Raw genomic sequence first — 227,316 nt, 5'->3', positions numbered from 1 at the left:
TCGAGATCTGGAACCTCGTCTTCATGCAGTACCTGCGCGGGCAGGGCACGAGCAAGGTCGACTTCGACATCCTCGGCGAGCTGCCGAGCAAGAACATCGACACCGGCATGGGACTCGAGCGCGTCGCGTTCCTCAAGCAGGGCGTCGAGAACATGTACGAGATCGACCAGGTGCGCCCGGTGCTCGACCGCGCCGCCGAGCTGTCCGGCCGCCGCTACGGCGCCGTGCACGAGGACGACGTGCGGATGCGCGTCATCGCCGACCACGTCCGCTCCTCGCTGATGCTGCTCTCCGACGGCGTGACGCCGTCCAACGAGGGCCGCGGCTACATCCTGCGCCGCCTGATGCGCCGCACCGTGCGGGCGATGCGCCTGCTCGGCGTCGACACCGCGACGTTCCCCGAGCTGTTCACCGCCTCGCGCGACGCGATGGCCTCGGCCTACCCCGAGGTCTCCACCGAGTTCGAGCGCCTTTCGACCAGCGCGTACGGCGAGGAGGAGGCGTTCCTGCGCACGCTCGCGGCCGGCACCGAGATCCTCGACCTCGCGGTGCTGAAGACCAAGAAGGCCGAGGCGGCGACCCTGCCCGGCGACACCGCCTTCCTCCTGCACGACACGTTCGGCTTCCCGATCGACCTCACGCTCGAGATCGCCGAGGAGTCGGGGCTCAGCGTCGACCGCGAGGCGTTCGACTCGCTGATGACGGCGCAGCGCACCCGCGCGAAGGCCGACGCGAAGTCGAAGAAGAACGCCCTGGCCGACCTCTCGGTCTACGCCGACTTCCGCGCCAAGGGCGAGACGCTCTTCACCGGCTACGACGTCCTCGACACGGAGTCCCGGATCCTCGGCCTCATCGTCGGCGGCCACGCGGTCCAGAAGGCGGTCGCCGGCGACATCGCCGAGGTGATCCTCGAGGCGACCTCGCTGTACGCGGAGTCGGGCGGCCAGGAGGCCGACGCCGGCCGCATCGTCGGCAACGGCTTCGACCTCGAGGTCCTCGACGTGCAGAAGCCCGTCAAGGGCCTGATCAGCCACAAGGTCCAGGTCGCGAGCGGCGAGGTCGGGGTCGGCGACGCCGCCACCTCCGTCGTCGACCGCGACTGGCGCCGTGGCGCGCGGCAGGCGCACTCCGGCACCCACCTCATCCACGCGGCGCTGCGCCAGGTCCTCGGCCCGCAGGCGCACCAGTCCGGCTCCTTCAACAAGGCCGGCTACCTGCGCCTCGACTTCTCCTGGAACCAGGCGCTCTCGCTCGAGACCCGCAGCGAGATCGAGGACATCGCCAACGGCGCGATCCGCGACAACCTCGAGGTCGTCACCCGCGAGCTCCCGCTCGACGAGGCCAAGGCGCTCGGCGCGATGGCGCTCTTCGGCGAGAAGTACGGCGAGGTCGTCCGCGTCGTCGACATCGGCGGCCCCTGGTCGCGCGAGCTGTGCGCCGGCACCCACGTCGGCACCTCCGCGGAGGTCGGGCTGATCAGCCTGATCAGCGAGTCCTCGGTCGGCTCGACCAACCGCCGCGTCGAGTCGCTCGTCGGCCGCGAGGCGCTGAGCGAGCTCGTCGCCGAGCGCGCCCTGGTCAGCACCATCTCGTCCTCGCTCAAGACCCCGCGCGAGCAGCTGCCCGACCGGATCGCCGAGCTCGTCGCGAGCCTCAAGGCCGCCGAGAAGCGGATCGCGACCTTCGAGGCCCGCGCCCTCGCCGAGCGGGTCCCCGCGATCGCCGCCACGAAGCGCTCGATCAACGGCGTGACGATCGTCGCCGAGAACGTCGGCACGGCCGGCTCGGGCGACGAGCTGCGCTCGCTCGTCCTCTCGGTGCGCGAGCGCCTCGGCCAGGACGCGGCGGTCGTCGCCCTCGCGGCCGACGTCGCCGGCAAGCCCGCCGTGATCGTGGCGACCACCCCCGCCGCCCGCGAGCTCGGCCGGAAGGCGGGCGTGCTCGCCCGTCGCGCGGCCGGCGTCCTCGGCGGCGGCGGAGGCGGCAAGGACGACCTCGCCCAGGGCGGCGGCTCGGACGTGTCCGCCATCGGCGCGGCGCTCGACGCCGTCGTCGAGGAGGCGACGCGCTAGATGGAGAGGTTCGGCGTCCGGCTCGGCATCGATGTGGGCCGCTCCCGCATCGGTGTCGCGCGCTGCGACGCCGACGGCCTCCTCGCCGTGCCGGTGGAGACCGTCGCGCGCGTCGCGGAGGCGCCGGACGGCGCCGACGTCGCCCGGATCGCGGCCCTCGCCGCCGAGTTCGGCGCGTCGGCGATCGTCGTCGGCCTCCCGCTGTCGCTGTCGGGCGCCGAGACGGCCTCGACGGACGACGCCCGCGCCTTCGCGGCGCGCCTCGCCTCCGCCGTCCCGACCGCCCCGGTGCGGCTCGTGGACGAGCGGCTCTCGACGGTGAGCGCCCAGAGCGCGCTGCACCGCTCGGGACGCAGCACCCGCGGCTCCCGCGCCGTGATCGACCAGGTCGCCGCCGTGGTGATCCTGCAGCACGCCATCGATTCCGAGCGCTCGTCCGGTACCCCCGCCGGATCCGCGCTCGAACCGAACGAAGGACGACCCAGCCGTGACCGACGTCCCCCCGAGCCGCCGCGCCGCCCGCGCCGCGGAGGCCGATCAGCAGAGTCAGCTCCCGCACGACCCGGAGCAGCACCCCGCTTCTGAGACGGAGCCGACGGCGCCCGACTCGATCGACCACCTGTTCGCCGGCCCCGAGGTCGGCGCCCCGCGCGACCGCGGAGAAGCCGTCGCCGCCGCGCACCCCGACGCCGCCCCCTCCACCCGCCGCCGCCGCGCGAAGCGCGAGAACAGGCCCCGACGCAGCCGTCGCGGGCTGATCGGCGGGCTCCTCGCCTTCGGCGTCTTCGTGGCCCTGGTCGCGATCGCGGTGACGATCTTCGTCGAGCCCGTCCGCGCGCTGTTCGCGGAGCCGGTGCCGACCGACTTCACCGGCACCGGCACCAGCGAGGTGGTCTTCACCATCCACCAGGGCGACGGCGGCAGCACCATCGCCGAGAACCTCGTCGCGGACGGCGTCATCAAGTCCTACACGCCGTTCTACGAGCTGCTCCTCGCGGAGAACCCCGAGCCCGTCTTCCAGCCCGGTGCCTACTCGCTGAAGGCGGAGATGAGCGCGAAGGCGGCGCTCTCTGCGCTGCTCGACTCCGACTCGACCCGGCTCGCCAACACCTTCGTCATTCCGGAGGGCACCTCGCTCAAGGGCGCGCTGCCGCTGATCGCGGACGGCTCGGGCGTCGCCCTCGCCGACCTCGAGGCCGCGGCTGCCGACTGGGGCTCCTACGGGCTCCCCGCCGAGGCGACCAGCCTCGAGGGCTTCCTGTTCCCGGCGACCTACGACATCGACCCGGGCACGTCGGCGCACGACATCCTGCAGACGCTCGTGAACCGGATGTACCAGTCGCTCGACGCGGCGGGCGTGCCGGTCGAGAACCGCTACCGGACCGTCGTCTTCGCCTCGCTCGTGCAGCGCGAGGCCCGCGTCGCGGACGACTTCCCGAAGGTCGCACGGGTGTTCCAGAACCGCCTCGACCAAGGCTGGCGCCTGCAGTCGGACGCGACCGTCGCCTACGGCACCGGGGCGACCGACCGGGTGACCACGACCGACGCGGAGCGCAACGACGCGAACAACATCTACAACACCTACCAGCGCGACGGCCTGCCGCCCGCGCCGATCTCGAACCCGGGCGACGTCGCCATCCAGGCGGTGCTGCAGCCCGCGGACGGCACCTGGCTCTACTTCGTCACGGTGAACCTCGAGACCGGCGAGACGGTGTACTCGACCACCGATGCGGAGCACAACGCCGCGGTGGCGCAGTGGCAGGCGTGGATGCGGGACCACCCGGAGTACCAGTGACCGCGGAGCCGGCGCCGGGCGGGTGCCGGCTGGCGGTCCTCGGCTCGCCGATCGCGCACTCGCGCTCGCCCGAGCTGCACGGTGCGGCCTACCGGGTGCTCGGGCTCGACTGGAGCTACACGGCGGTCGAGGCGACGGAGGCGACGCTCGCCGCGGTCGTCGGCGATCCGGTCGCGCTCTGGCACGGCCTGTCGCTGACGATGCCGCTCAAGCACGCGGTCCGGCCGCTGCTCGACGAGGAGGACCTGGTCGCGCGGGCGACCGGCGCCGTCAACACGGTGTTGCTCGACCGCTCCGCCGGCGCACCCCGCCTGCGCGGCTTCAACACCGACGTGGCCGGGATCGTCCGGGCGCTCGGCGAGGCGGGCGTGCACTCGGCCGAGCGCGTCGAGATCCTCGGGGGAGGGGCGACCGCCGCCTCCGCCCTCGCCGCGGCGGCCGAGCTGGGCGCGGCGCGGGTGACGGTCACACTCCGCTCGCCGCAGAAGGCCGCCCCGCTCGCCGCGATCGCGGAGGCGGTCGGCGTCGCCCTCGACGTCCGCCCGTTCTCGGACTGGGACGGCACGGACGCGGCGCCGCTGCTCGTCTCGACGCTGCCGGGCGGCGCCTCCGCCGAGCTGGCCGTGCCGGACGCGGTGGTCGCGGCCTCGACGCTCTTCGACGTGGCCTACTCGCCCTGGCCGAGCCCGCTCGCGCTGCGCTGGGGCGCGGCCGGCTCGCCCGTCGTGTCGGGGCTGGGGATGCTCCTGCACCAGGCGCTGCTGCAGGTGCGGGTGTTCGTCGGCGGCGACCCGGCCGTGCCGCTGCCGGACGAGGACGCCGTGCTCGCGGCGATGCGCGCGACTCTCCCGGTGGACTCCACCGCCTGACTCCGCGGGCCGCCGGGCGCGAGCGCGGTCGGGCGCGTGTGCGAGAATCGGAGGATGCTCCGTTGGCTCACGGCCGGGGAATCCCACGGCCCCGAACTCGTCGCCGTCCTCGAAGGACTGCCGGCGGGTGTCCCCGTCTCCCTCGACGACGTCCGCGCCGACCTCGCCCGGCGCAAGCTCGGCTACGGTCGCGGCGCCCGGATGAAGTTCGAGCAGGACGAGCTGAGCGTCTCGTCCGGCATCCGCCACGGCGGCACGACGGGCGGCCCGATCGCGCTGCGCATCGGCAACACCGAGTGGGCGCGCTGGGTCGACGTGATGGCGGCCGAGCCGCGCGATCCCGAGACGCTGCCCAAGGGCCGCGGCGCCGCGCTCACCCGCCCGCGCCCGGGCCACGCCGACCTGGTCGGCATGCAGAAGTACGGCTTCGAGGAGTCGCGCAACGTCCTCGAGCGCGCCTCGGCCCGCGAGACGGCCGCGCGCGTCGCGCTCGGCGCCGTCGCCCGCCGCTTCCTCGGCGAGCTCGGCATCACCCTCGTCAGCCACACCCTCGCGATCGGCCCGGTCCGCGTGCCGGAGGGCTCGGCCCTGCCGACCCCCGCCGACGTCGACGCGCTGGACGCCGATCCGCTGCGCTGCCACGACGCGGCGACCAGCGCCCTGATGATGGCCGAGGTCGACCGCGCGCACGACGACGGCGACACCCTCGGCGGCGTCGTCGAGGTCCTCGCCTACGACCTACCGCCGGGACTCGGCTCCTACGTGCACTGGGACCGCCGGCTCGACGCGCAGCTGGCCGCCGCGCTGATGGGCATCCAGGCGATCAAGGGCGTCGAGGTCGGCGACGGCTTCCTGACCACCACCCGCCGTGGCTCCGAGGCGCACGACGAGCTCTTCGTCGCCGAGGGCGGCATCGGCCGCTCGAGCGATCGCGCCGGCGGCACCGAGGGCGGCATGAGCACGGGCACCGTCCTGCGGGTCCGCGCCGGCATGAAGCCGATCGCCACCGTCCCGCACGCGCTGCGCACCGTCGACGTCTCGACCGGCGAGGCCGCGGGCGCGCACCACCAGCGCTCCGACGTCTGCGCGGTGCCCGCCTCGGGTGTCGTCGCGGAGGCGATGGTCGCCCTGGTGCTCGCGAACGCCGTGCTGGAGAAGTTCGGCGGCGACAGCGTCACCGAGACCCGCCGCAATCTGCAGGGCTACCTCGACGCGATCCCGGAGGAGCTGCGCACCCTCGCCGCCAGCGATCCGGCGCTCGGTCTCGTCTGATGCCCGAGCACCTACCTGGTCGGGCCCGCTGATGGCGGGTCACGATACCGGCGCGGCCCGCGCCCGCGTCGTCCTGATCGGCCCGATGGGGGCCGGCAAGACGACGATCGGCAAGCGGGTCGCGAAGGCCCTCGCGGCCGAGTTCGTCGACTCCGACGCCGAGTTCGTGCGCCGTCACGGACCGATCGCCGCGTACTTCGACCTCCACGGCGAGGCCTCCTTCCGCGTGGAGGAGCGCCGCGTCATCGAGCAGGCCGTCCGGCGCGCCGTGGTGCTGAGCCTGGGCGGGGGAGCGGTGCTCGACGAGGGCACGCGCGCCGACCTGGCCGGCGTCCCCGTCGTGCTGCTGACCACGACCGCCGAGGCCGTGCGCGACCGGCTCGGCTCCGGCCGCCCGCTGGTGCGCGGCGGCGTCGCGGACTGGACGCGCATCTACGAGTCGCGACGCGCGGTCTACGAGTCGCTCGCCGACACCGTCGTCGACTCCTCGCGCCGCCCGATCACGACCCTGGCCGCCGAGGTGACCGCCTGGGTGCGCGAGCGCGAGGCGGCCGTCGGCGAGCCCGCTGCCGGCACCACCGGGTCCACCGGCACCACCGAATCCACCAGCACCACAGAACCGGCGGCCCCCACCGGCCGCCCGACCGGAAGAAGAGCATGAACGACGGCGCCACCGCCCTCACCGTCACCGGAGAGAACGGCTACGACATCACGGTCGGCCGCGGCCTCCTCGACGGCCTCGCCGACGCGATCGGCCCGCGAGCGGCCAAGGTGCTGATCGTGCACCCGCCGACCCTCGCGGTCCTCGCCGCCGAGATCCGGGAGAGCCTGCTCGACCGCTACGAGGTGCTGCTCGCCGAGGTGCCCGACGCCGAGGCCGCCAAGCGCGTCGAGGTCGCCGCCTTCTGCTGGCAGGTGATGGGTCAGTCCGACTTCACTCGGACCGACGCGGTCGTCGGCTTCGGCGGCGGTGCGATCACCGACCTGGCCGGCTTCGTCGCCGCGACCTGGCTCCGCGGGGTCGACCTCGTGCAGGTGCCGACCACGGTGCTCGGCATGGTCGACGCGGCCGTCGGCGGCAAGACCGGCATCAACACGGCCGAGGGCAAGAACCTCGTCGGCGCCTTCCACGCGCCGCGCGCCGTCGTCGCGGACCTCGACGTGCTGACGAGCCTGCCGCGCAACGAGATCCTGGCCGGCTTCGGCGAGATCGTGAAGTACGGCATGATCGCCGAGCCGCGGATCCTCGACATCATCGAGTCGGACGTGGACCTCGCGACCGACCCGACGTCGGAGGAGTTCCGCAGCCTGGTCGAGCTGTCGATCGGCATCAAGGCGCGCGTCGTGAGTGAGGACTTCACCGAGAAGGGTCTGCGCGAGATCCTGAACTACGGGCACACCCTGGGCCACGCCGTCGAGCACGCCGAGCGCTACCAGTGGCGGCACGGTGCGGCGGTCTCGGTCGGGATGATGTTCGCGGCGGAGCTGTCCCGGCTCACCGGCTCGCTCAGCGACGCCGTCGTGGATCGCCAGCGCAGCGTCCTCGAGTCGCTGACGCTGCCGACGAGCTACCCGCTCGGCCGCTGGGAGACGCTGCTGGCCGCGATGCAGCGCGACAAGAAGTCGCGCGCGGGCATGCTCCGCTTCGTGGTGCTCGACGACCTGGCGCGGCCGAGCATCCTGCAGGGACCGGAGACGTCGCTGCTGTTCGCGGCGTACCAGGAGATCGGCGCGTAGCGGCACCTGGCGGGGTCAGCCCCGCCGGTCGTCCGGCCCGCGGTCGCCGGTGAGAGCGGCCTCGCGGGCGCGGGCGTGCTCCTCGGCGCTGATCGTTCCGGCGGCGCGCAGCCGGTCGAGCTCGGCCAGGCGATCGGTGAGCGAGGAGCCCGCCGGGCCGACGCCGTGGCGGAGGTAGCGGGCGGCCATGTCCGTCTGCATCGTGGTCGGGTCCATGCCGAGCTGCTTCGCCCGGCGGGTGTTGCGGACGATCAGCACGATGATCAGGACGATCACCGCGACGATGACGATCGGCACGATCGCGAAGACGACCGCGAACCACGGCGGAACGATGTTCTGGCCCGGGAGCGTCGGTGCGAAGAAGTCCGAGCGGGCCGCCGCGGAGACGATCCCGGAGTGAGCGGTGCTGAGGGTCATGCGACCTCCTCGGTCGTGGGCGTCCCTCCAGTCTGCTCCGGGTGCCTCCGTGCCCGCATCGTCCGCCCGGGGGAGGCGGCCCGGCCGCTCGCGGGCCGGACCGACTACACTCGATGGGTTGGCCGGATCGGCCGATCAGCAGACTTCCACGAAACGGATCCCCCTTCGCATGGCCTCTACCACCGACATCAAGAACGGCACCGTCCTCAGCATCGACGGTCAGCTCTGGAACGTCATCGACTTCCAGCACGTGAAGCCGGGCAAGGGCGGCGCGTTCGTGCGCACCAAGATGAAGAACGTGCTGACGGGCAAGGTCGTCGACAAGACCTTCAACGCCGGCGCCAAGATCGACACGGCCAACGTCGACCGTCGCGACTTCCAGTACCTCTACCGCGACGGCGCGGACTTCGTCTTCATGGACACCTCGGACTACGACCAGATCACGGTCCCCGAGGCCGTCGTCGGCGACGCCGCGAACTTCATGCTCGAGAACCAGAACCTCACCCTCGCGCTGCACGACGGCGATCCGCTCTACGTCGAGCTCCCCGCCTCCGTCGTGCTGGAGATCACCTACACCGAGCCCGGCCTGCAGGGCGACCGCTCGACCGGCGGCACCAAGCCCGCGACCGTCGAGACCGGCTACCAGATCCAGGTCCCGCTCTTCCTCGAGCAGGGCACCAAGGTCAAGGTCGACACCCGCACGGGCGACTACCTCGGCCGCGTCAGCTGAGCCGGGTCTTCTGTGAGCGCTCGGACGAAGGCGCGCAAGCGCGCCCTCGACATCATCTACAACGCCGACGTGCGGCAGATCTCCTTCTCGGAGTCGCTGCGCTCCGAGGCGGAGCGCGCGGCCAACGAGCCGGCGCGTGAGGCCTCCTGGCTGTACGCACGCGAGATCGTCGACGGCGTCATCGACAACGCCGACGAGATCGACGCGCTGATCGCGCAGCTCGCGAAGGGCTGGACGCTCTCGCGCATGCCGTTGGTCGACCGCGCGATCCTCCGCATCGGGGTCTGGGAGATCCTGCACAACGACGCGGTCCCGGACGGCGTCGCGATCTCCGAGGCCGTCGAGGCGGCGACCCTGCTCTCGACCGACGACTCGGCCGGCTTCATCAACGGCCTGCTCGCCTCCGTCGCCGAGTCGCACGCGACGGCCTGACGCCCGCGGGTCTCGATACGCCGTCCTGCGGACGGCTACTCGACCAGCAAGGAAGCCGTTCCGCGGACGGCTGCTCGACCAGCAAGGAAGCCGTTCTGCGGACGGCTGCTCGATGAGCAAGGGAGCGGCCGCCATGGCGGCCCCCTTTCATGTTGATCGAGTAGCCCGCGGAGCGGGCGTATCGAGATCCACCACCGTCGGAAGGTGCGGCTGCAGACCGGCGTTCCGACAACGGTGGGTCTCGATACGCCGTCCTGCGGACGGCTACTCGACCAGCATGCTTCGCAGCATGCGGAGTCGGCCGCTTGCGGTGCGTCCTTTTCGCATGCCGATCGAGCAGCCCGCGGAGCGGGCGTATCGAGATCCGCCGTCGCCGGGCGGGAGTAGACGGACCCCTATACTCGGGGAGGCATTTCCTTTAAGGCCGTCCGGAGAGACGGGGAAGGAGGTCGGTGTGACGGCACGAATCGTGCTCAGCAGCGCTGACATCACGCGCGCTCTCACGCGCATCGCTCACGAGATCCTCGAGTCGAATCGCGGCGCGGAGTCGCTGGTGATCCTCGGGATCCCGACCCGCGGAGTCGCGCTCGCGCGGCGGATCGCCGACACGATCGCCAGGATCGAGCCCGGGGCCGACCCGGTGTTCTCCGGCTCGCTCGACGTGACGATGTACCGCGACGACCTCGCCCACCACCCGACGCGGACGCCCGCGCGCACCGCCGTCCCGGCGAGCATCGACGGCCGCACCGTCGTCCTGGTCGACGACGTGCTCTTCTCCGGCCGCACCATCCGCGCGGCCCTCGACGCGCTCAGCGACATCGGCCGCCCCCGCGCCGTCCGCCTCGCCGCCCTGGTCGACCGCGGACACCGCGAGCTGCCGATCCGCGCGGACTTCGTCGGCAAGAACCTCCCCAGCAGCCTCAGCGAGCGGATCAACGTCCGCCTGGTCGAGACCGACGGCGAGGACCTCGTCGCGATCGAGTCCGCACCGGACGGAGGCACCCGATGAGGCACCTGCTCTCCACCCGCGACCTCGACCGCGCCACCGCGATCGGCCTCCTCGACATCGCCGAGGACATGTCGGACGTGCAGAACCGCGAGGTCAAGAAGCTGCCGACCCTGCGCGGCAAGACCGTGGTCAACCTCTTCTTCGAGGACTCCACCCGCACCCGTATCTCGTTCGAGGCCGCGGCGAAGCGGCTCTCGGCCGACGTCATCAACTTCAGCGCCAAGGGCTCCAGCGTCTCGAAGGGCGAGAGCCTCAAGGACACCGCGCAGACCCTCGCGGCGATGGGCGCGGACGGCGTCGTCATCCGCCACCACGCCTCCGGCGCCCCGGCGGTGCTCGCGGCCAGCGGCTGGATCGACGCCGCCATCCTCAACGCCGGCGACGGCACGCACGAGCACCCCACCCAGGCACTGCTCGACGCCTTCACCATCCGCCGCCGGTTGCACGGCGCCGCCGCCTCCCGCGGCAAGAGCCTCGACGGCGTCGCCGTCACGATCGTCGGCGACATCCTGCACTCGCGGGTCGCCCGCTCGAACGTCTGGCTGCTGACCGCGCTCGGCGCGGAGGTCACCCTCGTCGCACCGCCCACGCTCGTCCCCGTCGACACCCTCGACTGGCCTGCCACGATCCGCTTCGACCTCGACGACGCGATCGACTCCGGGCTGCCCGACGTGGTGATGCTGCTGCGCATCCAGCTCGAGCGGATGTCGAGCGGGTTCTTCCCCAACGGCCGCGAGTACGCGCGGATCTGGGGCCTGGACGACGAGCGGCTCGCCCGCCTCGGCCCGGATACCATCGTGATGCACCCCGGACCCATGAACAGGGGCGTCGAGATCTCCTCGGCCGCCGCCGATTCGAGCCGCTCCACGGTGCTCGAGCAGGTCGCGAACGGGGTGTCCGTGCGGATGGCGGCGCTGTACCTGCTGCTGTCCGGTGAAAGGGAGGTCCTGTGATGACCGGTAAGAGGATCCTCCTCTCGGGAGCGACGCTCGCCGACGAGACGACGGCCGACGTCCTGATCGACGGCGGGACGATCGTCGAGATCGGCACCGACGTCGACTCGAGCGGCGCGCGCGTGATCGACGCCGACGGGCTCCTGGCACTGCCGGGTCTCGTCGACCTGCACACCCACCTCCGCGAGCCCGGCTTCGAGCAGAGCGAGACCGTGCTGACCGGCACGCGCGCCGCCGCGGCGGGCGGCTTCACCGCGGTCTTCGCGATGGCGAACACCTCGCCGGTGCAGGACACGGCCGGCGTCGTCGAGCAGGTGCAGAGCCTCGGCGAGGACGCGGGCTACGCCACTGTCCGCCCGATCGGCGCCGTCACCGTCGGCCTCGCGGGGGAGTCGCTCGCCGAGCTCGGTGCGATGGCCCGCAGCCGTGCCGCAGTGCGCGTCTTCTCGGACGACGGCAAGTGCGTCTCGGACGCGCTGCTGATGCGCCGCGCGCTCGAGTACGTGAAGGCCTTCGACGGCGTCGTCGCCCAGCACGCGCAGGAGCCGCGGCTCACCGTCGGCGCGCAGATGAACGAGGGCGCCGTCTCCAGCGCCCTCGGGCTGCAGGGCTGGCCGGCCGTGGCGGAGGAGGCGATCATCGCCCGCGACGTGCTGCTGGCCGAGCACGTCGGCTCGCGCCTGCACGTCTGCCACGTCTCGACCGCCGGCTCCGTCGACGTGATCCGCTGGGCCAAGGCCCGCGGCATCGACGTGACGGCCGAGGTCACCCCGCACCACCTGCTGCTCTCCGAGCAGCTGATCGCGGGCCAGGACGGCGCGGCCGGCTACGACGCCCGCTACAAGGTCAACCCGCCGCTGCGCCGCGATGAGGACGTGCTCGCCCTCCGCGAGGCCCTCGCCGACGGCACCATCGACATCGTCGCCACCGACCACGCCCCGCACCCGGTCGAGGCGAAGGACTGCGAGTGGGACGCCGCCGCCTTCGGCATGGTCGGCCTCGAGAGCGCCCTGAGCGTCGTGCACGCCGCGGTCGTCGAGGACGGCCGGCTGAGCTGGTCCGACGTCGCCCGCGTGCTCTCCTCCGCCCCCGCGCGGATCGGCCGGCTCGACGGCTACCAGCACGGCCTCGCCGTCGGCGCCGCGGCCAACGTCGTCCTCTACGACCCCGAGGTCCGCCGCCGCTTCTCCACCGGCGACCTGCGCGGGCGCAGCACCAACTCGCCGTACCTCGGCCGGGAGCTGCCGGGTCGCGTCGTCGCGACCCTGCACCGCGGCGTCCCGACCGTCCTCGACGGCGAGCTCGTCGACGCGGCGACCGTCGCCGCGGCAGCGAGGGGCGCCCGTGGATAGGACCGCCATCGCGATCGTCATCGCCGCGGCCGTCGCCCTCGTCTTCATCGGCATGGCGCTGTCCTGGCGAGCGCGCCGGCGCCGCTCGGCCGCGCTCGCTCCCGAGGCCGTGCCCGCCGCGTCGCTGGGCGCCGAGCGCGAGGCGGTCGAGCTGCCCTACGTCGCGACCACCCGCTTCGAGCAGCCGCTCGAGCGCGTGGTGCTGCCGGGCCTCGGCTTCCGCGGCAAGGCGACGCTCCGCCTGCACGAGCGCGGCGTGGTGATCGCCCCGGTCGGCGAGCGCGAGACCGTGATCCCCGCGGCGCTCCTCCGCGGCGCCGGCGAGGGCTCCTACGCCATCGACCGCGCCGTCGAGGAGGGCGGGCTGCTCGTGCTCTCCTGGTCGCCGCGCGGCGAGGAGGTCGTGGACAGCTACCTCCGCGTCGCCGACCCCGCGCTCCGACGACGCCTGGTCGACGAGCTCCAGCGGCTCGCCGGCCCCGATTCCTCCCCCTCCCACCCCGGGACCGCCGACGGCGGCTCCGACTCGACCCAGAAGGGCTCCTAGTCCGTGCCAACCACACGCCTCAGCACCGAACCCACCGCCGTCCTCGTCCTCGAGGACGGGCGACGATTCTCGGGTCAGGCCTACGGCGCACGCGGCCACACGCTCGGTGAGATCGTCTTCGCGACCGGCATGACCGGCTACCAGGAGACGCTGACCGACCCGTCCTACGCGGGTCAGATCGTCGTGCAGACCGCCCCGCACATCGGCAATACCGGGATGAACGACGAGGACGAGGAGTCGCGCCGCATCTGGGTCGCCGGCTACGTCGTCCGCGACCCCTCCCGCGTGGTCTCGAACTTCCGCTCGCAGCGCTCGCTCGACGACGACCTGGAGAAGGACGGCATCGTCGGCATCTCCGGCGTCGACACCCGCGCGATCACCCGACACATCCGCTCGCTCGGCTCGATGCGCTCCGGCGTCTTCTCCGGCGACGACCTCGCCCTCTCCGAGGAGGAGCAGCTCGCGCTGGTGCTCGGCGGCGCGCAGATGGCGGGCCTGAACCTCTCCTCCTCCGTCTCCACCGAGGAGCGCTACACCGTGCCCGCGCAGGGCGAGCGCGTCGGCTCGGTCGCCGTGATCGACCTGGGCGTGAAGACCTCGACGGTCAACTACCTCTCCGAGCGCGGCTTCGACGTGCACGTCCTGCCCGAGTCGACGACCGCCGAGCAGGTGCTCGCGCTCGACCCCTCGGCGCTGTTCTTCTCCAACGGACCCGGCGACCCGGAGGCCTCCGACCGCCACGTCGACCTGCTGCGCACCACGCTCCGCGCCGACCTGCCGTTCTTCGGCATCTGCTTCGGCAACCAGCTGCTCGGCCGCGCGCTCGGCTTCGGCACCTACAAGCTGCCGTTCGGCCACCGCGGGATCAACCAGCCGGTGCTCGACAAGCTGACCGGCCGGGTCGAGATCACCTCGCAGAACCACGGCTTCGCGGTCGACGCGCCGATCGACGGCGAGCTCGACTCGCCCGAGGGCTTCGGCCGGGTCGAGGTCAGCCACTACAGCCTCAACGACTCGGTCGTCGAGGGGCTGCGCTGCCTCGACATCCCCGCGTTCTCGGTCCAGTACCACCCGGAGGCGGCGGCCGGCCCGCACGACTCGAACCACCTCTTCGACCGCTTCCGCGCCATGGTCGTGCAGCGCACGGCCGAGCAGGGCGGCGCCGAGCCCGCCACCGCAGACTCCACCACCTCGACCACCACCACCGCCTCGACCACCGGAGAGCAGAAGTAATGCCCCGCAGGGAAGACATCAGAAGCGTCCTCGTCATCGGCTCCGGCCCGATCGTGATCGGCCAGGCGGTCGAGTTCGACTACTCGGGCACCCAGGCCTGCCGCGTGCTGCGCGAGGAGGGCGTCCGCGTCATCCTCGTCAACTCCAACCCGGCGACGATCATGACCGACCCGGACTTCGCCGACGCGACCTACGTCGAGCCGATCACCCCGAAGGCGATCGAGGCGATCATCGCCAAGGAGCGCCCCGACGCGATCCTGCCGACCCTCGGCGGCCAGACCGCGCTCAACGCCGCGATCCAGCTGCACGACCTCGGGATCCTGGAGAAGTACGACGTCGAGCTGATCGGCGCGAGCTTCGAGGCGATCAACCGCGGTGAGGACCGCCAGATCTTCAAGCAGCTCGTGCTCGACGCGGGCGCCGACGTCGCCAAGTCGTACATCGCGCACACCGTCGAGGAGGCGATCGGCTTCGCCGAGGACCTCGGCTACCCGCTGGTCATCCGCCCCTCCTTCACCATGGGCGGCCTCGGCTCCGGCTTCGCGCACTCCGTCGACGAGCTCGTGCGGATGGTCGGCGACGGCCTGCACCAGAGCCCCACCACCGAGGTGCTCCTCGAGGAGTCGATCCTCGGCTGGAAGGAGTACGAGCTCGAGCTGATGCGCGACACGGCCGACAACACGGTCGTCGTCTGCTCGATCGAGAACGTCGACCCCGTCGGCGTGCACACCGGCGACTCGATCACGGTCGCCCCGGCGCTGACCCTGACCGACCGCGAGTACCAGAAGCTGCGCGACATCGGCATCCGGATCATCCGCGACGTGGGCGTGGACACCGGCGGCTGCAACATCCAGTTCGCGATCGACCCCGCCGACGGCCGGATCATCGTGATCGAGATGAACCCGCGCGTCTCGCGCTCGTCGGCACTCGCCTCGAAGGCGACCGGCTTCCCGATCGCCAAGATCGCCGCGAAGCTCGCGATCGGCTACCGCCTCGACGAGATCCCGAACGACATCACCAAGGTGACGCCGGCCAGCTTCGAGCCGACCCTCGACTACGTCGTGGTCAAGGTGCCGCGCTTCGCCTTCGAGAAGTTCCCGGCCGCCGACAAGACGCTGACCACGACCATGAAGTCGGTCGGCGAGGCGATGGCGATCGGCCGCAACTACGCGCAGGCGCTGCAGAAGGCGCTCCGCTCGCTGGAGAAGCGCGGCTCGTCCTTCCACTGGGGCGACCAGCCGCGCTCGGTCGAGGAGCTGCTCGAGATCGCGAAGACCCCGACCGACGGCCGCATCGTCACGGTGCAGCAGGCGCTGCGCCTCGGCGCGAGCGTCGAGCAGGCCTTCGAGGCCACCAAGATCGACCCGTGGTTCCTCGACCAGATCGTGCTGATCAACGAGATCGCCGAGCTGGTGCGCGAGCACGACGGCCTCGACGCCGGCGTGCTGCGCCTGGCGAAGGACCACGGCTTCTCCGACGTGCAGATCGCGCAGCTGCGCGGTCTCGACGAGGCCGAGGTGCGCCGCACCCGCTACGACCTCGCCGTCCGCCCGGTCTACAAGACGGTCGACACCTGCGCCGGCGAGTTCCCCGCGCTCACGCCGTACCACTACTCCTCCTACGACGAGGAGACCGAGGTCGTCGCGGCCGATCGCCGCAAGGTCGTCATCCTCGGCTCGGGTCCGAACCGCATCGGCCAGGGCGTCGAGTTCGACTACTCCTGCGTGCACGCGTCGTTCGCGCTCTCGGCCGCCGGGTTCGAGACGATCATGATCAACTGCAACCCCGAGACGGTCTCGACCGACTACGACACCTCCGACCGCCTGTACTTCGAGCCGCTGACGCTCGAGGACGTGCTCGAGGTCATCCACGCGGAGTCGCAGTCGGGCGAGCTGGTCGGCGTCGTCGTGCAGCTGGGCGGCCAGACCGCGCTCGGCCTCGCCGCGGGCCTCGAGGCCGAGGGCGTGCCGATCCTCGGCACCACCCCCGCCAACATCGACCTCGCGGAGGAGCGCGGCGCGTTCTCCCGCATCCTCGACGAGGCCGGCCTGCTCGCCCCGCGCAACGGCACGGCGACCGATCTCGAGGGAGCCCTCGAGGTCGCGGTCGAGATCGGCTACCCGGTCCTCGTCCGCCCGTCGTTCGTCCTCGGCGGCCGCGGCATGGAGATCGTCTACGGCTCCCCGCAGCTCGAGGACTACTTCGCCCGGATGGCCGACGAGGGGATCATCGACGCGACGCACCCGCTGCTGGTCGACCGCTTCCTCGACGACGCGATCGAGATCGACGTCGACGCGCTCTATGACGGCGAGCAGCTCTACATCGGCGGCGTGATGGAGCACATCGAGGAGGCCGGCATCCACTCCGGCGACTCGGCCTGCACCCTGCCGCCGGTCACCCTCGGCCGCCAGCAGATCGACAAGGTCCGCGAGGCGACCCTCGCCATCGCCGAGGGCGTCGGCGTCCGCGGCCTGCTCAACGTGCAGTTCGCGATCGGCCAGGGCGTGCTCTACGTCCTCGAGGCGAACCCGCGCGCCTCGCGCACCGTGCCGTTCGTCTCGAAGGCGCTCGGCATCCCGCTCGCGAAGGCCGCCTCGCGCCTGATGGTCGGCGAGACCATCGCCGAGCTCAAGGCCGAGGGCCTGCTGCCCGAGCGCGACGGCTCCGACGTGCCGATGGACTCGCCGATCGCGGTGAAGGAGGCGGTCCTGCCGTTCAAGCGCTTCCGCACCAAGGACGGCAAGATCGTCGACTCGCTGCTCGGCCCCGAGATGCGCTCGACCGGCGAGGTCATGGGCATCGACCGCGACTTCCCCCGGGCGTTCGCGAAGAGCCAGGAGGCGGCCTACGGCGGGATGCCCGCGAGCGGCACCGTCTTCATCTCGGTCGCCGATCGCGACAAGCGCTCGATCGTGCTGCCGGCCCTGCGCCTGCGCCAGCTCGGCTTCGAGATCCTCGCCACCGAGGGCACCGCCGAGGTGCTCAACCGCAACGGCATCCAGGCCCGCGTGGTGCGCAAGTACAGCGAGGAGGCCGTCGACGACGCGCCCTCGATCGTGGAGCTGGTCAACCGCGACCAGGTCGACGTGGTGATCAACACGCCGAGCGGCGGCGCCTCGCGCGCCGACGGCTACGAGATCCGCGCCGCCGCGGTCGCCGCGGACAAGCCGCTGTTCACCACCATCGCCCAGCTCGCCGCGGCCGTCGCCTCGCTCGACGCCGCCGCCGAGCCGTTCGAGGTGACGAGCCTGCAGGACTACGCGATCCGCCGGGCGGAGCGCACCGCGTGACGGACGCCGTCGCGCAGCCGGGCGCCGAGTCCTTCGGCGCCCGGCTCGAGGCCGCATTCGACGCGTTCGGACAGCTCTGCGTCGGGATCGATCCGCACGCGTTCCTGCTCGACGCGTGGGGCCTGGACGACAGCGCGGCGGGCCTGGAGTCCTTCGGCCGGCGGGTCGTCGAGGCCTCGGTCGGCCGGGTCGGCCTGGTCAAGCCGCAGGTCGCGTTCTTCGAGCGGCACGGCTCGGCGGGCTACGCGGCGCTCGAGCGCGTCCTCGCCGACGCGCGCGCCGCGGGCCTGCTGGTCATCGCGGACGCGAAGCGCGGCGACATCGGCACGAGCGTCACGGCCTACGCCGAGGCGTGGCTCCGGCCGGGCTCGCCGCTCGAGGCCGACGCGATGACGGCCGCCGCCTACCAGGGCGTCGGCTCGCTCGAGGGCATGCTCGCGCTGGCCGAGGAGTCGGGCAAGGGCGTCTTCGTCCTCGCCGCGACCTCCAACGCCGAGGCGCGGCCGGTGCAGCGGGCGCTGCTGCAGGACGGGCCGGCCGCCGGCTCGACCGTGGCGCACGCGGTGCTGGCCGACGTGGCATCCTGGAACGCGGGACACGCGCGCTCGTCGATCGGCTCGGTCGGCGTCGTGCTCGGGGCCACGGTCGCGCTCGGCGACTACGGCATCGGCACGGGCACTCCGCTCCGCCCCGCACTGCCGGTGCTGGCGCCCGGCTTCGGCCACCAGGGCGCCGACACCGCGGACGCATCGCGGCTGTTCGGAGCGCTGGCCGCCTCGACGATCGTGAGCGAATCGCGCAGTGTCCTCGGCGCCGGCCCGGACGGGATCGCCGACGAGATCGACCGCCGAGCCGCACACCTCCAGGAGACCCTTGTCCGCTGAAGCCGTCAGCCCGATCGATCCCGCCGCCGAGGCGCCGTCCGCTGCGCGCCGCCCCGCGCCGCCCGCGGTCGACCGCCGCGCCGCCTCCGAGGCCGCGATCGCCGCCCGCCGCGCCCGCGCCCAGGTGAAGAAGGACGTCGCCGCCGGCGACCGGCCCGCCACCGCCGTGCTCGCCGCCGCGCAGGAGGACCCGACCGGCGTCGAGGGCCGGATGCGCGTCAGCGAGCTGCTGCGCGCGGTGCCCGCCCTCGGCGTGGTCAAGACCCCGCGGGTGATGGAGCAGCTCGGCATCGCGCCGTCCAAGCGCCTGGGCGGTCTGGGCCGGCGCCAGGTCGAGGGCCTCGGCGCCTTCCTGGAGGAGCGCGAGTCGCGCCAGCGCCGCGGCGAGCGCAACCGGCTCGTCGTGCTGGCCGGGCCGACCGCGGTCGGCAAGGGCACCGTCTCCACCTACATCCGCGAGAACTACCCCGACGTCCTGCTGTCCGTCTCGGCGACCACCCGCGCACCGCGCCCCGGCGAGATCGAGGGCGTCAGCTACTACTTCGTCGACGACGCCGAGTTCGACCGCATGGTCGAGGCGGGGGAGTTCCTCGAGTACGCGACGGTGCACAACGCGTACCGCTACGGCACGCCCCGCGGCCCGATCGACGCGGCCCTCGCCGCCGGCCGCCAGGTCATGCTGGAGATCGACATCCAGGGCGCGCGGCAGGTCCGTGAGCGGATGAACGACGCCCGGCTGGTCTTCCTGCTGCCCCCGAGCTGGGAGGAGCTGGTGCGCCGCTTGGTCGGCCGCGGCACCGAGAGCGCGGAGGAGCAGGAGCGCCGGCTCACCACCGCGAAGGTCGAGCTGGCCGCACAGGACGAGTTCGATTTCTGCGTCGTGAACAGCACCGTGCCCGAAGCGGCCCGCGAGGTCGTAGAATTGATGTCGCCTCGTGCCGACAGCACGCCCGCCGATCCGGGCCGCTGAGACCGAGACCACCGACCACCTCCGGGCCTTGCCCCGATCGCCCTCCCCGGTGATCGCGCGCCGTGCCGCTCCGGAGCCGCAGATCGGCGCTTCGCGCCACGCTAGGAGACACCATGGCCAACAACCTCGGCATCATCGACCCGCCCATCGACGAGCTGCTCTCGAAGGTCGACTCGAAGTACGCGCTCGTCATCTTCGCCTCCAAGCGCGCGCGCCAGATCAACGACTACTACGCCGACCTGCACGAGGGCAGCCTGTTCGACAACGTCGGCCCGCTGGTCGACTCCACCATCGACGACAAGCCGCTCTCGGTCGCGCTGCACGAGATCAACGAGGACAAGCTCGTCGCCCGTCCGGTCGCCGAGCCCCTCGACGAGTAGTCCCGACCGGGGGCGCTCCGCGACATGCGGTCATCGAGGCGGGCCGCACGGCTGAACGTCGTCGTCGGGATCACCGGCGGCATCGCCGCCTACAAGGCGGTCGGAGTCGTCCGCGCGCTGGTCCTCGAGGGCCACGACGTCCACGTCGTGGCCACCGAGGCGGCGCTGCGGTTCGTCGGCAAGCCGACGCTCGAGGCCATCTCGCGGAACGCGGTGCACACCGAGCTCTACGAGGGCGTCGCCGAGGTGCGGCACGTGGCGATCGGCCAGGCGGCCGACCTCATCGTGATCGCCCCGGCGACGGCGCACACCCTGGCCAAGCTGGCGACCGGCCTCGCCGACGACCTGCTCGGCAACACCGTGCTCGCCAGCACCGCGCCGGTCGTGGTCGCCCCGGCGATGCACACCGAGATGTGGGCGAACGCGGCCACCGTCGCCAACGTCGCGACGCTCCGCTCCCGCGGCGTCCACCTCGTCGGCCCGGCCGTCGGCCAGCTCACCGGCGCCGACTCGGGCCCGGGCCGGATGGAGGAGCCCGCGACGATCGTCGCCGAGGCCCTCGCCGTCCACGCCCGCGCCACCGCCGCCCGGCGCGACCTCGAGGGCCTGCGCGTCCTCGTCACCGCCGGCGGCACCCGCGAGCCGCTCGACCCCGTCCGCTTCGTCGGGAACCGCTCCAGCGGCCGGCAGGGCGTCGCGCTCGCGGTCGCCGCGGCCGCGCGCGGAGCGAGGGTCACCCTCCTCGCCGCGAACCTCGACATCGAGGCGCCGCAGGGCGTCACGGTGATCCCCGTCGGGACCGCCCTCGAGCTGCGCGAGGCCGCGCTGGCCGCCGCCCGCGACGCCGACATCGTCATCATGGCCGCGGCCGTCGCCGACTACCGGCCGGCCGACGTCTCCGAGGCCAAGATCAAGAAGGAGCAGCAGGGCGACCGCCTCATCCTCGAGCTCATCAAGAACCCGGACGTCCTCGCCGAGATCTCCGCCGCGAAGACCGACGGGCAGCTGATCGTCGGCTTCGCCGCCGAGACCGAGCCCGACCGGGACGCGATGCTCGCGCTCGGCCGCGCCAAGATCGCCCGCAAGGGCTGCGATCTGCTCGTCCTCAACAGGGTCGGCTGGGCCGAGGGCTTCCAGAGCGACAGCAACACCGTGGTGGTCCTCGATCCGGCCGGAGATATAGTGATCGAGGCTTCCGGCAGCAAGGCGTCGGTCGCCGATCGCGTCCTCGACGTGGTCGCGCGCTAGGGCGCCTCCCTGGCCCGGTCCGCCCCCGGTGAGAGGGCGAGCCCGGTGCGGGACTGCACCGGATCGAGACAGCTCCGGCTGCCGCGCCCTACGGAATGAGACGCTCGACATGACCTCCGGCCCCCTCCGCCTGTTCACCTCCGAGTCCGTGACCGAGGGTCACCCGGACAAGATCTGCGACCAGATCTCGGACCGCATCCTCGACGCGCTCCTCCGCGAGGACCCGCGCAGCCGGGTCGCCGTCGAGACGCTCGTCACCACGGGGCTCGTGCACGTCGCCGGCGAGGTCTCCACCTCGGGCTACGTCGAGATCCCCGCGATCGTCCGCGACACGATCGTCGAGATCGGCTACGACTCCTCGCTCAAGGGCTTCGACGGCCGCTCCTGCGGCGTCTCCGTCTCGATCGGGCAGCAGTCGCCCGAGATCGCCGCGGGGGTCGACACGGCCCTCGAGGTGCGCGGCGACGCCTCGGACGAGGACGCGTTCGACCGCCAGGGCGCGGGCGACCAGGGCCTGATGTTCGGCTTCGCCACCGACGAGACCCCCGAGTACATGCCGCTGCCGAGCTGGCTCTCGCACCGCCTCGCGGAGCGCCTCGCCGAGGTCCGCAAGACCGGCGAGCTGGACTACCTCCGGCCCGACGGCAAGACGCAGGTCACCATCGGCTACGACGGCACGACGCCGGCGACGATCGACACGGTCGTGCTCTCCACCCAGCACGCCGAGCACGTCAGCACCGCCACGATCCACGCGGACATCGAGGAGCACGTGATCCGCCCCGTGCTCGAGCGCGTCGACCTCGACTCCTCCGGCGTGCGCCTGCTGATCAACCCCTCCGGCCGCTTCGAGATCGGCGGCCCGCAGGGCGACGCCGGGCTCACCGGCCGCAAGATCATCGTCGACACCTACGGCGGAGCCGCGCGCCACGGCGGCGGCGCCTTCTCGGGCAAGGACCCGTCGAAGGTCGACCGCTCGGCTGCCTACGCCATGCGCTGGGTCGCGAAGAACGCGGTCGCCGCAGGTCTCGCCCGCCGGATGGAGGTTCAGGTCGCCTACGCGATCGGCAAGGCCGCCCCGGTCGGCCTCTACGTCGAGACGTTCGGCACCGGCACGCTTCCCGACGAGCAGATCACCGAGGCGATCCGCTCGGTCTTCGACCTGCGTCCCGCCGCGATCATCCACGCGCTCGACCTGCTCCGCCCGATCTACTCGCAGACCTCGGTCTACGGGCACTTCGGCCGCGAGCTGCCCGACTTCACCTGGGAGCGCCTCGACCGCGTCGACGACCTCCGCTCCGCCGCGGGTCTCTCGTAGGCGCCGACGCGGCGGGGGAGGCGGTGACCGGTCCGGCGGGGCGCGTCGCGCGCGTGCTCCTCGACTCGCCGCTCCCGCAGCTCGACCGGCTGCTCGACTACGCGATCCCCGAGGCGCTCCGCGAGGGCGTCCGGCCGGGTGTCCGGGTCCGCGTCCCGCTGCGCACCGGCGGGCGGATCGCGGACGCGTTCGTCGTCGAGGTCGGCGAGGGCTCCGAGCACGCGGGCGCGCTGAGCGAGCTCGAGGAGCTCGTCTCGCCGCTCGTCGTGCTCACCCCCGAGGTCTGGGCACTCGCCCGCCGCGTCGCGGACCGCGCCGCCGGGGGAGCGAGCGACGTGCTGCGCCTCGCCGTGCCGCGGCGCCATGTGCGGGTCGAGCGGGCGCATCTCGCGGCCCTCGCCGAGGCGGCGGCGACCGCCACCTCGTCCGAGGCGGACGCGGACGCCGGCCCGGCCGAGCCGGGCGCGGACGGCTCCGGGCCCGGCGCGGTGACCGGCTACCCCGTGGAGACGTTCGACGGCCTCCTCGACGGCGGGCGCCTCGCGGTGAACGCCGTGCCCGCGCCGGTGCAGCTCGCCTCCGGAGCCTGGGTCGGCGGCTGGGCGGTGACGCTCGCCGAGCTCGCCCGCACGGCGCTGGCGGCCGGCCGCGACGCGATCCTCGCGGTGCCCGACTACCGCGACCAGGAGCAGCTCGAGCAGGCCCTCGCCGAGCACGTCCCCGAGGACGCGGTCGTCCGCCTCGACGCCCGGCAGAAGGGCGCCGGCCGCTACGCCGCGTTCCTGCGCTGCCTCACCCCCGGGCCGCGGGTCATCGTCGGCAACCGCTCCGTGCTCTACGCGCCCTCGTCGGCGCTCGGCCTGATCGCGCTCTGGGACGACGGCGATCCGCTCTTCGCCGAGCCGCTCGCCCCCTACGCGCACGCCCGCGACGTGGCGCTGGTGCGGCAGGAGCAGAGCGGCGCCGGGCTGGTGCTGCTCGGCAACACCCGCACGGTCGAGGTGGAGCGGCTGGTCGGCCTCGGCTTCGCGGCCCCGGTGCAGCCGCGGCCCTCGCGGCGCCCGCACGTCGTGCCGACCGCGCAGCAGACGGCCGCCGACGAGCACGACCAGGCCGCGCGCATCCCCTCCACCGCCTGGCGGCAGGCGCGGATCGCCCTCGACTCGGGCCCGGTGCTCGTCCAGGTCGCCCGCCCCGGCTACGCGCCGGTGGTCGCCTGCGCGCGCTGCCGCACCGTGGCGCGCTGCAACCGCTGCCAGGGTCCGCTCGCCGTGCACTCCGCCGGCGCGCGGCCGAGCTGCGGCTGGTGCGGCCTGATCGCCGCCGACTGGCACTGCTCGGTCTGCGAGGCGACGGCGCTGCGCCTGGTGAGCCTCGGCGCGGGACGGACGGCGGAGGAGCTCGGCCGCGCGTTCCCCGGCGTCAAGGTCGTCGTCGCGGACGGCGCGCACCCGATCCTCACCGTGCCCGGCACACCCGCGCTCGTCGTCGCCACCCGCGGCGGCGAGCCCCGGGCCGACGGCGGCTACCACGCCGTGCTGCTGCTCGACGGCGAGCGGATGCTCGCGCGGGAGAGCCTGCGCGTCGCCGACGACGCCCTGCGCACCTGGTCCAACGCGGCCGCGCTGGCCCGCCCGGGCGCTCCCGTGCTGCTGGTCGGCGTCGCCGGGCGGCTCGCGACGGCCCTCGCGACCTGGCGCCAGGACGAGTACCTCCGCGCCGAGCTGATCGAGCGGCGCGAGCTGCGCTTCCCGCCCGCCGTCCGGCTCGCGACCGTCAGCGGCGACGCGCACGCGGTGACGGAGGCGCTCGACGCGCTCGACGAGGCGGACCGGCACGAGGTGCTCGGCCCGGTCGGGCTCGAGGACGGCTCCGTCCGGGCGATCGTGCGCTTCGACTACGCTCGCGGGGCGGAGGTCGCCGCCCGCCTCCGGTCCGCCGTGATCCGCAACGCGACCCGCCGCCGCCGGCCGCCCACCACGCCGGGCCGCTTCCGGCCGGCGCCGAAGCTGCGCGTCCGGCTGGACGACCCCGACATCCTCTAGACCCGTCCCTCCCGGACCCGTCCTCCGCTCGACCCCCACGCTCAGGAGCTCCTCGTGCGCCTCGTCTTCGCCGGCACGCCGGCCGCCGCCGTCCCCACTCTGCGCGCCCTCGCCGCCTCTGAGCACGACATCGTCGCGGTGGTCACCCGGGCCGACGCGCCCGTCGGCCGGAAGCGCGTGCTCACGGCCTCGCCGGTCGCCGCGGCCGCCGAGGAGCTCGGCCTGCCGGTGCTCAAGGCGAACCGTCTCGACGAGGAGGTGACCGACCGGATCGCGGCCCTCGAGCCGGATCTCGGCGTGATCGTGGCCTACGGCGGCCTCGTCCGCGCGCGGCTGCTGGCGGTGCCGCGCCTGGGCTGGATCAACCTGCACTTCTCGCTGCTGCCGCGCTGGCGCGGCGCGGCACCGGTCCAGCGCGCGCTGATGGCGGGGGAGCAGCGGATCGGCGCGGCCGTCTTCCAGCTGGTGGCCGAGCTCGACGCGGGCGACGTCTTCGCCGAGATCGAGGAGGAGGTCGCCGGGCGCTCGGCCGGCGAGCTGCTCGAGGTGCTCGCCGAGCGCGGGGCCGCCCTGACCGGCGAGGTCGTCGACGGGCTCGCCGCCGGGACCGCGTTCGCCGTGCCGCAGTCGGGCGAGGTCACGCTCGCCCCCAAGCTCGACGTGACCGACGGCCGGATCGACTGGTCCCTGCCGACCGCGCGGATCCTCGCGCTCGTCCGCGGGGTCACTCCCGAGCCCGGCGCGTCGACGGCGGTCGGCGACGCGCGGTTGAAGGTGCTCGCCGTCGACGAGGCGCGCACGGACGCTCACCTCGCGCCCGGTGCCGTGCTCCTCGACGCCGGCCGCGCCCTGGTCGGCACGGGCGACGGCGCGGTCGAGCTCGTCTCGGTGCAGCCCGCCGGCAAGACCGCGATGCCCGGCGCCGCCTGGGCCCGGGGCCTGCGCGAGAGCACGGTGCTCGCGTGAGCGCCCGGACCACGGCCGCTCCGGCCCGCCAGGTCGCCTACGACGTCCTGCTCGCGGTCAGCGGCGGCGACGCCTACGCCAACCTCGTGCTGCCCGCCCGGATCCGCGCCGCCGAGCTCTCGCCGGCCGACGCGGGCCTGGCCACCGAGCTCTGCTACGGCACCCTCCGCCTCTCCGGCTACTACGACCGGGTGATCGCCCTCGCCGCCGGCCGCGCCGTCGAGACCCTCGACGCCCCCGTCCTCGACGCGCTCCGGCTCGGCGTGCACCAGCTGCTCGGCACCCGCGTCGCCGCGCACGCCGCCGTCAACGAGAGCGTCGCGCTCGTTGCGGGCGGTTCCTCCCGCGGCGCCGTCGCCTTCGCGAACGCGGTGCTGCGCTCGGTGACCCGCTCGAGCGCCGAGGAGTGGCAGCAGCGCGTCGCGGACGCGGCGACCTCGGGTGACGACCGGATCGCCGCGGCGACCTCGCACCCGGTCTGGATCGTCAAGGCCCTGCGCCGCGCCCTCGCCGCGGAGGGCGCCGCCGACGAGCTCGAGGCCCTGCTCGCCGCCGACAACGCGGCGCCGCGGGTGAACCTCGTCGCCCTGCCCGGCCTCGCGGAGGCCGGCGAGCTGCCCGACGCGGAGCCCGACCGCTACTCGCCGGTCGGCCTCGTCAGCACCGGAGGCGACCCCGAGGCGATCGCGCCCGTGCACGAGGGCCGGGTGCGCGTCCAGGACGAGGGCTCGCAGCTGGCAGCGCTCGCACTCTCCCGCGCCGAGCCCGTCCGCGCGGGCGAGCGCTGGCTCGACCTCTGCGCCGGACCCGGCGGCAAGGCGGCGCTGCTGGCCGCCGAGGCGCGCGCGGGCGGCGCGACGCTGCTGGCCAACGAGGTCGTCCCCGCGCGGGCCGGGCTGGTCCGCCAGGCCCTCGCCGCGGTCGACCCGACCGTCGAGGTCCGCACCGGCGACGGCCGCACCCTCGGCGAGGAGCAGCCCGGCGCCTTCGACCGCGTCCTCCTCGACGCGCCGTGCACCGGACTCGGCGCCCTCCGCCGCCGACCCGAGGCGCGGTGGCGCAAGACCGCCGACGACGTCGCCCCGCTCGCCGCCCTGCAGGGCGAGCTGCTCGACTCCGCCCTCGCCGCGCTCGCGCCCGGCGGCCTGCTCGCCTACGTCACCTGCTCGCCGCACCTCGGCGAGACCAAGCGCGTGCTCGCCCTCGCCGCGGAGCGCCACCCCGGCGGCTTCGAGCTCGTCGACACCCCCGCGGTCCTCCGCGGCATCACCCGCGAGCCGCTGCCGCTCGCCGAGGGCGCGCTGCACGCGCAGCTCTGGCCGCACCGGCACGGGACGGACGCGATGTTCATCCAGCTGCTGCGCCGCAGCCCGGCCTGACGGCCCGGCCGCCGCGCCTAGGCTGGGGAGCATGCCCGCACGGATCAACCCCAGCATCCTGTCCGCCGACTTCGTCAACTTCGAGGCCGAGCTGCAGCGGATCGCCGGGGCCGATCTCGTGCACGTCGACGTGATGGACAACCACTTCGTGCCGAACCTCACGTTCGGCCTGCCGATGGTGCAGCGCCTGCAGGAGGTGTCGCCGCGCCCGCTCGACGTGCACCTGATGATCGACGACCCCGACCGCTGGGCGCCGGGCTACGCCGAGACGGGCGCCTACTCCGTCACCTTCCACGCCGAGGCCGCGCGCGACGCCGTCGCGCTGGCGCGCCGTCTCCGTGAGATCGGCGCGCGCGCCGGCATCGCGCTCAAGCCCGGCACCCCGGTCGACGAGTACCTCGACCTGCTGCCCGAGTTCGACCAGGTGCTGGTGATGACGGTCGAGCCCGGCTTCGGCGGCCAGTCCTTCATGGCGGAGACGATGCCGAAGCTGCACGCGCTGCGCGAGGTCGTCGACCGCACGGGCCTCGACGTCTGGCTCCAGGTCGACGGCGGCATCGCCCCCGGCACGATCGAGATCGCCGCCGAGGCGGGCGCCGACACCTTCGTCGCCGGCTCCGCCGTCTTCGGCGCCGACGACCCGGAGGCGGCCATCGTTGCGCTCCGCGACACCGCCTCCTCCCTCCTGCACCGCCACTGACCCGGCCGCCCTCGCCGGTCCGCCGCCGCGTATAGACTTCCCCGGTGAAAACTTTCGACGACCTCTTCGCTGAGCTGGGCGAGAAGGCCGCCGCGCGTCCCGAGGGTTCGGGCACGGTCCGCGAGCTCGACGCCGGTGTGCACTTCATCGGCAAGAAGATCGTCGAGGAGGCCGCCGAGGTGTGGATGGCCGCCGAGTACGAGGGCGACGAGCGCACGGCCGAGGAGATCTCGCAGCTGCTCTACCACCTGCAGGTGCTGATGCTCGCGAAGGGCCTGACGACGGCCGACGTCTACCGACATCTGTGAGCGTCCCCCCGATCGCCGGAGTGCGCCGCCGCCACGTCGCCGCGCGCTCCCACGCTCTCCGAGGCGCCGTCGCGCCTCCGCTCACCGAATCACCCTCGACCTCCAGAGGACGTCCCGTCGTGACCACGACCACCCCCACCACTCCTGACACCGCCGGCACCACCGCCCCGCCCGCGCTCCTGCGCGTCGCCGTCCCGAACAAGGGCTCGCTCTCCGAGACCGCCGGCCAGATGCTGGCCGAGGCCGGCTACACCGGCCGCCGCGATCCCAAGGAGCTGCACGTCGTCGACGAGCGCAACGGCGTCGAGTTCTTCTACCTCCGCCCCCGCGACATCGCCACCTACGTCGGCTCCGGCGCGCTCGACGTCGGCGTCACCGGCCGCGACCTGCTGATCGACTCCGGCTCCGAGGCGCGCGAGATCGCCAGCCTCGGCTTCGCCGACTCGACCTTCCGCTTCGCCGGTCCGGCCGGCCGCTACACCGAGCTGCAGCAGATCGACGGCCTCCGCGTCGCGACCAGCTACCCCGGCCTCGTCGGCCGCTTCCTCCGCGAGCACGGCGTCGAGGTCACCCTCATCCGCCTGGACGGCGCGGTCGAGTCGGCCATCCAGCTCGGCGTCGCCGACGTGATCGCCGACGTCGTCGAGACCGGCACCACGCTGCGGAAGGCGGGTCTGGAGATCTTCGGGCCCGTCATCCTGAAGTCCACGGCCGTCCTCGTCTCCGGCGCGGGCGAGCCCGAGGGCATCCCGGTCCTGCTGCGCCGCCTGCAGGGCGTCCTCGTCGCCCGCGAGTACGTGCTGCTCGACTACGACTGCCCCGTCGCGCTGCTCGAGACCGCCACCGCGCTCGCGCCCGGCTTCGAGTCGCCGACCGTCTCGCCGCTGCACGACCCCGAGTGGGTCGCCGTGCGGGTCATGGTGCCGCGCGCCGACATGAACCAGGTGATGGACCGCCTCTACGACCTCGGCGCCCGCGCGATCCTGGTCACCTCGATCCACGCCGCGCGCCTCTAGGAGGGGGAGCGATGAGTCTCGCCGTCCGCGTCATCCCGTGCCTCGACGTGGCCGCCGGCCGCGTCGTCAAGGGCGTCAACTTCCAGAACCTGCGCGACGCCGGCGATCCGGTCGAGCTCGCCCGCCTCTACTTCGAGCAGGGCGCCGACGAGCTGACCTTCCTCGACGTCACCGCCACCGTCGACGACCGCTCCACCACCTACGAGGTCGTCCGCGCGACCGCCGAGCAGGTCTTCATCCCGCTCACCGTCGGCGGGGGAGTGCGCTCGGTCGAGGACGTCTCGCGACTGCTCGCGCACGGCGCGGACAAGGTCGGCGTCAACTCCGCCGCGATCGCCCGCCCCGAGCTGATCGGCGAGATCGCCGACGTCTTCGGCGCGCAGGTGCTGGTGCTCTCGCTCGACGTCAAGCGGAGCGATGTCACGCCCTCGGGCTTCGTCGTCACCACCCACGGGGGTCGCCGCGAGACGACCCTCGACGCCCTCGCCTGGGCGGCCGACGCCGTCGAGCGCGGTGCCGGCGAGCTGCTGGTCAACTCCATCGACGCCGACGGCACCAAGCAGGGCTTCGACCTGCCGCTGATCACGGCGATGCGCGAGCTGAGCACCGTGCCGGTGATCGCCTCGGGCGGCGCCGGCGCCGTCGAGCACTTCGCCCCCGCCATCGAGGCGGGCGCCGACGCGGTGCTCGCCGCCTCCGTCTTCCACAATCGCGAGCTGACGATCGGCGACGTGAAGCGCGCCCTCGACGACTCCGGGATCGAGATCCGCCGATGAGCACCGAGACGACGACCGACGGCACGACGACCCCCGACATGACGACCCCGGACGACCTCACCGCGGTCCTCGACCGCGCGACCTTCGACGCGAGCGGCCTCCTGCCCGCCGTCATCCAGCAGCACGACACCGGCGAGGTGCTGATGCTCGGCTGGATGGACCGCGAGGCCCTGCGCCGCACGCTGACCGAGGGCCGGGTGACCTTCTGGTCGCGCTCCCGCCGGGAGTACTGGCGGAAGGGCGACACCTCCGGGCACGCCCAGTACGTCCGCGGGGCCGCGCTGGACTGCGACGCCGACACGCTGCTCGTGCAGGTCGAGCAGATCGGCGCCGCCTGCCACACCGGCGAGCACTCCTGCTTCGACGTCGATCCGCTCGCCCCGGTGACGGACCTCGGGCCGCAGGCGTGAGCGGCCGGCGCCTCAAGTACTCCGCGATCCTCGGGATCGTGCTGCTCGCCGCGCTCGAGCTCACCGCCTCCACCCAGCCCTGGGCGACGCTCGTGCTCACCCCGGGCGTCGGCGACGGCCGGGCGCTCTCCGTCGTCGGCACCGTCGCCGCGCCGGCCCTGTCGGCCCTGGCCCTCGCCGGGCTCGCTCTCGCGGCCGCGCTCGCCATCGCCGGGCCGGTCTTCCGGATCGTCCTCGGGCTGCTGCAGATCGTCCTCGGCGGCTCGGTCGTCCTGGCCGCCTCGACCGCGCTCGCCGATCCCGTGCGCGCCGGCTCGTCGCTGGTCACCGACGCGACCGCGATCGCGGGCCGGGAGTCGGTCGCCGCGCTCGTCGCCTCGTCCTCCGTCACCGCCTGGCCGGTCGTCGCGCTGGTGGCCGGCGTGCTGACCGCGGTCATCGGCGTGCTCGTGCTCGTCACGGTCCGGCGCTGGCCCGGCGCGAAGAAGAAGCGCGTCTCCCGGTTCGAGCCCGCCGACGGCTACGGCCACGGCGCGACCACCGTGCGGACCGACGACGGCGACATCGATCCCGTCGTCTCCTGGGACGAGCTGTCCCGCGGCGACGACCCCACGTCCGCCCGCTGAGCGGGCCCCGGCAGACCCCGCCCGTCGGCGAGGCCCTTCAGGCGCGAGCCGCTAGACTGCTCTGGTTCCCACGCACGTCCAGGAGGAGAGCCATGAGCACCGAGCACGACGACGACAACCACGGCCACTCGCCCGCAGCGTGGACGGCCGTCGTCATCATGCTGGTCGGCTTCACGGTCGGCACGATCGCCTTCTGGTTCGACCTGCCCCTCGTCGTCTGGCTGTCCGCCGGGCTCGTCGTGGTCGGCCTCCTCGTCGGCGTGATCCTGGCCCGCCTGGGCTACGGCGTCGACGGCGCGAAGGCCAACCCGAAGGCGCGCGCGTAGAGTGCTCGGCGATCTGACCGCCGGCGCCCTGGCCGACGCGGCCCGGCGTCGCGAGACCGTCCCGCTCGCCGCCCTCGAGCGGCGTGCCGCCGAGCGCCCGCCCGCCCTCGACGCCCTCGCCGCGCTGGCTCCGGCCGAGCGCGTCAGGATCATCGCCGAGGTCAAGCGGTCCAGCCCGTCCCGCGGCGCCCTCGCCGAGATCCCCGACCCCGCGCTGCTCGCCGGGCAGTACGAGCTCGGGGGAGCGAGCGCGATCAGCGTCCTCACCGAGGAGCGCCGCTTCAAGGGCTCCCTCGCCGACCTCGACGCCGTCCGCGCGAAGGTGTCGATCCCGGTCCTGCGCAAGGACTTCATCGCGGAGCCCTACCAGGTGCTCGAGGCGCGCGCCTCCGGAGCGGACCTCGTCCTGCTCATCGTCGCCGCGCTCGAGCAGCCCGTGCTGGCCGAGCTGCACGCCCTCGTCCTCGAGCTCGGGATGACTCCGCTGGTCGAGACGCACTCGGGCGACGAGCTCGAGCGGGCCGCCGACCTCGGCGCGCGCCTGATCGGGGTCAACGCCCGCGACCTCTCCACCTTCGAGCTCGACCGCGACCTCTTCGGCCGGCTCTCCGAGCGCTTCCCGGCCGACGCCGTCAAGGTCGCGGAGTCGGCGGTCCTCTCGGCCGACGACGTCGCGCACTACCGCCGCTCCGGCGCGGACGTCGTCCTCGTCGGCGAGGCCCTCGTCACCGGCGGCGACCCCGTCTCCACCCTCGCCGGCTTCCTGGCGCACTGATCACGATCCACCGATAGGCGGCACTGCCATGGCACTCCGAGACGAACTCGGTCCCTACTTCGGCGACTTCGGCGGACGCTACGTCCCCGAGTCGCTCGTGAAGGCGCTCGACGAGCTGAGCGCCGAGTACGAGCGCACCAAGGTCGACCCGGCGTTCCGCGCCGAGCTGACCGAGCTGCACCGCAGCTACACCGGCCGGCCCTCGATCATCACCGAGGTGCCGCGCTTCGCCGAGCACGCGGGCGGTGCGCGGATCATCCTCAAGCGCGAGGACCTCAACCACACCGGCTCGCACAAGATCAACAACGTGCTCGGCCAGGCGCTGCTGACCAAGCGCATCGGCAAGACCCGTGTGATCGCCGAGACCGGCGCCGGCCAGCACGGCGTGGCCACCGCCACGGCCGCCGCGCTCTTCGGGCTCGACTGCGTCGTCTACATGGGCGAGGTCGACACCGAGCGCCAGGCGCTCAACGTCGCCCGGATGCGACTGCTCGGCGCCGAGGTCGTCTCGGTGACCACCGGCTCGCGCACCCTCAAGGACGCGATCAACGACGCGATGCGCGACTGGGTCACCAACGTCGAGACGACGAACTACGTCTTCGGCACAGTGGCCGGCCCGCACCCCTTCCCGGCGATGGTGCGCGACTTCCAGAAGATCATCGGCGAGGAGGCGCGCGAGCAGGTCCTCGCCCTCACCGGCGCCCTGCCCACCGCGGTCACCGCCTGCGTCGGCGGCGGCTCCAACGCGATGGGCATCTTCCACGCGTTCCTCGACGACCCCGAGGTCAGGCTGGTCGGCTTCGAGGCCGGCGGCGACGGGATCGAGACCCCGCGCCACGCGGCGACCATCAGCAAGGGCCGCCCCGGCGTCCTGCACGGCGCCCGCAGCTTCCTGCTCCAGGACGAGGACGGCCAGACCGTCGAGTCGCACTCGATCTCGGCCGGTCTCGACTACCCGGGCGTCGGCCCCGAGCACGCCTGGCTCTCCAGCATCGGCCGCGCCGACTACCGCGCGGTCACCGACTCCGCCGCGATGGACGCACTGATGCTGCTGAGCCGCACCGAGGGCATCATCCCCGCGATCGAGTCGGCGCACGCCCTCGCCGGCACGCTCGAGCTCGGCCGCGAGCTCGGCCCCGACGCGACCATCCTGGTCAACCTCTCCGGCCGCGGCGACAAGGACATGACCACCGCCGCGCGCTACTTCGGACTCGTCGACCAGGGCGCGGTGCAGTCGTGAGCGGCGTCGGCCCGAGCGTCGCCGAGACCGTCCGCCGCCGCAACCAGGAGGCCGCGGGCGCCCTGATCGGCTACCTGCCCGCCGGCTTCCCCGACCTCGCGACGAGCATCGACGCCGCAGTGGCCCTCGCCGAGAACGGCGTGGACGCGATCGAGCTCGGCCTGCCCTACTCCGACCCGGTGATGGACGGCCCGGTCATCCAGGAGGCGACCCAGGCCGCCCTCGCCGGCGGATTCCGCCTGCGCCACGGCTTCGACGCGGTCCGCGAGATCCGCGCCCGCGTGGACGTGCCGGTGCTGGTGATGACGTACTACAACCCCGTGCTGCAGTACGGCGTCGAGCGCTTCGCCACCGACCTCGCCGAGGCCGGCGGCTCCGGCCTGATCACGCCCGACCTCATCCCCGACGAGGGAGCCGAGTGGATGGCCGTCTCCGAGCGCCTCGGCCTCGACCGGGTCTTCCTCGCCGCCCCCTCCTCGAGCGACGAGCGCCTGCGCGCGACCGTCGAGGCGAGCCGCGGCTTCGTCTACGCCGTCTCGACGATGGGCATCACCGGAGCGCGCGCGGATGTCGACCGCGCCGCCCGCACGCTCGTCGAGCGCCTGCGCACGGCCGGGTCGGACAACGCCTGCGTCGGCGTGGGCGTCTCGACCGGCGACCAGGTCGCCGAGATCCTCGCCTACGCCGACGGCGCGATCGTCGGCTCGGCCCTCGTGCGCGCGCTCGCCTCCGGGGGAGTCGCCGCTGTGGCGGAGACGGCTCGCGGTCTGGCAGAGGGCACGCGTCCGCGCGCCTGACGCCTCCCAGTACACTCGGGATGCCCGTCGGGGCGCGGCGCCGCCGCGACGACGGGATCCCTCCTTCGAAAGGTCGACGTACCGGTGTCCGTACCGCTGAGCATCCCGAGTCCGCCCGAGGCGTGGAGTCAGTACGACTTCACGCTCTTCGATCGCGCGTTCTCGATCCACACCTACGCCGTCTGCATCCTGGTCGGCATCGTGGTCGCCACGATCATGACGAACGCCCGCCTCAAGCGCCGCGGCGCCGAGCCGTGGGTCGTCCTCGACATCATCATCTGGGCCGTGCCGCTCGGCATCATCGGCGCGCGGCTCTACCACGTGCTCACGCACCCCGGCGACTACTTCTACGCCGGCGCGGACCCGTGGGAGATCATCCGGATCTGGAACGGCGGCAACGCGATCTTCGGCGGCCTGATCGGCGGCGCCGTCGGCGCCTGGATCGGCTGCCGCTGGACCGGCGTCCGCTTCTGGACCTTCGCCGACGCCCTCGCGCCCGGCATGCTCGCCGCGCAGGCCATCGGCCGCCTCGGCAACTGGTTCAACCACGAGCTGTTCGGCCTCCCGACGACCCTGCCCTGGGGCCTCGAGATCGAGAGCAGCAACCCGGCCTTCCCCGTCGGCCTGCCCGCCGGCACGCTCTTCCACCCGACCTTCCTCTACGAGATCCTCTGGAACGTCGTCGGCATCGCGGTCATCCTGCTGCTCGAGCGCCGCCTCAAGCTGCAGTGGGGCACCGCCTTCGCCGCGTACCTGATCTGGTACGGCATCGGCCGCGTCTGGTTCGAGTCCATCCGGATCGACCCGAGCGAGTTCTTCTGGGGCATCCGCACCAACGTCTGGGCGGCGCTGGCCGCCGTCGTCGTCGGCCTGGTCCTCGTCGTGATCCAGCGGCGCGAGCACCCGGGTCGCGAGACCTCGGCCTATCGGCCCGGCCGCGAGTGGACGCCCGCCCCGGCTGCGGTAGAATTCGAGGACGTCGAGTCCGACTCCGACGCCACCACTCCTTCTTCCGGCACCGACGCCGAGAAGTCGACGGTCTCCCGCAGCTGACGCGGTCCGCGGCACCCCCGCGGCCCCGCATCCAGCTCACCTCTCCGTCCGTCCGCCCCACCGCGGCTCAGCCACAAGCGCTGCCGCGGGGGAGCGAGCGCACGACCCCGACGACGGCGCCAGACCTCCGCTCCGCGACCACCGAATGCACGGCCCTCCCGATCGGGGAGCCGCTCCTCCACCACCACACCGCGGGCCAGCGACGTCCCGATCCGCTACGACTCTCGTGAGGACGGTCCCCATGGCTCCCGTTCAGCCCTCGCCCCGCGTCCCCGCCGTGCCGTTCCTCGGCACCCCGTCCGCGCAGGGGATGTACGACCCGGCGGCCGAGAAGGACGCCTGCGGTCTCGCCATGGTCGCCACCATGCGCGGGACGGCCGGGCACGACATCATCGACGCCGCGCTCGACGCGCTGCGCAACCTCGAGCACCGCGGCGCGGTCGGCTCCGACGCCGGCACCGGCGACGGCGCGGGGATCATCACCCAGATCCCCGACGACTTCCTGCGGGCCGTCGCGGCCGTCGAGCTGCCCCCCGTCGGGCAGTACGCGGTCGGCAACGCCTTTCTCCCGGTCGACGTCTTCGAGCGCGAGCGGGTCAAGTCGACCATCGCCGAGATGGCGCGGGAGGAGAACCTCACTGTCCTCGGCTGGCGCTCCATCCCCGTCCAGCCGGACGAGATCGGCACGCTCGCCCGCGCCGCCATGCCGGCGATCGAGCAGCTCTACGTGTCGAGCGAGCTGACCGACGCGGCCGGCGTGCCGCTGGCCGGGCTCCGCCTCGACCGCCTCACCTTCCGCCTGCGCAAGCGCGTCGAGCGCGAGCTCGAGGTGTACTTCATGTCGCTCTCGAGCCGCACGCTCGTCTACAAGGGCATGGTCACCACGCTCCAGCTCGAGCCGTTCTACCCCGACCTCTCGGACGAGCGCTTCACCTCGAAGCTCGCGCTGGTGCACTCCCGCTACTCGACCAACACCTTTCCGTCCTGGCCGCTCGCGCAGCCGTTCCGGATGATCGCGCACAACGGTGAGATCAACACGGTGCAGGGCAACCGCAACTGGATGCGCGCGCGCCAGTCGCAGCTGAAGAGCGCCGAGCTCGGCGACCTCTCGCCGCTGTTCCCGATCGTCTCGACCGGTCGCAGCGACTCCGCCTCGTTCGACGAGACGGTGGAGCTGCTCACGCTGGCCGGCCGCTCGCTGCCGCACGCGATCATGATGATGGTCCCGGAGGCGTGGGAGAACCAGGCCGCCGCGATCGACCAGAAGCGCCGCGCCTTCTACGAGTACCACTCGATGCTCATGGAGCCGTGGGACGGCCCGGCCGCGATCGTCTTCACCGACGGCGACCTCGTCGGCGCCACGCTGGACCGCAACGGCCTGCGCCCCGGCCGCTACGTCGTCACCGACGACGGCCTCGTCGTGCTCGCCAGCGAGATCGGCGTCCTCGACATCGACCCCGCGAAGATCGTCCGCAAGGGCCGGCTGCAGCCGGGCCGGATGTTCCTGGTCGACACCGAGCAGGGCCGCATCGTCGAGGACGAGGAGATCAAGGCGCAGCTCGCGGACTCCGGTCCCTTCGACGAGTGGCTCGACAAGGGCCGCATCAACCTCAAGGACCTGCCCGAGCGCGAGCACATCGTGCACACGCCCGCGTCGGTCAACCGCCGCCAGCGCACCTTCGGCTACACCGAGGAGGAGGTGCGGCTGCTGCTGCTGCCGATGGCGAAGGCCGGCGCCGAGCCGCTCGGCGCCATGGGCTCCGACACGCCCGTCGCGGTGCTCTCCAAGCGCCCGAGGCTGCTCTTCGACTACTTCACCCAGGCGTTCGCGCAGGTGACCAACCCGCCGCTCGACTCCATCCGCGAGGAGGTCGTCACCTCGCTGCGCCTCGGCCTCGGACCGGAGCGCAACCTGCTCTCGGCCGGCGCCGAGCACGCCCGCCAGGTCGTCCTCGACTTCCCGGTGATCGACAACGACGAGCTGGCCAAGATCCAGCACATCGCGCCGCGCCCGCTCAGCCACATCACCACGACGATCCGCGGTCTCTACCGGGTCGACGCCGGCCCGCGCGCCATGCAGGACCGTCTCGACGCGATGTGCGCCGAGGCCGACGAGGCGATCGCCGCCGGAGCGCAGTTCCTGGTGCTCTCGGACCGCGACTCCACCAAGGACCTCGCGCCGATCCCCTCGCTGCTGATGCTCGCCGCCGTGCACCACCACCTGATCCGCACCGAGAACCGGATGCGCGTCGGGCTGGTCGTCGAGGCCGGCGACGTCCGCGAGGTGCACCACGTCGCGACGCTGATCGGCTACGGCGCCTCCGCGGTGAACCCGTACCTCGCGATGGAGACCTGCGAGCAGCTCGTCCGCAGCGGCATGATCTCGGACCTCTCGCCCGAGAAGGCCGTCAAGAACGTGATCAAGGCGCTCGGCAAGGGCGTCCTCAAGATCATGTCCAAGATGGGCATCTCGACCGTGTCCAGCTACGCCGGCGCGCAGACCTTCGAGGCCGTCGGCCTCAGCCAGGTCTTCGTCGACCAGTACTTCACCGGCACCGCCTCCAAGCTCGGCGGCATCGGCATCGAGGTCGTCGCCGAGGAGAACGCCGCTCGCCACCGCGCCGCGTACCCCGAGGACGGAGCGGTCGTCGCGCACGAGCGCCTCGCGGTCGGCGGCGAGTACCAGTGGCGCCGCGACGGCGCGCCGCACCTCTTCAACCCGGACACCGTCTTCCGGCTGCAGCACTCCACCCGCAACCGCCGCTACGACGTCTTCCGCGAGTACACCAAGATGGTCGACGACCAGGCGCTCTCGCTGATGACCCTCCGCGGAATGTTCACCCTCGACACGGAGGGCCGCACCCCCGTCCCGATCGACGAGGTCGAGCCGGTCGAGTCGATCGTCAAGCGCTTCTCCACCGGGGCGATGAGCTACGGCTCCATCTCGCCGGAGGCACACGAGACGCTCGCCATCGCGATGAACCGCCTCGGCGCCAAGTCGAACACCGGCGAGGGCGGCGAGGACACCGAGCGACTGCTCGACCCGGAGCGACGCTCCGCGATCAAGCAGGTCGCCTCGGGCCGCTTCGGCGTCACGAGCATGTACCTGACGCACGCCGACGACATCCAGATCAAGCTCGCCCAGGGCGCCAAGCCCGGCGAGGGCGGCCAGCTGCCGCCGACCAAGGTCTACCCGTGGATCGCGCGCACCCGGCACGCGACCGCCGGCGTCGGCCTGATCTCGCCGCCGCCGCACCACGACATCTACTCGATCGAGGACCTCAAGCAGCTGATCTTCGACCTCAAGCGGGCGAACCCGAAGGCGCGCATCCACGCGAAGCTCGTCAGCCAGTCGGGCATCGGCGCGGTCGCGGCCGGCACTGCCAAGGCCCTGGCCGACGTGATCCTCGTCTCGGGCCACGACGGCGGCACCGGCGCGAGCCCCGTCAACTCGCTCAAGCACGCGGGCACGCCCTGGGAGCTCGGCCTCGCCGAGACCCAGCAGACGCTGATGCTCAACGGCATGCGCGACCGCGTCGTGGTGCAGGTCGACGGCCAGATGAAGACCGGCCGCGACGTCGTCATCGGGGCCCTGCTCGGCGCCGAGGAGTTCGGCTTCGCCACCGCCCCGCTGATCGTCGAGGGCTGCATCATGATGCGCGTCTGCCACCTCGACACCTGCCCGGTGGGCGTCGCGACGCAGAACCCGGAGCTGCGCAAGCGCTTCAACGGCAAGCCCGAGTTCGTCGTCAACTTCTTCGAGTTCATCGCCCAGGAGGTCCGCGAGTACCTCGCCCAGCTCGGCTTCCGCTCGATCGACGAGATCGTCGGCCACCGCGAGCTGCTCGACGTCAACCGCGCCATCGAGCACTGGAAGGCGAGCGGGCTCGACCTGACGCCGATCCTGGTCGGCCCGGTCTTCCGCGCCGAGGAGCCGCGCCGCCACGGCCGCGCGCAGGAGCACGAGCTGGAGAAGCACTTCGACAACGAGCTGATCCGCCTCGCCGCGAACGTGCTCGACCACCGCGGCACCGTGGTGATCGACCGCGAGATCAAGAACACCGAGCGCGCGGTCGGCACCATGCTCGGCCACGAGGTGACCGTCCGCTACGGCGAGAACGGGCTGCCGGCCGACTCCATCACGGTGAACCTGCGCGGCTCGGCCGGGCAGTCGCTCGGTGCGTTCCTGCCCGCGGGCATCACGCTGCGCCTCGAGGGCGACTCGAACGACTACGTCGGCAAGGGCCTCTCCGGCGGCCAGATCGTGGTGCGGCCCGACCGCCGCAGCACCTTCGACGCGTCGGCGAACGTCATCGCCGGCAACGTGATCGGCTACGGCGCGACCCAGGGCACGATGTTCATCCGCGGAATGGTCGGCGAGCGCTTCCTGGTCCGCAACTCCGGTGCCACGGCGGTCGTCGAGGGCGTGGGCGACCACGCGCTCGAGTACATGACCGGCGGGCTCGCCGTCATCCTCGGCGCGACCGGCCGCAACCTCGGCGCGGGCATGTCCGGCGGCACCGCCTACATCCACGACCTGAGCCGCGAGCTCGTCAACCGCGACGCGATCGCCTCCGGGGAGCTGACGCTCTCCGAGCTCGGCAGCGCCGACGTGGAGATCCTCCGCGACCTGCTCGAGCGGCACGTGGCCGAGACCGAGTCGACCCTGGCCCAGGGGATGCTCGACGATTTCGACGGAACCGTCTCGCGTTTCGTCAAGGTACTGCCCCGCGACTTCGCCGCGGTGCTCGCGACGCGAGCATCCGCCGTGGAGGAGGGGCTCGACCCCGACGGCGACATCGTCTGGGGACGGATTCTGGAGGTGACCGGTGGCTGATCCCAAGGGATTCCTGAAGGTGCAGGACCGGGAGCTGCCCAAGCGGCGCCCGGTGTCCGTGCGGCTGATGGACTGGAAAGAGGTGTACGAGCAGGGCGACACCGCCGTGCTGCGCCGGCAGGCCGGCCGCTGCATGGACTGCGGCATCCCGTTCTGCCACAAGGGCTGCCCGCTCGGGAACCTGATCCCCGAGTGGAACGACCTGATGTGGCGCGGCGAGGGCCGCCAGGCGATCGAGCGCCTGCACGCGACCAACAACTTCCCGGAGTTCACCGGCCGCCTGTGCCCCGCGCCCTGCGAGTCGTCCTGCGTGCTCGGTATCAACCAGCCCGCGGTCACGATCAAGCAGATCGAGGTCTCGATCATCGATCAGGCCTTCGGCAACGACTGGGTGCAGCCGCACCCGCCCGAGCGCCTGACCGGCAAGACGGTCGCCGTCGTCGGCTCCGGCCCCGCCGGTCTCGCCGCCGCGCAGCAGCTCACCCGCGCCGGGCACACCGTCGCGGTCTACGAGCGCGACGACCGCATCGGCGGCCTCCTGCGCTACGGCATCCCCGACTTCAAGATGGAGAAGAAGCACCTCGAGCTGCGCCTGAACCAGATGAAGGCCGAGGGCACCCGCTTCCGCGCCGGCGTCGACATCGGCACGGACATCACCTGGGACGATCTGCGCGCGCGCTACGACGCCGTCGTGGTCGCCACCGGTGCGATGGTGCCGCGCGATCTGCCGATCCCCGGCCGCGACCTGGCCGGCGTGCACTTCGCGATGGAGTACCTGGTCCAGTCGAACCACGCCATCGCGGGCGACCGCGTCTTCGAGCAGATCTCGGCCGAGGGCAAGCACGTCGTCGTCCTCGGCGGCGGCGACACCGGAGCCGACTGCATCGGCACCGCGCACCGCCAGAAGGCCGCCTCGGTCACCAACCTCGCGATCGGCACCCAGCCGCCGTCGCAGCGTCCGGACAGCCAGCCCTGGCCGATGGACTCGACGGTCTTCGAGATCGCCAGCGCCCACGAGGAGGGCGGGGAGCGCGTGTTCCTCGCCTCGACCGTCGAGTTCCTCGCCAACGAGGTCGGCGAGGTCCGCGCCGTGCGCGTGGCCGAGACCGAGTACCTCGACGGCCGCCGCGTGCCCAAGGCGGGCACCGAGCGCGAGATCCCGGCCGACCTGGTCCTCCTGGCCCTGGGCTTCACCGGCCCCGAGTCGGAGCACCTCGCCGGCCAGCTCGAGGTCCCCTTCACGGACCGCGGCAACGTGGTCCGCGGCGACCGCTTCGAGACCAGCGTCCCGGGCGTCTTCGTCGCCGGGGACGCCGGCCGCGGCCAGTCGCTGATCGTCTGGGCGATCGCCGAGGGCCGCTCCGTCGCGGCCGAGATCGACCGCTACCTCGAAGGCACCACTCAGCTGCCCGCGCCCGTCGGGCCCAACGACCGGGGCTTCACGCTCTAGTCCCACGGACGCGATAGTCTTCGCGCGCCAGCTTCACAGCTCACCCTCCCCGCTATCGACGCGCCCTCGGGCGCAGAACAACGGAGCACCCCCTCAATGAGACGAGCGAAAATCGTCGCCACCCTCGGCCCGGCAACGTCGTCGTACGAGACCATTCGTGCGATCATCGACGCCGGCGTGGACGTGGCCCGCATGAACCTCAGCCACGGCAGCTACGACGTGCACGAGGGCATCTACCGCCTCGTGCGCAAGGCCGCCGAGGACTCCGGTCGCGCCGTCGCGATCATGGTCGACCTGCAGGGTCCCAAGATCCGCCTCGGCAAGTTCGAGGGCGGTCCGTACCCCCTCGCCGAGGGCGACGTCTTCACCATCACCACCGAGGACGTCCTCGGCACCAAGGAGCTCTCGGGCACCACGTTCAAGGGCCTGCCCGACGACGTGAACCCCGGCGACATGCTCCTGATCGACGACGGCAAGGTCGCGGTCCGCGTCACCGCCGTCGAGGGCCCCCGCGTCATCACCGAGTGCGTCGTCCCCGGCAACATCTCGAACAACAAGGGCATCAACCTGCCCGGCGTCGCGGTCAACGTGCCCGCGCTGTCGCAGAAGGACGAGGACGACCTCCGCTGGGCCATCCGCCTCGGTGCCGACATCATCGCGCTCTCCTTCGTGCGCAACGCGAGCGACATCGTCCGCGTGCACGAGATCATGGCGGAGGAGGGCCGCAAGGCCCCCGTCATCGCCAAGATCGAGAAGCCGCAGGCCGTCGACAACCTGCAGGAGATCATCGACGTCTTCGACGGCATCATGGTCGCCCGCGGCGACCTCGGCGTCGAGCTGCCCCTCGAGGCCGTGCCGATCGTGCAGAAGCACGCCGTCGAGCTCGCCCGCCGCTGGGCCAAGCCCGTCATCGTGGCGACCCAGATGCTCGAGTCGATGATCGAGAGCCCGCGCCCCACCCGCGCCGAGGCCTCCGACGTCGCGAACGCCATCCTCGACGGAGCCGACGCGGTCATGCTCTCCGGCGAGACCAGCGTCGGCGCCTGGCCGGTCGTCACCGTCCAGACCATGGCCCGCATCGTCGAGTCCACCGAGGAGCACGGCCTCGAGCGGATCCCCCCGCTCGGCAGCAAGCCGCGCACCCAGGGCGGCTCCGTCACCCTCGCCGCCGCCGAGGTCGCCGAGTTCGTCGAGGCCAAGTTCCTCTGCGTCTTCACCGAGTCCGGCGACTCCGTCCGCCGCATGACGCGCCTGCGCCACGGCATCCCGATCATCGGCTTCACCCCCGAGCCCTCGGTCCGCCGCCGCATGGCGCTCAACTGGGGCGTCCAGTCCTACGTCACGCCCCGCGTGAACCACACGGACGCGATGTTCGCCCAGGTCGACGCCGTCCTCCTCCGCGAGAACCTCGCGAAGGCCGGCGACACCGTCGTCGTCGTCTCCGGATCGCCCCCCGGACGCGCCGGCACCACCAACGACATGCGCGTGCACGTCGTCGGCTCCTCCAGCTCCTCGGAGCCGGTGGAGAACTGGGACCACTGAGTTCCTGCAGAAGGGCCCGGTCGCTAGCGCGACCGGGCCCTTCTGCGACGGACTCCTCGTTCCTCGTCGTCCGTCGGCCGTCGGCTTGGCGACGGGGTGCGATGGCAGGGGCCGGTCGCGTTCCGGGTACGACGATCCGCTGGCACGCGGATCGCCGGTGACCCTGCGGAGCGGCGGCCGGTCTGCAGGGGTGGCGACCCCTCCGGGGCGCCACGCTCCCGAGCGGGGGTGGGGGCTTCCGCTCCTGCTGATCGAGCGGCCGCGCCATCCATGCTGGTCGAGTAGCCGCGCAGCGGCGTCATCATGCTGGTCGAATAGTCACGCGGCGGTCTTCCATGCTGGTCGAGTAGCCGCGCAGCGGCGTATCGAGACCCACGCTCGCCAGCGCGTCAGGTGAAAGGGCCGCGGCCCCTTCGGGGCGCGAGCCACTCCTCGCCGCATGAGCAGCTGCCGATCCCGGCCGAGCATGTTCAGCGGCGCCTTCAGGGGGCCGCGCCCTTCCATGCTGGTCGAGTAGCCGCGCAGCGGCGTATCGAGACCCGGCGTCGTCGGCAGGGCGGGTCTGCAGGCTTGTGTTCGGGCGTGGTGGATCTCGATACGCCGCGCTCCGCGGGCTACTCGATCGGCATGCTCGTGCCCGACGATGCGGTGCCGATCCTCGGGGGCGTCGCCGCCGGTCCGGGGGCGGCTGCGGGCCGCGCTAGCGTGGGGGCATGCGACTCGGCGTGCTCGACATCGGCTCCAACACGGTCCATCTGCTGCTCGTCGACGCGCACCCGGGGGCGCGGCCCGTGCCGTACCGGTCGCACAAGCGCAGCCTCGCGCTGGTCGCGTACCTCGACGCCGCGGGCGACATCACCGAGGAGGGGCAGCGCGAGCTGATCTCCTTCGTCGCGGAGGCGCACGAGGTCGCCCGCCGCCACCGCGCGGAGGACCTGCTCGCCTTCGCCACCTCCGCGATCCGCGAGGCCGGCAACGGCGCCGCGGTGCTCGAGCGCGTCCGCACCGAGACCGGCGTGCACCTCCAGGAGCTCGGCGGCGAGGCCGAGGCGTCCGCGACGTTCCTCGCCGTGCGCCGCTGGTTCGGCTGGGGCGCCGGCTCGATCCTCGACCTCGACATCGGCGGCGGCTCCTTCGAGCTGTCCATGGGCGTGGACGAGGTCCCCGAGCTCGCCGTCTCGGTGCCGCTCGGAGCCGGCCGCGTCACCCGCGACCTCCTCGACGGCGACCCCGCCTCCGCCACGAGCGTCAAGGCCGCCCGCCGGCACGCCCGCGAGGTGCTCGCCGAGCCCGTCCGCGCCTTCCTCGCCCTCGGCACCCCCGACCTCGTCGCGGGCACCTCGAAGACCTTCCGCTCCCTGGCCCGGATCGCCGGCGCCGCTCCCAGCGCCGCCGGCCCGCTCGCCCGCCGCGAGCTGCACCTCGTCGACCTGCGGCTCTGGTCCTCCCGCCTCGCCGCGATCAGCGCGGCCGACCGCTCGGCGCTGCCCGGCGTCTCCACGCTCCGCGCCCCGCAGCTGCTGGCCGGCGCGCTCGTCGCCGAGGCGGCCATGGAGGCGCTGCACGTCGAGACGCTCGTGATCTGCCCGTGGGCGACCCGCGAGGGCCTGATCATCCGCCGCTTCGAGCTCCTCGACGCGCAGCTGCAGCGCGAGGAGCCTCAGCTGAGCGTGATGCTGTAGGAGAAGGCGTGCTGCTCGCCCGGGGCGAGCACGAACTGCCGCGGCTTGTCGACGATGTCGCCGTCCCAGCCCTCCGGCGTCGGCACGCTCCGCCACGGCTCGATGCAGACGAACGGCGCGCCGACCGGCTTCCAGACGCCGACGACGTCGAAGTCGCCGGTGTCGACCGCGATCGAGCGCGCGCCGTCGGCCTCGAGCGTCAGCGTGCGGCGGCGGGGCTCGTCGAAGATCAGCACGCCCTCCTCGAAGTGCGCGTCGTCCACCGTGAGCACGCCGTCCTCGAGCGGTGCCGGGTGGCGCTCGGCGACGAGCAGGTTCTCGGGAGCGCGGCGGAACCCCTCCGGCTCGGGCTGCGCGAAGCGGATCCGGTGCTCACCGGTCGCCCCCGGCAGCGGCAGCGCGAACGCCGGGTGGTTGCCGACCGAGGCGCCGAGCGGCTCCGTGCCGCGGTTCTCGACGGTCTGCGTGATCCGCAGCGTCGATCCGGTCACCGCGTAGGCGATCAGCAGCGACCAGTCGAAGGGGAACACCGCGCGGGTCGCATCGTCGCTGCGCAGTCGGAAGACGGCCTCGTCGCCGCCGACGCCGGCCAGCTCGAAGACGCGGTCGCGCGCGAAGCCGTGCTGGCCCATCGGGTGGTCGCGGCCGTCGTGGTGCAGGGTGTCGCCCGGCAGCCGCCCGATGATCGGGAAGAGCACGGGAGCGTGCCGGCGCCACTCGGGGCCGGCCTGCCAGAGGTACTCGCGGTTCTCGGTGTCGCGGAGGGAGGTCATCTCGGCGCCCGCGGTCGTCAGCGCCACGCGCAGCTCGTGGCTGCCGATCGCGAGGACGGTGGGCTCGGGGGAGTCGTTGCTGCTCATCCTCCGATTCTGCCGCTGACCCGGGCCGGCGCGGTGACCGGCGCCGCACCGACCGCGGATCGGTGCCGGACCGGCGTGACAGCATGGGGCGATGCCTCCCGAGAAGTCCGCCGCCTCCTGGCGCGCCCGCGTGGGCGAGCTCAGCGGCGGCGACCCCGGAGAGCCGACTCCGACGCTCACGCCGATCGGCCTGCAGTTCGAGCTGCGCCGCCTGGTCCGGCGCGCCGACGACCCGTGGCGCGCGCCGACGAGCGAGCGCGTCACCGCGGCGACCTACGACCCCGCCGAGCGCGACGACCACCGCCTCGCCACCCGCCCGGTCGTGCCCGGCCGCGGCGGCGCCTGGAACCGGACGACGCTGACCTGGAAGTCGCTGAACTTCCAGACCCACCGGCTCTCGCTCGATCCGGCGCACCAGCGCTGGTTCGCCGAGTTCGCCGCACTGCACCGGGCCACCCGCACCGTGCACCTCGGCCAGGACCCGGACTGGATCCACCTCGACGACTACGAGAGCCCGCTGCTCTGGCGGCTGCTCGAGCAGGCGGAGGGCCTGCGCATCCCGCTGCTCACCACCGGCACGGGTGCTCTCGCGCGCTCCGCCTCGGCGCACGTCGCCCTGGTCGCGTCCGATCAGGCGGGCGCCCTGGAGCTCACTCCCGTCCTCCGGCTCGACGCCGGCGAGCGCCCGCTCGAGGCCGCCCGGCCGATCGCCCGGCACGGCGTCTACCTGGTGGAGTCCGGCGACCCGACCGCGCTGCTGCTCGCGCCGACCCCGCAGCCGCTCGATGAGGAGGAGCTGCGGCTGCTCCGCCATCCCGAGCCGACGGGCATCCCGGCGGAGGACGTCGCCGAGTTCCTGGCGGAGCACCTGCCGACCCTGCGCGGCCGCGTCGCTGTGCGGGGCGCGGACGCCGGGATGGAGCTCGACGAGCCGGAGCCGCCCCGGCTGGTCTGCACCGTCTCGTTCGAGCCGCGCCGCGTCGTCCGCGTCGGCTTCCACTGGCGGCGCAGCCCCGACCGGGCGCGCGAGCTCGACGGGGGCGGGGACGACGCGCTCGAGGACTCGATCCTCCGCCGCGCCCGGACCGTCCTGGCCGCCGCGCAGTCGGACGTCGTCCCCGACGTCGACCGGCCCTCGGTCCTGCGCGGCGCGGCGGCGGCGGTCTTCGTCGTCGAGCAGCTGCCACTCCTCGAGGGCGTCGGCGGCGTGCGGATCGAGCGCGAGGGGAAGCAGCCCGACTACCGGCTGCTGAACGGACCGCTCACCCTCACGCTGACCGCGGCGGACACCGAGAGCGCCGACTGGTTCGACCTCGGCGTCGTGGTCACGATCGGCGACGCGAGCGTCCCCTTCGGCCCGCTGTTCCGCGCGCTCGCGAACGGCGGCGACCGGATCCGGCTCGTGGACCACTCCTACCTCTCGCTCGCGCACCCGGGCCTCGACCGGCTCCGCGAGCTGCTGCAGCGCGCCGACGAGCTGGAGGAGTGGGAGACCGGCCCGCGGATCGGCCGGCACCAGACCGCGCTCTGGGAGGAGCTGGACGAGCTCGCCGACGCGAGCACCGCCTCCGACGCCTGGAAGGACGTGCTCGAGAACGCTCTGGCGGCCGGTGCGCCGGTCGACGTCGAGCCGCCGGCCGGCCTCACCGGAGAGCTGCGCTCGTACCAGCGCGAGGGCTACTCCTGGCTCGTGCACCGCCGCAGGCACGGGCTCGGCGGGATCCTCGCCGACGACATGGGGCTGGGCAAGACGCTGCAGACCCTCGCGATGATGCTCCAGGCGGTGGAGGAGGCGCGCGCCGCCGGAGTCCGCGCCGCGCCCTTCCTCGTGGTCGCGCCGACCTCGGTGCTGCCCGGCTGGCTCTCGGAGGCGGCCCGCTTCGCCCCGTCGCTCCGGGTCGCGGCGGTGACCAGCACCCGGGACGGGCGCGGCGACACCCTCGCCGCCCTGCCGGCCGATCTCGACGTCGTGGTCACCAGCTACGCGGTGCTCCGCCTGGCCGGCGAGCAGTGGGCCGAGCGGGAGTGGTCGGCCCTCGTCCTCGACGAGGCGCAGTTCGTGAAGAACCCGTCCTCGCAGGCGCACCGGGCCGCCCGCGGCGTCGGCGCGCCGATCACCCTCGCCCTCACCGGCACGCCGCTCGAGAACTCGCTCGACGAGCTGTGGGCGGTCCTCGCGCTGACCGCGCCCGGTCTCCTGCCGTCGCTGCGGCGCTTCCGGGAGGAGTTCACCCGCCCGATCGTGCACGCGGACGAGCCGGTCGGCATCGCCTCGCCGGACCTGTCGGCGGGGCGCACGATCTCGCACTCCGAGGGAGCGCGGCGGCGCCTCGACCGGCTGCGCCGACGGATCCGCCCGTTCCTCCTGCGCCGGACGAAGGAGGCGGTGGCGCCCGAGCTGCCCGAGAAGCAGGAGCAGACCCTCGAGGTCACCCTCGCCCCGAGCCACCGCGTGCTCTACGACGGCTATCTGCAGCGCGAGCGGCGGAAGCTCCTCGGGCTGGTCGACGACCTCGACCGCCAGCGCTTCACCGTGTTCCGCTCGCTCACGCTGCTCCGCCTGCTCGCTTTGGACGCCTCGCTGGTCGATCCCGCTTACCGGCACGTGCCCTCCGCCAAGCTCGACGCGCTGATCGAGCAGCTCGACGACGTGCTGGCCGAGGGGCGCCGGGCGCTCGTTTTCAGCACCTTCACCTCGTACCTGGAGCGGGCGGCCGAGCGGCTGCGGCGGCGGGGGATCCCGTTCGTGCAGCTCGACGGCTCCACCCGCGACCGGGGCGCGGTGATCGACGAGTTCCGCTCCGGAGCCGCGCCGGTGTTCCTGATCAGCCTGAAGGCGGGCGGGACGGGACTCACGCTGACCGAGGCCGACCACGTCTTCATCCTCGACCCCTGGTGGAACCCCGCCGCCGAGGCCCAGGCGGTGGACCGCGCGCACCGCATCGGCCAGGAGCGCCGGGTCAACGTCTACCGACTGGTCGCGAAGGACACGATCGAGGAGAAGATCGTCCGGCTGAAGGAGCGCAAGGCTCGTCTGAGCACCGCCGTCCTCGACGAGGGCGAGCTGTTCGCGCAGGCGCTCACCGCCGACGACCTGCGCGAGCTGCTGGGGGAGTGAGGCGGGCCCGGCACCTCCTGGCTTGATCCGAGGACCTCGGACGAGCCCGGCGGCCCGGGAACCTCCGGCCCTGTAGCACCCCTGGCGGAGTGAGGGAAGAGACGGTCGCACCCAGGATCCGAGCGCAGACTCGATGGATGAGTCGACGCCGTCCCCGCCCCCGCCCCGACTGGGTCGCCGCCCTGGAGACGGGCGACGACGCGGGCCTCTTCGGCCCCGGCAGCGCCGTCTGGGCCGTCAACGGCGCGATGCCGACGATGGTCGCCGGCGTCCGCGCGCTGCTGATGCAGACGCTGCACGCGGGCGCGATGGCCGGCGTGCACGACCACTCCCGCTACCGCGAGGACCCGATGGGCCGCCTCGACAACACCGTGCGCTGGGTGCTGACCACCAGCTTCGGGGACACCGCCACCGCCTCCGGAGCCGCCCGCTGGGTGACCGGTGTGCACGAGCGGATCGTCGGCACCTATCAGGACGCCGCCGACGTCGAGCGGCACTACTCGGCCCAGGATCCGCGGCTGCTGCTCTGGGTGCACGACGCCTTCACCGACGCGTTCCTCGGCGCGCACGAGCTGTGGGGCGGTCCGATCCCGGGCGGCGCCGACGCCTACGTCCGCGAGTGGGCCGCGTCCGGTCGCCTGCTCGGGGTGGAGAACCCGCCCGAGAGCGTCACCGAGCTGCGCGAGCAGCTGGCCGGGTTCGCGGGCGAGCTGCGTCCCGACGAGCGCGTGCACGAGGCGGTCGAGTTCCTCCGGACGGTGAAGCTCCCCGGGGAGGCCGGGCTGATCTACCCGCTGCTCTTCGCCGGCGCCACCGCCTCGCTGTCGCCCGAGGTGCGCCGCCTCCTCGGCCTCCGCCGCCCGTGGTGGCCCGCGATCACCGCGACCCGCCTGCTGATGCGCTCCCTCGAGCTGTACCTCGGCCGCGTCTCGCCCAGCGAGCGCGCCGCACGCACCCGCCTCGGCCGCCTCGCCGCGACCCGCACCGCCGCGAGCTGATCTCGGCGGCCCCTCGGCGCCGGTCGCTCCGCCAGTTCTCCCGGCTTTCCGAACACCTGTCCGGGAAGTGGTAGACTGCCGGAGATGTCTTCCGCTCGAGCCGCCTCTCCGCACGGAGTGGAGGCACCCGTCACCCCGGGGCCCGCGTCGGCCGATCCGCGCACGCGCCGAACTCGCCGCCGGGTCTTCGACGCGGTCGAGCGGCTCGTCATGCAGACCGACGGCGGCCGTGCCGAGGGCATCGCGGTCAGCGACATCGTCCGCGAGGCCGGCATCAGCCGCAGCTCGTTCTACTCGCACTTCGAGGACGCGGCGGCCGTCGCCTCCGCCCTCCTCCGCGAGGACCTCGTCGTCGCGGACGTCGCCGCTCCCGACCCCGCGGACCGCACCGGCGCCCGCGCGCTCCGGCGCGGCTACGTCCGCCTCGTCGACCGGCTGGTCGACCGGCACGCCTTCCACGCCCGGCTCCGCGCCCGCGCCTCGGCCCGGGTCGCCTCGGACGACGCCGTCCTCGACACCGTGCTCGCCCTCCACCGCGAGGTGCTCGCCCGCGTCGACACCCCCGCCGGCATCGATCCCGAGCTGACGGCGACCTTCGCAGCCGGCGGCGTGCTCGCCGTGGTCGGCGCCTGGCTCGCGGGCGGCCTCGACGGCACCGACGAGGAGCTCGTCGAGCAGCTCGTCGCCCTCCTCCCGCCCTGGCTGGCCGACGCGCCGCTGCGGGCCCCGGACTCCTCCTCCCTCCCACCACGCCCCACGATGAAAGGCACGACATGATGACATTCGAGGTCGGCGAGACCCTGGTCTACCCGCACCACGGAGCGGTGACGATCACCGGGCTCGAGAAGCGCTCGGTCAAGGGCGTCGAGAAGACGTTCATGACGATGAACGTGCACACCAGCGAGCTCACGATCACCCTGCCCGTCGAGAACGCCGAGCTCGTGGGGGTCCGCGAGATCATCGACGACGCCGGCGTGCAGGCCGTCTACGACGTGCTCCGCAGCGACGTGGCCGAGGAGGCCAGCAACTGGTCGCGCCGGTTCAAGGCCAACCAGGAGAAGATGGCGAGCGGCAGCGTCTACCGCGTCAGCGAGGTCGTCCGCGACCTGTGGCGCCGCGAGCAGGCCGGCGGAGTCTCGGCCGGCGAGAAGCGCATGCTGCTGAAGGCCCGCCAGATCCTGGTCTCGGAGCTCTCGCTCGCGCTGAAGGCCACCGACGAGGAGGCCTCCGCGAAGCTCGACGAGGTCCTCGCCTCGGCGATCTGATCCGCCCCGACGGCGCGTCCACCCTCCGGGGCGGGCGCGCCGTCGGCGTCTCCGCACCCCGGCTCGCCGCCGCCGTCAGCCGTCCTAGGCTGGTGGAGCCGGCCGGACGCGGTCGCGCGCAGGAGAGCGGACGGGAGCGCGGTCGATGACGGCATCGGACGAGGCGACGAGCGCCGCCGCCGCGCTGCAGGAGCTGCTCGCGCAGACCGTCGTCGAGCTCGAGCTCCGCGGTGTGCCCGATCAGGCTCTCGCCGAGCTCCGCCGGCCGCGCGCGATCCTCGGCTTCCGCCGCGCGCCCGTGATGGCTCCGGTCACCCGGGCCTGGCGACTCGGCGTCCTGCTGCTCGGGCACGACGGCGACGTCTTCGCGACCGGCTCGGTCACCCGCTCCGTGGCCCCGCTGCACGCCAACAATCAGTCGGAGTCGCAGGAGGCGCGCCGGGAGATCCGGAAGGCCGCCTTCGACGGACCCTTCCAGGAGGGCGAGATCGTCAACCACGGCTGGCGCCGCCTGGCGATCGACGCCGAGAGCCTCGCCGCCGGCCAGGAGCCGCTGTCGCTCCGCGGCGACCGGGTGGTGGTCCGCTGGGCACCCGGCCTCGGCGAGCAGGGCCTCATGCCGCTCGAGCGCTACCTCGCCGACCGGCTCGACCTGCTCGAGGGGGCGTAGGAGCCGACCGCTCCGGCCGGCTCCGCCGCGTCACTCTGCCGTGTCACTCCGCGGTGTCAGCCCGCAGAGTCACTCCTCTTCGGCGACCGGGTGGAACCAGGGCGGGTAGACCGCGACGCGGGGAGTGGCCCCGCTGTTCTCGAACATCGCCTTGACCTTGTTCTTCATGGTGACCGACGGCACGCCGACGACGGCGATCTCCTCGATCGGGAAGCGGTCCGGCACGAGTGCCTCGGCGCTGCGCAGCGCGGGCTCGTCGACGAGGAGCCGCGCGAAGGTGCGGACGAGCGCGTCGCCCTCGGTGAAGCGGGTGAGCACGTGCGACGCGTCGCCGTCGCTCAGCACGGGGGCGGAGGACAGCGAGCCGACCAGGACGACGAACTGCGACGCCGTGGTGGTGCGCGCGCGGGGCGACCAGTGCGGCAGGACGCGGTCGCCGCGGAGGTCGGCCCAGAGCGCGGCGTCGGGGGAGAGGAAGAACGGGACGTAGCCGGCGACGCTGACGCCGTCCTTGACCTGGACGGCGCGGCGGTGCTCGCGGGTCGTCTCGGCGCTGACGTCGACCGCGGGGCGGCCCTCGAGGTTCTGGTCGGCCAGGACGGCGCCGGCGGCGACGATCGCCTCGAGGTTGTCGAGGTGGGTCACGTGGTAGATGCGCTGCGCGGTGATGTCCACCTGCGGGAGCGGCTTCTCGCGGGCGGTGCCGCGGGCGGCGGCGCGAGCGGTGGCCGCGCGGGACGTGCCGGGCACGCGCACCGGAGCCCGGGTGCGGCCCTGCGGCTCGGGGAGCTTGGCGGGGGAGCAGACGTCGCAGAGAGCGATGTCCAGACCGTGGATGCATTCTTCGGGCACGCGTGTAATCCTTCTGCGCGCGGTCTCGGGATTCCGGCGCAAGGTCGACGTTACGCGACCGCGGCGACCCCGTGCCGTCCCGGCGGTGATCCGCGGACCTCCGACGTGCCCGGCCGCGCATCGCCTGGGAGCGGGAGAGGCGCCGCCGCCCGCCCGCGTAGCGTGGTCCGGATGAAGCGCACACCCCCCGCTGAGGGACAGGAATCCGTCTGGGACTACCCGCGACCGCCCAGGGTCGAGCCGACCTCCGAGCACGTCGTGGTCCGGCTCGGCGGCGTCGTCGTCGCCGACACCCGGGAGGCGTTCCGCGTCCTCGAGACCAGCCACCCGCCCGTCTACTACCTGCCGCGCAGCGCGTTCGCCGACGGCGCGCTCGAGCCCGCCCCCGGTCGCAGCATCTGCGAGTTCAAGGGCGCGGCCTCCTACCTGACGGTCCGCGGCGGCGAGGCCGTCGCCGAGGCGGCCGGCTGGATCTACCCCGAGCCGATGCCGGGCTTCGAGCAGCTCGTCGACACGGTCGCGCTCTACCCGGGGCGGATGGACTCCTGCACCGTCGACGGCGAGACCGTGCAGCCGCAGCCGGGGGACTTCTACGGCGGCTGGATCACCTCCCGCGTGGTCGGTCCGTTCAAGGGCGCGCCGGGAACGATGTTCTGGTGACGTTCCGGCGGCTCCGGCGTAACGCCGGGTAACCGCCCGACGCGCCGCCCGCCTCCTCTGCCACGGTGGTGCCCACTGCCGGAGGGCTGGCACGAGGGAGGCGGATCATGGCACGGCACGGGCACGCGAGCGAGGACGGCTGGGGCTTCTCGACCCGGCAGCTGCACGCCGGAGCGGTCGAGGACGCGCTGCACGCGCGGCGCACTCCGATCTACCTCACGGCCGGCTTCAGCTTCGACTCCTTCGACGAGGCGCGCGACCGCTTCGCCGGCGCGGACGGCTACACCTACACCCGGGTCGGCAACCCGACCACCGACGCCGTCGAGCGCCGCCTCGCCGCCCTCGAGGGCGGCGTCGAGGCGCTCCTGGTCGGCAGCGGTCAGGCGGCCGTCTCGGTCGCGCTGCTCGCGCTCGCCTCCGCCGGAGACCACGTGGTCGCCGCCGCGAGCCTCTACGAGGGCACCCGCAACCTCCTGCTGGAGAACCTCGCCCGCCTCGGCGTCGGCGCCACGTTCGTCGAGGACGCCGACGACCCGCTCGCCTGGGCCGCCGCGATCACTCCGCGCACCCGCGCCGTCCTGATCGAGTCGATCCCCAACCCGCGCAACGACGTGGTGGACGTCCGGCTCGTCGCCGAGGTCGCGCACGGCGCCGGCGTCCCCGTCGTCGTCGACAACACCTTCGCGACCCCGTACCTCCTCCGCCCGCTCGAGCACGGGGCCGACATCGTCGTGCACTCGGCCAGCAAGTTCCTGGCCGGTCACGGCGCCGTGATCGCCGGGGTGATCGTGGACGGCGGCCGCTTCGACTGGCGCACGCCGCAGTACCCGCACCTCGCCGCCGCGATCGAGCGCGGCGGCGACCCCGAGCGGGCCTTCGCCGACTACGCCCGCCACGTCGTCGCCGGCCGGATGGGGCCGACCGTCTCACCGCTCACCGCGTTCCTGCTCGAGCAGGGGCTCGAGACGCTGTCGCTGCGGGTCCGCCACCAGTCGCGCAGCGCCCTCGCCGTCGCGCGCTGGCTGGAGGAGCGGCCCGAGGTCGCGAGCGTCGACTACAGCGGACTCGCCTCCAGCCCCTCGCACGCGCTCGCCCGCCGCCTGCTGCCGCGCGGGCAGGGCTCGGTCTTCTCCTTCACCCTGCACGGCGGCGAGGAGGCGGCGCGCCGCTTCTCCGACGCCCTCGGCCTCTTCACCCGGATGACCCACCTCGGCGACGTCCGCTCGCTCGTGCTGCACCCGGCCTCGACCACGCACGTCGGCCGCACCGCCCAGCAGCTCGAGGCCGCGGGGATCGGCCCCGGTCTGCTGCGGCTCTCCATCGGCATCGAGGACGTCGAGGACCTCCTCGCCGACCTCGAGCTCGGGCTGCGCGCCGCGGCCGTCCGGCCGCTCGTGCTGGCGGAGGCGTCGTGAGCCGGCCGCAGCACTTCGCCTGGTTCCTCTCCCGCGGCTTCGGGCCGCAGGCCTGGGGGCAGCCCGGCTGGGAGTGGGACCACTCCTGGACGGCGGCCGAGGTCTACCGGCGCAGCGCCCGCGAGCTCGAGCAGGCCGGCTTCGACCTCGTCATCATCGAGGACGCGCTCTCGCTCGGGAACGCCGGCACCCTCGACCTCCGGATCCGCCGCGCCTACGGCGGACCCAAGCACGACCCGCTGCTGCTCGCGCCGTCGCTCTTCGAGGCCACGCAGCACCTCGGCGTCGCGCCGACCGTGAATCCGATGGCCTACAGCCCGTATCAGGCGGCGCGCCAGTTCGCCACGCTGCAGCACCTCAGCGGCGGCCGGCTCGGGCTCAACGTCGTCACCGACGTCGGCAGCAGCCGGCACTTCGGCTTCGAGCCGCTGCCGCACGACGGCGCCTACGACCGCGCGCACGAGTGGCTCGACTCGCTGCGCGAGCTCTGGCGCAGCTGGGACGACGGCGCGCTCATCCAGGACGAGGCGACCGGCCGCTTCGCCGACGGCGACCGGCTGCACGCCCTGCAGCACCGCGGGACGCACTACTCCTTCGACGGCCCGCTGAACGCGCTGCCGTTCGGCGCTGGATCCTCCACGGGGGCCGCCGCCGGCCCCGGCGAGCCGATCATCGTCTCGCCCGGCGGCTCGCCGCGCGGCATCGACTTCGCCGGCGCGCAGTCCGAGATCCAGCTGGCCCTCGCCTCGCTCGACACCGCGACGGTCCGCGCCTATCGCGAGCGGGCCCGCGCCGCGGCCGCCGCGCACGGCCGGAACCCCGACGACCTCACCATCCTCTTCGTCTTCAAGCCGATCATCGTGTCGAGCAGGGAGGAGGCGCAGCGCCTCGTCGACGCCTCCGCGCACCCCGACGACGCGGCGCTGCTCACCGCCGCGGCCGCCTGGTCGAGCGACCTCGAGACCGATCTGACCGCGCTGGACCTCGACCGCCCGGTCGACCCGTCGGTCTTCGGCGAGCACGTCTCGCGCGGCAGCATCGCCGGCCTCTACGGCGGTGCCGACGAAGACGCCCCGCTGCGCGCCCTGCTCACCGCGAAGGCCCGGCTCGGCCTGATCGCAGATCGCAGCGGAGTGGTGGGCACCGCGGAGGAGGTCGCCGACTTCGTCCAGGAGCTCGGCGACGACGCGGACAACGACGGCGTCGCGTTCTCCGGCGACTTCCACCCGGTGACGCTGCACCGGATGCTCGACGAGCTGGTGCCGATCCTGCGCCGCCGCGGGATCCTGCGGCGGGAGTACCCCGGGGGCGGTCTGCGCGGGAGCCTCGCGGAGTTCTGAGCGGCTCGGCCCGGTCGGTCTCTCGCTAGGAGTCCGCCGACGGCTCGGTGATCAGGAGCGCACGGGCCGCCTCGAGGCCGGACACCTCGAGCGCCCACTCCGGGCGGCGGAAGGTGTCGGGCGTGACGCGGAACCGGATCTCCTCGACCGCCACTCCGTCGGCGCCGACCGTGCGCTGCGTGCCGTTGGGCTCGTAGCCGAGCCCGGTCGACACCCGGATCGACGCCGTGTTCCACGCCAGCGCGCTGCTCTCCGCCACCTCCGCACCGAGGTGGTCGAAGGCGAGCAGCAGGGCCGCCGCCCGCATCTCCCGGCCGAGACCGCGGCCCTGAGCCGCGCGGGTGAGCCACGAGCCGGAGGAGACGGTGCGCCGCGCCGCGAACTCGTCGGCGAGCAGGTCCTGGCAGCCGATCACCGCGCCGTCCTCGACGATCGCGAAGGCCACGCGCCAGGAGTCCGGCCGCGTCGCCGCACGGAGCGACCACTGGTAGCGGGCGAGGTCGGCGGGCAGCTGCTCGGCGGGCGCCTCGGCCCAGGCCGCGGGGAACGGCGATCGGCCGGGCTCGTGGATCCCGGCGACGGCGGCCGCGGCGAGGGCCGGCAGATCGGCGTCGCGGACCGGGTGCAGCTCGAGGCGCGGCGTGCGCAGCACGAGGGAGAAGAGCGGCCAGGCCGCGGAGGAATCGTCCATCCGACGACGCTAGCGAAGCGGCGACGCGCGCGGGGCGCCTGCGGTACCGGTGGTGGGACTCGAACCCACAAGCCCTCTCGGACAGAGCATTTTGAGTGCCCCGCGTCTGCCATTCCGCCACACCGGCTCATCACGAGCCTGTCGAGAATACCGTAGGCTCTTCGGCGTGACAGACCAGGAAACTCCGCAGACCGCACCCCGTCGGGTCGTCGTCGCAGAGGACGAATCGCTCATCCGCATGGACATCGTGGAGATCCTCCGCGACAACGGCTTCGAGGTCGTCGGTGAGGCGGGCGACGGCGAGACGGCCGTGGCTCTCGCCACCGAGCTGCGCCCCGATCTGGTGATCATGGACGTGAAGATGCCCCAGCTCGACGGCATCTCCGCCGCTGAGCGCCTCTCGAAGGCGCACATCGCCCCCGTCGTCCTGCTGACCGCCTTCAGCCAGAAGGAGCTGGTCGAGCGCGCGAGCGAGGCCGGCGCGCTGGCCTACGTGGTCAAGCCGTTCACGCCGAACGACCTGCTGCCGGCGATCGAGATCGCCCTCTCCCGCTACGCCCAGATCCTCACCCTCGAGGCCGAGGTCGCCGACATGGTCGAGCGCTTCGAGACGCGCAAGCTCGTCGACCGGGCCAAGGGCCTGCTCAACGAGAAGATGGGCCTCTCCGAGCCCGAGGCGTTCCGCTGGATCCAGAAGGCGTCGATGGACCGCCGTCTCACCATGCACGACGTCGCCCAGGCGATCATCGAGCAGCTCAGCCCCAAGAAGTAGGGCGGCGGCGGCCCGAGGGCCGCGCCGTCACGGCCAGAGGCGGGTGCGCTCCCACGGGGAGCCGTCCGCCTCTGTCGTTCCTGCGTCCGTCGTTCCCGCAGCGTCCGTGGCGCTGTACAGCAGGCGGGTGTGGTCCTGCTCCGCCCTGGTCGAGCCCTGCCAGAACTCGATCCGCTCGGGCACGACGCGGTAGACGGCCCAGTCGCGGTCGAGCGTCGCGGGGGAGCAGGCGACGGCGACGCCGGTCTGCAGCGTCACCAGGTCGAAGTCCTCGGCGCGTTTCATCGGCTCGCTCTGCCGGCCGACCAGCAGCGCCGTGCGCGCGGCCTCCGAGCGCCGCTGGAAGTCCTTCTTCGACTCCTCGGCGGACGCGCGCTCGACGCGGCCCTCCACCCGGACCTGCCGGCCCTGCACCGGCCAGAAGAAGGTCAGCGCGGCGTGCGGGTTCGCCGCCATCGCGCGCCCCTTGGGGCTGGAGGCGTGGGTCGAGAACGCCCAGCCGGCGTCGTCGATGTCGCGGAGCACGAGCACGCGCGCCGAGACGGTCCCGTCGGCGTCGGCGGTCGACAGCGTCGCGCCGTGGGGGAGGAGCTGGCCGGCGTCCTTCGCCGCCTCCAGCCACTGCCCGAACAGCTCGACCGGATCGGCCGGAGCCGCCTCCGCATCGAAGTCGGGCAGCTCGGAGGGCATGGACGGCAGGGAGCGCAGCAGATCGCGGAAGGTCACGCCCCGAGCCTAGGTCGCCCGCCCGGCCACAGCGGGGGCTTGCGGAGCCGTCGCGGCCTCCTCGTCCGGAGCGGCCGAGCATCGACCTGCGCCGGCTCTGTCGCGCGACGTCCGGCACGGGGCGACAGCGGTTGCACCCGGTCGGACCTCGTCGCTACAAAGGCCATACTCGGATGGTTCGCGCCTGCGAACTGGGAGCGGCGGTAGGGATCGATGCCGCCAGTAGCGCTGAGGACGAGGGCACGTGCGTCGCCATCTGCACTCTGCGGCGGCGGCTTTGTTCCCTGTCAGCGAGTTCTACAAGGAGCGGGTTCATGAGAGTGACATCGACGACACCCGAGGCACGGTGGGGTGCACCTCGATCGAGGCTCGGCTTGATCATCTTCACGGTGTGCCTGGTTTCGTTCTTCATCATCGGGGCGGCGTTCCCCGAGGTGCGGCACTCCTCTCCCCTGGTGACGCTTCTCGTCATGGTCCCGATGCTGGCGTTCGTTCCCCGAGCGATTCCGCTGGTGGAAAGATCGTGGCTTCTCGAACGGACGGCGCCCCGACCGACATCTGCTTCGTACTACTCCCAAGGTGCGGTCGGGCTGGTGGGGGCGACGCTGGCGCCGCTCGTCGATTCTCAGACGCCGGTCCTGGTCGCGGCGGCGGGCCTGATGCTCATCATCGGTTCGGTCGTCGTCGTGATCGTTCCCACTGTGCCCTGAATAGAACGGCCAGCGTGTGAGGTCGCCCGCACGCGCCGCGTCACACGACGCGCTCGCGCGGACGGGGTCGGCGGCGCGGGCACGCCCCGCCGGAGCCCGTCGTCCGTCGGCCCGCGGGCGGCACGCGCCATTCAGCTCACGTCCGGCGACAAGGCGGTACGGCCGAGGCCGGCCGCCGCTAGAACGGACGAGGCACGGGTGCAGGACCCGTCCTCAGACGGGGGAGTCTTTCGTTGCGCCCTGCGAACCGACCACGGCAGCCGACCCGGCGCGCGTCCCGGTCCCGGCTCGGGGTGCTGCTCGTCACGGCCACCGTCGTGCTCGAGCTCATGCTCGGCGCCTTCCTGCCGGAGCTGTGGCGGACACCGCCTCTGGTGCTCCTTCCCCTCGTCGTCTCCCTCCTCGCGCTCCTGCCTCGCGCCTTCCCGGTCGTCGAGGACTCGTGGCTGCTGGAGCGCACGGCGGCACGGCCGATGATCGTCGCGTGCTCCGCGGAGGTGGCGGTCGCTCTCGCGGGGGCGCTCCTGGCGGTCGCCATGGATTCGCCGAAGCCCCTCGTCGCGACGGCGGGCACGGTCCTCGTGCTCGGCTGCGTCGTCGTCGCCGTCGTTCCCAGCGCGGGCTGAGCGGAGCGGTCAGCGCGCGTCGCGGAGGATGTTCGTGATGCGGACCGTGCTGAGGCGGCGGCCCTGCTCGTCGCGGACGACGATCTCGTGCGTGGTGAGGGTGGAGCCCAGGTGGATCGCGTCGCAGGTGGCGATCACGTGGCCGTGGGTGATCGAGCGGCTGTGGCTCGCGTTCAGCTCGATGCCCATCGCGAGGCGGCCCGCTCCGGCGTGCACGTTCGCGGCGATCGAGCCCATCGACTCGGCGAGGACGACGTGCGCGCCGCCGTGCAGGATGCCGACCGGCTGGCGGTTGCCCTCGACGGGCATCGACGCGACCGAGTGCTCGGGCGTGAGCTCGTGCCAGACGATGCCCATCCGCTCGGCGAGCTCGCCCATGCCGCGCCCGATGTGCGCCTCGAGGTCGAGGACGGGCGGGCGGACCCAGGGGGCGGCGGTCGCGGCGGCGGGGGCGGATTCGGTCACGGTGCTCCTCGTGCTGGGCCTCCCGGAGGCCCTCCGCCGACGGGCGGGACCGGGCCCGAACCGGTGTCGGAGGCGCTGTGTAGTCTTGCCCTGTGTCAGATCCGGAACAGCCTACCCTCCTGCTCATCGACGGTCATTCGCTCGCGTTCCGGGCGTTCTACGCCCTCCCGGTCGACAGCTTCCAGACCCGCGACGGGCAGCACACGAACGCCATCCACGGCTTCCTGTCGATGCTGATCCTGCTGCTGAAGAACGAGAAGCCCACGCACCTCGGCGTCGCCTTCGACATCTCCCGCTACTCGTTCCGCACCCGCGAGTACCCCGAGTACAAGGGCACCCGCGGCGAGACCCCGCCCGAGTTCAAGGGCCAGGTCCCCCTCCTCGAGGAGGCGCTGCACGCGATGAACATCCGCACCGTCTCGAAGGAGGACTTCGAGGCCGACGACATCCTCGCCACGCTCGCCCGCCAGGGCGCCGAGGCGGGCTTCCGCGTGCTGGTCGTCTCGGGAGACCGCGACACCATCCAGCTGGTCACGCCCGACGTCACGCTGCTCTACCCGTCGACCCAGGGCGTCTCGCAGCTCACCCGCTACGACCGCGACAAGGTCTTCGAGAAGTACGGCGTCGAGCCGCACCAGTACCCCGAGATCGCTGCGCTCGTCGGCGAGACGAGTGACAACCTGCCCGGCGTCGACAAGGTCGGCCCCAAGACGGCCGCGAAGTGGGTCAACCAGTACGGCACCGTCGCCGACATCATCGCCCACGCCGACGAGATCAAGGGCGTCGTCGGCGAGAAGCTGCGCGAGCAGAAGGAGAACGCGCTCCGCAACCGCCGGCTCAACCGCCTGATCACCGACGTCGAGCTGCCGCTCGGCCCGAACGACCTCGACCGCCGTCCGATCGACCCGGACGCGGTCCGCGAGATCTTCAGCCGGCTCGAGTTCCGGACGCTGCAGGAGCGCGTGCTCACCATCGCCGCCGACGAGGGCGTCGAGGGCGCGGCGGAGGCGCTCGCCGGCGACACCGTCGTCACCGCGGCTCCGGCCGTGCGCAACCTGGTCGACGAGGAGCTGGCGCACTGGCTCGCCCGCGTCTCCGCGGACGGCACCGTGCCCGTCGCCGTGCAGGTGCAGCTCGGCGAGAGCGGGCTCGAGGGCGTCGGCCTGTCGGTCGAGGCCGAGTCGGCCTTCGTGCCCTGGGCCGCGGGCCGGCCCGACTACACCGCGCTCGAGGAGTGGCTCGCGAGCGACGCCCCCAAGTACTTCGCCGATGCCAAGCCGCAGGTCAAGGCGCTGCGCCGGGCCGGGCTCCCGGTGGCCGGACTCGCCTTCGACACCCGCATCGCGGCGTGGCTCCTGCAGCCCACCGGTCACGCGGCGACGCTGCCGGCCCAGGTCCAGCAGTACCTCGACGAGGCGATGATCCAGGGTGACCCGAACCAGCTCGTCCCCACCGCCCCGCCGATCGGCCCCGCGACCGAGGCCTGGTACGCGCACCGCCTGGTCGGCGTGCAGACCGAGCTGCTCGGCGAGGGCATGCTCTCGGTGCTCGTCGACATCGAGCTGCCGATCGTGCAGGTGCTCGCGACGATGGAGCTCACCGGTGTCGCGATCGACGCCGAGGTGCTCGCGCGCCTCCGCGGCGAGCTCACCGCGACCTCCGTCGACCTCGCGAACCGCGCCTTCGCCGAGATCGGGCACGAGATGAACCTCGGCTCGCCCAAGCAGCTGCAGCAGGTCCTGTTCGAGGAGCTGGCGATGCCGCGCACCCGCGCGACGAAGACCGGCTACACGACCGACGCGTCCGCCCTGGCCGACCTGCAGGAGTCGCACCCGCACCCGTTCCTCGGTCTCCTGCTCGAGCACCGCGACGCGACCAAGCTCAAGCAGATCATCGAGACGCTGGAGAAGTCGGTCACCGCCGACGGCCGGATCCACACCAGCTACGACCAGACCGGCACCGCGACCGGGCGGATCTCCTCCAACGACCCGAACCTGCAGAACATCCCGGTCCGCAGCGAGGTCGGCCGCCGCATCCGCACCGCGTTCGTGCACGGCGAGCAGGCGAGCACCCTGATCACCGCCGACTACTCGCAGATCGAGATGCGGATCATGGCGCACCTCTCCGGCGACGCCGGTCTGATCGAGGCCTTCCACAGCGGCGAGGACCTGCACCGCTTCGTCGGCGCGCGGATCTTCGGCGTCGAGCCGTCCGACGTCACCTCGGCGATGCGCAACAAGGTCAAGGCGATGTCCTACGGGCTCGCCTACGGACTGAGCGCGTTCGGCCTCTCCAAGCAGCTGCGCATCTCCAGCAACGAGGCGAAGCAGCTGATGACCGACTACTTCGTCCGCTTCGGCGCGGTCCGCGACTACCTCCGCACGGTCGTCGAGCAGGCGCGGGAGACCGGCTACACCGAGACGATCTTCGGCCGCCGCCGCCCCTTCCCCGACCTCCAGAGCGGCAACCGCGTCCTCCGCGACAACGCGGAGCGCGCCGCGCTGAACTCGCCGATCCAGGGCTCTGCGGCCGACATCATGAAGATCGCGATGATCGGGGTCCAGGCCGACATCGGCGAGAAGGGCCTGGAGTCGCGGATGCTGCTCCAGGTGCACGACGAGCTGATCTTCGACGTGGCCCCCGGCGAGGAGGACGTGCTCGAGGAGGTCGTCCGCGCGCGGATGGCCGGCGCCGTCGATCTCTCCGTCCCCCTCGAGGTGCAGGTCGGCCACGGCTCCGACTGGGACGTCGCGGCGCACTGACGCCGCGCGGCCCCGGGCCGTTCCGGGCCGCTGGCTAGGCTCGAAGGCATGACCTCCGACATCTCCCGCGAGCCCACCGCCGTCGACCTCGTCGCCGAGCGCTGGGTCGACACCCTCGTCGAGCTCGAGCCCACCCTCGGCACCTCGATCGGCCGCGCCGAGGCGAACCGCCGCCTCGGCGACCTGTCGCCGGAGGGCGTGGAGCGGGCGCGGGCGGCGACGGCCGCCGCGCTGGCCGAGCTCGAGTCCGCCGAGCCGGTCGACGCGGTCGACGCGGTGACGGTCGCCGATCTGGGGGCGGACCTGCGGCTGTCGCTCGAGGCGCACGCGGCGCAGCTGCCGCTCCGCGATCTGAACGTGATCGCCTCGCCCGCGCAGGAGCTGCGCGACGTTTTCGACCTGATGCCGACCGACTCCGTGAGCGACTGGGAGGACGTGGCGGAGCGGCTCCTCGCCGTCCCGGCCGCCCTCGCCGGCTACGCGGAGACCCTTCGCGCGGGCATCGGCGCCGGAGTGACGCCGGCGCGCCGCCAGGTCGGCCTCGTCGCTGAGCAGGCCGAGACGATCGCCGGCCCGCGGGGGTTCTTCGCCGCGCTGGCCGCAGACGCCGCTCCGGCCACCGGATCGCTGCCCGCGTCGCTCTCGCTGCGGCTCGAGGAGGGCGCGCGTCGGGCCTCCGCGGCCTACGGCGGCCTCGCCCGGTTCCTCCGCACCGAGCTCGCCCCGGCCGCGACGGAGCAGGACGCGGTGGGCCGCGAGCACTACGCGCTGCAGTCGCGCCGCTTCCTCGGCGCGGTGGTCGACCTCGACGAGACCTACGAGTGGGGGATCGAGGAGCTCGCGCGGATGACCGCCGAGCAGGAGGCGATCGCCCGCGAGATCCTGCCCGGCGCGAGCGTCGCCGAGGCGATCGCGCACCTCGACACCGACCCCGCCCGCACCCTGCACGGCGTCGACGCGCTGCAGCGCTGGATGCAGGAGACCAGCGACCGGGCCGTGAGCGAGCTCGCGGGCACCGCCTTCGACATCCCGGACGAGCTCCGCCGCCTCGAGTGCCGCATCGCGCCGACCCAGGAGGGCGGCATCTACTACACCGGCCCGAGCGACGACTTCTCCCGCCCGGGCCGGATGTGGTGGTCCGTCCCGCCGGGCGTCACCGAGTTCGCCACCTGGCGCGAGCTGACGACCGTCTACCACGAGGGCGTCCCCGGCCACCACCTGCAGGTGGGCCAGGCCGTGTACAACCGGGCGAGCCTCAACACCTGGCGCCGCCAGCTCGCCGGCAGCTCCGGGCACGCCGAGGGCTGGGCCCTCTACGCCGAGCGCCTGATGGAGCGCTTCGGCTACCTGGACGACCCGGCCGACCGCCTCGGGATGCTCGACGGGCAGCGGATGCGCGCCGCCCGCGTCGTCATCGACATCGGCGTGCACCTGCAGAAGCGGATGCCCGGCTCCTCGGACGTCTGGACGGCCGAGTCCGCCCTCGCCTTCCTGCGCGCGAACGTCAACATGGACGACGCCTTCGTCCGCTTCGAGGTCAACCGCTACCTCGGCTGGCCCGGCCAGGCGCCCTCCTACAAGATCGGCCAGCGGATCTGGGAGGAGCTGCGGGACGAGGCGAGCGCGCGCGACGGGGCGGACTTCTCGCTCGCGTCGTTCCACCGCCGCGCCCTCGATCTCGGCGGCGTCGGGCTCGACACGCTGCGCGCGAGCCTCGGCGCCAAGGCCTGACCTCCGGCGGGCCGGCGGGGACCGATGGAACCCGCCAGGACACGCGGAACGGGGCCCCTCGAGATTGCTCTCACCCCGGTCGGTTCGATAGTCTGGAACGTCACATTCGTGGCGCCGCCGTGCCCACGGTGCGCTGGAGATCCGGGACCACGGTCCGGGCTCTCGAGCTCCTCCCGGTCACGGCATCCCCATCACCTCCGCAGTGGTCACCACCGCGTCACGCCCTCGGGCGTGTCGGTGCCCGCCGCCCGATACCCATCCATCCTGGAGCATCCCTTAATGACAACCGCAACGACCGAAAAGGCAACCAAGCAGGTCGCGATCAACGACATCGGGTCTGCTGAAGACTTTCTTGCCGCGGTCGAAAAGACTCTGAAGTTCTTCAACGACGGAGACCTCATCGAAGGCACCGTCGTGAAGATCGACCGCGACGAGGTCCTCCTCGACGTCGGTTACAAGACCGAGGGCGTCATCCCCTCGCGTGAGCTCTCCATCAAGCACGACGTCGACCCCTCCGAGGTCGTCAACGTGGGCGACAGCGTCGAAGCCCTCGTCCTGCAGAAGGAGGACAAGGAGGGTCGCCTGATCCTCTCCAAGAAGCGCGCGCAGTACGAGCGCGCGTGGGGCGACGTCGAGAAGATCAAGGAGTCCGACGGTGTCGTCACCGGTTCGGTCATCGAGGTCGTCAAGGGCGGGCTCATCGTCGACATCGGCCTCCGCGGCTTCCTCCCGGCCTCGCTCATCGAGCTGCGCCGCGTCCGCGACCTCACGCCGTACCTCGGCCAGGAGATCGAGGCGAAGATCCTCGAGCTCGACAAGAACCGCAACAACGTGGTCCTGTCGCGTCGCGCGCTCCTCGAGCAGACGCAGTCCGAGAGCCGCACCACGTTCCTGAACAACCTGCACAAGGGTCAGGTCCGCAAGGGCGTCGTGTCCTCGATCGTCAACTTCGGTGCGTTCGTCGACCTCGGCGGCGTCGACGGTCTCGTCCACGTCTCCGAGCTCTCCTGGAAGCACATCGAGCACGCCTCCGAGGTCGTCGAGGTGGGCCAGGAGGTCACCGTCGAGATCCTCGAGGTCGACCTCGACCGCGAGCGCGTGTCGCTCTCGCTCAAGGCGACGCAGGAGGACCCGTGGCAGGTCTTCGCCCGCACCCACGCGATCGGTCAGGTCGCCCCGGGCAAGGTCACGAAGCTGGTCCCGTTCGGTGCCTTCGTCCGCGTCGCGGACGGCATCGAGGGCCTCGTCCACATCTCCGAGCTCTCGGGCAAGCACGTCGAGCTCGCCGAGCAGGTCGTGTCGGTCGGTGAAGAGGTCTTCGTCAAGGTCATCGACATCGACCTCGACCGCCGTCGCATCTCGCTCTCGCTCAAGCAGGCGAACGAGAACGTCGACCCCGAGGGCACCGAGTTCGACCCGGCGCTCTACGGCATGGCCACCGAGTACGACGACCAGGGGAACTACAAGTACCCCGACGGCTTCGACCCGGAGACCAACGAGTGGCGCGAGGGCTTCGAGTCCCAGCGCGAGGCCTGGGAGCAGGAGTACGCCGCTGCTCAGGCTCGCTGGGAGGCCCACAAGGCCCAGGTCGCCAAGTCGCAGGAGGAGGCCGCCACGGTCTCCGAGGGCGTCTCGGTCGGCGGCGGCTTCACCAACACCGAGTCGGCTGCCGGCGGCGGAACCCTCGCCGACGACGAGTCGCTCGCCGCACTGCGCGAGAAGCTGTCCTCGAACAACTGATCTGCGGCACCATCACGACGAACGGCCGGTCCCCTCGGGGGCCGGCCGTTCGGCGTTGCAGCAGGAGCCGACGGCGCGGGTCTCGATGCGCCGCTGCGCGGCTACTCGACCAGCATGGGCGGAGCCGCCCCGCTGCAAACATGCTGATCGAGTAGCCCGCGGAGCGGGCGTATCGAGATCCAGGCCCGCCCGGTGCGCAGCGCCGCTCGTTAGGCTTGCCGGGTGCATCTCGCAGCCCTCACCGGAGGCATCGCCTCGGGCAAGTCCACCGTCGCCCGCCGTCTCGCCGAGCTCGGAGCCGTCGTCGTCGACGCCGACCGGCTCGCCCGCGAGGTGGTCGAGCCGGGGGAGCCCGCGCTGGCCGCGATCGTCGAGCGGTTCGGCCCGGAGACCCTGCGCGCCGACGGCTCGCTCGACCGGGCGGCGCTCGGCGCGATCGTCTTCTCCGACTCCGCCGCCCGCGAGGACCTCAACGCGATCACCCACCCGGCGGTGTCGCTCCGCTCGCAGGAGCTGTTCGCCTCGGCGGCCGCCGCCGACCCCGCGGCGATCGTCGTCTACGACGTCCCGCTGCTCGCCGAGTCGCGCGGCGCGGGGGAGTTCGACGAGGTGATCGTCGTCCACGCCCCGCAGGAGACGCGCGTCGAGCGCCTCATCCATCTGCGCGGCATGACTGAGGCCGACGCCCGCGCTCGCGTCGGCGCGCAGGCGAGCGACGAGGACCGCCTGGCCCTCGCGGACGCCGTGATCGACGCCTCCGGAACTCTGGAGGAGACCCTGAGCCAGATCGACGCGCTCTGGGAGCGGCTGCGCCGCCCCTCAGTCTGAGCGCACCCGGTGGCGGGAGACCGTCAGGCCCTGCTCCTACAGTGGGAGGGCCGCAGCACGGGGGACGGCCCCAGCACGATCGCCGAGTCGAGGGGTACGACGCATGAGCGCTTCCGGAGCACGCCCACCCGCCTCCGACTCCCGGCGCCTCCTGCTCGCCTCCGGGGCGGGCGTCCTGCTCGGTGCGGGTGCGGGAGCCGCCGCGGGTGCGCTCACCGGCCGGACCGGACCGGCGCCGGTCCAGGTGATCAGCCGTCCCGCCGGCACGTCCCGCATCGTCGACGTGCACGACCACCTCGACGAGTCGCTCCCCGCGGGAGCCGCGCGCGACACCGCCGCGTGGCAGGCGGCGCTGGCGGCTGCCACCGTGCCGGAGGACGGGGTCGACCCGGCCGAGCACCACGCCGTTGTCACCGCGCCCGGCGGAAGCTTCGTCGTCGACGAGACGCTCTCCTGGGACGCCAGGGTGAGCATCGACGGCCACTGCGAGATCCGCTACGTCGGCACGGGCCCTGCGCTGCAGACCGTCGGCCCCGTGCTGCAATCGTCCGCCGCGGGATACACCCGCCAGCACCAGACCGTGCTGAGCGATCTGCACCTGATCGGCGACGGCTCGAACACCGGCATCGCCGTGAGCGCACCGTCCCACCTGCGCGAACCCGGGCCGAAGCCCGCCTACCTCTCGTTCGCGAACGTCGTCGCGCGGAGATTCGACACGGCGGTCGAGCTCGGGTCGCACGCCTACCTGCTCGAGTTCCGCTCGTGCTCGTTCCAGGGGAACCGTGTCGGAGTCGTGGCAGTGGAGGACGCCGTCGACTCGGGCGAGCGCATCGCCTTCCAAGGCTGCGACCTGACCAGCAACACCGAGAGCGCGCTCCAGATCCACGGCGACCAGGAGTTCTTCGTCGACCAGTGCTCGTTCGACACCTTCTCGACGAACCAGGGCCGCGCGGTCACGATCTCGCGCGGCCAGGCCCACTTCTCGCACTGCCACTTCGAGATGCAGATCCCCGACAACCACGGCTGGTTCGAGCTGGACGGCTGGGGTGCCCTGCTCTCGCTCACCGACTGCCGCTTCCTCGTCCGGGCGCGGAAGGAGGTCGACGGTGACGCCGAGCGCGGACTGATCCAGTTCTCGGGGGCAGGGGGCCAGCGGGCCGTCGTCCGGGGCGGGCAGTTCCAGGGCGGCAACTCGCGGCTGCCCTTCCTGGCGCGCGGCGACGGCGTCCTGACGATCTCGGACACGTCGGCTCTGCCCTCGACCGCGCTGCGGTTCCACGCGGCCGAGCGGATCCGCGGTGTGCTCGATCCGCACGGCTCGCGCTCGGTGCTCGCCGACGACTGGACGGCCGAAAGCGGGGCGTCCGTCGCGCCGGGGGACTCGCCGGTCGCGGGACTCCGCGCGCTGGCAGTCGAGGACGGGTCGGGCTCCGGCGCGGTCCACCTCTTCGTGCCGATCGCCGCGGGAGCGCGGGTGCTCGCGTCGCTGGACGCGCTCTACGAGGGCTCCGGATCCGTCGCGATCGATCTCGGCTTCTCGACCGCGCGACGGGCCGACGGCCTGGGGCGGGACTGGTACTCGGCGACCGACGTCTCGGCCCGCGACTCGTTCGCCGGCGTCCGGCTCGACGACGCCTACTCCCTCCCCGCGCCGGAGTGGGCGGTCTGCGCGGTGCTCCGCGTGCGCACCGACGGCATGGCCGCGGGCGACCGCCTCCACCTGCGCGACCTGCGCGTCTCCCGCCTCTGATCGGGCGCCCTCCTGCTGGTCGGTCTGCCGACTCGGCTTCCGGCGCCGGTGGATCTCGATACGCGCGCTGCGCGCGCTACTCGATCAGCATGCAACTGGCAGGTCCATGGTGGTCGAGCAGCCCCCCAGGGGCGCATCGAGACCCGGCGCCCCCAGCGGGTCGGTCTGCGGTACGGGTCGGCGCGAGCCCCGTTCGCCGTCGGCGCAGGGCCGCCCCGATGTCGGTGGTCGCGGTTACGCTTCGAGCATGGAGCCAACCCGTGCCGTGCACCCCTTCGAGGTCATCAGCGAATACCAGCCGAGCGGTGACCAGCCCGGAGCGATCGCCGATCTGAGCGCCCGGATCAACGCCGGCGAGACCGACGTCGTCCTGCTCGGCGCCACCGGTACCGGCAAGTCCGCGACCACCGCCTGGCTCGTCGAGGCCGTCCAGCGGCCGACCCTCGTCCTCGCGCACAACAAGACGCTCGCCGCGCAGCTCGCCAACGAGTTCCGCGAGCTCTTCCCCAACAACGCGGTCGAGTACTTCGTCTCCTACTACGACTACTACCAGCCCGAGGCCTACGTCCCGCAGACGGACACCTTCATCGAGAAGGACAGCTCGGTCAACGCCGAGGTCGAGCGCCTGCGGCACTCGACGACCAACTCGCTGCTCAGCCGGCGCGACGTCATCGTCGTCTCGACCGTCTCCTGCATCTACGGCCTGGGCCAGCCGGAGCAGTACCTCGAGGCGATGGTCGCGCTCCAGGTCGGCCAGCGGGTCGACCGCGACCGCCTGATCCGCAAGTTCGTCTCGATGCAGTACGCCCGCAACGACGTCGACTTCGCCCGCGGCACCTTCCGGGTCCGCGGCGACACGATCGAGATCATCCCGATGTACGAGGAGCTCGCGATCCGGATCGAGATGTTCGGCGACGAGATCGAGGCGCTCTACACGCTGCACCCGCTCACCGGGAACGTCGTGAAGAAGCTCGAGTCCGTCTCCGTCTTCCCCGGCTCGCACTACGTCGCCAGCCAGGACGTCATGCACCGCGCCATCGACACCATCCAGCAGGAGCTCGAGGTCCGCCTCGCCGACCTCGAGAAGCAGAACAAGCTCCTCGAGGCGCAGCGGCTCCGGATGCGCACCACGTTCGACCTCGAGATGATGCAGCAGATCGGCTTCTGCTCCGGCATCGAGAACTACTCGCGCCACATCGACGGCCGTGAGTCCGGCGAGGCGCCGCACTGCCTGCTCGACTACTTCCCCGACGACTTCCTCGTCGTCATCGACGAGTCGCACGTCACCGTGCCGCAGATCGGCGCGATGTACGAGGGCGACGCGTCGCGCAAGCGCACCCTGGTCGAGCACGGCTTCCGGCTGCCCTCGGCGATGGACAACCGCCCGCTGAAGTGGGAGGAGTTCAAGGGCCGCGTCGGCCAGACCGTCTACCTCTCGGCCACCCCCGGCCGCTACGAGATGGGGATCGCCGACGGCATCGTCGAGCAGATCATCCGCCCGACCGGCCTGATCGACCCCGAGATCGTCGTCAAGCCGACCAAGGGCCAGATCGACGACCTGCTCGAGGAGATCAAGCTCCGCACCGAGCGCGACGAGCGCGTGCTGGTCACCACCCTCACCAAGCGGATGGCGGAGGAGCTCACGGACTTCCTCACCGAGGCCGGCGTCCGGGTGCGCTACCTGCACTCCGACGTCGACACGCTGCGCCGCGTGGAGCTGCTCTCCGAGCTGCGCGCCGGCGTCTACGACGTCCTCGTCGGCATCAACCTCCTCCGCGAGGGCCTCGACCTGCCCGAGGTGTCGCTGGTCGCGATCCTCGACGCCGACAAGGAGGGCTTCCTCCGCTCGTCGACCTCGCTCATCCAGACCATCGGCCGCGCCGCGCGCAACGTCTCGGGCGAGGTGCACATGTACGCGGACAAGATGACCGACTCGATGAAGCTCGCGATCGACGAGACCGATCGCCGCCGCGAGAAGCAGGTCGCCTACAACCTCGACCACGGCATCGACCCGACCCCGCTGCGGAAGAAGATCGCCGACATCACCGACGCGCTCGCGCGCGAGGGAGCCGACACCGCGAAGCTGCTGGCCGGCCGCGACGCCAAGAAGAAGAGCCCGACGCCCAACCTGCGCCGCCAGGGTCTCGCCGCGAACGGCGGCAACGACCTCGAGGCGATCATCGCCGACCTCAACGGCCAGATGCTGCAGGCCGCCGGCGAACTGAAGTTCGAGCTCGCCGCGCGCCTGCGCGACGAGGTCTCCGAGCTCAAGCGCGAGCTGCGGCAGATGGAGAAGGCCGGGCACCTGTCCTGACCGATCCGGGTCGGCCCCCGCGGGCCGGCCCGGCGGTGCGGGCGGGGTCGACGAGCGCAAGTCGCGAGGTCCGGGATCAGCGGCCAGCGAACGCCCCGGGCGATGTCGGTGGCTCCGCATACACTTTCGAGGTGTCGATCCTGAACGCCGTTACGGACCCTTCCACCACCCCCTCACCCTCCTTCCACCGCTTCGTCTCCTCGCTGGACGAATCGGTGTCGAAGCTGGTGGTGAGCGGGGCCAGAGTGCACAACCTGCGCGATGTCGACCTCGAGATCCCCCGTGACTCGATGGTCGTCTTCACCGGACTGTCCGGCTCGGGCAAGTCCTCGCTCGCCTTCGACACGATCTTCGCCGAGGGCCAGCGCCGCTACGTCGAGTCGCTCTCCGCCTACGCGCGGCAGTTCCTCGGCCAGGTCGACCGGCCGGACGTCGACTTCATCGAGGGCCTCAGCCCCGCGGTGTCGATCGACCAGAAGTCGACCAACCGCAACCCGCGCTCGACCGTGGGCACGATCACCGAGATCTTCGACTACATGCGCCTGCTCTGGGCGCGCATCGGGATCCCGCACTGCCCCGTCTGCAGCGAGCCGATCTCGGCGCAGACCGTGCAGCAGATCGCCGACCAGCTGATGGAGCTCGACGAGGGCACCCGCTACCAGATCCTCAGCCCGGTCGTCTCGCAGAAGAAGGGCGAGTTCGTCGACCTCTTCAAGGAGCTGACCGCGGGCGGCTACTCCCGCGCCATGGTCGACGGGAAGCTCATCCAGCTGAGCGAGCCGCCGGTGCTGAAGAAGCAGTACAAGCACGACATCTCCGTCGTCGTCGACCGCCTCGTCGCCGGCCCGGACATCCTCGGCCGCCTGACCGACTCGCTCGAGACGGCGCTGCGCCTCACCGACGGCATCGTGCAGATCAACTTCGTCGACGGCGAGGGCGACGGCGCGTGGACGACGTACTCCGAGAAGCTGTCCTGCCCCAACAACCACCCGATCTCGCTCACCGAGATCGAGCCGCGCACCTTCTCCTTCAACGCCCCCTTCGGCGCCTGCCCCGAGTGCTCCGGCCTCGGCACGCGCATGTCGGTCGACGACGAGCTGCTGCTCGGCGACCCCGACCTCAGCATCGCCGAGGGCGTCATCATCCCCTGGACCACGCAGGGTAAGGGCCTCTTCCAGTACTACGAGAAGCTGCTCGACGGCCTCTCCCGCGACCTCGGCTTCAAGCTGACCACCCCGTGGAAGCGCCTCAGCTCGGAGGTGCAGCAGGCCGTGCTGCACGGCGACAACTTCGAGGTCAAGGTCAAGTGGAAGAACCGCTACGGCCGGGAGATGAGCTACACCTCCGGCTTCGAGGGCGTCGTGCCCTACATCGAGCGGCAGTACGTGCAGGCCGAGACCGACGTGCAGCGCTCGCGCTGGGCCGAGTTCCTCCGCGAGGTCGCCTGCCCCGTCTGCAAGGGCTCGCGCCTCAAGCCCGAGGTGCTCGCCGTGCTCGTGCACGGTGCGAGCATCGCCGACGTCGCCGACCTCAGCCTCGGCGACGCCCAGTCGTTCATGAGCGAGCTGCAGCTCACCCCGCGCGAGGCCACCATCGCCGCGCAGGTGCTCCGCGAGATCCGCGCGCGCCTCGACTTCCTGATCGAGGTCGGGCTCAACTACCTCAACCTCTCCCGTGCGGCCGGCTCGCTCTCCGGCGGCGAGGCGCAGCGCATCCGGCTCGCGACTCAGATCGGCTCCGGTCTCACCGGCGTGCTCTACGTCCTCGACGAGCCGAGCATCGGCCTGCACCAGCGCGACAACCGCCGGCTGATCGACACCCTGATCAAGCTGCGCGACCTCGGCAACACCCTGATCGTCGTCGAGCACGACGAGGACACCATCCGCACCGCCGACTGGATCGTCGACATCGGCCCCGGCGCCGGCGTCAACGGCGGCCGGGTCGTGCACTCCGGCTCCTACGAGTCGCTGCTCGAGAACACGCACTCGCTCACCGGCGACTACATCGCCGGCCGCCGCTCGATCGAGCTGCCGAAGAAGCGCCGCAAGATCGACCGCAAGCGCGTGATCAAGGTCGTCGGAGCCAACGCGAACAACCTGCAGAAGGTCGACGTCGAGTTCCCGCTCGGCACCTTCGTCGCGGTCACCGGCGTCTCCGGCTCGGGCAAGTCGACGCTGGTGAACGACATCCTCTACCGGGTGCTCGCCAATCAGCTCAACGGCGCCCGCAAGGTGCCGGGCAAGCACACCCGTGTCACCGGGCTCGAGAACCTCGACAAGGTCGTGCACGTCGACCAGAACCCGATCGGCCGCACCCCGCGCTCCAACCCGGCGACCTACACCGGCGTGTTCGACCGCATCCGCAACCTCTTCGCCGAGACCACCGAGGCGAAGGCCCGCGGCTACCTGCCCGGCCGGTTCAGCTTCAACGTCAAGGGCGGCCGCTGCGAGGCCTGCTCGGGCGACGGCACGATCAAGATCGAGATGAACTTCCTGCCCGACGTCTACGTCGCGTGCGAGGTCTGCGGGGGAGCGCGCTACAACCGCGACACCCTGACCGTGCACTACAAGGGCAAGAGCATCGCCGAGGTGCTCGACATGCCGATCGCCGAGGCGGCCGAGTTCTTCGAGCCGATCACCTCGATCCACCGATTCCTCAAGACGCTGGTCGAGGTCGGCCTCGGCTACGTCCGGCTCGGGCAGAGCGCGACCACGCTCTCCGGCGGCGAGGCGCAGCGCGTCAAGCTCGCCACCGAGCTGCAGCGCCGCTCGAACGGGCGCAGCGTCTACGTGCTCGACGAGCCGACCACCGGTCTGCACTTCGAGGACGTCCGCAAGCTCCTGCTGGTGCTCAACGGCCTCGTCGACAAGGGCAACACGGTCATCACCATCGAGCACAACCTCGACGTCATCAAGTCGGCCGACTGGCTGATCGACATGGGTCCCGAGGGCGGCGCGGGCGGCGGCCAGGTCGTCGCCATCGGCACCCCCGAGCACGTCGCGAAGGTCAAGGAGAGCCACACCGGCACCTTCCTCGCCGAGATCCTGCCGTGACGCGGCTCCGCCTCGCCGGTCGTCCCCGGAGGGCCGGGGGAGCGGGGGCGCGGGCATGACGCAGACCGTCGACTTCCGGCCGAAGCCGGGCGAGATCCCGACCCTCCCGGGCGTCTACCGCTTCAAGGACGCCCGGGGCCGGGTCCTCTACGTGGGCAAGGCGAAGAACCTCCGCGCCCGGCTCAGCAACTACTTCGCTCCGCTGCCGAGCCTGCACGAGCGCACCCGGCGGATGGTCACCTCGGCGTCCGGCGTCGAGTGGACCGTCGTCGGAACCGACGTCGAGGCGCTGCAGCTCGAGTTCACCTGGATCAACGAGTTCGATCCCCCCTTCAACGTCAAGTTCCGCGACGACAAGTCGTACCCGTACATGGCGGTGACCCTCGGGGACGAGGCGCCGCGGGTGATGGTCACGCGCAACTCGAAGATCCGCGGGGCGCGCTACTTCGGTCCGTACCCGAAGATCTGGGCGATCCACGAGACGATCGACCTGATGATCAAGGCGTTCCCGATCAGGACCTGCAACGACTCCAACTACAAGCGGGCGATGCAGAGCGGGAAGCCCTGCTTCGCCTCGCAGATCGGCCGCTGCGGCGGTCCGTGCTCGCACCGGGTGACCTTCGCGGAGCACCGCGCGATCGTCGACCGCTTCGTCGCGTTCATGGGCAGCCACGACCGCAAGATGATCGGCGAGCTCGAGCGCGAGATGCGCGAGGCCGCCGAGGCGATGCAGTACGAGCGCGCCGGCAAGCTCCGCGACCAGGCCGCGGCGCTCGACGCCGTGCTCGCCAAGAGCGCGGTCGTGCTGAAGGACAACGTCGACGTCGACCTGTACGCGATCGTGCACGACGAGCTGGCCGCCTCGGTGCAGCAGTTCCGCGTGCGGGGCGGCCGGATCCGCGGTGAGCGCGGCTGGGTCGTCGACAAGGAGCTCGACATGAGCACCGCCGAGCTCGTCGACACGGCCCTGCAGGCGGCCTACGAGGGCGGCGACATCCCGCCGCGCGAGGTCGTCGTGCCCGAGCTGCCCGACGACTCCGAGGCGCTCGAGGAGTGGCTGGGCTCCCTCCGCGGTGCCAATGTGCGACTGCGTGCGGCGCAGCGCGGCGACAAGGCGGCCCTCCTCGAGACCGCGACGCAGAACGCCAAGCACTCGCTGATGCTCTACAAGACCCGGCGGTCGGCGGACTTCACCGCCCGCACGCAGGCCCTGGAGGACATCCGCGACGCGCTCGGCATGGCCGAGGCCCCGCTGCGGATGGAGTGCTACGACGTCTCGCACCTCAGCGGCACGAACATCGTCGCGTCGATGGTCGTCTTCGAGGACGGCCTGGTGCGCAAGGACCAGTACCGCCGGTTCAGCATCGCGGAGTCGACCGACGACACCGAGTCGCTGCACCAGGTGCTGACCCGGCGCCTCGCCTACCTCAAGGAGCCGACCGAGCCCGCCGAGATCGATCCGGAAACGGGGGAGGCGAAGCGGCGCAAGTTCTCCTACCCGCCCAACCTCCTCATCGTCGACGGCGGGCAGCCGCAGGTCGCGGCCGCCCAGCGCGCGCTCGACGAATCGGGCGTCACCGGGATCACGCTCTGCGGGATCGCCAAGCGGCTGGAGGAGATCTGGCTGCCGGACTCCGACTTCCCGGTGATCCTGCCGCGCAACAGCGACGCGCTCTTCCTGTTCCAGCGGATCCGGGACGAGGCGCACCGCTTCGCGATCACCCACCAGCGCCAGCGGCGCAAGCGCGACATCTCCTCGCAGCTGGCGGAGATCCCGGGGCTCGGCGGAACGCGGGTGCGCGACCTGCTGAAGCACTTCGGCTCGGTCACCCGGCTGCGGGAGGCCAGCGACGCCGAGATCGCGGAGGTGAAGGGCATCGGGCCGACGCTCGCGGCCGCGATCCACGGGCACCTGCATCCCTGAAGTACCGCGGTCCAGGCGTGGGTGGGTCTCGATACGGCCCTGCGGGCCTACTCGACCAGCATGAAGCGGCTCGGGGCGCTCGCCTGACGAGAACGGACCCCGTTCATGCTGATCGAGCAGCCCGCGCAGCGGGCGCATCGAGATCCCCCCTCCGCCGGGTGCTCCGCTCAGGGCCACACCCTAGGCTGGAGGCCAGCCTCCCCGAAGGAGGGTCCGCGACCACCCCACACGAGCACGGAGACCCCATGAGCACCGAGAGCGAGCAGCAGAACGTGCTGATCGTCACCGGGATGTCCGGAGCCGGACGATCCACCGCCGCCAACGCGCTGGAGGACCTCGGCTGGTACGTGGTCGACAACCTCCCGCCGCAGATGCTGCGCCCGCTGGTGGACCTCGCCCAGCGCGCGGGTGACACCGTGCCCAAGGTCGCGGCCGTCGTCGACGTCCGCGGGCGGGACTTCTTCGCCGACCTCGGCGAGATCGTGCGCCAGCTGCGCGTCGGCGTCGATCTGCGCGTCGTCTTCCTCGAGGCCGCCGACGCCGCTCTCGTCCGCCGCTTCGAGCAGGTCCGCCGCCCGCACCCGCTGCAGGGGCGCGGCACGCTCCTCGACGGCATCTCCGCCGAGCGGACCCGCCTGGCGCAGCTGCGCGAGTCGGCCGACATCGTGATCGACACCTCCGACCTCAATCCGCATCAGCTCGCGACCACGATCACCACGCGGTTCGCCGAAGCCGGCCGCGCGGGGCTGCAGATCACCGTGATGAGCTTCGGCTTCAAGTACGGCCTTCCGACCGACGCCGACATGGTCGCGGATGCGCGCTTCCTGCCCAACCCGTACTGGATTCCGGAGCTCCGCCCGCACACCGGTCTCGACGAAGAGGTGAGAGACTACGTGCTGGCCCAGCAGGGCGCGGAGGAGTTCATCGACTCCTACTCGCGCGCCCTCCGGCCGGTGCTCGACGGCTACCAGCGCGAGAACAAGCGCCACGCGACCATCGCCATCGGCTGCACCGGCGGCAAGCACCGCTCGGTCGCCGTCGCCGGCCGCGTCGCGGCCCGACTGGCCGAGCTGCCGGGTGTCGCCGTCAACGTGGCGCACCGCGACCTCGGCCGAGAATGATCCCCGCGCGCTCCGCCGCGCACCCGACGTAAGGAAAGAAGACTCCGTGGCCCTCACTGCAGATGTCAAGGGCGAACTGGTCGCGATCGTCTCGCGCAAGAACACCGTCCGTGCCGCTGAACTGGCGACCATCCTCCGCTTCTCCGGAGGACTGCACATCATCTCGAACCGCCTCGCGGTCGAGGTCGAGCTCGACTCCGCCCCCCTGGCCACCCGCGTCCGCCGCGACCTCGCCGAGCTCTACGGCGTCCGCAGCGAGGGCAGCATCGTGTCGGCCGGCGGCTCGCGCCGCACGACCAGCTGGCTCGTCCGGGTCGTCGAGGGCGGCGACACCCTCGCCCGCCAGACCGGTCTGCTCGATCAGCGCGGCCGTCCCGTCCGCGGCCTGCCGAACCGGCTGACCACCGGCACCCGCGAAGAGCTCGCCGCCGTCTGGCGCGGCGCCTTCCTCGCGCAGGGCTCGCTCACCGACCCCGGCCGCTCGGCCGCCCTCGAGGTGATCTGCCCCGGCAACGAGGCGGCGATGGCGATCGTCGGAGCGGCGGGCCGTCTCGGCGTCCAGGCCAAGTCGCGCGAGGTGCGCGGCGTGCACCGCGTGGTCGTCCGCGACGGCGAGAGCATCAGCGCGATGCTCACCCTGATGGGCGCGACCTCCACCGTCGCCAGCTGGGAGGAGCTGCGCCAGCGCCGCGAGGTGCGGGCGACCGCCAACCGCCTGGTCAACTTCGACGACGCGAACCTCCGCCGCTCCGCGCAGGCCGCCGTCGCCGCGTGCTCCCGCGTCGAGCGCGCGATGGAGATCCTCGGCGAGGACATCCCCGAGCACCTCCGCTACGCCGGCCGGCTCCGGCTCGCCCACCGCGACGCCAGCCTCGACGAGCTCGGCCACCACGCCGACCCGCCGATGACGAAGGACGCGGTCGCCGGCCGCATCCGCCGCCTGCTCGCGATGGCCGACAAGCGCGCCACCGACCTCGACATCCCCGGCACCGACGCGAATCTCCCCGCCGAGCTCCAGGACCTCTGAGCCCCGCGCGAGCCGACGGGCCGTCGGGCGCGCGAACGCTGAGTGTCTCCTGGTTGAACGGAGGAAACGCTCCGAGTGCGGAGGGCGGCTCTCACTAGACTGGAAAGGTCGCTCAGGACACCCCGGCACACCCTCCCGCACAGCGGTGAGGGGCCGTGAGACCCGGCGGATCACTGAGGTCGACGACCACGAACAGGAGATCGCACATGGCTGACTACACGCTCGCCGAACTGCCCTACGACTACTCGGCTCTCGAGCCGCACATCAGTGGACGGATCATGGAGCTCCACCACGACAAGCACCACGCGACGTACGTGACCGGGGCGAACACCGCCCTCGCCGCGCTGCAGGAGGCTCGCGACAGCGAGAACCTCGCGAACGTCAACAAGCTCCAGAAGGACCTGGCGTTCAACCTCGCCGGTCACGTGAACCACACCGTGTTCTGGAACAACCTCTCGCCCGACGGCGGCGACAAGCCGACCGGCGAGCTCGCCGCGGCGATCGACGAGAACTTCGGCTCGTTCGACAAGTTCAAGGCGCACTTCACCGCCTCGGCCCTCGGCATCCAGGGCTCCGGCTGGTCGATCCTGGCCTGGGACTCCCTCGGCCAGAAGCTGCTCATCGAGCAGCTCTACGACCACCAGAGCAACCACGCCGCCGCGACCGTGCCGGTCCTGCTGCTGGACATGTGGGAGCACGCCTTCTACCTCGACTACGTCAACGTGAAGGCCGACTACGTCAAGGCGTTCTGGAACATCGTGAACTGGGCGGACGTCTCCGCGCGCTTCGAGAAGGCCCGCCAGAACACTTCCGGCCTCCTGCTACTGTCGTAGCGATTCCGGCGTCCCGGGTCCCGATCCGGGACGCCGCTCTCGCAGCGATCCACACCCTCCACTGCACCGTCGAGGTGCCCTTCCTCTCCAGGAGATATCTGTGTCCGTCAAGATCGGCATCAACGGCTTCGGCCGTATCGGCCGTAACTTCCTCCGTGCGGCCCTCGCCAAGGGCAGCGACCTCGAGATCGTCGCGGTCAACGACCTCACCGACAACAAGGCGCTCGCGCACCTCCTGAAGTACGACTCCATCACCGGCCGCCTCGACGCGACCGTGGAGCTGGACGGCGACAAGATCGTCGTCAACGGCAAGCCGATCATCGTGCTCGAGGAGCGCGACCCCGCGAACCTCCCCTGGGGCGAGCTGGGCGTCGACGTCGTCATCGAGTCGACCGGCCGCTTCACCAAGTCGGAGGACGCGCGCAAGCACATCACCGCCGGCGCCAAGAAGGTCATCGTCTCGGCTCCCGCTACCGGCGACGACGTCGCGACCATCGTCCTCGGCGTCAACGAGGGCACCTACGACCCCCAGGTCCACGACATCGTCTCGAACGCGTCGTGCACCACGAACTGCCTCGCGCCGCTCGCCAAGGTCCTGCTCGACAACTTCGGCATCGAGCGCGGTCTGATGACCACGGTCCACGCCTACACCGCCGACCAGAACCTGCAGGACGGCCCGCACAGCGACCTCCGTCGCGCGCGCGCCGCCGCGGTCAACATCATCCCGACGTCGACCGGTGCCGCCAAGGCCCTCGGCCTCGTCATCCCCGAGCTCGTCGGCAAGCTCGACGGCTACGCGCTGCGCGTCCCGGTCCCGACCGGCTCGATCACCGACCTCACGGTCGAGCTGTCGAAGTCGGCCACGGTCGAGGAGATCAACGCGGCCTACAAGGCCGCCGCCGAGGGCGACCTCAAGGGCATCCTCAAGTACACCGAGGACCCGATCGTCTCGAGCGACATCGTCACCGACCCGCACTCCTCGATCTTCGACGCCGGCCTGACCAAGGTCATCGGCAACCAGGTCAAGGTCGCCTCCTGGTACGACAACGAGTGGGGCTACTCCAACCGCCTCGTCGACGTCGCCGAGCTCGTCGCCGGCAAGCTCTGAGTCACGACTCCGTGACGAGTGACACCGTGACGCTCCGCACTCTGGACTCACTGGGCTCCCTCGCCGGCACGCGCGTCGTCGTCCGCTGCGATCTGAACGTCCCCCTGAAGGACGGAACGATCACGGACGACGGCCGCGTGCGCGCGTCGGTGCCCACGCTCCAGCGGCTCGTCGCCGAGGGTGCCCGAGTCGTGGTCGTGAGCCACCTCGGCCGCCCCGACGGCGCCCCCGACTCGAAGTACAGCCTCGCGCCTGTCGCGAAGCGCCTCGGCGAGCTCCTGGACGCCCCCGTCTCGTTCGCCGAGGACACGGTCGGCGACTCCGCCTCCGCCGCGGTCGACGCCCTCGAGGACGGCCAGGTCGCCGTGCTCGAGAACCTCCGCTTCAACCCGGGGGAGACCAGCAAGGACGCGGACGAGCGCCGCGCCTTCGCCGAGAAGCTCGCCGCCTTCGGCGACGCGTTCGTCTCGGACGGCTTCGGCGTCGTGCACCGCAAGCAGGCGAGCGTCTACGAGCTCGCCCAGCTGCTGCCCAGTGCCGCCGGAACGCTGATCGCCGCCGAGCTCGAGGTCCTGGACCGCCTGACCGAGAAGCCGGAGCGCCCCTACACGGTCGTCCTCGGCGGCTCGAAGGTCTCGGACAAGCTCGGCGTGATCGAGCACCTGCTCCCGCGGGTCGACTCGATCCTCATCGGCGGCGGCATGCTCTTCACCTTCCTCAAGGCCCAGGGCCACGAGGTCGGCAAGAGCCTGCTCGAGGCCGACCAGATCGACACCGTCCTCGGCTACCTCGCGAAGGCGAAGGAGCTCGGGGTCGAGATCGTCGTCCCCACGGACGTCGTCGTCGCCTCGAAGTTCGGAGCCGACGCCGAGTACGTGACGGCCCCCGCCGACGCGATCGAGGACACCGCCTTCGGCGCGGACGGCCTCGGACTCGACATCGGGCCCGACACCGCGAAGCGGTTCGCCGAGGTCGTCGCGGCCTCGAAGACCGTGTTCTGGAACGGACCGATGGGCGTCTTCGAGCTCGAGCCGTTCGCGGCCGGCACGAAGGCCGTCGCCCAGGCCCTCACCGAGGTCGACGGACTCAGCGTCGTCGGCGGCGGAGACTCGGCCGCCGCGGTGCGCGCCCTCGGCTTCGAGGACGGGCAGTTCGGCCACATCTCGACGGGAGGCGGAGCCAGCCTCGAATTCCTCGAGGGGAAGCGCCTCCCCGGACTGGAGGTCCTCGGATGGCAGTGACATCCCGCATCCCGCTCATCGCCGGCAACTGGAAGATGAACCTGGACCACCTCCAGGCCATCGCCTTCGTCCAGAAGCTCGCGTGGAGCCTCAAGGACGCCGACCACGACTTCGACGGCGTCGAGGTCGCGGTGTTCCCGCCGTTCACCGATCTGCGCCCCGTGCAGATCCTCGTGGACTCCGACAAGCTGCCGCTCAAGTACGGCGCGCAGGACCTGTCGAAGTTCGACAGCGGGGCCTACACCGGTGAGATCTCCGGCCAGTTCCTCAAGCAGCTCGACTGCGACTACGTCATCGTCGGCCACTCGGAGCGTCGCACGCTCCACGGCGAGACCGACGCGGACATCGCTGCGAAGACGGCCGCGGCCGTCAAGCACGGCGTCCCGCCGATCGTCTGCGTCGGCGAGACCGCCGAGGACCTCGAGAAGCACGGCCCGTCCGCGGTGCCGGTCGCGCAGCTGAAGGAGGCCCTCACCGGCCTGCCTTCGGACGCCGACCTGGTCGTCGCGTACGAGCCGGTCTGGGCCATCGGCTCCGGACAGGCCGCCACGCCCGAGCAGGCCCAGCAGGTCTGCAAGGCCCTCCGCGACGTCGTCGCCGACATCCTCGGCGCCGACACCGCGGCGAAGACGCGCATCCTCTACGGCGGCTCCGTCAAGTCCGGCAACATCGCCGGCTTCATGCGCGAGCCCGACGTCGACGGCGCCCTCGTCGGAGGCGCCAGCCTCCAGGTCGACGAGTTCGCCGCGATCGCAAGATTCCGGAACCACGTCGGAGTCTGAGCTACTGCGACGAAGAGGGGCGGGCCCACTGGGCCCGCCCCTCTTCGTCGTCCAGGCCGCTCCCTGCGCGGCCTGGCGCAGTCGGCTCGGTCGTGTGGTTGGGTCCTGTAGAGCGTCCTGCGTCCGGCCACGACGATTCGCTGGCACGCGAATCGCCGGTTGCCCTCGCCGCCGCGCGGCGGACTTCCGTCTCCGCGGTACTTCTCACCCCAGTGCTGGTGGGGAGCCTCGCGCCGGCGCGGGCGGAGGGGATGGCCTCGTCGCGGCGACCGGCTCGGGTCTGGCGGGCGCCCGAAGGGCGCGGGAAGGCGCCGCGACGAGGCCATCCCCTCCGCCCCTCACCAGAAGTCGGGGCCCCTGCGTATACAGCGGACAGAACACAGGGCGTCGCGATTCCCCGGGGGTTCGCAGGCGCCGTTATACTCGTCGAGGCGTGCAACGCGCCAGAACTTCGAAAGGTACCGCGTGGACATCCTCCAGGTCGTGCTCCAGGTCGTCCTGGGCATCACGAGCCTCCTGCTCACCATGCTGATCCTGCTCCACAAGGGGCGCGGCGGCGGACTGTCCGACATGTTCGGCGGTGGAGTCACCTCGAACCTCGGTGCCTCGGGCGTCGCAGAGCGCAACCTGAACCGCATCACCGTGATCCTCGGCCTCGTCTGGCTGGCGTGCATCGTGGTGCTCGGTCTTCTCACCAAGTTCGACACCGGAGCATAGGGGTAAACGGAATGGCATCAGGCGGCAGTGCAATCCGCGGTTCGCGCGTCGGCGCGGGACCCATGGGCGAGCAGGACCGGGGCTACCACGCCGAGCGCGTTGCGGTCTCGTATTGGGACGCCCTCGGCAACGAGACGGTGCGCCACTTCTCGGCGGCCCTCCCCGAGGACGAGATCCCCGAGGTGATCGACTCCCCGCAGTCCGGTCTCCCCGCGGGACGCGACCGGGCGAACCCGCCGCAGGTCGCGAAGTCGGAGCCCTACAAGACGCACCTCGCGTACGTGAAGGAGCGCCGCACCGAGGCCGAGGCCGCTCAGCTCCTCGAGGAGGCGCTGCAGCAGCTGCGCGCACGCCGGGGCACCGCGACCCCCTCCTGAGCATCGCCGGCCGCAGGGCCGGTGCAACGACGAAGGGCCCGTCCTCCCGAGGAGGCGGGCCCTTCGTCGTTCCCGGACGAGCCGGGGGAGAGCTCAGTAGCTCGGCGCGATCAGCGACTCCGGCACCTCGGCCGCGGCCTCCTGGTCGACGAAGAACACCGTGCGCTTGCGGCCGAACGCGCCCGCCGCGGGCACCTCGTTCGTGCTCGCGCCGGCGAGGGCCAGCCCGAGAGCGGACGCCTTGTCGGCGCCGGCGAGGACCATCCAGATCCGGTCGGACTGGTTGATCAGCGGAAGCGTGAGCGTGAGGCGCTCCGGCGGCGGCTTGGGGGAGTTGCGGACCGCCAGCACACCCGGCTGCGGGTGGCGGATGGCCGAGCGCTCGGGGAAGAGCGAGGCGATGTGGCCGTCGGGCCCGACGCCGAGGAAGGTGATGTCGAAGCGCGGGTAGTCGCGGCCCTCGGTCGCGTGCGCACGGAGCTCGGCGTCGTAGGCCGCGGCGGCGCCGTCGAGGTCGAGGCCCTCGTCGGACGCGGGGTAGGAGTGCACGTTCTCGGCCGGCACCTCGAGGCGCTCGAAGAGATCGCCCGCCTGCACGTCGTTGCGGTCCTCGTGGCCGCGGGGCACCCAGCGCTCGTCGCCCCACCAGAAGTGCACGCGGGTCCAGTCGACGTTGCCCGCGGCGGAGGAGCCGCCGATCTCCTTGAGGGTCGCCGCCCCCATCGTCCCGCCGGTGAGGACCACGTTCGCCGTGCCCAGGTCGTCGAGGATATCGATCGTCTTCGTCAGGAAGCGCGCGGCGACCGAGCCTGCGAGGGTCTGCTTGTCTCGGTGGACGAGCACACGGCGGTCAGTGGTCATCGGGGTCTCCTTCGGGTCGGTCGCCATCGGCGGATGGCCGTCTCCCCGGCCGCCGCGCCTGGCGTGCAGGGTGCGGCGTCCGGGGAGTGCGGCGGTGTCAGGACGCGCTGCGAGCGTCGTTCTTCTCGGTGAGCATGTCCACACCGCGCGAGATCACTTCACCGTACAGGTCATCCGGGTCGAGCCTGCGCAGCTCCTCCGCCAGGCAGTCGCGGAGGCTCCGCCGCGGCAGGGAGATGTCGTGAACGGGCTGGTCCGGTTGCGTCAGCGTCGCGACGTTCGGGATCGAGCGCTCGAGCTCGATCACGCCGGACTCGCGGAAGAGGCGCACCCCGTGGATCCCGCTGGACCCGGTCGCGCTGATGGTGAGCTCGTGGTCGACGGGGATGTCGAGCTCGAGCTGCAGCCAGGCCGCGAGCAGGATCGTCGAGGGGGAGTCCGGCGCACCGGAGACCTCGACGGCCGTGATCGGCTCGTAGGGCGGCTGGTCGAGCACCGCGGCGAGCTGAGCGCGCCACAGGGTGAGGCGGGTCCAGGCGAAGTCGGTGTCGCCGGGGGCGTAGGTCGAGGCGAGGTGGTGCAGAGCCTCGGCCGGGTTGGACTGCGCGGAGGCGTCGGTGATCCGGCGCGTCGCGATGCGGCCGATCGGCGACTTCGAGGCGCTGTCCGGCGCGCTGTTCGGCCACCAGGCGACCACGGGCGCGTCGGGGAGCAGCAGCCCGGTGACGAGGCTCTCCTCGTCCGTCGCCGCGTCGCCGAACGGGCGGAGGACGACGACCTCGCTCGCACCGGCGTCGCCGCCGACGCGGATCTGCGCGTCGACGCGCGGGGTGGCGTCGACGGGGACCGTCGTCAGCCCGTCGTCCTTCGAGACGACGATGACGCGCATCGGGTGCTCGCGGGAGGCGTCGTTGGCGGCGTCGATCGCCTCCTCCTCGTGGCCCCGGGAGGTCGCGATGATGAGGGTGAGCACGCGGCCGAGGGCGACGGCGCCGCCCTCCTCGCGGATCTTGACGAGGGTCTTCGAGACCTCGCTCGTCGTGGTGTCGGGCAGATCGACGATCACGGGCGCCTCCAGGTGCGGCCGTCGCGAGCGAGGAGCTCGTCGGCGGAATCGGGGCCCCAGGTTCCGGGGCGGTACTGCTCGGGCTGGCCCTGCGTGCTCCAGTACTCCTCGATCGGGTCGAGGATCTTCCAGGAGAGCTCGACCTCCTCGTGCCGCGGGAAGAGCGGCGGCTCGCCGAGGAGGACGTCGAGGATCAGGCGCTCGTAGGCCTCGGGGCTCGCCTCGGTGAAGGCGTGGCCGTAGCCGAAGTCCATCGTGACGTCGCGGACCTGCATGCCCGCGCCGGGCACCTTCGAGCCGAAGCGCATGGTGACGCCCTCGTCGGGCTGGACGCGGATGACCAGGGCGTTCTGGCCGAGCGAGGTGGTCTGGCTCTCGGCGAAGAGCTGCTGCGGCGCGCGCTTGAAGACCACGGCGATCTCGGTGACGCGGCGGCCCAGGCGCTTGCCCGCACGCAGGTAGAACGGCACGCCCGCCCAGCGGCGGGTGCCGATGTCCAGGCGCATCGCGGCGAAGGTCTCGGTCGTCGAGGTGGGGCTCATGCCGTCCTCCTCGAGGAAGCCGAGCACCTTCTCGCCGCCCTGCCAGCCGCCGGAGTACTGCCCGCGGGCGGTGACGGTCGAGAGGTCCTTCGGCAGGCGGACGGCCGCGAGGACCTTCTCCTTCTCGGCGCGGAGGTCCGCGGCGTCGAACGAGATCGGCTCCTCCATCGCCGTGAGGGCGAGCAGCTGGAGCAGGTGGTTCTGGATGACGTCGCGCGCGGCGCCGATGCCGTCGTAGTAGCCGGCCCGGCCGCCCACGCCGATGTCCTCGGCCATGGTGATCTGCACGTGGTCGACGTAGTTCGAGTTCCAGAGGGGCTCGTACATCATGTTGGCGAAGCGCAGCGCCAGGATGTTCTGGACCGTCTCCTTGCCGAGGTAGTGGTCGATGCGGAAGACGGAGTCCGGCGGGAAGACCGACTCGACGACGGCGTTGAGCTCACGCGCGGTCTTCAGGTCGCTGCCGAAGGGCTTCTCGATGACCACGCGGCGCCACTGGCCGTCCTTCTGCTCCGCGAGGCCCGAGTTGCGCAGCTGCTCGGTGACCTGGGGGAAGGACTTCGGCGGGATCGAGAGGTAGAAGGCGAAGTTGCCGTTCGTGCCGCGCTCGCGGTCGAGCTCGTCGACGGTCGTCTTCAGGCGGCTGAAGGCCTCGGGGTCGTCGAACTCGCCCTGCACGAAGCGGATGCCCTGCGCGAGCTGCGTCCAGACCTCCTCGTGGAACTCGGTGCGGGCGTGCTTCTTGACCGAGTCGTGCACGACCTTCTCGAAGTCCTGGTCGTCCCAGTCGCGCCGGGCGAAGCCGACGAGCGCGAAGCCGGGAGGAAGCAGGCCGCGATTGGCGAGGTCGTAGACCGCCGGCATGAGCTTCTTGCGGGAGAGATCGCCGGTGACGCCGAAGATGACGAGGCCGCTCGGCCCCGCGATCCGGTTCAGCCGGCGGTCGAAGCTCAACCGCAGCGGATTGAACTCGGGAGTGATGTCCACAGACATGTGCAGTGTCCTTCTGTGTGCCGCGGTCCGGCGGGGCCGGCGCCTCGGCGCACTGCTATCGGTGACGGAGGGGGAGTGGTGACGCCTGCCCGCTCCGCTGAGGGCTTGCGAGCGCGGCCTCGGCGGACCGCGCGGACGACCGCGGGCGCGGCGCCCCGCCTCCGCGAGGAGGACGGGACGCCGCGCCCGGCGGATCAGGTGTTGAGCGCCTCGAAGAGGGCCTCGAGGTCGGCCTCGGGGTCCGTCAGCGTCAGCGTCAGGACCGGGCGGCCGTGCTCGGCGAGCACGCTCGCGTCGCCCGCGGCCTGGGCCTGGATCAGCTGTCCGAAGGTGAACGGGCTCTCGGGGATCTCGAGGTCCGTGCTCGCGCGCTCGGCGATCTGGAGGAAGACGCCGGTCGGCGCTCCGCCCTTGTGGTACTGACCGGTCGAGTGCAGGAAGCGCGGGCCCCAGCCGAAGGTCACCGGACGCTTCGACTGCGCGGCGAGGAGGTCGCGGACGCCCTCCAGCTGCGGCAGCGCTAGGCGGTCGACGTAGGCCTGGATCGACACGTAGCCGCCCTCGCCCAGCTGGGCGAGGAGGCGGTCGACGGCGGCCGCGACGGTCGAGACGCCCTCGGTCACGTCCGACGTGCCGGTCACCTCGATGCCCGCGTCCGTGAAGGCCGGGGTCGCCGGCTCCGGACGCTTCTCGAGCAGGGCCCGGGTCGCGACCTTCGCCGACTCGACGTCGGGCTGGTCGAACGGGTTGATCCCGAGCAGGCGCCCGGCGACCGCGACCGCGTACTCCCAGGTCAGCATCTGCGCGCCGAGCGAGCCGGACAGGAGGATCTCGCCCTCGTGCCGGTCGCGCGGGAACAGGTGCAGCGCGCTCGCGTCCTCGACCAGGCGGACGACCTGCACGTCGGCGAGGTCCTCCGACAGCTCGGGGGCGAGGGTGCCGAGGACGACGGGGAGGATGCCCGTGCCGTCCTTGCCGGTGGACTCGGCGATGAGCTGCTCGGCCCAGTCGGCGAAGCCCACGATGTGCGTGCCGTCGGCCACGATCGCGAGCTTGTCGCGACGGGGGCTGGTGGCGGCGATCGCGGCGCCGAGGAGCAGACCCGGGTTCTCCGGGGTGTCCACGGCCAGGCCGAGGGAGGCCTCGGCCGCCTCGTCGAGGAGGGCCTCGATGTCGGCGCCGGCGAGTCCGGACGGCACGAGGCCGAACGCGGAGAGCGCCGAGAAGCGGCCGCCGATGTTCGGGTCGGCGTTGAAGACCCGGTAGCCGGCCTCTCGCGAGGACGAGTCGAGCGGCGAGCCGGGGTCGGTCACGATGACGATGCGGTCGAGCGGGTCGATGCCCGCCTCGGTGAACGCCTTCTCGTAGGCCTTCTTCTGGCTGGCGGTCTCGACCGTCGAGCCGGACTTGGACGAGATGACGACCGCGGTCGACGCGAGGCGGTCGTTCAGGGCCGCGAGGACCTGCCCGGGCGCGGTGGAGTCGAGCACGGTGAGCTCGACGCCGGCGGTCCGGGTGATGACCTCGGGCGCGAGCGAGGAGCCGCCCATGCCGCCGAGCACGATGTGGTCGATGCCCTTGGCCTGGAACTCCTCGCGGAGCGCCAGGATCTCGGGGATCAGCGGGCGGGAGACCGTGGTCGACTCGGTCCAGCCGAGGCGCTTCCCGGACTCCTCCTCGGCCGCCGCACCCCAGAGGGTGGGGACCTGGGCGGTGATGCCCGAGGCGACCTCGTCGGCGACGAGCTCCGGCACGACGCGGTCGGCGGCCTTCTCGGCGTCGCCGCTGAGGTGGATCTGGATCGCCATGATCAGGCCTTCGCCTTCGCGCCCTCGAGCGCGGCGGTGACGGTGTCGAGCAGCTCGTTCCAGGAGACGACGAACTTCTCGACGCCCTCCTTCTCGAGCAGCTCGGTGACCTCGGCGTAGGAGACGCCCTGCGCGGCGACGGCGTCGAGGACGGCGTTGGCGTCGGCGTAGGAGCCGGTCACCGTGTCGCCGGCGATGACGCCGTGGTCGAAGGTCGCCTCGAGGGTCTTCTCGGGCATGGTGTTGACGACGCCCGCCGCGACCAGCTCGGTCACGTAGAGGGTGTCGGGCAGATCGGTCGACTTGACGCCGGTCGAGGCCCACAGCGGACGCTGGCGGTTGGCGCCGGACTCCTGCAGGAGCAGCGCGCGCTCGGTGGCGAACGCCTCGACGAAGACCTCGTAGGCGAGCTGCGCGTTGGCGACGCCGGCCTTGCTCTTCAGCGCGAGGGCCTCGTCGGTGCCGACGGCCTCGAGGCGCTTGTCGATCTCGGTGTCGACGCGCGACACGAAGAACGAGGCGACGGAGTGGATCGTCGACAGGTCGATGCCGGCGTCCTTGGCCTTCTCGAGGCCGGCCAGGTACGCGTTGATGACGGCGCGGTAGCGGGCGAGCGAGAAGATCAGCGTGACGTTGACCGAGATGCCGGAGCCGATGGCCTCGGTGATGGCCTCGAGGCCCTCGACGGTCGCGGGGATCTTGATCATCGCGTTCGGGCGGTCGACCTTGGCCCAGAGGGCCTTGGCCTGCTCGATGGTGCCCTGCGCGTCGTGCGCGAGGCCCGGCTCGACCTCGATCGAGACGCGGCCGTCGTAGCCGTTGGTCGCGTCGTAGATCGGGCGGAAGACGTCGGAGGCGGCGGCCACGTCGTCGGTGGTGATCGCGAAGACCGCGTCGGTCACCGAGGTGTCGGCGGCGGCGAGCTCCTCGACCTGCTCGTCGTAGGACTCGCCCTTGGCGAGGGCCGCGGCGAAGATCGTGGGGTTGGTGGTGACGCCGACGACGTTCTTCTCGTCGATGAGCTTCTGCAGCCCGCCGCTCGAGATGCGCGAGCGCGACAGGTCGTCGAGCCAGATGCTGACGCCGGCGGCGGAGAGGTCTGCGGTGGGGGTGTTCTCGGTCATGTCTCTTCTTCTCGCTAGATGGTGCGGGTCGGTGGGGAGTCGTGGGCCCGACGGCGAAGGCCGCGCCCGGGTGGACGCGGCCTTCGTGGTCAGGACGCCGCGAGCGACTCCTTGGCGGCGGTGATGGCCGCCTCGGTGGTGATCCCGAACTCGCGGAACAGGGTCTTGTAGTCGGCGGAGGCGCCGAAGTGCTCGATGGAGACCGAGCGGCCGGCGTCGCCGACGTACTTCTGCCAGCCGAGGCTGAGGCCGGCCTCGATCGAGACGCGCGCCTTCACGGCGGAGGGCAGCACCTTCTCGCGGTACTCGGCGTCCTGCTCCTCGAACCACTCGAGCGACGGGGCCGAGACGACGCGGGCGTTGACGCCCTCGCCCTTGAGCAGCTCGCGCGCCTCGACGGCGATCTGCACCTCGGAGCCGGTGGCGATGAGGATCACGTCGGGGGTGCCGTTCGGCGCCTCGGCGAGGATGTACGCACCGCGGGCGACGTTCGACGCGTGGGCGAAGGTCTCGCCGGTGGCGTCGCCCTCTCCGCGCTCGAAGACGGGGATGTTCTGGCGGGTGAGCGCGAGGCCGGCCGGGCCCTCGCGGCGCTCCAGGATCGTCTTCCAGGCGTAGGCGACCTCGTTGGCGTCGCCGGGGCGGACGATGTCCAGTCCCGGGATCGCGCGGAGGGCCGCCAGCTGCTCGACCGGCTGGTGCGTCGGGCCGTCCTCGCCGAGGGCCACGGAGTCGTGGGTCCAGACGTAGATGGCCGGCGCCTTCATGAGCGCGGCGAGACGGACCGCCGGGCGCATGTAGTCGGAGAAGATCAGGAAGGTGCCGCCGAAGGGGCGGGTGTTGCCGTGCAGGACGATGCCGTTGAGGATCGCGCCCATGGCGTGCTCGCGGATGCCGAAGTGCAGCACGCGGCCGCCCTTCTTGCCGGTCCACTCGTGGGTCGAGAACTCGCTCGGCACGAAGGAGCCGGCGCCCTCGATGGTCGTGTTGTTCGACTCGGCGAGGTCGGCGGAGCCGCCCCAGAGCTCGGGCACGACGCCGGCGAGGGCGTTGATGACCTTGCCGGACGCGGCGCGGGTCGACACCTCCTTGCCGGGCTCGAAGACCGGGAGGGCCTCCTGGACGCCCTCGGGGAGGTCGCCGCTCAGGACGCGGTCGAGGAGGACCTTCTTCTCGGGGTTCGCGGTCGCCCACGCCTCGAGCGTCTCGTTCCACTCGGCGTGCTGCGCCTGGCCGCGCTCGACGGCCTTGCGGGTGTGCTCGAGGACCTCGTCGGCGACGTCGAAGGTCTTCTCGGGGTCGAAGCCGAGCACCTCCTTGAGGCCGCGGAGCTCGTCGGCGCCGAGGGCGGAGCCGTGGATCTTGCCGGTGTTCTGCTTCTTCGGCGAGGGCCAGCCGATGATCGTGCGCAGGATGATGAGCGACGGCTTGTCGGTCTCGCCCTTGGCGGCCTCGATCGCGGCGTGCAGCTCGGCGACGTCCTCGTGGTACTCGCCGGTCTTCTTCCAGTCGACGACCTGGACCTGCCAGTCGTAGGCCTCGTAGCGCGCCTTGACGTCCTCGGTGAAGGCGATGTTGGTGTCGTCCTCGATCGAGATCTGGTTGGAGTCGTAGATGACGACGAGGTTGCCGAGCTGCTGGTGGCCGGCGAGCGAGGAGGCCTCGCTGGTGATGCCCTCCTGCAGGTCGCCGTCGCCGGCGATGACGTAGACGAAGTGGTCGAACGGCGAGGTGCCCGCGGCGGCCTCGGGGTCGAACAGGTCGCGCTCGAAGCGCGCGGCGTAGGCGAAGCCGACGGCCGAGGCGAGGCCCTGGCCGAGCGGGCCGGTGGTGATCTCGACGCCGTCGGTGTGGCCGTACTCGGGGTGGCCCGGGGTCTTCGAGCCCCAGGTGCGCAGCGCCTTGAGGTCGTCGAGCTCGAGGCCGTAGCCGCCCAGGTAGAACTGGACGTACTGCGTCAGCGAGGAGTGGCCGACCGACAGGATGAAGCGGTCGCGGCCGATCCAGGTGGCGTCGGACGGATCGCGGCGCATGACCTTCTGGAACAGGAGGTACGCGGCCGGCGCGAGGCTCATGGCGGTACCGGGGTGGCCGTTGCCGACCTTCTCGACCGCGTCCGCGGCGAGAACCCTCGCCGTGTCGACTGCCTTCTCGTCAATGGAATCCCATTGCAGTTCTGACACTAGGTACTGACCCTTCTCGAGACGTGGGGCAGACGGGGACCGTCCGCCCTCTCGCATGGTGGAGCGCGCATGACGACTTCGACACGATGCTTCCGACGACGCCCCGTTCGGCCTCGCGCGACTGATCAGTCGCGCGGAACTCGGGTGCGGGCCGGGCGCTCTGGCGAGCAGTTCCGAGTATACGGAGGGGGGTGCGCCGGGGATCGGGGGTTGCGCCTCGCATATGTCGGCGTCCGATTGGACAAGCGTGCACTCCGGGCCCGCCCCCATCCGGCGCGCATTACACTCGTTCGGGATCATCGATCGTTAGAGGAGCAATGGACGTAGTCGCAGAGACCACCGCGATCGAGCGGGGAGGGCCCGTCCGGTCGCCCCTGTCGCGCAAGGTGAGGGCGTACGTCGCGCTGACGAAGCCGCGGGTGATCGAGCTGCTGCTCGTGGTCACCGCGCCCACGATGATCCTGGCGCAGGGCGGGATCCCGAACCTGCTGCTCGTCCTCAACGTGCTCATCGGCGGGGCGCTCAGCGCCGGGTCGGCCGGCGCGTTCAACTGCTACATCGACCGCGACATCGACCGCGTGATGAAGCGGACCCGCAACCGCCCGCTCGTCACCGGCGAGGTCTCCGACCGGGAGGCGCTGGTCTTCGCGACCACGATCGGCGTGCTGTCGATCGCCTGGCTCGGCCTAACCGCCAACTGGCTGGCCGCGTCGCTCTCGCTCGCCGCGATCCTCATCTACGTGCTTTTCTACACGCTGTTCCTCAAGCGCCGCACGCCGCAGAACATCGTCTGGGGCGGGATCGCCGGCTGCATGCCCGTGCTGATCGGCTGGGCCGCGGTCACGAACTCCCTCGACTGGGCGCCGATCATCCTGTTCTCGGTCATCTTCCTCTGGACGCCGCCGCACTACTGGCCGCTCTCGATGAAGTACCGCGAGGACTACCGCGCCGCCGGCGTGCCGATGCTCGCCGTCGTCCGCGGGCGCAGCATCGTCGGTCTCCAGGTCATCCTCTACGCGTGGGCCACCGTCGCGTGCTCGCTGCTGCTCATCCCCGTCGCCGGCATGGGCGTCGTCTACACGGTCGTCGCCCTCGCCAGTGGCGTCTGGTTCATCGCAGAGACGCACCGCCTCTACAGCCTCGCGATCCGTCACGAGCACGTCTCGCCGATGCGCGTCTTCCACGGCTCGATCGGGTACCTCACGCTGCTGTTCCTCGCCGTCGGCATCGACCCGCTGCTGCCGTTCTGATGGTGACGCCGTTCTCGTTCCTCGCCGAGCGGGTCGTCCTGAGCCCGCGCGCCCTGCGCTGGGGGACGACGGCCGCCCTGGTCGCGAGCATCCTGATCATCTTCTTCGGCGGCGTCGTGCGCCTGACCGGGTCGGGCCTCGGCTGCCCGACCTGGCCCGCCTGCGACGCGGGGTCGCTGACCTCGACGCCCGAGCTCGGGATCCACGGCTTCATCGAGTTCACCAACCGCGCCTTCACCGGCGTGCTGATCGTCGCGGTCGGCTGGGCCATCACCGCGGCCCGACTGCAGAAGCCGCGCGACCGCACGATGACCCGCCTGGCCTGGTCGCAGTTCTGGCTCGTGGTCGCGAACGCGCTCGCGGGCGGCGCGACCGTGCACTCGGGCCTCAACCCGTACATCGTCGCTGGTCACTTCATGCTCGCGATCGCCCTGCTGACGACCACGGCGCTGACCTGGCACCGCGCGCACCGCTCGCAGTCCGTCGCGTTCGAGCCGGATGCACTCACCCGAGGGGTGAGCATCGCGCTCGTCGCGGTGACGCTGGCCGTGATCGCCGTCGGCACCCTGGTGACCGGCACCGGTCCGCACGCGGGCGACTCGGCCGAGGTCCCGCGGATGCGGTTCCACTGGGAGAGCGTCACCGTCGTGCACGGGGTCCTCGGGACGGCCACGCTCGTGCTCGGCCTCGTGCTGCTGGTGCTGCTGGCGCGCGTGCCGGGCTCCGAGCTGGCACGGCGCCGCGTGATCACCTTCCTCGTCGTGGTGGGGCTGCAGGCGCTGGTGGGCGTCGCCCAGTCGCTCCTCGCCCTGCCGGAGGCGCTCGTCGCCGTCCACCTCCTCGGCTCCGCGTTCGTGTGGGTCGGCGCGCTGCGGGTCCTGCTCGACGTGAATCCGCGCCTCTTCACGGTGCGCGCTCAGCGTCGGCAGGCCGTCGAGGAGCTCGCGCCCGCGCTCTGACTCGGACGGTGGCCGGCTCGGGGGCCCTTCCCACCGGACCGCAGGTGGCGGCGCAGCCGGACCAGCGCGAGCGCGAGCCGCGGCAGCGGGAGGCTCCGCGCGAGCGGCTCGGCCAGCGCGCCGAAGTCGCGTGCGGGCCTCGACTCCAGGCCGGTGCGCGCGAGCGCGAGGAGGAGGCGGGGGAGGGTCGGGATGCTGTCGTCGTTCGTCATGCGGACACTCCAGCACGGACCACCGACACGGGTGTGGTCATGCGGGTCTGGCGGCGCGGGCTCCGGTGCCCGCGCGACACCCAGGTGCAGAGGTTCCACTGGGAGCACGGCTTCCGTAGGATGAGTAGTTGGTTCAGGTTCGACGCGGGACGCGTCGGTCGCCGTGACGGCGAGACCCGGACCTCGGCCCGATGGAGCGCCACCGCAAGCCTCAGGACTTCCCGGGACGCACCGCTCCGCTCCGCCCATCGACTCGATGGCGTGATCGGCCCGGATGTGCTCCTCGGATCCCCCTCGGGGAATGACTCCGGAACCCGACCGGTTACCAGTGGGTAGGAAACGAGGTACTTATGTCAGACATCCTGATCGACCGCCCCGAGCTCGCGAGCCTGGGCGTCTACGAGTTCGGCTGGTCCGACTCGGACTCCGCCGGCGCCTCCGCGCGCCGCGGCATCTCGCCCGAGGTCGTCTCCGACATCTCCGCGCTCAAGAACGAGCCGGCTTGGATGCGCGAGCGGCGCATGAAGGCGCTCGCGCTCTTCGAGCGCAAGCCGATGCCCACCTGGGGCGCCGACCTGTCGGACATCGACTTCGACAACATCAAGTACTTCGTCCGCTCCACCGAGAAGCAGGCGCAGACCTGGGAGGACCTCCCGGACGACATCAAGAACACGTACGAGAAGCTCGGCATCCCCGAGGCGGAGCGCCAGCGCCTCGTCGGCGGCGTGGCCGCGCAGTACGAGTCCGAGGTCGTCTACCACCAGATCCGCGAGGACCTGGAGGAGCAGGGCGTCATCTTCATGGACACCGACACCGCCCTCCGCGAGCACCCCGAGATCTTCGAGGAGTACTTCGGCACGGTCATCCCGGCCGGCGACAACAAGTTCGCCGCGCTGAACACGGCGGTCTGGTCCGGCGGCTCGTTCGTGTACGTCCCCAAGGGCGTGCGCGTCGACATCCCGCTGCAGGCCTACTTCCGGATCAACACCGAGAACATGGGCCAGTTCGAGCGGACGCTGATCATCGCGGACGAGGGCAGCTACGTCCACTACATCGAGGGCTGCACGGCGCCGATCTACAAGTCGGACTCGCTGCACTCGGCCGTCGTCGAGATCATCGTGAAGAAGAACGCCCGCGTGCGCTACACGACGATCCAGAACTGGTCGAACAACGTCTACAACCTCGTCACCAAGCGCGCGATCGCTCACGAGGGCGCGACGATGGAGTGGATCGACGGCAACATCGGCTCCAAGGTCACCATGAAGTACCCGTCGATCTTCCTGGTCGGCGAGCACGCCAAGGGCGAGACCCTCTCCGTCGCGTTCGCGGGCCCCGGCCAGCACCAGGACGCCGGCGCGAAGATGATCCACATGGCTCCGTACACGCAGTCGTCGATCGTCTCCAAGTCGATCGCCCGCGGCGGCGGCCGGGCCGGCTACCGCGGCGAGGTCCGGGTGGACGCCAACGCGCACCACTCCGCGAACACGGTGCGCTGCGACGCGCTCCTGGTCGACACGATCTCGCGCTCGGACACCTACCCGGCGATCGACATCCGCGTGGACGACGTCCAGCTCGGCCACGAGGCCACGGTCTCGAAGGTCAGCGAGGAGCAGCTCTTCTACCTGATGTCGCGCGGCATGCCCGAGGACGAGGCCATGGCCATGATCGTCCGCGGCTTCATCGAGCCGATCGCGCGCGAGCTGCCGATGGAGTACGCCCTCGAGCTCAACAAGCTCATCGAGATGGGGATGGAGGGCAGCGTCGGCTGACGCTCGCCCCACCGGCCCCGAGGCCGCCCGAGTCGGGCGGCCAGCACCCTTCGAAAGGAACCACCGCCTGATGACGGTCCCCACGAGCGCCCCGACGTCCCCTGCGATCGACGGCGCGGACGCCGCCGCGCGCCTGGGCATCGCCGCGCACTCCGACGGGGCGTTCACGCCCGTGCAGACCCGCTCCGAGCGCTTCGCGTCCACCGACGTCGACGCCTTCGAGACGGTCACCGGTCGCGAGATCGCCTGGAAGCTGACCCCGGTCGCCCGCCTCGGCGACCTGATCGACGGCCCCCTCGACGGCTCGCCGACTCCGCTGGAGTCGGCGGCGGTCGAGGGCGTCGACGTCTCCTGGGTCGGCCGCGACGACGCGCGGATCGGCACCGCCGGCCTCCCCGAGGACCGCGCCGCCGCGAACGCCTGGTCACAGTTCGAGCAGGCCCTCTCGATCCGGGTGACCGGCGAGGACGAGAAGGTCGCGACGCTCGTGCGCACCGGTCTCGGCTCCGCCCCCCGTGCCGCGCACACGATCATCGAGGCCGCGCCGTACGCGCGCGGCGTCGTCGTGCTGCAGAACGAGGGCGAGGCGACTCTCGCCGAGAACGTCGAGGTGCTCGTCGGCGAGGGCGCGCAGCTGACCATCGTCACGCTGCAGGAGTGGGCCGACGACGCCCGCCACCTCGCGAACCACTTCCTCCGCGTCGGCCGCGACGCGAAGGTCAAGCACATCGTCGTCACGCTCGGCGGCTCGATCGTCCGGGTGAACCCCTCGGCGCACCTCGTCGAGCGCGGCGCGGACGGCGAGCTCCTCGGCCTGTACTTCGCCGACGGCGGCCAGCACCTCGAGCAGCAGGTCTACGTCGACCACGACGCCCCCGACACCCGCAGCCGCGTCACCTACAAGGGCGCGCTGCAGGGCCAGGGCGCGCGGACGGTCTGGATCGGCGACGTGCTGATCCGCCAGAGCGCGAACGGCACCGACAGCTACGAGCAGAACCGCAACCTGGTCCTCTCGGACGGCACGCGCGCCGACTCGATCCCGAACCTCGAGATCGAGACCGGCGACATCGCCGGAGCGGGCCACGCCTCGGCGACCGGCCGCTTCGACGACGAGCAGCTCTTCTACCTGCAGTCGCGCGGCATCCGCGAGGACGAGGCGCGCCGCCTGGTCGTCCGCGGCTTCCTCAGCGAGATCGTGCAGCAGATCGGCGTGACCGAGCTCGAGGACCGCCTCCAGCTCGCGATCGAGGCCGAGCTGGCCGGCAGCGCCGGGCAGACCGGCGCGTACAGCCCGGAGGTGTCCGCATGAGCGACGCCGCCCGGATCTGCGCCGCCTCGGAGCTGATCCCGAACCAGGCCGTCCGCTACGTCGTCGACGGCATCGCCATCGCGATCGTGCAGGACACGGCCGGCGAGATCCACGCCATCGGCGACACCTGCACGCACGGCGAGGTCTCCCTCGCCGAGGGCTTCGTCGAGGACGACACCCTCGAGTGCTGGGCCCACGGCTCGGCGTTCTCGCTGCGCACCGGCGCCCCCCTGAACCTGCCGGCCTTCGAGCCGGTTCCCGTCTTCGTCGTCGAGGTCATCGACGGCGACGTCTACATCGACCCGACCGTCACGAAGGAAGTCTGAATGTCCGTTCTCCAGATCAGCGATCTCCACGTCAGTGTCGAGACCGAGCAGGGGACCAAGCAGATCCTCCGCGGTGTCGACCTCACCATCAACCAGGGTGAGATCCACGCCGTGATGGGCCCGAACGGGTCCGGCAAGTCCACCCTCGCGTACACGATCGCGGGGCACCCGAAGTACCACGTCGACGGCGGCTCGATCACCCTCGACGGTGTCGAGGTCCTCGACATGACCGTCGACGAGCGCGCTCGCGCCGGCCTCTTCCTCGCCATGCAGTACCCGGTCGAGATCCCCGGTGTCACCAACACCAACTTCCTCCGCACGGCCAAGACCGCGATCGCGGGCGAGGCGCCGGCGATCCGCACCTGGACCAAGGACGTCAAGAAGGCCATGGCCGACCTGCGGATGGACCCGTCCTTCGCGGCGCGCAACGTCAACGAGGGCTTCTCGGGCGGCGAGAAGAAGCGCAACGAGATCCTCCAGCTCGAGCTGCTCGCCCCGCAGTTCGCCGTCCTCGACGAGACCGACTCCGGCCTCGACGTCGACGCGCTCAAGATCGTCTCGGAGGGCGTCAATCGCGCTCACGCGTCGACCGGTCTCGGCGTCCTGCTGATCACGCACTACACGCGGATCCTGCGCTATATCCAGCCCGACTTCGTGCACGTCTTCGTCGCCGGCCGGATCGCCGAGCAGGGCGGCAAGGAGCTCGCGACCCGTCTCGAGGACGAGGGCTACGACCGCTTCCTCGCTCCGGCGACGGCCTGATCATGGCGGTCACCACGCTCGACCCGAAGCTCTTCGACCAGGTCGAGGAGGCGCTCAAGGACGTCATGGACCCCGAGCTCGGCGTCAACGTCGTCGATCTCGGTCTCATCTACGACCTGGGCTGGGACGACGAGAATGACGCCCTGGTCATCCACATGACGCTGACGTCGGCGGGCTGCCCGCTGACGGACGTGCTCGAGGAGCAGACCGCGGAGTCGCTCGACGGCGTCGTGGAGGCGTTCCGGATCAACTGGGTCTGGATGCCGCCGTGGGGTCCGGACCGGATCACCGAGGACGGCCGCGACATGATGCGCGCGCTCGGCTTCTCGATCTAGAGCCGTGCCGCTCGATCGGCGTCAGGTACAGCGAAGGGCCCGGAGGATCATCCTCCGGGCCCTTCGCCGTGCGTGCGGGGCGGGTCAGCCCTTGCGGCGGCCGAGCAGCGCCCACGTGGTGGGCAGGAGCGCGGCGGCGAGCAGGATCTTGAGGGTGTCACCGACGAGGAAGGGCACGAGGCCGGCGGTCAGCACCGAGCCGAGGTCGGCCGGGTAGCCCATCGAGCCGAGCGCGGTGGCGAGCCAGGGGAGTCCGACCAGGTAGATCGTGGCGGTGCCGGCGAGGAAGGTCACCACGGTGCCGACGACACGGCGGTCCCACTGACGCTGGGCGAGCCAGCCGGTGACGATCGAGGCGAGGACGAAGCCGACGATGTAGCCGCCCGTCGGGCCGGCGAGGACGGCCCAGCCGCTCGAGCCCTCGGTGAAGATCGGGGCTCCGAGGGCGCCGACGAGCGCGTAGACGCCCATCGAGAGGGCACCGCGGAGGGCGCCGAGCGTGGTGCCGACGAGCAGGACGGCGAAGGTCTGGCCCGTGATCGGGACCGGCCACATCGGGATGTACAGCTGCGCCATGCCGGCGGTGAACGCGGCGGCGGCGAGGACGAGCACCAGATCGGTGACCAGCGAGCGGGTGAGCAGCCGGTCCGCCAGGACCGGTCGCGACGGGGCGAGAGAGTAGCTGGACATGTCTGTTCTCCAAAGACCGTGTCGCCCGAGAGCGAGGAGCGAGCGCGTCCGCGGTGAGCGGACGTGGATCCGCCCCGCGGCTCAGGAAATATACTAGGGGGCTGCCGCTCCGCGGCCTCTTGCCCCACACCTCCCGAACCGAACGCCATTTCTTGGCGGGAACGGACTGCACAGTGCTCAGCGTGCACGACCTCGAACTCCGAGTCGGCGCCCGACTCCTGATGGAGAACGTGTCCTTCAGAGTCGGCGACGGCGACAAGGTCGGCCTCGTCGGCCGCAACGGCGCGGGCAAGACGACGCTGACCAAGGTCCTCGCCGGCGACCTCATCGCCGCGAAGGGGTCGGTCGACCGCGGCGGCGAGATCGGCTACCTGCCGCAGGACCCGCGCTCCGGCGACCCCGAGGAGCTGGCGCGCACGCGCATCCTCGACGCCCGCGGCCTCGGCCAGCTGGTGCTGGGCATGCAGGAGGCCACCGTCGCGATGTCGAGCAGCGACACGGCCGTCAGCGAGGCCGGGATGAAGAAGTACGGCAACCTGACCGACCGCTTCCTCTCGCTCGGCGGCTACGCGGCCGAGGCGGAGGCGGCGTCCATCGCGAGCAACCTGAACCTGCCGGATCGGATCCTCGACCAGCCGCTGAAGACGCTCTCGGGTGGTCAGCGCCGCCGCATCGAGCTCGCACGCATCCTCTTCTCCGACGCGCAGACGCTCATCCTCGACGAGCCGACCAACCACCTCGACGCCGACTCCGTGGTCTGGCTCCGCGAGTTCCTGAAGAACTACCGCGGCGGCTTCATCGTGATCAGCCACGACATCGAGCTGGTCGGCGAGACCGTGAACCGCGTCTTCTACCTCGACGCCAACCGCCAGGTCATCGACGTCTACAACATGAACTGGAAGAACTACCTCCGCCAGCGCGCGGCCGACGAGGAGCGCCGCAAGAAGGAGCGCGTCAACGTCGAGAAGAAGGCCGGGGCCCTGCAGCTGCAGGCCGCGCGCTTCGGCGCGAAGGCCTCGAAGGCCGCGGCCGCGCACCAGATGGTCGCGCGCGCCGAGCGGATGCTCAGCGGCCTCGAGGAGGTCCGCGCCGTGGACCGTGTCGCGAAGCTCCGCTTCCCGACCCCGTCCGCCTGCGGCCGCACCCCACTGCAGGCGCAGAACCTCTCGAAGAGCTACGGCTCGCTCGAGATCTTCACCTCCGTCGACCTCGCGATCGACCGCGGCTCGAAGGTCGTCATCCTCGGGCTGAACGGTGCGGGGAAGACGACGCTGCTGCGCATCCTGGGCGGTGTGGACGCGCCCGACACCGGCGTGATCGAAGCCGGCCACGGCCTGCGCATCGGCTACTACGCCCAGGAGCACGAGACGATCGACGTCAAGCGCTCGGTGCTGGAGAACATGGTCTCCTCGAGCCCGAACCTCACCGAGACCGAGGCCCGCCGCGTGCTGGGCTCGTTCCTCTTCACCGGCGACGACTCGCACAAGCCGGCCGGAGTCCTCTCCGGCGGCGAGAAGACCCGCCTCGCCCTGGCGATGATCGTCGTCTCGGGTGCCAACGTGCTGCTGCTCGACGAGCCCACCAACAACCTCGACCCGGCCAGCCGCGAGGAGATCCTCGACGCGCTCGCGCACTACGAGGGCGCGGTCGTCCTGGTCAGCCACGACGAGGGGGCCGTCGAGGCGCTCAACCCCGAGCGCGTGCTGATCATGCCCGAGGGCACCGAGGACCACTGGACCGCGGACTACCTCGACCTGATCATGCTGGCCTGATCTTCGGCGTCCAAGGATCCCCGAGTTCCGGCGCCGTGGGTCTCGATACGCCGCGTGCCGCGGCTACTCGGCGAGCATGCGGCTCATGCTGATCGAGTAGCCCGCGGAGCGGGCGTATCGAGATCCACCGGCATCAGAGCTCGAGTCTGCAGACCTGCTCTTTGGACGACGGCGGGTCTCGATACGCCCCTGCGGGGCTACTCGACCAGCATGTGTGCGGGCGTGTCCTCCCAGTGGATTCCGCTCCGTCAGCGGGCGTCGAGCAGTTCGTCCTCGATCTCGGCGTCGGTGCGGCCGCGGCGGAGGCGGCGCTGCTCGCGGCGCTCCTCGGCGGCGATGACCTCGGGGTCGTCCGCGTTGCGGATCCGGTACTCGTGCCGGATCGCCCAGGCGAGGCCGCCGAAGCCCATGATCGCGAAGAGCACCCACTGGATCGCGTAGCTGATGTGCAGGCCCTCGTCGGCGACCGGCTTGATCGCGGCGAGCGGACGCTCCTCGATCGGAGCCGGATCCTCCTGGACCAGCAGCCCGTAGCCGGCGGTGCGCAGCGGCTCGTCGAGCTGGGCGGAGAGGTCGTCGAGCTGGATCGTGGCGATCTGGCCGGCGGGCGCGCCGCGGCCCTCGATGCGGCCCTCGCCGGGCTTGAGCCGGGCCGTGACCGTGACCTCGCCCTCGGGCGGGGCCGGGACGACGTCGGGGGAGTCCTGGGTGGAGCCGACCGGGACCCAGCCGCGATCGACGACGAAGACGCTGCCGTCCGCGAGGCGCAGCGGGGTGAGGATCTCGAAGCCGGGATTGCCGTTGTACGGGCGGTTGCGGACGAGCGTCTCGCCGTCGGTCTCGTAGACGCCGCTGACCTCGACGGGCCGGTACTCGAGCGCGTCGTCCCAGCTCGCTCCCTCGGGGAGCAGCCCGTCGAGCGCGACGGGGTCGGCGTTCCAGTTGGCGGTGACGAGCCGGTTGGTGCTCGCCGCCTCGTCGAGCCGCACGACCTGCCAGCGCGAGAGCAGCACGCAGGCGACGGCGAAGACGATCGTGAGGGCCAGGTAGCTCAACCAGCGGCGCGAGAAGGCGAAGCGCCAGGTCGGCCGCGTCGCCGTCGCGCTCACAGAGCGGCTCCGCGGTCCACTGTCAGCAGAGGCTTCACTTCGAGCGGGAACTCCCGGGCCGCGAGGAACTCGCGCAGGTAGTCGAGGTGCTCCCCGCAGGCGAGCCAGGTCTTCCGGCGGTCCGCGGTGTGGATGCGCGGGTTCCGCCACTCGATCGCCCAGGTCGCGGTCAGCGCGCAGCCGGCGCGCGAGCAGGCGTGCTGATCGGGCACGCCGCCGAGCGGGATCACCGTCGTCCCTCGCTCGGGTCGCCGCCCTCGGGCGCGTCGGCGGAGGGAGCGGCGTCGTCCGCCGTGGGCGGCACGTACGGCGGCACCGGCCGGGACAGCACGATCGCGCCGGGACGCTCGACCGTGCCGCTCTCACCGGCGCTGCCCACGTTGGCGAGCACGACGGCGAAGTAGGGGAGCACGATCGCGCCGAGCGCGAAGAAGAGCAGCCACCAGCCCTGGGCGAAGATCAGGCAGATCACGCAGACCATCCTGATGCCCATGGCGATGGAGTACTTGATCGCGCGGGAGCGACGCGCGGCACTGGGCGACGGCGGGAGGGAGGTGAGCGATTCGCGTGATTTCACAGCCCGACCAGACTACGTCGTGCGCGCCAAGCGAAGGCTGAGACGGCCCTATCCGCGGATGTGTTGCGCCGAGCGCCTCTAAGATGTACGGGTCGTCCGGAGCCGCCCGCGCACCGGCGGAGAGGGACACCATGACCACGCCGCGCACCGTTCTCGTCACGGGGGGCAACCGGGGGATCGGCTACGCCATCGCCGAGGAGTTCGTGGCGGCCGGTCACCGGGTCGCGGTCACCGCCCGCTCCGGCTCGGGCCCCGAGGGCTCCTTCACCGTCGTCGCCGACGTCACCGACTCCGCGTCCATCGACGCCGCCTTCTCGCAGATCGAGGCCGAGCTCGGCCCCGTCGAGGTCGTCGTCGCGAACGCCGGCATCACCCGCGACATGCTGCTGCTGCGCATGTCGGAGGAGGACTTCACCTCCGTCGTCGACACCAACCTCACCGGCGCCTTCCGGGTCGTCAAGCGGGCGTCGAAGGCGATGCTGAAGCAGAGGTTCGGCCGCATCGTCCTGATCTCGAGCGTCGTCGGCCTCTACGGCGGACCGGGTCAGATCAATTACTCCTCGTCCAAGGCAGCGCTGGTCGGCTTCGCCCGGTCGCTCACCCGCGAGCTCGGCGCCCGCAACATCACGGCGAACGTCGTGGCACCCGGGTTCATCGAGACCGACATGACGGCGGAGCTCCCGGCGGAGCAGCAGGCGGAGTACCGCAAGAGCATCCCGCTGGCCCGCTACGGCACGGCCGCCGAGGTCGCGAAGGTCACCCGCTGGCTGGCGAGCGACGAGGCGGACTACATCTCCGGCGCCGTCATCCCCGTCGACGGCGGCCTCGGGATGGGTCACTGACCGTATCAGCTGAGAGCTTATATCCGACGGATATCAGCTGTAGGCTTATGCGATGACCGAACCCCTCGTCGTCGCGGTGCTGCTCGACCTGGTCGACTCCCGGGAGATCACCGCGCGGTCCTCCGTTCAGCGCGAGATCGAGCGCGGCTTCGCGGCGGTCGACGCGGCGGTCCCGGCCCTCGAACCGCTGCACCCGACGGTCGGGGACGAGTTCCAGGCGGTCTACGCCTCCGTCTCCGCGGCCCTCGGGGCGACGCTCCAGGCGCGCCTGGCGCTGCCGCCCGGGGTGGACTGCCGGGTCGGTCTCGGCCGCGGCGAGGTCCGGGTGGTCGGCTCCGGAGTCGCCGGCGACCTGCAGGACGGGCCCGGCTGGTGGCGCGCGCGAGCGGCCATCGAGCGGGCGCACGCCCTCGAGGACGGAGCCGTGCCGACCGCCCGGGGCTGGTTCATCGCCTCGGACGCCCCGGACGCGCAGGAGGCCGCGGTCAACGCCTACCTCCTCGCCCGCGACGCTCTCGTCGGCGAGATGAGCGACCGCGACCGGCGGCTCGTGCTCGGCACCGCGCGCGGGCTGCCGCAGAAGATCCTGGCCGAGCAGGAGTCGATCACGCAGTCGGCGGTGTCGCAGGCGCTGAAGCGCGCGGGCGCCGGCGCCCTGCTCACCGGCGCGCGGCTGCTGGCGGACGCGTGCTGACCGCGCTGCTGCTCGCGCTCGTCGGAGTGGCCGACCTCGCGCGGACGCACCTGCGACGGCCCGTCGCCGCCGGCGCGATCGTCGTGCTCTGGGCGGCCGCAGCGGTGTCGGCGGTGCTCGGCCTCGGGGCGCCGCCGCTCGGGGTCGCGACCGTCGCGGTCCTCGCCGGAGTCTGGCTGCTGCTCACGACGACCGCGGCGGGCACCCGGCCGCCCGGTGGGCTCCGACCCGCCGTCGGCCTCGTCGTCGCGGTCCTCGTCCTCTCGGTGCTGGATCGTGCGGCCGGGCCCGCCGCCGGCCCCCTGGTCGACGCCTACGCGGGGCTCGGGCGCTCCGGGCCGGTGCCGCCGATCGCCCAGGCGCTGCTCGCCGGGGGCGCCGCGCTCTTCCTCCTCGAGAGCGCCAACGTCGTCGTGCGCGCCGCGCTCTACCGCGAGCTGCCGCAGCCGGTCGCCGCCCGCAGCCGCTTCTCGCTCCGGGATCGATTCGCCCGGCCGGCGCCCCAGGAGGTGCGCGTCCCGGATCTCCGCGGCGGTCGCGCCATCGGGCCGCTCGAGCGGCTCCTCGTGGCCGGGCTCACCCTCGCCGGAGCGATCGGGCTGGCCGGCGCCGTCTTCGCGGCGAAGGGCATCGTGCGCTTCCCGGAGATCTCCCGTGACGGCGAGGGCGGCTCGAAGGCGGAGTACTTCCTGGTCGGCTCGCTGGTCAGCTGGGCGCTGGCCCTGGGCGCCACGGCGCTGGTCGCGACCGCGGGCGGCTGAGGCGCCGCCCTCCGAGTGTCAGCCGCGCAGGCCGAGGACCGGCAGCAGCTGGCTGAGGTCGAGGCCGTCGACGACGAGGTCGGCGCGCTCGCGGACGACGGGCTTCGCGTTGAAGGCGACCGAGAGGCCGGCCACCCGCATCATCTCGAGATCGTTCGCGCCGTCGCCGACCGCGATCGCCCGCCGGAGCGGGACGCCGGACTCCGCCGCCCACTCGCACAGCGCGGCGGCTTTCGCGGCGGCGTCGATGACCGGGCCCTCGACGGAGCCGGTGAGGCGGCCGTCGCGGCTGCCGAGCCGGTTGGCGCGGACGAAGTCGAGGCCGAGCGCCCCGGCGACCGGGTCGAGTACCTCGTGGAAGCCGCCCGAGACGACGCCGATCCGACCACCGGCGGCGTGGATGCCGGCGATCAGCTCCTCCACTCCCGGGGTGACCCGGACGCGGCCGCTCACTCCGGCGCAGACGTCGTCGAGGACGCCGGCCAGAGTGGCGACGCGCTCGCGCAGGCTCTCGCCGAAGTCGATCTCGCCGTGCATCGCGCGCTCGGTGATCGCGGCGACGCGCTCCTCGGAGCCCGCGTGCGCGGCGAGCAGCTCGATCACCTCGTCCTGCAGCAGCGTGGAGTCGGCGTCGACGACGACCAGGAAGCGGGCGGGTGTGCGCGGCGGCTCACTCAAGGACGGGCCAATCGGTCGGGTCCGCGCGCCGGCACAGCCAGCAGCGCGGAAGCGCAGTGCTCTCGACCCGCGGGGGTGCTACGGGCGGACGACGACACCCTTGCCGACGACGGTGATGCCCGACTCGGTGACGGTGAACCCGCGCTCGCGGTCGTGGTCGTGGTCCACGCCGACACGGGCGCCGGGCTCGACGACGACGTCCTTGTCGAGGATAGCGCGGGCGACCACGGCGTCCGGGCCGATCCGGACCTTGTCGAAGACGACCGAGTCGGAGACCGTGGCGTTCGATTCGATGACCGCCCAGGGGCCGACGACGCTCCGCTCGATGTGGGCACCGGAGATGACGGTGCCCAGAGAGACCACCGAGTCGACGGTGGTGCCGAGGTTGCCCTTGCCGTCGCGCACGATCTTCGCGGGCGGCGAGTTGAGCTGCGACGAGAAGATCGGCCACTGCTGGTTGTAGAGGTTGAAGACGGGCAGCGCCGAGATGAGGTCCTGGTGCGCCTCGAAGAACGAGTCGATCGTCCCCACGTCGCGCCAGTAGTAGCGGTCGCGATCGGTGGACCCGGGGACCTCGTTGAGCTTGAGGTCGTAGACGCCGGCCTCGCCGCGCGCGACGAAGTCGGGGATGATGTCGCCGCCCATGTCGTGGTCGGAGGTGGAGAGCTCGCCGTCGCGGATGACCGCGTCGATCAGCGCGTCGGCGTCGAAGACGTAGTTGCCCATCGAGGCGAGGACCTCGTGCGGCGAGTCGGCGAGGCCGACCGCGTCCTTGGGCTTCTCGAGGAACTCGGCGATCTTGGTCGGGACGATGCCGTCGCCGGCCTCGTCGCCCGCGAGCTGGATGACGCCGAACTGGTCGGCGAGCTCGATCGGCTGGCGGATCGCCGCGACGGTCGCCTTGGCGCCCGACTTGATGTGCGCCTCGATCATCTGCGAGAAGTCCATGCGGTAGACGTGGTCCGCGCCGACCACGACGACGATGTCGGGCTTCTCGTCGCGGATCAGGTTGAGGCTCTGCAGGATCGCGTCGGCCGAGCCGCTGAACCAGCGCTTGCCGAGCCGCTGCTGCGCCGGGACGGACGCGACGTAGGAGTTGAGCAGCCCCGACAGCGTCCAGGTCTGCGAGACGTGGCGGTCGAGCGAGTGCGACTTGTACTGGGTCAGCACCACGATCTGGGTCAGGCCCGAGTTGATCAGGTTGGACAGCGCGAAGTCGATCAGACGGTACTGCCCGCCGAACGGCACCGCGGGCTTGGCCCGGTCCGCCGTCAGCGGCATGAGCCGCTTGCCTTCGCCACCCGCGAGGACGATGCCGAAAATCTTCTTTGACTGCATGGCTCCACAGTAGGGGTTGGCGGAGGTCCGCGAACCCGCGCGGATGCGGCTGTCGCCGGGGGATCGCGCTGTACTACGGTTCGGGGTGTGCGAGTCGATCTGCTGACCAAGGAATATCCGCCCGAGGTATACGGGGGCGCCGGCGTGCACGTGGCCGAGCTCACCAAGGCCCTCCGCCACGACATCGAGGTCGTGGTGCGCTGCTTCGGCGCGCCGAGGGACGAGGAGGGGGCGTTCGCGTATCCGGTGCCGGCCGAGCTGGCGCAGGCCAACGGCGCGCTGCAGACCCTCGGCGTCGACCTCCAGATCGCCCAGGACGCGGCCGGAGCCGATCTCGTGCACTCGCACACCTGGTACGCCAACGCGGCCGGGCGCCTCGCGCAGCTGCTGCACGGCATCCCGCACGTCGTCTCGGCGCACAGCCTCGAGCCGTTGCGCCCGTGGAAGGCCGAGCAGCTCGGCGGCGGCTACCGCGTCTCGAGCTGGATCGAGCGCGAGGCGTACGAGAGCGCCGACGCCGTGATCGCGGTCTCCGGCGGGATGCGGAACGACATCCTCCGCTCGTACCCCGCTCTGGACCCGGCGAAGGTGCACGTCGTCTACAACGGCATCGACCTCGACGCGTGGCACCCGGTGGAGGACGAGGCCGTCCTCGCCGAGCTGGGCATCGACCCGTCGCGTCCGTCCGTCGTCTTCGTCGGCCGGATCACCCGGCAGAAGGGGCTGCCCTACCTGCTGCGTGCGGCCGCGATGCTGCCGCCGGAGGTGCAGCTCGTGCTCTGCGCCGGCGCCCCGGACACTCCCGAGATCATGGCCGAGGTCACCGCGCTCGTCCGGGGGCTCCAGCAGGAGCGCACCGGCGTCGTCTGGATCGACCGCCACCTGCCGCGCCACCAGCTCTCCGCGGTGCTGACCGCCGCGACCACGTTCGTCTGCCCGTCGATCTACGAGCCGCTGGGCATCGTGAACCTCGAGGCGATGGCGTGCGGTGCCGCGGTCGTCGGGACCGCGACCGGCGGCATCCCGGAGGTCGTCGTCGACGGCGTCACCGGGCGCCTGGTGCCGATCGAGCAGGTGACGGACGGCACGGGCACTCCCGTGGATCCGGAGCGCTACGTCGCGGACCTCGCGGCCGCGATGGCCGAGGTCGTCGCCGACCCGGCCGCCGCCAAGCGGATGGGCGAGGCCGGACGCCTGCGCGCGCAGAGCGACTTCAGCTGGACGCAGATCGCCCGGGACACCCGTGCGATCTACGACTCGCTCGTCTGAGCCCGCCGCCCGCTCCCTTTAGACTGGTCCGCATGCCCAGCGTTGTCTCGTTCGTCGATGTGTCCTTCGTCCGGAACGGCAAGCGGATCCTCGACCACGTCGACTGGACCGTGTCCGAGGAGGAGCGCTGGGTGATCCTCGGCTCCAACGGAGCCGGGAAGACCTCGATCCTGCAGATCGCCGCGGCGCAGAACTACCCGTCGACCGGCTCGGCGCACCTGCTCGAGGAGACGCTCGGCCGCGTCGACGTCTTCGAGCTGCGCCCCCGGATCGGCTACGCGTCGACTGCGATGGCGCGCCGCCTGCCCGCGGGCGAGACGGTGCTCGACGTCGTGATGACCGCCGCGTACGCGGTCACGGGGCGCTGGAACGAGGGCTACGACGAGATCGACGAGCGCCGCGCGCGCCGCGTCCTCGTGGAGTGGAAGCTCGACCACCTCGCCGACCGCACCTTCGGCACGCTCTCCGACGGTGAGCAGAAGCGCGTCCAGATCGCCCGCGCGATCATGACCGACCCCGAGCTGCTGCTGCTCGACGAGCCGGCTGGCAGCCTCGACCTCGGCGCCCGCGAGGAGCTCGTGCAGCTGCTCGGCGGCTTCGCGCAGGACCCGGCCTCGCCCGCGATCGTGATGGTGACCCACCACGTCGAGGAGATCCCGGCCGGGTTCACGCACGCGCTGCTGCTGCGCGACGGCGCCGTCGTCGCCGCCGGCCCGCTGGCCGAGGCGCTCACCGAGGCGACCCTCGCGGACGCCTTCGGGCTCGACATCGCGCTGACGCACGAGAACGGGCGCTACTCGGCCCGCGCCCGCTGAGCGCGGGCTCGCGCGACCGCGTGCCGCACCTCCCCGTGGCGGCGGCCGTCTGCTATTCTCGGTAGCTGGTTCGGGCCCGTTCGCGGTGCGCCCGCCACTCATCCACCCGCACCCGTCGACGACAGGCGCGGTTCAGGACCACAAGCGACAGGACACGATCATGCAGACCGACATCCACCCCAAGTACGAGGCCATCGTGTTCCGCGACCTCGCCTCCGGTGAGACCTTCCTCACCCGCTCGACGGCGACCAGCAGCAAGACGATCGAGCTCGACGGCGTCACGTACCCCGTCATCGACGTCGAGATCTCGTCCGCCTCGCACCCGTTCTACACGGGCAAGCAGCGCATCATGGACTCGGCCGGCCGCGTCGAGAAGTTCAACTCGCGCTACAAGAACTTCGGCAAGTAGGCTCCGGCCTCCCGCCTCCGAAGGGCCCTCGACCTCGCGGTCGGGGGCCCTTCGTCGTCGGCGCCGGCGCAGGGCGGGGAAGAAGCCGACGTCCTCGGGGTGGGCGGGTCTCGATACGCCGCTTCGCGGCTACTCGACCAGCATGTGCAGCGCGCTCGTCTCGGCGGTCGCTTCATGCTGATCGAGTAGGCCGCGCAGCGGGCGTATCGAGATCCACCGCCGCCCGCGCGCTGGTCGGCGGGTCTCGATACGCCGCTTCGCGGCTACTCGACCAGCATGGGTGGCGATTCAGCTCGCGGAGCGAGTCCTCTTCCTCTGCTGAATGGGGGCGGCCGGCCGCTCCGTGCTGATCGAGTAGCCCGCACGTCGGTCGCCGGGGCGGATCAGTAGCGGTAGAAGCCCTCGCCGGTGGCGGTGCCGAGCCTGCCCTGGTCGAGGTACTCGGTCTTGAGGTGGGCGGCGAAGGCCTGGGAGGCCTCGTCGGGGGCGGCGACGGCGACGTGGTAGGCGGTGTTGAGGCCGATGACGTCGAAGATCTGGAAGGGGCCGAGCGGGGCTCCGGTGCCGATCCGCCAGGTCTTGTCGATGGTCTCGGGGTCGGCGTAGCCGCCCATCAGGAGGCCGCTCGCGGCGTTCAGGAGCGGCACCAGCAGCGAGTTGAGCAGGTAGCCGGCCTTCTCCTTCTGCAGGCGGATCGGCTCGAGTCCGCTCTCGACGGCGAAGGCGACGACCGCATCGATGACGGCCGGGTCGGTGTCGGCCGTGCCCATGATCTCGGCGGTGTTCTGCACCCAGACGTGGTTGGCGTAGTGCAGGGCGAGGAAGCGGTCGGGACGGCCGGTCGACTCCTTCAGATCGCTGGGGAGCAGCGTCGAGGAGTTGGTCGCGAAGATGGTCCGCTCGGGGGCGAGGGCGCCGAGGCGGCCGTAGAGCTCCTGCTTGAGCGCGAGGTCCTCGGGGACGGCCTCGATCACGAGGTCGGCGTCGGCGACGGCCTCGGCGAGGTCGGAGGTGAGGCGCAGCGACTCGAGGGCCGCGGCGGCGCCGCCGGGGATCCCTCCGGAGACCTGTGCCGACTCGTAGACGCCCGCGAGACCGCGGAACCGCTCGCGGGCGGTCTCGAGCACCTCGTCGGTGACGTCGTAGCTGGTGACGGCGAAGCCGTGGAAGGCGGCCTGGAACGCGATCTGGGAGCCGAGGACTCCGCTGCCGAGGACGGTGACCGTGCGGATGGTGGGCATGACTGCTCCTTGCCGGGGACTCGGGTGGTCCCGCTGTCCTCCGATCCCAGCGCAGGGCGCGGCGATGGTCGAGCGGTTGCGCGCGGGGGCCGCCGCATGTCCTCGTGACGGGAGCACGGGTTCCGGGCCCGTGACGCGGCGGACCGGGAGGCGGTAGCGTCCGGGGATGGTGTCCTTCGCCGACAAGCCGATCCTGCCGCTCACGACGCCCGAGGAGTGGGACGCCTACCTCCGCGGTGAGCCGGACCCGGGCGGTGTGCGGTTGAAGCTGCGGAAGAAGGCGGCCGTCGACCCGGGCATCACCTACGCGGAGGCGCTCGACGTCGCGCTCTGCCACGGCTGGATCGACGGGCAGGCGGGCGCGTTCGACGAGCAGTTCAAGCTGCAGGCGTTCACACCGCGGCGCCGGGCGAGCCCGTGGTCGAAGGTGAACCGCGACCACGTGGCGCGGCTGCTCGAGGAGGGCCGGATGCTGCCGGCCGGACTCGCCGAGGTGGAGCGGGCGCGGGCGGACGGACGCTGGGACGCCGCCTACCGCCAGCGCGACGCGGAGGTGCCGGACGACTTCACGGCGGCACTGGCCGCGGATCCGGCGGCCGCCGCCTTCTTCGCGACGGTCGGCGGGCAGAAGCGCTTCGCGTTCCTGTTCCGGCTGTCGCAGTTGAAGCGGCCGGAGACGCGGGAGCGGCGGATCGCGGAGTACGTGGCGCTGCTCGCGGAGGGCCGCACGCTCACCTGAGCCGAAGCGTCAGTGCCGAGAGGTCGGTACCGGACACTCAGTGCCGGACGGGCCAGGCGCCGTCGGCGACGAAGCTCTCGTCGCGGACGCGGCGCATGTACTCCTGGAACGACTCGGCCTGGGTGCGGCACCAGTCGATCTGCAGGGCGTGCAGCGCCTCGGCACCGCCGCCGAGCTCCTCGGCGAAGGCGCGGCCGAGGGCCTGGGCGACGCGGCCCGCGGCGATCGCGTCGGCACCGGCGTCGTGCGCCTCGGTCAGCGGGACGCCGTAGTGCAGCGCGGCCTGGACGAGGGTGCGCTTGCCCTTGCGGTAGCGGTCGACGGCCTTGTCGATCACGAGCGGGTCGATCACGGGACTCGGGTCGATCAGCACCGGGACGCCCCAGCGGCGCGCCTCGAAGGCGAGCAGCGAGAGGTCGTACGGGGCGTTGTAGATGACGACGGGGATGCCGCGGGCCAGGAGCGAGCGGAGCGCCTCCGACACCTCGGCCACGACCTCGCCGGCGGGGCGGCCGTGCTCGCGGGCGTGCTCGGTGCTGATGCCGTGCACGGCGCTCGCGCCGGCCGGGATCTCGACGCCGGGATCGGCGAGCCAGGTGGTGCCCTCGACCGGGGTGCCGTCGGCGTCGATCACGCCGACGTGCGCGGTGACGATGCGGCTGGTGCGGACGTCGATGCCGGTGGTCTCGAGGTCGAAGACGGCGAGACGGTCGTACCAGCGGGCGCCGTCGGAGCCGGCCGGCGCCTCCGACGAACCTGCCGACCCGCCGGTGGACCCGGCTTCGTCGAGGAGGCTCTCGTCGAAGAGCGTCGGTGCCTGGTTCGTCTCGGTGGTGCTCACGCCGACAGCCTAGGCGGGGCCTCCGACATCGTCGGGAGGCCCCGCGGCGTGCTGTCCGGTCGAGCGGGCGAAGACCGGATCAGCGGGTGAGTCCCTCGCGGGTCTGGCCCGCCTTCGCGACGTGCAGCCAGAAGAAGCCCTGGGTGCCGAGCGTCATCGTCAGCGCGCCGTCCTCGGAGAAGCCGGGGAAGCGGCCGCCGCCGAAGAGGTCGGTCAGCGTCGAGCCGGGGTTCTCGGGGTCGGTGATCGTCACCGAGACCGGGTTGTGGTTGAAGCTGAAGACGCAGAGCACCTCCTCCGGCTGGTCGCCCATAGCGGTGCCGGAGCCGGCGTAGTCGCGGACGAAGGCGAGCACCGACTCGTGGTCGGTCTCGAGCACGCGCATCGAGCCGAGGCCGAAGGCGGGGTGGCCGCGGCGCACGTGCAGGACGTTCCGCATCCAGTGCAGCAGCGAGCGCGACTGGGCGAGCTGCGCCTCCACATTGACCTGGTTGTAGTGGTAGACGAGCGACTGCACGATCGGCTGGACGAGCTTGCCCGGGTCGGCGGCCGAGAAGCCGGCGTTGCGGTCCGGGGTCCACTGCATCGGGGTGCGCGAGGCGTCGCGGTCGTTCAGCCAGATGTTGTCGCCCATGCCGATCTCGTCCCCGTAGTAGAGGAACGGGCTGCCGGCGAGCGAGAAGAGCAGGGCGTTGATCAGCTCGAGCTCGGCGCGCGAGTTGTCGAGCAGCGGCGCCAGCCGGCGGCGGATGCCGATGTTGGAGCGCATCCGCGGGTCGTAGGCGTACCAGCCGTACATCGCCTGGCGGTACTCCTCCGAGACCATCTCGAGGGTGAGCTCGTCGTGGTTGCGGAGGAAGACGCCCCAGGCGGCGCCGGAGGGGATGTCGAAGGTCTCGGAGAGCACCTTCTTCAGCTCGTTCGCGGTCTGCGCGCGGAGGGAGTAGAAGATGCGCGGCATGACCGGGAAGTCGAAGGCCATGTGGCACTCCGGCTCCTCCTCGGTGCCGAAGAACGCGGCGACCTCGCGCGGCCACTGGTTCGCCTCGGCGATCAGGATGCGGCCGGGGTAGTCGCGGTCGACCATCGTGCGCAGGTTCTTGATGAAGTCGTGCGTGGGCGGCTCGCCCTCGCCGTTGCCCTCGTCGGACTCGTAGAGGTAGGGGATCGCGTCCAGGCGGATGCCGTCGACGCCGAGGTCGAGCCAGAACTTGACGACGTCGTGGATCGCCTCGTGCACGGCCGGGTTCTCGAAGTTGAGGTCGGGCTGGTGCGAGAAGAAGCGGTGGAAGTAGAACTGGCGGCGCTCGGCGTCGAAGGCCCAGTTCGAGTCCTCGGTGTCGACGAAGATGATCCGGATGTCCGGGTACTTGTCGTCGGTGTCGTTCCAGACGTAGAAGTCGCCGTAGGGACCCTCGGGGTCGGAGCGCGACTGCTGGAACCACTCGTGCTGGTCGCTGGTGTGGTTGAGCGGGAAGTCCATCACGATGCGCATGTTGCGCTCGTGGGCCTTGCGGACCAGCTCGCGGAAGTCCTCCATGGTGCCGAACTCGGGGAGGATCGCCTTGAAGTCGGAGACGTCGTAGCCGCCGTCGCGCAGCGGCGACATGTAGAAGGGCGGCAGCCAGAGCGCGTCGATGCCGAGCCACTGAAGGTAGTCGAGCTTGGACGCCAGGCCGTTGATGTCGCCGGCGCCGTCTCCGTTCGAGTCGTAGTACGACCGGATCATGACCTCGTAGAACACGGCCCTGCGGTACCACTGCGGATCGAGGGCGAGCCCGGGGAGTTGGATCGGGGACGTGAAGCTCACGGTGCTCCTTCTGCTGCTGCCTGAGCGGATGACCGGCGCCGCGCCGGGATCGGAGCGGAGGACGGGGGACGGGCGGTGCGTCGCGTGCGAACGCGCCTTCATGCTTGCGGCTCGGATCGAGGGCCCGCAAGGCGTTGCGGCGGGAAGTTCGACGGGCTTTCCCTACGATGGGGACCGTCATGACCATAGCCTCCCCCTACGCCGCCGACCTCAGGCGACTCGCCATCAGCGAGAGCGCCGTCGCCGTCGCCGGGGCCACCACCGCCTACTGGAGCTACGGCGACCCCGACGCCGGGACCGTGCTGGTCCTGGTGCACGGATTCCGCGGCGAGCACCACGGGCTGGAGCCGGTGATCGCGCGGCTGCTGGCGGGCGGCGCGGACGCCCGCGTGATCGCGCCCGACCTGCCCGGCTTCGGCGCGTCGCCGCCGATGACGGCGCACGCGCACGACGTCGAGGGCTACGCGGCCTGGCTCGGCGAGTTCCTGGACGCGCTCGGGCTGCGGGGGAGCGCGGTCGTGCTGGGGCACTCCTTCGGCTCGATCGTCTCCGCGGCGGCCGTCGCGGGCGGGCTGGAGACTCCGCTGCTCGTGCTCGTCAATCCGATCGCCGCGCCCGCCCTCGCCGGGCCCCGTGGCGTGCTGACCCGGCTCGCGGTGCTCTACTACCGCCTCGGCGCGGTGCTGCCCCGCCCGCTCGGGCTGCGCCTGCTCGGCGATCCGCTGATCGTGCGGGTGATGAGCCTCGCGATGGTGAAGACCAAGGACGGGCCGCTGCGCCGCTTCGTGCACGACCAGCACGACCGCTACTTCAGCGCCTTCGCCTCGCGCGACACGGTGCTGGAGGCGTTCCGCGCCTCGGTCTCGCACGACGTCAGCGAGTACGCCGCGCGGATCGCGGTGCCGACGCTGCTGATCGCCGCGGCGCAGGACGACATCACCCCGCTCGCCGCGCAGTACCGCCTGCTCGAGGCGCTGCCGCACGCCCGCCTGCACGTGATCGACGGGGTCGGGCACCTCATCCACTACGAGACGCCGGACGAGGCGGCCGCCGTCCTCCGCGCGGCCCTGGACGAGGGGATCGACCGATGAGGATCGTCGTCGACTGCCGGTACACCCGGCTCGAGCGCCACGACGGCATCAGCCGCTACTCCGCGGAGATCGTGGCCGAGCTGGCGAAGCTGCACGACGTGACGATGCTGATCAGCGACCGCCGGCAGCGGACGATGCTGCCGGACCTGCCGTGGGAGAAGGTCACCTCGCCGACCGGGCCGTTCGAGCCGTTCGTGGCGCTGCTGGTCAACCGGCTGCGGCCCGACGTGGTGTTCTCGCCGATGCAGACGATGGGCTCGCTCGGCCGGCGCTACAAGCTCGTGCTGACGGTGCACGACCTGATCTACTACCGCCACCGCACGCCGCCGCGCGACCTGCCGCTCCCGGTGCGCGGGCTCTGGCGGCTCTACCACCTGGCGTGGTGGCCGCAGCGGCGCCTGCTGCAGCGCGCCGACGCGATCGTGACGGTGTCCGAGACGACCCGCGGGCTGCTGCGCACGCACCGGCTGACGACCCGGCCGGTCGTCGTGGTGCCGAATGCGGCCACGGCGCCGGACGAGGCGAGCGCGGCCCTCGCGGCGGCGCTGCCCGACCGCTCCGACGCGCGCTCGCTCGTCTACATGGGCTCGTTCATGCCGTACAAGAACGTGGAGTCGCTGGCGCGGGCGATGCGGCTGCTGCCCGACTACGAGCTGCACCTGATGAGCCGGGCGAGCGACGAGACGGTGGAGACCCTCCGCTCGCTCGCGCCGACGGCGAAGCTGGTCTTCCACCAGGGGGCGGACGACGCCTCCTACCGCGAGGCGCTCGCGCGCGCCACGGCGCTGGTGACCGCGAGCCGGGACGAGGGCTTCGGGATCCCGCTGGTCGAGGCGATGGCGCTCGGCACGCCGGTCGTCGTCAGCGACATCCCGATCTTCCGCGAGATCGGCGGCGACGCGGCGGTCTACGTGGATCCCTCGAGCGCGAAGGGCATCGCCGAGGGCGTGCGCTCGCTCGAGGACCCGGAGCGCTGGCGGGAGCTGTCGGCGAAGGCGCGGAAGCGGGCGGCCGCGTACTCGTGGCGCGACTCCGCGACGGTGCTGCTGGAGCTGCTGACGAGCGTCGGGCGCTGAGCCTCACCGAGCCCGGGGTCAGGCAGGTGCGCTCGGGCTGAGCACGTCGTCCAGGTCGGACTGCAGATCGGCGTCGACGACGACGACGTCGCCGGAGTCGTCGACCGCGACGATCTGCAGGGCGCCGTCGACGATCGCGAAGTCGTGCCGCGAGCCGTTGCCGACCGTGGTGCCCTGGGCGGGCAGCTCGTCCTCGCTGAGGGCGCGGAGCAGGCTGCCGATGACGGCGCCGTGCGTCGCGACGATCACCCGCTGCTCCGGGAAGCGCTCGGCGATCTCGAGCAGGGCGGCCGTGGCGCGCTCGACGACCTGGGCGCGGGTCTCGCAGCCGGGGATGCGGGCGCCCTCGATGCCGCCGGGGAAGAGCTCGCGGAGCTCGTCGCCGGTCATGCCTTCCGCCTCGCCGTAGGCGCGCTCGGCGACGCCCTCGACGACCTCGGGCTCGGGCAGGCCGAGACCGCGGGCGATGATCGCCCCGGTCTCGTGCGCGCGCTGGAGCGGGCTGGCGACGACGACGTCCCAGTCGCGCTCGCGCAGCAGCCGGGCGGCGGCCCGGGCCTGCGAGCGGCCGGTGTCGTTGAGCGGGATGTCGCTCGCGCCCTGGATGCGGCGGGCGGCGTTCCAGTCGGTCTGGCCGTGCCGGACGAGGGTGAGCTGGGTCACGAGGGCCTCTCGGGTGGTGGGGGAGCGGTGGGTCAGCGCGACGGGAGGCGCTCGGCGAGGGCGCGGAGGACCTCGCTCGTGCCGCCGTCGATCTTGATGCCGGCCCGCGAGTCGCCCTTGGTGGTGCCGCGGTTGACGATGACGATCGGCATCTTCGCGCGCCGGGCGATCTCGAGGAAGCGGATGCCGGAGTTGACGACGAGGGACGAGCCGGCCACGAGCAGCGCGTCGGCGCCCGCGACGATGGCGCGCGCCTCCTCGAACCGCTCGGTCGGGATGAACTCGCCGAAGAAGACGATGTCGGGCTTGAGGATCCCGCCGCAGACCGTGCACTCGGGGACGGTCATCGCCGAGACGTCGTGCACCTCGGCGTCGCCGTCGGGGTTGAGCGAGGAGATGTCGGGGTCGTCGAGCCAGGGGTTCAGCGCCTCGATGCGCTCGGCGATCGCGTCGCGGGCGAAGTATTGGCCGCAGGTCATGCAGCGGACCCGGTCGGCGGAGCCGTGCAGGTCGACCACGCGCTGCGAGCCGGCGCGCACGTGCAGGCCGTCCACGTTCTGGGTGACGACACCGGTGAGCAGGCCGCGCTCCTCGAGCCGGGCGAGGGCGCGGTGGCCGTCGTTGGGCAGCGTGGCGGTGAAGCGGCGCCAGCCGAGCTGGCTGCCGGCCCAGTAGCGGCGGCGGTAGTCGGGGTCCGCGACGAACTGGGAGTAGGTCATCGGGCTGCGGACGGGCGCTCCCGCGCCGCGGTAGTCGGGGATGCCGGAGTCGGTGCTCACGCCCGCGCCGGTGACGGCGGCGATGCGGCGGCCGGCCAGGAGCTCGACGGTGCGGTCGAGGGCGGCGGAGCGCTGGTCGTCGGCCCGCTGCAGATCGGCCTGCGCGGCCTGCTGCCGCTCGGCCTGCTCGTCGGCGTTCCGCTCGTCGCTCTGCTCGTCCTCGGCCCTGCGGCCGTCGGCGATCGGTGTCGGACCCGACTCCATCCACGCCTCCCTCGGACACCCGCGCACGCGGGCACTCCATCGGCCAGTTTAGACCGCGCCGTGCCCTAGGGTTCCGGGATGCCGATCCTGCACATCGAGGACCTCGACCACCCGCTCCTGGCCGACTACCACCGCCTGACGGACGTGGCGCTGCGCCGGGTGCTCGAGCCCGAGGGCGGGCTCTACATCGCGGAGTCGTCGAAGGTGATCGTCCGGGCGCTCGACGCCGGGCACGTGCCGAAGTCGGTGCTGGTGCAGGAGAAGCGGCTGCCGGACGCGGCGGAGGTGATCGAGCGCTTCCCGGACGTGCCGGTGTTCGTCGGGCCGGACGCGATGATCGAGGAGCTGACCGGGTTCCACCTGCACCGCGGCGCCCTCGCGTCGATGCGGCGGCCGGAGCTGCCGTCGATGGCGTCGCTGCTCGAGGACGCGCGGCTCGTCGTCATCCTCGAGGACCTCGTCGACCACACCAATGTCGGCGCCGTCTTCCGCGCGGCGGCGGGCATGGGCGCGGACGCGGTGCTGGTGAGCCCGCGCTGCGCGGATCCGCTCTACCGGCGGAGCGTGCGGGTGAGCATGGGCACGGTGCTGCAGGTGCCGTGGACGCGGATCCCGGAGTGGGGGCCGGCGCGGACCGAGCTGCTCGCCGCGGGGTTCTCGGTCGCCGCGCTGGCGCTCGCGCCGGACGCGGTGCCGCTGGACGAGTACGCGGCCGACCGGCCCGAGCGCGTGGCGATCGTGCTGGGTGCGGAGGGCGACGGGCTGAGCCGGGCGGCGCTGGACGCGGCCGACACCGTGGTGACCATCCCGATGCTGCACGGGGTCGACTCGCTGAACGTGGCCTCGGCGAGCGCCGTCGCGCTCTGGGCGCTGACGCGCGGGCGCTGAGCCGAGAGCGGGCGTCCCGCGCAGCCTCCGCGGTGTCCGGCGGGGGTCCGCCTACGATGACCGGGTGACTTCTCCCACCGGCCCCGACCGCTCGCCGATCGACGTCGTGGGCAGCGTCACCCCGGAGACGGCAGCTGTCGCGCCCCGGCGGCGGCGTCCTCGAGCGCTCGCGGTGATCGGCGTCGTCCTCGCGGCGGCGGTCGTCAGCGCCGGCGGCGCGTATGCGGCGAACGCGGCCGGTGCCGAGCTGCCCGTCGCGACGGCCGTCGTCCAGGAGACGCCGTCGACGGTGATCGATGCGCCCGCGGTCGCGTGGCCGTCCTACGGGGCCGGGGCGATCTCGGCGGTGGGCGTGCAGGGGCCGGCGGACGGCGGGATGCTCTCGAGCTACGGCTCGACCGGGCAGCTGCCGATCGGCAGCATCGCGAAGGTGGTGACGGCGCTGGTCGTGCTGTCGGCGAAGCCGATCGCGGAGGGGACGGACGGCGAGACGATCGCGTTCACGAGCACGGACGTCGGCTACTACAAAGACTCGGTCGCCGAGAACGGCTCGGTCGCTCCGGTGTCGGCGGGGCTGGAGCTCACGGAGCGCGAGGCGCTGACCGTGCTGATGCTGCCCTCCGCCAACAACTACGCGAAGTCGCTCGCCGTCTGGGCCTTCGGCTCGGAGGAGGGTTACCTCGCCGCCGCGCGCACCTGGCTGGACGAGCGCGCGCTCACCGGCACCGTGGTCGCGGACACCAGCGGGCTGTCGCCGGCGACCGTCAGCACGACCCTCGAGATGGTGGTGCTCGGCGAGCTGCTGATCGGCGACCCGGTGCTCGCGCCGATCGTCGCCCTGCCGTCCGCGGTGATCCCAGGAGTGGGGACGGTGGAGAACACCAACAAGCTCCTCGGGCAGGCCGGCGTGGACGGGATCAAGACGGGGACGACGGACGAGGCGGGCGCGTGCCTGCTGTTCTCGCTGGATACCACCGTGGAGGGGCGCCCGGTGACGCTCGTGGGCGTCGTGGTCGGTGCCCGGACGCACCCGCAGCTGGCGGCGGACGTGCTGACGTTGATCCCGACGGTCGAGGCGGGCTTCCGGACGGTGACGCTCACCGAGGTGGGGCAGGACTTCGGGAGCTACACCAGCGCCTGGGGCGAGTCGGCGGTGGCCGAGAGCAGCGAGGCGCAGTCGCTCCTGGTCTGGGGAGCGACGACCGTCACCACCAGCGTGTCGCTCGATCCGGTCGAGGTCGTCGCGGACGGGCAGGAGGTCGGGACCGTGAACGTCGACGTGAACGGGCAGGCGTACCCGGTGCCGCTCGTCGCGGACGGGGCGATCGAGGACCCGGGGTTCGGCTGGCGTGTGACGAACCCGGGCGAGCTGTTCGGGTAGGCGAGATTCGAAACGCCGCTTTCTTGCTGATCGAGTAGCCCTCGGAGAGGGCGTCTCGAGATCCGCCGTTCTCAGCAGGGTGGGTCTCGATACGCCGCTCCGCGGCTACTCGACCAGCATGCAGGGGCGGCGCTGCGCGGCTCCTCGACCAGCAGGCATCTCATGCTGATCGAGTAGCCCTCGGAGAGGGCGTATCGAGATCCGCCGTGTCCAGCAGGGTGGGTCTCGATACGCCCTTGCGCGGCTGCTCGACCAGCATGCAGGGGGCACTGCGCGGCTGCTCGACCAGCATGGCCGCCTACGAGTCGGTGTCGTCGACGACGATGCGGACGCCGGCCGTCGCGATGTCGGCGGCGACCTCCTCCGGGGTCGCGTTGCCGGGGACGGGGGTGCCGGGGATCGACTCGGGCGGGCGCTGCAGGTAGGGGCCGGCGTCGGGGCGCTTCGCGGTGACGAAGTCGCCGGAGGACTGGTGGCGCACTCGGCGCAGCACCCAGGGGACGAGGTACTCGCGGGCCCACTTCGCGTCCTCGCGGCGGGCGGCCCGCCAGGTCGGCGTCGGCGCCGGCTCCGGAGCGAACGGGCGGAGGGTGTTCTCGACGTTGAGGGCCTTCAGCACCATCCGCGCCACCTCGTGGTGGCCGTGCGGGTTGAGGTGCAGGCGATCCGGCGCCCACATCCGCACGTCCTGGATCTCCTGCAGCGACCACTGGTCGGCGACGATGCAGTCGTAGCGCTCGGCGAGCGCGCGCAGGTTCTCGTTGAAGATGGCCACCTTGCCGCGGATCCGCGCGAAGACGGGGGAGAAGCTGACGTCGACTCCGGTGAAGAGCACCACCGTCGCGCCGTCCGAGCGCAGCCGGGCGAGTCCCTCCTCGAAGCGGCGGGCGATGTCGTCCGGGTCGGTGCCGGGGCGGATGACGTCGTTGCCGCCCGCGGAGATGGTGATCAGGTCCGGGCGCAGCGCGAGAGCCGGCTCGATCTGCTCGTCGACGATCTGCTGCAGCAGCCGCCCGCGCACGGCCAGGTTCGCGTAGGCGAAGTCGTCGTTCTGGCTGCCGAGCACCTCCGCGACGCGGTCGGCCCAGCCGCGGTGACCGCCGGGGCTGGAGGGCTCGGGATCGCCGATCCCCTCGGTGAAGGAGTCGCCCAGGGCGACGTAGCGGGACCACGGATGACGCTGCTCGACCATCCCTCCATTCTGCGCTCCGAGCGGGCGGATGGGGTCCGTCGCCCGGACGATCCCGACACGCCGGGCCCTGCCCCGTGGGTGCGCGGACCGGCGCCCGGCGTCGGAGGTGTCGGCTAGCCTCGGTCCACGTGAACAGTCCCTCGAACTTCGGTCATCAGGTCGGCACCTCCGCCGCGGAGCACCTGTCCCCGTCGTTCCCCGGCAGGGCGCCGTGGGGCACCGCGAACAAGCTGCGGGCCTGGCAGGCGGAGGCCCTCGAGGCCTACTTCCAGCACGAGCCGCGGGACTTCCTCGCGGCCGCGACGCCCGGCGCCGGCAAGACGACGTTCGCCCTCCGGCTTGCCGCCGAGCTGCTGCACAACCGCACCGTCGACCGCATCACCGTCGTCGCCCCGACCGAGCACCTCAAGCGCCAGTGGGCCGAGGCGGCGCACCGCGTCGGCATCCGGCTCGACCCCACCTTCACCAACCGGATGGGCCGGCACGCCAAGCACTACCACGGCGTCGCCGTCACCTACGCGCAGGTCGCCGTGCGGCCCGAGCTGCATCGCGAGCTGACCCTCTCCGGCCGCTCGCTGGTCATCCTGGACGAGGTGCACCACGGCGGCGACGCGCTGAGCTGGGGCGACGCGATCCGCGAGGCCTTCGAGCCGGCCGCCCGGCGCCTCTCGCTCACCGGGACCCCGTTCCGCTCCGACACCGCGCCGATCCCGTTCGTCAGCTACCTGCCCGACCAGGAGGGCATCCGCACCTCGCTGACCGACTACGCCTACGGCTACGGCCGTGCGCTCGCCGACGGCGTCGTCCGGCCGGTGCTCTTCATGGTCTACGCGGGCCAGATGCGCTGGAAGTCGAAGGCCGGCGACGAGATGGAGGCGCGGCTCGGCGAGGGCAACACCAAGGACATCACCTCGCAGGCCTGGCGCACGGCGCTCGACCCCAAGGGGGAGTGGATCCCCTCGGTCCTCCGCGCGGCGAACACCCGGCTGACCGAGGTGCGCCGCGGGATCCCCGACGCGGGCGGCCTCGTCATCGCGACCGACCACTACGCGGCCCGCGCCTACGCGGCGATGCTCCGCGAGATCAGCGGCGAGCCGGTCACCGTCGTCCTCTCCGATGAGAAGGAGGCGAGCGACCGGATCGAGGAGTTCTCCAAGGGCGACAGCCGGTGGATGGTCGCCGTGCGGATGGTGTCGGAGGGCGTGGACGTGCCGCGCCTGGCCGTCGGCGTCTACGCCACCTCCGCCTCCACTCCGCTCTTCTTCGCGCAGGCGATCGGGCGCTTCGTCCGGGCCCGGCGCCGCGGCGAGACCGCCTCGATCTTCCTGCCCAACGTGCCGGGGCTGCTCGCGCTCGCGGGCTCGATGGAGCAGCAGCGCGACCACGCCCTCGACCGCCGCGTCTCGGACGACGAGGAGTACCCCGAGGCCGACCTGATGGCCGACGCGGAGCGCGAGGCCAAGGCGTCCTCCGACCTGCTCGAGGAGGGCCGCTTCGAGTCGCTCGGCTCGGCCGCCACCTTCGACCGCGTGATGTACGAGGGCGCGGAGTTCGGGATGGAGGTGGAGGTCGAGAGCGAGGAGGAGCTCGACTTCATCGGCCTGCCCGGTCTGCTCGAGCCCGAGCAGGTGCGCGAGCTGCTGCAGCACCGCCAGCAGCGGCAGGCGAAGCGCGCGGGCGGGCGGGCCGGCGCCCACGGTGCGCAGGCTCCGGTGGAGGCGAAGGAGAGCGAGATCCCCGCGCCGCTCTACCGCACGCTCAAGGAGCAGCGCAGCCTGCTGAACTCGCTGGTCGGGCTCTGGGCCCGCAACACGGGGGAGACCCACGGCCAGGTGCACACCGAGCTGCGCAGGCTCTGCGGCGGGCCCGCGGTGGCGCAGGCGAGCGTGACGCAGCTGCAGGCGCGGATCGACCTGCTGCGGAAGCGGATCGGCTCGCACTGAGCCGCGAGAACGGCGGATCTCTACTGGATGCGCGGCGACGGGTCCAGCCCTCGCCGCGGATCGGCGGGGTCCGTACTGTCTGAGCGTGGCCTCCCCGGAAGCGCGGGAGGAGCCTCTCGCTAAGCTGGGCAGTCGGTCCGTCGCGAAGGTGACGGACCATCACCCCCGACGTCGGGCATCCGCAGACCGCCCGTCGGCCTCCCCCGGATCGCCCGAGACCAGAACTCAGAGGAGTCTCGTGGAGACCTGGCCCGGAACCGCCTACCCCTTGGGCGCCACCTTCGATGGAAGCGGCACGAACTTCGCCCTCTTCAGCGAGGCAGCCGAGCGCGTCGAGCTGTGCCTCTTCGAGGAGGACGGCACCGAGACGCGCGTCGAGGTGCTCGAGTCGGACGCCTACGTCTGGCACTGCTACCTCCCGCAGGTCCAGCCCGGCCAGCGCTACGGCTACCGCGTCCACGGCGCGTACGACCCGGACGGCGGACACCGCTGCAACCCGAACAAGCTGCTGCTGGACCCGTACGCGAAGGCCGTCTCGGGCGAGATCGACTGGGACCAGTCGCTCTTCTCGTACACCTTCGGCGACCCGGACTCGACCAACGACGAGGACTCGGCGCCGCACATGATGATGGGCGTGGTCATCAACCCGTTCTTCGACTGGGCCGGCGACCGCCGCCCGCGCACCTCCTACGACAGCACCGTGATCTACGAGGCGCACGTGAAGGGGCTCACCAAGAGCCACCCCGACGTGCCGGAGGAGCTGCGCGGCACCTACGCCGGCGTCGCCCACCCCGCCGTGATCGCGCACCTCAAGCACCTCGGCATCACCGCGCTCGAGCTGATGCCGGTGCACCAGTTCGTCAACGACTCGACGCTGATCGAGAAGGGCCTCTCGAACTACTGGGGCTACAACACGATCGGCTTCTTCGCGCCGCAGAACACCTACACCGCCACCGGCGACCTGGGCCAGCAGGTCCAGGAGTTCAAGAGCATGGTGAAGGCGCTGCACGCGGCCGGCATCGAGGTCATCCTCGACGTGGTCTACAACCACACCGCGGAGGGCAACCACCTCGGCCCGACGCTGTCGTTCCGCGGCATCGACAACGAGGCGTACTACCGCCTGGTCGACGACGACAAGCGCTACTACATGGACTACACCGGCACCGGCAACACCCTGAACGTGCGCCACCCGCACTCGCTGCAGTTGATCATGGACTCGCTGCGCTACTGGGTGACCGAGATGCGGGTCGACGGCTTCCGCTTCGACCTCGCCTCGGCGCTGGCCCGCGAGTTCTACGACGTCGACCGGCTCTCCACCTTCTTCGAGCTCGTCCAGCAGGACCCGGTGGTCTCGCAGGTCAAGCTGATCGCCGAGCCGTGGGACGTCGGCCCCGGCGGCTACCAGGTCGGCAACTTCCCGCCGCAGTGGACGGAGTGGAACGGCAAGTACCGCGACACCGTCCGCGACTTCTGGCGCGGCGAGCCCTCGACGCTGGGCGAGTTCGCCTCGCGGCTCACCGGCTCGGCCGACCTCTACGCGCGCTCCGGCCGCTACCCGGTCGCCTCGATCAACTTCGTCACCGCGCACGACGGCTTCACCCTCCGCGACCTCGTCTCCTACAACGAGAAGCACAACGACGCCAACGGCGAGGACGGCAACGACGGCGAGTCGCACAACCGCTCCTGGAACCACGGCGCCGAGGGCCCGACCGACGACCCGAAGGTCCTCGGCCTCCGCGCCCGCCAGCAGCGCAACTTCCTCGCGACGATGCTGATCTCGCAGGGCGTGCCGATGATCCTGCACGGCGACGAGCTCGGCCGCACGCAGAACGGCAACAACAACACCTACGCGCAGGACAGCGAGCTGACCTGGATCGACTGGGAGAAGGCGGACAAGCCCCTGGTGGAGTTCACCGCGGCGCTGATCCGCCTCCGCGCCGAGCACCCGACCTTCCGTCGCGGCCGCTTCTTCGACGGGCGCCCCGTCCTGCGCGGCACCGGCGAGCCGCTGCCGGACATCGTCTGGTTCAAGGCCGACGGCACCGAGATGACGCCGTCGGACTGGGACTCGGGCCTGGACCGCTCGGTCGGCATCTACCTCAACGGCAACGGGATCCGCGAGCGCGACGAGCGCGGCCAGCCGGTCGTCGACGACAGCTTCCTGCTCTACTTCAACGCCGACGACGTGGACGTGGAGTTCACGATCCCGGCCGACGAGTACGCGGTGGAGTGGGCCGTCCTGGTCGACACCGCCGGAGCGGAGGCCGACTCGGTCCCGCGTCCCGCCGGCGCGATCCTCACCGTGCAGGCGAAGTCGCTCGTGATCCTCCAGGAGCACAGCGCGCCCGAGCCCGAGGTCGACCACTCGGTCGCCGCCTCGCTGGCCTCGCTCGCCGCCACCTCGGCCATCCCGATCATCACCACCACGGGCCACACCAGCCCCCACGAGGAGTCGACCGACTCCGCGACCGCCCCCTCGACAGGAGCCTGACGTTGCGACTGCCCGCCTCCACCTACCGACTCCAGATCCGCTCCGGCTTCGATCTCGACGAGGCCGCGACGGTGGCCGACTACGTGCGCTCCCTCGGCGCCGACTGGCTGTACTTCTCGCCGCTGCTGACCGCCGAGCCCGGCTCGGACCACGGCTACGACGTCGTCGACCACTCGAAGGTCGACCCGGCCCGCGGCGGCGGCGAGGGCCTCGCCCACGCCTCCGCGGCGGCGAGGAAGGAGGGCCTCGGCGTCCTCATCGACATCGTGCCGAACCACATGGGCGTCGCGACGCCGGTGGAGAACGCCTGGTGGTGGGACCTGCTCAAGCACGGGCGGGACTCCCGCTGCGCCGAGGCGTTCGACATCGACTGGGCGGCGGGTGACGGCAAGCTGCGCGTGCCGATCCTCGGTGACGGAGCCTCCGAAGGCGACAGCGACAGCGAGCTGGACGCGCTCGAAGTCGTCGGCGACGAGCTGCACTACTACGAGAACCGCCTGCCGATCGCGCCCGGCACCGCCGAGCCCGGCGACTCCGGCCGCACCGTGCACGCCCGGCAGAGCTACGAGCTGGTCAACTGGCGCCGCGCCGACGCCGAGCTGAACTACCGCCGCTTCTTCGCGGTCAACACCCTCGCCGCGATCACGGTCGAGCGGCCCGAGGTCTTCGAGGCCTCGCACCGCGAGATCGTCCGCTGGTTCACCGAGGGCCTGGCCGACGGCCTGCGCGTCGACCACCCGGACGGCCTGGCCGACCCGGGCGGCTACCTGGACGACCTCGCCCGCGCCATCGACGGCGCACCGGTCTGGGTCGAGAAGATCCTCGAGGGCGACGAGCAGCTGCCCGCGCACTGGGCGACCGTGGGCACCACCGGCTACGACGCGCTCGCCGACATCGACCGAATCCTCGTCGACCCCGACGCCCGTCCGGTGCTCGAGGGCCTGGACGCGGAGCTGGGCGACGGCGGCGAGCCGGTGGACTGGGCCGACCTGATCCACGACACCAAGCGCGGCATCGCCGACAGCATCCTCCGCTCCGAGGTGCTCCGCCTGGCCCGCCTGATCCCGCAGGTCGACGGCGCGGACGACGCGATCGCCGAGCTGCTCGCGACCTTCCCGGTCTACCGCAGCTACCTGCCCTACGGCGGCGAGCACCTCGAGCACGCACGGCTCGACGCGCGACACCGCCGCCCCGAGATCGCCGCGACGATCGACGAGGTCGCCGCGCTGCTCGAGGAGACCGGCACCCCCGTGTCGGTCCGCTTCCAGCAGACCTCCGGCATGGTGATGGCGAAGGGTGTCGAGGACACGGCGTTCTACCGCTACAGCCGCCTCACCTCGCTCAACGAGGTCGGCGCCGACCCGGACGAGTTCGCGATCGACCTGGAGGAGTTCCACCGCCGCCAGGGCGTCCGCCAGGCGTCCTTCCCGGCCTCGCTCACCACGCTGTCGACGCACGACACCAAGCGCGGTGAGGACACCCGCGCGCGCATCACCGCCCTCGCGGAGGACGCCGAGGCCTGGGCCGAGACGCTCCGCTCGCTGCACGAGCACGCCGGCTTCGGCGACGGACCGGTCGAGCACCTGCTCTGGGAGGCGATCGTCGGCACCTGGCCCGCGTCCCGCGAGCGCCTGCACGCCTACGCCGAGAAGGCGTCGCGCGAGGCCGGCAGCTCGACGATGTGGACCGCTCCGGACGAGGCGTTCGAGAAGCGGATGCACGCGGCGGTCGACGCCGCCTTCGACGACGCGGCCGTGCGCCGCCTGATCGAGGACACCGTGGCGCGCGTCTCGGCCGACGGCTGGTCGAACAGCCTCTCGGCCAAGCTCGTCCAGCTGACGGCGCCGGGCATCCCGGACGTCTACCAGGGCAGCGAGCTGTGGGAGACGTCGCTCGTCGACCCCGACAACCGCCGCCCGGTCGACTTCGCCGAGCGCCGGGCGCTGCTCGAGCGGATCGACGGCGGCTGGCTGCCGGAGATCGACGCGGAGGGCGCGGCCAAGCTGCTCGTCACCTCGCGGGCCCTGCGCCTGCGCCGCGACCGGCCGGAGCTGTTCACGCGCTACGCCGCCGTCCCCGCCATCGGGCCGGCCGCCGAGCACGCGATCGCCTTCGACCGCGGCGGTGCGCTGATGGTCGCCACCCGCCTGCCCGCGCGGCTCGCGGCCGAGGGCGGCTGGGGCGAGACCCTGATCGTCCTGCCGGGGCACCCGGTCGTGGACGTCCTCACCGGGCGCACCTTCGCCGGCGGGCCGACCGCCGTGTCGGAGATCCTCGGCGGCGGCTACCCGGTCGCCCTGCTCGCACCGGTCGCCTGACCCGGCGAGTCCCTTCCTGCCGACCCCGTTCGAACGACCCTGGAGAACCCCGTGATCAGCACGACGCCCTACCGCTACGCCCTGCCCGTCTCCGGACCCGAGCGCTTCGACGTGTGGGCGCCCGAGGCGTCCTCCGTCGAGCTCGCCCTGGGTGCGGGCGGGACGGTCGCGATGGCCCGCTTCGGCGACGAGGGCTGGTGGCGGGTCTCCGGGTCGGTCGCCGCGACCGGCGAGGTCGACTACGGCTACCTGGTGGACGGCAAGGGCCCGTTCCCGGACCCGCGCTCGCGCCGCCAGCCCGGCGGAGTCCACGAGCTCTCCCGCAGCTACGACCCGAGCGCGTTCGAGTGGGCCGACCAGGCCTGGACGGGCCGCCAGCTGGCGGGGGCCGTGATCTACGAGCTGCACATCGGCACCTTCACCCCCGAGGGCACGCTCGACTCGGCCGCCGGCCGGCTCGAGCACCTGCGCTCGATCGGCGTCGACTTCATCGAGATCCTCCCGGTCAACGCGGTGAACGGCACGCACAACTGGGGCTACGACGGCGTCCTCTGGTACGCCGTCTCGGAGGCCTACGGCGGACCGGAGGCGTACCAGCGCTTCGTCGATGCGGCGCACCGCGCGGGACTGGGCATCGTGCAGGACGTGGTCTACAACCACCTCGGCCCGAGCGGCAACTACCTGCCCGAGTTCGGCCCGTACCTCAAGAACGAGAAGGCCAACACCTGGGGCAGCTCGATCAACCTCGACGGGGAGGGCTCGGACGTCGTCCGCGGCTACATCCTCGACAACGCGCTGATGTGGCTGCGCGACTACCACGTCGACGCCCTGCGCCTCGATGCGGTGCACGCGCTCTCGGACGAGCGCGCCGTGCACGTGCTCGAGGAGATGGCCGCCGAGGTCGCGGTGCTCTCGGCCGACGTCGGGCGCCCGCTGACCCTGATCGCGGAGTCGGACCTCAACGACCCGACGCTGATCACCCCGCGCGAGGCGGGCGGCTACGGGCTCGACGCGCAGTGGAGCGACGACTTCCACCACGCCGTGCACGTCGCCCTCACCGGCGAGACGACCGGCTACTACGAGGACTTCGCGCCGCTCGGCGCGCTCGGCAAGGTCCTCACCCGCGGCTTCTTCCACGACGGCACTCTCTCCACGTTCCGCGGCCGGCACCACGGACGCCCGATCGACACCGAGCGGATGCCGACCTGGCGCCTCGTGGTCTGCAGCCAGAACCACGACCAGATCGGCAACCGGGCGATCGGCGACCGGCTGACCGCGACCCTCGACGAGGGCCGGCTGGCGATCGCCGCCGCGCTGACGCTGCTCGGCCCGTTCACCCCGATGCTCTTCATGGGCGAGGAGTGGGCGGCGTCCACCCCGTGGCAGTTCTTCACCTCGCACCCGGAGAAGGATCTCGGCGAGGCGACGGCGAAGGGCCGCATCGAGGAGTTCGCGAAGATGGGCTGGGACCCGGAGGTCGTGCCCGACCCGCAGGACCCCGAGACCTTCGAGCGCTCCAAGCTCGACTGGTCCGAGGCGGAGGAGGGGCGCGGTGCCCGCATCCTCGCCGTCTACCGCGAGCTGGCGGCGCTGCGCCGCCGCTTCCCCGAGCTGACCGACCCGCGCTTCGGCTCGGTGCGCGTCGAGCTCGACGAGGACGAGCGCTGGCTCACCCTGGGCCGCGGCCGGGTGACGATCGCGATCAACGTCGGCGAGTCGTCGGCGCGGGTCCCGCTGCCCGAGGTGGCGGAGTCGCTCCTCGCCGTGGGCGAGTACGCGGTCCAGCCCGGTGACACCGAGGTCGACCTCGGCGCGTCCTCGCTGCTGATCACGCTCAGCGACGCCGAGTAGTCGTCCGCCGCGCGCCGGTCCGAGTCGATTCGGGCCGGCGCGCGTGTCGTTCCTCTCACCCGTCGCGCCCGAGCCCGTTCTCACCGCCGCCCGCCGGAGACCTGTCAGCGGGCCGACACGGAGTGCTCGGCGTCGGCGATGATCCGCACGCCGTCGTCGTGCACGAGCAGCAGGGCACGCAGCGGCATGGCCCGCCGGTGGCAGGCGGCGCTCAGCTGGCGGGCGAGCACCCGGTCGGTCTCGCCGAGGAACGCCCGGCCCGGTCGCTCGAGCGCGAAGGCGAGCGAGCCGACGTCGTGATGCGCGACCGCTTTCGCGAGGGTCGCGACGATGCGCTCGGTCTTCTCCTCGTCGGGGTGCACGGGCAGGCCGTCCACCGGGTAGAGGATCGGCAGCTGGTAGCCGGCCCGGTCGAGCAGGATCGGCCAGAGCGCACGCCGGTAGGCGGGACCGATGAGGGACGAGACGCGCTCGCGCAGGTCCCGGTCGTCGCGCAGCGGCACGTCGAGCGCCGAGGGGTGGAGGGCGTGGTCCGTGTTCGTCATGGTGTCGCTTTCTCGCGGGTGATGCGGGCGCGGAAGCGCTCGCGGTGCTGGGGCGGTCGTGGTCCGACGGGCGGTCATCGGAAGTTGCGGGCGGTGGTCCGGGCGGTGACCGACAGCGCCTCGAAGCGGTCGGCGAGGAGGTTGGTCACCCCCTCGTCGGAGCGCTCGAGGATCCCGCGGATGAGGAGCGCGGGAGCCTCGCGCGCGGTGCGCCGGTAGCGGTTCCATACTCCGACGGAGCAGATGACGTTGAGGATCCCGTGCTCGTCCTCGAGGTTCATGAAGGTCACTCCGGCGGCTGTGGAGGGACGTTGGCGGTGGATCACGACCCCGCCGACCTCGATCCGGGTGCCGGAGGGCGTGCCGGACAGGTCGGCAGTGGAGCGCGCTCCTCGCCGGGTGAGGCCCTCCCTCAGATGCCGGAGCGGGTGGTCGTCGGGCGAGATGCCGGTGGCCCAGAAGTCGAAGACGACCCGCTCCTGCGCAGAGAGCATCGGCAGCAGCGGAGGCTGGACGGCGACGATCGAGTCGGGGAGGAACTCCTGGCGGTCGGCGGCAGCGGAGCCCGCCTCCCAGAGCGCCTGACGGCGCTGGAGCCCGAGGGAGTCGAACGATCCCGCGGCGCCGAGCGCCTCGAGCTGGGTCGCGTTCACTCCCACGCGGCGCGAGAGGTCGGCCATGCTCGCGTAGGGCCCGCCGCGCTCCCGCTCGGCGACGATGTGCTCGGCCAGCTCCGTGCCGATGCCCTTCACCCCGGCGAGGCCCAGGCGGATGACGAAGCCGGCGTCGCGGCGGTGGTCGTCGGTGTCGAAGTGCTGCGACCGGTCGAAGAGGCCCGTCGGCGCCTGCTCGGCGGAGAGGCAGGAGTCCTGCCCGTGCGGCGCCCCGCCCCGCCGCTGGGTCGGCGGCCCGTCGAGCGCCTCGAGTCCGGGGTGCGACAGCGAGCGGTTGACGTCGGGGGACTCGACGCGGACACCGTGCCGGCGGGCGTCGGCGACCAGGGTGTGCGGGGCGTAGAAGCCCATCGGCTGAGCCCGGAGCAGGGCCGCGGTGAAGGCGGCCGGGTAGTGCAGGCGCAGCCAGGCACTGGCGTACACCAGCAGCGCGAAGCTGATCGCGTGGCTCTCGGCGAAGCCGAAGTTGGCGAAGGCCTGGATCCGGCGGTAGATGTCGTCGGCGACCTCGTCGGTGATCCCGTTGCGGGCCATGCCCTCGTAGAGCCGCTCCCGGAGCGACTCGATCTTCTCGGTGCCCCGCTTGGAGCCCATCGCGCGGCGCAGCAGGTCCGCGTCCTCCGCGTTGCAGTCGCCGACCGCCACCGCGACCTGCATCAGCTGCTCCTGGAACAGCGGCACGCCGAGGGTGCGCTTGAGCGGCGTGACCAGCAGGGGGTGCTGGTAGGTGATCGGCTCCTCGCCGAGCTTCCGCCGGATGTAGGGGTGCACCGCGCCGCCCTGGATCGGACCGGGGCGGATCAGTGCCACCTCGATCACGAGGTCGTAGAAGCGCCGCGGCTGGAGCCGGGGGAGGGTGCCCATCTGCGCGCGGCTCTCGACCTGGAACACCCCGATGGAGTCGGCCCGGCAGAGCTGGTCGTAGACGCCCTTCTCCTCGCGCGGGATCGTCGAGAGGTCCCACTTCTCGCCGACGTGCTCCGCCACGAGGTCGAAGGTGTACTGCAGGGCGGCGAGCATCCCCAGCCCGAGCAGGTCGAACTTGACCAGGCCCATCCAGGCGCAGTCGTCCTTGTCCCACTGCAGGACGGTGCGCTTCTCCATCCGGGCGGGCTCGATCGGGCAGACCTCGCCGACCGGCCGGTCTGTGAGCACCATGCCGCCGGAGTGGATGCCCAGGTGCCGGGGCGTGCCGAGCACCTTCTTGGTCAGGGCGACGACGTCGTCCGGGATGTCGTGCTCGGGGCTCTCGGTGATCGAGCCCCAGTGCTCGATCTGCTTCGACCAGCCGTCCTGCTGCCCGGCGCTGTAGCCCAGCGCCTTCGCCATGTCGCGGACGGCGAACTTCGGCCGGTAGGTGATGACGTTCGCGACCTGCGCCGCGTTCAGCCGCCCGTACTTCTCGTAGACGTGCTGGATGACCTCCTCGCGCCGCTCGGAGTCGAAGTCGACGTCGATGTCGGGCTCCTCGTCGCGGATGCTGGAGAGGAAGCGCTCGAAGGGCAGCCCGTAGAAGATCGAGTCCACCGCGGTGATCCCGAGGACGTAGCAGACCGCCGAGTTGGCGGCCGAGCCGCGGCCCTGGCAGAGGATCCCCCTGCCCTTCGCGAAGTGCACGATGTCGTGGACGATGAGGAAGTAGCCGGGGAAGTCCTTGGCCTCGATCACGGCGAGCTCCTTCTCGAGGCGCTCGTGCACGTCGGAGTCGGCGCCCGGGTACTTCGCCGGCACCGCGAGCTGCACCAGGTGGCGCAGCCAGCTCATCGGGGTGTGCCCCTCGGGCACGTCCTGCCGGGGCAGCCGGGGGCGGACCCGGCCGAGCTCGAAGGCGATCTCGTCGGCGATCAGCACGGTGTTCTCGACCGAGCCGGGGTAGCGGGAGAAGCGCTCGGCCATCTCTGCGCCCGAGCGCAGGTGCGCACCGCCGGCGGCGGGCAGCCAGCCGTCCATCTCGTCGAGGCTCCGCCGGGCGCGGACCGCGGCCAGCGCCGTCTGCAGCGGGCGGTCCTCGGGCCGGGCGTAGTGCACGTTGCCGGTGGCGACGAGGCGCAGCTGCAGCCGCTCGGCGATGCCGGCGAGCTGGTCGTTGTGCAGGGAGGCGAGCGGGTCGCCGTGGTCGAAGAGCTCGACGAGGACGTTGCGGGCGCCGAAGAGGGCCACGAGCTCGCGCACCTCCTCCTCGGCCGCCGCCTCGCCGCTCGCGACCAGGGCCTGCCGGACGGCGCCCTTCCGGCAGCCGGTCAGCACGATCCAGTGGCCGTCGGCGGTCCGGGCGAGCTCCTCGAGGTCGTAGCTCGGCTTGCCCTTCTCGGCGCCGGCGAGCTGGGCGGTGGTGATCGCGCGGGCGAGCCGGTGGTAGCCCTCCTCTCGGCGGGCGAGGACGAGCAGGTGCGTGCCCTCGGGATCGGCGACGCCGTTCTGCGGGGCGCGGAGCCCGAGCGAGAGCTCGGCGCCGAAGGCGGTGCGGACGCCGTGGTCCTGCGCGGCCTCCGCCATCCGGACGATCCCGTAGAGCCCGTCGTGGTCGGTGAGGGCGAGGGTGTCGATGCCGAGCCGGACGGCCTCCTCGATCAGCTCCTCCGGCTTGCTGGCGCCGTCGAGGAAGCTGAAGTGCGAGTGCGCGTGCAGCTCGGCGTAGGGCACCTTCTGGTCCGGCGGCCGGACGTCGGCGCCGGGCGTGTAGGCGGGGCGCTTGTGCGACCAGGCGGGGCTGTCGCCACCGTCGCCGCGGACGGTCGTGCCGTCGCTCCGGGTCGTGCTGGAGAGGCGGCGCTCGAACTCCGACCAGGGGATCGGGGGGTTGTTCCAGCCCATCGGGGGCTCCTTCGGTCGTCGTGCTCGGGAGGATCGGATCGCGGCCGTCAGCGGCCGGGGGAGTCAGTCGTAGCGGGCCTCGGCCGCCCACTCGCCGTCGAGGCAGAGCAGCAGCCAGGCGACGCCGTCGGAGTCGACGACCTGGAAGCGGTCGTAGCGGACTGCTGTTCGCGCGTCCCACCACCGCTCGTCGATCGGCCAGGGACCGGCCCACCCCGTCACCGGCTGCAGGCGGGCCTGCGAGGAGCCGGGCGCGAAGTAGGCGGGGACGGAGGTGAGGGAGCCGCGGTCGTCGACCGAGACCGTCTCCCCGCGGGGACCGCGGACCAGGACGGCCGCCGGCTCCGCGAAGACCGTGGGCGGCAGGGGCGGCGGCAGCGCCCCCGGCCACGGCAGCCCGCGCGGCCGGGCGTCGCCCGGCTCCCTGTCCCCCCAGGGGATCAGGTGCTGGCGGTCGCGGAGCGACCGGCCCCCGCCCACCGACGCCGTGACGACGGCTTCGTGGCCGAGCATGCTCTGCACGCGGCTGAGACCGTGGTGCACCCGCTCCTCCGGAGCCGTGCCCCAGAGTCCCTGCTCGTGGTTCCCGATCGCGTCGACCGCCTCGGGCTCGACCGACAGCCGGGCGATCGGCGAGCCGAGCCCCGCGTCGATCGCGCCGTTGCCCTGGAGCTGCCAGCGGACGCGGTCGACGACGTCGCCCGGGGTGAACCAGCGCGGGTGCAGCCAGCTGCGGGAGGACACCTCGCCGCGGTCGCTGACGACCTCGATCCTGATCGCAGTCGCTACCAGCTGCGCCCGGGTGAGCCCGGCGACGAACTCCTCCGCCGGGACGCGGAAGGCGAAGGCCGCCTGGTCGATCCGGTCCAACGGCGGCTCGAACTCGAGCACCCGGTCGAGCCGCTCGGGCGGGAGCCGCGGGACGACCGTCTCGGTCTCGGCGCCCGAGGCCAGCACGTGCGCGCGCGCCCCGTCGGGCCCGAAGCGCGCGGAGACGTCGTCGCTCGGCAGCTGAGCGAAGGCGCCGAGGGTCCGCACGCCGAGCCTGCGCAGCAGCGCGATGAGGTCCTCGCCCTTGCCGGTGGTGCGGGTGCGCGCGCCGACGGCCTCGGTCTCGAGGGCGTCGAGCGGCAGGGGCGCCAGGAAGGCGGCGCTCTCGCCGGCCGGCACGATCGCCACCGCGGTGCCGGAGTGCTTGGCCGCGAGCTCGGAGGCGAAGAGGCCGTCGGCGATCCCGGCGCGCGCGAGCGGCACGCCCAGCTCGCTGAGCCGCTGGAGCACGGCCTCGGCCGCCGACTGCTCGCTGCCGTAGTAGCGGCGCGGCCCGCGGGCGCGGATCGCGCAGAGCCCGGGCCGGATCAGCTGCACACCCGGGGTGATCTCCTCCAGCGCCTGGACGAGCGGCTCGAAGGCGCGGTGGTCGAGCACGGGGTCGTAGGGGACCACGGCGAGCCCGGTGCAGCGCGACTGCGCCTCGCGGATCCGCATGCCGCGGCGCACGCCCTCCGCTCGCGCACCAGGGGAGCAGGCGAAGACGAGGCTCTTCTCGGTGAGCGCGAGCGGGGTCTCCGCGTCGAGTCCGGCGTCCGCCGCGGCGGCGAGCAGAGGCCAGTCGGGGCACCAGACCAGGATCGTGCGGCGCAGCTCGAGAGCGCTTGCGGAACGGCTCATCTCACACCGCCCGCTCGTGCAGGGTGCGCTCCTGCAGGCGCGAGGGCCCGCCCAGCACGCCGAAGGGCCGCCCGGTGCCGGGCATGCTCATCCGCACGGTGCGCACCCGCGTCCCGGCGCGGCCGACGACGTCGACGAGCGCCTCGCGGGTGCGCAGGTAGCCGTGGCCGGCGCCGAGCCCCTCCCAGCGGCTGCTGCGGATGCTGAGCCGCGCCTCGGCCTGCGGCCACTCGCCGAGGACGACGAGCGCCGCCCCGCGCTGCCGCAGCCGTGCGCCCAGCCGGGAGACGTCGGCCGAGGAGACGGAGGCGGGCGGGCGGGTCAGCACGACGGTGAGGACGTCGACCAGGGCCGCGGTGACGGTGAGCCAGTGCTCGGCGGGGGAGGGCACGAGCACGAGCCGCTCGAGGTCGATCCCCAGGCCGGCCGCCGCCTCGGCGCCGAACTCGGGGACGCCGACGACGCCGCACCAGGCGCCCTCGGACGACGGCCCGGCCAGCAGACCCATGGCCAGGCTCATCGAGCCCTCGACCGAGTAGGCGGCGCCCTGCTTGAGCGAGCCGCCGGGCAGCACAGAGGCGAAGGCCGGCAGCGTCGCCAGGCTCTTCGACTCGAGCGTCGTCGCCTGCATGTCCCGGATCCGCGACTGCAGCTCCTTCACCGACGCGAGCTGCCGCAGCAGCGGTTCCGCGGTGTCGGCGACCCCCGGCGAGGGGTGCTGTGAAGGGGGGCTCATCAACCCATGTTCGAACATGTGTTCGAGTATGTCAATCGCCACCGACATCCGCCGCGCCGGGTGCCGGACCAGGTGGAGAAGGCCCCGGATCGCCCCCTGTGGAGGAGCCCGGGGCCCGCCGCGCTACCCCTCCGCGGACCCCGTCACGCGCAGTCCGTGACCGAACCGGAACAGCGGATCCTCGGTGTCGAACGGCACGTCCGGCCGGCGGGCCGCCGCGGCGGCCATCGAGCGCGGAAGGTCCATCGGCAGTGTTCCACGGGCCTCCGACACTCCGAACACGACGTCGAGCACCGCGGCCCCCGACGCGCCGAAGTCACCGAGCAGCGCCGCCGCGGAGTCGAGCAGCGGAGTGAGGATCGCCGGCCGGTCCAGGAACACGTCGACGACCGTCGGCACCTGAGCCGCCACGGACAGGACGTGCCCCACGACCTCGTCCGGGAAGTCGAGCGAGCCGGCGTGGAAGACGTTCTCGAACGCGGTCGCGCGCTGCTCGAAGGGCGCCTGCAGCCGGATCACCGCGAGCTCCGCCTCCTCCGGAGACCCGACGACGGTGCCGTACCCCGCGGCGACCGCCGGATCGATCCCCTCGACGTAGAGCCGCAGCCCCTGCCCCGCCGGCAGGACGCCGTCCTGCGCGAGGACCGTGATCGCCGCGCGCTGGGCCGCCTCGCCCGCCGCGCGGAACTCCGCCGAGCCGACGACCGCCTCGGCGGCGGCCGGATCGACCGCGCGCGAGTCGAACAGCCCCAGCACGAACTTCTCCCGCAGCAGCCGCCGCACGGACACGTCGAGCCGCTCCTCGGCGACCGTCCCGTCCCGGACCAGGGCGACCAGCGTCTCCGGGATCGACTCCCCGCCGAACTGGTCGACCCCGGCCTCGAGGGCCTTCGCCATCCGCTCCGGCACCGACAGGTGCTCGACGCCCCAGGCGCGCGCGACGTGGTGGTCACCCATGATGTCGGAGTCCGAGAGCAGCCCCCAGTCGGTGCAGACGATGCCGTCGAAGCCGAACCGCTCGCGCAGCAGCCCCGTGATCACCGAGCGGTTGAAGCCGAAGCCGACCTCCTCGTGCTCGGTCCCGACCGGCATGCCGTAGTACGGCATGATCTGGCTCGTGCCCGCCTCGAAGGCCTTCACGAAGGGCTGCAGGTGGTACTCGGCGTTGCCGCCCGGGTAGACCTGCTCGCGGCCGTAGGGGAAGTGCGGATCCTCGCCGTCCTTCTGCGGCCCGCCGCCGGGGAAGTGCTTGGTCATCGTCGCGACCGACTGCGCCCCCAGTGCCTCGCCCTGGAAGCCGCGGATGTAGGCGGCGCCGAGCCGTCCGGTGAGCTCGGCGTCCTCGCCGAACGTGCCGACCTGCCGCGCCCAGCGCGACTCGGTCGTCAGGTCGATCTGCGGGTGCAGCGCGACCCGCAGGCCGACGGCGAGGTACTCCTGACGCGCGATGTCGCCGAAGCGCTCGACCAGGTCCTCGTCGCCGATCGCGGCGAGGCCGAGCGGCTCCGGCCACTGCGAGAACGCCTCCGCCTGCGCCCCGGTGCCGGGGTTGTCGGTGAAGGAGTGGCGCGGATCGGTGGAGAGGGTCACGGGGATCCCGAGCCGGCTCGAGGAGGCCAGCTCCTGGACGCGGTTGTGCCACTCGGCGAGCTCGCGCGCCGTGGCGGTGCCGCCGCCGAGCAGGTTGAAGTGCGACATCCGCTTCTCGAGCACCATCGTCGCGGTCGAGGGCAGTCCGAACGCGCCGTCCTCGGCGAGCGCTCCGCCCTCGCCCATCACGACCATGGTCTGGAAGAACAGCCCGGCCTTCTCCTCGAGCGTCATCTGGCCGAGCAGGATCTCGACCCGCTCGGCGACGGGGCGCAGGGGATCGAGGTAGCGGCGGTCGACCTGCTCGTCGAGCGGTTCGCCGGCGGGGGATGACGTCGATGTCATGGGGGCGTCCTTCCGAAGGGGAGCCCTCGTCGGCTCCGCGAGAAGGATACGCCGAAAACCGACTAGCACTAGGGAAATACGGTGGGCCCGTCGTGAGTGCGCCCCTACCATGGGAGCCATGTCCGACGCCCTGCCCGCAGCCGCCGCCGAGAACCCCTCCTCCCTCCCGGCACGGCGGCGGACGCTCGTGGTCAAGATGGGCTCGAGCTCGGTGACCAAGCAGTCCGGCCCGGACCCCGTGCTCCTCGCGAGCGCCCTCGAGAGCGCGTTCGGCGCCCGTGCACTCGGCTGGGACGTCGTCCTCGTCTCCTCCGGCGCCGTCTCCTCCGGCCGGGCTCTCTTCGCCCGCTCGCAGGACGCGCCGATCAGCCCGCGCCTCGCCGCCGCCGTGGGCCAGACCGTGCTGATGGGCTTCTACCGCTCGGTGGCCGAGCTCTCCGGTTCACTCGTCGCGCAGATCCTGATCGGCGAGTCCGACCTCGCATCGCCGCGGCAGATGGCGCACGTCGCGGAGGCGATCCGGCACGCGCTCGACGCGGGCGTCGTGCCGATCGTCAACGGCAACGACACCATCGACTCCGCCGGCTCCGACAACGACGGTGTCGCCGGCGGCCTGGCGATGCTCCTCGGCGCGGATCTGCTGCTGCTGCTCACCGACGTCCCCGGTGTCTTCGCCGGCAGCATCGCCGAGGGCGTGCACCTCGAGGAGCTGGGGATCACCGAGCTGCGCGGCATCGGGGTGCAGAAGGGCGGGACGGGCCGCGGCGGCATCCGCTCGAAGCTCAAGGCGGCCGAGCTCGCCGCGCACAACGGCGTCTCGACGCGCATCGCCGGCGCCCGCACTCCCGAGGTCATCCTCGGCGCCATCGACGGCCCCGGCCCCGGCACCCTCGTCCGCGCCGTCCACGCGCACCCCGCGGTGGAGCAGCGCTGGATCTCGGGCGTCGCGACCTCGCGCGGCCGGGTCGAGATCAACCTCGAGGCCGAGCGCAGCATCGCCTCCGGCTCGAGCCTGTTCGCGTCCGGCATCAAGCGGGTCTCCGGCGACTTCGTCGGCGGCGACGTGATCGAGGTCCGCGCCCTCAGCGGCGAGCTGCTGGCGCGCGGGGTGTCGCGGGTGTCCTCGCGCCTGCTCACGCTGGTCCGGGCCCTGCGGGTGGACGAGATCGCCCGGGTGTTCGTCGCCGTCCTCGCGCACGCCGCCGACGCCGATCCCGCCGCGATCACCTCCGAGGGCGACCGCCCGCAGCTGACCCGTGCCCTGGAGTACGCGCGCGCCCTCTCCTTCGAGCACGGCAGGGCGGTCGCGATGGAGATCGTCTCGCTCTTCCCCGCCGAGAGCATCGCCGCACTGGTCGGCCAGGGTGCCGCGGTCGAGGAGCTCGTCGAGCGGTACACCCGCCTCGTCCGGACCCTCGCGATCATCGGCAACGAGCAGCTGGCCGTCTTCCGCGACTGACGGCGCCCGAGGGGCCGAGGTGGCCCGAATGGACGAATCGCGCCACGGAAAACGAATCGTGCCAGATAGCGGCACGATTCGTGCCAGCACTGTGCGCATCACGTCATCGATCGTGGCGAGCGTCGCCTCCCGTGCTGGTCTGTCTCCCACACGAACGGCGCCCACTACGCGCCCCGACGGATCGGATCAGCATGAGTGCAGCAGCAATCGCCACCGCGACCCTCACGACCCCCACCACCCGCCACCCCTTCGACGGCCCCATCTCGCGGGAGCACTACCAGTCGGACCGGCTGGCCCGTCGACTCGAGCTGATCGAGAAGACGATCGCCGACTGCGAGCGCGCCCTGCGCGGCGGCACCGACCCGCGCACCGGCACCGTCGTCCCGCCCGCGCGCGGCGCCCACCGCGACCAGCTCCTCAGCAACCTCGCGATCGAGCTCTCGCTCGCCGACCGCCTCCGCGGCGCTCTGGGCCTGCACCGCTGACCTCCCGGTCCGCAGCTCCGATCCCCGGGTCCGCACCTCCGACGCAGCCCGATGGGGCACGATGAGGCCATGGTCACCATCACCGTCGCCGGGATCGCCCAGCACTTCCACCCCGCCGAGCGCGGCACCGTCCGCCTCGAGATCCGCCGCGAGTCGCGCTCGCGCTCCCAGGCGCTGAACGAGGTGACCGCCCTCCACGCTCGCGTGCGCGAGGAGGCCGGCGCCGAGCAGGCCTCCGGCGCGGCGACCTGGTGGTCGGCCGACCAGGTCTCGGTCTCGACCATCCAGCGGTACCTCAAGGACTCCGACGTCACCGAGCCGTTCCACGTCGCCGCCGCGAGCGTCCGGGTGAAGTACCGCGACTTCGACGCCCTCGGGCGCTGGGTCGCCTCCGTCTCGGAGGCACCCGGCATCACCGTCGCCGGGGTCGACTGGGACGTCACCGCCGCCCGGCGCGCGAGTGCCGAGCGCGAGGTGAGGGTGGCCGCCGTCCGCGACGCCCGCGAGCGCGCCGCCGCCTACGCGTCCGCCCTCGGCCTGGGCGAGCCCCGGGTGCTCACCCTCTTCGAGCCCGGGCTGCGCCCGCACACCCGGATCGAGGGCGGCTCGGCCGTGATGAGCCGCGCGATGGCCTTCAAGGGCCAGGAGGAGCTCGCGCTGAAGCCCGAGGACATCGAGGTCTCGGCCTCGGTCTCCGCCGACTTCGAGGCGAGCTGAGCGGAGCGGTCGGCGCTCGGCGCTCGCCGCCGGGAATAGCCGGGACGCGTCCGACGCTGGAGCAGGCATGGTCTCGCGCATCGGCTTCCTCTCCTTCGGCCACTACCAGTCCGTCGAGGGGTCGCTGACGCACACCGCGCGCGACGTCCTCCTGCAGACCATCGAGCTCGCGGAGGCGGCCGAGGAGATCGGCATCGACGGCGCCTACGTCCGCGTGCACCACTTCGCGCCGCAGCTCGCCTCGCCGTTCCCGCTCCTCGCCGCGATCGCCGCCCGCACCAGGCGGATCGAGATCGGCACCGGCGTCATCGACATGCGCTACGAGAACCCGCTCTACATGGCGGAGGAGGCGGCCGCGACCGACCTCATCTCCGGTGGCCGGCTGGAGCTCGGCGTGAGCCGGGGATCACCGGAGACGGCGCTCCGCGGCTCCGAGGCGTTCGGCTACGTCCCCTCGGAGGGCACGACCGACGCGGACCTCGCCCGCCGCAAGGTGCAGCTCTTCCGCGAGGCGCTCTCGGGTGCCGCCGTCGCCGAGACCGACCCCGCGCGCACCGGGATGTCGAGCCCCCTGGCGATCGAGCCGCGCTCGCCGGGCCTCGAGGACCGCATCTGGTGGGGTGCGGGCAGCTTCGCGACGGCGCGCTGGGCGGCCGAGCAGGGCATGAACCTGCAGTCCTCCACGCTCCTGCTCGAGGAGGAGGGCATTCCCTTCGACGAGCTGCAGGCGCGGCAGATCCGCGAGTACCGCTCAGCGTGGGCGGAGGCCGGCTGGGAGCGGACCCCGCGCGTCTCCGTGTCGCGCAGCGTCCTCCCGATCACGACCGACCTCGACCGCCTCTACTTCGGCGGCCGCGGCGAGCGCGACCAGGTCGCCTCCCTCGAGGGCGTCCGCGCCCGCTTCGGCCGCAGCTACACCGGCGAGCCCGACCGCCTCGCCGAGGAGCTCGCCGCCGACGTCGCCGTCCAGGAGGCGGACACCCTCCTGCTCACCGTCCCCAACCAGCTCGGCGTCGAGTACAACGCACGCCTCCTGCAGACCGTCGCCGACTCGATCGCCCCGGCCCTCGGCTGGTCGCCCGCCGGAGTCGTCGCCGCCTGACACCGTCCCCGTCGGGCTGCTCACCCATGCTGGTCGAGTAGCCCCGGAGGGGCGTATCGAGACCCACGCTTTGCAGAACGGAGGGTCTGCACACTCCGTTTCCGGTGAGGGCGGATCTCGATACGCCCGCTCCACGGGCTACTCGATCAGCATGGGGCGCGTCCCCCTGTGTACGGATGACTGGATGCGCTCCCGGTCTGGCTGCACCCCTCCAATGCTGGTCGAGTAGCCCCGGAGGGGCGTATCGAGACCCGCGCTCTGCAGGACGGTGGATCTCGATACGCCCGCTGCGCGGGCTACTCGATCAGCAAGAGATGCGCCGCCCGCGGAAGGGGAGAGGCTGCGCTGTCGATCGTCAGCTCGCGGAGAGCCCGATGCGGACGTCGTCGAGACCGTCCGACGATACGAGCAGCGTGATCGGCCCCGCGCCGGTCGGACGGACGACGGCGAGCGCGCGGCCGTCGAACGTCGTCCGCGAGGTGGCGTCGAAGCGCTCGGTGGTCGCCGGCGCCCCGCTCCCGAAGCCCGCGAGCACGCCCGCGCCCTCGACGGCGACCGAGACGACGCGGTCGGCCCCGGTGAACAGCACTCCCGCCGCGTCGCGCAGCTCGATCGCCACGTACGCGAGGTCCGTGTCGTCCGCGCGCAGCGACGTCCGGTCCGCCGTCGCGGTCAGCACCGCCGGTCCTGACGCGGACACGAGCGAGCTGCGCCCCGTCTCGCTCCCGGACCGATATGCCACCGCTGTCAGCGTTCCCGGCCGGTGCACCGTCTCGATCGACGCGAGCATCGGCCGCACCGCCCCGACCGCGGCGCGTCCCACCTCGACGCCGTCGAGCAGCAGCGCCACCTCGTCCGCGTCCGCGGCCACCTCGACGGTGACGGGGGAGCCCTCGAAGCCGGGCCAGGTCCAGGAGTCGACCGAGTCGCTCCACGCCCAGGGCGACTGCATCGTCACCGTCTGCCCGTGCCGCTCCGGCCGGACGACCGCGATCGCCGGCTCCGAGCGCAGCCCGAAGACGATCTCGCGGTAGTAGGAGGCGGGCCGCCGCCAGCCGGTGATGTCGAGGTCGCCGCACCACGCCGTCAGGTACGGGTACTCGCGCTCCAGTGCGCCGTTCGCGGCCGGGTCCTCCGCGTAGGAGGTGGCGCCGATGCCGACCTCGCCGAGGTAGTCCCAGCCGGTCCAGGTGAAGTCGCCGATCACGTTCGGGTTCGCCAGCACCTTCGGCCACAGCTCGCCGATCTGCGAGGGGAACGTCTCGGACCCGACGATCACGCGCTGCGGGAACAGCTCCGCATCGCTCGCGTAGCGCGCGTCGGCGTAGTTCAGTCCGAGCACGTCGACCGCCGCGCTCGACTCCGCCGTGCGGCGGGTGACGGCGTCGGAGGAGCCGATCGCCGCCATCATCCCGGCGCCGGCCTCGCCCATCAGCTCGTTCAGCCCCTGCTCCGAGGCCAGGATGCTGTCGAGCTCGTCGAGCACCGCCAGCGTCGGGTTGACGCCGTTCGTGACGGGCCGCGTGGGGTCGAGCGAGCGCACGTGCTCCGCGAGATCGCGCGCCAGCACCGCGCCGTGCGGGGTGCCGACCTCGACGATCTCGTTGCCGATCGAGTAGAGGATCACGCTGGGGTGGTTGTAGTCCTTCGCGACCAGCGACTCCAGGTCGGCCCGCCACCACTGCGCGAAGTCGAGCGAGTGGTCGTGATGGGTCTTGCCGCGGACCCACATGTCGAAGGCCTCGTCCATCACGAGCATGCCGAGGCGGTCGCAGGCGTCGAGCATCGACGGCGAGGCGGGGTTGTGCGCCATGCGGATCGCATTGAAGCCGGCCTCCTTGAGCAGCTGGATCCGGCGCTCCTCCGCGCGGGCGATCGAGGCGGCGCCCAGCACGCCGTTGTCGCTGTGGATGCACGCGCCGCGCAGCGGCACGGTCTCGCCGTTGATCCGCAGCCCCTTCCTCGGGTCGACGGTGACGGTGCGGATGCCGTGCACGGTGACGACGTCGTCGCCGACCCCGATGCTCGTGCGGGCGCTGTGCAGGGCGGGGGAGTCGACGCTCCAGAGGGCCGGCTCCTGCACGTAGAGGCGCTGGCGCACGAGGGCGGTGCGGCAGGGGGCGACGGTGACCGGTGTCGTCGCGCTCTCCACGACGTCGCCGGCCGGCCCGGTGAGCTCGGTCGCCACCGTGAGCGACGACGTCGTGAGCCCGCGGTTGACGATGCTCGTCGCGACCTCGACGACGGCCTGGTCGTCCTCGACGCGCACGGTCGTGATCCGCACGCCGTCCGGCTCGATGTGCACAGGCTCGTCGACGTGCAGCAGAACCGGCCGGTGCAGACCGGCGCCGGCGTACCAGCGCGAGTCCTGCCCCGAGCGCACCTCGATCCGCAGCGTGTTCGTCTCGCCGAAGCGGAGGAACGGGGTCAGCTCCACGAAGAAGCGCGCGAAGCCGTCGGCGCGGTTCCCCGCGAACTCGTCGTTGAGGAAGACCATCGCGTGCCGGTAGGCACCCTGCACCTCGAGGCGGACGACCCTGCCCGCCCAGTCGGCCGGCACGTCGAAGGTCCTGACGTAGCTGTAGGCACCGCCCGGGTAGTAGGCCGCACCGCCTTTGGACACCGCCTCCGGCGAGCGCTCGGCATCCCGGAGCGCGTCGTGCGGCAGCGTCACCCCGACGGAGTCGTCGATCCCGCCCTGCACGGCGGCGAACGGCCCGCGCGGCGCCCGGACGATCCAGCCGGCGGCGAAGGAGGTGGTCGTCATGTCGCGTCCGTTCGATCGAGGTCGTCCGGCACGTCGCCGGGCGAAGGTGAGACTCGTGCTTCCGAAAAGGAAACTGTTTCGTTTAGTTTCTCACTCGGCGAGAGCCTAAGAGCGGCGCGGTCGATCGTCAAGGAGTCGAGGAGGGGGCACCATGCTCTCGATCGTCGAGCGTCGATACCGCGCATGGGCACCGGCCCACCGAGGCGGACCGCCCTAGGCTGCCGAGATGAACGGCCCTGATGCGCCCTCCCCGGCGAGCTTCCTCTGCGATACCACCCGGAGTGCACCGTGACTCCGGACGTCATCGTCCTGAATGGCGGATCGAGCTCCGGCAAGACGACGATCGCCCGGAGTCTCCAAGCGCTCCTGCCCGATCCGTGGTTGAGCGTCTCGATCGACACCCTGGTGGACGCGCTGCCGCCCGACCTCGACGGAGGTGGAGAGGGCGTCTCCTACGGCGACGACGGCGCGGTGGAGCTCGGCGACACCTTCCGTCGACTCGAGTCGGCCTGGCTGGCCGGCGTCGTCGCGACCGCCCGCGCCGGCGCACGCATCGTCTTCGACGACGTGTTCCTCGATGCGTCGGAGTCGCAGGAGCGCCTGCGCAGCCACCTCCGCGGACTCGACGTCGTCTGGGTGGGCATCCGCTGCACCCCCGAGGTCGCGACCGCGCGTGAGCGAGCCGGAGGCGACCGCACCACCGGGATGGCGGCACACCAGGCGGAGTCCGTCCATCGCGGCGTCGCCTACGACCTCGAGGTCGACTCCGGACGAAGTTCGGCCATGGAGTGCGCGCGTCGGATCGTCGAGCACATCACCGCTCTGTCACTTCGCCAGCCGACCGCGGCATCGGGAGAGTTCGACCACCCCTGAGATCGAACCGCCGCCGCCAACGAGAAGAACCCCCCGATCTCCGTGAGATCGAGGGGTTCTGCCGGTGTCCGAGGGGGGACTTGAACCCCCACGCCCTATACGGGCACTAGCACCTCAAGCTAGCGCGTCTGCCATTTCCGCCACCCGGACGAGTGTTGTTTCCGGCCTGCGTTTCCGCGGCCGAAGAAGACATTAGCACGGTTCGAACGCCTCGGATGACACCGGGGGAGCGGGGTGCCGCGAGCCCGCCCGCTAGCGTGGGGGCATGACGTCCTCCGACAGCGCCGCCGCCCCCTCCGAGTCGGACCTCGACGAGACCGCGATCATCGCGCGGGACCTCATCCGCTTCGACACCAGCAACTACGGCGACGGGAAGGCCGAGCCCGAGCGCGAGGCCGCCGAGTACGTGGCCGCCCGTCTGCGCGATCTCGGCCTCGAGCCCGAGCTGATCGACTCCGATCCCGGCCGCACCAGCGTCGTCGCGCGAGTCGCGGGGGAGGACCGCGAGCGCGGCGCCCTCGTCGTGCACGGGCACCTCGACGTCGTCCCGGCCATCGCGGACAACTGGAGCGTCGATCCGTTCGGCGGCGTCATCAAGGACGGCATGCTCTGGGGCCGCGGCGCGGTCGACATGAAGAACATGGACGCGATGATCCTCGCCTCCCTCGGCGACATCCTCGGCAGTGGCCGGAAGCCCTCCCGCGACCTCGTCATCGCCTTCTTCGCCGACGAGGAGGCGGGCGGCGTCCGCGGCTCCGGCCACCTCGTCAAGACCCGCCCCGAGCTGTTCGCCGGCGCGACCGAGGCGATCAGCGAGGTCGGCGGCTACTCGATCGAGCTCGGCGGCAAGCGCGCCTACCTCGTGCAGACCGGCGAGAAGGCCCTGCTCTGGCTCACGCTGCGCGCCCGCGGCACGGCCGGCCACGGCTCGCAGATCAACGGCGAGAACGCCGTCACCCGCCTCGCCCAGGCCATCGCCCGCATCGGCAGCGAGGAGTGGCCCACCCGCCTCACCGACACCACCCGCGAGCTGCTCGGCGAGGTCGCCCGCATCCTCGGCCACGACCCGCAGCGCAGCACCCCGGAGGAGCTCGCGCTCGCCACCGGCACCGCCTCGCGCTTCATCGCGGCGACGCTGCGCACCACGGCGAACCCGTCGATGCTCTCCGCCGGCTATAAGGCCAATGTCATCCCGGACACCGCGGAGGCGACCATCGACGTCCGCGTGCTCCCCGGCGAGGAGGACGCCGTCCTCGAGCGCCTGAAGGTCCTCGCGGGCGAGCACGTCGAGATCCTGGTCCAGCACCGCGACATCGGACTCGAGGTGCCCTTCGCCGGTCCGCTCGTCGAGAGCATGGCGGCCTCCCTCCGCCGCTTCGACCCCGAGGCGGAGGTGCTGCCGTACCTCCTGTCCGGGGGCACCGACAACAAGGCTCTCTCGACGATCGGGATCACCGGCTACGGCTTCGCGCCGCTGCAGCTGCCGGGCTCGCTCGACTTCCCGGCGCTGTTCCACGGGGTCGATGAGCGGGTTCCGCTCGACGCACTAGTGTTTGGCAGGAAGGTCCTGACCGATCTCCTCCTGCGATCCTGATGGTCAGATCGACGACCACCACCGACCGCCTGCTGGCCGACGACGCCCCAGCCCTCCTCGAAAGTGACGCATGGGCCTGCTCGAAGCGCTGATCCTGGGACTCGTCCAGGGTCTGACCGAATTCCTCCCCATCTCCTCCAGCGCCCACCTCCGGATCGTGAGCGAGCTGCTCCCCGGACTGGACGGCAAGGACACCGGAGCGGCGTTCACCGCCATCACGCAGCTGGGCACCGAGACCGCGGTCATCATCTACTTCTGGCGTGACATCGTGAAGATCGTGTCGAGCTGGTGCCGGTCGCTGGTCGGCAAGGTCCCGCGCACCGACGCGAACGCCCGGATGGGCTGGCTGATCATCATCGGCAGCCTCCCGATCATCGTGCTCGGCCTGCTCTTCCAGGACCAGATCGAGACCACTCTCCGCTCGCTCTGGGTCGTCGCCACCACGCTCATCGTCTTCGGCATCCTGCTCGGCGTCGCCGACGCCGTGGGCGCGAAGAAGCGCCGGCTGCGCGACCTGAACGGCCGCGACGGCCTCATCTTCGGTGGCGCGCAGGCGCTCGCCCTCGTCCCCGGCGTCTCGCGTTCCGGCGGCACGATCACGGCCGGCCTCTTCATGGGCTACGAGCGGAAGGCCGCCGCGCGCTACTCCTTCCTGCTCGCGATCCCCGCGGTGTTCGGCAGCGGGCTCTACCAGCTGTACAAGAGCATCAGCGACCCCGAGATCCTGCCCAACCAGATCCAGGTCGGCGGGCTCGAGACCCTCGTCGCGACGATCGTGGCCTTCGTCGTCGGCTTCGTCGTGATCGCCTTCTTCATGAGCTACATCTCGCGCCGCAGCTTCCTGCCGTTCGTGATCTACCGCATCGTCCTCGGCGTCGTCCTCATGGTCGCGCTGAGCACGGGCCTCCTCGCCGCGTAGATGCGCACCTGGAACGCGCCGGTCGTCCCGGCCCTGCCCGGTCGCGGACCCGTGCCGGCCGTGCACGACACCGCCACGGGCGCGCCCGTCGAGCTCGTCGCCGCGGACGGCACCGCGCGCCTCTACGTCTGCGGCATCACGCCGTACGACGCGACGCACCTCGGCCACGCCTCGACCTACCTCGCCTTCGACACGGTGCAGCGGCTCTGGCGCGACGCGGGGTACTCGGTGCTCTACGCGCAGAACGTGACCGACGTCGACGACCCGCTGCTCGAGCGGGCGACGCGGGACGGAGTCGACTGGCGCGACCTCGCCGAGGAGCAGGTCGAGCTGTTCCGCGGCGACATGACCGCGCTGCGGATCCTGCCGCCGGACCACTACGACGGGGTCACCGAGACGATCGCGCCGATCGCGGAGGCGGTCACCCGCCTCGAGAGCGCCGGTATCGCCTACCGCGTCGCCACTCCCGAGGCCGCCGTCGACGGTGGCGAGGACCTCTACTACGACATCGCCGCCGGCGAGAGCGACGTCTGGCGCCTGGGCAGCGAGAGCAACCTGGACGCCGCGACGATGGCGGACCTCTTCGCGCAGCGCGGGGGAGACCCCGACCGCGCCGGCAAGCGCGACCCGCTCGATCCGCTGCTCTGGCGCGCCGAGCGCGCGGGCGAGCCCGCCTGGGACGCGGCCGTCGGCCGGGGCCGGCCGGGCTGGCACATCGAGTGCTCGGTGATCGCGCTCGACCGCCTCGGCCCGGAGTTCACCCTGCAGGGCGGCGGGAGCGATCTGGTCTTCCCGCACCACGAGTTCAGCGCGGCGCACGCGGCGTCGCTGTCGGGCCGTCCGCTCGCCCGGGCCTACGCGCACGCCGGCATGGTCGCGTACCAGGGCGAGAAGATGAGCAAGTCGCTCGGCAACCTCGTCCTCGTGTCGCGGCTGCGGGCGCAGGGGACGGATCCGCGCGCGATCCGCCTGGCGCTGCTGGCGCACCACTACCGCTCCGACTGGGAGTGGCTGCCCGAGGACCTGCCCGCCGCCGAGGAGCGCCTCGCGCGGTGGGAGGCGTCGCTCGCCACGAGCGGAGCGGCGTCGGCCGCGGACGTGCTCGAGCGCCTGCGGGCCGTGCTCGCGGTGGACCTCGACACCCCGGGCGCCCTCGCTGTGCTCGACGCGGCGACGACCGGCGGCGTCGACGACCCCGAGCTCCTGCGCGACGCGATCGACGCGCTGCTCGGCGTCCGCCTGGGCTGAGCCTGCGGCCCGCCTGCGGGCGGCGCCGGATCTCGATACGCCCGCTGCGCGGGCTACTCGATCAGCATGAAGCGGATCCGCTGTGCGGGCTGCTCGATCAGCATGATGCGGACCCGCTGCGCGGACCCGCTGCGCGGGCTGTAGTGCCAGCCATGCAGGTCGAGTAGCCGCCGCAGGCGGCGTATCGAGACCCGGCCGCCGCGGGCTACGGGCGCCAGGGCTCCTCGCCGGAGCGGCCGTCGCCGCGGCGGCGGAGGTAGCGCTCGAACTCCTGGGCGATGGCCTCGCCGCTGGCCTCGGGGGAGTCGACGGTGTCGCGCGCCTGCTCGAGCTGGGCGATGTAGGCGGCCATCTCCTCGTCGTCGAGGGCGAGGGCGTCGATGCCGCGCTCCCACTCGCCGGCCTCCTCGACCAGGTCGCCGCGGGGGATCGCCAGTCCGACGACCTCCTCGAGCTTCTCGAGCAGCGCGAGCATCGCCTTGGGCGACGGCGCGTTGTGCACGTAGTGCGGCACGGAGGCCCAGAGCGAGACGGCCGGGATGCCGACCTTCTGCGCGGCCTCGCCGATGACGCTGAGGATGCCGACCGGCCCCTCGTAGGTGGAGCGCTCGAGCTCGAACTGGGCGCGCATCTCCGCGTTCTCGCTCGAGGCGAAGAGCGAGATCGGCCGGGTGTGCGGCACATCGGCGAGCATCGCGCCGAGGAAGACGACGGCCGAGATGTCGATCGCGAGCATGGCGTCGACGACCTCCGACGCGAAGCTCTTCCAGCTGCGCGAGGGCTCGGTGCCGATCATCACGTAGAGGGCGCTCTCCGCGTCCACCGAGGTGTCGGCCGGGCCGAAGATCTGGGTGCCGGGCCAGGAGAGGCTGCGGCGCCCGTCCTCGCCGATCGACAGCATCGGGCGGGTGTACTGGAAGTCGTAGTACTGCTCGGCGTCGACCGAGAAGAGGGGCACGAACTCGCCCGCGTCCTTCACCAGGCGCACCGCTCCGCTGGCCGCGTCGCCCGCGTCGTTCCAGCCCTCGAAGGCGACGACGAGGACGTTCCCCTTGATCACGTTCATAGGCGAGGTCTCCGTGTTCGGCTCGATGTCCGGGGAGCGCTGCGTGCGCTGAACCCGTTCGTCAAGGATAGGACCCGGCCCCGGACCCCTCCGTCCGGCCCGCGTCTTTCCGCTGTGCGCGTACGGTCGGCCCGATCGGGGCTGCCGGTACGATGGTCGCTCGTGACTTCCGACACCTCCCTCCCCGTGTCCCGGCCGCAGCCCCCGCTCCCCGAGGGCGCCCCCGCCGCGGTCCTATGGGACATGGACGGCACGCTCGTCGACACGGAGCCCTACTGGATGGCGTCCGAGCACGCGCTGGTCGCCTCCTTCGGCGGCGTCTGGACGCACGAGGACGCGATGAGCCTGGTCGGCTCCGGCCTCCCCGCCTCCGCCCGCATCCTCCAGGGCAAGGGCGTCGACCTCTCCATCGAGGCGATCATCGACCGGATGACCGACGAGGTCGTCGCGCAGCTCGCCGAGAGCATCCCGTGGCGCCCCGGCGCACTCGAGCTGCTCGCCGCCGTCCGCGACGCGGGCGTGCCGCAGGCGCTCGTGACCATGTCGATCGGCCGGATGGCGTACGCCGTCGTCGACCGCCTCCCGTTCCCCGCCTTCGCCACCGTCGTCAGCGGCGACATGGTCGAGCAGAGCAAGCCGCACCCCGAGGCCTACCTCCTCGCCGCGCGCACCCTGGGCGTCGAGGTGGACGCCTGCGTCGCCATCGAGGACTCGCACGCGGGTCTCGCCTCCGCGGTCGCCTCGGGCGCCGCCGCGATCGGCGTGCCGCACCAGCTCGAGCTGGACGCCGACGCCCCCTATTCCCTCTGGCCCACCCTCGCGGGTCGAACCGTCGCGGACCTCGCGCTGGTGTCCTCCGAGCACCGCTCCCGCGTGCTCACGACCGAGACGGAGGCCCGCCGATGACCGGTGAGGCACTGCAGCATTCCGGACCCTTCCGCGCGGGCGACCGCGTGCAGCTGACGGGGCCGAAGGGGCGGATGAACACCATCACCCTCGTTCCCGGCAAGGTCTTCCACACCCACCGCGGCGGGATCGAGCACGACACGGTCATCGGGCTGCCCGACGGCTCCGTCGTCGTCAACACCGTCGGCGTCGAGCACCTCGCCCTGCGTCCGCTGCTCGCCGACTTCGTGATGTCGATGCCGCGCGGAGCGGCGATCGTCTACCCGAAGGACGCGGCGCAGATCCTCGCGCTCGCGGACGTCTTCCCCGGCGCCCGCGTCGTCGAGGCCGGTGTCGGCTCCGGCGCGCTCTCGCTCTGGCTGCTGCGCGCGATCGGCCCGGGCGGCCGGCTCTCCTCCTTCGAGCGCCGCGAGGAGTTCGCGGACGTGGCCCGCGCCAACATCGAGACCTTCCTCGGCTACACGCCCGAGAACTGGAGCGTCACCGTCGGCGACCTCGTCGAGGAGCTGCCCGGCGCCGTCGCCCCCGGCGAGGCCGACCGCGTCGTCCTCGACATGCTCGCGCCCTGGGAGTGCCTCGACGTCGCCGCCGACGCGCTCACGCCCGGCGGCGTCCTGCTCTGCTACGTCGCGACCGTCACCCAGCTCTCGCGCGTCGCCGAGGCGATCCGGGCCTCGGGCCTGTTCACCAACCCGGCGTCGAACGAGACCATGGTCCGCGGCTGGCACGTCGAGGGTCTCGCCGTCCGCCCCGACCACCGGATGATCGGCCACACCGGCTTCCTGATCACCGCCCGCCGCCTCGCGCCGGGTGCGGTCCTGCCGGAGCTCAAGCGCCGCCCGTCCAAGACGGACTTCAGCGACGAGGACGTCGAGGCGTGGACCCCCGGCGCGCTGGGGGAGCGGGCCGTCAGCCCGAAGAGCCTGCGCAAGCGGGTGCGGGAGTCGGCCACCAGCGCCGAGCTGTCGCGGGCGCGGGGCTTCGGCGAGGCCGACGCGGACGGCGACGGCGGTGCCGCGACCGGCTCGGGCGACGACGAGGGCATCGTCTAAGCTGATCCCGGCTTTCCGGTCCCCGGACCGAGCCGCCGTCCCGATCGTCTCGCACTCGGGCCCCACCACTCCCACTTCGTGAAACGAGGACCCGTGCGCAGGACCACCGCGCTCATCGCCGGCATCGGCATCGTCGCCGCCCTGACCGGATGCTCCGCGTCCTCGTCGAAGGCCGACTGCGACGCCCCCTACTCGTCCGGCGCCTCGTCGTCGGCCGTGAAGGCGACCGGCGACTTCGGCGAGCAGCCCGACGTGACGGTGCCCTCGCCGCTGAAGGCGGACGGCACCCAGGTCAGCACGCTGATCGAGGGCTCCGGTGACCCGCTCGAGAAGGGCCAGCTCGTCACGATCGACTACACGCTGGTCAACGGCGCCGACGGCTCGGTCCTCGAGGCCTCGCCCTACGACGGAGCGAGCACGGCCACCTTCACGGTGGGCGGCGCCGGGCTCGTCGGCCTCAACCAGGGTCTGCTCTGCAGCCAGGTCGGCTCGCGCGTCGCGATCGCGATCGCCCCGGAGGACGGCTTCGGCGACTCCTCCGCCCAGCTCGGCATCTCGGCCGACGACACCCTCGTGCTCGTCGCGGACATCGAGAAGGCCTCCCTCGCCCGCGCGAACGGCGAGGCCCAGCCCGTGCCGAACGGCTTCCCCGCCGTGACGCTGGACCCCGACGGCGTCCCCGGTCTGGCCAAGCCCTCGGGCGACGCGCCCACGACGCTCGAGATCGCCCAGCTCAAGAAGGGCGACGGCGCGGTCGTCGAGGACGGCGACACCGTCGTCGTGCAGTACACCGGCTGGATCTGGGCCGACGGCAAGATCTTCGACTCCAGCTGGCAGAAGGGCGCCCCGGCGACCTTCGTCGCGACCGAGGGCCAGGGCGGCGTCATCGCCGGCTTCGCGAAGGCCCTGATCGGCCAGCCGGTCGGCTCCCAGGTCATCGCGATCATCCCGCCCGACGAGGGCTACGGGGACAACCCGCCGCAGGAAAGCGGCATCAGCCCCGACTCGACCATCGTCTTCGTGGCGGACGTCCTCGCCATCAACTGAGCGCGCTGCTCCGTCCTCGCTGATGGAGCAGCCCGCTGTGGGGGCGCATCGAGATCCCCCTTCTACCCGGAGCCGGGTCTGCAGGCGCGGCCTTCTGACGGAGGCGGGGTCTCGATACGCCCCTGCGGGGCTACTCGACCAGCATGCGTGTGCGCGGGCCGGTCGTTGCGGCCTCGTTCGTTCCGGGAGCTGCGCCCTCCTGCTGATCGAGTAGCCCGCGGAGCGGGCGTATCGAGATCCACCAGCGTCGGACGTCTGCTCTGCAGGCCCGTCCTGCTGGGGACGGCGGGTCTCGATACGCCCCTGCGGGGCTGCTCGACCAGCATGATCGTGCCGTGGCCGCCGCGCCGGTCCGTGGGGCGACTCGGGGCACGTCGGGGGCGGCGGGGCCCGGCCCTAGACTGGAGGGCGTGCCCGCCGACGCTTCGACCTCGAGCCGCATCCCGGCCGAGGAGCGTCTGTTCAACCTGGTGCTGGCGCTCGTGGCCGCCGAGAACGGACTGACGAAGGCCGACGTGCTCTCCACGGTGCAGGGCTATCGGCAGCGGTCCGACCCGGGAGACCGCGCCTCTCTCGAGCGGCAGTTCGAGCGCGACAAGGACGATCTGCGCGAGCTCGGCATCCCGATCGAGACGGTCGACGCGCCCGGCGACCCGGGCAACACCCAGACGGTCCGCTACCGGATCGCCAAGCGCAGCTACGACCTCCCCGCCGACCTCTTCTTCGACCAGGAGGAGATGGCGCTGCTGCGCCTCGCCGGCGCGGTCTGGCGCGAGGGCACGCTCTCCGCGGAGTCGCGCCGCGCCCTGATCAAGCTGCGCTCGCTCGGCGTCGACTCGGTCGACCCGGTGATCGGCATCAGCCCCTCGATCCGGGTGCGCGAGGCCTCCTTCGAGCCGCTCAACGCGGCGCTCGACCGCGGCCAGGTCGTCCGCTTCCCGTACCTCAAGCCCGGCGGCGACGAGCCGCGGACGCGCACCGTCAGGCCGCGCGCGCTCGTCAACCACCAGGGCCGCTGGCACCTGCACGGCTGGGACGAGACCGCCGAGGGCACCCGCACCTTCCTCCTCTCCCGCATCGTCGGACCCGTCGCGACCACCGGCCGCACCGCCCCGGCCGAGCCGGGCGACCACGCCGCCACCGCCCTCGCCCAGCTCGACGAGATCCTCGCCCGCAGCACCGCGCTCCTCCAGGTCGCGCCCGACTCCGACGCGGCACTCCGGCTCGGCGTGCGCGCCGAGGCGGCGGGGGAGGGCGCGGACCTGCTGCGCCTGCACTTCACCGACGCCGACGTCCTCGCGGACGAGCTCGCCGGCTACGGACCCGAGGTCGTCGTCCTCGAGCCGGAGCCGCTGCGCCGCAAGGTCGTCGACCGCCTGCGCCGCACCTTCAGCGACCACTCCTCCGGCGACCACGCCGCCACCGAGAACGGGGGAGCCGCCCGTGGCTAGGCCCCGCTCGCTCCAGGCGCGGGACCGCCTCGCCGTCCTGCTGTCGCTCGTCCCGTACCTCCTCGACCGCGGCCGGGTGAGCGTGTCCGAGGTCGCCTCGCACTTCGAGATCGCCGAGGAGGAGGTCCGCCGCGCCGTCCGCCTGATCGCCGTCTCCGGCATCCCCGGCGAGACCTCGCAGTACCAGTCCAACGACCTCTTCGACATCAGCTGGGACGACTTCGAGGAGAACGACCACATCGTCCTCACCCAGCAGGTCGCCATCGACGACTCGCCGCGCTTCTCGGCGCGCGAGGCCGCGGCGCTCATCGCCGGGATGCAGTACCTGGCCGCCCTGCCCGAGAACCAGGGCAACGACCGCATCGCCTCGCTGATGGGCAAGCTCGCCCGCGGCGCCTCCTCGGCACCGACCGCCGTCGCGGTCGCCCGGGGCGTCGGCGCCGACGCCTCGCTCGCCACGATCCGCACCTCGCTCGCGAGCGGCACGCAGCTCGCCTTCGATTACCGCAGCGCCCGCGGCGAGACGGAGTCGCGGCTCGTCGACCCGTTCCTGCTGGAGTCGGTCGACCGCGACTGGTACCTGCGCGGCTGGGACCACCTCCGCGAGGGCGTCCGCACCTTCCGCGTGGACCGGATGCGCGCGCTCACCGACACCGGCACGCCGATCGTCCGCCGCCGCAACGAGGTCACGCTGCCCGACCGGCTGTTCGAGGCGTCCGCCTCCGACCTCCTGATCGACCTCCGGGTCGCCCCGGGCTCGGTCGCGCTGCTGGGCGACTACGCCGCGGACGCCGAGTTCCCGTCGGTTCCCGCCGGAGACGAGGGCGCGGGAGTGCTCGTCCGGATCCGCGTCGCGCACCTCGCCGGCCTCACCCGCCTGGTCGCCTCGCTGCCCGGGCTCGTGACCGTCGTCGCCCCCGAGGCGGCGCGCACCGCCGTCGCCGAGTGGACCCGCGCCGCGCTGACGGCCAACGGAGAGGAGACCCCGTGACCTGGTGGTCCTGGATCCTGATCTGGCTCGCCCTCGCGATCGCCGCCCTGGCGGTGCTCGTGCTGTTCGGGCTGTCCTACTGGCGGAAGGGCCGGCTGCTGCTCGGCCAGCTGGAGGAGTTCACCGCGAAGCTCGACGCCCTGCAGGTGCCGGAGCCCGCCGTTGCGTCGACCCGGCCGCCGTCCTCGCTCTTCGCCGATCGCGACGAGGTCCGCCGCGGCCACGAGTCCCGCCGGGACGCCCGCCGGGAGAGGACCGAGGATCGCCGGTCACTCCGGGTCGAACGGGGTAGGCTCCTGGTACACCGCAACCGACAAGTGAAGTGAGACTGCAATGTTCGCTGGCCTCCAGGGGTGGCACCTCCTCATCATCCTCGCCGTCATCCTCCTCCTCTTCGGTGCGCCCAAGCTTCCTCAGCTCGCGCGCAGCGTCGGGCAGTCGATGCGCATCTTCAAGAGCGAGGTCAAGACCATGAAGGACGAGGACGGGACCGAGCGCAAGGACGCGACGGACTCGACCACGGCTTCGGGCTCGACCACCGCCACGGGTACGACCACCGGCACCGGCACGACGCTGCCGCCCGAGTCCCCGCTCAAGTAATGACCTCCGTGGCAGCGAAGAAGCCACGGACGAAGCGAGCGGGGAAGAACCCCGAGGGACGCATGTCCCTCGGGTCCCACCTGATCGAGCTTCGCAACCGGCTCTTCATCGCGGCGATCGCGATCGCGGTCTGCTGCGTCGCCGGCTGGTTCCTCTCGGACTGGGTGCTCGAGGCCCTCAAGGCCCCGATCGCCGAGGTCGCCCGCGATCAGAACAAGACCGCGGTCCTCAACTTCGAGACGATCACCGGCGCGTTCGACCTCAAGCTCCAGATCGCGATGACCATCGGCATCGTGATCGCGAGCCCGGTCTGGCTGTTCCAGATCTGGGCGTTCCTCGTCCCCGGTCTGACCGGCAAGGAGGTCCGCTACGGCCTGGGCTTCATCCTCACCGCGATCCCGCTGTTCTTCGCGGGCTGCGCCTCGGGCTGGTTCGTCTTCCCGCACATCGTCGAGTTGCTGACGAGCTTCACCGGCTCGGACGCGGCGAGCGTGCTGAGCGCGAAGACGTACTACGACTTCGTGCTCAAGCTCGTGCTGGTCGTCGGAATCGCCTTCGTGCTGCCGGTCTTCCTGGTGCTGCTGAACTTCGTCGGCATCCTGCCCGGCTCGCTGATGATCAAGTCGTGGCGCGTCGCCATCATGGTGATCGTGCTCTTCACGGCCATCGCCACCCCGGCGGCGGACCCGATCTCGATGTTCCTGCTGGCGATCCCGATCACGATCCTGTTCTTCGCCGCCTGCGGCATCGCGCTCCTGCACGACAGGCGCGTCGCCAAGCGGCAGATCGTCTTCGACGGCAGCCCCTCCGACCTGCCGGCGTGACCGGCGCCACTCCCGCCGAGCGCTTCGCGGCGTTCCGCACACGACAGGGCCACGCGAGGGTCGAGGCGTTCCGCTCGACCCTCGCGTTCGACCTCGACCCCTTCCAGTACGAGGCCTGCAGCGCGCTCGACGACGGGCGGAGCGTCCTCGTCGCCGCACCGACCGGCGCCGGCAAGACGGCGGTGGCCGAGTTCGCCATCCACCTGGCGATGCAGGATCCGAATGCCAAGGTCTTCTACACGACGCCGATGAAGGCGCTGAGCAACCAGAAGTTCCAGGAGTTCGTCGAGGACTACGGAGCGTCCGAGGTCGGCCTGCTCACCGGCGACTCGAACGTCAACGCCCGCGCGCGGATCGTCGTGATGACGACCGAGGTGCTCCGCAACATGCTCTACGCGGACTCCGACCTGCTCCGCGACCTCGCCTACGTCGTGATGGACGAGGTGCACTACCTCGCCGACCGCTTCCGCGGCGCGGTCTGGGAGGAGGTCATCATCCACCTCCCGCAGTCGGTCCGGCTGGTCTCGCTCAGCGCGACGGTGTCCAACGCCGAGGAGTTCGGCGACTGGCTGCAGACCGTCCGCGGCGAGACCGAGGTCATCGTCTCGGAGGAGCGGCCGGTGCCGCTCGATCAGCACGTCCTCGTCGGCGGCAAGCTGCTCGACCTCTTCGACTCGTCCGGGCGCGCGGCGACCAACCGCGTGAATCCCGAGCTCGCCCGCCTCGCGCAGGGCGGCACCCGCGTCGAACGCGGTGGTCGCGGCTCCGGGCGCGGCCGGGGTGGCGGCGGCGGTCGCTTCCATGAGACCCGCACCGAGGACCTCGTCCCGCGCTCCGAGGTCGTCGAGATCCTCCGCGGCAAGAACCTGCTGCCGGCCATCTTCTTCGTCTTCAGCCGGAACGGCTGCGACCAGGCCGTCCGCCAGGTGCTGCGCTCGGGCGTCCGGCTCACCGAGCGGCACGAGCGCGACGAGATCCGCGCGATCGTCGAAGAGCGCTGCCGGACGATCCGCGACGAGGACCTGGCGGTCCTCGGCTACTGGGAGTGGCTCGACGGGCTGCAGCGCGGCGTCGCCGCGCACCACGCCGGCATGCTGCCCGCGTTCAAGGAGGTCGTCGAGGAGCTGTTCCTCCGCCGCCTGGTCCGCGTGGTCTTCGCCACCGAGACACTCGCGCTCGGCATCAACATGCCCGCTCGCACGGTCGTGCTCGAGAAGCTCGAGAAGTTCAACGGCGAGTCCCGGGTGCCGATCACTCCCGGCGAGTACACCCAGTTGACCGGTCGCGCCGGCCGCCGCGGGATCGACGTCGAGGGCCACTCGGTGATCCAGTGGCGCGGCGGGATGAACCCGCAGGCCGTCGCCTCGCTCGCCTCGCGCCGCACCTACCCGCTTAACTCGTCCTTCCGCCCCAGCTACAACATGGCGGCCAACCTGATCGACCAGTTCGGCCGGGTGCGCACGCGCGAGATCCTCGAGTCCTCGTTCGCGCAGTTCCAGGCCGACCGCTCCGTCGTCGACCTGGCGCGCCGGGTCCGGCAGCAGGAGTCGTCGCTCGAGGGCTACGTCACCGCGATGCAGTGCCACCTCGGCGACTTCGAGCAGTACGCCGCGATCCGCCGCGAGATCGGCGAGCTGGAGCGCCGCGGCGCCGTCCGCGGCGAGTCCGCGTCGCACAGCGAGCGCGAGAAGCGGCAGGGGCAGCTCAGCGATCTGCGCCGCCGGATGAAGGCGCACCCCTGCCACGCCTGCTCGGATCGCGAGCAGCACGCCCGCTGGGCCGAGCGCTGGTGGAAGCTGCGCAAGGAGACCGACGAGATCGAGCGTCAGATCCGCTCGCGCACCGGCGCGGTCGCCCGCATCTTCGACCGGATCACCGACGTGCTGAGGGAGCTCGGCTACTTCCGGCTCGACGAGGCCGGCGAGCTGTCCCTCACCCCGAACGGCCGGACGCTCAAGCGCATCTACGGCGACCGCGACCTGCTCGTGGCCGAGTGCCTGCGCAAACAGGCCTGGACCGAGCTCGACCCGGCCGGTCTCGCCGCGATGGCGTGCTGCCTGGTCTTCGAGCCCCGCCGCGAGGAGGGCACCCTCGGCGAGAAGCACCTCCCGCGCGGCACCTTCCCCGAGGCGCTCGAGAAGACGCAGCTGCTCTGGGCGAAGCTCGACGACGTCGAGCGCGACCACCGGCTGCCGGGCAGCAATCCGATCTCCACCAGCCTGGCGCTGCCGATGAACATGTGGGCGCGCGGGATGCCGCTCGACGCGGTCCTCCGCGAGTCCGACATGGCCGCCGGCGACTTCGTCCGCTGGGCGAAGCAGACGATCGACCTGCTCGATCAGCTCTCGCTCGTGGCCGAGGGCAAGGTCGGGCGCGCCGCCCGTGCCGCGCTCGAGCTCGTCCGGCACGGCATCGTCGCCTACTCGACGGTCGCATGAGGGCGGTGATCTCGGCGCCCACCGGGCGCACGGCACCGCTGTGGCTGGCGATCCCGCTCGCGGCCCTCGGCGGGGCGACCCTCGACCGCGGCTTCCCCGACTCCGACGTCTGGCCGCTCGCGATCGTCGGCACCGCCGCGATCCTGTTCGCGCTGGCCGGCCGCGGCTTCTGGAGCGGCGCGCTGGTCGGCCTGGTCGGCGGCGCGGTCTTCTGGGGTGTGCACATCCAGTGGCTGACGCTCTACCTCGGCCTCGTGCCGTGGGCGGCGCTGGCCGGGCTGCAGGCGATCTTCTTCGCGCTCTCCTCCGGCCTGACGGCGATGCTGCTGACGCGGGGGCAGCGGGTCTGGACGGGGCCGCTCGGCCGGATGATCGGGCTGCCCGCCCTGGTCGCCGCGCTCTGGGTGGGCCGCGAGACGATCACGATCCAGTGGCCGTACGGCGGGTTCGCCTGGGGGCGGCTCGCGCTCTCGCAGTCGATGGGGCCGCTCGCGGACCTCGCCGCCTGGGTCGGCTTCTCCGGCCTGAGCTTCGTGGTGGCGTTCCTCGCGGCGACGCTGGCGCAGGCGGTGCGGACGACGTCGGTGCCGGCCTCGGGCCGCGCGGCCGTCGTCGCCGGCTTCTCGATCGTCGCGCTCGTCTTCCCGGCCTGGCCCGCGCCGACCGAGGGGACGACGCGGATCGCCGCGGTGCAGGGCGACTCCGACGCGGGACTGTTCTCGCAGAGCTACCGCGGGCAGATCCTCGAGGACCACACCTCCGCGACGCTGCCGATCATCGACGAGGACGTCGACATGGTGGTCTGGCCGGAGAACGGCGTCGACGTCGACCCGACGCGGAACGCGCAGTCCGCCGCCGTCCTCGACTACCTCAGCAGCCGGATGGACGCGCCCTTCATCGTCGGGACGATCACGAACCCCTCCGACGACGTCTTCTACAACAGCTCGCTGCTCTGGAAGGCGGGGGAGGGCGCGACCCAGATCTACGACAAGGTGCACCCGGTGCCGTTCGCCGAGTACATGCCGGACCGCGCCTTCTGGCGGATGTTCGCGCCCGACCTCGTGGACCTGGTCAGCCGCGACTACTCGATCGGCACCCGCTCGAACGTCTTCGACATCGACGGGATCCTGGCGGGCATCGCGATCTGCTTCGACATCTCGGACGACTCGCTGACGAACGCCATGGTCGACGGCGGGGCGCAGCTGGTGCTCGCGCAGACCAACAACGCCGACTTCGGGCGGACGGACGAGAGCGTCCAGCAGCTGGCGATCGCGCGGCTGCGGGCGATCGAGACGGGCCGCAGCGTGGTCAACATCTCGACGGTCGGCACGAGCGCCATCATCGCGCCGGACGGCTCGACGATCGACTCGCTGGAGTGGTTCGAGCCGGGTGCGATGGTGGACGAGGTGCCGCTCGCCTCCGTGACGACACCGGCGCTGGTGTGGGCCCGGAACCTCGGCTGGTACTTCCTCGCCGCGAGTCTGATCGGGCTGGTGTCGTTCGTGCTCCGGACGCGCGAGCCGCGGCGCCGCCGCTAGCGCTCGATCCGCGTCCGGGCACGAAGAAGGGTCCGCCGGCCGGCGAGGACGCCGGCCGAGCAGGACCCTGGGGCGCTATGCGCCGATCTTGTGCTCTCCGCGACGGGCGCGGAGGTAGGCGAGGCGCTCCTCGAGCAGCTCCTCGAGTTCCGCACGGGTGCGGCGCTCCAGCAGCATGTCCCAGTGGGTGCGCGGTGCCTTCTGCTCGCCCCGGTCGACGACGACGGGCTTCGAATCCACCAGCAGCACGGCCTCGTGGCCGCAGTTGCGGCACTCCCAGGTCTCGGGCGCTTCGGCGTCGGCCGAGAACACCATGTCGGTGTCGTGGCCGCAATCCGAGCAGTGGTACGTGAACGTCGATCGCGGTGAGAAGACGACGCCTTCTTCGCTCTGCAGGCTCTGTGAGCCGAGCCTCATCCCGCGCAAGCTTCGATCTGCCATTGTGTGGTCTCCTCTCGCTGTGCTCCGACAAGTGTCGACCGCGGACCTGGGGGTGGTCCGGAGAGGCCCCCGTTTGCCAGAGGATCGTCAGGTGAGCGGGGCTTTTCCGGCGCGCTCCGGGCTGTCGTCGTCGCGGCCCGGAATCCCGTCCACGGCGAGGCGGGCGAGGTCGGTCCGGTCGGTCACGAGGCCGTCGACGCCGAGCTCGAGGAGGGCCCGCATGCGCCGTGGGTCGTTGATCGTCCAGAGGTGGATCTCGGCGCCGGTGGTGCGCAGCCGGGCGAGGATCCGGGGCGCGGTGACCCGCAGTCCGGCCGCACGCTCGGGGACCTGGAGGGCGTCGATGCCGCGGAGCGCCCGGCGGACGAGGGCCGGCGACCCGAGGTGCGCGCCGACGAGGGCGGCGACGAAGCGGGGGGCGGAGGCGGAGGTCGCGATCCCCGGGAGCCGCCGCACGGCCGCGCGGCGCCGCGACTCCGAGAAGGAGGTGATCAGCACGCGGTCGCGTGCCCCTGCTGCCCGGACCGCCTCGACCACCGGGACGACGGCCGTCCTCGCCTTGACGTCGATGTTGAAGCGGGCGTGCGGGAGCAGGCGGAGCGCCTCGGCGAGGGGGAGCAGCCTCTCCCCGGAGGGCAGGACGCACTCGGCGAGCTCCTCCCATCGGGTCCGGTCGATGCGGTGGCGGGCGCCCGAGACGTCCACGATCGCGTCGTCGTGCACGAGCACGGCGACGCCGTCGAGCGAGGCGCGGACGTCGGTCTCGAGCAGGTCCGCGCCCGCGGCGAGGGCGCGCTCGAAGGACTCCAGCGTGTTCCCCTCACCGCCCGGCGCGAAGCCGCGGTGGGCGATGACGCGCCGCCGCCGTCCCGAGAGGAACGGCGGCCGCGAGGTCGTCATGGCAGAGAAGCCCTAGAAGGACGGGGCCGGGGGAGTCATTCCCGACCCGTCCTGCTCGCGCTCGGGGCGGGTCGGCGAGTTCTTGCCGAACGCCTGGCCCATGCCCTTCAGCGCCTCGGTGAGCTCGCTCGGCACGATCCACAGCTTGTTGGCGCTGCCCTCTGCGATCTTGGGCAGCATCTGCAGGTACTCGTAGGCGAGCAGCTCGTTGTCCGGGCGGCCCTCGTGGATGGCGGAGAAGACGGTGGTGATCGCCTTCGCCTCACCCTCTGCGCGGAGGACCGCGGCCTTGGCGTCACCCTCGGCTGCGAGGATCGCCGCCTGGCGGTGTCCCTCGGCGTTCAGGATCTGCGACTGCTTGGTGCCCTCGGCGGTGAGGATCACCGCGCGGCGGTCGCGCTCGGCGCGCATCTGCTTCTCCATCGAGTCCTGGATGGAGATCGGCGGGTCGATCGCCTTGAGCTCGACGCGTCCGACGCGGATGCCCCACTTGCCGGTGGCCTCGTCGAGGACGATGCGCAGCTGGCCGTTGATGTTGTCGCGGGAGGTCAGCGCCTCCTCGAGGTTGAGCCCGCCGACCACGTTGCGGAGCGTGGTGGTGGTGAGCTGCTCGACGGCACCGAGGTAGTTGGCGATCTCGTAGGTCGCGGCCCGGGCGTCGGTCACCTGGAAGTAGACGACCGTGTCGATCGAGACGACCAGGTTGTCCTCGGTGATGACGGGCTGCGGCGGGAAGGAGACGACCTGCTCGCGCAGATCGACGGACGGGCGGACCCGGTCGATGAACGGGATCACCAGGTTGAGGCCCGGGAGGAGGGTGCGGTGGTACTTGCCCAGGCGCTCGACGACCCCGGCTGTGGCCTGCGGGACGATGCGGATGGCCTTGAACAGCACCACCAGGGCGAAGAGCACGATGACCGCGATGATCACCGTGGTCACGACTGCTGCGGTGTTCACGAGGAGCTCCTTTCGGCGGGGACGACGACCGCGGTCGCGCCCTCGATGGCGGTGACGACGACACGTTCGCCGAGACCGAGCGGACGGGATTCGACGAGCGGGGACAGCTTGAGCGTCCACGTCTCGCCGTTGACGAGCTTCACCTGGCCCGGGCCGGGCCCGGCGATGACGACGCTGCCGGTGAGGCCGAGCAGCGCGTCGGCTCCGGTCGGCGTCGGATCGCCGCCGCGCTTGAGCAGCCGCAGCAGCGGGGGCCTGACCAGGAAGAGCAGCAGCACGGCGAGGACCGCGGCGACCGGGACCTGCACCCAGAACGGGGCGCCGACGAGGCCGGTCGCGAGGCCGCCGATGCTGCCGACGGCGAGCATCAGGAAGGTGAACTCGAGAGTGATCATCTCGACGATCACGAAGATCAGGATGAGGGCGATCCAGAGGATCCAGGCGTACTGAGTCACTGCGTCCATGCGGTGCTCCTTCCCCTTACGAGCACGGGAGTCAACGGTAGCAAGGGGGGCTGGGAGGGGAGTGGGCGGCGCGGGACCGGCGCCGGCGGCGGCGGCTTGGTAGGCTCCTGCGTCGGGCCGTGGGCCCGTCACCCGTGCCCGATCCGGCTCCTGCGCCGGCGTCCTGGAGGATCTCCTCGTGTCCAACCCCCTCGCTCCCGGCTCGCTCGACGGCAAGCGCGTCCTCGTCACCGGCTCCTCGCGCGGCATCGGCGCCGACACCGTCCGCTACTTCGCCGAGGCCGGCGCGAGCGTCGTCGTCAACTACCGCTCGAAGGCGCCGCGCGCGACGAAGCTCGTCGACCAGATCACCGCCGCGGGCGGCTCCGCCTTCGCCGTGGGCGCCGACCTCACCGACGCGGAGTCGCGGACCGCGCTGTTCGCGGAGATCGAGGAGAAGCTCGGCGGGCTCGACGTGCTCGTGCTGAACGCCTCCGGCGGCATGGAGAGCAACATGGGCGAGGACTACGCGATGGTCCTCAACCGCGACTCCCAGGTCGCCACGCTCGAGGCGGCGCTGCCGCTGCTCGGCGAGGGCTCGCGCATCGTCTTCGTCACCAGCCACCAGGCGCACTTCATCCGGACCACGCCGACCATGCCGGAGTACGAGCCGGTCGCGCTGTCCAAGCGCGCGGGCGAGGACGCCCTGCGCGAGCGGATCCCGGCGCTGACCGAGCGCGGTGTCGAGTTCGTCGTCGTCTCCGGCGACATGATCGAGGGCACCATCACCGCGACGCTGCTCGAGCGCTCGAACCCCGGGGCGATCAGCTCGCGTCGCGAATCGGCGGGCAAGCTCTACAATGTCGGCGAGTTCGCGGCCGAGGTCGCCCTCGCGGCGGTCGAGCCGATCCCCGCCGAGAACACCCGCCTCGTCGGCGACACGGCCGACTTCGCCTGACTCCGGCGCCCGAGGGGCGCGTCCGGCGTTGCAGGGCGGAGCCTCATCGGGTTCGGCACCGCCCTGCGGGACCAGGACGTCCTGATGCTGTTCGCAGCGGCGGCCGCGGCGGATTGGTCGGGATCCCCGGGGCGGTCAACGGGTCGCGGCCGTCCTCGGGTCGGTCACGAACCTGATCGCGGGCAGTCCGGCCAGCTCCGGCGACACGCAGGCGATGACCTCGGCGCAGTGGTCGACGGATCGCCGGCGCAGGAACGACCAGCACTTCAGCGAGGCGGGGCGGCGCTCCAGCGGCAGGTGCGCGGCCTCGACGAGGATCGCGGTGGGCGAGCGGTGCAGGATCCGGACCGGGACGTGGATGCTGCGGCCGTCGAGCATCCACTCCGAGACGGCCCTCAGCCGGCCGCGCTGCTGATCGACGCCGATGGTGAGGACGCTCCGGAAGTCCTCCGAGGCGGCTCCCATGCCGATCTGGAAGTCGCCGTCGGTGCCGTCGAGGAGGAACGCGACGTCGAGTCCGCTCCGGTGACGGACGGCGAAGGTCGTGAGCGGGCGCGCGCTCTCGGGCGTCGACGCCGGGGCGCCGGTCTCGCGGGAGCGCTGCTGCGCGACGTCCAGGTCCATGGGGGCACTCGTTCCGTCGGTGCGCGTCATCCTCGACACGCCCTGCTGCGAGTTTAGAGGCGGGCGCCCAGCCGTGTCCTCCTCCGCACACTCCGGCCGAGGGGACCGCCGCTGCAGACGCCGGTCACTGCTTCCCGGTCAGGGTGATCAGCAGGTCCTGGATGCTCGTCTTCTCGGCGGCCGGGTCGGGGCTGCCGGAGCGGACGGAGGAGAGGACGGGGTCGATCTGCTGGTCGACATAGGTCCAGGTCTGGCAGTTCGCGCCGCTCAGGGCGGGCTCGGCGTCGTCCCAGGCGGTCTCGAGGTCGGTGGCGCGGGCTCTCGCGCCGGCCTGGTCGCCGCTGGTGACGAGGGTGAGGGTGTCGGCGGTGATGGTCTGGAAGTTCTGCACGTCGGCAGGCGGGAAGTCCGCCTGCACCGACGCCTGCGCATCGGCCGCAGAGTAGGTCCCCGATGCGTCGCAGGCCGGGCCTGCGCCTTCGGGTGCCGGGGTGGTGTGCGGCCGGCTGTCGGTGAAGGCGAGCAGTCCGACGACGGCGACGGCGAGGATCGCCAGCGCCACGAGCGAGCGGCGCTCTCGCGCGACTGGTCGGTCGTGGTGCTCCGGCGCGCCTTTGTCGACGTCGGCCTTGCTGAGGGAGAGGTACACGACCGTCGCGAGGATCGCGAGCAGGAAGACGACGCTGGTGACGAAGGTGCCGAGGCCGAGGCCCTGCTCGTCGGGGGAGAGGCCGAGCCAGTCGCCGATGTTGGCGCCGAGGGGGCGGGTAAGGATGTAGGCGATCCAGAACGCGAGGACCGGGTTCGCGCCGTAGCGCCAGAGGCCGGTGACGATCGCGATCAGGGCGAGGGGCAGGAGGATCGAGACGCCGGGGCCCCAGCCGGTGAGCTCGAGGGTCCAGTCGCCGAGGGCGGTGCCCAGCGCGAAGGTGACCAGGACCGTCAGCCAGTAGAAGGCTTCGCGCGGGGTGGTGTCGATGCTGTGGATGGAGAGGGTGCGCTCCTTCGAGTACCAGACGCCGAACACGATCGCGAGCAGCACGGAGAAGACGAGGGAGCTGGCCCAGAGGGGGACGCCGAGCTGGTCGGTGAGGATGTCGGTGAGCAGGGTGCCGGTGACGCTCATGACGACGACGGTCAGCCAGTACGCGGCGGGCAGGTAGCGGCGCAGCCGCATCTGGATCGCGAGTACGACTGCGGTGACGATGATGAAGATCACGGCGGTCGCGAGGAGGCCGACGCCGAGGACCATGTTGATCCAGTCGGCGAAGCTCTCGCCGACCGTGGTGCAGAGGATCTTGATGATCCAGAACCAGATCGTGACCTCGGGGACCTTGCTGAGCAGTCGCCGGCCCGAGGCGCGGGATGTCGTCGTTGTGATGTCCATGCCCGCAGAGTTGCAGCCGGGACGTGGACGGCGGCTCGGGATGCGCCGTGCTGTGTTGTGTTTGCTCACAACGACCCGGAGCTCACCGACCGCGATCAGGTCGGCACCGAGCGGAGGGGCTGAGGTTCTGTGCTTTCACAACGGTTGCAGGGGAATCCTCTGCCGCAGGTGGACGTGCGTTCGTAGCGTGGACTTCTTCGGCGTGTTTCGCGCTGAGAGACGAGGACGACGCTGATGCCGAACCGGGAACCTCTGGCCGATGGTGCGATCGCGTATCGGGCGGCGCGGCGCTGGCCGCTGATCTCGGCGGGCCTCGCGGTGCTGCTCACGGGGCTTCTGGCCGCGCTGATCTTCTACCGCGAGCACGACAAGCCGTTCGGGTTCGACACTGCGTGGATGAACGAGGTCATCGAGCACCGGTCCACGTTCTGGCTGGTGCCGTCGCTGGTGATGAACAGCCTCGGCGGCGGGATCCTCGGCGCGATCGTGGTCCCGCTCGTCGTGTTCGTGGCGCTGCTGGTCTGGCGGGGTCGGTGGGCGGCGACGTACTTCGCGATCGCCGCGCCGCTGAGCGGGCTGCTGGTGCAGATCCTCAAGAACGCGGTCGGGCGTCCGCGGCCGCTGGAGATCCTCGTGAGCGCGGACTTCGGTTCGTTCCCCTCGGGGCACAGCGCGAACGCGGCGACGACCGCGTTGGTCCTCGCGATCGTGTTCCCGCTGTGGTGGGTCCGCATCGCCGGCGCCCTCTACACGGTCGCGATGATGCTCAGCCGCACCTACCTCGGCGCGCACTGGATCTCCGACACCGTCGGCGGGCTGCTCCTGGGCGCCGGTGTGGCGCTGATCGTCTGGGCACCGCTCGCGGTCCGGCTGCACACCGAACGGGTGGCGTCACCGCCGCCCCTCTGGCGCCGCATCGACCAGCGACGCGCACTCGGCTGATGCCCCGTCAGGGCTTGGGCTTCACCAGATCGCCGCGAAGGATTACCAGAAGGACGACGGCTACGACCGACCCGGACGCGACCAGGCCAGCGAGAACCACGATCTGGAAGACGCCGGCCGCGACGGGGGAGAGGCCGCCGAAGACGGCGCCGACGAACGCACCGGGCAGGACGACGAGACCCGTCGTCTTGGTCTGATCGGTCAACGGCACCAGCCCGGTCCAGGCCGCTTCCCGCGCCAGGCCGATCGTCGCCTGCCGCGGCCGGGCGCCGAGAGCCAACCAGCCCTCCACCTGATCCCACCGGTCGGCGAGCGTCGCGGCCAGCGCTCGGCCGGTGACGGTGGCGACGGTCATCGCGCCGCCGAGGAGGATCCCGCCGACCGCGAGGACGTAGCGCCCGGTGAACGGGACGGCCCCGAGCCCGAAGACGATCCCGGCGCTCACCGCGACCCCGGCCGCCATCGCCGCGGTGACGGCGAGGACCGTGCGCCGGGTGGGGCCGAGGCGGCCGGCCGCGGTGAGCACCGCGGCACCGAACATGACGGCCAGGAAGAGCAGGACCCAGCGGAGGTCCGCGATGACTCCCGAGAGGATCACCGCGAGCACCCCCAGCTGAACAGCCCCACGGAGGATCGCCAGCGCCGGCCGCGCGAACGAGACGACGCCGAACGCGCGGAGCGCGGCGATCGAGACCGCCCCGCACACGGCGACGGCGAGGATCACGGCAGCAGCATCCACGGCGCCGGTCATCCGTCGGCTCCTTCCGGCTCGGCCGATCCGCTGGCAACGGCGCTGACAGCGCGCCGGTCCGGGGGCGGGTGGGCGCTGTACACATCTTCAACGACGACGGCCGAGGGCACAGCGGGCACGCCGCCGCGGTCATCGAGCATGGCGGGATGACGCACCTCGCTGCCCCGCGCCTCCGGTCCCGTCCCGACCCGCGCCGCCTCCTCGCCGGACGGTACGGCGCCGCCACGGTCCCCGAGGCGACGGCGCTGTTCTGGATCCTGAAAGTGCTGACCACCGGGATGGGCGAGACGGCGTCGGACTTCCTCGCGACCGCGTTCGACCCGGTGCTCGTGGTCGGCGCGACCGGGCTCGCGTTCCTCGCGGCCCTCGCGCTGCAGTTCGCGGTCCGCCGCTACATCCCCTGGGTGTACTGGCTGGCGGTGCTGATGGTGAGCATCTACGGCACGATGGCCGCCGACGTGCTGCACGTCATCGCCGGCGTGCCGTACCTCGCCTCCACGCTCGTTTTCGCGGCGGCTCTCGCGGCGGTCTTCGCCGGGTGGTGGCGGGTGGAGCGGACGCTGTCGATCCACTCGATCACGACACCGCGCCGCGCCCTGTTCTACTGGCTCGCCGTCTCGGGCACATTCGCGCTCGGCACCGCGGCGGGAGATCTGACCGCGTCGACGCTCGGCTTCGGCTATCTGCCCTCCGCTGTCCTGTTCGCGGCGATCATCGCGGTGCCGGCGCTCGCGCACCGCTTCGCGGGGATGAACGCGGTCCTCGCGTTCTGGTTCGCCTACGTCGTCACCCGTCCGCTCGGAGCGTCCGTGTGCGACTGGCTCGCAGACCCGGTGAGCCGCAGCGGACTCGGCCTGGGGACGGGTCCGGTCACGCTCGCGGCCCTGGCGGTGTTCCTGCTCCTGGTCGCCGTGATCGCCGTCGGCCGTCGGCCGCGCGCGGCCGTCCCGGCGCCGACCGTCTGACGTCCGCGGTCAGGCGGCGTCGCGGCCGGCGCGGTTCTTCTGCCGCCAGTAGGTGAGCGCGATCCCGGCGAGGCTGATCACGACGATGCCGACGAGGACGATATCGATGTACTTCCCGACGAAGTCCGCGACGCCGGGGATCTGGCCGAGGAAGAAGCCGAGGAGGATCACGCCGGTGGACCAGACGGCCGCGCCGAGGGCGTTGAAGCCGACGAAGTGGGCGTAGTGCATCTTCCCGACTCCGGCGGCGACGGGGGCGAAGGTGCGCACGACCGGGACGAAGCGGGCGATGGTGACGGCCCAGCCGCCGAACCGGTCGAAGAACGACTGGGTGCGCGCGACGCTGGAGCGGCTGAACAGGCCGCTGTCCTTGCGCTCGAAGATCCGCGGCCCGGTCTCGCGGCCGATGACGAACCCGAGCTGATCGCCCAGGAACGCGGACACGGCGACCATCAGGATCACGAGCGGGACCGGGAGGGAGATCACGCCGGTCGCGACGAAGACGCCGGTGAAGAAGAGGAGGGTGTCGCCGGGGAGGAAGAACCCGATCAGCAGGCCCGTCTCGACGAACGCGATCAGGCAGACCAGGGCGATCGCCCAGGGGCCGGCGCCGTCGAGGAGGGATTGGGGGTCGATCATCGGTTCTCCTTGCGAGGGGTGGGGTCGGGATGGGTCACGGGGAGGCGGACCTCCACGCCGAGCCCGCGCGGTACGAGGTTGCGGATGGTGAACGTTCCGCCAGCGGCCCGGCTGAGTCCGGCGACGATGGCGAGGCCCAGGCCGGCGCCGCCCTCGCGGGAGCGGGCGGCGTCGGGGCGGGTGAAGCGGTCGGTCGCGACGGCGAGGAACGCGTCGGGGACGCCCGGGCCGTCGTCGTCGACGGAGAGGACGATCTCCTCGGTGCGCTCGACGAGGGTCGCGGTGACGCTGCCGCCGTCGGGCGTCGCGGCGACGGCGTTGGCGAGCAGGTTGTCCAGGATGCGGCCGAAGTCGGTCGGCGAGACCGGGTAGCGGGCCGAGACGGTCGAGGCGGGGGCGACGAAGTCGATCGCGAGATTCCGGTCGCGGGCGAGCATTCGGGCGCGGTCGACGCTGTCGGCGACCTCCTCGCGCAGGGCCGCCGACGAGGCGTCCCCGACAACCGTGCCCGCGTCGATCTTTGACAGGATCAGCAGCCCGTCCGTGAGGGATTGTAGGCGGTCGATCGAGCGGCGCGCGTCGACGACGTCGGCGTAGAGCGCTGCCGGGTCGTCGCGGACGCGCTCGGCGAGCTCGAGGCGGGTGCGCAGGGCGGCGAGGGGGGTGCGCAGCTCGTGGCTCGCGTCGGCGACGAGCCGCCGCTCCCGGTCCGCGGACTCCCGCAGATCCTCGATCAGCGCGTTCAGAGTCGAGGCGAGGTCGGAGAGCTCGTCGCGGGCGGGGCCGACGGGGAGCAGCTCGGTGGAGCGTCCACGGCGCAGCCGGTCGGCGATGGCGCGCATCCGGCCGACGGGGCGCAAGGCGAGGCCGACCAGGACCCAGGACGTGGCGGCGAACGCGACGAACAGGATCGCCAGGGCGATCAGCAGGGTGGTGCTGACACCGCCGACCACCGCCTCGGCGGTGTCCCGGCTCTCCTCGATCAGCGCCTGCGACGCACCCGAGCGGACGAGCTCGATCGTGGAGGCGTCGAGGATGCGGTCGAGCTGCTCGCGGACGATGATCGCGACGACGCCGAAGAACAGCATCGCGACCAGCAGGCTCGACACCGTGATTCGCACGCGGATCGACAGCGACTGCCACCTCACGACTTCACCCCGAGGCGATAGCCCGCGCCCCGACGGGTGACGATCTCGATCGACGCGCCACCAGCGGCGAGCTTGCGGCGGAGGTAGCTGATGTACTGCTCCGCGATGTTGTGGTCGACGAACTCCGCGGAGCCCCAGACCTCGAGCAGGATCTCCTCCCGCGGCACGAACTCGCCGGCCCGCGCCGCGAGCGCGCGGAGCACTCCGAACTCCTTCGGGCTCAACGGCAGCACGGACCCGTCGACGGAGGCGGTGTGCGTGTAGGGGTCCACCCGGAGATCGCCGAGCACGACCGGGGCGCGGTTCGTCAGGCGCTCGCGGCGGATCATCGCCCGCAGGCGGGCGGAGAGCTCCTCGAAGTGGAACGGCTTCGCGAGGTAGTCGTCGGCGCCGGCATCGAGTCCGAAGACCCGGTCCTGCAGCGCGTCTCGGGCCGTCAGCATGATCACCGGGAGCGTGGCGCCGGTCGCGCGCAGGTGCCGGCAGATCTCGAAGCCGCTCATGCCGGGGAGCATCACGTCCAGGACGGCCGCCGCGTACTCGGTGCCGCGCGCCGCGTTCAGCGCACCGATGCCGTCGGGGAACAGGTCGACGTCGTAGCCGTCGCCGGTGAGACCTCGCACGAGGAGCTCCCCCATCTCGACGTCGTCTTCCACGACCAGCACCGCGTCACGCATCAGGGCCTCCCACGGTCATGGTCGCACCGGCGACGGGCGGGAGTCGGCCGGATCCGCGGAGATATGGACGTTCTCAGCGCCGGGCGCCGGATGTGCAGGAAGCCCCGGGGCGGGCCTGCGCGGGTGGTGCGGCGGGTGCTGCGGCCCAGGTCCTTGCCGGGGTGGATCTCGATACGCCCGCTTCGCGGGCTGCTCGATCAGCATGGGAATGCGCGCGCCGGCCGGTCCTGTCAGCAGCAGGTGCAGGAGGGGCTGCTCTCGGCGGTGAGGGCGGCGACCGGCTGCTTGCAGGCGTCGCCGCGCCACGCCTCGAGGCCCTCACGGACGGCGAAGGCGGCGATGACGAGACCGGCGACCGGGTCGGCCCAGGTCCAGCCGAGGGTGCTGTTCAGCAGCAGGCCGACGAGGACGGCGGCGGAGAGGTAGGAGCAGAGCAGGGTCTGCTTCGAGTCGGCCGCGGCGGAGGCGGAGCCGAGCTCCTGGCCGGTGCGGCGCTCGACCAGGGAGAAGGCCGGCATCACGAGCAGGCTGACGGCCGCGAGCACGATGCCGACGGGGGAGTGCTGCGCCTCCGAGAAGCCGAGCAGGGCGCGGGCGGAGTCGACCGCGACGAAGGCGGCCAGGCCGAGGAAGGACAGGGCGATCACGCGCAGGGCCGTGCGCTCGCGGGCGTGCGGATCGCGGCCGGAGAACTGCCAGGCCACGGCGGCCGCCGAGAGCACCTCGACGACGGAGTCGAGGCCGAAGCCGACGAGCGCGGCGGAGGACGCGACCGTCCCGGCCGCGAGGGCGACGATCGCCTCGACGACGTTGTAGCCGATGGTCGCCGCGACGATCCAGCGGATCCGCCGCTGCAGGACGAGGCGGCGGGCCGGGGCGAGCGGGGCGCGGAGCGGGAGGGCGCTCATGCGCAGTGGCAGTCCGCGCCGGAGCAGCAGTCCGGGTCGACCACGAGGACCAGGCGCAGCAGGTCGTCGAGCGCGCCGGCCAGCCGGGTCTCGGCCAGGCGGTACCAGGTGTAGCGGCCGTCCTTGACGGCCTCGACGAGTCCGCAGCCGCGCAGGCAGGCGAGCTGGTTGGACATCACCTGCCGGGACACGCCGAGCGCGTCCGCCAGATCGGAGGGGACGGCCGGCGCCTCGCGCAGCGCGAGCAGGATCCGCGCCCGGGTCTCGTCCGCCAGAGCGGAGCCCAGACGCGCGAGGGCGGCGGAGTGGGTCACGGTCACGGTGTCGGGCATGCGGCGACGATACACGGAATGCTGTATCGAGCGCGAGGCCCGGGGCGTGCCGGAGGAGCGGGCCGGTGGTGGTGGGCGCGGGCGTGGTACGCCTGCGCCCACCGGGTCCTACTCGAAGAGCGAGAGGGTGAGCGAGCCGGAGTAGTCGCCGGCGGCGACGTCGGGCTCGGTGCTCAGGACGAGGTCGGCGGACGCGGTCCACGCGCCCTCCTCCGCGACCGCGCCGGAGTCGAGGGCCAGGGCGAGCAGCTCCTGATCGACGAGGCCGACGGCGTCCTCGCCCTCGTCCAGGACCGTGTCGACCGGATCGCCCTCGGTGACGAGACCGGAGTCGCCGCCGTCCAGGAGGCGGGGAGTCCAGCCGAGGTGGTCGGCGCCGATCGGCTCCTGCCCGTCGGACGCGGTGAAGGCGGACGCGGAGCCGAGCACGTACCAGCCGGCTCCGGCGGGGATCTCCTCCGGGCTCCGCGTGTCGGTGACGGTCACCGTCGGGAGGGCGCCGGTGAACCGGCGGACGAGCTCGGTCGAGCCGTCCTCGGTCAGGGCGGTCGAGGCGGCGGCGACGGTCATCGCGAGCACCCCGGGCGCGGTGGGCTCGGCGATCGAGACGCCGATGTCGACGCTCCGGTCGTCGAGGACGTCGTCGGCGGCGGCCGCGGAGGCGACGGCGGTCAGCAGCAGGGCGCCTGCGGCGACGGCCGCGCAGCGGGCGGCGAGGGCGGGTCTTCTCATGGCGGGGTCTCCTCGGGTCGGGCGGGTCAGTTGCAACTGGTGGCGGAGTACGGTGCGCGCACGGTCGTGGTCGCGGGGGCGCCGTCGACCGTGGCCGTCGCGACGACCTCGACCGCTCCGGCGGGGATCGAGACCGCGCGGGTGCTGAACGCGTGCGAGGTGGTCCGGCCCGGGGCGAGGGGAGCGAAGGTCTTCGTCCCGAAGGCCGAGCCGGCGGTCAGCGCGACGGGCATCGCGTCGTCGTTGCGCGCCTGGACGGTGACGACGGCCCTGCCGGCGAGGCAGCGGGTCGACGCGGTGGCCGTGACGGCGACGGCGGGAACGACGGCGGCCTGGGTGAGGGCGACCTGGTCGAGCGTCCAGAAAGCGCTGTTCTGGCCGGTGTAGCGGAAGCGGAACTCGGCGGTGCGGGCGCCGGCCGGGACGTCGATCCGGAGCGACTCGTTCGCGTTCGTGTTCGCGGTGTAGCTCTTCACCGCGACCGGGGCGGCGCCGTCGAAGGAGACTGAGACGACGGCGCTCTGCGGTCCGTCGATGACGTAGTCGGTGGCGTAGGAGAGGGTCGCGGCGGCGCTGCCGTTCAGAGGGTAGGCCGGGCTGATCAGGGTGGAGTCGAACTGCCCCGCGGCGTGCGTCCTGTCGTCCCACTCGTCGGAGTCCGCCACGGCGAAGACGTCCCGGGCGCGGACGTTCGTCTCGCGCTTCTGACCGGGCTCGACGCTCGTGAAGAACGAGTCGGTCGCGAAGGACCAGCCCGCCCACTCCCGCACGCCGCCCGCGGGCATCGCCGAGTCGTCGATCCGCCAGCCCTGGGGCGCGGAGCGGGTCCAGCCGAGCAGACCGGCCGCCGGCCGCGTCTCGTCGAGGCGGGGCTGCAGGGCGGGCCGCAGGGTGTCGAAGGCGTCGGTCGACGGCGCGCCGAGGGCGATGCCGTCGAGGGTCCAGGCGGGGTCGTTGGCCAGGCCGTTGACGGCGAGGACGGTGGGGGCGATGTCGACGATCTTCACGTCGTTCCGCGTGGAGCCCGCGGCGATGCCGGGGCCGGACGCGATGACGAAGACCTTCCGCTCGGCGAGGCTGTTCCCGCCGTGCCCGCCGGTGGGGGTGTGGCCGTGGTCCGCGGTGACCAGGATCGTCCACTGCTCGGACGCGTAGCTCGGGCGGGCGCGGACGGCGGCGATCAGCTCGCCCAGCTGGGCGTCGGCGCGCGCGAGGGCCGTGGCGTAGGCCGCCCCGTTCGTGCCGACCGAGTGGCCGGCGCCGTCGACCTCGTCGAGGTGGACGAAGGTGTTGTCGGGGTTCCCGTTCGCGAGGTAGCCGACGGCGGTGGCGGTGGTCTGCGCATCGCCGCCGCCGGTGCGGCGGACGTCGACGGCCGAGCCGAAGATCGTCTCGGCGACGGGCGACCAGGTGGCGACGACGAGGCTCGAGCGGGACGGGTCGGCGGCCTCGATGCGGCTGAGGTAGTCCGGGTACTGCCCGAAGCGCGGGGCGGTGAACGCGTTGTCGACGACGCCGTGCTTGTCGGGCCAGGCACCGGTGGCGATGGTCGACCAGCCGGGCCCGGACACGGTGCCGGACATCGGCGCGGCGTAGAGGTTCGAGGTCGAGGTGAGTCCCTCGGCGCGGAGGGAGTCGAGCGCGGGCATGTCGGCCGCGTCGAGCTGGTCGAAGGAGGCGCCGTCGATGCCGACGACGAGGGTCTTCGCGGTGCGGGTGCCGGAGGGCAGGCCGTTGTAGGTGGTGCCGGCGGCGGAGGCGGACGGCGCGGCGAGCAGGAGGCAGCCGATCACCGCCGAGACGCAGGCGGCGCCGAGGGCGCGGAGGGGCAGGGACATCGACGACTCCAGAGGGGACGAGGTGGAGCGCGGAGACGACCGCGCGCCGCCAGACTGCCCACGTCTCTACCTATCTGGAAGTCGATGGCAGGGATATGCAGACACGTTCAGCGGCTGTTCACCCCGGGCGTGGTGGGCGGGACGGGCGCGGACGGGGGTGGGTGAACGATTCCGCGACGGCGACGAGGGGTCGCCGCCCGTGCGGTACCGTCGTCCCGATAGCGCCTAGGGTTCCGGGACGACACGTCGTCCGGCTGGTTCGAGCGGCGCCACGGATCTCCGCCATCGGAGTCCGTCATCTCAAGGGACAGAAGCCTGGAGGACCGCTGCGGCGCGCGTCGGCGCGCGCGGAAAGGTCCGAACATGTCTGCCTTCGTCCTCGCCCTCGTGCTGACCGCGGCGCTCTGCCACGCGGCGTGGAACGTCGTCGCGCACCGGGTCAGCGGCATCGGGCTGCCCTTCCTCTGGTGGGGGGCGGTCGCGAGCACGCTGGTCTGGGGGCCGCTCGTCCCCTTCACGGGAGGGCTCGGCACGGGCGACGACCTGCCGCGCGGGCTGCTGCTCGGCGCGGGCGTCTCGGGACTCCTGCACGTCGGCTACATGGTCGTGCTGCAGGCGGGCTACGCCCGGGGTCGGCTGTCGACGGTCTACGCGACCGCCCGGGGGACGGGCCCCGCGCTCAGCGCCGGGCTGGCGGTGCTGCTGCTCGGGGAGCGGATCTCGCCGGTGGCGGTGCTCGGCGTCGCCGTCGTGGTGACCGGGGTGATCGCCACCGGGCTGATCGACCGGCCGACCGCGCAGGCCCCGTCGGGGCGCCGTCTCGTCGATCCGGGCATCCTCTTCGGGGTCCTCACCGGCGTCGCGATCGCGGTGTACACGATCTGGGACGCGCACGCCCTCCGGACCTGGGGGCTGTCGCCGGTGGCGTTCATGGTCGGCTGCACACTGGTCGAGATCGTGGTCTACCTCGTGCCGCTGCGCCGGCGGCGGGCGGAGCTGCTGCCCGTCCTCCGGCAGCACTGGCCGCGGGTGCTGGCGTTCGGGGTGCTCTCGCCGCTCTCCTACATCCTGGTGCTGCAGGCGGTGACGCTCGCGCCGGTCGCCCTGGTAGCGCCGATGCGCGAGATGAGCGTGGTCCTGGTGTCGCTCTTCGGCGCGCTGGTGCTCCGCGAGGGCTCGGCGGTGCGGCGGATCGCGGCCTCCCTGGTGGTGGCCGGCGGGATCGTGCTGCTCTCGGTCTGAGGGCGCGGCTCAGAGACCGACCGGGCGGATGAAGTGGGCGCCGTCGCGGCGCCGTCCGGTCGCCGAGACGGTGAAGCGGACGATGTCGCTGCGGTAGCGGTCGTCCGAGGCCTCGAAGGTCCGGCCGTCGGCGTCGCGGGTGATGCGGTGCAGGCGGAGCACGGGGGAGCCGGGCGCGAGCTCGAGCAGCTGCGCGTCGGTCTCGTCCGCGGCCACGGCGTCGATCTCGTGGTCGACCTCGGCCGACTTCCAGCCGCGGGAGTCGAGGAACTCGGTGATCGAGACCGTGTCGAGGTCGACGTCGAAGAGGTTGCGGCCGGCCGGCTCGATGAAGGTGAGCCGCTCGAGCATCGTCGGCCGGTCGTCCAGCGAGCGCAGCCGGAGGACGTCGACGACGAGCTCGCCCGGCTCGATGCCGAGCAGGGCGGCCTGGTCGGCGTCCGAGCGCCGGAGCGAGACCTGCTGGGTGAGCGCCCCGGGGCGCGCGCCCATCGTCCGCGCCCAGCGGGTGAAGGGGATCGAGACGTCGACGGCCTGCTGGGCCTTGCGCTCGATGACCCGGCTCGGGCGCCCGCGGGTGGTCTCGATCAGACCCTCGCTGCGCAGTGCCGCCAGGGCGTTGCGGATCGGGCCGCGCGACGTCTTCCACTTCGCGGCGAGCTCGCCCTCGGTCGGGACCTCGTCGCCCGGAGCCAGCAGGCCGCTCGCGATCGACTGACGCAGATCGTCGGCGATCGCCTTGTACATCACATCAGCCACGTAGGCACCTTACTGGGCGGAGGGTTCCTTTCTGAGCGGCGCAGCACCGGGCCCGCCGGTGAATTGAGTTCCGCGCGCGGCAGTCGCAGGAGATGGGTGAACACGTCGTGAACAGTGGCGAGATAGGTACATACGTAGGCACCTGGTGCGGCAGAGTTCCAGTCGTCCCCCTCGACGCCCTCCGCCCGAAAGGCCATCATGCAGACCCGTGCCCGCCTGACCCCCTTCTCCCGATCGGCCCTCACCGCGCTGGCCGCCGCCGGCGCCCTCGCGCTCCTGGCCGGCTGCTCCGGCACCGCGTCGGCCGGCTCGACCGCCGCCGGCGACGCCGAGGGCGGCTTCGCCGTCGACTCGAGCACCCTCGTCTTCGGCGTCGTCCCCGACTCCGTCGACACCGAGACCAACTACCAGCCGCTGATGGACTACATCGCGCTGGAGACCGGCAAGACCGTCGAGTACCACGAGTCGACCGACTACGCGGCGCTGATCGAGGCGGCCATCGCCGGGCAGATCGACGTCGCCAGCTTCTCCGGCTTCACCTACGTCACCGCCACGAACAACGGCGCCGAGCTCACCCCGATCTCCTCGATCGTGACCTCCGAGGGGCAGGAGCCCGGCTACTACTCCGAGGCCATTGTCCCCAATGGCAGCGACATCGCCTCGATCGCCGACATGAAGGGCAGGAAGGTCTGCTTCGTGGACCCGTCCTCCACCTCCGGCTACCTCTTCCCGAGCTACAACCTGATCGAGGCGGGCCTGGATCCCGAGACCGACATCACGCCGGTGTTCGCCGGCAAGCACGACGTGTCGGTGCAGAAGGTCGGCGAGAACGTCGAGTGCGAGGCCGGCTTCGCGGAGGACAGCGAGGTCGAGAAGTCCGATGCCGTCACCGTGATCGAGCGGACCATGGTCCCCGGCGCGCCGATCGTCGAGTCGGACACCCTCCCGGACGACCTGAAGCAGCAGCTGAAGGACATCCTCTCCGAGGTCACCATCGACGACATCATCGCCGCGGGCGTCGAGTCGGCCGACAGCGACGGCTTCCGCAGCGTCTTCTACGAGACCAAGCCGGTCGACGACGCGTACTACGACCAGATCCGCGAGATCTGCGAGGCGACCGACGCCACGCAGTGCCAGGCCTGACCCGGCGCCCCGCCGTCGAGCGCTGAACCGACCGACCCGACCTGGAGACTCCGATGACGACTTCCTCCCCTCCCGCGGCCGACGCCGTGGTCGAGATCACCGACCTCACCAAGCGCTTCGGCGCGACGACCGCGCTCGACGCGGTGTCGCTCACCGTGCGCCGCGGGGAGATCGTCGTCCTGCTCGGGCTCTCCGGGTCGGGCAAGTCCACCCTGCTGCGCCACGTCGACGCCCTCGAGGCGCCGACGAGCGGCGCGATCCGCGTGCTCGGCGAGGACGTGCCCGCGCTGCGGGGCGGTCGGCTGCGCACCCTGCGCGGGAAGGTGGGCTTCATCTTCCAGCAGTTCGAGCTCGTGCCGTCGCTGACGGTGCTCGAGAACGTGCTGACCGGGGCGCTCGCGGAGCTGCGCGGCCCGCGGCTGGGCCTCTGGAGCTACCCGAAGGCGAAGAAGCTGCGCGCGCTGCAGCACCTCGAGCGGGTCGGCCTGCTCGAGCGCGCCTACCAGCGCGCGGACACCCTCTCGGGCGGGCAGCAGCAGCGCGTCGCGATCGCGCGCGCCCTGATGCAGAACCCCTCGATCCTGCTGGCGGACGAGCCCGTGGCCTCCCTCGACCCCGAGTCGAGCGACCAGGTCATGGGCCTCATCCGCGAGATCGCCGCGGAGGAGGGGCTCACCGTGCTCTGCAGCCTGCACCAGGTGGACCTCGCCATCTCCTGGGCCGACCGGATCGTCGGCCTCCGGCACGGCGCGGTCGTCCTCGACACTCCCGCGGCGGGGCTGTCCAAGGCCGAGGTCATGGAGATCTACGGCCGCGTCGCCACCACGACCTCGGAGCTCGAGGCCGTGCAGAACGAGCTGCTCACGCCGGAGCGCACCCGATGACGGCCGTCCTGCCGCCGCGCACCGCGCGCCGCCCGGACCCGGCCGTCGCAGCGCGGGCTCCGCGACCGCGGCGCTCTCCGGAGCGGATCGCCGCGGTCCTGACGCTGGTCGCCCTCGCGGGGCTCGCCGTCGCCGCCCTGGTCGAGGTCGACATCTCGGTGCCGCGGATGCTGCAGTCGCTCTCGAACGCCGAGCGCTTCCTCGGCCGGGTCGGCGCGATCAGCCTCCCCGAGCCGGCCGAGCTGCTCGCCCTCACCGCGCAGACCCTCGGGCTGGTGCTCACGGGCACGCTGCTCGCCGCGGTGCTGTCGGTGCCGCTGGCGTACCTCGCGGCGGCCAACACCACGCCCGGTCACGCGGCCCGGGCCGTCGCGCGCTTCCTCGGCGTGCTGGCCCGCGCGATCCCGGACGTCGTCCTCGCGATGGTCTTCGTGCTGATGTTCTCGCTCGGCTCGCTGCCCGGCATCCTCGCGATCGGCCTGCACTCCGTCGGCATGATCTCGAAGCTGTTCGCCGACGCGATCGAGCAGATCGACGAGGGACCGCGCCTCGCGATCCGCGCCGCCGGCGGCACGAGGCTGCAGGAGTTCACCTCGGGCGTGCTGCCCCAGGTGCTGCCGTCCTGGGTCGCGACGGTGCTGCACCGCAACGACATCAATCTGCGCGGCTCCGTGATCCTCGGCTACGTCGGCGTCGCGGGTCTCGGCCTCGAGATGTCCTACGCCTTCAAGTCGCTGCAGTACGGACGGGGCATCGGCATCGCGCTGGTGATCTTCGCGCTCTGCGTGGCGATGGAGATCGTCTCGAGCTCGGTGCGCGCGGCGATGCTCGGCCGGGGCGCGTCCGGAGCCGGCGCGTCGGACTCCGGCCCGGTCGGCGCCCTCGTGCGCCGGTTCCGCGGCGACCGCGCGAGCGGCAGCGCGGGGCGGCCGGCGGCCGCGACGCCGCGGTCGACCCCGGAGTCGGCGCTGCGCCGGCCGTGGACGCCGACGCGCCTCCGGAACGCCCTCGCCGGCGTCGTCACGGCGGTCGTGATCGTCGCGGGCGTCGTCGTCAGCGACATCACCTGGAGCGACGCGCTCACCTTCTGGGGCCGCGTCCCCGCCGTCGCGGCGCAGTTCTGGCCGCCGTCCTTCGGCAGCTACGACGCAGGCACGATGGTCGAGGCGATGCGCGAGACGATCGCGATCGCCCTCGCCGCGGCCCTGCTCACCGTCGTCGCGTCGGTGCTGATCGGCTCGCTCGCCGCCCGCAACGTCGCCCCGACCCGCGGCGCCCGCAGCGGCTTCCGGCTGCTGCTGGTCGCGGTCCGCGGCGTGCCCGAGCTCATCCTCGCCATCCTGCTCATCGTCGTCTCGGGGCTGGGCACCCAGGCCGGCACGATCGCCCTCGCGGTCGGCGGGGTCGGCCTGCTCGGCAAGCTGATCGCCGACTCGCTGGAGGAGGTCGACTCCGGACCGGAGCGCGCCCTCGTCGCGACCGGCGCCACCCGGCTCCAGGTCTACGCCGGAGCGACCCTGCCCCAGGGGGCGCGCGCGATGCTCGGCCACACCTTCTACCTGCTCGACACCAACATCCGCGCGGCGACCCTGCTGGGCATCGTCGGCGGCGGCGGGATCGGCTACTACCTGCTGAACGCCGCGCAGGGCTCGAACTACGCGACCGTGACCGCGATCGTCCTGATGATCCTGGTGACCGTGCTCGTCGTCGAGGGACTGGCGATGTGGCTGCGGAAGGTGCTCCGATGAGCGCCCGGTACGACGTCGCCGTCGTCGGCTCCGGGATCGTCGGTCTCGGCGCCGCCCATGCCGCAGTCCGCCGGGGGCTTCGCGTCGTGGTGCTCGACCGGACCGCCGCGCCGATGGGCTCGACCGTCCGCAACTTCGGCCACCTCTGCTTCACCCCGCAGGCCGGCGAGGCGCTGCGCTACGGGCTCGCGGCCCGGGAGGCGTGGCTCCGGCTCGCGCAGGACGCGGGCTTCGCGCTCGGCCGCCGCGGCACGCACATCGTCGCGCGCCACGCGGACGAGCTCGCCCTGCTCGAGGCGGCGGCCGCGCAGGCGCCGTTCGGCTTCGGCGACGGCCCCGAGATCGAGCTGCTCGACGCCCGGGGGACCGCGGCGGCGACCCCGGTCGACCCCGCGGTCGTCGTCGGGGGAGCGGTGCTGCCCTACGACCTGCAGGCGGATCCGCGCACGGCCGCGGCCGCGATCGTCCGGCACCTCGCCGAGCTCGGCGTCGAGTTCCGGATGCGCACGGCCGTGGGCCGCGTCGCCGAGGGCGTCGTGGAGACCAGCCGGGGCGCGGTCCTCGCCGACACGATCGTCGTCGCGGTGAACCACGACCTCGATCAGCTCCTCCCCGAGCTCGCCGAGGCGCACGAGGTCGTCCGCTGCTCCCTCGACATGCTCCGCGTGGAGCTGCCGCTGCGCGCTCCGCTGGCCGCGCCGCTGCTGACGGGCTGGTCGCTCGTGCGCTACAGCGGCTTCGCGCGCCTGCCCGAGGCCGCCGCGGTGCGGGCCCGGCTGCACGCCGAGCGGCCGGACCTCGCGGCGATCGACCTCAACCAGATGTACACGCAGCTGCCGGACGGGAGCGTCGTCGTCGGCGACTCCCACCACCGCTCGATCACGCCGGAGCCGTTCCAGTCCGAGGCCACCGCGGAGCTCCTCCTCGAGGAGACCGCGCGCCTGTTCGGGGCGGCGCCGCGGGTGCTGGAGCGCTGGCAGGGCGTCTACGCCAGCGGGCGCGACGAGTTCCTCGTCGCCGAGCCGATCCCGGGCGTCCTCGTGCGCACCGTCACCACGGGCATCGGCATGACCACCGGGCTCGGTCTCGCCGAGACCACCCTCGCGGACCGCTTCGACAGCACCGCATCCCTCCTCGTCTCCTCGGAAGGCCGCTGATGACCAGCACGATCCCCGCTCCCGCTCCCCTCGGCACCGCCGGTCCCCGCCCGGCCCTCGCCGGTGTCGAGCTCGTCGTGCTCGACATGGCGGGCACCACCGTGACCGACGACGGGGTCGTCGAGCAGGCGTTCCAGCGCGCGGCCGAGCGCACCGGCGTCGCCGACCGCCTGCCGTGGGCCGAGGCGCTCGACTACGTGCGCGAGACGATGGGGCAGTCGAAGATCGACGTGTTCACCCACCTCGCCGGGGGCGACGTCGCCGCCGCGGAGCGGGCGACCGCCGCGTTCGAGGACGCCTACGCCGAGCTGATCCTCGAGGGCGCCGCGGCGCCGATCCCCGGCGCCGAGGAGCTGCTGCGCGAGCTGCGCGCCGCGGGGGTCGGCGTGGCGCTGACCACCGGCTTCGCTCCGGTCACCCGCGACGCGATCCTCGACGCGCTCGGCTGGCGCGACCTCGTCGGGATCGCCCTCTCGCCGGCCGACGCCGGCCGGGGCCGCCCCGCGCCCGACCTCGTGCTGACCGCCGCCCTGCGCGCGCGGGTCAGCGCGATGAGCGCCGTCGCGGTGGTCGGCGACACGGCCAGCGACGTCCTCTCGGGACTGCGCGCGGGCGCCGGGCTCGTGGTGGGCGTGCTGAGCGGAGCGCACGACCGCGACCGCCTGAGCGCGGCTGGCGCGCACGCCGTGATCGAGGACGTCACCGCGCTGCGCACGCTGTCACTGCGATGAGGACGGCGATCGCGCCGCCGCGCATCGATCCGGAGTCGCGGCGCGTCGAGCTGCGGCCCTCCGCCACCGCCATGGTCTGGCTGGCGCCGGACCGCCCGCACGAGGCCGTCGCGTTCGTCACGGTCCGGCTCGGCCCGGGCGACGTGCTGGTCGAGATCGAGCTGGCGACGATCTGCGGCTCCGATGTGCACACGGTGCACGGCGACCGGAGTGCTCCCGCCCCGCTCGTCCTCGGGCACGAGCAGCTCGGGCGCGTCGTCGAGCTCGGCAGCGGCGGGCCCCGTGCGCTCGACGGTTCCCTCCTCGCCGTCGGCGACCGTGTGCTGTGGTCGATCGCGGCGAGCTGCGGCTCCTGCGACCGCTGCGCGGGCGGGCTGCCGCAGAAGTGCCGGACGCTGCGCAAGTACGGCCACGAGCGGATGAGCGACGCCTGGGCGCTGTCCGGCGGCTTCGCCACGCACGCGCACGTCGTCTCGGGCACGCCGATCATCCGGCTGCCCGAGGACGTGCCGGCGGCCGTCCTGGCGCCCGCGTCCTGCGGGACCGCCACCGCCTGGGCCGCGCTCGCCGCCGCCGAGGCGGTCCGGCCGCTCACCGGGGCCGACGTGCTGATCAGCGGCGCGGGCCTGATCGGCCTCACCGCGGCGGCGATGGCGACGGATCGCGGGGCGGTCGTCACCCTCGTCGAGCCGGATCCCGCTCGCCGCGCGATCGCCGAGCGCTTCGGCGCCCGAGCGCGGCGACCCGACGAGGAGGGCGGCGAGTTCGACGTGGTCCTCGAGGCGTCCGGCGCGCGGGCGGCCGTCGGCGCGGCGCTCGCCCGTGCCGCGGTCGGCGGCGTGGTCGTCCTGGTCGGCAGCGTCTTCCCGACCGAGCCGGTGCCGCTGGATCCGGAGCGCGTGGTGCGCGGGCTGCTGACCGTGCGGGGCGTGCACAACTACACGCCCGAGCACCTCGCCGCGGCCTCGGCGTACCTCGTCGACCGCTGGCAGGCGTGGCCGTTCGCCGGCCTGGTCGGCGAGACGGTGGCGCTGGCGGATCTCGACGAGGGGATGCGGCGCGCCTCGGGCGGCGCGGTCCGCGTCGGCGTCTCGCCGATCGCGCCGCACTGACACCGCCGCGCGTGCTCAGCCGGAGTCCTGGCCGTCGCCGGGGACGAAGCGGTAGCCCATCCCCGACTCCGTGAGCAGGTAGCGCGGGCGGGCCGGCTCGGGCTCGAGCTTCTTCCGCAGCTGGGCGAGGTAGAGGCGGAGGTAGCCCGTGTCCGTGCTGTGGCTCGGTCCCCAGATCTCGTGCAGCAGGGTCTGCCGGGTGACGAGTCGGCCGGGGTTCCGGACGAGCAGCTCCAGCACGCGCCACTCGGTGGGGGTGAGCCGGACGGCGATCGGGCCGTCGCCGGTGCGCCGGGTGACGGCCCGCGCGGTGAGGTCGACGACGTGGTCGCCGAGGACGACCAGCGAGCCGGTCTCCTGCGTGCCGAGCCGCCGGGTGAGGGCGCGGAGGCGGGCGAGCAGCTCGTCCATCGCGAAGGGCTTGGTGACGTAGTCGTCGGCGCCGGCGTCGAGAGCGTCGATGGTGTCGGCGGCGCCGGTGCGGCCGGAGACGACGAGGATCGGCGCGGTGCTCCAGCCGCGCAGTCCGCGGATCACGTCGAGGCCGTCGAGCCCGGGCAAGCCGAGGTCGAGCACGACGAGGTCGGGACGCCGCTCGGCGGCGAGTGCGAGGGCGCTGGTGCCGTTCTCGGCGGTGACGACCTCGTAGCCGCGGGCGCCGAGGGTGATCCGGAGGGCGCGCAGCAGCTGCGCGTCGTCGTCGGCGAGGAGGACCCTCATCGGTCTCCCTCCCGGGGCGTCGGCGCGGGCATCGGTGCGGGTGCGGGTGCGGTCGGCGGCGGCGCGAGCGGGAGGGTGACGACCATGGTCAGCCCGCCGCCGGGGGTGTCCTCGGTGTCGAGCGTGCCGCCCATCCCCTCGGTGAAGCCCTTGGACAGGGCGAGGCCGAGGCCGAGGCCGGTGGTGTTGTCGGTGTCGCCGAGGCGCTGGAACGGGACGAAGACGTCGGCGCGGCGCTCGGGGGCGATGCCCGGTCCGTGGTCGGCGACCCGGATCTGGAGCGTGCCGGCGAAGCCGCTGGTCGAGATCCGCACGCGCCGGTCGGCCGGGGAGTGCCGGACGGCGTTGGCGAGCAGGTTCACCACCACGCGCTGGAGCAGGCCCGCGTCGGCGAGCGCCGGCGGCAGGTCGAGGTCGAGATCGAGGTCGAGCTCCGCCGGTCCGAGGCCGAGCTCGTCGATCGCGGGGAGGACGACGTCCGAGGGGTCGACGGGCGCCAGGGAGACCGCGAGCACCCCGGCCTGCAGCCGGGTGACGTCGAGGAGGTTCGTGACGAGGTCCGCGAGGGTGCCGAGGCTCTCGTCGGCGGTGGCGAGCAGCTCCGCGCGGTCCGCGGCGCTCCAGGCGATGTCGGTGGAGCGCAGTCCGCTGATCGCGGCGGTCGCGGCGGCGAGCGGCCGGCGCAGGTCGTGGCTGACGGCCGAGAGCAGGGCGCTGCGCACCCGATCGGTCTCGGCGAGGGGAGCGAGGCCGCTCGCCGTCTCGCTGAGGTCCTCGTGCTCGAGGGCGGCGTCGAGCTGCGCGACGACGACGGAGAGCAGGCGCCGCTCGCCCGCGCCGACGGGGCGGCCGTGCAGCTCGAGGACGGCGGTGCGGCCGACGGGGACGGTCTCGTGCTGGCCGCCGGGCTCGCCGTCGGCGCCGACGAGCTCGGAGCCGCGGAGCAGGCGGACGCCGGTCAGACCGAAGGCCTCGCGGGCGCGCTCGAGGATCGCCTGCAGGGCGTCCTGGCCGCGGATGACGCCGCCGGCGATGGTGGCGAGCAGCTCGGCCTCGGCGCCGGCCCGGCGGGCGGTGCGGGCGCGGCGGGCGGCGCGGTCGACGACGGCGCTGACCAGGATCGCGTTGGCGATGTAGAGCAGGAGGGCGAGGGCGTGCAGCGGCTCGTCGACGGTGACGGTGTAGAGGGGGTCGACGAAGAAGAAGTCGAGGGTGAGCCCGGACAGCACAGCGGCGAACAGCGCGGGCCCGAGGCCGCCGGCGAGGGCGACCAGGACGACGAGGACCTGGTAGGCGAGGACGTCGCTGGTGATCGACTCGTCGCTGCGGAAGGCGGCGAGCAGCCAGGTGAGCAGCGGCCCGCCGACGAGGGCGAGCAGCAGGCCGAGCACGCGCCGCTTCAGCGTCAGCGCTCCGCCGAGCCGGGGCAGCGCGGGGGAGCGGCCCGCGGAGGCGTGGGTGACGATGTGGACGTCGATCGTCCCGGACTCTCGGATGACCGTTGCGCCGATGCCGGGGCCGGTGAGCGCGGCGGCGAGCCTGCTCCGCCGGCTGACGCCGAGGACGAGCTGGGTGGCGTTGACGGAGCGGGCGAACTCGACGAGGGCGCGTGGCACGTCCTCGCCGACGATCTGGTGGTAGCTGCCGCCGAGGGTGTCGACGAGGGCGCGCTGCTCGGCCAGCACCTCCGGTCGGGCGGCGCGCAGGCCGTCCTGGCTGGTGACGTGCACGGCGAGCAGCTCGCCGCCGGAGGAGCGGGCGGCGATGCGGGCGCCGCGGCGGAGCAGGGTCTCGCCCTCGGGTCCGCCGGTGAGGGTGACGACGACGCGCTCGCGCGCCTCCCAGGTGCTGTCGATGCCGTGCTCGACGCGGTAGCCGTTCAGCGCGGAGTCGACCTCGTCGGCGAGCCAGAGCAGTGCGAGCTCGCGCAGCGCCGTGAGGTTGCCGAGCCGGAAGTAGTTGGACAGGGCGGCGTCGATCCGCTCGGACGGGTAGACGCGGCCGGCCGCGAGGCGGTCGCGGAGGGCCTGCGGGGCGAGGTCGACGACCTCGATCTGGTCGGCGCCGCGCAGGATCGCGTCGGGGATCGTCTCGCGCTGGGGGACTCCGGTGATCTGCTGGACGACGTCGTTGAGCGATTCGATGTGCTGGATGTTGACGGTGGAGACGACGTCGATCCCGGCGTCCAGGAGGGTCCGGACGTCCTGCCAGCGCTTCTCGTGGGCCGAGCCGGGCGCGTTGGTGTGCGCGAGCTCGTCGACGAGGGCGATCCCGGGGCGCCGGGCGAGGACGGCGTCGAGGTCCAGCTCGTCGAGCCGCACGCCGCGGTGCTCGAGGGTGGTCCGCGGGACGACCTCGAGCCCGGTGACCATCGCGGCCGTCGCGGCGCGGCCGTGGGTCTCGACGAAGGCGACGACGACGTCGCGGCCCTCGCTGCGCAGCCGCCGGCCCTCCTCGAGCATCTCGTAGGTCTTGCCGACGCCCGGGGCGGCGCCCAGCAGCACCCGGAGCCGCCCCGTCCTCATCGCCGCCTCAGCTCGCCTGCGCCGCGAGGGCGAGGTTGAGCTCGAGGACGTTCACGGTCTCGTCGCCGAGGAACCCGAGGTCGCGGCCCTGGGTGTGCTCGGCGACGAGGGCGCGGACGTCCTCCTCGCTGAGCCCGCGGGCGGCGGCGACGCGGGCCACCTGGATCGCGGCGTAGGCGGGGCTGATCTGCGGGTCCAGACCCGAGGCGGAGGCGGTGAGGGCGTCGGCGGGGACGGCGGCCGGGTCGACGCCGTCGAACGCGGCGATCGCGGCGCGGCGCTCCTGGATCGCGGCGATGAGCTCCTCGTTCTCGGGGCCGAGGTTGGAGCCGCTGGAGGCGCTCGCGTCGTAGCCGTCGCCCGCGGCGGAGGGCCGGGACTGGAACCACTCGGGCAGCGGGTTCCCGTCGGCGTCGGTGAAGGACTGGCCGATGAGGCTCGAGCCGACGGTCTCGCCGTTCTCGGTGAGCAGCGAGCCGTTCGCCTGGCGGGCGAAGGCGACCTGGCCGAGACCGGTGATCGCGAGGGGGTAGAGGACGCCGAGGGCGACGGTGAGCACGAGGAGGGCGCGGAGGGCGACTCCGTACTGCCGGAGCCCGGTGCGGGGGGTGGTCATGGGGTGGTCTGCTTCCTGCTGAGGAGTGCTGGGAGTGCTGGGAGTGCTGAGGACTGCGGGGTCCGGCTAGAAGCCGGGGAGGAGGGAGACGACGAGGTCGATCAGCTTGATGCCGACGAACGGCGCGATCACCCCGCCGAGCCCGTAGACGAGGAGGTTGCGGCTGAGGACCTTCGAGGCGCTGAGCGCCCGGTAGGCCACGCCGCGGAGGGCGAGCGGGATGAGGGCGATGATGACGAGCGCGTTGAAGACGATCGCCGAGAGGATCGCCGAGGACGGCGAGTGCAGCTGCATCACGTTCAGCACCGCGAGGCCCGGGAAGACCCCGGTGAACATGGCGGGGATGATCGCGAAGTACTTCGCGATGTCGTTCGCGATCGAGAAGGTGGTCAGCGCTCCGCGGGTGATCAGCAGCTGCTTGCCGATCCGGACGATGTCGATGAGCTTGGTCGGGTCGGAGTCGAGGTCGACCATGTTGCCGGCCTCCTTCGCCGCCGACGTGCCGGTGTTCATCGCGACCCCGACGTCGGCCTGCGCGAGCGCCGGGGCGTCGTTGGTGCCGTCGCCGGTCATCGCGACCAGGTTCCCGCCCTCCTGCTCCCGGCGGATGTACTCGAGCTTCTGCTCGGGAGTGGCCTCGGCGAGGTAGTCGTCGACGCCGGCCTCCGCGGCGATCGCCTTCGCGGTGAGCGGGTTGTCGCCGGTGATCATCACCGTGCGGATGCCCATCGCGCGCAGGTCGGCGAAGCGCTCCTTGAGCCCCTCCTTGACGACGTCCTTGAGGTGGACGACGCCGAGGATCCGGCCGGTGCCGCTCGCGTCCTTCACGGCGACGACCAGCGGGGTGCCGCCGCTCTCGGAGACGCGGTGCACCTGCGCCTCGAGCTCCGCGGCGGCGGCGAGCGGGCCGCCGTCCGCGAGCCAGGCGGTGACGGCCGAGCCGGCGCCCTTGCGGATCATCGCGCCGTCGGGGAGGTCGAGGCCGCTCATCCGGGTCTGCGCGGTGAAGGGCACGATCTCGGCGGAGAGGACGTCGCCCGCGAGGGAGTCGTGGTGCACTCCGCGGGCGGCGGCGAGGTCGACGATCGACTTCCCCTCGGGCGTCGGGTCGCTGAGGGAGGAGGACGCCGCGGCGCGGATCAGCTCGTCCTCGCCCGCCCCGCCGACCGGGACGAACTCGGTGGCGCGACGGTTGCCGTAGGTGATGGTGCCGGTCTTGTCGAGCAGCAGCGTGGTGACGTCGCCGGCGGCCTCGACCGCGCGGCCGGACATCGCGAGCACGTTGCGCTGCACGAGCCGGTCCATGCCGGCGATGCCGATCGCGGAGAGCAGGGCGCCGATGGTGGTCGGGATGAGGCAGACCAGCAGGGCGACCAGCACCGGGACGCTGACGGGGGCGGCGGCGTAGGAGGCGATCGGGTTGAGGGTGAGCGTGACGACGAGGAAGACGATCGAGAGGCTCGCGAGGAGGATGTTCAGCGCGATCTCGTTCGGCGTCTTCTGGCGCGAGGCGCCCTCGACCAGGCCGATCATCCGGTCGACGAAGGTCTCGCCGGGCTTCGAGGTGATCCGCACCACGATCCGGTCGGACAGCACCCGCGTGCCGCCGGTGACGGCGCTGCGGTCGCCGCCGGACTCGCGGACCACGGGGGCCGACTCGCCGGTGATCGCGGACTCGTCGACCGAGGCGATGCCCCAGACGATGTCGCCGTCGCCGGGGACCAGGTCGCCCGCCTCGACGACCACGTGGTCGCCGAGCTGCAGGTCGGCCGAGGAGACCTCGCGCACCTGGCCGTGGGCCGCGGCGCCGTCGCCGGCACGGTACTCCAGCAGGCGGCGGGCCATGGTGCTGGTGCGGGTCTGCCGGAGGCTGTCGGCCTGCGCCTTACCGCGGCCCTCGGCGACCGACTCAGCGAGGTTCGCGAAGACGACGGTCGCCCAGAGCCAGAGCGCGATGCCCCAGGTGAAGGAGCCGGGGACCGGGGAGCCGCCGGACTCCTGCGCGCCGCCGAGGAACGGCTCGGCGATCGCGAGGACCGTGGTCAGCGCGGCGCCGACCTCGACCAGGAACATCACCGGGTTCCGCACCATCAGGCGCGGGTCGAGCTTGCGGAGCGCGCCGGGCACCGCGGCGAGGACCTGCTCGGGGCTGAAGGCGGAGGCGCCGCGCCGCGGAGTCTTCTCGGGGGAGGGGGAGGCGGCGGGTCGGTCGAGAGTGGCGGTCATGACTGCAGTCCTTCTGCGAGGGGTCCGAGTGCGAGCACGGGGAAGTAGGTGAGGGCGGTCACGATGGCGGTGACGCCCACGAGGAGGCCGACGAACTGCGGCCGGTGAGTGGGGAGCGTGCCCGCGGTCGCCGGTGCGGCGCCCTGCCGGGCCAGCGAGCCGGCGAGGGCGAGCACCATCACGATCGGCAGGAACCGGCCGAGCAGCATCGCGACTCCGAGGGCCGCGTTGAACCACGGCGTGTTCGCGGTGAGCCCGGCGAAGGCCGAGCCGTTGTTGTTGGCCGCGGAGGTGAAGGCGTAGAGCACCTCGGAGAGGCCGTGCAGCCCGGGGTTCCAGATCGACGTGCTCTCGACGTCGGCCCGCACCGCGGGGATCGCGAAGCTGAGCGCGGTGCCCGCGAGCACCAGGGTCGGCGTGATCAGGATGTAGATGCTCGCGAGCTTGATCTCGAGCGGGCCGAGCTTCTTGCCCAGGTACTCCGGCGTCCGGCCGACGAGCAGCCCGCCGATGAAGACCGCGAGGACCGCGAGCACGAGCATCCCGTAGAGGCCGGAGCCGACGCCGCCGGGGGCGACCTCGCCGAGCATCATGTTCAGCATCGGCAGCATCCCGCCGAGGGCGGTGTAGGAGTCGTGCATCGAGTTGACCGCGCCGGTGGAGGTGAGGGTGCTGGTGGCGCCGAAGAGCGTCGAGCCGGCGATCCCGAACCGGGTCTCCTTGCCCTCCATCGCGCCGCCGGCGGCCTGCGGGGCGCCGCCGCTCCCGCCGAGCTCCAGGAGCGTCAGCGCGGTGAGGGAGACGAGGAAGATCGTCGCCATCGCCGCGAGGATCGCGTAGCCCTGCTTCGCGTCGCCGACCATCCGCCCGAAGGTGCGCGGGAGGGAGAACGGGATCGCCAGCATGAGGACCACCTGCAGCAGGCTGGTCCAGGCGGTGGGGTTCTCGAACGGATGCGCCGAGTTGGCGTTGAAGAAGCCGCCGCCGTTGGTGCCGAGCATCTTGATCGCCTCCTGCGAGGCGACCGGGCCGCCCGGGATGCTCTGCGTGGCACCGGTCACCGTGGTGACGTCGGTGAAGCCGGTGACGTTCTGGATCACGCCGCCGGCCAGGAGCAGGACCGCGCTCAGCACGGCCAGGGGCAGGAGCAGCCGGAGGAGGCCGCGGGTCAGGTCGACCCAGAAGTTGCCGATCGTGCCGCTGCCGCGCCGGGCGAAGCCGCGGACGAGCGCGATCGCGACGGCGATGCCGACCGCGGCCGAGACGAAGTTCTGCACGGCGAGGCCGATCAGCTGGACGGAGTAGCCCATCGTCACGTCGGGGGAGTACGACTGCCAGTTCGTGTTGGTCACGAACGAGATCGCCGTGTTGAAGGACAGCCCCTCCGGGATCGCCGGGAAGCCGAGCGAGTACGGCAGGACGGCCTGCGCCCGCTGGATCCCGTAGAGCAGCAGGACGCTGACGAGCGAGAACGCGAGGACGCCGCGCAGGTAGGCCTGCCAGCTCTGCACGGCGCGGGCGTCCACGCCGATGAGCCGGTAGAAGCCGCGCTCGGCGGCGAGGTCCTTCGGCGAGGAGTACAGGTGCGCCATGTAGTCGCCGAGCGGGCGGTGCAGCAGCACGAGGATCAGGGCGGCGGAGGCGACCTGCAGGATCGCGAGGAAGGCGTCCATCAGAAGCGCTCCGGCTTCACGAGGGCGACGACGAGGTAGCCGATCGCGGCGATCGCGAGGACCGCGGCGAGGGTGTCGAGGACGATCACGCCCGGTCCCCTCCCTTCCGCGCGTCGCGGGGGTCGGCGACGCCGGCCCGGGGGCTCAGCTTCTCGACCCCCTTGGCGAGGACGCCGAGGAGGGTGAAGACGGCGAGGACGCCGATCACGGAGACGAGGTCGAGCACGGGAGGACTCCATCCGGAGGCGGATCGTGACCGCGGATCCGCGGGCACGTGCCAGAGCTGGCACGAGCACTCACTAGACACCTCCGCGGCCCGCCGCTCGGCGGTGCTCACGGTTCCCATACGGCTTGACGGCGGAACCTCACGGGTTCCCTACGACAGCGGCCGAGCGCCTGCCGTCGGGGGCTCCCGACGCCGCGTCACTCCGGGACGGCGGCGGCCCTCCTCGCCTTCCGCTCGCGACGGCCGCTCCGGGCGACGCTGACCACCACCGCGATCGAGAGGCCGATCAGGATGTACTCGACGAGCGCGGTGAACGCGTCGCCGCTGACCTCGGGGGCGGCCGACTGGTCGTCGCCGCCCTGCTGCAGGAAGCGAGCGAAATCGCCGAGGCCGTGCAGCAGGATCGGCACCCACAGCGTCCCCGTCGCGCGCAGGGCGCCGTAGAAGATCGCGCCGTCCATCGCCAGGAACGCCACGGCGACCGCGGTCGCCGGCAGCGGCACGCCGTTGAGGAGGTAGCCGGCGACGTGCCCGAGGCCGAACGCGATCGAGGTGATCAGCAGCGCCGCGAGCTCGCCGTGGTGCCCGCGGACGGCGACCCGGAAGAGACCGCGGAAGTAGAGCTCCTCACCGAAGCCGATCATCAGGCAGCCGACCAGGTAGACCAGCACCATCGGCAGCGCCCGCTCCGCCCACGGCACCGCGAGCAGGAGCTGCACGGTCTGGACGGCGAGGACGACAGGGATCGCGAGCAGCCACCAGCGCCGCCGCTCGGTGAACGGCGACGGCGCCGTCCACGCCTCCCGCAGCCAGCCCGCGCGCCGCGCGAACAGCAGGCCGATCACGATCAGGACGCCGACGGGCAGCCAGGTCCCGATCACGAAGTCGAGAGTGTCGTCACCGCCCGCGAGCGGATCGAGCAGCGTGCCGACGCCGGCCGCGATCAGCACGTAGAGGACGGCGGCCGCGACCCCGACCGGGATCGTGCGGGGGACCGGGCGGTGATCGGTGCTCGCGGTCATGCGAGTGCTCCTTCGGTGACGGCGCTCCGGGTCCGACGGCGCTCGCCGAGGACCAGGACGAGCAGGTCGCCGGTCGGCTCGGTGAGGCCGGAGGAGACGGCCGCCGGCGGCAGCGCCGACCGACCCCCGCCGCGCTCCCAGAACCGCCGCCACGCCGATGTCGTCCGCTGATCGTCCACGAGTACCCCCCTCGTGCCGGCCCGGTGCGGAGCCGACGGCACCAGGCTATCGGCGGGGGAGGCGCCGGCGTCGGTCGTCCTCCCCCTCGGGGGTCAGGCGGGGCCGGTCGCTCCGGGAGCGCTCTCAGCCCTTCCGCTCCCGCCGCAGGAGGCGGCTCAGCTCGTCGTCGATCGTGGCCAGCGGGGAGCAGCGGGCGATCGCCGCCGCCATCTCGACGGCTCGGGCGCGGTAGGACGGGTCGCGCAGGACGGCGCGGATCGCCGTGCCGAGCGCCTCGGCGGAGGGACGCCCGGTCCGCAGGTCGAGGCCGACGCCGAAGTGCGCGACGCGGGCGGCGACCTCGGGCTTGTCCTCGGCGGCGCCGGCGACGACCAGCGGGACGCCGTGACGGAGGGCGAGCAGGGTGCCGCCGAAGCCGCCGTTGGTGACCATCACGGAGGTCAGCGGCAGCAGCTGCTCGTAGGGCAGGAACTCCGCGGCGCGGGCGTTCGCCGGCAGCGGGCCGAGGGAGGCGAGCGGCGCGCGGCCGGTGCTGACGACGACGAGCACGTCCTCGTGCGCGAGCGCCTCGAGGGTCGGGCGGACGACCTTCCCGAAGTCGTGATTGTCGAGCGTGCCCTGGGTGACGTGCACCACCGGGCGGCCGTCGTGGAGGTCGGACCACCAGTCGGGCAGGGCGGCCGGCGCGGGGGCGCTCGGGATCGGTCCGGCGAAGACCACGTTCGGACTGAGGTCCGAGCGGGGGTACTCGAACTCCGCCGGGCCCAGCTGCACGAAGCGGTCGAACGCCGCGGTGAAGTCCAGGACGAAGGTGCGGAGCGGCACGCCCGCGGACTCCTGCACCAGCCGCTCCGCGAGCCGCTGGGTCTTCGCGAAGAGCAGGCGGGCCACGAGCAGGTTCAGCGCGCGGTTCCGCAGCCGCCCGAGCGGCGTCGCGGAGGGCGGGAGTGCCGTGTTGAACGGGGCGACGTCGCGGCTGACCTGCACCAGCGGGCCGATGCCGACGCCGAGGATCGGCGGACGGGAGGCCGGGTCCGCCTCGAGCAGCGGCAGGATCCCGGCGAAGAAGGAGTCGGTCAGAACGGCGTCGATCCGCTCCCGGTCGAGGACCGCCCGGACGGCGCGGTGCTGCTCCGGGAGGGTCGCCACGAAGGTCTGCTCGACCTGGTACTGCGAGAGCGCGAGCCCGCGGTGCCGGTGCATTTCGGGCAGGAAGCCCGCCTCGTCGCGCTCGTCGAAGTCGGCTCGACCGGTGAGGGCCTCGTGGTGCAGGCCGGCGTCGTGCACGCGCTCCTCGAAGGCGGAGCCGGTCAGCACGATGACGTGGTGCCCGCGCTCGGCCAGATGCCTGCCGATGGCGAGCAGCGGTGCCAGGTGACCGTAGAGGGGAGTGCTGCAGAGCAGGATGGTGGCCACGACGGCTCCTCGATCAGGTCGGTTCGGGGTGGTGCTCGGGGTCTTCGGGGTGGTTCGCGGGGTTCTCGGCGTGCGGCGGGAGGAGCAGGCGGGTGAGCGCGTCCCCGAGGAACCGCTCGAGCTGCTCGGCGCTCCAGCCGCGGTCGAGGGCGAGCAGATTCCAGAGCTGCGGGCTGGCGAGGGCGTAGAGGATGTCGCCCGCCTGCTCCGGGGTCATGTCGTCGCGCAGCGGACCGCGCACGAGCCGGGCGAACGCCTGCTGGTCGGCGAGGCGGCCGGCGCTCTGCCGGGCGAGGTCCTCGGCGAGGGCGGGGTCGTCCTGCGCGGCGGCGGCCATCACGTTCCAGAGCGGCGCGGCCCGCTGCGCCAGGGCGACGGAGTGGTGCGCGAGCTGCCGCAGCTGCCGCTCGGGATCGGACTCCGCCGCGACGGCCGCGACCCACTCCTGGTCGGTGACGCCCGCCTCGGAGTCCTCCCCGGTCGTCATCGCCGCGGTGAGCGCCCGGAGCACGTCGGCCTTCCCGCCGATCGCGAGGTAGATCGTCTGGACGGAGGTCCCCGCCGCGCGGGCCAGCTGCGAGATCGTCGTCCCCGCGTAGCCCTGGCTGAGGAACAGTCCCGCGGCCGCGTCGAGGATCCGCGCCCGGGTCTGCGCGCGATCGGTGTCGCCGCGCTCGCGCCGCCGCCGGGCGTCGTAGGGCCGGGAGGCCGCCCTCTGCTCGTCGCCGCCGCTCATCCCGACGGACTCACGACGGCGGGCGCCGGGGAGGTCGCGGCGTGGGTGGGTGTGGCGGTCACGGAGGTGTCCTCGGGAGTCGAGAGGTGGTGGGTGCGAAGGGAGACGGATCGCTCGTGGCGATCCCGTGACACTCCGCATTTCTCACTATAACGCCACTCCAGCGAGATGTGCGGCCGTCCTGGTCAGCGGGAGTCGATCGCGTCCGCGGCGTTCTCGGCAGGTGCCGCCCGGTCGTCGATCACTCGCAGCCTTGCGACCGCGCTCGCGAAGCCGCGGCGGTCGCGGGTGACGAGCACCCCGACGAGCGCTGCCAGGACGAGCAGTGTCGCGCCGGTCCCGGAGCCGGGCAGTGGGGAGGCGAGCGCGGCCGCCCATCCGCCGGACCCCAGCGCCCAGCGGACCAGACGCTGCCACAGCGCCGGCGATGTCGACGGCGTCAGCCGGACGACCGCCTCGCCGATCGTCCGCCCGGTGCGCAGCACGAGCACGAGCTGGAGCGCAGGCGCCACGAAGGCGAGGACGCCCAGCACCAGCGGCGCGAGCCCCGGCGGCACGCCCGGTTCGAGGAGCGCGAGGCCGAGCGCGGTCACCGACGCCAGCGTCCCCGACACCAGGGTCAGCACGAGCGCGTCGCAGAGCATCCCGAACAGCCGGCGCCGCAGGGTCACCGGCCGCGGCTGCCCCGCGTCGCGGTCGGCGCGGCGTCCGGTGAGCAGGACGAGCACGGGAGCGAGCACCGTGCCGAGCAGCGCGCCCGCGGTGTTCGCGAGCAGGTCGTCGACGTCGAAGAGGCGGTAGGCGCACGGGAAGAGGAACCAGTCGCCCGTGAGCTGGGTGAACTCGATCAGCAGCGACACCGCCAGCCCGGCGAGGCCGCCCGCCACCACGCCCGCGGCGAGCCGGCCCCGCAGGACCACCTGGCGCACGAGCATCCCGAGCGGCACGAAGAGGATGACGTTGAAGACGACCTGCGTCGACGCCCGGTTCGTCACGATCGAGAGCGGGCCGCTCAGCCCGCCCTCCTTCGCGATGTCGGCGAGGAAGGTGAAGGGCCGCAGCTGCGGCGACGACGGGGTGCGGCACAGCGCCTCCACGGTGCTCGCGTCCGGCAGCGGCAGCAGCGTGTAGGTGACGAGCGCGAGCGCGTAGACGACGGTGAGGAAGGCGAGGACCGCCGGCCCGAGCCCGAGCTCGCCGCGCCGCCGGTACTGCAGCGCCGCCCACGGCACCAGGCCGACGATCGCGAGAGCGGATCCCCCGAGCAGGGCGACGACGGCGGGCCAGACGGAGTCCATGACTCGACCCTAGACAGCGGGCTTCGGGGGAGGAGCCCGTCGCGGGCGGGACGGTCTCGGTCGAGCCGGCGACCGGCGTCGCCAGAGGGGGTGTCGTTGACGGCGCCCGGCAGGAGACGACATCCTCGGCTTCGCCTGCTCCATCCGAAGCGTCGGGATTATAGATTGGGCTATAGGAGGTGGTTCTCTTGTCCAGCATCCAGACGCCCGACGCCAACACCGTCCGTCATCTTCGAGGTCGTGGCCCCCGTGTGTCGGGTGCGATCAACGCGATGAAGCAGCGACGCCTCGATCGAGCACAGCAGCCCTCGACGGTCTTCCGTCGTCCTGAGGTCGGTGGCGAGCCCCGCCAGGCGTCACAGGCGAACGGCGGTCCAGCGATCGGAGAACCGCGCAGGCCCGGCGTTCTCGACGAGACACAGGGGAGCGTCGCCGGGACCGACCTCCTCCGCCGTCTGCGAAGCCGACAGGTCGTGACGAGAGTGTCGTACCTGCGGGAGCTGCGCCGGGTGGCCGAGGACACGACGCAGACGCAGCTCGCCCGGCTCATCGGCATCTCCCAGCCCTCGGTCAACAGCGCCTTGAAGTCCGCGGCCGCCGTGCCGGACGTGCGCACCGGATTCTCCGGCGCCACCACCTACGAGATCGCCCAGCGCTACGACGCGGGCGAGCTGACGCGCGAGCAGACCGTCGACGAGCTCGGCCGCTGGTCCTACCGGCCCGGCTCGCCCAGCGACGGCTACGACTGGATCACCGGAGACGAGGGCGAGTTCGCGGACGTCGCGCGCGCCCATACCGAGCACCTGATCGACGGGACGATGTACGAGGAGATCCTGCTCCGCTACAGCGAGCAAGGTCGGTGACGGGGGAGGACTCGTCAGCGATCGCAGCGCATCGCGAGACGGTCCGTGAGTGGAGTCGGGCGGACGGACCGCTGCTACAGCTTCGTCTCCGCGACCCGCGGGACCAGTCGCCAGGACTGAAGCGTGTCCGATAGCCGATGATCGTCCTGACGTCGGCAGCGCTTCGCTACTCAGCGGGACGCGCTCGATGACCTGCCCAGAGGGTGGCCAGCCACGCCGCCGAACCGAGGACCGGCAGGAGTACGACGACGACCGTCCATCCGACGCGCGCAACGTTCGAGAGGGACGTCGTTCTGACGAGAGTCACGATCGAGACGATGAGCAGAGCGGCGCTGAGGATCGAGAAGACAACCCACGCGGCGTCGTAGTACGCGGGAACGAGGATCACTGCGTCTTCCGTCAGAACGTTCTCCCTCGATGTCGGGCCAGGGCGACCGGGGTCGATGGGCTGCTCATCCAGCCTCTACGCAGTCGAAGAATCCCGCAAGCAGACCACTACGACGATCGTCTCGAGAGGGGATGGCGGCGTTCGCGGTGTGGACCTGCCAGATCACAGCGAGGGTGATGCACAGCAGGCAGGATCCGAGGCCGAAGGCGAGAAGGGTCTTGCTCCCGGAATTCGTGCAGCCGAATCTCCACAGCACGTTCCTGAGGACGATGAGCGACACGGGGACCGCTCCGAGCGAGAACGTCCATTGCTCCCACGTCACGAGCACGACTCCGTCCCGCAGCGAGCCTGATCGTCGGCAGATGCCCTCGTCACTGTTCGGAGAGCGGGGGAGTGATCGCGATCATCTCGGGGGAAGGTGTCTCGTAACCGCCGATGACGAGTGTGCTGGTGTCCGTCCAGCTCGGCTCGGAGTACGAGACCGGCTCGGGGTTCCCGGCGCCAGGTCGCTCGCTGGTGATCCCGATGGCCACCGCACCCACGGCGAGGAAGCCGGAGACCAGCGCCGTGACCGTCACGGTCAGCACGGTGCTGCGAAGTGTCTGCATCGTGCTGCCCCTCGAGTAGGTCGAACGGTGGGGGGCGTACCAGCGCAGGTGCTGGCGACGACGTGCTGCAGGCCCCATAGAGGGATGGTCTTGGGGGCCCACCGGCGGAAGGGGGGCGCGTGCAGGGGATCCCTGTGATGGGCCGACGTCTTCAGCGCGAAGCGCCCGAAGAATCGGCAGGTGGAGGGTCTTCGACGGCGATCCTGGGAATCAAGTCGGGGTACCCCCGCAGCTCGAGGTACCGGGTCACGGTGCCGATGTAACGCCGGCGGTGAGGTGTCGCCACGTGTCGTTCGATGATCCTTCGTGCCTGTGCCTCGTCGCCTCGGGCGCGGTACAGGTCTGCGATGTCGAGCTCGCCTGCCGGGCGGACGGAAGCAGGGTCCTGCTCGAACGCTGCAGTGATGCTCCGAGCCGTCGAGTGGCGGTCCAACCACGGCAAGCCGAGGTCTCGCACCACCGCGGCCGCATTCACTGTTGCATCAGGGTCGTCGAGAGGCCACCACAGGCCCGACGAATTCGGGTCCATCAGCTCGCCCATGGTCCGGCGGAGATGGCAGTTGTAATCGTTGATCCATGAACTCCGCGGAGTGTGCAGGCGGTTCATGCTGGGGACGTGGACACCGAACTCGATTCGGAACGTTCCGTACAGGCGCTCACGAAGCCCACGAATCTCGGTCCACGCCGGCGGCTCCTTCGGCGCCATCCAGAAGAAGACGAGGTGGACGAGCCCGTCGCCCGCGACACGGTTGAAGCTGTGGCGGCGTTTCCGGAAACCAGCCTCTTTGAGTAGCGAGGCGCTACCCGCGACGATCTCGACCATCCGATCTGCCTGAGGCGTCTGGTCGACCATTCGGTCATCGTAGCCACCTGCTGTCGCACTGTATGGGATGGCCCATTTCGACCAATTCATCGTCGGGACGCAGATCCGAGCCCGGTCACTCATCAACTCATCTACTCACGTGAGTTCGGCCTTTTCCTGCCACCTCGTGGCGTACAGCTCGCCCCTCCCGATCGCCGCGGGGACATGCCGGTCCTTCTATGCCAGCAGCACTGCCCATCCGCCTGCCGCGAGGAGGACGATGAGCAGCGCCACTCCCGCCCAGATCCCATCGACCGCTGTCGATGTCCCCCTCGCGAGTCGGACGGCTCCGAGGACGAGGATGAGCCCGCCACTGACGAATTGGATCGAGAAGGCCAGCTGATAGAGCTGGTCCGCCCGGTCGGTGGTCGGCGAGCCCCCACCCTCCAGTCGAACATCCGAGGCCGTGGCGAGGAGAACGAGAAGGAAGGGTAGAGCGAGAAGTCCGGACAGTCCGATCGTGTGGAGCAGGATCGGGACGGAGAAGACCTCCGAAGCCGGGCTCCGTCTCGGCGTCGACGAGTGCGCGATGGGCTACCTCTCAAGGGAGACGGACCCGAAGGACGGGTAGTCGGGGCCTTCGTAGTTCATGGCGGTGAGGGTTCTGATCGCCGGCATGGTGTGTGCTCCGGGTACGGCGATCTCCTGGTCCGGCTGTTGCGGGTCCAGAGGGCCGATGTCGAAGGAGTAGCCGGCAGTGTCGACCCAGGCGCCCGAGCTGTCCTGCTCGAGCGCGCCTTCCTTGAGCTGCAGCCTCAGGTCAGAGGCGTCACCGGTCGAGAATCCGGTGACGGTCGCCCAGGTCGATCCATCCGCGCGGCGCTCGATCAGGACCGATCCTGTCGTCTCGGTCTGCTGACTGACGAAGTCGCCCCTCAGGGGGAGTTGCTGCTCGAACGCACTGAGCTGAGGGTCGTCGGACGCGTCCGGACCCGGCGAGCCTGCCGGATCCACGCTCGATGATGCGACAGCGACTGTCGACGATTCGTCGCCGGCGGTCGCGTCCGCGGTGCAGCCGGACAGCACGAGTACGCCGGCGAGAGCCGTGATCGAGAGCGTGGTTCCGATTCTGCTGATCCCCATGGCCCGATCCTGGCATGAGGGCGCCCGCGCGACGAGCCGACGTGAGGTGATGTCCCACATCTCTTCGATGTCATCCATGTCGTTCCCCTTCAGTGATCGCCCTTCACTGTGGACATGTCCGGACAGCGCCGTCGTGATGCGGAGCCTCAGAGAGTTTCGCGAACCGAGCGCAGACGATCAGCGAGCCGTGATTCTCGCGCGCATCGGTCGGCACTGCATTCCGGGCATGACTGATCGCGCGCTCGGCAACGCATATACGGCCGTCCTCCTGTTGGTGGGTGCGGTGATGATCCTCATCGGATCGCTCACCTCAGGGTCAGTGGGGGCCACTGCCGCCGTCGCCTTCGGTGCAGCGGCGGTGACGGCGGGGCTTGTGCTCCTCGGCCTCCGCTTCACCACCTCCGCCCGTCAGCCGCGCGCCGAGGCGACTCGGCGAGTGCCTAGGGAGCCGTGCGGGCGCTCTGACGTGATGCTCGCCGTTCGCGAGTGGTGCCTGTACTCAGGAACACGAAGCTGACGCCGGTGACAGCGAGGTACGCCGGTGCCAGAAGTGCGCATGCCACGACGAGAAGGACCTCAGGAACGGTGAACGGGCGGTCGAGCGCCGCAAGAAGCGCCGCGCCGGCGACGTGGACTGCGGCGGCGACGCCGATGATCCGCGACGCACGCTTCTCGAGGAGTCCGGCGCGCACTGCCGAGACGGTGGCGAGGAGTGGTGCCGCGAGAGCCGTGACGCTGAGTGCCCCCATTGTGAGGAGGGGTGATCCGAGCTCGAGCGGTGGCACGAGGCTCGACCACGACAGGTGGAAGGTGGTCCATGCGGCTCCGAGACCGCAGAGTCCGATGACGGCGGCGAGGAGTGGTCGGCCGCGCCGCGATGCGGTGATGGCCGTGCACAGCCAGGCGAGAGCGACGGTCGCTGCGGCGAGGAGCACGGGGAATGCGTAGCTGCGTCCCATCAGGTCCACGAAACCGCCCTGAGCAAGGGTCATGTCCCGCCCGCCGACCTCGAGCACGCCGGCCCCGTACGACCACGTCGCGAGGAGGAGCAGGAGTCCGATCGCGGTGCCGGCACGGCGGCCGGAACGAGCAGGCGCCAGGAGGGTCTCGCGAATGCCGGCTCGGGCGAGCTCTGCCCGGTCACGTGGTGTCGGTCCCGATACACCGGTCGCGTCGTCCCGATCGAGGAAGGTGCCGATCACGCTCTCGGCGTGGGCGGCTCGCCACGCCGCCGGGTACCAGCGCAGCGCCCGTCGGTAGGCGTCGAGGGAGGATCTGCTCATGCCGGCGCGATCCGGCCGAGGCGGCGAGCCGCGCGCGATGCGGCCCGCTCGAGCTGCGCCAGACGAGCGGCGTCCACCGCGAGGCGAGCGGCGCCGGCGTCGGTCAGCCGGAAGTACCGGCGCCGGCGTCCGTTGACCTCCTCGTCGCCGTCCGCGGCGACGAGGCCCTGACGCTCGAGCCGGTCCAGGGCGGCGTAGAGGGTCGGGATCTTCATGGTCATCGCACCGTCGGAGAGCTCGCGCACCGCCGACACGATGCCGTAGCCGTGCGCTCGTCCGGCGGCGAGGACCGTCATGATCCACACCCGCGGTTCCCGTATCTCTTCCACGCCTGGACCATACTCTGCGTTACGGAGTATCACCAGCGAACGAATTGGCGGTAGCCGTCCCTTATCGGGATCGTTCACCGGGTCGGCCTGGTATCCGATAGGGGATCGGTGACCGGACGCGTCGAGTCGGTCGCGCTCGGTCTATGATTTCGGTCCCTTACGGGCCGTGCGCGACTGGGGCAGCTCGAGGGTGAGTGGAGGCCTCTCGCTCCGCGATGCTGGCTTCAAAAGGGAAAGCTGGCCGCGGCTCACCTCGCAACGAGGCGAATGTACATGTCTCCGGTGACGAGAACGGTGTCGCTGGCTACCTCGCCGCCTTCGCACCTGGCTCCCACGTCGTACTCCCGATATCCGAAGACCCGAAACGGCCATGGGAAGGTGCCGTCCCGGCGCGTGAACATACCCGACTCCTCTCCCGTCAAGGAATCGAGGAGGCATCGACCCAACGGCTCACCAGCCTCATTCACGACGACGCCCGAAACGGAGAACTGGGGCGGCGGCGATGACTGGGGGAACCATGTCGCGGCAGCGCAGACGAGTGCGGTCACCGCGACCCCCGTCACCAACAGCCAACGATCCCTCATCCCCTGACGATACGAGCAGACCGTCATCTGCAGGCGTGCAGGCACGATGACGGTCGAGCAACCGCGTCTCAATAAGGGATCGCTGGGCGATCAAGGCTGCGCCGACGTGAGTCCGCTAGGCGCGGCGGCCACGGGTGGTCGTCTCGTTCACGGTTGTGGACGGGCTGCGGTTCGCGGTGCAGGCTGTGGCCATGACCGAGGACTCGCGCACGAGCTTGCGGTATTCCGCTGAGGTCGCAGACTGCGCTCTTGCAAGCTTCACGGCGGAGATGATCACCCGCACGGGCTTGGACATGGAGACGTTGCTGCTCAGCATGCGGCGGGATGTTCGCCGCAACGGTGTTCCTGATGATGCCGGGCTGTGGGACGACTGGGTTCGTCACCTCTGGGAGGCTTCCGGGTTCTCTCATGACTCAGCGATATGGGACCTGCGCGAGGACTTCTTCGAGACCACCGTCAGAGTGGAGGGGCGCGATTATCGGGTGCGCTCACGAGGCGGCAGGGAGTCTGATCGGCCGGCCGATGCCTTCGTTCTCTCATCTGAAGGGGGCCAACCCGAGGGTTTCTACTACGACGCGATCGTGAGGTGTCTACGCGCCTGGCTCGATCAGAATCCCGACAGCAAGGACAAGACAGTCCTGCTGGCGTTGACGTCGAATTGGAACGCCTACTGAGCTCCCGAGAGCGTCGATGACCCGGGACTGCAGCCGTCGCGACACGCGTCGCCCATCGCCAACGGACTCGTCGCATCTCGATGGCGTCCCGTTTCGGTCCTGACCGCTCTAGCGGTGTCCCGTATGGGGATCGTTGACCGGTACGGAGTGGTGAGGCAGTTCTCGGATCAGCTATCGAGATTGATGGTCGCGAGCTGGAACACGGCGCAGCGCGGGGCGGCCGCGGCGAAGTCGTCGGGGCCGGCGTTCTCGCCGGCCTCGAAGATGCGGGCGGCGACTTTTCGTCCCTGGCTGTGCTGGTGCCAATACGCGCGGAGGACAGGGGCGCGCTGCTCCTCGGGGAGCTCCGTGAAGGCCACCCTCTCTCGTCGCCGGCCGCGCTGGATCTCGCCCTCGCCTGCCGCGCGGACGTTCTTCACCCACTCCATCCGCCGCCCGGCGACGACGTATCGGGCGCCCTCGAGAGTGACGATCGAGACGGGCGTGGAACGCGGTTGTCCGCTGACGCGTCCGCGGACAGTGAGGATCCGCGGCGGTCCGGCCGGCACGCCGAGTCGGTTCAGGAGCTTCACTGCAGCGTTGCCGTACTTGAGCAGGGGCGGGAGGTCCGGTCGGTCGTTCATTCTGCGTCCTTCGGGCGGGAGTCGGTCTCGTGGGCCTCGCGGGTCGTCGTGACGACGGCGACTCCCGCTTCTCTCGCCTCGTAGGCGACGGCGGGTGGGACGTCCGGGAGGGTGACGATGGTGTCGAGGTCGCGGAAGGTTGCGAAGCGGTGCGCGGCGGTGCGGGAGAACTTCTCGGGTGTGGAGACGAGGACGACGCGCCGGGAGGACGCGATGGCGGCTCTCTTCACCTGGGCGTCGCCCCATCTCGCGACGGTGAGGCCGGTCTCGGGGTCGGCGGCGCAGGCGCCGAGGATCGCGACGTCGAAGCGCATCGCGCGGACCGCTTCCGCGGCGCCGGCGCCGGTGAAGGCGAGGTCGTCGTGTCCGACGGGCCCGCCCGGGACGATGACCTCGTTCCCGGGGGTTCTCGCGAGTGCTGCTGCGGCGTAGAGGGAGAGCGCGAACGCGGTGATGCCGAGGCCGGCGAGTTCCTCGGCGACGGCCAGTGCTGTGGTGCCGTTGTCGATGAGGACGCTGTCGCCGGGCGAGATCATGGCGGCGGCCGTCCGCGCCAGCTCGGTCTTCTCGGTCGCGTCCTCGCTGCGCCGGATCGCGAACGGATACTCCGATCCGCGGGTGGCGACCGGCGCTGCTCCACCTCGGACGCGCCGGAGCGCGCCCTGCTCGGCAAGCTCGGTCAGGTCGCGGCGGATGCTGATCGCGGAGGCGCCGGTGAGGGTGACCAGCTCGCCCACGGATCGCTCCCCGGAGTCGACAGCCCGGATGATCACTCTCTGACGTTCTGATCGTTGCACGTGATCACTCTAGTTCGTACGGTGCATCCCATGACGAGGACAAGCAGGGCCGGGCTCGCAGCACCGGCGGGTGTGGGCATCATGTTCGCCAGCAACGGGGCGCTGTTCGCGGCGCTCCTGCCCTGGTATCCGGTGCTCACGCAGCGGCTGGGGTTGAGCGCAGCGGAGTTCGGGATCGTGGTCGCGTCGTTCGCGGTCGGCGCGATCGCGTCTTCCGCGCTGCCTGCCCCGCTGATCGCGCGGTTCGGTGCGACGCCGGTGGTCATCGCGGGGACGGCGCTGGTCGGGCTGGCGGTCGCGGGAGCCGCGTGGGCGACGTCGGGGTGGATGCTCGCCGCCGCGATCTTCCTGATCGGGTTCTTCGACGCGATCGTCGACGTCGCGCAGAACCTCGCCGGCATCAGCGTGCAGGAGCTCGCGGGCCGCTCGATCCTCTCCTCGATGCACGCCCTGTGGAGCCTGGGCGGTGTCGCCAGCGGCGCGATCGCCACCGTCGCTGCCGCGAGCGGAATGGACGTGCGGCTCTTCCTCGCGGCGGCCGCCGTCGCGGGCGTCGTCCTGGTGATCATCGGTGATCGGCTCGTGGGCCACGCGGCCGATGCTCCCGCCGCGGACTCCGCCGGGAGCGCGCGCAGCGGGGGAGCGCGGAAGGTCGTGTTCCTGGCGGCTCTGCCGCTGATCGCGATCGCGATCGGCGGGACGATGCTCGAGGACGTCGCGAACAACTGGGCGGCGATGTCGGCAGTGCAGATCGGGGGGATGCCGGTCGCCCTCGCCGGGCTCGCGTTCACCGTCACGATCGGCAGTCAGTGCATCGGCCGCTTCTCCGGCGACCTCCTCATCGGCCGCTTCGGCCGCGCCGCGGTCGCCCGCGTGGGCGGTTTCCTCATCGCCACCGGCGCGCTGCTCGTCGTCACCACCCACGAGCAGGTCGTCACGCTGCTTCTGGGCCTCGCCCTCGCCGGCTACGGATCCGCGACCCTCGTGCCCAGCGCGATGACCGCCGCCGCCACGCTGCCCGGCGTCAGCGCCGGAGCGGGAGTCACCCTCGTCAGCTGGCTGATGCGTCTCGGCTTCCTCGTCACCAGCCCCGTCATCGGCGCCCTCACCGACGCGACGAGTCTGCGCTGGGGACTGTGCGTGCTCGTCGTCGTCGGCGTCACCGTCTCCCTCCTCGCCCGGAACCTCGCCGCCGCCCCGGCGCCCGTCCGCTCGCCGCGCCCCTTGGAGGACCACCGTGACCGCTGACACCTCCCGCCACTCGCTGACCGCCTGGCGCAACGCGGTCATGGTCGTGTTCGCCCTGGGAGGCGTGACCGTCTCCACCTGGGGACCCCGGCTGCCCAGCATCCGCGACTCCCTCGGCATCGGCGACGCCGTGATCGGCGTCGCCCTCGCCGGGGTCACCGTCGGCTCGATCACCGGCCTCAGCGTCTCCGCGCTGCTGCTCGCCCGCTTCGGACCCGTCCGCGCGATCCTCGGCGCGCTCCTCGTCGTCGCCGCCGGCATCGCCGTCGTCGGCCTCGGCGCCGGCGTCGCCCAGTCCCTGCCCGCCACGATCGCCGGGTTCATCGCGGTCGGCGCGGGCGTCGGCGCGCTCGACGTGATGATCAACGTCCAGGGTGCCGCCGTGGAAGCGGCGATCAGGAAGACCCTGATGCCACTGCTGCACGCAGCCTGGTCCGCGGGCGCCATCCTCGGCTCCGTCATCGGCGCCGCCGCCTCCGCCCTCGGGGTGCGCTTCGAGTGGCAGTTCTGCGCGGAAGCGGTGCTCATCGCCGCCGCCGGCCTCCTCTCCGTCCGCTACCTCCCCAGGGACACCGCGGTCAGCGCGGAGGACATCGAGGCGCACGCTCCCGGCTGGCGCCAGCGCCTGCGCACGCTCGCCGACTGGCGGCTGCTGCTCATCGGCGTCGTCATGCTCGGCGCCGAGCTCGGAGAGGGCACCGCGAACAGCTGGCTCTCCCTGTCCGCCCGCGACGGCCACGGCCGGACCGAGACCGTCGCCGCGCTCTTCTTCACCCTCTTCGCCGTCGGGGAGACCATCGCCCGCGTCGTCGGCGGACCGGTCGTCGACCGGATCGGCCGCGTCCGGACGATCCGGATCACCACCGCCGTCGGAGTGCTCGGCCTGGTCCTGTTCATCCTCGGCGGACCCACCTGGCTGATCCTGATCGGCACCGTCCTGTGGGCGGTCGGCGTGTCGATGGGGTTCCCCCTCGGCATGTCCGCGGCCGCCGACAGCGGCTCGAACCCCGCCTTGCGGGTCAGCGTCGTCGCCTCCGTCGGCTACCTCGCCAACCTCGCCGGCCCGCCGATCATCGGCGGTCTCTCCGAGACCTTCGGACTGCTCAACGCCTTCTGGCTCGTCGTCGCCCTCCTCGCCGCAGCGTTCCTCGCGGCCGGCGCTTACGCACCCCGCCGCACCACCGCCCCGACCGACTGACCACCCGAAAGGCAGACCGCCGTGCCCCGACCGCTCCGCCCGACCACCGACGACGCCCGACGACTCGGCGCACACCTCCGCCGCGCCCGCATCGAACGCGGCATCCGCCAAGAAGACCTCGCCCGCTGCGCCGACGTCGGCACCGCCACCCTCCGCCGCATCGAGAGCGGCGGCCAGGACAACCCCAGCCTCTTCGTCGTCGTCCGACTCCTCGACCAGCTCGACCTCCCTACGGCCACCCTCGACACGATCCTCCGCCCCGGCAGCAGGACCGATCACGAGACGCCGCAGAGCGCTGACGGTCCCTAGTCGCGGACGAGGACGAGAGCCCCGCCGCCGCCGAAGGCGAGGACGCTCACGAGGAGGCCGACCGTCGCAGGGAAGTCGTCGTGGTGAGTCGTCTGCGGGCCGACGTCATCGCCAACGGCGTCGTAGGTGCAGGTCACCCCCAGGGGTAGGAGCGTCGGATCGCCGGTGATGCGGAAGGACTCGGACAGACCGCCCGCCTCGGGGAACGGCCCCCGCGAGCACTGCACGCTCATCGGATCCATCCCGTCGAAGGTCCATCCGAGGGCGATCGAGGCGAGACCGAGCGGGACCGACAGGAGCACGAGCGCCCAGCCGGGCAGTCGTCTCCTCAGTGGCCGCATGCCCACAGGCTACGGGCGGCGGGCGTCCCGTCGAGGGATCGTTCAGCGCCGCACTCCCGGCGACGCCGGCCGGGGTGCCGTCGTATCGGTCGACCGGCCTGGCCGAGCGCTCGGACATCACTCACCCGGAGTGAAGACCATCTCTCCCCAGGAGTTGCGGAAGGTCAGGTCTGCTCCTGATCGAGTGACGGTGAGCGGGTCGCTGAGAATGCTTCCGACCCACTTGTCGAGTGTGTCGCCGGGCGGTTCGCACCCCACGAGCGAGGTCGAGATGTAGCCGATGGTCACGACACTGTCGGAGAGGTCGAACGGGCCGCCCATCGTGTTGCAGGGGGCGTCGATGGACAGGCGGTCGCCGGCCTCGTCGTGGATCCACATCGTGAGGGAGTCGCTCGGGTCGGTGAACTCGTACTCGGAGGTGCTCGTGAGGGAGATGCTGCGGTACGTGCCGAGGTCCAGCTCCTGCACGGGGGTCGCGGTGGGGAGCGGCTCGTTCTCCTCGGCGGTGCAGGAGGTCACGCCGACGGCGATCGCGGGGGCGAGCAGCAGCACGGCGAGGCGGCGACGAAGTGACATGCGGGCTCCCTGTGGCGGGGCGGCGCTCACCCTCCCGGACCGAGTGAAGCAGGTCGAGAGGCCGGGAGCGGCAGTGCGAAGGCCGAGCGCGCCGTCCAGGAAATCGTGACCTAATTCAGCTCGGGCTTCTTCGGCGCGCGCACTCACGAGCGCGGTTTTCTGCCGCCGATGGGCCGAGGTGCCACTCAGTCGTCCTGCCCGTCCGGCCCCTCACTGGTGTCACGTTCCCTGAGTCGCTGAGCGTGCTCTCGAAGAATCCGGTCGACTTCCTTCGGGGAAGATCCCGAAACTTCCTGACCATCGAGGACCACCCGCTTGCCGTCGTTTCGGTGAGCGATGGTCTTGACAAGAGAGGTCAGGGCAACCGATAGGGCGGTTACCAGTGTTGCCGCTCCGCCACCTGGGCCGAGGACCTTGATCGCCTCGATGAACACGTCCGGGACGTCTGAGTGGGCTAGAACCGGTTCGTGCTCGAGCCCGGCTTCGTTGAGAACCGACGATAACTCCTCTTCATACCTAGACGGGTAGTGGAACTCCAAGGTGCTGTCCCCGAAGAACCCAAGTTTCACGGAGAGCTGCACTGCGGAGGAATCGTCGTTCATGTTGAGAGTCTCCCACCCACGTCGGCCGTTGGTCAGGCGTAGGTGTAGGACAGACGATCGTTGAAGTGAAAGCGGATCTCGTCCGGTGCGTCGAAGTCGACGTCGCCCGAGACGACGACGAAGTCTGCATCGCCATCTTTGGTGAAAACATCCGGCATCTCCGCCCGGTGGGGTACAGCCGCGCTGAGGAATTGCAGGAAGTCACTCTTTGCCGCTGCCGACGCCAGACCTAGGTCGACCTTCCGACCGGTGACCTTTTCTCGGAGCCGCGCGCTTACCTGGCCGCGCTCGTTCTCGTATTCCTCGATGTAGCACCTCGTGCTGCTCACTTCGCTCCCCTTCGTGTCGTCTCACCCGCTGGGGGCGCTGGTCCACCGATCACGTTACCTAGCGCAGGGGATGGTCCTCGGGCCGCGCGGAAGCGGTACCCGGTTTGGGGGTTCCATGACTGAGGGCCTCGGCCCCACCGTGCGCCAAGATGAGCGCGTGAAGAAGGCTGATCCCAACGCCGTGGTCGACGCGTTTCGAGCCCGAGTGGCCGAATCCCTAGCCGACTGGGAAGCGATCGACCAAGCGGTCAAGCTGCACTCCGCACCCGCCGACACTCTGCGGCTCCGCAGACGCGCGGCAAGTGATTCCTTCCTGGCCCTTGTCATTTCGTGGGAGTCGTTCTTCTCCTCGTGGATCGTCGCCGCGGTGAACCGAGCCCCGGAGCAGGCAGCAGACACGCTCGCGGCTCAGCTGACAGTGCACGCAACCACCAAGCTGAACATCCCTGCCGCCGTTGTCTCAAAGTCGCTTCTCGCAACCTCGCATCTAAGCCTCGATGCAGTACGAACGATCTTGGACAGCAAGGGGTACAACACCACCGTCAGGGACCACAAGGAGCTCGGGGAGCTGAGCAATGCATGGCTAACCGGCCCCTACAAGGTGGCCGCAGACTCCCTTACGCAACACGGATTCTCCCCGGCGTTGGTCGGACGGCTCGTGCGTAACGCCTTGGCCCACGAGTCCGAGGCGGCCCTGAAAGAAGTGAACAAGCGTGCTCGAGGTGGTTTCGTGAAAAAGGCGTTGCGCGTCACTCGTATTCGCGACCTAGACCTTCGCTCCTGGCGCGGGTATCTGTTCCAGACTCCGGACGGGGAGTCCCATAAGCGGGTAGCTATATTCCACCAGGAGTTTTCAGACCTGGCTGCGGCGCTCAGAGTGCCTTAGATACAGGAAGCCGCATCGCCGTTCAGCTCATCGAGCCGCGCTGCGTCAGGGCCACGCGGCCGTCGCCGTCGACGTTGACCGTCATGGGGCCGACGCCACACACGAACACCGCCGCGGGCGGCTGCGTGGGGTCATCGCCCACGAACCCCTGCACCATCGACGTGTACTGCGCGACAATCTGCTCGCGGGTTTGTGGCGCCCTTGGAACACGAGGTGGAGACGCAGGCCGCGTCTCTTTGGCCGGCCGACCAAAGAGACGCGCAATCCAAGACCGTCCACTACTGCTGCCTGAGTCGTGAACTGCCGTCGTCGTTCGTCTCTCCATGGGTGCCAGGGTAGTCGCCAGTCTGACCCGTCCCGCCAAGGGATGGGCTAGCGCGTCAGACCCAGCGTTTCTCTGCAGACCCAAGTGCTCGTTCCGAGGGCTGCGGGGACAGCAGGTCACCGAGCTCGCGCTTCGCCTTCTGATACCGACTGCGCGCCGTTGACGGCGGAACGGAGACGATCTGAGCTGCCTCGCTGAGAAAGAAGCCATCCCAGTGCACCAGTCGCACGAGCTCTACGAGCTCCGGAGCGAGCTTGTCCAGCGCTGCCCGCACGTCGAGGGCGATGTCGGAGGGTTCTGCGACCACGCCGATGGGGTCGATGGCGCCGCGGAGCTTCTCGGCGAGGAGGTCTTGGCGCCGGCGGGTCCTGCTGATGTTCAGGACGACGTTCCGCGCGACCCCGAACAGCCAGAGGCGGGCGTCCTCGTCTGGCAGGGGCATGGATGACGATCGGCGCCACGCGATCGTCATCGTCTCGGAGAGCGCATCGGGAGCATCGTCGGTGCCGACTCGGCGTTCGAGGTAGTTCAGAAGGTCACGGGCTGTCGCGTCGAGGATCGTCACCACGCGATCGGCTCGGGTGTCGCGGCGGCTCACTGGGTGGGGTCTGCCTGGGTGAGGTCTGCGCAGTCGTCTTGGCTTCCGAAGGAGAGATCTGATCCGGTAACGGGATCGACAACTCCTCGGTCTTCGAGCTCGTCCCAGACGACGTTGGTGATCGCGCCCCCCACGGCTTGGCGGTACAGCTCATCTTCGGAGTACAACTCGGTCGCGGGCACCACGGTGTCGCCGTCGTCGCCGCGGACGGTCACGTCCCGAGCGACGATCCGAGCCAGCTCGCCGTCGACGTCCGCGAGGGCGAGCACGTCGGTGGTGCGAAGCACGTCCTGCATCTCCTTGACGTCCTCCGGGTCGCCTTCCTTAGCGACGCTTCGGAGCTCGCATTCTCTTCCACTGGGCAGGGTGAAGTGGACAACGGAATCCGGATTCGCCACCCACGGCTCCCACCCCGAGAGCGTCGCTGCCGCTGCTGCACCCGTGCCGCCAAGCGTGAGAGCGACGACGGTCCCGATCACGAGCGCACGAGGCGTTGCCTGTCGCCGGCCGCGTCGCGCGTTCCACTCCGCTCCGCGAATCATTTCTCGAAGAGAGGAGTCGGAGACGGCTTCCGTCAGTGGGGTCGGCGGCGCCGATTCGTTGAGGAGCGCGTTCATCGCCCGATCGCTGCCCGCGTCGTGAGGTTCGGTGGTCATGATCTGCTCCTGTGCGCTCGAGTGGCCTTCACGCTGTACATGTCCGGCAGGACCCCGAGCTGACGACGCGACGATGGAATCAGTCGAGAACCTGCCCCGTAAGGGGATCGACAACCGGGTGGCCAGGCGCCCGGGAAGGACACGATCGTGCCCGGGCAGCGACCTGAAGAACGTGAAGGGCTGACCCGCGCAACCCTTCTTCACGCACGCAGCGAGCATCGGTGGCGCTCCACCGTCAAGCGCCATAGCCGATGCCGAACTAGCTCAACCGCTTGTCATCCAAAACGAACCGCGGAATTGTCCTGTTGACCAGGACCCAAATCTTGCGCCCCTCCTTCTCGCTGGGCTCACTGTGGCTGTTGAACCAGTCGAGAAGGAACCGGTAATCATTCTCCCCATTGTTCCTGTTGTAGCTGTTGTCGGGGAATGCGCCGTTATCCCACAAGTCAGCGAGCAGCGCGCGAGAAAAGTACTCGGTCGTGAGCGCTACGGGCCGCAGGTCGACGTACGCGGCGCGGAGGTCAAACAGCCTCCGGAGGACAGATACGCCCCGCGTCAGCTCGGGAACCTCGAAGTACTCAACGCAAACGCTTCCAATAGGAGCTAGCTCGTGGCCCGTGTCGTGGTTGCGGATCGTGTAGAGGTAGCGCAGTCCTACGTTGCCACACACGCAAATCCCGGCGCTCGACAAATCTTCCTCTAGGCCAGCCACCTCCCACTCCTCGACCGCGGACGCCCAGGTCCTAGCCCGTGACCCGGCGATCACCGCGCCCCGCAAGCTCTGGAAGTTGTGACTGGTCATCTGCCTCTCCTCTGAGGAACCTACTGCTGATGTTGATGACTCGATCACGAGGGGTATGCGCACCCGGTGCCGTCATACTGCTGACGGAAGATCACGTCTACTGCGAAGGAGCAGGCATGAGCACTATTCACGAACACCACGGTTGGCAGGCAGGCGAGACTCCTTGGGTGCGCAGCGCCCTCGTCGGGCCGGCGGCGAACAACCCGGGATACGCCCAGTGCTACTTTTGCGGGCAGATGACCGCAAAGCTCTCCGAGTCGGACGTCGAGGCGGACACCGGCCGCGTCGACGTCTACTGCAATAACACCTGGTGCGAGGCGCGCGAGACCACGGTTCTGATCCTCCGTGACGGCGCCAACGCATCCGACCGCGCTGACACCCGGATGCTTGCAGCGATCGACAACGATTCGCACAGCACGCAGCAGGAGCCGTTCAAGGTGCTTTCGCTCGGTGAACTCCTCGAAGGCGCGCCAGCCGAAGCAGAAATCCTCGCCCGCCGCACTGACGATGGGCCTGCCGACTACGCAGCCCCAGGCCGCGCGGTGGAGTGATCCTTCCCGCGTGTCTGATAGCCGGACGCTCGGTGCGGCACTTTCGGCCAGGCCGGCGACCAGGCCCGTTCGCTCCGACCTAGGGTGGGCAGATGAGGCGTCATCCTGCTGTGCTCACTCTTCTTCTGGCCGTCGTGGGCACCATGACTGCCTGCGCGCCGGGTTCAGTGGATCGCGCGCAGCTGGCTCAGTGGATCGCGCGCAGCTGGCTCAGTGGCGCTCGGATCGTCAGGCCGAGATCGACGCGGGCGGTCCCTTTCTCGCGGTGCTGTCGTCCGAGTCGACCGCTGGCCGGGAAGGCGATCGGGTGGTGGCCGCCTTCGAGCAACCGGAGCTTCCCGGCGCCATCGCCTTCGAATGCTTTGGAGACGGCACAGTCGAACTGCAGCTCGACTCGGACTCCACAACAGGCACCGTCATAACGGGCACGACCACTGTCCGGACCGTCGACTGCGGCGAAGGCCCGTTTGCCATCGACTCGGACTTTCTCGGCACCGAGCCGATCGACCTCGTTGGTGCGGCGACAACTGCTGCCGATCGCGATACGGCGTGGTTCCTCACCGTAAGTGGGGCGTAGGGCACGCCCTGACGGTCTACTGCTTGCATCAGCTTCTGCTGGGCAAGCTGGCTTGTCCCGTAAGGGGATGGTCAACCGGGCGTCCGTGACGGGTTGTGCTTACGTGATCCGCCGAACTGCAACTCGTGGAAATTCGGTTTAGCTCAGACGGCCTGTAGCTGAAGTGTTGCTCCGACGCGGAGTCGGCCGAGGCGCGTAGCACGCCCTCGACGCGGCCGTCGTGTTCGAGAGCACGGTATGCCTTGGCGGCGGTGGCTTGCGCCACCGCGTAGCCGCGGGGCGGTCTGCCGGACGATGTGAAGGCGTTCTCCGTCTCCGAGCAGTCCGGCTCGGATCGCTTCGCGGTACAGCACCGCGAACACTTCCGCGGCGCTGAGCTAGACGCAGCCTCCGTCGACATCGGAGCGCCCCGGCGGTGTCCGGCGGCGGGGGTGGGGATGGCGCTGCGGCGTGCCGCGCGTAGCGTGCACCAGGGCACAGGGGCACCTGTAGAGAGGGAAAGATCAGGCTCGATCTGCCGCGGCAGCCGCCGCCGCGACCTTCGCCCGTGCGCCCTCTCTCACCGCTTCTGGTACCTGAGCGAGGAGCTCGGACGTGCGTCTAGGCCGAAGAACCAGTTCGTCGACGAGGTCGTTGAGCGCGCCGAAAAGGATGGGCAACGCGTCTTCGTCCTGAGGGTCGAGGACGAGGACCGTCGCTGCATCCGGCTCACTGTCCACATGGAGACTCTTGTTCCCGGTGTGCCGTAATACAGTGAGGAGATCCCAGAGCGGCTGCGAGACCCGCGTGTGGAGTCGTACGATCCGATCGTCGAGGCTCGCCCTTGCTGGTGCATCTGGATCGAGTTCCTTCACGAGACGTTCCAGCGCCGCGCGGGCAAGAGCAGCGCCCGCTCGGCGGGAAATGGGGACGACATCGCGAGCTTCTCGGTAAAGGGCCGCCGCGCTCTCAGGCATGTCTGGATGGGCGTCCTCGATGTCGCTCGCGGAGCGCACTGGATACACCATGGTGTTGTCGCGCCAGACTGCCGTGCGGTCACAGTTGTCACACAGTGAACAAGCCCACCGGCTCGACCGAATCCAGTGGGAAAGCTCGACCGTCTGCTCCCAGAATGCATCTGCTTCGTCCTCCTCGCGAGGCTCGAGAGTTCGAAACGCCTTGCCGTTTCCGGTGATCAAACCCTGCCCGAGCTCGGCCCACTTTTGCGCGGACGACACGTGACAGAACGGGCACTTGAAGGCCTTGGCGGCGCGGGAGGGGAAAGGATTAGCGGTCACGTCGCGAATCATACGACCGATCCGATCAGAGCTGTTATACCGCGACGGTCCTCGCCCCCGCTGATCTGCCACCGGTCCACGAGGCGAACAGTTCTTTAGTAGGGGACAGCTAACCTGGACGGCCCAACTCGAGCGGGGATCGTCTTGGCTGCGCATCAGCCTAGCCCACAGGCATCCGCTTAGCGCTCAGAGAACGGTTGACGAAAGTACGGCATGGAGCGCTGCGCCTACTGGTCAGTCGTCCCGTATGGGGGTCGTTCACCGCGTCACCTCGACGAGCGGGATTCACCCCGTAGGTGTGGATCTCGGCGCTTCGTGGCGGTGTTTTCACGGGGCTTCGTGTCGTGATGCTTCTCCCGTCGGTGGTGATGGTCAGCGGGTGGCGCGGACGCGGTCGAGGTCCGCGCGGACGGGCGCGGGTTCCTGCTCGAGCGGCAGGTTCGCTTGGTCGAGCACTCCGTCGACGGATCTGGCGGGGTCCGTGTCGAGGGCGGCGAACAGGGGGCTGAGGTCGTCCTGCTCGGGGCCGCGCTCGTCGAAGAGCTCGAAGGTGCGGCCCTCGGCGGCGGGATCGGTGAGGGTGGCGACGAGGACGCGGGCGAGTTGGTCGCGCGCGATCGCACCGTCGGCGGGGGAGCCGCTGCGGCGGGTGTCGCCCTGCAGCATCAGGATCTTCCGCTCGTTCGCGTCGTTGTAGTCGAACCAGCCGGGCCGGACGATCGTGTATCGGTTGCCGCTGGCGCGGACGAGCCGTTCTCCGCGGCGCTTCCACTCGGAGCTGGGGTGGCGGACGGTGACGCCGATGGTCGTCATCAGCGCGATGCGCACCGGGCGCCCGTTCAACGCCTGGAGGACGTTGCGGACGGCGCCGTAGTTCACGGCCTCGGCGTGTGCGTTGTCGCCGTGGGTGAAGATCACCGCGTCGATCCCCTCGACCGCGTCGGTGAGGGTCGCCGCGTCGGTGAGGTCCCCGACGACGGTCTCCGCACGGGGATCCACGTCCTTCGCGCGGGACCGGGTGCGCACGAGCGCGCGGGTGCGGTGCCCGGCGGTGAGGGAGGCGGTGACGACGTGGCGGCCGACGCTGCCGGTGGCGCCGACGACGAGGACGGTGAGGGTGGGATCGGTCATGAGGGTGCCTTTCAGGCCAGGCCGGAGGCGGTAAGCCACCGGTCGACGTCGGTTCCGACGTCGGGGGCGCCTTGGGCGACGTCTTCGCCGCGGACGGCGAGTCCGTCGCCGAGCTGCGCACCGGGGCCGAGGTCACGGTAGAAAGAGTCGGTGGAGCCCAGGCCGCTGACGGCGTAGGTGACGAAGGGGAGCAGCGTCTTCGCGGTGAGGTTGACGCCGTCGGCGAAGGTCGCGAGGATCATCGGCGGCTGCACGTTCCAGATCGGGCTGCCCAGCAACACCGTGTCGTAGCCGGTGAGGTCGGGGAGGGGGTTCGCGATCGCGGGACGCGTGTTCGTGTCCTGCTCCTGCACGTTGCGCGCCACGGTGGGGTCGTAGCGGTCGGAGTACGCGTCGGCGGCCTCGATGCGGTAGTCGTCGCAGTCGATGCGGTCGCCGATCAGGCCGGCGAGGACCTCGGTGTTGCCGACGTCGAGGGTGCGGCGGCCGCCGTTCCAGTAGTTCTCGCCCGGGCGAGAGAAGTAGGCGAGCAAGATCCGGCTGCGGGGGGTGGGAGTCACGGAGGGTTCTGTCGAGCTCGAAGGAGTCGGCGCCGGCGCGGCGGCGTCAGGCGTGGACGGGGAGGGAAGAGGCGCCGGGGTGGTGCAGGCGGCCAGCAGCCCGGCCGCGGCGGCGCTGATCGCGCCGGCCGCGGCGCTCCGCAGGAGCTGCCTGCGGGTGGGCTGGTGGACGGGCATGCTTACGCTTCGGCGCGGCCGGTGAGCCAGCGGACCATGTCGGGGTCGACGTGGGAGAAGAACAGCGACTCGCCCGCCTCGAGCTCGGCGATCTTCCCCATCTGCTCCTCGGTGAGCTCGAAGTCGAGGACGTCGAGGTTCTGCTGCATGCGCTCGGGCTTGACGGACTTGGAGACGACCACGACGCCGCGCTGGACGAGCCAGCGGAGCACGACCTGTGCGACGGACTTGCCGTGCGCGTCACCGATCTCGGTCAGGACGGGGTTCGTGAACAGGTCGTTCTTGCCCTCGGCGAACGGCGCCCACGCCTCGAGCTGCACTCCCTCGGCGTGCAGCAGCTCCTGGTAGTCGACCTGCTGGTGGAAGGGGTTCGTCTCCATCTGGTTCACCGCGGGCACGACGTCGGTGAACGCGATGAGGTCCACGAGGCGGTCGGAGGCGAAGTTGGAGACGCCGATCGCGCGGAGCCGGCCGTCCTTGTGGGCCTGCTCGAGCGCACGCCACTCGCCGTAGTAGTCACCGAAGGGCTGGTGGATCAGGTACAGGTCGAGGTAGTCCAGGCCGAGCTTCTGCAGGGAGGTGGTGATCGCTTCGCGGGCACCCTCCTCGCCGCGGCGCTGGATCCACAGCTTCGAGGTGATGAACAGCTCCTCGCGGGGCACGCCGCTGGCGGCGATGCCGCGGCCGACAGCCTCCTCGTTGGCGTAGGAGGCGGCGGTGTCGATGAGGCGGTAGCCGGCCGTGATCGCGTCGATGACGGCCTGCTCGGTGTCCTCGGCGGGGATCTGGAACACGCCGAAGCCGAGCTGCGGCATCTCAGCGCCGGTGTTCAGGGTGACGGTGGGGATGGTGCTCACGAGCGTTCCTTCCAAGAAGCGGACCGGCTGCGGTTCCGCCGGTGAGCCCATCCAACAGCGGCCTCTTCTTACGGAACAGGCAGCGGCGTTTGGTGTACTGGCAGTGTCTGTTTCACCCGTCCGGGTCCGGCCTACGCTGACCCACATGGACACCGGAACCGAAGCGAGCGACTTCCTGCGCACCCGTCGCGACCGCCTCACCCCCGAAGCGGCCGGCCTCACCGCCTCCGCGACGGGCCGGCGCGTGAAGGGCCTGCGCCGCGAAGAAGTCGCCACCCTCGCCGGGGTCAGCGCGGAGTACTACAACCGGATGGAGCGCGGGAAGCTCGCCGGCGTCTCCGAATCCGTCCTCTACGCCGTCGCGAGGGCGTTGCAGCTCGACGACTCCGAGGAGCAGCACCTGTTCGATCTCGCCCGGGCCGCGAACGCCGAGCACGCCCTGACCCGTCCCACGCCCAAGCGCACCCCCGCGAAGTTCCGTGCCAGCAACCGGGTGCAGCGCATCCTCGACGGGATGAGCGGGCTGCCCGCCTACGCCCGGAACGGCCGCACCGACATCATCGCGATGAACCAGCTCGGCGCCGCCCTCATGCCTGGCCTGGTCCCGAACGGGAACGAGCCGGCGAACCTCGCCCGATACCTCTTCCTCGACCCGTCCTCGCAGGAGTTCTACGGCGACTGGGAGCGCGTCGCCCGCGACATGGTCTCCGCGTTCCGCATCGAAGCCGGCCGCACCCCCTTCGACCGGTCCCTCACCGACCTCATCGGTGAGCTGAGCACCCGCAGCGACCCGTTCCGCACTTGGTGGGCCTCCCACAACGTGCGCCTGCACACCAGCGCCACGAAGACCCTGCACAACCCCACTGTCGGCGAGGTCGAGGTCACCGGCGAAGCACTCACCCTCGCCAGTGAACCGGACATCACGATCATCACCTACGTCACCGAACCCGCCTCCGTGTCGGAAGAACGTCTCCGCGTCCTCGCCAGCTGGACCGCCAGCACCATCCCGACCACGGCACCCACCACGACCCAGTGACAGCGGCGGGCTCACCCCGCCCGCGTCACTGCACCCGCTCGACACCCCAGCCGCCCCGGCTGTCGTCGTCGCGCCCATCGAGAGGATTCACGCCATGAAGTACACCCGCCTCGGCAATTCCGGCCTGAAAATCAGCAGCATCGCGCTCGGCTGCATGAGCTTCGGCGACCCCGCCAGCGGCCACCTCCAGTGGTCACTCCCCAAGGACGATGCGCTGCCGTTCTTCCGGCAGGCGCTCGAGCTCGGCATCACCTTCTGGGACACCGCGAACGTGTACTCCTACGGCGACTCCGAGCGCATCGTCGGCGAGGCGCTGCGCCAGTTCACCCACCGTGACGAGATCGTCCTCGCGACCAAGGCCCACTTCGGCGACACCGCTGGCAGCGGTCCGGGGCTGCGCGTCGCCGGCCTGTCGCGGAAGGCGATCATGCAACAGATCGACGCGTCGCTGACCCGCCTGGGTACCGACTACGTCGACCTGTACCAGATCCACCGCTTCGACCCGGAGACCCCGATCGAGGAGACGATGGAAGCCCTCCACGACGTCGTCAAGGCCGGCAAGGCCCGCTACCTCGGCGCGTCCGCGATGTGGACGTGGCAGTTCGCGAACATGCAGCACGCCGCGGACCTGCACGGCTGGACACGGTTCGTCTCGATGCAGGACCAGTACTCGCTCCTCTACCGCGAGGAGGAGCGCGAGATGTTCGGCCTGCTCGCCGACCAGGGCGTCGGCAGCATCCCCTACAGCCCCCTCGCCAAGGGCCGCGTCGCCCGCCCCGCCGGCGAGCAGACCCAGCGCTCCTCCGACGACCCGGTGGGCAACAGCTTCTTCGCCGACACCGAGCGCGACCGCCCCGTCATCGACGCCGTGCAGCGCATCGCCGAGGCCCGCGGTGTGCCGATGGCGCAGATCGCGATGGCGTGGGTGCTCGGCAACCCCGTCGTCAGCGCACCGATCATCGGTGCGACGAAGCCCCGCCACCTCGACGACGCGGCCGCTGCTGTCGACATCGACCTCACCTCGGACGAGGTCACCGCACTCGAGGAGCACTACCGGGTGCGCCCCGCGGGCGGCTTCTGAGCACCTGCTCGACCACCACGATGAAGCGGCCCGACGGCGCACTGTGCCCGGGCCGCTTCGGCTGCGCGCGATGGCGGGGGCGGGGTCGGTCATGGGGTGCTCCTCGATCGGTCGTGGCAGCGGCCTCGTCGAGGCGCCCGGGGGCGGAGCCGGTCCGCGGTCCGGCCGGCGGGTGAGATTCCGGACTCAGAGAACAGCGATCGCGGACGCCCGGCAAGAGCGGATCGGATGCTTGACAGCGGGCGCTCCGACTCGACGGGGTACTCCACGAGGGCGCTTCACCACCGTTCCGAGGGCTCTCACGCTAGGAAGGGACCATGCCGTCCACTCCCGATCGCCTCCGTCCCCTCCGCCGCAGCACGCGGGTCCGCTGATGACCTCGGACTCCAGCGGTTTCGACGCGGCGGTCGTCGCGTTCTCGGCCGCCCTCGAAGGGCGGATCGATCCAGAGGTCAGGACCTTCCCCGACCTCTTCTGCGAGGACGGGACGATCGAGGTGCCGTTCGACGGCGACGGCGACAGCGCGCCGATCGTCGGCCGGCCCGCGATCGAGCGCATGGTCGCCGGTCTCGCGGGCTTCCTGCGCTTCGAGCGGGTCGACTTCACCAGCGTCCTGCCGACCGATCGACCCGATGTCCTGGTCTGCGAGTACGTCGGCGTCCTCGTCCGCGCCGACATGCCGGGAGCGCAGCGCCGACGGTACATCTCCGTTCTCACCCTCCGCGACGGAAGGATCGCGCACATCCGCGAGTACGGCGGGCCGTTCCTGCCCGCTGACCGGTGACCGGGTCCGCTGTCCACGGATGCCGGCACCTCGGATGACGGGACGGCTGTCCGGACGCTGCGCTCGCGCGCTTCTGTTGCCGCAGGAGCGACGATGAAGACGACCTCTCCGGTGAGCAGTGCAGCGACTGCCAGCCGGTGACGGCTGCGCGCTCGAGGTCCGGAACGCGAGCGCCACCACGATCGGTCTGCCGCTCTCTAGTCCGTTCCGCGTCGTTTCGAGCGGGCGCGGAGAAGCGCCGCGATGACCAGGAGAGCAGCCAGGACAGTCAGGGCCCCGGGAAGCCATGCGGGCGTGACGAGCACGCGAGCATCGACCGAGGAGACGCCGTCGTTGCCGTCCGCGACGCTGACGCGGACCTGGCACCAGCAGAGGGGAGGCGGTGCCTCCACGGTGCCTGTGAGCACGCCGCTGGAGGCGGGCCGGACGGGGTTCCCCGCAATGACGAACGGCTGCCCGCCGTCGCTGATCGTCCCGGCGACTCCGCCGTCCGTGGCGCCGGGGACCACGGTGACGTTGCCGTCGTTGATCAGGGTGGCGGTGACGGGGAACGAACCGGTCGCGAAGCTCGGCACCGTCAGGCCCTCGACCCGGGCGCTACGGGAAGGAGTGCCGGTGCCCTGTACGTAGACGGAGGTGGTGATCGCGGTCGCCATTCCCACAGAACCCTCGCTCGAGTCGACGACTTCGGCGAAGGTCACGCCGACCCGGCGCTCTTCCGCGCCGCGGTCGGCCGGCGCCTCGATGCGCACCGCTACGGGAGCCGAGGCGCCGGCGGACACCGTGACCCGCTGCTGATCGAACGAGACCCACGCGCCCGCATCGCCGGTCGCAGCGCTGATCGGTCGACCGCTGGAGTCGAGCTCGGCGGCCGACGCCTTGTAGGTCTTCTCCGCGTCGCCGACGTTCCCGATCGTGTACGCGAGCGTCACGTCCGGGGTCTCGGCAGGCACGACGCTCCGCACGGGCGAGACCGAGATCGCTCCCGCTCCGCCGCCGGTCGGCGCAGCACCGTCGCTCACATCAGGGACGACGGCCTCGCCACGGCCGAGCACGACCGCGATCAGAGCGACCGCGACGACTGCGAGAAGGACCGCGACGAGGATCCTGCGCCTCACCGTCAGTAGGTGACGGTCGCCGTCAGAGTGTCGGAGTAGCTGCCGACCGGCGAGTTCTGTCCCGCCGGGATCGTCCCGTAGACGGTCAGCGTCTGCGCGGACCCGGTGCCCACTTGCTGGACGACGCCACCCGCGGAGGAGCCCCAGACGTTCGTTCTGGCCGAGTCCGTGTACACCTGATACATGAGCATGGACGCGCCAGCCCCCGAGTTGAGACGGCGTCCGGACGGGTCCTGGGAGTTGGTGCCGTTTCCGACAGCGACGGAGTACATCGTCCCGTTCGTCGAGGTCACCGTGATCGTGGAGGTCGCGTTGACGGCGGCACCGGCGTAGTTGCCGAAATCGAGCGGAGACGCGCTCAGGGTCGCGCTGCTGGCGATCCTCGCCGAGACGGGGATGCTCGACGTGCTCGACGCCGCGTAGGACGCGCTGGGCGCGGCGACCGCGAGGACGCCTCCCGCGAGGAGGGAGAGGGCGAGAGCAGAACGGGAACGCACGGCAGAGTCCTTCGATAGAGACGGCGCGGATTCGCCGTCGTGGGCCGCGCGAGAACTCGCCGGACCGGCCGGCGTTCCCTGACGAGCACACCGCACTGGCAAAATTAGGGACCGCGCCGAGCGTGCCGCTACCCCCCGAAAAGCCCGCCTCGCCCACCGGAGGACGGAGGGGGACGGTCGAGCGGGGTGGCGGCGACGTCCTACTCTCGGAGGACTCGTGGTCGCGACAGAAGGGCATCGCCGTGCGGATTCTCATCGTCGGAGCGGGCGCGACCGGTGGTGCGTTCGGGACCCGCCTGCAGGAAGCCGGCCGCGACGTCACCTACCTGGTGCGTGCCGGCAGGGCCGAGTCGCTGCGGAGAGACGGACTCCGCTTCGTCTCGCCGTCGGAGGACCGCACCCTCGACGTGACGACACTGGTCGTGGGGGAGGAGGCGCCCGCCTTCGATCTGGTGCTCGTGACGGTCAAGGCGTCGGCGTTGCACAACGCCGTGGCCGATGTCCGTGCCTGGGTCGACGCGGAGACGCTCGTGCTGCCGATCCTCAACGGCATGGCGCACATCGACCTGCTGGAGACCGAGTTCCCCGGGCGAGTGCTCGGCGGCTCGGCCAAGATCGTCGCGACTCTCGACGGCGGCGCGGTCCGCCAGATGACCGGGCTCTCGGTGCTCACGATCGGCTCGCTGACGGACGCACCGGTGCCGGCTCACGTGGCCGAGACGCTCGACGTCCCCGGTATCGACCTGCGGGTGTCCGATGACGTGCTCTCCGCACTGTGGGAGAAGTGGGTCTTCATCGCCGCAGCGGGCGTCGTCACCTGCCTCTTCCGCAGCGCGATCGGCCCGGCTCTCGAGGCGGGCGCTCTCCCGTGGATCCTCGACGCGATCGAGGAGGCGGAGACCGTCGCCGACGCGGCAGGCCTGCCGGTGTCCGCCGCGGCGCACGAGCAGTCCCTCGCGATCCTCACCGAGGAGGGGTCCGCCTTCACGACCTCGCTCTACCGCGACCTCGTCGCAGGCCTGCCCACCGAGGCCGAGCACCTGCTCGGCGACCTCGCTCGCCGAGCGCGGGAGCTGAGCGTCCCGACGCCGCTCCTCGACCTCACCCTCGTGCAGATCCGAGCGGGAGTTCCGGCTCAGGCGCCCGCCATCGCCGCTGAAGCGTCCCGCTAGAGGATGGTCGGCCGCGGCGGGGCAGGGGTTCCACGGCGCGCATTGAGCGCCTCAGTACCCCAGCGTCCGCTCGCGTGCGCCAGGCGCGCCTTCGACTTCTCCCGCCCGTCCTGCAAGTCGATGGTCGACCGGGCACTGAATCACCGAGGCCGGGCCGCAGAGGTGCGCCGCCCGGCCTCGGTGTCTCGTGGTCAGGAGATCGGTCCGAGGAGGAAGCCGCCGTCGGCGGTGAACTCCCCGCCGGTGGTGAAGGTCGCGTCGGCGGCGGCGAAGAGGACGTAGCGGCCGATCTCCTCGACGTCGGCCTGTCTGGGGATCGCGAAGGCGTCGACGGGTACTAGTTCGTCGCCCGTGGCGGGATCGAAGGCGAGCGGGGTGTCGATGATGCCGGGGAAGACGCCGTTGACGCGGATGTTGTCGCGGGCGAGCTCCTTGGCCATGGTCTGGGTCATGCCTCGGATCGCCCACTTGCTGGTCGAGTAGGCGATGAGTCCAGGTGCTCCGGCGAGGCCGGAGATCGAGTTGACGTTCACGACGGATCCGGTTCCTGCTCGCCGCATGGAGGGGAGGACGGCCTTCACTCCGTTCAGGGCGCCGAAGACGTTCGTGTCGAGGACGGCGAGGAACTCGTCCCGGGTGATGCTCTCGGTGGTCCCGGGGATGAGGCGTGCGGCGTTGTTGACGAGGACGGTGACGGGGCGCTGGAATCGCTCTTCACCGGCGCGGACGGCGGCGGCCCAGCTGTCCTCGTCGGTCACGTCGAGGGCGGTGGGGAGGATCGTGCCGGGTCCGACGGTGGTGACGAGGTCGTCGAGTTCGTGCGGGCGGCGTGCGGTGGCGATGACGTCGCTTCCGGCTTCGGCGAACTGGCGGACGAGGCTGCGGCCGAGGGCTCCGGTCGAGCCGGTGACGAGGACGGTGGTTCCGGTGAGGCGGTCGGAGGTGGTCATGATGCTCTGCTCTTCTCTCTGAAGGGTTTCTCGGGTGGGGTCTTGGTCGGGTGTGGTCAGTGCGCGGGCGCGGCGACGTAGTCGTCGGCGTCGGTGCTGAGCGCGATGTCGCGGTGGACGTCCATCGCGCTGAGGCGGGCGAGGAGGGTGGCGCGGATCATGGCGTCCGCGTCGGAGCCGAGCGCCTGGCGCAACGGCGGGTCGGCCAGCTCGGCGACGGCGATCATCGCGGCGGCCATCTTGCGGGGATCGCCCGGCATGGCCTCGAGGGGGAGGTGTCCGCGGACGAAGTCGGCCGCCGGTGTGCCGGCGTAGGAGTCGAGGGGCGGTGCGACGTCGGCGGATGCTCCGCCGAAGCCGGTGCGGGACATGCCGGGCTCGATCAGCGTGGTGGAGATGCCGAAGGGCGCCATCTCCGGGGAGAGCGCCTCGAAGAACCCCTCGAGCGCCCACTTGCTGGCGTGGTAGAGCGACATCCCGGGGAACGCGAGCTGGCCGCCCATGCTCGCCACCTGCAGGATCCGCCCTCCGCCCTGGGCTCGGAGGTGCGGGACGACGGCCCGGACCAGGGTGATGGCGCCGGTGACATTGGTGGCGAGCTGCCGGTCGATCTGCTCGTCGGAGAGCTCCTCGGCGGCTCCGAAGAGGCCGTAGCCCGCGTTGGAGACGACGACGTCGATGGTGCCGAGCTCGGCGAACGCCTCGTCGACGACCGCGCGCGTCCGGGCGGCATCGGTGACGTCGAGCGAGCGGCGCCACAGCCGGTCGCCGTGGACCTCGGCGAGGTCGTCGAGGCGGGACGGGCTGCGGAGGGTCGCAGCGACCGTGTCGCCGCGCTCGAGCAGGATCTCGGTCAGGTGGCGGCCGAAGCCGCTGGACGTTCCGGTGATGAGCCAGGTGGTCATGAGGTTCTCCTTGGGTAACTGTTCGGTTAGGATGAGAGGACCGTAGCACAAGGTAACCAGCTAGTTACCGCAATTCTTGGGAGGTCGTTCATGACTGCACTCTCTGACGGCTCGCCTGCCGCGCCGACCGCGAAGCAGCGCCAGGCCGAGGCGACCAGGACGCGGCTTCTGGACGCGGCGTTCGATGAGTTCCAGCGCTACGGACTCGCCGGAGCGCGGGTCGACCGGATCGCTGAGCACGCGGCATCGAACAAGCGGCTGATCTACGTCTACTTCGGCGACAAGGAGCAGCTGTTCGACACGGTCCTGGTGCGCAACCTCGAGCCGATGATCGACGGCGTCGAGTTCACGATCGAGGACCTGCCGGGGTACGCGGCGAACCTCTTCGACTATCTCGAGGCCCGCCCGGAGCTCCTGCGCCTGTTCGCCTGGCGAACCTTGGAGCACTCCGATGCTTCGACGGCGTCCGAGGTCGAGCGCGACTCCTATCGGACGAAGAGCGACGCCATCGCCGAGGCGCAGGCCGCAGGGCTGATCTCGTCGGATCTTCCGGGGTCGCATCTGCTGGCGGCGATCCTCGCACTGGTTCAGAGCTGGTCCGCTGCGTCGCCGGCACTCGCGCTGGCCCAAGGTGCTGGAGAGGACGGACCCGACCGGCGGCGCCAGAGCGTCCATTCCGCGACCGCACGCCTCATCGAGGTGAAGTGACGGAGAGCTGCCGCTGAGGTCGGAGAGGTACTGCCCCGCACCATCCGGATCTCGGACTCTCGTCCGGCAAGTGGCCCGAGCATGATCCGATCAGGGCTCTTGCTCACCGAGTGGTGCGGTCGTCGACACCGTCCCGTAAGGGGATGGTCGTCCGGTCACCTACTGAGTAGCCCGGTAGCTGTGGCCTGTCCGGCGCAGTATCGTCAGCGAATGTTCTTCCACTCGGGCAAGCCTGACTCGCCGCAGTTGCGTCCTGCGCTTGAGTGGCTTCGCGAGGCTGTCGCTGAGGCGTCCTTCGAGGGCGAGCTGGCGGGCTACTTCTCGGTGCAGGTAGGTGCTCACCTCGTGGCCAGCGGCCCGTGGTGGAGGCGGGAGTTGAGTGATCCGCATTGGGGGATCGCGTGGACGTTCTTCTACGACGCTGCCTTCGATGAATCTCATCCGCGTGTGGGCCCGCTGTACGAGGACGGTTTCCAGCTAGATGATGAGTCGTTCTTCGATGAACTTCTCGCAGCCTCGGTCGACATCCGTGGGCGGGTGTACTCGCTGCGCTGGATCGACCGCGCGAGCGAGCCGGAGCTGTGGGCGGACAA

The 227,316-nt window shown here is 71.8% G+C and carries 214 protein-coding genes and 2 tRNA genes (2 of these 216 only partly in view); 130 read left to right on the top strand and 86 right to left on the bottom strand.

The window, feature by feature from the left end; translation table 11 throughout:
- The 7 genes in view from alaS to aroB are tightly spaced (at most 54 nt apart) and all read left to right on the top strand, a layout consistent with a single transcriptional unit that may run on beyond the window.
- Positions 1-2,072, top strand: partial view of an alanine--tRNA ligase gene (alaS, locus tag C1I64_RS08435; RefSeq protein ID WP_127886910.1) — the 3' portion only. The gene continues 586 nt to the left of window position 1, outside the view; only the last 2,072 of its 2,658 coding nucleotides appear in the window; its start codon lies off the left edge, out of view; it ends in the stop codon at positions 2,070-2,072.
- A complete protein-coding gene (gene ruvX / locus C1I64_RS08430) occupies positions 2,073-2,657 on the top strand; it encodes a Holliday junction resolvase RuvX (protein WP_123704408.1) in 585 nt (194 codons plus the stop codon).
- Positions 2,560-3,867 carry an endolytic transglycosylase MltG gene (gene mltG / locus C1I64_RS08425; RefSeq protein WP_244209427.1) on the top strand — a complete coding sequence of 436 codons (1,308 nt, stop codon included), beginning with the start codon at positions 2,560-2,562 and terminating at the stop codon, positions 3,865-3,867. The genes ruvX and mltG overlap by 98 nt, the downstream gene beginning before the upstream one ends.
- The gene (locus C1I64_RS08420) at positions 3,864-4,736 is read left to right on the top strand and encodes a shikimate dehydrogenase (protein WP_127886909.1); all 873 of its coding nucleotides are present in this window, start codon (positions 3,864-3,866) and stop codon (positions 4,734-4,736) included. Before mltG ends, C1I64_RS08420 begins: the two co-directional genes overlap by 4 nt.
- 54 nt (positions 4,737-4,790) lie before the next feature.
- Positions 4,791-6,008, top strand: a complete 1,218-nt coding sequence (aroC, locus tag C1I64_RS08415; protein WP_127886908.1) for a chorismate synthase — start codon at positions 4,791-4,793, stop codon at positions 6,006-6,008.
- 31 nt (positions 6,009-6,039) lie between these two features.
- Complete coding sequence (locus C1I64_RS08410; RefSeq protein ID WP_127886907.1) at positions 6,040-6,669, top strand: shikimate kinase; 630 nt, start codon at positions 6,040-6,042, stop codon at positions 6,667-6,669.
- The gene (aroB, locus tag C1I64_RS08405) at positions 6,666-7,745 is read left to right on the top strand and encodes a 3-dehydroquinate synthase (protein ID WP_123446214.1); all 1,080 of its coding nucleotides are present in this window, start codon (positions 6,666-6,668) and stop codon (positions 7,743-7,745) included. Before C1I64_RS08410 ends, aroB begins: the two co-directional genes overlap by 4 nt.
- A 15-nt stretch (positions 7,746-7,760) precedes the next feature.
- On the opposite strand, the gene C1I64_RS08400 is transcribed toward aroB, so the two are convergent.
- Positions 7,761-8,162, bottom strand: coding sequence for an SHOCT domain-containing protein (locus C1I64_RS08400; protein ID WP_127886906.1), 402 nt, complete (start codon positions 8,160-8,162; stop codon positions 7,761-7,763).
- Positions 8,163-8,331: 169 nt separating this feature from the next.
- On the opposite strand from C1I64_RS08400, the gene efp reads away from it, so the two are divergent.
- The 31 genes from efp to C1I64_RS08245 all read left to right on the top strand — a co-directional run bounded on the left by efp (position 8,332) and on the right by C1I64_RS08245 (position 44,433).
- A complete protein-coding gene (gene efp, locus C1I64_RS08395) occupies positions 8,332-8,892 on the top strand; it encodes an elongation factor P (protein WP_123446216.1) in 561 nt (186 codons plus the stop codon).
- A gap of 12 nt (positions 8,893-8,904) precedes the next feature.
- Positions 8,905-9,324 carry a transcription antitermination factor NusB gene (gene nusB / locus C1I64_RS08390; protein WP_123446217.1) on the top strand — a complete coding sequence of 140 codons (420 nt, stop codon included), beginning with the start codon at positions 8,905-8,907 and terminating at the stop codon, positions 9,322-9,324.
- Positions 9,325-9,778: 454 nt separating this feature from the next.
- The gene (pyrR, locus tag C1I64_RS08385; RefSeq protein ID WP_123446218.1) at positions 9,779-10,333 is read left to right on the top strand and encodes a bifunctional pyr operon transcriptional regulator/uracil phosphoribosyltransferase PyrR; all 555 of its coding nucleotides are present in this window, start codon (positions 9,779-9,781) and stop codon (positions 10,331-10,333) included.
- Complete coding sequence (locus C1I64_RS08380; RefSeq protein WP_123704396.1) at positions 10,330-11,286, top strand: aspartate carbamoyltransferase catalytic subunit; 957 nt, start codon at positions 10,330-10,332, stop codon at positions 11,284-11,286. The genes pyrR and C1I64_RS08380 overlap by 4 nt, the downstream gene beginning before the upstream one ends.
- Positions 11,286-12,638, top strand: coding sequence for a dihydroorotase (locus tag C1I64_RS08375; protein WP_127886905.1), 1,353 nt, complete (start codon positions 11,286-11,288; stop codon positions 12,636-12,638). The genes C1I64_RS08380 and C1I64_RS08375 overlap by 1 nt, the downstream gene beginning before the upstream one ends.
- The gene (locus C1I64_RS08370; RefSeq protein ID WP_127886904.1) at positions 12,631-13,185 is read left to right on the top strand and encodes a PH-like domain-containing protein; all 555 of its coding nucleotides are present in this window, start codon (positions 12,631-12,633) and stop codon (positions 13,183-13,185) included. The genes C1I64_RS08375 and C1I64_RS08370 overlap by 8 nt, the downstream gene beginning before the upstream one ends.
- A 3-nt stretch (positions 13,186-13,188) precedes the next feature.
- Positions 13,189-14,418, top strand: a complete 1,230-nt coding sequence (gene carA / locus C1I64_RS08365; protein ID WP_127886903.1) for a glutamine-hydrolyzing carbamoyl-phosphate synthase small subunit — start codon at positions 13,189-13,191, stop codon at positions 14,416-14,418.
- Positions 14,418-17,708, top strand: a complete 3,291-nt coding sequence (carB, locus tag C1I64_RS08360; RefSeq protein ID WP_127886902.1) for a carbamoyl-phosphate synthase large subunit — start codon at positions 14,418-14,420, stop codon at positions 17,706-17,708. The genes carA and carB overlap by 1 nt, the downstream gene beginning before the upstream one ends.
- Entirely contained in the window at positions 17,705-18,592 is an 888-nt protein-coding gene (gene pyrF, locus C1I64_RS08355; protein WP_127886901.1) for an orotidine-5'-phosphate decarboxylase, read from the top strand. Before carB ends, pyrF begins: the two co-directional genes overlap by 4 nt.
- 13 nt (positions 18,593-18,605) lie before the next feature.
- Positions 18,606-19,562 carry a guanylate kinase gene (gene gmk / locus C1I64_RS08350; protein ID WP_127888499.1) on the top strand — a complete coding sequence of 319 codons (957 nt, stop codon included), beginning with the start codon at positions 18,606-18,608 and terminating at the stop codon, positions 19,560-19,562.
- Positions 19,563-19,675: 113 nt separating this feature from the next.
- Positions 19,676-19,942 (top strand): DNA-directed RNA polymerase subunit omega, encoded by a 267-nt coding sequence (rpoZ, locus tag C1I64_RS08345; protein ID WP_123446225.1) that lies wholly within the window; start codon positions 19,676-19,678, stop codon positions 19,940-19,942.
- 51 nt (positions 19,943-19,993) lie between these two features.
- A complete protein-coding gene (coaBC, locus tag C1I64_RS08340; protein WP_127888498.1) occupies positions 19,994-21,190 on the top strand; it encodes a bifunctional phosphopantothenoylcysteine decarboxylase/phosphopantothenate--cysteine ligase CoaBC in 1,197 nt (398 codons plus the stop codon).
- A gap of 109 nt (positions 21,191-21,299) precedes the next feature.
- Positions 21,300-22,505 (top strand): methionine adenosyltransferase, encoded by a 1,206-nt coding sequence (gene metK, locus C1I64_RS08335; protein ID WP_127886900.1) that lies wholly within the window; start codon positions 21,300-21,302, stop codon positions 22,503-22,505.
- 23 nt (positions 22,506-22,528) lie between these two features.
- Positions 22,529-24,550 (top strand): primosomal protein N' family DNA-binding protein, encoded by a 2,022-nt coding sequence (locus tag C1I64_RS08330; protein WP_127886899.1) that lies wholly within the window; start codon positions 22,529-22,531, stop codon positions 24,548-24,550.
- A gap of 54 nt (positions 24,551-24,604) precedes the next feature.
- The gene (fmt, locus tag C1I64_RS08325) at positions 24,605-25,516 is read left to right on the top strand and encodes a methionyl-tRNA formyltransferase (protein ID WP_127886898.1); all 912 of its coding nucleotides are present in this window, start codon (positions 24,605-24,607) and stop codon (positions 25,514-25,516) included.
- Positions 25,513-26,895, top strand: coding sequence for an RsmB/NOP family class I SAM-dependent RNA methyltransferase (locus tag C1I64_RS08320; protein ID WP_244209426.1), 1,383 nt, complete (start codon positions 25,513-25,515; stop codon positions 26,893-26,895). Before fmt ends, C1I64_RS08320 begins: the two co-directional genes overlap by 4 nt.
- Positions 26,896-26,926: 31 nt before the next feature.
- Positions 26,927-27,595, top strand: a complete 669-nt coding sequence (gene rpe / locus C1I64_RS08315; RefSeq protein WP_127886896.1) for a ribulose-phosphate 3-epimerase — start codon at positions 26,927-26,929, stop codon at positions 27,593-27,595.
- 44 nt (positions 27,596-27,639) lie between these two features.
- A complete protein-coding gene (locus C1I64_RS08310; RefSeq protein WP_055791842.1) occupies positions 27,640-27,903 on the top strand; it encodes a phosphoribosyl-ATP diphosphatase in 264 nt (87 codons plus the stop codon).
- Positions 27,904-28,022: 119 nt separating this feature from the next.
- The gene (hisG, locus tag C1I64_RS08305; protein ID WP_127886895.1) at positions 28,023-28,919 is read left to right on the top strand and encodes an ATP phosphoribosyltransferase; all 897 of its coding nucleotides are present in this window, start codon (positions 28,023-28,025) and stop codon (positions 28,917-28,919) included.
- Positions 28,920-28,930: 11 nt separating this feature from the next.
- Complete coding sequence (gene hisF / locus C1I64_RS08300) at positions 28,931-29,695, top strand: imidazole glycerol phosphate synthase subunit HisF (RefSeq protein ID WP_127886894.1); 765 nt, start codon at positions 28,931-28,933, stop codon at positions 29,693-29,695.
- 38 nt (positions 29,696-29,733) lie between these two features.
- The gene (hisI, locus tag C1I64_RS08295) at positions 29,734-30,105 is read left to right on the top strand and encodes a phosphoribosyl-AMP cyclohydrolase (RefSeq protein WP_127888497.1); all 372 of its coding nucleotides are present in this window, start codon (positions 29,734-29,736) and stop codon (positions 30,103-30,105) included.
- Entirely contained in the window at positions 30,102-30,731 is a 630-nt protein-coding gene (locus C1I64_RS08290) for a Trp biosynthesis-associated membrane protein (RefSeq protein ID WP_127886893.1), read from the top strand. The genes hisI and C1I64_RS08290 overlap by 4 nt, the downstream gene beginning before the upstream one ends.
- A 92-nt stretch (positions 30,732-30,823) precedes the next feature.
- Positions 30,824-31,057 (top strand): DUF6704 family protein, encoded by a 234-nt coding sequence (locus C1I64_RS08285; protein WP_123446235.1) that lies wholly within the window; start codon positions 30,824-30,826, stop codon positions 31,055-31,057.
- 1 nt (position 31,058) lies between these two features.
- On the top strand, positions 31,059-31,832 hold the full coding sequence (trpC, locus tag C1I64_RS08280; RefSeq protein ID WP_127886892.1) for an indole-3-glycerol phosphate synthase TrpC: 774 nt from the start codon (positions 31,059-31,061) through the stop codon (positions 31,830-31,832).
- Positions 31,833-31,860: 28 nt separating this feature from the next.
- On the top strand, positions 31,861-33,072 hold the full coding sequence (gene trpB / locus C1I64_RS08275; protein ID WP_123446237.1) for a tryptophan synthase subunit beta: 1,212 nt from the start codon (positions 31,861-31,863) through the stop codon (positions 33,070-33,072).
- Entirely contained in the window at positions 33,069-33,869 is an 801-nt protein-coding gene (gene trpA / locus C1I64_RS08270; protein ID WP_127886891.1) for a tryptophan synthase subunit alpha, read from the top strand. The genes trpB and trpA overlap by 4 nt, the downstream gene beginning before the upstream one ends.
- 84 nt (positions 33,870-33,953) lie before the next feature.
- Entirely contained in the window at positions 33,954-34,922 is a 969-nt protein-coding gene (gene lgt, locus C1I64_RS08265) for a prolipoprotein diacylglyceryl transferase (RefSeq protein WP_425272902.1), read from the top strand.
- Between the two features lie 241 nt (positions 34,923-35,163).
- A complete protein-coding gene (gene gltB / locus C1I64_RS08260) occupies positions 35,164-39,759 on the top strand; it encodes a glutamate synthase large subunit (RefSeq protein ID WP_127886890.1) in 4,596 nt (1,531 codons plus the stop codon).
- Positions 39,752-41,209: a glutamate synthase subunit beta gene (locus tag C1I64_RS08255; RefSeq protein ID WP_127886889.1), complete on the top strand. Its 1,458-nt coding sequence runs from the start codon at positions 39,752-39,754 to the stop codon at positions 41,207-41,209. Before gltB ends, C1I64_RS08255 begins: the two co-directional genes overlap by 8 nt.
- A gap of 96 nt (positions 41,210-41,305) precedes the next feature.
- Entirely contained in the window at positions 41,306-42,751 is a 1,446-nt protein-coding gene (gene pyk / locus C1I64_RS08250; protein ID WP_123446241.1) for a pyruvate kinase, read from the top strand.
- 713 nt (positions 42,752-43,464) lie between these two features.
- Positions 43,465-44,433, top strand: coding sequence for a Ppx/GppA phosphatase family protein (locus tag C1I64_RS08245; RefSeq protein ID WP_127886888.1), 969 nt, complete (start codon positions 43,465-43,467; stop codon positions 44,431-44,433).
- Here C1I64_RS08245 and C1I64_RS08240 read toward each other — a convergent pair.
- A complete protein-coding gene (locus C1I64_RS08240; RefSeq protein WP_127886887.1) occupies positions 44,412-45,293 on the bottom strand; it encodes an aldose 1-epimerase family protein in 882 nt (293 codons plus the stop codon). The two genes, C1I64_RS08245 and C1I64_RS08240, sit on opposite strands and share 22 nt — an antisense overlap.
- A gap of 91 nt (positions 45,294-45,384) precedes the next feature.
- On the opposite strand from C1I64_RS08240, the gene C1I64_RS08235 reads away from it, so the two are divergent.
- The 5 genes from C1I64_RS08235 to C1I64_RS08215 all read left to right on the top strand — a co-directional run bounded on the left by C1I64_RS08235 (position 45,385) and on the right by C1I64_RS08215 (position 51,344).
- A complete protein-coding gene (locus C1I64_RS08235) occupies positions 45,385-48,411 on the top strand; it encodes a DEAD/DEAH box helicase (RefSeq protein ID WP_127886886.1) in 3,027 nt (1,008 codons plus the stop codon).
- 137 nt (positions 48,412-48,548) lie between these two features.
- The gene (locus tag C1I64_RS08230) at positions 48,549-49,409 is read left to right on the top strand and encodes an oxygenase MpaB family protein (protein WP_127886885.1); all 861 of its coding nucleotides are present in this window, start codon (positions 48,549-48,551) and stop codon (positions 49,407-49,409) included.
- A gap of 84 nt (positions 49,410-49,493) precedes the next feature.
- Positions 49,494-50,186: a TetR/AcrR family transcriptional regulator gene (locus C1I64_RS08225; RefSeq protein WP_127886884.1), complete on the top strand. Its 693-nt coding sequence runs from the start codon at positions 49,494-49,496 to the stop codon at positions 50,184-50,186.
- A complete protein-coding gene (locus tag C1I64_RS08220) occupies positions 50,186-50,674 on the top strand; it encodes a CarD family transcriptional regulator (RefSeq protein ID WP_123446565.1) in 489 nt (162 codons plus the stop codon). Before C1I64_RS08225 ends, C1I64_RS08220 begins: the two co-directional genes overlap by 1 nt.
- 145 nt (positions 50,675-50,819) lie before the next feature.
- A complete protein-coding gene (locus C1I64_RS08215) occupies positions 50,820-51,344 on the top strand; it encodes a hypothetical protein (RefSeq protein WP_123735810.1) in 525 nt (174 codons plus the stop codon).
- Between the two features lie 69 nt (positions 51,345-51,413).
- On the opposite strand, the gene C1I64_RS08210 is transcribed toward C1I64_RS08215, so the two are convergent.
- Positions 51,414-52,196 carry a DarT ssDNA thymidine ADP-ribosyltransferase family protein gene (locus C1I64_RS08210; RefSeq protein WP_164874487.1) on the bottom strand — a complete coding sequence of 261 codons (783 nt, stop codon included), beginning with the start codon at positions 52,194-52,196 and terminating at the stop codon, positions 51,414-51,416.
- A 171-nt stretch (positions 52,197-52,367) separates the two neighbouring features.
- On the opposite strand from C1I64_RS08210, the gene C1I64_RS08205 reads away from it, so the two are divergent.
- From C1I64_RS08205 to C1I64_RS08195, 3 genes are all read left to right on the top strand, one after another.
- Positions 52,368-52,856: a DUF427 domain-containing protein gene (locus C1I64_RS08205; RefSeq protein WP_123446248.1), complete on the top strand. Its 489-nt coding sequence runs from the start codon at positions 52,368-52,370 to the stop codon at positions 52,854-52,856.
- 107 nt (positions 52,857-52,963) lie between these two features.
- Positions 52,964-54,271: an O-acetylhomoserine aminocarboxypropyltransferase/cysteine synthase family protein gene (locus C1I64_RS08200; RefSeq protein ID WP_127886882.1), complete on the top strand. Its 1,308-nt coding sequence runs from the start codon at positions 52,964-52,966 to the stop codon at positions 54,269-54,271.
- Positions 54,268-55,611 carry an LLM class flavin-dependent oxidoreductase gene (locus C1I64_RS08195; RefSeq protein ID WP_127886881.1) on the top strand — a complete coding sequence of 448 codons (1,344 nt, stop codon included), beginning with the start codon at positions 54,268-54,270 and terminating at the stop codon, positions 55,609-55,611. Before C1I64_RS08200 ends, C1I64_RS08195 begins: the two co-directional genes overlap by 4 nt.
- A 25-nt stretch (positions 55,612-55,636) precedes the next feature.
- Here the strand turns inward: C1I64_RS08195 and C1I64_RS08190 are convergent, their stop codons facing one another.
- Both C1I64_RS08190 and C1I64_RS08185 read right to left on the bottom strand, forming a co-directional pair.
- Positions 55,637-56,302 carry a GNAT family N-acetyltransferase gene (locus tag C1I64_RS08190; RefSeq protein WP_127886880.1) on the bottom strand — a complete coding sequence of 222 codons (666 nt, stop codon included), beginning with the start codon at positions 56,300-56,302 and terminating at the stop codon, positions 55,637-55,639.
- A gap of 44 nt (positions 56,303-56,346) precedes the next feature.
- Positions 56,347-56,429 (bottom strand) — tRNA-Leu (locus C1I64_RS08185).
- A 39-nt stretch (positions 56,430-56,468) separates the two neighbouring features.
- On the opposite strand from C1I64_RS08185, the gene C1I64_RS08180 reads away from it, so the two are divergent.
- On the top strand, positions 56,469-57,074 hold the full coding sequence (locus tag C1I64_RS08180) for an ANTAR domain-containing response regulator (protein ID WP_123446252.1): 606 nt from the start codon (positions 56,469-56,471) through the stop codon (positions 57,072-57,074).
- Between the two features lie 27 nt (positions 57,075-57,101).
- Here C1I64_RS08180 and C1I64_RS08175 read toward each other — a convergent pair whose 3' ends face one another.
- Positions 57,102-57,800 carry a pyridoxine/pyridoxamine 5'-phosphate oxidase gene (locus C1I64_RS08175; RefSeq protein WP_127886879.1) on the bottom strand — a complete coding sequence of 233 codons (699 nt, stop codon included), beginning with the start codon at positions 57,798-57,800 and terminating at the stop codon, positions 57,102-57,104.
- 374 nt (positions 57,801-58,174) lie between these two features.
- On the opposite strand from C1I64_RS08175, the gene C1I64_RS08170 reads away from it, so the two are divergent.
- The gene (locus tag C1I64_RS08170; protein WP_127886878.1) at positions 58,175-58,510 is read left to right on the top strand and encodes a hypothetical protein; all 336 of its coding nucleotides are present in this window, start codon (positions 58,175-58,177) and stop codon (positions 58,508-58,510) included.
- Between the two features lie 293 nt (positions 58,511-58,803).
- Positions 58,804-59,136, top strand: a complete 333-nt coding sequence (locus C1I64_RS08165) for a hypothetical protein (RefSeq protein ID WP_127886877.1) — start codon at positions 58,804-58,806, stop codon at positions 59,134-59,136.
- A gap of 9 nt (positions 59,137-59,145) precedes the next feature.
- Here the strand turns inward: C1I64_RS08165 and C1I64_RS08160 are convergent, their stop codons facing one another.
- Positions 59,146-59,601 (bottom strand): PaaI family thioesterase, encoded by a 456-nt coding sequence (locus C1I64_RS08160; RefSeq protein ID WP_425272901.1) that lies wholly within the window; start codon positions 59,599-59,601, stop codon positions 59,146-59,148.
- Positions 59,602-59,693: 92 nt separating this feature from the next.
- Here C1I64_RS08160 and polA point away from each other — a divergent pair, with 92 nt between their 5' ends.
- From polA to C1I64_RS08080, 16 genes are all read left to right on the top strand, one after another.
- Positions 59,694-62,363: a DNA polymerase I gene (gene polA, locus C1I64_RS08155; RefSeq protein ID WP_127886876.1), complete on the top strand. Its 2,670-nt coding sequence runs from the start codon at positions 59,694-59,696 to the stop codon at positions 62,361-62,363.
- Positions 62,364-62,411: 48 nt separating this feature from the next.
- A complete protein-coding gene (locus C1I64_RS08150) occupies positions 62,412-64,094 on the top strand; it encodes a DUF885 domain-containing protein (RefSeq protein ID WP_127886875.1) in 1,683 nt (560 codons plus the stop codon).
- A gap of 279 nt (positions 64,095-64,373) precedes the next feature.
- Positions 64,374-65,834 (top strand): 30S ribosomal protein S1, encoded by a 1,461-nt coding sequence (rpsA, locus tag C1I64_RS08145; protein WP_123446259.1) that lies wholly within the window; start codon positions 64,374-64,376, stop codon positions 65,832-65,834.
- A 222-nt stretch (positions 65,835-66,056) separates the two neighbouring features.
- Entirely contained in the window at positions 66,057-66,662 is a 606-nt protein-coding gene (gene coaE / locus C1I64_RS08140) for a dephospho-CoA kinase (RefSeq protein WP_127886874.1), read from the top strand.
- A 103-nt stretch (positions 66,663-66,765) separates the two neighbouring features.
- On the top strand, positions 66,766-68,412 hold the full coding sequence (locus tag C1I64_RS08135; protein ID WP_127886873.1) for a hypothetical protein: 1,647 nt from the start codon (positions 66,766-66,768) through the stop codon (positions 68,410-68,412).
- 247 nt (positions 68,413-68,659) lie between these two features.
- On the top strand, positions 68,660-70,726 hold the full coding sequence (gene uvrB / locus C1I64_RS08130; protein WP_123446262.1) for an excinuclease ABC subunit UvrB: 2,067 nt from the start codon (positions 68,660-68,662) through the stop codon (positions 70,724-70,726).
- Between the two features lie 203 nt (positions 70,727-70,929).
- Positions 70,930-73,779: an excinuclease ABC subunit UvrA gene (gene uvrA, locus C1I64_RS08125; protein ID WP_123446568.1), complete on the top strand. Its 2,850-nt coding sequence runs from the start codon at positions 70,930-70,932 to the stop codon at positions 73,777-73,779.
- Positions 73,780-73,834: 55 nt separating this feature from the next.
- The gene (gene uvrC, locus C1I64_RS08120) at positions 73,835-75,703 is read left to right on the top strand and encodes an excinuclease ABC subunit UvrC (protein ID WP_123446263.1); all 1,869 of its coding nucleotides are present in this window, start codon (positions 73,835-73,837) and stop codon (positions 75,701-75,703) included.
- 245 nt (positions 75,704-75,948) lie between these two features.
- Complete coding sequence (gene rapZ / locus C1I64_RS08115) at positions 75,949-76,824, top strand: RNase adapter RapZ (RefSeq protein ID WP_127886872.1); 876 nt, start codon at positions 75,949-75,951, stop codon at positions 76,822-76,824.
- Between the two features lie 46 nt (positions 76,825-76,870).
- The gene (gene whiA, locus C1I64_RS08110) at positions 76,871-77,851 is read left to right on the top strand and encodes a DNA-binding protein WhiA (protein ID WP_123446265.1); all 981 of its coding nucleotides are present in this window, start codon (positions 76,871-76,873) and stop codon (positions 77,849-77,851) included.
- A gap of 206 nt (positions 77,852-78,057) precedes the next feature.
- Positions 78,058-78,684, top strand: coding sequence for a superoxide dismutase (locus C1I64_RS08105; protein ID WP_123446266.1), 627 nt, complete (start codon positions 78,058-78,060; stop codon positions 78,682-78,684).
- 100 nt (positions 78,685-78,784) lie between these two features.
- Positions 78,785-79,792 (top strand): type I glyceraldehyde-3-phosphate dehydrogenase, encoded by a 1,008-nt coding sequence (gene gap, locus C1I64_RS08100; protein WP_123446267.1) that lies wholly within the window; start codon positions 78,785-78,787, stop codon positions 79,790-79,792.
- 26 nt (positions 79,793-79,818) lie between these two features.
- The gene (locus tag C1I64_RS08095; protein WP_127886871.1) at positions 79,819-81,033 is read left to right on the top strand and encodes a phosphoglycerate kinase; all 1,215 of its coding nucleotides are present in this window, start codon (positions 79,819-79,821) and stop codon (positions 81,031-81,033) included.
- Positions 81,024-81,815, top strand: a complete 792-nt coding sequence (gene tpiA, locus C1I64_RS08090) for a triose-phosphate isomerase (RefSeq protein ID WP_127886870.1) — start codon at positions 81,024-81,026, stop codon at positions 81,813-81,815. The genes C1I64_RS08095 and tpiA overlap by 10 nt, the downstream gene beginning before the upstream one ends.
- A gap of 465 nt (positions 81,816-82,280) precedes the next feature.
- Positions 82,281-82,532: a preprotein translocase subunit SecG gene (gene secG / locus C1I64_RS08085; RefSeq protein ID WP_123446270.1), complete on the top strand. Its 252-nt coding sequence runs from the start codon at positions 82,281-82,283 to the stop codon at positions 82,530-82,532.
- 11 nt (positions 82,533-82,543) lie between these two features.
- Positions 82,544-82,909: an RNA polymerase-binding protein RbpA gene (locus C1I64_RS08080; protein WP_123446271.1), complete on the top strand. Its 366-nt coding sequence runs from the start codon at positions 82,544-82,546 to the stop codon at positions 82,907-82,909.
- Positions 82,910-83,002: 93 nt separating this feature from the next.
- Here the strand turns inward: C1I64_RS08080 and pgl are convergent, their stop codons facing one another.
- The 6 genes from pgl to tkt form a co-directional block, all read right to left on the bottom strand.
- Positions 83,003-83,770 (bottom strand): 6-phosphogluconolactonase, encoded by a 768-nt coding sequence (pgl, locus tag C1I64_RS08075; RefSeq protein ID WP_123735998.1) that lies wholly within the window; start codon positions 83,768-83,770, stop codon positions 83,003-83,005.
- Positions 83,771-83,867: 97 nt separating this feature from the next.
- Positions 83,868-84,836: a glucose-6-phosphate dehydrogenase assembly protein OpcA gene (locus tag C1I64_RS08070; RefSeq protein ID WP_123446272.1), complete on the bottom strand. Its 969-nt coding sequence runs from the start codon at positions 84,834-84,836 to the stop codon at positions 83,868-83,870.
- Complete coding sequence (zwf, locus tag C1I64_RS08065) at positions 84,833-86,371, bottom strand: glucose-6-phosphate dehydrogenase (protein WP_123446273.1); 1,539 nt, start codon at positions 86,369-86,371, stop codon at positions 84,833-84,835. The genes C1I64_RS08070 and zwf overlap by 4 nt, the downstream gene beginning before the upstream one ends.
- Positions 86,372-86,565: 194 nt before the next feature.
- The gene (locus C1I64_RS08060) at positions 86,566-88,179 is read right to left on the bottom strand and encodes a glucose-6-phosphate isomerase (RefSeq protein WP_127886869.1); all 1,614 of its coding nucleotides are present in this window, start codon (positions 88,177-88,179) and stop codon (positions 86,566-86,568) included.
- Between the two features lie 2 nt (positions 88,180-88,181).
- Entirely contained in the window at positions 88,182-89,303 is a 1,122-nt protein-coding gene (tal, locus tag C1I64_RS08055) for a transaldolase (protein WP_123446275.1), read from the bottom strand.
- Between the two features lie 89 nt (positions 89,304-89,392).
- Positions 89,393-91,486: a transketolase gene (gene tkt / locus C1I64_RS08050; protein ID WP_123704303.1), complete on the bottom strand. Its 2,094-nt coding sequence runs from the start codon at positions 91,484-91,486 to the stop codon at positions 89,393-89,395.
- Between the two features lie 317 nt (positions 91,487-91,803).
- On the opposite strand from tkt, the gene C1I64_RS08045 reads away from it, so the two are divergent.
- On the top strand, positions 91,804-92,736 hold the full coding sequence (locus C1I64_RS08045; RefSeq protein ID WP_127886868.1) for a heme o synthase: 933 nt from the start codon (positions 91,804-91,806) through the stop codon (positions 92,734-92,736).
- Positions 92,736-93,695 carry a COX15/CtaA family protein gene (locus C1I64_RS08040; RefSeq protein WP_127886867.1) on the top strand — a complete coding sequence of 320 codons (960 nt, stop codon included), beginning with the start codon at positions 92,736-92,738 and terminating at the stop codon, positions 93,693-93,695. The genes C1I64_RS08045 and C1I64_RS08040 overlap by 1 nt, the downstream gene beginning before the upstream one ends.
- Here the strand turns inward: C1I64_RS08040 and C1I64_RS08035 are convergent.
- Entirely contained in the window at positions 93,653-93,907 is a 255-nt protein-coding gene (locus tag C1I64_RS08035; protein ID WP_127886866.1) for a hypothetical protein, read from the bottom strand. The genes C1I64_RS08040 and C1I64_RS08035 overlap by 43 nt on opposite strands.
- Before the next feature lie 350 nt (positions 93,908-94,257).
- Here C1I64_RS08035 and sufB point away from each other — a divergent pair, with 350 nt between their 5' ends.
- The 5 genes from sufB to C1I64_RS08010 all read left to right on the top strand — a co-directional run bounded on the left by sufB (position 94,258) and on the right by C1I64_RS08010 (position 98,408).
- Positions 94,258-95,676 (top strand): Fe-S cluster assembly protein SufB, encoded by a 1,419-nt coding sequence (gene sufB / locus C1I64_RS08030; RefSeq protein ID WP_123446280.1) that lies wholly within the window; start codon positions 94,258-94,260, stop codon positions 95,674-95,676.
- 70 nt (positions 95,677-95,746) lie between these two features.
- The gene (gene sufD, locus C1I64_RS08025; protein WP_123704297.1) at positions 95,747-96,985 is read left to right on the top strand and encodes a Fe-S cluster assembly protein SufD; all 1,239 of its coding nucleotides are present in this window, start codon (positions 95,747-95,749) and stop codon (positions 96,983-96,985) included.
- Positions 96,982-97,311: a non-heme iron oxygenase ferredoxin subunit gene (locus tag C1I64_RS08020; RefSeq protein ID WP_123446282.1), complete on the top strand. Its 330-nt coding sequence runs from the start codon at positions 96,982-96,984 to the stop codon at positions 97,309-97,311. The genes sufD and C1I64_RS08020 overlap by 4 nt, the downstream gene beginning before the upstream one ends.
- On the top strand, positions 97,312-98,073 hold the full coding sequence (gene sufC, locus C1I64_RS08015; protein WP_123446283.1) for a Fe-S cluster assembly ATPase SufC: 762 nt from the start codon (positions 97,312-97,314) through the stop codon (positions 98,071-98,073).
- Between the two features lie 2 nt (positions 98,074-98,075).
- Positions 98,076-98,408, top strand: a complete 333-nt coding sequence (locus C1I64_RS08010; RefSeq protein WP_123446284.1) for a metal-sulfur cluster assembly factor — start codon at positions 98,076-98,078, stop codon at positions 98,406-98,408.
- Positions 98,409-98,492: 84 nt separating this feature from the next.
- Here the strand turns inward: C1I64_RS08010 and C1I64_RS08005 are convergent, their stop codons facing one another.
- Positions 98,493-99,098 carry a biotin transporter BioY gene (locus tag C1I64_RS08005; protein WP_123446285.1) on the bottom strand — a complete coding sequence of 202 codons (606 nt, stop codon included), beginning with the start codon at positions 99,096-99,098 and terminating at the stop codon, positions 98,493-98,495.
- Positions 99,099-99,271: 173 nt separating this feature from the next.
- Between C1I64_RS08005 and C1I64_RS08000 the strand changes: the two genes are divergently transcribed.
- Positions 99,272-100,870, top strand: coding sequence for an ABC-F family ATP-binding cassette domain-containing protein (locus tag C1I64_RS08000; RefSeq protein ID WP_123733093.1), 1,599 nt, complete (start codon positions 99,272-99,274; stop codon positions 100,868-100,870).
- A 248-nt stretch (positions 100,871-101,118) separates the two neighbouring features.
- Here the strand turns inward: C1I64_RS08000 and C1I64_RS07995 are convergent, their stop codons facing one another.
- From C1I64_RS07995 to C1I64_RS07985, 3 genes are read right to left on the bottom strand one after another with little or no spacing between them, the layout of a single operon-like run.
- Positions 101,119-101,979, bottom strand: a complete 861-nt coding sequence (locus C1I64_RS07995) for an SURF1 family cytochrome oxidase biogenesis protein (protein WP_244209425.1) — start codon at positions 101,977-101,979, stop codon at positions 101,119-101,121.
- Positions 101,976-102,209, bottom strand: a complete 234-nt coding sequence (locus C1I64_RS07990) for a hypothetical protein (RefSeq protein ID WP_243582970.1) — start codon at positions 102,207-102,209, stop codon at positions 101,976-101,978. Before C1I64_RS07990 ends, C1I64_RS07995 begins: the two co-directional genes overlap by 4 nt.
- Positions 102,206-102,556: a DUF3099 domain-containing protein gene (locus C1I64_RS07985; RefSeq protein ID WP_127886865.1), complete on the bottom strand. Its 351-nt coding sequence runs from the start codon at positions 102,554-102,556 to the stop codon at positions 102,206-102,208. Before C1I64_RS07985 ends, C1I64_RS07990 begins: the two co-directional genes overlap by 4 nt.
- A gap of 131 nt (positions 102,557-102,687) precedes the next feature.
- On the opposite strand from C1I64_RS07985, the gene C1I64_RS07980 reads away from it, so the two are divergent.
- Genes C1I64_RS07980 through C1I64_RS07970 form a run of 3 tightly spaced genes read left to right on the top strand, consistent with a single transcriptional unit; the run spans position 102,688 to position 104,853 of the window.
- Positions 102,688-103,398: a beta-ketoacyl-ACP reductase gene (locus C1I64_RS07980; RefSeq protein ID WP_127886864.1), complete on the top strand. Its 711-nt coding sequence runs from the start codon at positions 102,688-102,690 to the stop codon at positions 103,396-103,398.
- Between the two features lie 52 nt (positions 103,399-103,450).
- On the top strand, positions 103,451-104,092 hold the full coding sequence (locus C1I64_RS07975) for a SatD family protein (RefSeq protein WP_127886863.1): 642 nt from the start codon (positions 103,451-103,453) through the stop codon (positions 104,090-104,092).
- The gene (locus C1I64_RS07970; RefSeq protein WP_127886862.1) at positions 104,086-104,853 is read left to right on the top strand and encodes a hypothetical protein; all 768 of its coding nucleotides are present in this window, start codon (positions 104,086-104,088) and stop codon (positions 104,851-104,853) included. The genes C1I64_RS07975 and C1I64_RS07970 overlap by 7 nt, the downstream gene beginning before the upstream one ends.
- Before the next feature lie 18 nt (positions 104,854-104,871).
- Here the strand turns inward: C1I64_RS07970 and serB are convergent, their stop codons facing one another.
- Both serB and C1I64_RS07960 read right to left on the bottom strand, forming a co-directional pair.
- Positions 104,872-105,531: a phosphoserine phosphatase SerB gene (serB, locus tag C1I64_RS07965; RefSeq protein ID WP_127886861.1), complete on the bottom strand. Its 660-nt coding sequence runs from the start codon at positions 105,529-105,531 to the stop codon at positions 104,872-104,874.
- A gap of 78 nt (positions 105,532-105,609) precedes the next feature.
- Positions 105,610-106,869 (bottom strand): glucose-1-phosphate adenylyltransferase, encoded by a 1,260-nt coding sequence (locus C1I64_RS07960; RefSeq protein WP_123446293.1) that lies wholly within the window; start codon positions 106,867-106,869, stop codon positions 105,610-105,612.
- A gap of 87 nt (positions 106,870-106,956) precedes the next feature.
- Between C1I64_RS07960 and glgA the strand changes: the two genes are divergently transcribed.
- The 3 genes from glgA to C1I64_RS07945 all read left to right on the top strand — a co-directional run bounded on the left by glgA (position 106,957) and on the right by C1I64_RS07945 (position 109,362).
- Positions 106,957-108,138: a glycogen synthase gene (gene glgA, locus C1I64_RS07955; protein WP_123733099.1), complete on the top strand. Its 1,182-nt coding sequence runs from the start codon at positions 106,957-106,959 to the stop codon at positions 108,136-108,138.
- 32 nt (positions 108,139-108,170) lie between these two features.
- Positions 108,171-108,953 (top strand): ABC transporter ATP-binding protein, encoded by a 783-nt coding sequence (locus C1I64_RS07950; RefSeq protein WP_123446295.1) that lies wholly within the window; start codon positions 108,171-108,173, stop codon positions 108,951-108,953.
- A 160-nt stretch (positions 108,954-109,113) separates the two neighbouring features.
- The gene (locus C1I64_RS07945) at positions 109,114-109,362 is read left to right on the top strand and encodes a type B 50S ribosomal protein L31 (protein WP_123446296.1); all 249 of its coding nucleotides are present in this window, start codon (positions 109,114-109,116) and stop codon (positions 109,360-109,362) included.
- 383 nt (positions 109,363-109,745) lie between these two features.
- Here C1I64_RS07945 and C1I64_RS07940 read toward each other — a convergent pair whose 3' ends face one another.
- The gene (locus C1I64_RS07940; RefSeq protein WP_127886860.1) at positions 109,746-110,603 is read right to left on the bottom strand and encodes a 3-hydroxyacyl-CoA dehydrogenase; all 858 of its coding nucleotides are present in this window, start codon (positions 110,601-110,603) and stop codon (positions 109,746-109,748) included.
- A 166-nt stretch (positions 110,604-110,769) separates the two neighbouring features.
- Here C1I64_RS07940 and C1I64_RS07935 point away from each other — a divergent pair, with 166 nt between their 5' ends.
- Entirely contained in the window at positions 110,770-111,342 is a 573-nt protein-coding gene (locus tag C1I64_RS07935; protein ID WP_123704275.1) for a YdeI/OmpD-associated family protein, read from the top strand.
- A 37-nt stretch (positions 111,343-111,379) separates the two neighbouring features.
- Here C1I64_RS07935 and C1I64_RS07930 read toward each other — a convergent pair whose 3' ends face one another.
- Positions 111,380-112,183, bottom strand: coding sequence for a 3'-5' exonuclease (locus C1I64_RS07930; RefSeq protein WP_127886859.1), 804 nt, complete (start codon positions 112,181-112,183; stop codon positions 111,380-111,382).
- Between the two features lie 79 nt (positions 112,184-112,262).
- Positions 112,263-113,993, bottom strand: a complete 1,731-nt coding sequence (gene treS / locus C1I64_RS07925) for a maltose alpha-D-glucosyltransferase (RefSeq protein WP_123733104.1) — start codon at positions 113,991-113,993, stop codon at positions 112,263-112,265.
- A gap of 179 nt (positions 113,994-114,172) precedes the next feature.
- Between treS and C1I64_RS07920 the strand changes: the two genes are divergently transcribed.
- Positions 114,173-115,084, top strand: a complete 912-nt coding sequence (locus tag C1I64_RS07920; RefSeq protein ID WP_127886858.1) for an alpha/beta fold hydrolase — start codon at positions 114,173-114,175, stop codon at positions 115,082-115,084.
- Positions 115,081-116,160, top strand: coding sequence for a glycosyltransferase family 4 protein (locus C1I64_RS07915; RefSeq protein WP_127886857.1), 1,080 nt, complete (start codon positions 115,081-115,083; stop codon positions 116,158-116,160). The genes C1I64_RS07920 and C1I64_RS07915 overlap by 4 nt, the downstream gene beginning before the upstream one ends.
- Positions 116,161-116,178: 18 nt before the next feature.
- Here the strand turns inward: C1I64_RS07915 and C1I64_RS07910 are convergent, their stop codons facing one another.
- Positions 116,179-116,823, bottom strand: a complete 645-nt coding sequence (locus tag C1I64_RS07910; RefSeq protein WP_164874486.1) for a histidine phosphatase family protein — start codon at positions 116,821-116,823, stop codon at positions 116,179-116,181.
- 32 nt (positions 116,824-116,855) lie between these two features.
- Positions 116,856-117,806, bottom strand: coding sequence for a Sir2 family NAD-dependent protein deacetylase (locus C1I64_RS07905; protein WP_127886855.1), 951 nt, complete (start codon positions 117,804-117,806; stop codon positions 116,856-116,858).
- 78 nt (positions 117,807-117,884) lie between these two features.
- On the opposite strand from C1I64_RS07905, the gene C1I64_RS07900 reads away from it, so the two are divergent.
- A complete protein-coding gene (locus C1I64_RS07900) occupies positions 117,885-118,694 on the top strand; it encodes a TrmH family RNA methyltransferase (protein ID WP_127886854.1) in 810 nt (269 codons plus the stop codon).
- Between the two features lie 64 nt (positions 118,695-118,758).
- On the top strand, positions 118,759-120,075 hold the full coding sequence (locus tag C1I64_RS07895) for a D-alanyl-D-alanine carboxypeptidase family protein (RefSeq protein WP_127886853.1): 1,317 nt from the start codon (positions 118,759-118,761) through the stop codon (positions 120,073-120,075).
- Positions 120,076-120,373: 298 nt separating this feature from the next.
- Here the strand turns inward: C1I64_RS07895 and C1I64_RS07890 are convergent, their stop codons facing one another.
- Entirely contained in the window at positions 120,374-121,267 is an 894-nt protein-coding gene (locus C1I64_RS07890) for an SGNH/GDSL hydrolase family protein (protein ID WP_127886852.1), read from the bottom strand.
- Positions 121,268-121,395: 128 nt separating this feature from the next.
- Here C1I64_RS07890 and C1I64_RS07885 point away from each other — a divergent pair, with 128 nt between their 5' ends.
- The 4 genes from C1I64_RS07885 (at position 121,396) to treZ (ending at position 129,870) form a co-directional block, all read left to right on the top strand.
- On the top strand, positions 121,396-123,210 hold the full coding sequence (locus C1I64_RS07885; RefSeq protein ID WP_123446308.1) for a DEAD/DEAH box helicase: 1,815 nt from the start codon (positions 121,396-121,398) through the stop codon (positions 123,208-123,210).
- A gap of 238 nt (positions 123,211-123,448) precedes the next feature.
- Positions 123,449-125,701: a glycogen debranching protein GlgX gene (glgX, locus tag C1I64_RS07880; RefSeq protein WP_123446309.1), complete on the top strand. Its 2,253-nt coding sequence runs from the start codon at positions 123,449-123,451 to the stop codon at positions 125,699-125,701.
- A 2-nt stretch (positions 125,702-125,703) separates the two neighbouring features.
- Positions 125,704-128,019, top strand: a complete 2,316-nt coding sequence (treY, locus tag C1I64_RS07875) for a malto-oligosyltrehalose synthase (RefSeq protein ID WP_127886851.1) — start codon at positions 125,704-125,706, stop codon at positions 128,017-128,019.
- Between the two features lie 51 nt (positions 128,020-128,070).
- Positions 128,071-129,870: a malto-oligosyltrehalose trehalohydrolase gene (gene treZ / locus C1I64_RS07870; RefSeq protein WP_244209424.1), complete on the top strand. Its 1,800-nt coding sequence runs from the start codon at positions 128,071-128,073 to the stop codon at positions 129,868-129,870.
- A 104-nt stretch (positions 129,871-129,974) separates the two neighbouring features.
- On the opposite strand, the gene C1I64_RS07865 is transcribed toward treZ, so the two are convergent.
- The 5 genes from C1I64_RS07865 to C1I64_RS07845 form a co-directional block, all read right to left on the bottom strand.
- Positions 129,975-130,415, bottom strand: a complete 441-nt coding sequence (locus C1I64_RS07865; protein WP_127886850.1) for a hypothetical protein — start codon at positions 130,413-130,415, stop codon at positions 129,975-129,977.
- Positions 130,416-130,489: 74 nt separating this feature from the next.
- A complete protein-coding gene (locus tag C1I64_RS07860) occupies positions 130,490-133,903 on the bottom strand; it encodes an error-prone DNA polymerase (RefSeq protein ID WP_127886849.1) in 3,414 nt (1,137 codons plus the stop codon).
- Positions 133,904-133,966: 63 nt separating this feature from the next.
- Positions 133,967-135,574 (bottom strand): DNA polymerase Y family protein, encoded by a 1,608-nt coding sequence (locus C1I64_RS07855; protein WP_127886848.1) that lies wholly within the window; start codon positions 135,572-135,574, stop codon positions 133,967-133,969.
- A gap of 1 nt (position 135,575) precedes the next feature.
- Positions 135,576-136,310, bottom strand: coding sequence for a hypothetical protein (locus C1I64_RS07850; RefSeq protein ID WP_123446314.1), 735 nt, complete (start codon positions 136,308-136,310; stop codon positions 135,576-135,578).
- Positions 136,311-136,433: 123 nt separating this feature from the next.
- Positions 136,434-138,245, bottom strand: a complete 1,812-nt coding sequence (locus C1I64_RS07845; RefSeq protein WP_127886847.1) for a glycoside hydrolase family 3 protein — start codon at positions 138,243-138,245, stop codon at positions 136,434-136,436.
- Between the two features lie 118 nt (positions 138,246-138,363).
- On the opposite strand from C1I64_RS07845, the gene proB reads away from it, so the two are divergent.
- The 4 genes from proB to C1I64_RS07825 all read left to right on the top strand — a co-directional run bounded on the left by proB (position 138,364) and on the right by C1I64_RS07825 (position 142,008).
- Entirely contained in the window at positions 138,364-139,704 is a 1,341-nt protein-coding gene (gene proB / locus C1I64_RS07840) for a glutamate 5-kinase (protein ID WP_164874485.1), read from the top strand.
- A gap of 191 nt (positions 139,705-139,895) precedes the next feature.
- Entirely contained in the window at positions 139,896-140,189 is a 294-nt protein-coding gene (locus C1I64_RS07835) for a hypothetical protein (protein ID WP_123704236.1), read from the top strand.
- Positions 140,190-140,258: 69 nt separating this feature from the next.
- Entirely contained in the window at positions 140,259-140,906 is a 648-nt protein-coding gene (locus C1I64_RS07830; protein WP_164874484.1) for an SIMPL domain-containing protein, read from the top strand.
- Positions 140,907-140,973: 67 nt separating this feature from the next.
- Positions 140,974-142,008, top strand: a complete 1,035-nt coding sequence (locus tag C1I64_RS07825; RefSeq protein WP_127886844.1) for an LLM class flavin-dependent oxidoreductase — start codon at positions 140,974-140,976, stop codon at positions 142,006-142,008.
- Positions 142,009-142,363: 355 nt separating this feature from the next.
- Here the strand turns inward: C1I64_RS07825 and C1I64_RS07820 are convergent, their stop codons facing one another.
- Positions 142,364-144,775: a glycoside hydrolase family 2 TIM barrel-domain containing protein gene (locus C1I64_RS07820; RefSeq protein ID WP_127886843.1), complete on the bottom strand. Its 2,412-nt coding sequence runs from the start codon at positions 144,773-144,775 to the stop codon at positions 142,364-142,366.
- Positions 144,776-145,063: 288 nt separating this feature from the next.
- Between C1I64_RS07820 and C1I64_RS07815 the strand changes: the two genes are divergently transcribed.
- The gene (locus C1I64_RS07815; protein WP_127886842.1) at positions 145,064-145,648 is read left to right on the top strand and encodes a chloramphenicol phosphotransferase CPT family protein; all 585 of its coding nucleotides are present in this window, start codon (positions 145,064-145,066) and stop codon (positions 145,646-145,648) included.
- A 65-nt stretch (positions 145,649-145,713) separates the two neighbouring features.
- On the opposite strand, the gene C1I64_RS07810 is transcribed toward C1I64_RS07815, so the two are convergent.
- Positions 145,714-145,798, bottom strand: a tRNA-Leu gene (locus tag C1I64_RS07810).
- A gap of 115 nt (positions 145,799-145,913) precedes the next feature.
- On the opposite strand from C1I64_RS07810, the gene C1I64_RS07805 reads away from it, so the two are divergent.
- From C1I64_RS07805 to mshC, 3 genes are all read left to right on the top strand, one after another.
- Positions 145,914-147,242, top strand: a complete 1,329-nt coding sequence (locus C1I64_RS07805; protein WP_123735753.1) for a M20/M25/M40 family metallo-hydrolase — start codon at positions 145,914-145,916, stop codon at positions 147,240-147,242.
- A 70-nt stretch (positions 147,243-147,312) separates the two neighbouring features.
- The gene (locus tag C1I64_RS07800; protein ID WP_123446324.1) at positions 147,313-148,161 is read left to right on the top strand and encodes an undecaprenyl-diphosphate phosphatase; all 849 of its coding nucleotides are present in this window, start codon (positions 147,313-147,315) and stop codon (positions 148,159-148,161) included.
- On the top strand, positions 148,162-149,409 hold the full coding sequence (mshC, locus tag C1I64_RS07795; RefSeq protein WP_127886841.1) for a cysteine--1-D-myo-inosityl 2-amino-2-deoxy-alpha-D-glucopyranoside ligase: 1,248 nt from the start codon (positions 148,162-148,164) through the stop codon (positions 149,407-149,409).
- A gap of 205 nt (positions 149,410-149,614) precedes the next feature.
- Here mshC and C1I64_RS07790 read toward each other — a convergent pair whose 3' ends face one another.
- Positions 149,615-150,475, bottom strand: coding sequence for a proteasome assembly chaperone family protein (locus tag C1I64_RS07790; protein ID WP_123704219.1), 861 nt, complete (start codon positions 150,473-150,475; stop codon positions 149,615-149,617).
- Positions 150,476-150,637: 162 nt separating this feature from the next.
- Here C1I64_RS07790 and C1I64_RS07785 point away from each other — a divergent pair, with 162 nt between their 5' ends.
- From C1I64_RS07785 to lnt, 10 genes are all read left to right on the top strand, one after another.
- On the top strand, positions 150,638-151,381 hold the full coding sequence (locus C1I64_RS07785; RefSeq protein ID WP_279630161.1) for an HAD family hydrolase: 744 nt from the start codon (positions 150,638-150,640) through the stop codon (positions 151,379-151,381).
- Positions 151,378-152,433 (top strand): tRNA (adenine-N1)-methyltransferase, encoded by a 1,056-nt coding sequence (locus C1I64_RS07780; RefSeq protein WP_127886840.1) that lies wholly within the window; start codon positions 151,378-151,380, stop codon positions 152,431-152,433. Before C1I64_RS07785 ends, C1I64_RS07780 begins: the two co-directional genes overlap by 4 nt.
- A gap of 93 nt (positions 152,434-152,526) precedes the next feature.
- Positions 152,527-153,480, top strand: a complete 954-nt coding sequence (locus tag C1I64_RS07775; RefSeq protein ID WP_127886839.1) for an FKBP-type peptidyl-prolyl cis-trans isomerase — start codon at positions 152,527-152,529, stop codon at positions 153,478-153,480.
- Between the two features lie 410 nt (positions 153,481-153,890).
- Positions 153,891-154,931, top strand: coding sequence for a helix-turn-helix transcriptional regulator (locus C1I64_RS07770; protein WP_127886838.1), 1,041 nt, complete (start codon positions 153,891-153,893; stop codon positions 154,929-154,931).
- Positions 154,924-155,922 (top strand): helix-turn-helix transcriptional regulator, encoded by a 999-nt coding sequence (locus C1I64_RS07765; RefSeq protein ID WP_127886837.1) that lies wholly within the window; start codon positions 154,924-154,926, stop codon positions 155,920-155,922. The genes C1I64_RS07770 and C1I64_RS07765 overlap by 8 nt, the downstream gene beginning before the upstream one ends.
- Entirely contained in the window at positions 155,919-156,248 is a 330-nt protein-coding gene (locus C1I64_RS07760) for a hypothetical protein (protein WP_127886836.1), read from the top strand. Before C1I64_RS07765 ends, C1I64_RS07760 begins: the two co-directional genes overlap by 4 nt.
- A gap of 7 nt (positions 156,249-156,255) precedes the next feature.
- On the top strand, positions 156,256-156,522 hold the full coding sequence (gene tatA / locus C1I64_RS07755) for a Sec-independent protein translocase subunit TatA (RefSeq protein WP_123446332.1): 267 nt from the start codon (positions 156,256-156,258) through the stop codon (positions 156,520-156,522).
- A 62-nt stretch (positions 156,523-156,584) separates the two neighbouring features.
- Complete coding sequence (gene tatC, locus C1I64_RS07750; protein WP_123446333.1) at positions 156,585-157,346, top strand: twin-arginine translocase subunit TatC; 762 nt, start codon at positions 156,585-156,587, stop codon at positions 157,344-157,346.
- A complete protein-coding gene (locus C1I64_RS07745; protein WP_127886835.1) occupies positions 157,343-159,784 on the top strand; it encodes a DEAD/DEAH box helicase in 2,442 nt (813 codons plus the stop codon). Before tatC ends, C1I64_RS07745 begins: the two co-directional genes overlap by 4 nt.
- On the top strand, positions 159,781-161,322 hold the full coding sequence (gene lnt / locus C1I64_RS07740) for an apolipoprotein N-acyltransferase (RefSeq protein ID WP_127886834.1): 1,542 nt from the start codon (positions 159,781-159,783) through the stop codon (positions 161,320-161,322). Before C1I64_RS07745 ends, lnt begins: the two co-directional genes overlap by 4 nt.
- A 75-nt stretch (positions 161,323-161,397) precedes the next feature.
- Here the strand turns inward: lnt and C1I64_RS07735 are convergent, their stop codons facing one another.
- The 4 genes from C1I64_RS07735 to C1I64_RS07720 form a co-directional block, all read right to left on the bottom strand.
- Positions 161,398-161,763 carry an RNA polymerase-binding protein RbpA gene (locus C1I64_RS07735; protein WP_123446336.1) on the bottom strand — a complete coding sequence of 122 codons (366 nt, stop codon included), beginning with the start codon at positions 161,761-161,763 and terminating at the stop codon, positions 161,398-161,400.
- 87 nt (positions 161,764-161,850) lie between these two features.
- Entirely contained in the window at positions 161,851-162,663 is an 813-nt protein-coding gene (locus tag C1I64_RS07730) for a glycerophosphodiester phosphodiesterase family protein (RefSeq protein WP_127886833.1), read from the bottom strand.
- A gap of 12 nt (positions 162,664-162,675) precedes the next feature.
- Positions 162,676-163,593 carry an SPFH domain-containing protein gene (locus tag C1I64_RS07725; RefSeq protein ID WP_372487865.1) on the bottom strand — a complete coding sequence of 306 codons (918 nt, stop codon included), beginning with the start codon at positions 163,591-163,593 and terminating at the stop codon, positions 162,676-162,678.
- Between the two features lie 23 nt (positions 163,594-163,616).
- Positions 163,617-164,084, bottom strand: coding sequence for an NfeD family protein (locus tag C1I64_RS07720; RefSeq protein ID WP_123446339.1), 468 nt, complete (start codon positions 164,082-164,084; stop codon positions 163,617-163,619).
- A 178-nt stretch (positions 164,085-164,262) separates the two neighbouring features.
- On the opposite strand from C1I64_RS07720, the gene C1I64_RS07715 reads away from it, so the two are divergent.
- Positions 164,263-165,021 carry an SDR family oxidoreductase gene (locus C1I64_RS07715; protein ID WP_127886832.1) on the top strand — a complete coding sequence of 253 codons (759 nt, stop codon included), beginning with the start codon at positions 164,263-164,265 and terminating at the stop codon, positions 165,019-165,021.
- A 135-nt stretch (positions 165,022-165,156) separates the two neighbouring features.
- Here the strand turns inward: C1I64_RS07715 and C1I64_RS07710 are convergent, their stop codons facing one another.
- Positions 165,157-165,645: a hypothetical protein gene (locus C1I64_RS07710; protein ID WP_127886831.1), complete on the bottom strand. Its 489-nt coding sequence runs from the start codon at positions 165,643-165,645 to the stop codon at positions 165,157-165,159.
- A 124-nt stretch (positions 165,646-165,769) separates the two neighbouring features.
- Positions 165,770-167,032, bottom strand: a complete 1,263-nt coding sequence (locus C1I64_RS07705; RefSeq protein WP_127886830.1) for a COG4705 family protein — start codon at positions 167,030-167,032, stop codon at positions 165,770-165,772.
- Positions 167,033-167,266: 234 nt separating this feature from the next.
- Here C1I64_RS07705 and C1I64_RS07700 point away from each other — a divergent pair, with 234 nt between their 5' ends.
- Positions 167,267-167,974, top strand: a complete 708-nt coding sequence (locus C1I64_RS07700; RefSeq protein ID WP_127886829.1) for a phosphatase PAP2 family protein — start codon at positions 167,267-167,269, stop codon at positions 167,972-167,974.
- A gap of 7 nt (positions 167,975-167,981) precedes the next feature.
- Here the strand turns inward: C1I64_RS07700 and C1I64_RS07695 are convergent, their stop codons facing one another.
- Positions 167,982-168,725, bottom strand: coding sequence for an ABC transporter permease (locus C1I64_RS07695; protein WP_127886828.1), 744 nt, complete (start codon positions 168,723-168,725; stop codon positions 167,982-167,984).
- 146 nt (positions 168,726-168,871) lie between these two features.
- Here C1I64_RS07695 and C1I64_RS07690 point away from each other — a divergent pair, with 146 nt between their 5' ends.
- Positions 168,872-169,690: a COG4705 family protein gene (locus tag C1I64_RS07690; RefSeq protein ID WP_127886827.1), complete on the top strand. Its 819-nt coding sequence runs from the start codon at positions 168,872-168,874 to the stop codon at positions 169,688-169,690.
- Positions 169,691-169,699: 9 nt separating this feature from the next.
- Here the strand turns inward: C1I64_RS07690 and C1I64_RS07685 are convergent, their stop codons facing one another.
- From C1I64_RS07685 to C1I64_RS07655, 7 genes are all read right to left on the bottom strand, one after another.
- Positions 169,700-170,329 carry a DedA family protein gene (locus C1I64_RS07685; RefSeq protein WP_127886826.1) on the bottom strand — a complete coding sequence of 210 codons (630 nt, stop codon included), beginning with the start codon at positions 170,327-170,329 and terminating at the stop codon, positions 169,700-169,702.
- The gene (locus C1I64_RS07680; protein ID WP_127886825.1) at positions 170,326-171,477 is read right to left on the bottom strand and encodes a sensor histidine kinase; all 1,152 of its coding nucleotides are present in this window, start codon (positions 171,475-171,477) and stop codon (positions 170,326-170,328) included. Before C1I64_RS07680 ends, C1I64_RS07685 begins: the two co-directional genes overlap by 4 nt.
- Positions 171,474-172,154, bottom strand: coding sequence for a response regulator transcription factor (locus tag C1I64_RS07675; protein WP_127886824.1), 681 nt, complete (start codon positions 172,152-172,154; stop codon positions 171,474-171,476). Before C1I64_RS07675 ends, C1I64_RS07680 begins: the two co-directional genes overlap by 4 nt.
- A 230-nt stretch (positions 172,155-172,384) precedes the next feature.
- Positions 172,385-173,062, bottom strand: a complete 678-nt coding sequence (locus C1I64_RS07670) for a cation diffusion facilitator family transporter (protein WP_127886823.1) — start codon at positions 173,060-173,062, stop codon at positions 172,385-172,387.
- On the bottom strand, positions 173,059-173,394 hold the full coding sequence (locus C1I64_RS07665; protein ID WP_123446343.1) for an ArsR/SmtB family transcription factor: 336 nt from the start codon (positions 173,392-173,394) through the stop codon (positions 173,059-173,061). The genes C1I64_RS07670 and C1I64_RS07665 overlap by 4 nt, the downstream gene beginning before the upstream one ends.
- Before the next feature lie 108 nt (positions 173,395-173,502).
- A complete protein-coding gene (locus tag C1I64_RS07660; RefSeq protein WP_127886822.1) occupies positions 173,503-174,126 on the bottom strand; it encodes a hypothetical protein in 624 nt (207 codons plus the stop codon).
- A gap of 26 nt (positions 174,127-174,152) precedes the next feature.
- Entirely contained in the window at positions 174,153-175,964 is a 1,812-nt protein-coding gene (locus C1I64_RS07655) for an alkaline phosphatase family protein (RefSeq protein WP_127886821.1), read from the bottom strand.
- A 363-nt stretch (positions 175,965-176,327) separates the two neighbouring features.
- On the opposite strand from C1I64_RS07655, the gene C1I64_RS07650 reads away from it, so the two are divergent.
- Complete coding sequence (locus C1I64_RS07650; protein WP_127886820.1) at positions 176,328-177,206, top strand: EamA family transporter; 879 nt, start codon at positions 176,328-176,330, stop codon at positions 177,204-177,206.
- Positions 177,207-177,215: 9 nt separating this feature from the next.
- Here C1I64_RS07650 and C1I64_RS07645 read toward each other — a convergent pair whose 3' ends face one another.
- Positions 177,216-177,965, bottom strand: coding sequence for a GntR family transcriptional regulator (locus C1I64_RS07645; protein WP_243582754.1), 750 nt, complete (start codon positions 177,963-177,965; stop codon positions 177,216-177,218).
- Positions 177,966-178,163: 198 nt separating this feature from the next.
- On the opposite strand from C1I64_RS07645, the gene C1I64_RS07640 reads away from it, so the two are divergent.
- The 6 genes from C1I64_RS07640 to C1I64_RS07615 are packed head-to-tail and all read left to right on the top strand — an operon-like array spanning position 178,164 to position 184,740.
- Complete coding sequence (locus C1I64_RS07640; RefSeq protein ID WP_127886819.1) at positions 178,164-179,108, top strand: phosphate/phosphite/phosphonate ABC transporter substrate-binding protein; 945 nt, start codon at positions 178,164-178,166, stop codon at positions 179,106-179,108.
- A gap of 53 nt (positions 179,109-179,161) precedes the next feature.
- A complete protein-coding gene (gene phnC / locus C1I64_RS07635; RefSeq protein ID WP_127886818.1) occupies positions 179,162-179,992 on the top strand; it encodes a phosphonate ABC transporter ATP-binding protein in 831 nt (276 codons plus the stop codon).
- Entirely contained in the window at positions 179,989-181,740 is a 1,752-nt protein-coding gene (locus C1I64_RS07630) for a PhnE/PtxC family ABC transporter permease (RefSeq protein WP_127886817.1), read from the top strand. The genes phnC and C1I64_RS07630 overlap by 4 nt, the downstream gene beginning before the upstream one ends.
- Entirely contained in the window at positions 181,737-182,897 is a 1,161-nt protein-coding gene (locus C1I64_RS07625) for a TIGR03364 family FAD-dependent oxidoreductase (protein WP_127886816.1), read from the top strand. Before C1I64_RS07630 ends, C1I64_RS07625 begins: the two co-directional genes overlap by 4 nt.
- Positions 182,897-183,628, top strand: coding sequence for an HAD-IA family hydrolase (locus tag C1I64_RS07620; RefSeq protein WP_127886815.1), 732 nt, complete (start codon positions 182,897-182,899; stop codon positions 183,626-183,628). Before C1I64_RS07625 ends, C1I64_RS07620 begins: the two co-directional genes overlap by 1 nt.
- On the top strand, positions 183,625-184,740 hold the full coding sequence (locus C1I64_RS07615) for an alcohol dehydrogenase catalytic domain-containing protein (protein WP_127886814.1): 1,116 nt from the start codon (positions 183,625-183,627) through the stop codon (positions 184,738-184,740). The genes C1I64_RS07620 and C1I64_RS07615 overlap by 4 nt, the downstream gene beginning before the upstream one ends.
- 15 nt (positions 184,741-184,755) lie before the next feature.
- On the opposite strand, the gene C1I64_RS07610 is transcribed toward C1I64_RS07615, so the two are convergent.
- The 12 genes from C1I64_RS07610 to C1I64_RS07560 all read right to left on the bottom strand — a co-directional run bounded on the left by C1I64_RS07610 (position 184,756) and on the right by C1I64_RS07560 (position 197,378).
- Positions 184,756-185,460: a response regulator gene (locus C1I64_RS07610; RefSeq protein WP_127886813.1), complete on the bottom strand. Its 705-nt coding sequence runs from the start codon at positions 185,458-185,460 to the stop codon at positions 184,756-184,758.
- Positions 185,457-187,985: a sensor histidine kinase gene (locus C1I64_RS07605; protein ID WP_127886812.1), complete on the bottom strand. Its 2,529-nt coding sequence runs from the start codon at positions 187,983-187,985 to the stop codon at positions 185,457-185,459. Before C1I64_RS07605 ends, C1I64_RS07610 begins: the two co-directional genes overlap by 4 nt.
- 7 nt (positions 187,986-187,992) lie before the next feature.
- Positions 187,993-188,601, bottom strand: a complete 609-nt coding sequence (gene kdpC, locus C1I64_RS07600; protein ID WP_127886811.1) for a potassium-transporting ATPase subunit KdpC — start codon at positions 188,599-188,601, stop codon at positions 187,993-187,995.
- 66 nt (positions 188,602-188,667) lie between these two features.
- Positions 188,668-190,827, bottom strand: a complete 2,160-nt coding sequence (gene kdpB / locus C1I64_RS07595) for a potassium-transporting ATPase subunit KdpB (RefSeq protein WP_127886810.1) — start codon at positions 190,825-190,827, stop codon at positions 188,668-188,670.
- A complete protein-coding gene (gene kdpA, locus C1I64_RS07590) occupies positions 190,824-192,500 on the bottom strand; it encodes a potassium-transporting ATPase subunit KdpA (RefSeq protein WP_127886809.1) in 1,677 nt (558 codons plus the stop codon). Before kdpA ends, kdpB begins: the two co-directional genes overlap by 4 nt.
- The gene (locus C1I64_RS07585) at positions 192,500-192,589 is read right to left on the bottom strand and encodes a potassium-transporting ATPase subunit F (protein ID WP_123446358.1); all 90 of its coding nucleotides are present in this window, start codon (positions 192,587-192,589) and stop codon (positions 192,500-192,502) included. The genes kdpA and C1I64_RS07585 overlap by 1 nt, the downstream gene beginning before the upstream one ends.
- Positions 192,586-192,726, bottom strand: coding sequence for a hypothetical protein (locus C1I64_RS20005; RefSeq protein WP_159422630.1), 141 nt, complete (start codon positions 192,724-192,726; stop codon positions 192,586-192,588). The genes C1I64_RS07585 and C1I64_RS20005 overlap by 4 nt, the downstream gene beginning before the upstream one ends.
- A 197-nt stretch (positions 192,727-192,923) precedes the next feature.
- Positions 192,924-193,748, bottom strand: a complete 825-nt coding sequence (locus C1I64_RS07580) for a CPBP family intramembrane glutamic endopeptidase (RefSeq protein WP_127886808.1) — start codon at positions 193,746-193,748, stop codon at positions 192,924-192,926.
- Positions 193,745-193,927: a hypothetical protein gene (locus C1I64_RS07575; RefSeq protein ID WP_127886807.1), complete on the bottom strand. Its 183-nt coding sequence runs from the start codon at positions 193,925-193,927 to the stop codon at positions 193,745-193,747. The genes C1I64_RS07580 and C1I64_RS07575 overlap by 4 nt, the downstream gene beginning before the upstream one ends.
- A 124-nt stretch (positions 193,928-194,051) precedes the next feature.
- Entirely contained in the window at positions 194,052-195,344 is a 1,293-nt protein-coding gene (locus C1I64_RS07570; RefSeq protein WP_127886806.1) for a glycosyltransferase, read from the bottom strand.
- Positions 195,345-195,357: 13 nt separating this feature from the next.
- The gene (locus C1I64_RS07565; protein WP_164874482.1) at positions 195,358-196,080 is read right to left on the bottom strand and encodes a TetR/AcrR family transcriptional regulator; all 723 of its coding nucleotides are present in this window, start codon (positions 196,078-196,080) and stop codon (positions 195,358-195,360) included.
- A gap of 185 nt (positions 196,081-196,265) precedes the next feature.
- Positions 196,266-197,378 (bottom strand): VanZ family protein, encoded by a 1,113-nt coding sequence (locus C1I64_RS07560; RefSeq protein WP_127886804.1) that lies wholly within the window; start codon positions 197,376-197,378, stop codon positions 196,266-196,268.
- 188 nt (positions 197,379-197,566) lie between these two features.
- Here C1I64_RS07560 and C1I64_RS20330 point away from each other — a divergent pair, with 188 nt between their 5' ends.
- Positions 197,567-198,241, top strand: coding sequence for a hypothetical protein (locus C1I64_RS20330; protein ID WP_127886803.1), 675 nt, complete (start codon positions 197,567-197,569; stop codon positions 198,239-198,241).
- A 166-nt stretch (positions 198,242-198,407) separates the two neighbouring features.
- Here C1I64_RS20330 and C1I64_RS07550 read toward each other — a convergent pair whose 3' ends face one another.
- The 7 genes from C1I64_RS07550 to C1I64_RS07520 all read right to left on the bottom strand — a co-directional run bounded on the left by C1I64_RS07550 (position 198,408) and on the right by C1I64_RS07520 (position 203,378).
- On the bottom strand, positions 198,408-198,629 hold the full coding sequence (locus C1I64_RS07550; RefSeq protein WP_164874480.1) for a PLDc N-terminal domain-containing protein: 222 nt from the start codon (positions 198,627-198,629) through the stop codon (positions 198,408-198,410).
- Positions 198,630-199,000: 371 nt separating this feature from the next.
- A complete protein-coding gene (locus C1I64_RS07545) occupies positions 199,001-199,237 on the bottom strand; it encodes a hypothetical protein (protein ID WP_127886801.1) in 237 nt (78 codons plus the stop codon).
- A 151-nt stretch (positions 199,238-199,388) separates the two neighbouring features.
- Positions 199,389-200,090 carry a DUF4304 domain-containing protein gene (locus C1I64_RS07540; protein ID WP_127886800.1) on the bottom strand — a complete coding sequence of 234 codons (702 nt, stop codon included), beginning with the start codon at positions 200,088-200,090 and terminating at the stop codon, positions 199,389-199,391.
- A 543-nt stretch (positions 200,091-200,633) separates the two neighbouring features.
- Positions 200,634-201,260 (bottom strand): hypothetical protein, encoded by a 627-nt coding sequence (locus tag C1I64_RS07535; protein WP_127886799.1) that lies wholly within the window; start codon positions 201,258-201,260, stop codon positions 200,634-200,636.
- Positions 201,261-201,622: 362 nt separating this feature from the next.
- Positions 201,623-202,465: a hypothetical protein gene (locus C1I64_RS07530; RefSeq protein ID WP_127886798.1), complete on the bottom strand. Its 843-nt coding sequence runs from the start codon at positions 202,463-202,465 to the stop codon at positions 201,623-201,625.
- Entirely contained in the window at positions 202,462-202,794 is a 333-nt protein-coding gene (locus tag C1I64_RS07525) for a PadR family transcriptional regulator (protein ID WP_208645100.1), read from the bottom strand. The genes C1I64_RS07530 and C1I64_RS07525 overlap by 4 nt, the downstream gene beginning before the upstream one ends.
- Positions 202,795-203,042: 248 nt before the next feature.
- A complete protein-coding gene (locus tag C1I64_RS07520) occupies positions 203,043-203,378 on the bottom strand; it encodes a hypothetical protein (protein ID WP_127886797.1) in 336 nt (111 codons plus the stop codon).
- A gap of 191 nt (positions 203,379-203,569) precedes the next feature.
- Between C1I64_RS07520 and C1I64_RS07515 the strand changes: the two genes are divergently transcribed.
- Positions 203,570-204,052: a hypothetical protein gene (locus C1I64_RS07515; RefSeq protein WP_127886796.1), complete on the top strand. Its 483-nt coding sequence runs from the start codon at positions 203,570-203,572 to the stop codon at positions 204,050-204,052.
- A 167-nt stretch (positions 204,053-204,219) separates the two neighbouring features.
- Here C1I64_RS07515 and C1I64_RS07510 read toward each other — a convergent pair whose 3' ends face one another.
- Together C1I64_RS07510 and C1I64_RS07505 are read right to left on the bottom strand one after the other, a co-directional pair.
- Positions 204,220-204,675 carry a nitroreductase family deazaflavin-dependent oxidoreductase gene (locus tag C1I64_RS07510; RefSeq protein ID WP_127886795.1) on the bottom strand — a complete coding sequence of 152 codons (456 nt, stop codon included), beginning with the start codon at positions 204,673-204,675 and terminating at the stop codon, positions 204,220-204,222.
- The gene (locus C1I64_RS07505) at positions 204,672-205,448 is read right to left on the bottom strand and encodes a DeoR/GlpR family DNA-binding transcription regulator (RefSeq protein WP_279630160.1); all 777 of its coding nucleotides are present in this window, start codon (positions 205,446-205,448) and stop codon (positions 204,672-204,674) included. Before C1I64_RS07505 ends, C1I64_RS07510 begins: the two co-directional genes overlap by 4 nt.
- Before the next feature lie 54 nt (positions 205,449-205,502).
- Between C1I64_RS07505 and C1I64_RS07500 the strand changes: the two genes are divergently transcribed.
- From C1I64_RS07500 to C1I64_RS07490, 3 genes are read left to right on the top strand one after another with little or no spacing between them, the layout of a single operon-like run.
- Positions 205,503-206,720: an MFS transporter gene (locus C1I64_RS07500; protein ID WP_208645098.1), complete on the top strand. Its 1,218-nt coding sequence runs from the start codon at positions 205,503-205,505 to the stop codon at positions 206,718-206,720.
- On the top strand, positions 206,710-207,918 hold the full coding sequence (locus tag C1I64_RS07495; protein WP_244209423.1) for an MFS transporter: 1,209 nt from the start codon (positions 206,710-206,712) through the stop codon (positions 207,916-207,918). Before C1I64_RS07500 ends, C1I64_RS07495 begins: the two co-directional genes overlap by 11 nt.
- 21 nt (positions 207,919-207,939) lie before the next feature.
- On the top strand, positions 207,940-208,227 hold the full coding sequence (locus tag C1I64_RS07490; protein ID WP_127886793.1) for a helix-turn-helix domain-containing protein: 288 nt from the start codon (positions 207,940-207,942) through the stop codon (positions 208,225-208,227).
- Here the strand turns inward: C1I64_RS07490 and C1I64_RS07485 are convergent.
- The 4 genes from C1I64_RS07485 to C1I64_RS07470 form a co-directional block, all read right to left on the bottom strand.
- Positions 208,224-208,568, bottom strand: coding sequence for a hypothetical protein (locus C1I64_RS07485; RefSeq protein ID WP_127886792.1), 345 nt, complete (start codon positions 208,566-208,568; stop codon positions 208,224-208,226). The genes C1I64_RS07490 and C1I64_RS07485 overlap by 4 nt on opposite strands.
- A 117-nt stretch (positions 208,569-208,685) precedes the next feature.
- Positions 208,686-209,144 (bottom strand): META domain-containing protein, encoded by a 459-nt coding sequence (locus C1I64_RS07480; protein ID WP_127886791.1) that lies wholly within the window; start codon positions 209,142-209,144, stop codon positions 208,686-208,688.
- 185 nt (positions 209,145-209,329) lie between these two features.
- Entirely contained in the window at positions 209,330-209,746 is a 417-nt protein-coding gene (locus tag C1I64_RS07475; protein ID WP_127886790.1) for an exosome complex component, read from the bottom strand.
- 32 nt (positions 209,747-209,778) lie between these two features.
- Positions 209,779-210,075, bottom strand: coding sequence for a hypothetical protein (locus tag C1I64_RS07470; protein WP_127886789.1), 297 nt, complete (start codon positions 210,073-210,075; stop codon positions 209,779-209,781).
- 115 nt (positions 210,076-210,190) lie between these two features.
- On the opposite strand from C1I64_RS07470, the gene C1I64_RS07465 reads away from it, so the two are divergent.
- Positions 210,191-210,961: a hypothetical protein gene (locus tag C1I64_RS07465; RefSeq protein ID WP_127886788.1), complete on the top strand. Its 771-nt coding sequence runs from the start codon at positions 210,191-210,193 to the stop codon at positions 210,959-210,961.
- 22 nt (positions 210,962-210,983) lie between these two features.
- Here C1I64_RS07465 and C1I64_RS20740 read toward each other — a convergent pair whose 3' ends face one another.
- The 4 genes from C1I64_RS20740 to C1I64_RS07450 all read right to left on the bottom strand — a co-directional run bounded on the left by C1I64_RS20740 (position 210,984) and on the right by C1I64_RS07450 (position 213,342).
- A complete protein-coding gene (locus tag C1I64_RS20740) occupies positions 210,984-211,118 on the bottom strand; it encodes a hypothetical protein (protein ID WP_279630159.1) in 135 nt (44 codons plus the stop codon).
- 223 nt (positions 211,119-211,341) lie between these two features.
- Entirely contained in the window at positions 211,342-211,851 is a 510-nt protein-coding gene (locus tag C1I64_RS07460) for an RNA polymerase sigma factor (RefSeq protein ID WP_244209422.1), read from the bottom strand.
- A 29-nt stretch (positions 211,852-211,880) separates the two neighbouring features.
- A complete protein-coding gene (locus C1I64_RS07455; protein WP_127886787.1) occupies positions 211,881-212,540 on the bottom strand; it encodes a hypothetical protein in 660 nt (219 codons plus the stop codon).
- 259 nt (positions 212,541-212,799) lie between these two features.
- On the bottom strand, positions 212,800-213,342 hold the full coding sequence (locus C1I64_RS07450; protein WP_127886786.1) for a hypothetical protein: 543 nt from the start codon (positions 213,340-213,342) through the stop codon (positions 212,800-212,802).
- 116 nt (positions 213,343-213,458) lie between these two features.
- Between C1I64_RS07450 and C1I64_RS07445 the strand changes: the two genes are divergently transcribed.
- Both C1I64_RS07445 and C1I64_RS07440 read left to right on the top strand, forming a co-directional pair.
- Positions 213,459-213,893 carry a hypothetical protein gene (locus C1I64_RS07445; RefSeq protein ID WP_127886785.1) on the top strand — a complete coding sequence of 145 codons (435 nt, stop codon included), beginning with the start codon at positions 213,459-213,461 and terminating at the stop codon, positions 213,891-213,893.
- A 190-nt stretch (positions 213,894-214,083) separates the two neighbouring features.
- Complete coding sequence (locus tag C1I64_RS07440; RefSeq protein ID WP_127886784.1) at positions 214,084-214,470, top strand: hypothetical protein; 387 nt, start codon at positions 214,084-214,086, stop codon at positions 214,468-214,470.
- A gap of 503 nt (positions 214,471-214,973) precedes the next feature.
- On the opposite strand, the gene C1I64_RS07435 is transcribed toward C1I64_RS07440, so the two are convergent.
- The 4 genes from C1I64_RS07435 to C1I64_RS07420 form a co-directional block, all read right to left on the bottom strand.
- A complete protein-coding gene (locus C1I64_RS07435) occupies positions 214,974-215,747 on the bottom strand; it encodes a DUF4145 domain-containing protein (protein ID WP_164874479.1) in 774 nt (257 codons plus the stop codon).
- Positions 215,748-216,119: 372 nt separating this feature from the next.
- The gene (locus C1I64_RS07430) at positions 216,120-216,878 is read right to left on the bottom strand and encodes an SDR family oxidoreductase (RefSeq protein WP_127886782.1); all 759 of its coding nucleotides are present in this window, start codon (positions 216,876-216,878) and stop codon (positions 216,120-216,122) included.
- Positions 216,879-216,889: 11 nt separating this feature from the next.
- Positions 216,890-217,438, bottom strand: coding sequence for a flavodoxin (locus C1I64_RS07425; protein ID WP_244209421.1), 549 nt, complete (start codon positions 217,436-217,438; stop codon positions 216,890-216,892).
- A gap of 179 nt (positions 217,439-217,617) precedes the next feature.
- Positions 217,618-218,472 (bottom strand): aldo/keto reductase, encoded by an 855-nt coding sequence (locus C1I64_RS07420; protein WP_279630158.1) that lies wholly within the window; start codon positions 218,470-218,472, stop codon positions 217,618-217,620.
- A gap of 145 nt (positions 218,473-218,617) precedes the next feature.
- Here C1I64_RS07420 and C1I64_RS07415 point away from each other — a divergent pair, with 145 nt between their 5' ends.
- The 3 genes from C1I64_RS07415 to C1I64_RS07405 all read left to right on the top strand — a co-directional run bounded on the left by C1I64_RS07415 (position 218,618) and on the right by C1I64_RS07405 (position 221,373).
- Positions 218,618-219,508, top strand: coding sequence for a helix-turn-helix domain-containing protein (locus C1I64_RS07415; RefSeq protein WP_127886780.1), 891 nt, complete (start codon positions 218,618-218,620; stop codon positions 219,506-219,508).
- Between the two features lie 94 nt (positions 219,509-219,602).
- Positions 219,603-220,589 carry an aldo/keto reductase gene (locus tag C1I64_RS07410; protein ID WP_127886779.1) on the top strand — a complete coding sequence of 329 codons (987 nt, stop codon included), beginning with the start codon at positions 219,603-219,605 and terminating at the stop codon, positions 220,587-220,589.
- Between the two features lie 373 nt (positions 220,590-220,962).
- Positions 220,963-221,373 carry a nuclear transport factor 2 family protein gene (locus tag C1I64_RS07405; RefSeq protein ID WP_123735699.1) on the top strand — a complete coding sequence of 137 codons (411 nt, stop codon included), beginning with the start codon at positions 220,963-220,965 and terminating at the stop codon, positions 221,371-221,373.
- Between the two features lie 197 nt (positions 221,374-221,570).
- On the opposite strand, the gene C1I64_RS07400 is transcribed toward C1I64_RS07405, so the two are convergent.
- Entirely contained in the window at positions 221,571-222,491 is a 921-nt protein-coding gene (locus C1I64_RS07400; protein WP_123735698.1) for a hypothetical protein, read from the bottom strand.
- 2 nt (positions 222,492-222,493) lie between these two features.
- A complete protein-coding gene (locus C1I64_RS07395) occupies positions 222,494-222,988 on the bottom strand; it encodes a Csu type fimbrial protein (protein ID WP_164874478.1) in 495 nt (164 codons plus the stop codon).
- 242 nt (positions 222,989-223,230) lie between these two features.
- Here C1I64_RS07395 and C1I64_RS07390 point away from each other — a divergent pair, with 242 nt between their 5' ends.
- Complete coding sequence (locus C1I64_RS07390; RefSeq protein WP_127886777.1) at positions 223,231-224,160, top strand: 2-dehydropantoate 2-reductase; 930 nt, start codon at positions 223,231-223,233, stop codon at positions 224,158-224,160.
- A 191-nt stretch (positions 224,161-224,351) separates the two neighbouring features.
- Here C1I64_RS07390 and C1I64_RS07385 read toward each other — a convergent pair whose 3' ends face one another.
- Positions 224,352-225,110 carry an SDR family NAD(P)-dependent oxidoreductase gene (locus C1I64_RS07385; RefSeq protein WP_127886776.1) on the bottom strand — a complete coding sequence of 253 codons (759 nt, stop codon included), beginning with the start codon at positions 225,108-225,110 and terminating at the stop codon, positions 224,352-224,354.
- Positions 225,111-225,166: 56 nt separating this feature from the next.
- Complete coding sequence (locus tag C1I64_RS07380) at positions 225,167-226,015, bottom strand: SDR family oxidoreductase (protein WP_127886775.1); 849 nt, start codon at positions 226,013-226,015, stop codon at positions 225,167-225,169.
- 90 nt (positions 226,016-226,105) lie between these two features.
- On the opposite strand from C1I64_RS07380, the gene C1I64_RS07375 reads away from it, so the two are divergent.
- Positions 226,106-226,723: a TetR/AcrR family transcriptional regulator gene (locus tag C1I64_RS07375; protein ID WP_127886774.1), complete on the top strand. Its 618-nt coding sequence runs from the start codon at positions 226,106-226,108 to the stop codon at positions 226,721-226,723.
- 210 nt (positions 226,724-226,933) lie between these two features.
- Positions 226,934-227,316, top strand: partial view of a hypothetical protein gene (locus tag C1I64_RS07370; protein WP_127886773.1) — the 5' portion only. Its footprint extends 76 nt past the window's final position; 383 of the gene's 459 nt are visible here — the first part of the coding sequence; its start codon is at positions 226,934-226,936; its stop codon lies beyond the right edge, outside the window.

The sequence above is a fragment of the Rathayibacter festucae DSM 15932 genome (assembly GCF_004011135.1).
Taxonomy (GTDB): domain Bacteria; phylum Actinomycetota; class Actinomycetes; order Actinomycetales; family Microbacteriaceae; genus Rathayibacter; species Rathayibacter festucae.
Note: the sequence above shows the minus strand (reverse complement) of the source record. Positions and strands in the feature narration are given on the sequence as shown.

Excerpts from the sequence above, each read along its gene's own strand:
- C1I64_RS07800 (WP_123446324.1), top strand. The coding sequence starts at position 147,313 with ATGGGCCTGCTCGAAGCGCTGATCCTGGGACTCGTCCAGGGTCTGACC.
- C1I64_RS07690 (WP_127886827.1), top strand. The coding sequence starts at position 168,872 with ATGACGCACCTCGCTGCCCCGCGCCTCCGGTCCCGTCCCGACCCGCGC.
- C1I64_RS07675 (WP_127886824.1), bottom strand. The coding sequence starts at position 172,154 with ATGCGTGACGCGGTGCTGGTCGTGGAAGACGACGTCGAGATGGGGGAG.
- C1I64_RS08245 (WP_127886888.1), top strand. The coding sequence starts at position 43,465 with ATGCGACTCGGCGTGCTCGACATCGGCTCCAACACGGTCCATCTGCTG.
- C1I64_RS07950 (WP_123446295.1), top strand. The coding sequence starts at position 108,171 with ATGCCCAGCGTTGTCTCGTTCGTCGATGTGTCCTTCGTCCGGAACGGC.
- uvrC (WP_123446263.1), top strand. The coding sequence starts at position 73,835 with ATGACGCAGACCGTCGACTTCCGGCCGAAGCCGGGCGAGATCCCGACC.
- ruvX (WP_123704408.1), top strand. The coding sequence starts at position 2,073 with ATGGAGAGGTTCGGCGTCCGGCTCGGCATCGATGTGGGCCGCTCCCGC.
- C1I64_RS20740 (WP_279630159.1), bottom strand. The coding sequence starts at position 211,118 with ATGGTGCAGGGGTTCGTGGGCGATGACCCCACGCAGCCGCCCGCGGCG.
- C1I64_RS08225 (WP_127886884.1), top strand. The coding sequence starts at position 49,494 with ATGTCTTCCGCTCGAGCCGCCTCTCCGCACGGAGTGGAGGCACCCGTC.
- metK (WP_127886900.1), top strand. The coding sequence starts at position 21,300 with ATGACCTCCGGCCCCCTCCGCCTGTTCACCTCCGAGTCCGTGACCGAG.
- C1I64_RS07805 (WP_123735753.1), top strand. The coding sequence starts at position 145,914 with ATGACGTCCTCCGACAGCGCCGCCGCCCCCTCCGAGTCGGACCTCGAC.
- tatC (WP_123446333.1), top strand. The coding sequence starts at position 156,585 with ATGTCCCTCGGGTCCCACCTGATCGAGCTTCGCAACCGGCTCTTCATC.
- C1I64_RS07620 (WP_127886815.1), top strand. The coding sequence starts at position 182,897 with ATGACCAGCACGATCCCCGCTCCCGCTCCCCTCGGCACCGCCGGTCCC.
- C1I64_RS07445 (WP_127886785.1), top strand. The coding sequence starts at position 213,459 with ATGAGCACTATTCACGAACACCACGGTTGGCAGGCAGGCGAGACTCCT.
- sufD (WP_123704297.1), top strand. The coding sequence starts at position 95,747 with ATGACGGTCCCCACGAGCGCCCCGACGTCCCCTGCGATCGACGGCGCG.
- C1I64_RS07710 (WP_127886831.1), bottom strand. The coding sequence starts at position 165,645 with ATGGACCTGGACGTCGCGCAGCAGCGCTCCCGCGAGACCGGCGCCCCG.
- C1I64_RS07485 (WP_127886792.1), bottom strand. The coding sequence starts at position 208,568 with ATGCGGCCACTGAGGAGACGACTGCCCGGCTGGGCGCTCGTGCTCCTG.
- C1I64_RS07610 (WP_127886813.1), bottom strand. The coding sequence starts at position 185,460 with ATGAGGGTCCTCCTCGCCGACGACGACGCGCAGCTGCTGCGCGCCCTC.
- C1I64_RS07915 (WP_127886857.1), top strand. The coding sequence starts at position 115,081 with ATGAGGATCGTCGTCGACTGCCGGTACACCCGGCTCGAGCGCCACGAC.
- C1I64_RS07720 (WP_123446339.1), bottom strand. The coding sequence starts at position 164,084 with ATGGACGCAGTGACTCAGTACGCCTGGATCCTCTGGATCGCCCTCATC.
- C1I64_RS08380 (WP_123704396.1), top strand. The coding sequence starts at position 10,330 with ATGAGGCACCTGCTCTCCACCCGCGACCTCGACCGCGCCACCGCGATC.
- C1I64_RS07515 (WP_127886796.1), top strand. The coding sequence starts at position 203,570 with ATGACCGAGGACTCGCGCACGAGCTTGCGGTATTCCGCTGAGGTCGCA.
- C1I64_RS08035 (WP_127886866.1), bottom strand. The coding sequence starts at position 93,907 with ATGACGAACGACGACAGCATCCCGACCCTCCCCCGCCTCCTCCTCGCG.
- C1I64_RS08215 (WP_123735810.1), top strand. The coding sequence starts at position 50,820 with ATGACGGCATCGGACGAGGCGACGAGCGCCGCCGCCGCGCTGCAGGAG.
- C1I64_RS07530 (WP_127886798.1), bottom strand. The coding sequence starts at position 202,465 with ATGAGCAGATCCTCCCTCGACGCCTACCGACGGGCGCTGCGCTGGTAC.
- C1I64_RS07855 (WP_127886848.1), bottom strand. The coding sequence starts at position 135,574 with ATGAGCCGTTCCGCAAGCGCTCTCGAGCTGCGCCGCACGATCCTGGTC.
- C1I64_RS07520 (WP_127886797.1), bottom strand. The coding sequence starts at position 203,378 with ATGAGGGATCGTTGGCTGTTGGTGACGGGGGTCGCGGTGACCGCACTC.
- C1I64_RS08190 (WP_127886880.1), bottom strand. The coding sequence starts at position 56,302 with ATGGACGATTCCTCCGCGGCCTGGCCGCTCTTCTCCCTCGTGCTGCGC.
- C1I64_RS07705 (WP_127886830.1), bottom strand. The coding sequence starts at position 167,032 with ATGGACATCACAACGACGACATCCCGCGCCTCGGGCCGGCGACTGCTC.
- kdpB (WP_127886810.1), bottom strand. The coding sequence starts at position 190,827 with ATGACCGCCACTCTCGACCGACCCGCCGCCTCCCCCTCCCCCGAGAAG.
- C1I64_RS07545 (WP_127886801.1), bottom strand. The coding sequence starts at position 199,237 with ATGCAGACACTTCGCAGCACCGTGCTGACCGTGACGGTCACGGCGCTG.
- C1I64_RS07890 (WP_127886852.1), bottom strand. The coding sequence starts at position 121,267 with ATGGTCGAGCAGCGTCATCCGTGGTCCCGCTACGTCGCCCTGGGCGAC.
- efp (WP_123446216.1), top strand. The coding sequence starts at position 8,332 with ATGGCCTCTACCACCGACATCAAGAACGGCACCGTCCTCAGCATCGAC.
- C1I64_RS07685 (WP_127886826.1), bottom strand. The coding sequence starts at position 170,329 with ATGATCGACCCCCAATCCCTCCTCGACGGCGCCGGCCCCTGGGCGATC.
- rpsA (WP_123446259.1), top strand. The coding sequence starts at position 64,374 with ATGACAACCGCAACGACCGAAAAGGCAACCAAGCAGGTCGCGATCAAC.
- C1I64_RS07480 (WP_127886791.1), bottom strand. The coding sequence starts at position 209,144 with ATGTCACTTCGTCGCCGCCTCGCCGTGCTGCTGCTCGCCCCCGCGATC.
- lnt (WP_127886834.1), top strand. The coding sequence starts at position 159,781 with ATGAGGGCGGTGATCTCGGCGCCCACCGGGCGCACGGCACCGCTGTGG.
- C1I64_RS08045 (WP_127886868.1), top strand. The coding sequence starts at position 91,804 with ATGGACGTAGTCGCAGAGACCACCGCGATCGAGCGGGGAGGGCCCGTC.
- C1I64_RS08150 (WP_127886875.1), top strand. The coding sequence starts at position 62,412 with ATGACCTCCGACATCTCCCGCGAGCCCACCGCCGTCGACCTCGTCGCC.
- C1I64_RS07735 (WP_123446336.1), bottom strand. The coding sequence starts at position 161,763 with ATGGCAGATCGAAGCTTGCGCGGGATGAGGCTCGGCTCACAGAGCCTG.
- C1I64_RS07605 (WP_127886812.1), bottom strand. The coding sequence starts at position 187,985 with ATGAGGACGGGGCGGCTCCGGGTGCTGCTGGGCGCCGCCCCGGGCGTC.
- C1I64_RS07820 (WP_127886843.1), bottom strand. The coding sequence starts at position 144,775 with ATGACGACCACCTCCTTCGCCGCCGGCTGGATCGTCCGGGCGCCGCGC.
- C1I64_RS07650 (WP_127886820.1), top strand. The coding sequence starts at position 176,328 with ATGTCTGCCTTCGTCCTCGCCCTCGTGCTGACCGCGGCGCTCTGCCAC.
- C1I64_RS08400 (WP_127886906.1), bottom strand. The coding sequence starts at position 8,162 with ATGACCCTCAGCACCGCTCACTCCGGGATCGTCTCCGCGGCGGCCCGC.
- C1I64_RS07830 (WP_164874484.1), top strand. The coding sequence starts at position 140,259 with ATGGTCACCATCACCGTCGCCGGGATCGCCCAGCACTTCCACCCCGCC.
- C1I64_RS07670 (WP_127886823.1), bottom strand. The coding sequence starts at position 173,062 with ATGAGCGCCCTCCCGCTCCGCGCCCCGCTCGCCCCGGCCCGCCGCCTC.
- hisI (WP_127888497.1), top strand. The coding sequence starts at position 29,734 with ATGACGACCCCGGACGACCTCACCGCGGTCCTCGACCGCGCGACCTTC.
- C1I64_RS07510 (WP_127886795.1), bottom strand. The coding sequence starts at position 204,675 with ATGAACGACCGACCGGACCTCCCGCCCCTGCTCAAGTACGGCAACGCT.
- rpe (WP_127886896.1), top strand. The coding sequence starts at position 26,927 with ATGCCCGCACGGATCAACCCCAGCATCCTGTCCGCCGACTTCGTCAAC.
- C1I64_RS07850 (WP_123446314.1), bottom strand. The coding sequence starts at position 136,310 with ATGAGCCCCCCTTCACAGCACCCCTCGCCGGGGGTCGCCGACACCGCG.
- C1I64_RS07900 (WP_127886854.1), top strand. The coding sequence starts at position 117,885 with ATGCCGATCCTGCACATCGAGGACCTCGACCACCCGCTCCTGGCCGAC.
- C1I64_RS07405 (WP_123735699.1), top strand. The coding sequence starts at position 220,963 with ATGACCTCGGACTCCAGCGGTTTCGACGCGGCGGTCGTCGCGTTCTCG.
- C1I64_RS08200 (WP_127886882.1), top strand. The coding sequence starts at position 52,964 with ATGGCACGGCACGGGCACGCGAGCGAGGACGGCTGGGGCTTCTCGACC.
- kdpC (WP_127886811.1), bottom strand. The coding sequence starts at position 188,601 with ATGACCACCCCCCGCACCGGGCTCCGGCAGTACGGAGTCGCCCTCCGC.
- uvrB (WP_123446262.1), top strand. The coding sequence starts at position 68,660 with ATGGAGCCAACCCGTGCCGTGCACCCCTTCGAGGTCATCAGCGAATAC.
- C1I64_RS07630 (WP_127886817.1), top strand. The coding sequence starts at position 179,989 with ATGACGGCCGTCCTGCCGCCGCGCACCGCGCGCCGCCCGGACCCGGCC.
- C1I64_RS07935 (WP_123704275.1), top strand. The coding sequence starts at position 110,770 with ATGGTGTCCTTCGCCGACAAGCCGATCCTGCCGCTCACGACGCCCGAG.
- C1I64_RS07615 (WP_127886814.1), top strand. The coding sequence starts at position 183,625 with ATGAGGACGGCGATCGCGCCGCCGCGCATCGATCCGGAGTCGCGGCGC.
- C1I64_RS07860 (WP_127886849.1), bottom strand. The coding sequence starts at position 133,903 with ATGGGCTGGAACAACCCCCCGATCCCCTGGTCGGAGTTCGAGCGCCGC.
- C1I64_RS07980 (WP_127886864.1), top strand. The coding sequence starts at position 102,688 with ATGACCACGCCGCGCACCGTTCTCGTCACGGGGGGCAACCGGGGGATC.
- C1I64_RS07625 (WP_127886816.1), top strand. The coding sequence starts at position 181,737 with ATGAGCGCCCGGTACGACGTCGCCGTCGTCGGCTCCGGGATCGTCGGT.
- C1I64_RS07940 (WP_127886860.1), bottom strand. The coding sequence starts at position 110,603 with ATGCCCACCATCCGCACGGTCACCGTCCTCGGCAGCGGAGTCCTCGGC.
- C1I64_RS07380 (WP_127886775.1), bottom strand. The coding sequence starts at position 226,015 with ATGACCACCTGGCTCATCACCGGAACGTCCAGCGGCTTCGGCCGCCAC.
- C1I64_RS08040 (WP_127886867.1), top strand. The coding sequence starts at position 92,736 with ATGGTGACGCCGTTCTCGTTCCTCGCCGAGCGGGTCGTCCTGAGCCCG.
- C1I64_RS08220 (WP_123446565.1), top strand. The coding sequence starts at position 50,186 with ATGACATTCGAGGTCGGCGAGACCCTGGTCTACCCGCACCACGGAGCG.
- C1I64_RS07385 (WP_127886776.1), bottom strand. The coding sequence starts at position 225,110 with ATGACCACCTCCGACCGCCTCACCGGAACCACCGTCCTCGTCACCGGC.
- C1I64_RS07410 (WP_127886779.1), top strand. The coding sequence starts at position 219,603 with ATGAAGTACACCCGCCTCGGCAATTCCGGCCTGAAAATCAGCAGCATC.
- C1I64_RS07455 (WP_127886787.1), bottom strand. The coding sequence starts at position 212,540 with ATGACCACCGAACCTCACGACGCGGGCAGCGATCGGGCGATGAACGCG.
- pyk (WP_123446241.1), top strand. The coding sequence starts at position 41,306 with ATGAGACGAGCGAAAATCGTCGCCACCCTCGGCCCGGCAACGTCGTCG.
- rapZ (WP_127886872.1), top strand. The coding sequence starts at position 75,949 with ATGAGCACCGAGAGCGAGCAGCAGAACGTGCTGATCGTCACCGGGATG.
- C1I64_RS08230 (WP_127886885.1), top strand. The coding sequence starts at position 48,549 with ATGAGTCGACGCCGTCCCCGCCCCCGCCCCGACTGGGTCGCCGCCCTG.
- gltB (WP_127886890.1), top strand. The coding sequence starts at position 35,164 with ATGGCTCCCGTTCAGCCCTCGCCCCGCGTCCCCGCCGTGCCGTTCCTC.
- pgl (WP_123735998.1), bottom strand. The coding sequence starts at position 83,770 with ATGACCACTGACCGCCGTGTGCTCGTCCACCGAGACAAGCAGACCCTC.
- C1I64_RS08285 (WP_123446235.1), top strand. The coding sequence starts at position 30,824 with ATGAGCACCGAGCACGACGACGACAACCACGGCCACTCGCCCGCAGCG.
- C1I64_RS08240 (WP_127886887.1), bottom strand. The coding sequence starts at position 45,293 with ATGAGCAGCAACGACTCCCCCGAGCCCACCGTCCTCGCGATCGGCAGC.
- C1I64_RS07960 (WP_123446293.1), bottom strand. The coding sequence starts at position 106,869 with ATGCAGTCAAAGAAGATTTTCGGCATCGTCCTCGCGGGTGGCGAAGGC.
- kdpA (WP_127886809.1), bottom strand. The coding sequence starts at position 192,500 with ATGGACGCCTTCCTCGCGATCCTGCAGGTCGCCTCCGCCGCCCTGATC.
- C1I64_RS08060 (WP_127886869.1), bottom strand. The coding sequence starts at position 88,179 with ATGGCGATCCAGATCCACCTCAGCGGCGACGCCGAGAAGGCCGCCGAC.
- C1I64_RS08375 (WP_127886905.1), top strand. The coding sequence starts at position 11,286 with ATGACCGGTAAGAGGATCCTCCTCTCGGGAGCGACGCTCGCCGACGAG.
- C1I64_RS07905 (WP_127886855.1), bottom strand. The coding sequence starts at position 117,806 with ATGGAGTCGGGTCCGACACCGATCGCCGACGGCCGCAGGGCCGAGGAC.
- C1I64_RS07500 (WP_208645098.1), top strand. The coding sequence starts at position 205,503 with ATGACGAGGACAAGCAGGGCCGGGCTCGCAGCACCGGCGGGTGTGGGC.
- C1I64_RS07450 (WP_127886786.1), bottom strand. The coding sequence starts at position 213,342 with ATGACCAGTCACAACTTCCAGAGCTTGCGGGGCGCGGTGATCGCCGGG.
- carB (WP_127886902.1), top strand. The coding sequence starts at position 14,418 with ATGCCCCGCAGGGAAGACATCAGAAGCGTCCTCGTCATCGGCTCCGGC.
- C1I64_RS07375 (WP_127886774.1), top strand. The coding sequence starts at position 226,106 with ATGACTGCACTCTCTGACGGCTCGCCTGCCGCGCCGACCGCGAAGCAG.
- sufB (WP_123446280.1), top strand. The coding sequence starts at position 94,258 with ATGTCAGACATCCTGATCGACCGCCCCGAGCTCGCGAGCCTGGGCGTC.
- C1I64_RS07640 (WP_127886819.1), top strand. The coding sequence starts at position 178,164 with ATGCAGACCCGTGCCCGCCTGACCCCCTTCTCCCGATCGGCCCTCACC.
- C1I64_RS07475 (WP_127886790.1), bottom strand. The coding sequence starts at position 209,746 with ATGAACGACGATTCCTCCGCAGTGCAGCTCTCCGTGAAACTTGGGTTC.
- C1I64_RS08135 (WP_127886873.1), top strand. The coding sequence starts at position 66,766 with ATGAGCGCTTCCGGAGCACGCCCACCCGCCTCCGACTCCCGGCGCCTC.
- C1I64_RS07655 (WP_127886821.1), bottom strand. The coding sequence starts at position 175,964 with ATGTCCCTGCCCCTCCGCGCCCTCGGCGCCGCCTGCGTCTCGGCGGTG.
- C1I64_RS07700 (WP_127886829.1), top strand. The coding sequence starts at position 167,267 with ATGCCGAACCGGGAACCTCTGGCCGATGGTGCGATCGCGTATCGGGCG.
- sufC (WP_123446283.1), top strand. The coding sequence starts at position 97,312 with ATGTCCGTTCTCCAGATCAGCGATCTCCACGTCAGTGTCGAGACCGAG.
- C1I64_RS08080 (WP_123446271.1), top strand. The coding sequence starts at position 82,544 with ATGGCATCAGGCGGCAGTGCAATCCGCGGTTCGCGCGTCGGCGCGGGA.
- C1I64_RS07430 (WP_127886782.1), bottom strand. The coding sequence starts at position 216,878 with ATGACCGATCCCACCCTCACCGTCCTCGTCGTCGGCGCCACCGGCAGC.
- C1I64_RS07945 (WP_123446296.1), top strand. The coding sequence starts at position 109,114 with ATGCAGACCGACATCCACCCCAAGTACGAGGCCATCGTGTTCCGCGAC.
- C1I64_RS08105 (WP_123446266.1), top strand. The coding sequence starts at position 78,058 with ATGGCTGACTACACGCTCGCCGAACTGCCCTACGACTACTCGGCTCTC.
- phnC (WP_127886818.1), top strand. The coding sequence starts at position 179,162 with ATGACGACTTCCTCCCCTCCCGCGGCCGACGCCGTGGTCGAGATCACC.
- tal (WP_123446275.1), bottom strand. The coding sequence starts at position 89,303 with ATGACCGAGAACACCCCCACCGCAGACCTCTCCGCCGCCGGCGTCAGC.
- C1I64_RS07540 (WP_127886800.1), bottom strand. The coding sequence starts at position 200,090 with ATGGTCGACCAGACGCCTCAGGCAGATCGGATGGTCGAGATCGTCGCG.
- C1I64_RS07580 (WP_127886808.1), bottom strand. The coding sequence starts at position 193,748 with ATGACCGCGAGCACCGATCACCGCCCGGTCCCCCGCACGATCCCGGTC.
- C1I64_RS07835 (WP_123704236.1), top strand. The coding sequence starts at position 139,896 with ATGAGTGCAGCAGCAATCGCCACCGCGACCCTCACGACCCCCACCACC.
- zwf (WP_123446273.1), bottom strand. The coding sequence starts at position 86,371 with ATGTCTGTGGACATCACTCCCGAGTTCAATCCGCTGCGGTTGAGCTTC.
- C1I64_RS08410 (WP_127886907.1), top strand. The coding sequence starts at position 6,040 with ATGGCGGGTCACGATACCGGCGCGGCCCGCGCCCGCGTCGTCCTGATC.
- C1I64_RS07565 (WP_164874482.1), bottom strand. The coding sequence starts at position 196,080 with ATGAGCGGCGGCGACGAGCAGAGGGCGGCCTCCCGGCCCTACGACGCC.
- hisF (WP_127886894.1), top strand. The coding sequence starts at position 28,931 with ATGAGTCTCGCCGTCCGCGTCATCCCGTGCCTCGACGTGGCCGCCGGC.
- C1I64_RS07665 (WP_123446343.1), bottom strand. The coding sequence starts at position 173,394 with ATGCCCGACACCGTGACCGTGACCCACTCCGCCGCCCTCGCGCGTCTG.
- C1I64_RS07465 (WP_127886788.1), top strand. The coding sequence starts at position 210,191 with ATGACTGAGGGCCTCGGCCCCACCGTGCGCCAAGATGAGCGCGTGAAG.
- C1I64_RS07865 (WP_127886850.1), bottom strand. The coding sequence starts at position 130,415 with ATGACGAACACGGACCACGCCCTCCACCCCTCGGCGCTCGACGTGCCG.
- C1I64_RS08005 (WP_123446285.1), bottom strand. The coding sequence starts at position 99,098 with ATGTCCAGCTACTCTCTCGCCCCGTCGCGACCGGTCCTGGCGGACCGG.
- rpoZ (WP_123446225.1), top strand. The coding sequence starts at position 19,676 with ATGGCCAACAACCTCGGCATCATCGACCCGCCCATCGACGAGCTGCTC.
- proB (WP_164874485.1), top strand. The coding sequence starts at position 138,364 with ATGTCCGACGCCCTGCCCGCAGCCGCCGCCGAGAACCCCTCCTCCCTC.
- C1I64_RS08235 (WP_127886886.1), top strand. The coding sequence starts at position 45,385 with ATGCCTCCCGAGAAGTCCGCCGCCTCCTGGCGCGCCCGCGTGGGCGAG.
- C1I64_RS07695 (WP_127886828.1), bottom strand. The coding sequence starts at position 168,725 with ATGACCGGCGCCGTGGATGCTGCTGCCGTGATCCTCGCCGTCGCCGTG.
- tatA (WP_123446332.1), top strand. The coding sequence starts at position 156,256 with ATGTTCGCTGGCCTCCAGGGGTGGCACCTCCTCATCATCCTCGCCGTC.
- C1I64_RS07920 (WP_127886858.1), top strand. The coding sequence starts at position 114,173 with ATGACCATAGCCTCCCCCTACGCCGCCGACCTCAGGCGACTCGCCATC.
- tpiA (WP_127886870.1), top strand. The coding sequence starts at position 81,024 with ATGGCAGTGACATCCCGCATCCCGCTCATCGCCGGCAACTGGAAGATG.
- C1I64_RS07660 (WP_127886822.1), bottom strand. The coding sequence starts at position 174,126 with ATGAGAAGACCCGCCCTCGCCGCCCGCTGCGCGGCCGTCGCCGCAGGC.
- C1I64_RS07825 (WP_127886844.1), top strand. The coding sequence starts at position 140,974 with ATGGTCTCGCGCATCGGCTTCCTCTCCTTCGGCCACTACCAGTCCGTC.
- C1I64_RS07780 (WP_127886840.1), top strand. The coding sequence starts at position 151,378 with ATGACCGGTGAGGCACTGCAGCATTCCGGACCCTTCCGCGCGGGCGAC.
- C1I64_RS07845 (WP_127886847.1), bottom strand. The coding sequence starts at position 138,245 with ATGACATCGACGTCATCCCCCGCCGGCGAACCGCTCGACGAGCAGGTC.
- C1I64_RS08010 (WP_123446284.1), top strand. The coding sequence starts at position 98,076 with ATGGCGGTCACCACGCTCGACCCGAAGCTCTTCGACCAGGTCGAGGAG.
- trpB (WP_123446237.1), top strand. The coding sequence starts at position 31,861 with ATGGCACTCCGAGACGAACTCGGTCCCTACTTCGGCGACTTCGGCGGA.
- aroB (WP_123446214.1), top strand. The coding sequence starts at position 6,666 with ATGAACGACGGCGCCACCGCCCTCACCGTCACCGGAGAGAACGGCTAC.
- C1I64_RS08205 (WP_123446248.1), top strand. The coding sequence starts at position 52,368 with ATGAAGCGCACACCCCCCGCTGAGGGACAGGAATCCGTCTGGGACTAC.
- C1I64_RS07535 (WP_127886799.1), bottom strand. The coding sequence starts at position 201,260 with ATGGATGACATCGAAGAGATGTGGGACATCACCTCACGTCGGCTCGTC.
- C1I64_RS07975 (WP_127886863.1), top strand. The coding sequence starts at position 103,451 with ATGACCGAACCCCTCGTCGTCGCGGTGCTGCTCGACCTGGTCGACTCC.
- C1I64_RS07560 (WP_127886804.1), bottom strand. The coding sequence starts at position 197,378 with ATGGACTCCGTCTGGCCCGCCGTCGTCGCCCTGCTCGGGGGATCCGCT.
- mshC (WP_127886841.1), top strand. The coding sequence starts at position 148,162 with ATGCGCACCTGGAACGCGCCGGTCGTCCCGGCCCTGCCCGGTCGCGGA.
- C1I64_RS08020 (WP_123446282.1), top strand. The coding sequence starts at position 96,982 with ATGAGCGACGCCGCCCGGATCTGCGCCGCCTCGGAGCTGATCCCGAAC.
- C1I64_RS07415 (WP_127886780.1), top strand. The coding sequence starts at position 218,618 with ATGGACACCGGAACCGAAGCGAGCGACTTCCTGCGCACCCGTCGCGAC.
- C1I64_RS07790 (WP_123704219.1), bottom strand. The coding sequence starts at position 150,475 with ATGAACGTGATCAAGGGGAACGTCCTCGTCGTCGCCTTCGAGGGCTGG.
- aroC (WP_127886908.1), top strand. The coding sequence starts at position 4,791 with ATGCTCCGTTGGCTCACGGCCGGGGAATCCCACGGCCCCGAACTCGTC.
- C1I64_RS07730 (WP_127886833.1), bottom strand. The coding sequence starts at position 162,663 with ATGACGACCTCGCGGCCGCCGTTCCTCTCGGGACGGCGGCGGCGCGTC.